Raw genomic sequence first — 189670 nt, 5'->3', positions numbered from 1 at the left:
CCATGGTATATTGAATGTACAAAGAAATCGCTCCTTTGGGAATGGTTGGGTGGTACCTCCATTTTACCAAAACGAGCGATTTCTTTGTTTTTTTTTAAAAGGATGGAAGAGTCAATTCCCGCTTAAACAGCGGAGAGGACGGACTGATTGTGGAAAAGCGGCAGCGGTCGCCTTGGTCTCCGGATTTTCACCGCTAAGGGGAATGAAAAAAATCTGGAGAGCACAGCGATTGGAACAACGGTCTGTTCACGCAGCGTCCACTCAAGTGCACACGTTGATCCTAGTCAAAAAAAGGAGGCGTCCCCGAAGCCAGTACTTGGCTTTTGGGACAGCCCCTTCGATGAAATCTATGAGGAATAAATAGAACTGTTGTAATATTATTTATTTTTATGATAACTCTCTAGCAGAGCCTCTAATGAAATGCCATTAACTGTGACGCCTGAAAGATTGCAATCTTTTATCTCTACATTCGAAAGATCACACTCTACAAAAGATGTGCCGTTAAGCTGGCATCGTTCAAACTTATTGCCTTTACCATACAAGTGAATATCATGGAAATAGGCTTCTCCTAATTCACTATTGCTAACCTCGATTTCCCACAATCCGACTTCATTAAACTTAACAAGATGCATATTGATATCGTTAAAAGTAGTACTGCTCATATTAATATTGTCAAACTTAGTACCCGCCATATTTACATTAGAAAAGTTCGTCTTAGGCATATCAATATCATCGAATTCACTTTGGCCCATGGCCACACGACGAAAGTTGGTTTCAGGCATTCTTTCATCCTGAAAAACTCTCTTTTTAAATTCGTCCTGCAATTTGTTTTCACTTAGATTGTTATTCACTGTACTCAACATCTCCCTTTTTAAGATCGTTCTTGATCTGCGGAGTCTACTCTCGACATCTTCAATAGATAAATCAAGGAAATCAGCGATCTCCCTAACCTTGTAGTTGTCGATATAGAATAGAATGGTGACTATACGGTTAGCTTCGGATAAGGTGTTTAATGCCTTCCACACATCTTGCTGGAGTTCTTTTCGGAGGAGCTGATCTTCAGTGGTCTCCAGCTGAGAAACCTCGATTTGCTCCATGAATTCATATGCAGCTTTCTTCTTATTCGCCCTAAACCAATCCATACATTCCCGTGAAGTAACTGCATATAACCAACTGGCGAGTTTCTCTGGCTCCTTTAAGTTGGGTAAATTACGATAGGTCTTAACAAAAACCTCTTGTGTAATGTCTTGCGCGGTGTGGAAATCACCCAATTTACCGTAAGCTACTCCGTATACTGCATTGGAATATTTGCCGATAAGCCCACTGAATGCATCCATATCCCCTTTACACACCTTATCTACCAGTTCTGCATCCGTACAAGTCACTATCTGCCTCCTTAACAATCAAGTTCATAACATAGACGGAAAAGGAGTTCAAAAACCGTCTTTATGTCTACAAATAATCTTTTTGATGAAGAAAGGTCTAGTTAGAGTTCAGTACTACTGGCTTGCCGATACAGCTCACGGCTCTTATAACCAGCCTGTAGAATCATCTTCATTTCCTCTTTACGCTTAGCTCTTGTTGCCTCTTGTTTGGCACTATAGACATATCGAGCCCAGTCTTTGCGGTATCCCGGGGTAAGCGATTGATAGATGGCTAGAAGCTCCGGTGTATCTTTCAGATCTTCTTCCACAATTGGAATGAAAGAAATATAGTCATCCACAGATTGACTTGGGGTATTGGAAAGCTGACCTTTCCCCTTAGCGTCCTCTTTCAACCCCACAACTGTAAAGACATCATCCAAACCTACCATGCGTGCAAATTTAATATTGCTTGTCCCGATGTAGCCATTCTCATCACTGCCCAGACCCTCTAGTAAGTCATCACGATGAATAAAGGTCGGATACACTTTGTTTCCCTTTTTAGGATACGCCACAAAGAGATAGCCATTCTTATGAAGATGCTGTTGCTCAATCATACGGTTCACTAGTTCCTGTAACGACGCCATGTCTAGTACAAAGGCAAATATAAGATCATACGCCCCATTTAGCGAAGTATCATAATCCGTCAATTCCGCTAAATAATCGGAGCCTTCTGGTTTACTCAATATCGCTACTTGGTTTTATTTTTGTAAGTTCAGCTTTTCAACGATTGTTTTAGTCACTATGCTTCATCCCCCAAATGTATTCGGATGCTTCTTCATCGTGATCAATATAGCTTAATCGCTACCCAATCAAAACATTCTACGGGCCGTCACAAAACGCTTCTTCCACTTCTCACTCAGGGCTTCATAATGGACGCCTTGTTCCTTCGAATACGTATGCAATATCTGATTATTCCCCGCATACATGGCAACATGACCAATGTCGAGGCCACGTGCACTAAAGAATAACAAATCACCTTTACGCAGTTCGGTGATCCCAACTTCCTTCCCTTCTTTGGCTTGATTATAAGAGGCACGTGGCAGATCCACCGACAACACGTTCTCAAATAAATGCCCTACGAAAGAAGAACAGTCAAAGGTAGACGTCTGGTTTGTTGCTGCACCAAATTCATAAGGGGTTCCCAGATACTTCTCTCCGTATGCAAGCAGTTCGTTTCCCTGCTTCTCAGCGAGCGACTCACTAGTATAATCGCTATATTTCGGTTTAGCAGATATGTATCCCGTCTTGTTGTCTTGCGTCCGCACTTCTAACCAGAGAGCATCCACTTCTCTAATGATATGGACTTTATCACCTACGGACAACATTTGCTGGACACCTGATTGATCCGATGAATTCGGCGAACTGCGGAGGTTAACCCCATAACGAATCGTTGTATCGTAATTCATCGCTGAGTAGATGCGGACGGTCCGAGTGTTGGCCTCCCACTTCACTGTGCTGCCTAGAGCCTCGCTGACAAAACGCAGCGGCATCATCGTATTTCCACCGACAACCTGACCCGGAACGGTTAAGCTTAAGACTTGTCCATTTTTGTTCGCAGTTAAATCTCCTATTTGATAAGTCAGCAGCAGCGTTCCCTTAGTGGCCTTAACTGTTTTGGTATCGTTGTTCCATGAAATCTTTGCTCCCTGTTCTTCAAACAGCTTGCGCATGGGAATAAGCGTTGTACCGTTTATGAGCAAGGGCTGAACCTCTAATTCAAGCTGCCGATCATCCAGAAAAACGCCCGTAACCTGATTCTGAGGCGTCACCGCCGCATGGGCTGGAACTGTATAGAGTATAGATGTAAGTAGTACAAGTAGTGTTGCTTTCTTATGAATCCTCATGATGTCATCACCTCGTTGATTGATATGTTCAATTATTATTACTAAAAAAAGGGTAATTAGTTCTGTTACAATTATTGGTGGAAGCCCACAAAAGCAGCTGGAAGCGTTACTTACCTTTCATGCTTCGCTAGTTGCGACTAGCGCTTCTATATATATTAATTTATGATATTCTATTGATTGGATGAAGCGAAAGATCCAGGAAAGGCAGGCACCTGTCATGAGGCTTATGTTTTCACACGTGAATACAGCGGAAGAAACCGCTGAGGTTGCGCGATTGGCGGCAGAAATATGGCGCGAATATTATGTTTCCATTATTACAATCGAGCAGATTGATTACATGATTGACAAGTACCAATCGGTTCCAGCGATTACGGATCAGATCCAGCATCAGGGCTACGAATATTACTTGCTCCATAACGATGGCTCCGCAGTCGGATATATTTCGGCCAGACAAGAAGAGGGAAAGCTCTTCTTGAGCAAGTTTTATATCGGCAAGGAGTACAGGGGACGCAGCTATGCCAGCCAAGCGTTGGCATTCCTTGAGAAGCTGTGCAAAGATCGAAACCTAAGCCATATTTGGCTGACGGTCAATCGTCATAACGAATCGAGTATAGCGGTATATGAGAAAAAAGGCTTCCGGACCGTACGAGAGCAAATTGCGGATATCGGGCATGGATTCGTCATGGATGATTTTATTATGGAAAAAGAAATCCCGGTCCCACATTAAGATTTAACATAGCCTATATTTTTAAAAAAAGAGGACTGCGGTCACCTTTCGGTGCCACAGCCCTCTTGTTATTCCACTTCAAAAATAGAATCGATAATAATGGGAAGATTATCCCTTACAGAAACAGCGCCCAATACCGAACGAGCATGACTGCCCTTGTCTCCGAATACCTCCAGCATTAAATCCGAACAGCCATTGAGCACTTTATGATGTTCTTCGAATAAGGGATCTGCATTCACGAATCCTTGAATTTTGACCACTCTCTTCACTTTATCCAAGGAGCCTAAAGCTGACTCAAGGACGGCAAGGATCTCTATACCAGTCTGACGTGCAAAATGATAACCTTCTTCGGTGGTGAAGTCTTGTCCCAGCTTGCCTTTGGGGTGTCCGGCAGGACCTTTTCCCGATACAAAACATAATCCATTAACAATGACGTAGTTAGCATATTTTGCCGCCGGTTCGCTGGCACTAGGTAGAACAATACCTAATTCCTCAAGCCTGTCCGCTATGATTCGATCCGCCACTTCAGTCCCCTCCTCCCATCAGTACAATAATTGGTAAGATCATACTGGTTAATCTAGAAAGGGTCAATCCTATTTTGCTTCTACCTCTGCTTCCCATCTCGATATCTCAGCTCGAACAATGGGTGCTACTTCAGTCCCCAATAGCTCAATGGCTCTCATTACATCCTTATGAGGCATCGTACCTAACGGTACATGCAGCATAAAGCGTGTAATTCCTACGTGTTTGCGCAGGTGAATAATCTTCTCTGCAACGGTGTCTGGATCTCCTACATATAAGGCACCTTCAAATCTACGTGCCGCATCAAAGCTCGCCCGACTATAATGACCCCAGCCACGTTCACGACCAATCACATTCATGCTAGCCTGCGTAGAGGGGAAGAACATATCGGCCGCAAGCTGATTATCCTCTGCAATAAAGCCGTGCGAGTGTGAGGCAACCGGAAGCTTCGACACATCATGTCCTGCTTGGGCTGCCGCTTTCTTATAGAGCTTCACCAGTGGAGCAAACTGCAACGGACTTCCTCCGATAATCGCGAGCACAAGTGGTAGCCCGAGCAGGCCAGCACGAATTACAGATTCTGTATTGCCTCCACTGCCAATCCATACGGGCAATGGATTCTGAACAGGGCGCGGATAAATCCCCAGATTATTAATGGCTGGACGGTGATTTCCACTCCATGTTACTTTTTCGGATGCCGTTATTTTTAACAACAGGTCCAGCTTCTCATCGAATAACTCATCATAGTCATTTAAATCGTATCCAAAGAGCGGGAAAGATTCGATAAAAGAACCCCGGCCTGCCATGATTTCTGCCCGTCCATTTGAGATTCCATCAAGTGTTGCAAAATCCTGAAATACACGTACTGGATCAGCAGAGGACAGCACAGTTACCGCGCTGGTCAGCCGAATTCGTGTCGTCTGGGAGGCAGCCGCAGCCAGCAATACTGCTGGAGAAGATGCAGCATAATCCTTTCGATGATGCTCACCCACACCGAATATATCTAAGCCCACCTTATCTGCAAGAACAATCTCCTCTACTACCTCGCGCAATCGCTGTGCATGACTTATTAACTCCCCTGATTGAACATCCGGTGTTGTTTCTACGAACGTACTGATACCTATTTCCACTTACGATTCCCCCTTAACTATAGTTTTCTCTCCGAGTTGTTTGTTTGATTATAACACAAGTTACGTTCAAGCATAGCTAGGCATTAATGCCTAGCCTCAGCTTGTCCAAAAACTCATTCTTAAAATTTGCAGAACCTCGCTGACAAATAGAGGATTTTGATGAAATATGTTGAAATGATCTAAAACAAGTAGCTCTCGTGCATCTCATGCTTAATATAGGAGGGACATATGCTTCAAAGAAATAAACACAAAAATTCCATATCCAAACAATCCTTCAATCCTGTTCGGGGTTCCTTAAAAATCGCCGTAATATATTTTATTATAGGGTGCTTATGGATCCCTTTAACAGATAAAGCCGTTTCCGCTTTTACACGAGATCCGGAGTGGATAAGACTTAGTAATATAATTAAAGGCTGGTTCTTTGTCCTCATAACAGCTTTGCTTATCTTTGCGTTAATTCTAGGTACTCTGAAACGGATTAAAAGGATCGAAAAGAAACTGGATCTTGCCTATAGGGATAAGGTGAGCGCCCACGAAAATCTAGAGGCCGCCTATGAGGAAATCACAGCTACGGAAGAAGAACTCAGACAACAATATGATCAGCTCATTGAGAATCAAGAGAAGATAGCCATGAATGAAGAAAGGATGCATTATCTGGCGTATCATGATCTATTAACCGGCTTGCCCAACAAATTAGCATTTTATGAGAATGGGCCTCACATTTTGGAAAGGAATAACATTGCAGCCTTAATGTTTATCGACATTGATTACTTCAAATATGTAAATGATACAATGGGCCATGAATTTGGTGACCGGCTAATTGTTAAGGTTAGTGAGAGATTGGTGTCCCTGGTTGGGAGTAGTGGGGAAGTGTATCGTTTCGCCGGGGATGAGTTCATCATTCTTTTATATTCTATTGAGAACAGTCAGTGTATAACTAGCGTAGCCACCCACATTATTGCCGGTTTTAAAGATGCGATTGAGATGGATGACAGTCTGCTGCATGTTAGCCTAAGCATCGGAATCAGTGCTCACCCCGAACATGGAAGTAATATTATGGAACTCCTTAAATGCGCAGACATCGCTATGTATAAAGCCAAAGACGCTGGTAAAGGGCAAATTATTGTCTTTGATCAACTGCTCAACGATACCTTCACTGAGCGAATGAACATTGAGAAGCAGTTATATAATGCTTTAGAGAAAAATGAGCTGGAAGTATTCTATCAACCCCAGATTGATCTGACTCAGAACAGGGTGACGGGACTAGAGGCTCTTATGCGCTGGAATAACCCTATACTAGGCATGGTCCCTCCGGATAAGTTCATCAAAATAGCAGAAGATTCCCATCTCATTATTCCTCTTGGAGCGTGGGTGCTCAGAACGGCCTGTGCCTTTTTAAAAAGTCTTCATGAGCAAGGATTATCACATCTGACCATGTCTGTTAATATTTCAATGCTGCAGCTCCTGCAAAGCGATTTCAATGAGTTAGTGCTAGACACCTTGCAAGCCTACGAGCTAGACCCTGAATTCTTAGAGCTAGAAATCACTGAAAGTGTTCTGGTTGAATCTTACGAATATGTGAGCAGCAAACTGACTGAACTCAGAGCTCACAACATCAAAATTGCCTTGGATGACTTTGGTACAGGTTATTCCTCCTTAAGCTATCTTACTCATATGCCGATCTCGACATTAAAAATAGACAAGTCCTTCATTGATTCCATTCGAACAGGGACACATCAAGCCGTTCTCGTCGAACAAATTATTATGATTGGTAAACGCATGAATATGTGTGTTATTGCAGAAGGTGTAGAGCGAACTGTACAACTCGATTACCTACAGGAGCAAGGCTGCGATAAAATTCAAGGTTACTTATTCAGTAAGCCACAGTCCGCACAGAGTGTACAAGAGCTGCTAACCGAGTGGGAGAAGGTTTCGAGCATAAATGAATAAAGATGAACCTATTTTTTTATATAAGAAGGTGTTACCAAATTGAATATCATGACATGGATTGACTTATCATTATTCTTCGTTCTTTTCGTTCTATTCATCTACATATTTGTTACTGTAACCATCACTAACTTACATAAGGTTTACTTGACTTTCCATTTCACGATGATGTTATGGCCCTTCTGTCAATTCGCTCTCAAAACTACAGCTGATCCCGATGTTCAATTGTTTTATGTGAAGCTCGCTTTTATTGACTCGATACTGTTAACGATTGGATGGCTTCTTTTTACGATATTTCTAACTGGAAAATCATACCTTCTCCGAAAAAAGAAAACGCTGCTCCTATACATTGTCGCAGCATTGATCTTAATAGGCGTGATAGTCAATCCAAAGCAAAGCTTTGTACTGCCTATGCATGGTGGATATGTTGAAAGATCTTATGGTCCGCTTTTTTGGCTGTTTATTCTCTTCTTGATCTGCACTATTATTATTTCTCTGTATATCATCTATTCAGCGCTTATATCGAACGCCACACAGCGGATCAAAAAACAGGTTACGCATGTACTTAAGGGTGTGCTAGTGCTGACTGTATTTGTATTACTGGATGTCTTTCTTAATGTAGTACTGTTTAAATCTCAGCCGGTGATTCCGGGGATGACCTCTCTGGGAATACTAATCTCTGCGATCTTTTTCGTCATTGCCATCCATCGTGATAAAATATTTGATCTCGTAACCATTGCCCATCAGGATATCATTGACACACTCACAGTAGGTATTCTTGTACTTGATGATAACGAGACTGTGGTAGAGATCAATCGATCGCTTTTGCCAAAAATCAACCTACAGATCGGTGACCGCTTCGACTTATCGACGCTAACACCCCTGGAGCAGACTGCCAGCGCTTTCCGATTGTTTCAACATACATATCTTAAACAGCCCATGGAGAGAACCGAAGTTGAAGTCTTCTACACCTCGCTCCAAGCATACATCAATATTACAGCGGCACCCATTGTCGTAGGCGAGATCATGGTTGGACGGATTCTCACCTTTCAGGATAGAAGTGAACTGCATCGCCTCATTGCTGAGACTAATCAGCAGAACGAGATCCTGCAAGAGCGTAATCTGGCATTAATTGAAATCCAGAATAAGCTTTCTCAGACCAACCAAAAACTCAAGCAGATGGCCATAACCGACAGCTTAACTGGTTGTTATAACCGTCATTACTTAACGCAGTACTTAGAAAAAGAGATTATAGAAAATATGATATTGAAGCAGCCTTTTGCCATCATTCTACTGGATATCGACTTTTTCAAAACGGTGAATGACAATTACGGCCACTTAGTCGGCGATGTTGTAATTTGCAGCACGGTGGAGGTCATTAAGCATTCACTAAGGGAGACGGATATTCTGGCACGCTATGGTGGGGAAGAGTTTATCGTCTATTTACCAAATACGAACCACAAACAAGCAAACCTCTGGGCAGAGCATATCAAATTCATGATAGAGGCCAATAAAGTACATGTGGATGAGATTCCTCATTCTGTATCCATCACTGTAAGCATGGGACTACTCTCTATTAATAATTTTGCAGAGCAGTATGCCGAAAGCCCGACCAATCAGCTAAATGATTTATTCGAATCAGTGGACAAAGCTTTATATCAAGCCAAAAATGCAGGACGAAACCAAATTGTCGAGATCATAAGATGACACGCCTTTAAACATTACCTAAAAAAAGAAAGAATCAGCCCTGCTTTTATAGAAGGTAGGCTGATTCTTTCTTTTATATTTTTTATATCTTTTTAACAAATTCGGATTTTAATTTCATAGCTCCAAACCCATCGATTTTGCAATCAATATCATGATCTCCGTCCACTAAACGGATGTTTTTGACTTTGGTGCCTATCTTCAGAACGGATGAGCTTCCTTTTACCTTAAGGTCTTTGATTACAGTTACTGAGTCGCCGTCGTTTAGTACGTTGCCGTTGGCATCTTTGATAACCTTTTGACTTTCACTATTCTCAGACTCTGATTCTAATGTCCACTCATGTGCACATTCCGGGCAGACTAGTAGACTTCCATCTTCATAAGTGTACTCAGAATTACATTTCGGGCAGTTCGGTAAATTAGACATTGTTTCATTTTCTCCAATCGTAGTTCAAATTCTAGCTGTCTTGCGGCTAATCTTTAAAAGTATATTTCATATGGAGTAATGATTCCACTATATCCAGATAGTAAGTTTGTTCCACGTTTCCTGATTTTCTCCTAGAAAACAAACTACCAAATATTATCTTGTATATGTTTTCACAATTGACTATGATAATACTGTAAAATTTTCATATAAATACATAGGAGAGTGAACAATGATTAGTCAAAGAAGTGTCGCATTTTCCATTATATTATCATTAATTACATGTGGAATATACGGAATATTTTGGTTTATCGTTCTAACGAATGACGTAGGCAAGTTAAGTGGGGACTACACATTTACTGGAGGAAAGCATTTTCTTCTGACATTGATTACTTGCGGGATATGGAGCCTGGTTTGGGCCTACCAGATCGGTAAACATGTTGCAGAAGCTCAAAGACAACGCGGCCAACTCGTGTCCGATAATTCAGCTCTTTATGTGATCCTCACAATCTTTAGTTTTGGTATTGTTACATACGCTTTGGTGCAATCAGATGTTAATAAATTGGTATAATTTTACGATTAATAAGAGGACACAGCCCAAACTATTCTGGAGTGTGTCCTTAAGTCTCCTTGGCTTACTGTATTTCACTGTATGGCTGCCCTTAACCCATATGGGTATTCCTTGTCTGTTTCATGAATGGACCGGATTTTATTGTCCGGGATGTGGAATTACAAGAGCTATCTTATCCTTATTAAAGTTCGACTTCATTCAGTCGTTTAGATTTAACCCGTTACTATTTATTCTAGCACCTTTGTATATGTTGTACTTGATTACTGAAAAGAAGCGTATTCAACCACTTAGCTATTGTATTATGGCTGTAATGTTGATCCTGACCGTTACATTTGGAATACTGAGAAATTTTCCAATGTTTTATTACTTGGCTCCAACAGTAATTGGCTAGCATCAATCACGTTTACATAATAGCTTGAAGTCGCACAATCGCTTGAGCCCGGTCAACCACCTCTAATTTGCTATAAAGATTACTAATATAGTTACGGGCTGTCCCCTCCGCAATATGCAGTGTATCGGCAATTTCGCGATTGTTAAGCCCCCGGATAATGAGCTGCGCCAGCTCCTCCTCCCGTTCTGTCAGACTGATGCGATCTAGGCTAGATCTTTGCCAATGCTCATACTCCTCTGTTAGCCTATTCATCCTTGCTGCCAGTTTAGCTGCTACAGGAGCTGGAAGAATAAACTGACCGGATAACGTATCATGAATCGATGCGATCATTTTATCTGCGTCCATATCCTTCAGCATATAGCCGCTCGCTCCGTAGGCCATCCCCTCAACAATATAATCAGTCTCTATAAAAGTAGTCAGAATCAAAATAAAGATGTCTGGCCGAATCTGCTTTATTCGTTTCAAGGCGCTAATTCCATCCATAACCGGCATTTGAATATCAAGAAGTACTAGATCAGGCTGGAATGCTTCCACCATCTCGCAGGCCTCTTCCCCATTCTTGGCAGCACCAACCACTTCCATATCATCTTCCAGATCTAGAATGGTGCGAAGTCCCTCACGCGTAAACAATTGATCATCGGCAATTACAATCTTAATCTTACTCATTTCTATCCACGACCCTTCGCATTGGCAGATCGATCTCCAGTAAACAGCCCTCATTCATTTCTGAATCGATGGATAAGCTGCCCCCAAGTTGCTCAACCCGTTCTTTCATCGTTCTTAGACCAAATCCCATCACAATAGGACTAGCCCCTAGCCCACTATCTTTTAGCCTAAACTGCAAATTCGCTCCAACAGACTCCAGGCTAAAATGGAACTGTGTACTTTTCCCGTGTCTAATTCCATTCGTTAATCCCTCCTGTAGAGCATGATACAGTGCCTTCTTATAGGCTGTTGACATGGCTTCCGGCAGATCATAAATAACTGCATGGATAACAACGCCTGTATTGCGCTCTGTATCTCTAATCAGCTGCTTCAGCATAACGGTTAAATCAGAATACCGGTCCTCCTTCAGCATATGGACGGAGCCGCGAATTTCATTCAGGCTATGCCGCACAAGATCCTGGGCCTCAGCCAGACGCTGAAATCCACTGTCAATGTCCTTCTTATGGAGTAGCCGCTTTCCAGCCTCAATCTGCAGGATCGTCGACGTAAGTGTATGCCCGACAATATCATGAATCTCTTGGGCAATACGATTACGTTCCTCAAAGACGGTAGCTTCAGCCAAAGCTGCAGACGTTTCACGCATTGAACGCTCCAGACTACGGGTTCTTTCTATGACTTGGTCCTCTAGATTTTTCTTAAGATATTGAATTCCTGAATAAAGCTTAGCATTGGCGATAGAAATGGCGCACTGAGAGCCAAGCAGCTTGAGCACATCAAGCCTGCTCGGAGTAAATACACCTGGTGATAGATTATTCTCCAAATAGAGCAGGCAAACCAATTTATTCTGATTCATGATCGGAAGACAAAGAACGGATTTCAGTTTATGATTCCTAACGTAAGTATTACGCGTAAATATTCCCTCACTGAGTGCATCATGTAATACAACCTGCTCATGTGTTCTTGCCGCATAAGCTATAATTGCTGCCGGAACCAGCGACGATTCTTCCCCAAGCGGTACAGATTCTATATGCTGAGCTTCCGAGGTACCATAAGCCTCAACCATCCATTTGCCATCATGATCAAAAATAACGGCTCCATATTCAGCCCCAGCATTATGGAGCATGATTCGCATCAATGTGGCCAATAATCGACTCATCTCCATCTCACCCGACAAAGCTTGGGCAGACATTACCACGGAAAGAGAATCCACACGATCGAGCCCAGGCTCGCGTTTAATATGCAGCAAATAGCTGTGCTGCTTCTCCAGTTCATCCGCTTTAGCCTTTGCGCCCCATTGCAGATAAGCCTCGTAGGCCTCCGTCATATAGATTCTTGCCAGATGTAATTTGCCATGGCGAAGCCCATATTTGCCATAGCACTCCGCTGCCAATGCTAAATCATGGATATGTCCGTAAATACGAGCGGTCTCAATGGATTGTTCATAGAAGACTTCAGCTTGGCGAGGATCTCGTGATAGACGAGTAAGCTCAGCTTTCATCAATAAATATTTATGCTGATAATTCTCCGGGCTACGCCTAGCAAGCTTTTTCATTTTCTCCAGGCAACCGCGCATTTTTCTCCGATATATGCGCTGCTCTTCAGCATCATATTCCTCATACAACTGCGCCCAAACTAAACCTTCGTACATGGTCTGTGTAGGAGTGTCTAACCCATCCTCACGTGATTTTATAATGGCTGCTGATTTGGCTAATGCCTCACTGGCTTCTCTGTACTCCCCAAATATATAACCTGTCAAATACTGATAGATCCAGACCATTTCCTGTATAAAATCAAAGGTGTCGCCATGAACCGACTGTGCAAAATCAGATTCGCTAATCTCTGTGATGTTAAATGGATCATCCACAGAGCGATAACCTGTCAATCGAACAAGAATGGCCACTGCTATGATAGCCTGTTTACAATGGAGGCTGTTGTTATGGCGCAGCAAAGCTCCAGAATGAGTAATTAACCGATTATAGATATCACCGAGTGGGTGACCAAATTGTAAAAGGGAAGCACAATTGATCAGTATACTCTGGTTACCCTTCCATAGATCGCCCGATTCCAAACCGACTTTACCTGCATGCTCGGTAAATGTTTGGAGCATAGCTGGATCATATTTCCGCCAGCTATCATAGCACATGGCGAATGCAGACAGGGTTGTCACATGAAGTTTCGGATAAGGTTCTGATAAGCTGCAAGCCAGCATGGCCCATTTGAATGTCTCTTCATCATTACGGAAGTAATAGTATTGAAACATGGCGTAGCCTATGAATCCAAGAGAAGCCTCCGGAGTCATCCCATAGTCGAGCGTTAACTCAATCATAGTGAGAGAAGAAGCGAGCCAACCTTCTCGATTAACATAGAAGCAGGAATTGCTCGAATGATCTAAAGTAGACATGGCGATTCTACGTGCTTCATCGGTCATTGGAGGTAAAAGTTTAAGCGACTCGATAGAAACCTTCTTTAGCCTACGCCGCAATCGTAACCACTGGAGCGTCAATTGAACATAACTCGGATCAAATTGATGTTTCACTTTCAGTAACGATAATGTATGCCTCCCTAAAGAGATAACCTCTTCATGGTTATCATTACTTGCTTCCAGTTGAACCCTCATCGCGTAGACATAAGCCTTATCCATATCTGTTGTAGCTTTATGGATTAACAAATGGAATAATTCATTAGTCGTGTCGAAATGGGAACATAAGTATTCGAGCTCAGCCCTTTCCCGAAATACCCGAAAGGTTAGCACATAATGCTGCTCCCAGCTCTGCTCCTCTAATAACGCCGTCGCTTGAAGCAGATATTGTAAGGCTGTCTCATGTGCGGTTGTTTGTTTGGCTTTTATCCCTGCCTCTAAATTCAGCTCTACCAGTTGAAGCCTCTGTTCAGGGTTATCTATCCAGGTAAGTACCTGATTCAAATGATGGACAGCTTCAAATAGGACTGTTCCCTCACTATCAGGGTGACGACCCAGCAATAGTGATCCAATCCTCCAATGCAACTCTGGGAGCTCCTCTTCGGGAACAAGCGCATAAGCCGCCCGATGAATATGGTTGTGCTGGAATTTAAAATGCGTATATTTCTCCCCGCTAACAGGTTGTAGCAAGCGTCCATTTACAGCTACTGCCAACGCTTCGGTCAATATTTCTATCGGAATCTCCGTTATTTCGGCAAGCGTACCCACATCAAATATGCTGCCTAGTAAAGCGGCTCTACTAAGTGCATATACCGTCTGCTCAGGAAATTGCAGTAATTTACTTGATAGATATGCTGCTACATTATCAGGAACATTCAATTCAGTAATACGCTGGAGATTCCATTTCCAGCTTCGCATATTTTCATCAAATTGCACCCGCTGATCATCAATTAAATCTTGAAGGAATTGCTTAATAAATAACGGATTTCCATCAGTCTTATGTAGCAGCACCCGCGCCAGCTCGTCCAAGTCTGCAGCTTCATAACGCATAACATCAAGTAGCAGTTGTTTTATATCGGTGAGTTCAAGCGCTTGTAAAGTGATTCGGCTCATCGCTGCGTTACGGTCGATCAGATGCTTTTCCAATCTACTAAGCGGATGCAGCCTCGTAATTTCCCGATCACGATAGGATAGAACGATTAGCAGATGACTCGTGGCCGTGTCTTCTATAAGCGAAATGAGATATTGCAGCGATGTTTCATCCGCCCATTGCAGATTGTCCAATATCAAGATCAAAGGATGATCTTCATGAGGAAAGAGTTGAATAAATCGGCTCATGATTAATCGAAATCGATGCTGAGCTTCCAACGGAGGCAACGGAGGTACGGAAGGCTGTGGGCCAATCAAGAGTTCAAGCTTAGGAACAAACTGGATCAGCAGCTGCCCATAATTCTCCACCGCTTGTAAAATACGCAGCTTCCAAACCTCCAGCTGCAGCTTCGTTTCCATCAGCAGTTGACTGACCAATTCTTCTATCACTTGATGCCAGATGCCATAAGGAAGTGAGGTATGTAGAGATTCAAATTTGCCTCTGGCGAAAAAAACATCCAAAGAAATCGTATTTTTAAGCGTTTCTTTTAGAAAGGTTGTTTTGCCGATACCACTCTCCCCACTAAGCCAGACCGTCTTTACAGCACCTTGTGATGCTCGTTTCAGCGCTTCTCGTAAGCTAAGTTTCTCAAAATGTCTTCCGTAGAATTTTTCCGATACCATCCAGTGCTCCGGAATATCCCAGCTTCCTAACAAGAAGGGCTCGATGTACCCGAATTGTTCTAGGTGAGTTAGACATTCCTCAAGATCCGACTTAATTCCAAAGGCGCTGGCATATCTCGCACTAGGCATTTTCTCCATGCATTTGCCAACAATGTCTGAGACAGATAGAGGGATAGTGGGAAACCTGCGATGTATAGGCTCCGGTGTATCTGCAAGATGACGATATACAATATCAACCACATCATGAAGTTCGAAGGGAAGACTACCTGACAGGCACTCATACATGATAACGCCAAGCGAATAAAAGTCAGAACGGTAGTCCGGGTTCACCCCTGTTCTGCCCGTTTGTTCTGGCGATATATAAGGAAGCAAAGCATCCGGTCGGCCACTTAATGCTAACAAAGGACTGGAAACACTTTCGGTACAGGACATACGGATATCAATAAATTTCACTTCAAAGGTGCTAGGATTTACGATTAGATGAGCGGGGGTAAGTTCATTAAGTGTTATTTTCTCACGATGAATTTGCATAAGACAATCGGCTATAGCTATGGCAATACGAAGTAGCGCTGGAAGCTCCAGTGAATCAGGTGTATGCAGTATCTGATCCAGCGTAACCCCCTCTATATTTTTCAAGAGAAGGACTGGCCGTTCCGGTGTGAGTTCCAGACTATACGCCTCGACTGCTCCACGACCGTTAAGTCGCTTAAGTATGTCATACTCATAACGAAAAGCATCAACCATAGTAGACCCTGGATACTCGCCTGTAGTTGTCTTGGCGATAAACTTAAGGCCATCTTCTTGACGTAGCAGTCTGTACAGCTTGATATCTGAGGTAGTCTCTATAAAATCTAAAGTTTGGTATCCTGGCAACTCAAACATTAACAGCACTCCCTAGTTACAATTAGGTAGACAGAATACACAATATCGAAAAGTAGTTATACTCATTATATCATCTGATCTCGCCATAGAATCCTATGTTGTAATTAACTTTGTCATCTATTTTGTCATATGACATCTATAAAATTTCATTGTGATAATATAGAAAAAAACACTCAATCATCCCAGAATACGGAGGATTCAAATTGTATCTTTTCTACATAGACTACCCTACGCGATTGGTGATCTGCCTACTGTAGAAGCTATAGGAGCTAGTTCTAGCGATTATTCCCGTGCTTGATATGATATGCATATGGGGAGAGGAAAACATCGTATCCGATGTTAAGTCGGAGACAGAGCCGCTCCAAATTTAACATGGAAAGAAGCAGCATTTCCTTTGATAGAAATGCTGCTTCTTTTTGTTACATCTTGTCAAGAAACTCCACGTACCCCTGCGCGCTGCGGTCCAAAATAAGTGGTAAATCGCTGTTATCTGCTAAATAGTGTTCAGCGCCATAAAAGACAAAGAAAGAGCGGTAATTAGTTTTGCAGTACGACAAAGTCGTTTCAAAGGGAACCAGGTACTGTTCAAGAGTCTTTCCTAAGGTTCCTTCCACGCTAAGATCATGCTCCGTTCCCCCGGCTGTTACGGCCAGAGCCGTTTTTTTGTTTATTAATGCTTTGGCCTTCGATCCGTACGCCCATCCGTGTGTGAATACTTCATCGAACCATTGTTTTAGCAGCGGCGGGGAACTCCACCAGTAGAGGGGAAACTGTAAGACCAGCTTGTCATGAGCTTCAACCAGCTGTTGTTCTTTTTCCACGTCGATCTTTCCATCCGGGTAGGCTTTATAAAGCTCGTGAACCGTATATTTTTCCGGGTATTTGCGGAGCTCCTCTATCCAGCGTTTATTGACGATGGACGTGTCCATGTTTGGATGCGTGACGATAAAAAGTGTTTTCATATGTTTTTCCCTCCTTGAGCGGTATCTGTTTCTGAAACTGAGTGTAACCCACATCAAGGAATTGCGTAAGTACGCACATTTAGTTCATGTACTTACCTAAAGGTGAGTACTCACCGAACTGGACTTAAACGAATCAGCTTTAAGGATGCGGAGGACTACATAGCCGCTTCCTAAATACATTACATACAAAAAAGAAAAATTCAGGAGGTGCCCCAGGAGCTATGAACTGGCTGCTGAGACACCTCCTCGTATATAATGCTGACGACATATTTTACTCATAAGACATTTCATATTTCGTTAGCCCTATCGCGTTTGCGTACAATGCCGCCTGTGTCCGATCATTAACCTGCAGCTTCGCTAAAATCTGGCTGACATGCTTCTTCACCGTAAATTCACTGATAAAGAGACGCGTAGCAATCGTTCTGTTGCACGCACCTTGTCCAAGTTCAATCAGTACTTCCTTCTCTTTCGATGTCAATTCATCCACCGGGCTGCTGCCGCTAATACGCATCTTTTCTTCCATTAGACCAGGATCATAGTACTTTCTCCCTTTATGCACTAACTGGATAGCAAAGAGTAACTCTTCCGGCAGTGCCTCTTTTAGGACATATCCGTTTACTTGTGCTTCTTCAGCCCTCAAAAAATCCTCTCTGCTTGCAGAGGAAGTCAGCAGAATGAACTTACTAACCATGCCGCGAGCACGTGCTGTCTTAATGACATCCAAGCCCGATTCATCAACAAGCTTTAGATCAATGAGAACAATATCCGGCTTTGTCGCTTCAATCACATCAAATGCTTCTTGACCATTCGTAGCTTCACCAGCGAATTGCACACCTGGCTGCATTGAAATGACAGATGCCAGCCCTCTTCTAACTAACGGATGATCATCCACAATAACGATTTTCATAGAAACCACTCCCTCAAACAATCATGCATTCTTTAATTTTTCAGAGCAAAGCGTCTTAGGATACCTTCCAATTAACCTCTGACCGCTTGGCTCCCTCCATTTTGAGTAAGATTTCTGATTTAAACCCAGCAGCTCTTGCAAATAAACGATAAGGCAAGGTGCTAATTATCGTATTGTAGCTTGTCACATTTGTATTATAGATCCGTCTACTGGCTGATAATTTTTCCTCTAAAATATTTATACTTCGTTGCAATTTAATATACTCATCACCAGCCTTTAGCTCGGGATAATTGTCCACCTGAACATTTATGGTATGAAGATACTTCTCCATTTCCACGTATCTAGTTAGTTTCTCAACAGGTAGCTGATGATCCTTTAAGCCCGCACGCATTCTATTCACTAACGCCAATGTCTCACGATCATTTACGGCATAAAAGATAACCATTTCCGATACTTCCATCAGCGCCTCAAATCGTTGCTGTAAATAGGCTTCAATGGTAGCAAAGGACTCTTTCGCACGATTACGCATCATGATCAATTGGTTGCAAGCAACGATTAAATAGGCTCCAGCTATAATAACGATGATCAACCCGATTCCTAACATTTGCATCACCTCTAGATATTTATATTTTTGATACCGTTTAATAGCAGAAATAGAAATTTAATTTAATTTCATACACTTCTGATTAAGTATAGTGAAAAGAATAGTCTGCTTATAGTGAGCGTTGTCATTTCTTTTGTCATATGACAAATTGGATTTTTTTGCAAAACAAACTTTAAAAAGGTCTTCCTGATAGGCTACTGTTTTGGAGTCAACCCACATAATCTAAGTAAATAATCTAATCAAGGATGTGTTTGCCATGAGTGGCACTACAGGATCATCACGCCGTTTAGAGAGGCCCAATTTTCTTGTTATTCTCGTAGATGAGGAGCGATATGCCCCCATATATGAACATCCCGAAATCAGAGAATGGCGACGTCAGAATCTAGTCACACAGCAATTATTAAAATCCCATAGCCTTGAGTTCCACAGACACTACATCGGAACTACGGCCTGCTGTCCCAGCCGGGCAACCCTGTTTACAGGTCACTATCCTTCGCTCCATGGTGTCAGTCAAACAGTAGGAATTGCCAAAGAATCCTTTGATTCCAATATGTTTTGGCTGGATAGTAACACTGTACCTACAATGGGTGACTACTTCCGGGAAGCCGGTTACCAAACCCACTATAAAGGGAAGTGGCATATCTCCAATGAGGATATTATCATTCCCGGTACCCATGACAGCTTGCCCAGCTATAATTCGGTGACTGGCGTCCCTGACAGGCAGCTTGAAGAAATTTATTTACGAGCGAACCGTTTAGATAACTTTGGGTTCTCTGGTTGGGTGGGACCTGATCCGATTGGAAAAAATCCGCGAAACTCTGCTTCCTCAGCCGCGATCGGATTAAGTGGACGCGACGAGGTATATGGTGCAGAAACTGTAGAAATCATTCAAGCACTGGATCGCCAAAAAAACCAGAACAACAACGCTCCACCCTGGCTTCTCGTCTCTTCCCTTGTAAATCCACATGATATTGTTCTATACGGAGCCCTCACTGCACATTTGCCTAATTTTAGGTTTGAGGTCGAGCCTATGCCTGAGGTTGCTCCCTCTCCGACGCAAAATGAATCATTAGCTACCAAGCCGCGCTGCCAAGCCAGCTACCGGGACCTCTATCCAAAAGCCTTGCAGCCTATTATTGACCAGCCTTTTTATCGCCAACTGTATTATCAACTTCAAAAAAACGCGGACCTTCAAATGCGAAAGATCTTCGAGACTCTAACTCGCTCTTCTTTCTATGACAATACCATCGTCATCTTTACTTCCGATCACGGAGATTTATTAGGAGCTCATGGCGATCTCCATCAAAAATGGTACTCTGCCTACGAAGAATTTCTACATGTCCCTTTTCTCATCCATAATAGACGCTTATTTCCCAAATCTCAGGATGCCCATGCCCTAACAAGCCATGTAGATCTGATTCCTACTATGCTGGGGCTCGCCAATCTGGACATCACAAACCTTCAGAGCCGTATGCAAAATAGATTCAGTGATGCCCGCCCTTTTGTGGGCCGTAATCTTGCACCTCAGATACTGGGGCACGATTCCTCTGGGATTGCTGATGCCCCCGTCTATTTCATGACCGACGATGATGTGACTCGCGGCCAGCATCAGACAAATCCCTTGGGAGAACCCTATTCCTCCGTCGTTCAGCCGAACCATATTGAAACGATTCTAACGTATCTCCAAAGAAAGGGTCGGACAGAGCTATGGAAATTTTCCCGCTATTTCGATAATCCTAAGTTTTGGAGTGAGCCCGGGGTACAGGATGTCACGCTCCAGCCTGTGGAGGGAAAACCCGGTGAATGGACTACAAAAGTTAAAACAGTACCCGTACCTGAGGAGTTTGAGCTCTACAACTTAACTGAAGATCCTTTAGAAGCTCGCAACCTTGCTCACACCACCCTAGCAACAGTGCAGAGCAGAAGTATTCAGCAATGGATGAACCATCTACTAGCAGAGCAGCGGAGCCAAAAGCGCTTAACGCCTACCCAGACGGCCACCAAATAAAAGTGAGGCTTATTAGATAAGCTCAATAAAAAACAGGCGAGTCATGGTTGAATACACCATAATTCGCCTGTTTTCCTGTGCCTATGAATTTAAGGATTATTAATAAAAGAAATCAATTGCACGAGATTACCTGCAACTTGATAAGTTACCCCTAGCATGTAAGTTCCCTTCTCTTCGTTCGATAGGTCTAGGGTGAACACCTCTGGATTAGCTGCCCATTCATTCATATCAAACATAATTTCTTTAAATGTCCCAGTGTTTCTAACCCCTGCTGAACTAGGAATTACTTTACTGCCATCGAGCCCTTTCACCAGATTGGTCAATTCAACTACAGGACCCTCTAATTGTGCTATCTCAATCACTTGTGGGTCGGCCAATAAGCTAGTCAGCTTAGTCAATCCTTGTAGTGGAGAGAAATCCGTAATTTCATTTCCAGCAATATTAAGTGTTTCTAAGTTCTTAGCATACTGAAGACCTTCCAAAGATTTAGCTCTTCCAGTTTCGCTCGTTAACGTCGTAAGTTTATACATGTCCCCTAGCGTTAGCTGTCCAGATACGCCTAGTGCGGCCTTGATTGAGGCACTTAAATATGGGTCTGCAATCGTGATTTCTTGCGTAAGGTCTATTTCGGTCAGACCCTCTGCTGCCTGTTGTAACGCCGCTACGGCTGCATCTACCTCACTTTGTGTGACCGAAGGATTAGCCAAAGCTGCTTCTGCACCCGAGAGACTGGCCGTAAACACCGCAATACTCTCGGCTGTGAAACCTTCAAGAGAAATTGCTTTCGCCACAGCAATCGCTTGTTCCAGATCTCCAGTGAATAGGTGATCTCCATTCGCGAAATGTAGTTTGGTCCCCCCCCATGTAGCATGGTCAGATCCGTTGCCATTTCCACCGTCTGTAACGACTAACTTCAGCTCTTGGGCTCCATTAACATCTAACTCGATAAATTTCTGTGGATCTCTGGAGTTCATAAGTCCACTATCAAACTTCTTCTCTCCATCGACGAACACTTCGAAGCTCACCGAACCAACCGTACCGTACATTTGCCGATCTACACCCACATAGGAAGTGAAGTAGTCCGCGTTCTTATCGCTTAGATCGTATACAATCGTCGAGTTGGAGTGCGCTCCAATCCCTCTCTCGTAAGACACCACTTGATTGCCCTTATCTGTTAATCTCAGCGTATTGGCACTAACAGATTTGTCCTTCAAAGGTGCGGTATAGCTGTTCTGAGTAGAGTTCCAGTCGTAATCCGTCAGATACGTAAAATCTGTCATGTCTACTACGGCTATAGTTCTAGTCTTCGTGGTCGTATTTCCATCACTATCGGTTACCATATAAGTGATCCGATACTTTCCAGCTTTGTTGAATTTAACCTGATCTTCACCCGTAACCTTTACTTGAGCCGTTAAGTCACCATCTTCTGAATCCGTTGCCGAATAGCTTTCGTTTATGGCTATGGCTTGCCCCACTTTGGTGGATACAGGTTTAGGGATCGTAAGCTCCGGTGTACTGTTCAGAATCATAAACTTCGCATCCGCAAAATCACCGTGATCTGATGCATTTCCGTTACCTGCATTATCTAATACCAATTTCAATTCACTTACACCCTTCACAGGGATTCGAGCTATTTTAGCTTCCGTGCCAAATTTCATCAGTCCGCTATTATATACTTCTGCCCCATCGGCAAAGATTTTGAAGATCACACTAGAATTATTTTGCTCTGGGATATTTCGGTCAACCCCTACATATGTTTCAAAATATTCGAAATTAGCACCCGCCAGATTATACACAATTTCAGAGTTAGCATGCGTTCCTAAGCCCTTCGTAAATTCTTTGGTTACGCCATTTACAAGTAGTTTAATCGGATTGTTAGAACTTGCCTTATCCTTACGAACCACATTATAATCCGTTCTTGCCGACTGCCAAGCTGTATCACTCAAGTATTTACTAGCGCTGTACACAACGATCTTTCGGGTCTGCACAGCTGTATTCCCATCCCGGTCTGTAACTGACAGTTCGACGGTGTAAGTGCCTGTTTTACTTGAAGTGAAACCATTCGGGTTTACCTCAACGGCTCCAATCAAGTTACCATCTTCCTTATCAACGGCTGTGACATCAGTCAAAATATCAAATTCACTATTCAACTGAACGAAAGTTGTCTCTTCCGGCACTGTGATGGTCGGCTTACTTGAAGTATTCGTAAACTTCGCATCGGCCCATACCGTATGATCTGAAGCATTGCCATCTGTAGCATCTGTGGTAACCAGCTTCACTTCGCGCGCACCTGTCACAGGTATTTTCACAAATTCATGCTCTGTCCCTGCCCGGAAAACATCACTCGCGAATTTCTTCTCTCCATCTACATACACTTCAAAGGTTGCAGAGGATGGCTTTCCTTTCATCGCTTGATCGATCCCGATGTAGCTTTCAAAGAAGTCATAACCTATACCCTCAATATCATAAACAACTTCAGAGTTCGCATGTACACCGATTCCCTTGGCATAGGTTGCAGCTAGCCCTTGTCGAACAAGGCTGATGATTCCACCAGAAACGGCTTTATCTTTCTTTAATTCACCCCAACCAACAACGACTGACTTGGCATTAAGATCCGAAAGATAAGCATAGTCACTCGTTACCGTAACCAGTGTTTTTTTGGTTTCTGTAACCCCTTCGTTCTTCACTTCATATACCACTTCGTAGTCGCCTTTTTGCGTTACATCAACGGTATTTGCTTTCAGGGTGACATTAGCCGTAATATCGTTTCCTAGATAGTTAGTCGCTTTTACATAGTTCATCGGATCAAAAGCTTGATTAAGCTTTAACGTGATTTGATCTTCAACAGATAACGCTGGCTTGAAGGCTTTAACCTGTACCGGCTTCAGTGGGTTCAGCTTCTTATCATAACCAACGATCTTGTACGTATAATTGATGCTGTTATCTACATTCGTATCCACGAACTGGTCAGTCCCTGTAAACCCTACTAACTTATCGTCTCTATACACCTCATAACCTAAGAAATCTTTCTTAAGATCCGTATCCATACTGAAGCTTAGTGTGTTCGATTTAGCAGTAGTGTTAGGCGTGATATTAACCTTTATCGCAACATTCTTATCTGCTATTCCTGTTCCTTCATAATGAACCACTGAATTGTTTAAATACCAGAGCTTTTTCGGTGCTGGATATTTAGCTAACTTCTCTTTTGTTTCAGGATTCACAGTGAAGCCATGTCTGGCAAAATAGCTACTTAAGTCTAACCCCAGCACTTCAGAGGAGAACTCCACCAAATACTGCTGCTTGGAATTGTCGCCGTTCGGAAGGGAGACCTTCCGCTCGCGGTACAGCTTGGTCAGTTCTGTCCAGTAACCCGGATGCGCCAATTCTAACTGCCAATAGGCACCAAGCTGTGCAAATAAGCCCTGCTGATTCATAACCACTTTATTTTCTTCGATTACATATTTATATATATCACTTTCAAAAGGAATACGAGTATCCATCGAGTCCGCATAGACTGACATCAGCATAGACACCATATTATTGGTTACTTCACCATATTCTCGTTCGCCCATCGCCAAGCGATGCCCTATTTCATGATTCAATCCCCAGCCTGGATAGACTTTGTTAAAATCACCTAACATTGTCCCCACGGTTCCAAGTTGTATCCCTGTATGGTCCCCCGCTGCATACATCGCACCATAAGGCTGCATCAATCGGATATTCTCACGAATTAGCTTGGCATCATGAATCACACTACTGCCATCCAAGCCATAGAAGTCAAAGATCGTCTTCATCCAAGTATCATAGCCGGTTACGGTACCCAGCGGATCATTTTCTTGCGTAATAAACATGTTATAAGCTTCTGTCGCAGTGCCTGTGAAAATAACATGATCGCTGACCATTTCCACCACATCAATGAGCTCGCGATCTTGAACATTCGGATGCGCTGCCTTATCTTCATCTATTTTTTGTTTATAGGTGGTTAAGAAGGCTTTGAATTGTTCAGGATCTGTAATCTTGGTCATCATAGGGATCTTGGTAAGCCCCTCGAACCGGATCATAGGTGCTTTACCTTGTTCCTCCGCTGTATATGGATTGACGATATACACTGTACCGCCCTTAGTCACTTCATGTGCATAATAACTATTCGTCGCAAATTCAGGAACGGTTATTGTGTTTTTACCTGGACGCAATTTCACACTGCTAGCCCAAACGTTCCAAGCCGCCTCTTGTTGAGAAAAGACTAAAGAAGGCAATTTATCGCTCGAAGCTGCGTCCACATAAACGTTGATCGTATCTCCAGGCATTGCAACGAGACCTGTAGGCTGGTTGTTCGTACCGAAACCAATTCTCAGGTTTTCTTGCGCATGCTTTTTCATATCTCCACGTTGTTCCGCCTCAATGATGGTGCCTTCGGTTTGAATTTCACCATTCACTAGCTTCTTAGCTAAATCCAAAGAATCCTTCAGGATTGGATAGAGCGGATGTACTTTTGCCGCTTCTTCTAATTCGTTGATTGCTTCGACGCTATTATAAGCAGGAACAACCGCACTCATCGTGCCATCTGTGAAAATACCATTTACAGCTTCACTTACTTTATCCTCTGTATAAAATCTAAATTCGGCTGCAAAGGGTCTGTTGATATTGGCTTTTGTGAACTTGAATTTCAATCTTTTAAACTTCGTAGGTTCAAATTTAAACTCCAGAAAGTCATTCGTACTATTCGCGGTTCCGCTAGATACGAGCTGGAAGGTCTCTCCCTTACTTGTTTCTGATGCATAAATTTGAAAAGCCTCTGGGAAGCCTTTGCGGTTATCTCTAGCCAGGAAAGCCACTCTATCTAATACTTTCGCTTGTGCTAACTCAAACACAACTTCATTCGTGAAGCTGTCGTCATTGTTTTTATTGGTTTCCCAGTGTGTATTCGGTTGGTCATCGAGCATGTATTCCGGTTTCGTACCTGGGTAGCTTCCGCCGTTCACCGTTACTTTTGATACGTTTGAGTTGGGCATTCTATAAGCTTCGCTATAGGCATTTTCATATGCTGTACCATAGCCTTTTAGCTTCGAAACCTTAGCCGCTGTTGCCTCTATTTGATGATTCTCCAGAAGTACTTTTGCATTCTCTATATCTGCTTGAAACTGCGCGTACAGTGGATGTGTCTGCACTTCTTGTTCTAAAGCCGTTAATTTCTCCATCGTATTAAATGCTGCGCTAACTTGACTCAAGCTGTCATCTGTGAATAAATTTTTCATTTTAGCGGATACGGCATCTTCTTTGTAAAAAGAAAACTCAGCCGCACTCGCCCAATCTTGGTTAGCTTTTTTGAAGACAAATTTAAGTCTCTTAAAGGTTGCCCTGTCAAACTGCACCTCTACTACGTCACCTGCTGAGCCTTTATATTCTCCAGAGGATACTAGCGTATAATCGCCTGCATCCGTTGTTGAGCCATAAATATCAAATTCCTGGGCAAACCCCTTACCCTTTGCGCTGGATTGTCTTGCAGCATATACGATTCTATTTAATTCAGTGGACTCATTGAATACAAAGACAACCTCATTCGTAAACGTTGAACTATTCGGTTTGCCCGTTTCCCAATGCGTACTCATATCGCCATCAATAGCCTTTGCTATAGGTGAACCTGAGTAGTTACCACCGTTATTGGTAATGGATTTAATATTCGCAGGATTCATTCTAAAAACATCATTATAAGCGCCTAGGATAGCCTTGCCGTACAGATCAAACGGAATAACTGACGCATTGCTTATTAGGTCAGCCTTGCTTTGTACTACAGTGTTCACTACAGTTACCTTGCTTACATCACTTGCTAAAGCATAACCTGCCTCACTCGAAAAGCTAGCTAACATGGCTGCCGATGTAGCGATTGCAATCATTTTTTTCATCTTTTCTACCCCCCAGATGTAATATGAATCTCTTCAATGCCTAAAAATGAGCACAAAAAAAACTACCCCGAAAGAGTAGCTTGATTGCAGCTAAAGTTGCATAAAAATTAAGACTTAATTTTTATTAAACCTTAAAAACAAAAAGCGTTATACACTCTTTGGCAGCTGGCTGACAATAGTCGTGATAACCTTAGTCCCTATAGCTTTGCGTCCCTACATTTCCATAGGTTTGCCTATGAAGTTTCGATTACATTACAAAGGTTAACATAACTATGCATCTTATTGCATGATTATTTGGTATGAAATTGATATTTGATCGACATAGGTAATTGCAATCAATTTCCTCTAACTGATCGATATTATTTATCAACTGTCCCAGACGAAGAGTGATACTTTAGGACTGGAGGAGCGTTCAACCTCCAAATAGTCGCCGAAACCAATTCCACACATCACCTGTGATCGGAATTAACCCAAAGCCATGCTCGCCAACCGCGATTAGACCATATGCCCATTGTCCAATAGCTACGGCTCCCCCAGCAATCCGTCCTATGGCTACCGCTCCAAATGCCGTATCCCCTATGGCGACAGCACCCAACGCTTTTTCGGCTATCGCGATCGCTCCTACAGCCACTCCTGCAATAGCAATCGCCCCAGCTGCGAAGCCAAGCCAGCTAAGTGCTATCGCTCCAAGTGCTAACCACATTCCTAGTGATATTGCACCCACGGATAGAACCCCTACGCTTATCGCACCTATGGAAATCAAGCCTACAGCTATATCTCCAATAGCAATTAATCCAACAGCTGTCTTCACACGAGGTCTGCTGCCATAACCCTGACCAGAGTAGCGACCTAAATTGCTGCGAATACTTACCACTGGAAATGAGGGAGAAGGCCACTGATAATCAATCTCTCGCCCTTCCCAGCCCCTGGAATCTGCCCAACGTGTGATGTATTTATGCCATTCCATATTCATCCGACCCCCTTCTCAATTACCTAAATTGTACAGCCCCGGGGCTCACCTGTAATCAGACTCTGACCTGAATTCATCTCATCCTCTAGACGGAGATCTACTCATTAGGATCACTGTTTGGGAATAGGGTCAGGTTTTCCAAATAAATATCCCTGAAACAACTGATAACCACTCTGCTTAAGCCATTCAAAGTCCTCTCTAAATTCCACTCCTTCTGCTAAGGGAACGGATTGGATTTCTAATGCCTTTTCTAAAAACTGTTCTGCTACTTTCTGTTTGCTCGGATCACTAGACACACCCTGAACATATTTCATATCCAGCTTCATGTAATGGGGTTTAAGTGCCAATAACATCTCGATTGTGCTGAAGCCTTCGCCAACATCATCTAGAGCGTATTCAAATCCCCGATCCTTGTAATATGTCAAAATAGCTTTCAAATGAGCAAGGTCATCCACTTTCTCCGTCTCAACAACTTCAAAGACAAAAAGAGAGGGATCTACGCCTAATTGATTGGCCAATTCAACTGTTGATCTTAGGCAGAACTCTGGAGCGTAGATCGACGTTGGGATAAAGTTAATAAACGTTTTTTTATTTAAGGGTGCAGCACATTTTACAGCAGTCATTCTACATAACCGGTCTAAAGCATATAAACGGCCACGATTGCGTGCCGCCGTAAAGATCTCATTAGGATAGATAAGGGCTCCATCTTCTTTTTTAAATCTGGATAAGACCTCATATGCAAAAATCTCTTCCTTTGCATTCACGATTGGCTGGAAGTGACAAATCACTAACCCCTTAGTGATAACCTCATCAATCCACTCCATATCAAGTACAGTGGGCATCTCGGATAGAGGTCTCCATGTTTGGTCATCTATACGGAATTCAATCTGCTTCGACGCCATATGATCATTACAGAAATCCAGAAAATCCCGCGCCCCAGCCTCTTTAATCGTAATCACATTTTCTTCTACCTTATGTATCGTATTGCTTCTACTCAAATGATGAATAACCTCAGGTAACATCCTTAGATTAAGCTCGCCATGAGCCTTAATTTCAAAATTCAGCTCTCTTACTACACAATGATTACAAGCCACATTCATAACCCCTTTCATCTTCGATTCTCTTAAAAAGCTCCCAGAACTACTATTCTCAATCAAAATCCGTTTACTCCAGTAAGTACGACAGGTCTAACACGGTTAACTGTTGATGTTGAATCTCAATAATCTTTTGCTCTTGCAGATCTTTAAGCACAAGGGTAGCCGTCTCCCTGAGCGTTCCGATTATATCCGCGAACTGCTGATGGGTCAGCCGGAGATTAATCCTCATCTCGCCTTGCTCCTCTATCCCGAATATTTGGTATAGTCTTCTTAGAGTAAAAATTGCACGCGCTCTCGCAGCATGAAATTTCATTTCGGGTAATAACCGATTCGATAAAAATAAACGATCCATTTGCAGCAGCATCAATTGTTCCTTAACTAACGGGTAGTGTATCGTTCATCGCCACCGCTGATATCACTCTTGCATTGGAGGGATGGATCACATCCAGATCGCCAAAGAAATCCTCTTTTCCAAAAAGAAGCTTCCATCTCATTATTCCTTTCTAAAACACGCCATAGTTTTGTATGCCAACATACAGATAATAAATCATTATCCTGTTATATTCTATCGTAACGATTGCCCATACCAATAACAAAGGAGAACCTTCTATGAGATATAATTTTGACGGAAAAGGACTTACAGAAACGCCAGAGATCGTGTTTGAGAGCAATCCTCTACTAGAACTGAGCATGTACAACAACCATATTAAAGAGATTCCCGATCAACTCTTCCTTCATGATGAATTAGAGGTACTAAATTATGCGGGTAATGACATCGAACGGTTATCCGAGAACATCGGTCGTTTAGTTCACTTAAGAATGCTTGATTTAGGCCATAATCGACTCAAGGTATTGCCGGAGAGTATTGGAGAACTACGGGGGTTGGATTCTTTTCTATACCTAAGTAATAATCAGTTCGAGCAGCTGCCGGAGCAGCTTTGTAATCTCCAGAAACTCAAGTATCTGAATGTAACAGATAATAATCTCAAGCAACTGCCTACTCTTTTAGGCGCAATGAGCAGTCTAATTGAATTGCGGCTATATTACAATCAGCTAGAAAGTCTGCCAGATTCAATCACACAAATAAAAGGGCTAAGAGAGATCCATCTGTATGGTAATCAACTGGTCTTGTTACCCGAGCATTTGGGTGCTATAGAAGAACTTCGGATACTTGATTTAAATGATAATCGAATCACTGAACTACCTTCATCCATCGGTAAACTAAGCAAGTTAAGAAAACTGAACCTTCGAAAAAATAAACTGAATCAGCTGCCTGAGCAAATAGGTCAATTAAGCAGCCTTGTTGAGCTTGACCTAAGAGATAATAACCTGCAAGAAATTCCGAAATCCCTTCTACAACTAGAGCGATTAGAGAAACTGGATCTCAGATGGAATCACAGCTTGAAGGAAACAGACATTTTAGAGCAATTAGAGCAAAGAGGATGTATCGTTTATAAATAACAAAAAAGCCCCCTGTTAAAGAAGCTTTTCATTCAAATCTATGAAGTGGGTAACGCGGTTTCTCCCCTGTTCTTTAGAGGCATAGAGCGCTTGATCAGCTTTTTGCAGCAGGGTGTTTTCTGAATCGGCTGGAATAAATGTAGCTACACCAATGCTCACCGTTATCCGGCCCATTTCCCAAGTTGAATACGCGATAGACTGCCGTAAATTCTCAGCTATAGTCCTTGACTCCGAGATGTCTGTATTAGGTAAAAGAAGTATGAATTCCTCACCGCCATATCTAGCCGCAATATCCTCTTTACGAGATTGCAGTTTCAAGATACTCGCCATTTTCTCCAGCACATAGTCACCTGTCTGATGCCCATAGGTGTCGTTCACTTTTTTAAAATGATCAATATCTATAATACACAGCGAAAATGCTGTTTGAACTTGGCCGTACCCTACAATTTGCTCTTCCAGCTTCTCTTGAAGAAACCTTCTATTCTTCAGCCCAGTCAGCTTATCTGTATTAGATAACTCTACTAAAACGGCATTCATCTCCAGCAGCTCGGCTTGTTTCTGTTCAATTTCTAAATGAATTCGCTTGAGCTCGGCAAGCGCCTGATCCTTTTCCCAATAAGCCACTTCTATTTGCTTCTTGGCAGACCGAAGCTCCAGCTCATAGTCAATACGTTTTCCCATCTGTACCAGGATACAATCAATGACCTCTACACCTTCACACTCGAGCCTTCTGCCATTCAATAAATAGGGAACCGCTTTACCATCACTATCTTTCAGATTTATAAATAACTCTTCCACCTGTCCATTAAGATTAATAAAAGGATAGAAGTATGAATGAAAAATAAGCTTGTTTGCCGTAGACATGATAGATTCAAAATGCTTATGCACCAAATCAACCTGTTTATACCCCATACGGTCCAAAAACGTCTGATTTACATCCTTGATTATTCCTTCATGGGTAATAGAAACATAGCCACAAGGCGCATATCTTAATCGGTCATCCATGATCTAAATATCCTTTCAACACAGCATAATCTCATCTAGCTTACGTAAGATATTCATTAATTAAAGTGATGGTCTCCTCAGGATGGCTAATGTGTGGGTAATGCCCTTTAGCCTCCATTAAACGGAAGGTACTATTATTCAAGTGTTTATGTAGATATTCTCCAGCCGCTATAGGTACGATACTGTCATCCGAGCATTGTAGAATAAGTGTAGGGATTGTAGCCTTAGGTAGATCTTCCCTATGATCTGAAAAGAACGTAACTTCTGCAAATTCCCTTGCAATAACAGGATCTGCCGAGATAAAGCTGCGCTCCAGCTCTTTCGTTAACACCGGGTCAGGGTTGTTCATAGCAAGAGGTGCCATAAAGCTAGCCCAGCCAGCGAAATTCATCTCCATCATCTCCAGAAGCTCAGTAATATCACTTTTCTCGAAGCCTCCGAAATAAGTATTCCCCTCATTTAAATAACATGAAGAAGGACCTATCATAATCATTTTATCAAAATAATCCGGCCGCTCAATCGAAGCAAGCATCCCGATCATTGAGCTAATCGAATGACCTATAAAAATAATATCTTTGAGTTTCAACGTTTCGATGACATCCAATACATCCTGTACATAGCCGTGGAGCGATTGATATTTATCTGTTGTATATGCACTTAAATCAGAGTTACCTGAGCCTACATAATCAAATAGAACGATTCGATACTTCTTCTCAAAAGAGGGCGTAATAAACTGCCACATGCTCTGGTCACACCCAAATCCATGTGCAAAAACAATGGTTCGTTCTCCTTCTCCAATCACTTTCACGTGATTCCGCGCCCTAACATCGTTCATTTCATATAACTCCCTTTATAGTTAGCATTCTCTCTATTTTGAAGGGTTGGCCTGGAAATATCAAGCGCATAAAAAACTCCGCTAGAGTAATCTCTAGCGGAGTTTTTATGCTATCTAATTTTAGAATGCAGAAGTCCATCCCGCATCGGCAGCGAGGACCGCTCCGTTTACAAAACTGGAGTCATCGGAAGCCAGGAACAACGCAACTTGTGCGATTTCTTCAGGTGAACCTACCCGAGGAATTACAGCCTGTGTAAGTTGAGTACGGCTCATGCCGAACTCATTAATATTTTTCATAGAAGCACTAATGTTAGTGGCAGTAGCTCCTGGTGCGATGGCATTACAACGAATGCCTTTGTTGGCATACATAAAAGCTGTATTTTTTGTCAAGCCTACTACTGCATGTTTGGAGGCAGTATAAGTTGCTCCAGCATGAGCACCACTTACGCCACCTGTAGAAGCGGTATTCACAATAACGCCCTTTCCTTTTTCGAGGAAAATAGGTAGCGCTTTACGTGTGGACCGCATTACACTTTTGGTATTGATGTCAAAGATAAGATCCCATCTCTCATCATTAATATCACCAACTGGCTCAAATCCATCCATAATACCCGCATTATTCACTAGTATATCTAGCGTTCCATATTCATTTACTGCGGTATCAATCATGTTATTGATATCTTCGACTAGAGCAACATTTACTTTTAACGCCTTAGCTACTCCACCATTACTAACGATTCCTGCTGCGACTTGTTCCGCACCTTCCAAGTTAAGATCGGCTACTATTACTTTAGCACCTTCTTTAGCGTACAACTCTGCGATAGATTTCCCCATACCCGATGCTGCTCCGGTAACAACTGCAACTCTGTCTTGAAGTTTCATGTTGGAAGTCTCCTTTACGTTTATCTATAATGTAAGTATTAATATATAAAATCTCTAAAACGATTAAAATTTATTCTACTTAAGTTTAATCATCTGCAATTTAACTATCAATATACAAACGGGACACCAAATGTTCATAAATAAATATAAAGCAGGATTGTGTTGAAATAGGGTTAGAAAATAGACAGTTAGGTGGTCTTCTGTTGCTTAAAAATCGAAGAACAAGTAAATCGAGGAAAGAACTAAAAAATGCATTGATATTACTCATGGAAAAAAAGAATTTCCGCACCATTACGATAACCGATATTGTTACCCTAGCCGATTTAAACCGTGGAACCTTCTATAAGCATTATCAAACCAAAGAAGAACTTCTGAATGAGTTAATTGATGATGTGCTGGAGGATTTAATTAAGGCTTATAAAGATCCCTATCTCCATACCGATAAATTTATGGTGAGTGAGCTTACTACCTCTAGCATCAAAATTTTTGAGCATGTCGTTTCCTATTCTAATTTTTATACCATCATTGTAAATTCCAATGTTCTGCCTGGGTTTCAAAATAAGATTTGTGACATCTTAAAGGAGCTAACCAAGCAGGACTTAGTCGCGGTTAATCATACTAATAACAATATAAATATCGAATTATTTTCTAGCTATACGGCCTATGCTCTATTTGGATTAATCATGGAATGGGTAAAAGGAGGGTTCAAATATACTGCGAACCATATGGCCGAGCAGCTGATTCAAATTCTGTCTTTTAATTCACATAATGTGATCATAAAGACTTCAAATCAACCCATTAAGCAGAATTTGCTCTCTATTAATAGCGACTAATTATCTCAACCACCAAAAAACCACTCCAATGTGCTGGAGTGGCTTTTAATATGCATTTTATAGATTATGGTCTTCCTTTTCCACCACCACCGCCACCTGGGCCTTGATTGGTGTTCGCGGTGGTTACTCCGGATTCATTCAGCCAAGTTACACTACTGGTGATTTCAAACGCTACTACTTTCGTTCCTCCAGTATACTCGCCATCCGTATACATTCCATTTGCTTCACTGCCAGTCGAGGTACCTCCCGAGTAGAGGGTGTATGGTCCACCGTCGTTCAAATCAGGGGAACTCATCACGAGCGACTGATAATCTTTCGATGGAGCAAAGGTTAGGATTGTGTTTCCTTCGCTATCCTCCAGATGGACCAATGTTCCGGCCTTCTGGATCTGAGGGAACGTCATGCTGACTGCATGTTGGCTGGAGGTGTCAGACGTTGCCTGAGCCATACCCGAGCTTCCCGCGGCTATTAGAGTACCGCCACTCTGTTCAAAGCTGCCATCGTAATCGAGAGCGCCGTTTCCACCATTAGTAGGTCCGTTAACAATTACTGTACCACCGGACATCACGATAGAGCCGTTCGAATCCAATCCGTCACCTGTGGCATCGACCGTTAATGTTCCTCCGCTAATCGTGAGTACATTAGCTGCAGCATCGCTGAACTGATCCTGCTCCTGAGGGCCACCTCCTACAGTCACTTCATCATTACCTCCTGCAACATTCACTCCATCATCAGAAGAGACTACGTGAGCTTCGCCTCCGGACATCGCGATGTTCGCTCCTTCAATCCCTTCGTAGCTCTTCGTAATATCAATTTTGCCACCGGATATCGCCACCAAGGCATCCGCATGAATTCCATCGTCGCCAGTTTTGATGTTAAATTCTCCAGCGGCTATCGCAATGTTACTATTGCTGTGCACTGCATCATCAGCAGAATCAATGTTAAATGTTCCGTTGTTTACGCTAATATCTCCTCCAGCCTTCAACCCTTTAGTACTTACTGTTTCGGATTCTGCCGTTGTTGATGTAGTTGACGCTTCCTGCTGTGACGCCTCCGGCATTGTCTCTGGCTTTGCCTCTGATGTCGATGTATCTGTTGTTCCTGGTGCTTGGCCACCTGTTCCTTGTCCACGATTACCTCTCATGCCCATGCCTGTCCCTGGATCACCTGTCTTCACTTCACCATTCTCGTTGCCTCCGCCTGTAACCAAGGTGTACGTTCCGCCATCGATTACAAGTGCAGTTTCCGCCTGAATTCCGTCATTGCCAGCCTGAATATCAAACGTTCCTGCTGTGATACCAATAAAGCCTTTATCCGTTTCGGTATCATTGGTCGATTTGATTCCGTCACCTTCAGCTGTAATGCTGATACTTCCATCCTGCACAGCAACTAGATCTTTACCGACAATCCCGTCATCAGCAGCCTGAATTTCAAGGATGCCACTCATGATTTTGAGATCATCCTTGCTTGTAATCCCATCATTATAATTAGCAGAAACAGACAGCTTCCCTGTGCCATTGATTGTTAAGTCTGCTTTACTAAAGATAGCTGCACTAGGCTCATCTGTAGTGTCATCAGCATAGACATAAGTTGCCCCATCCGATACGGAGTTCTCTGTTCCGTCCTCCAAGGTAATGATCACTTTACCCGCTTCTTTAATATAAATTGCAGCGCTGTCACTGTCCGTAATGTTCACACCGTTCAGCACCAGATGTACAATTCCGTCATCCTGATTATTAATTACGATCTGCCCATCACTCAGCTTACCCGAAAGCACATAGGTTCCTGCTGCAGTAATCGCCACTGACCCATCTTTGGATTCAGCTCCCGCACCTTCGACAACAGCGCTCGTGCCAGCCAGGGCAATATCCGTGGATTGGTCCGCCGTCCAACTTGTATTAGAATCGTCTTCATCGAACGTTACCAAGTCCGACAGCTTAGCACCTGCCAATTGTACTTCAGTAGCAGCTCCACTCTGGCTCAACGTTAATTCACTCGACGTAGCTTCAGACTGTGCTGTTGTATTATTATTGCTGCAAGCCGACATGAGTCCCGCACACAATAACAAAATCCCTATTTTACTGACTGTTATATAATTTTTCATATTCCATCCATCCTTTCGGTCATTTTAATAGTCATTTACAGTGGGAGTCATGGTTAACGAGAGATCTAGATTCCCATTTCGAGTACGGATCGCATCCAGGAACTCCTTCTGGTTCACAGCCTCACTCAGCGTAACGGAGTAGACCAGTTCATATAAACTGCCAAGCTCAGTCGTTCTAATCTTCTTAAGCTCATACCCTACATTAAATGTATTGAAAACTTCTGCGAAGGCTTCTTCATACCCCAGACTCTCTGGAATAGTTACCTTTAGTGTTTTTTGCGATGTTGTTCTTACCCCAAAATTAGTCCGATTAAGAATAAACATCAGGGCGCACAGAATAAGGGTAAACAACACCGCGTATCCGAAAGAACCTACCCCGCAGGCAAGTCCTGATGCCATGGTGAACAATACAAAGGTGATATCCTTCGGATCGCCAGGCGCACTTCTGAACCGAATGATGGAGAATGCTCCGGCAAGACTGAAGGCTCTGGCAACATTACTGCCAATAAGCAGAATGATGATGGCCACAATTACGGGCAGCAGTACCATCGTGAGTGTGAAGCTTTGCGAATACCCGCCGGAATTTGTCTTCATATAGGTGTAGCTAATGATCCCGCCAAGGGCGATAGCTATAAAAATAGTTAGAATTGCGTTGGTAAACGTTAGCTCTGTACTCGTTGCTACGGTAAATAATGAATCAAGCATAAAGAGCACTCCCCCGATCTGTTTTACTGTTCTTCAGCATTTTTTTATATTCATTACCGTATTTGGAGAAGCTTGTACGGTACATTTGATGCTCTGAGAGCATTTTTGCTAACCAGACCGGAATCGTATTTTCAGCCTTTACTTCCATCAGCCACTGACCCGGCTCTAGTAATGGTTCGCCATAAACGCCATGCTCCATCTTGAGATCGTACCGCCGACTTCGGATATTCGTATCGAACGTGATTCTTAAATCACGATTATTTTTACAAAACAACGCTTTGCGGTCATAAGACAGATACACTTTAGGCTGCAATTCATATCGCGTTAAAAAGTATTTAATCTCTTCAATCACCTGTTTGTTCATGTAGTCCTCGAATTCTGGCTCCCTGCCTGTGGCAACAAAAGCATAAGCCTCGTCCAATTTGAGCGACGTTCTTCTTTTATTCACCAGCCCGAACACCTTCTTCTTGATTTCCAGATAAACCTTTGTATCTTGATTTGGAACACCGTAAGCTCTTAAACGCAGCTTCTCTTTGTACTTCGGCTTCGCAAGACTGTTACGAATCAGCGTATTGTGCGCAGTATCATAATATAAGTTGGTTATGGAATAAAACTCATGCTGCTTGTTGAAATCGTCTAGCTCCATGTATTCAAGTAATTGGTTATAAAATTTATAGTAGGCTTCGTTATCCAGTAAATATTTGTTCTCATAACGGTTGAATACCTCAATCGCCATATGGGATCATTCCTTTCTGTTTATCGTTGTCTCTTGTGCTTATGAATGTATCTTAGATCCCAAACCTTTAATGAATCTTAAATGGTTTTACATCCCACTAACAGAGGTGTAAATCGTAACTGCGGTGAATGTTGGACTTTCGCAGACAAAGGGGGACGCTATTGCTCCTACAGTTCCAAAATTCCCCTCCGTTACTTGCCACCTGTTCAATTTTCACAATACAGTTCTATACCAACCTTCATTAAGGTTCAGTAAAGGTAATACTGATATAATGACCTCAATAACAAATACTCGTTTTATGTAGGGGATGGCAGAACCATGAGAATATTAATCGTAGAAGACGAGCTTCATCTCGCCGAAGCCTTAACTCAAATATTAAAAAAACATAATTATTCGGTGGACGCAGTCCATGACGGTAGATCGGGTCTGGATTATGCACTGAGCGGAATTTATGATTTACTGCTGCTCGATATTATGCTGCCTGAGATGGATGGGGTTAGCGTCCTCAAGTCGCTGCGTAAGAAGGGGGTATCCACTCCCGTTATCTTGCTTACAGCAAAGGGTGAGATAACAGATATGGTCACTGGACTAGACTATGGGGCTGATGATTATATCGCCAAACCTTTTTCCTCGGAGATCCTACTGGCACGAATAAGGGCTGTACTAAGACGTAAAAACGAGGTTATTCCAGATGATGCTTTAAAGTTCGGGGATATTGAATTGAATACATCGACTCTGAAGCTTACCGTAGGTGGCAAAGAGATCAAGCTGAATCTTAAGGAAAGTGAATTATTGGAGCTTCTGATTCTGAGGAAACAAGCCGTAACCTCCAAGGAACAAATTATTGAGAAGTTATGGGGGTTTGATTCGGAGGCAGAGCACAACAATGTAGAAGTGTATATTTCTTTTTTGAGAAAAAAATTGACCTTCTTAAATTCCACTGTACGCATTAGTACGATCAGAAATGTAGGGTATGTATTAGAGGTGACAGCCTAATGTTCACGAAGCTCAGAAATCGATTTCTTATTGTTAACCTAGTAACTATATCCGTAATAATGCTGGTGGCTTTCATCTCGATTTATGTCATTACGTACCAAGATGTCCAAAACAATATTCAGATGGATCTTCACAGAATTATGGAGAACTACAAGTCTCCCGGCGGTGATGCAGGACGAATGGGCTCAACTAAGGGAAGTTCCCAGTTACCCCATGCTGATAATAAACGTATCGATAACGGAACTCCACCTCCGGAACGGTCTGTCTCATTTATGCTGAAGATAGATACAGCGTCGAACCTCATCGGGAAAGATTCCAAATTTACGATGGATGATGATTTTTATACTACAGCTCTGCAAGAGGCTCTAAGTGCTGATAAAGATACCGGAAGGTTCACCTTGGACAGCAGCAAATGGATCTTCAACATCCAGCATACGAATGATGGAGCGATGCTTGTATTTCTGGACATCACTGCCCAGCAGAAAATCCTCACCAATCTAATCTATACCTTCTCTGTAGTTGGCTCGGTGATGCTAATTATTTTATACTTCACAAGCCGGTTTTTCGCTAATCGGTCTATCGCACCGGTGAAGGAGGCTTTTAATAAACAGAAGCAGTTTATTGCCGATGCTTCCCATGAATTGAAGACGCCGTTGACCATTATTAACACCAATGCGGATGTTCTTCTCTCCAACAGTGATGATACTATTCACAATCAATCGAAGTGGCTGCACTATATCAAGTCGGAAACAGAGAGAATGACCCGTCTGACCAATGATCTGCTATACCTAACCGAGATGGACGATTCCAGATCGACCCTGATCTATTCGAAATTCAATTTGAGCGAAGCGGTTGAGAATATTATTTTAACAATGGAAGCTGTTATCTTCGAAAAGCATATTTCGCTTGAATATGACATTGAACCTAACCTGATCGTGCTAGGGAATAGTGAACAAATTAAACAAGTGATTATGATCCTTTTAGACAACGCTGTAAAATATACGAATCCTAAAGGCTCAGTCACTTTATCCCTTAAAAACCACCATAATGATATGGTGTTATCGGTCACCAATACGGGTGAGGGCATTGCATCGGAGCACTTAGCGAGAATCTTTGACCGTTTCTACCGTACGAATGCTTCCCGAGCGCGTACACAAGGGGGTTATGGCCTAGGGCTGGCGATTGCCAAATCCATCGTTGAACAACATAAAGGAAAAATTTACGCCAAAAGCACGGTCGGCGAATCCACCACCTTTTACGTTCATCTTTCATAACTAAAAGTAAAAAAAGACTCAATCCCTGTTATCATTAGGATTTGAGTCTTTTTAATATGCTGATCATATACTATACTTCGCCCCAATAGACCTCGGTCTCATATTCAAAAAATACTTTATCATCCTGTTTATTTCGTTCAAATAGGTTCCTCAGCTCCGTCATCATACTCTCGAAACGTGGATCTCCGGGGGCTGGAATGTAGGAAGATGATCTCGCCCGTCCGCTTAATCCCTCGAAATCAAACACCTGCTGATTGCTAAAGTGCGCTACTTGCATCTGCCCTGCCTTAAAAAAGGAGCTAAGGATTTCAGGGGTAATGTTCTTATGATTAACCCCAGTGTAGTCGGTGCCGAAGGTTTGCACAAGCTGCTCATATTCCTCCAGGAATGGGGTACCGTAAGTACGCCGAGAATTCCATATCAGAACTGCCTTTCCACCCGGTTTAAGAATCCGCTTGAATTCTAATTGCGCTGCGTCCCTATCAAACCAGTGAAACGCCTGGGCACATACGATAAAGTCTACAGACTGGTCTGGCAATTCTGTCTTCTCGGCAGACCCAGGCAATGCGCGAAAATGGTTATCCTTTGCGAGCATCTCCTCCGCAGCTGTACGCATTTCCGGATTTGGTTCAACGGCAGTCACACGACTCCCGCGCTCCAGAAGCAGTGCCGAAAATATTCCTGTTCCTGCGCCAATATCCGCAATATCACAATTCGGTTTTAGCCCAATCGTATTGTATAAATAATCAATGGCTTCTTTAGGGTAACTCGGGCGATATTTCACATACGAATCTACCCGATTTGAGAAACGTTCTTTGTTATTCATCCCAATACTCTCCCTTAGCTTTTAGGTTCGTACTCACTTAATTTGCCTCGATAAATCAGCTTCAGCCGATCGCTTTGCCGAAAATCATCCGGCGTTACGAGCGCGGGCAGCTTGTTCCATAGCTTAATGCCAGACCTCTCCAGAATTTCCGCTACAAACTGTGAGCAGAAGTAGGAGTTGCTGAATTCGACAGGTTCTTTCAGTGCGATACCAATCACGCCGAGAATATTATAGAGGTACTTTTGCCGGCTTCGGATAAAGACTTTGAGTACCCGCTCCATTTTCTCCACTTCACGGGCTGTAACTTGAAGTTCATATAGAACACACGTCGTATTTGGATATTTGCTGAACGTGCCCGTCTTAATATTCTCCTTCACGAACCCTCCGTTTAGAGGGTTGCTTGGGTGCTTTCTGCCAAAGCTATATAACTCGGAAAGCTCCCGATTAAAGGAGATCGAGGCATGATTATAAGGAGCTCTCGTGTAGCCTTGGATAAGCTTCGTAAAGAGCGTTCCGGTGTTCGTAAGCAAGATAAAGACCGATGGATCATCTGCCATTTACAATTTTCCCCTTATCAAGATTGAACGTTTCCTTCATAATAACATATGAACCCATTAATGGAATCTACTCTACGACAAGTTGGTGATTAGCTATCGACCGCTCTCTATTAACGGTAATCCTGATTTTTGCGGCCTTATCGGCCATTCACTTGATGTATGTAGTTATAGGCAAATTACAGCCCAGTAAAGACTATACGGGTATCGGCTTCCGCATCAAAACCTGGTGGGGCATGCTTTTTATCTTTTGTTTAGCTACTCTCTTTAATCCAGTCGTCTCACTGTTGGCACTAATGGTGCTGACCTTCTTCGCACTCAAAGAATATTTCTCCATGATAAAGTCACGAAAATCCGACCGCAGATTATTTCTGTGGGCGTACTTATCCATTCCTCTACAGTTCTACTGGATTTATATCGAATGGTACGGGATGTTTATTGTGTTTATTCCAGTCTATGTTTTCTTACTCCTACCGCTACCTAGGCTTATTAATAAAGGGACCGTTGGCTTCCTGCGTAGTGTTAGTTCAACCCAGTGGGGATTAATGCTGATGGTTTTCGGACTTAGTCACTTAGCCTATTTTCAATTTGCTACACCGGAGTATGGGGCGGGGCTTGTATTATTCCTAGTAGTGCTGACACAGCTGAATGATGTGGTCCACTATCTCGCATCCCTCTATATGGGAAAGCGCAAAGTGGTCCCAACTGCCAACCCGTATTTGACCTGGGAAGGTTTTGCCTGTGCATTTGTCGTAACAACCGGGGTCTCCTATTTGATCTATCCCTACCTGACGCCGCTCAACCCAATTTTCGGTTTCCTGTCAGGCATGTTAATCAGTTTGAGCGGCTTCTTGGGTAGCTTAACGGTTTCCGTGCTGAAGCGAGATTTGCTCATCGGTGATGGTGATAAATTCGTAGCTTTAAAAGAAAGCTATTTAAGCCGTGTAGACAGCTTGACCTACACCTCGCCGGTCTTTTTCCATGTCATCCGTTATTTCTTCGATTTCATGTAAATTAGTTTTCTACAACGATTTTGGTCGCTTGGCCGATAGGTGGCAAGCTCTTGGTTAACATCGGACCGTAGAACGCATACACTTTGTCACCTTTTTTCAGCTCACTTGTGGCAATCTTCTGATTATCTTTCGTGCCGAGAATAGTCGTAGTGTCTGTAGTATTTAGAACAATCGTCTCGAAGGAAGAATCACTGAGCTTATCGCCTTTAATTACAACGCGGGTCATGCCATTATCTGAAGAAGTAACCTCTTCGATCACGCCAACCGTTCCCAAGGTCTGCTGATCCGGAGCTTGGTCTTTCACAACAATCTTGATCGCGCCCGCCAATGGCGGCATGCTCATAGCCATGACCATACTGTGCTCAACCTCGATGGACATGCCTAGCTGCAGATCAGCAAAGGTTAGCTTCTTATTATCAGCAGATACGATTTCCGTTTCATCAGAAATGCCTAAGCGAACGCCATGAGCATAGCCGTTGAGGCCGATTTCAGCATTTTGCTCGCCCTTATAGATACTAGTGATTGATCCTTGCTTGATCGTGTCTGAGGCAGTCTCTCCATTTCCTTGTTCCTTGGAATTAATCGATATGGTTCCAGTTGGTCCTGCGACTACTTCAAGCTCCAATACTTTTTCGAAGAAAGATAATGGAACATAGGTTTTACCGTTCTTTAGCTCTGGTACAGCACCTAGCGAATGAATTGATGTGCCATTACGGTAAGCATCTTTTGCAATTTGAAAGGATATCGACTGGCTTTCTTTCTCAAGGCCTAGCGATTGAAGGCTTTGAGTCCATGTTAACTTATATCCAAGCGCTTCCGTTGCTGTACGGATAGGGATCATAACTTCCTTACTTGAACCTACGTATAGCGGAACATCGACTGGGGAGAAGCCGTTACCATCAATGACTAGCACATATTTTAGACCACCATAAGAATCCTGCGGCACTGAGGAATTAGCCGCTGGTGTGACTGGAGCTGGCTGGATTGGGGCAGCAGAGATGACGTTCGATGCTATGAGCGTGCCAGCCAGAACCGCTCCGATTACTTTGAATGTTTTCATAGTGAATTATACCTCCTGAGATGAATGAAATTGTGTTACTCTATCATTCTTGACGGGAGGTCCAGAACAAATGTTGCGATAAGATTGATCACTCAGCCGTTCCATAAATGATCTTGGAGCGTCTTTGTCATGTTATCTCGCTGGCTGGCAAACTGTTTAAATCTATGTCCGTTCGCTCCAGAAGGATGAGGAAATCCCCATAAACAGCGGTGATCATCGAGCTTATCCTCAGATACCAACAGCTGAAGCATTTCCTCCACCGTTTTTCCTAAAGGAATAATTAAAGCTTGGCTCAGGATGCCCAGCTCCTGCTCTAACGACAATAATGCACATTCTCTAAGGAATGAATCTGATCGCAGCTTAGGATGTGCCCCACTATAATTTTTCTTCTCTACAAATACAGGAAAACGCAGTAAAGAGGTGGTATGCAAATTCGTTTGCTGCTCCTGAAACAATTGGTCACAAGAGGTAAGGTTCAAATACTGATGAAGGCCAAGTATATCTAGCATGCGAATTAACGTCCTCCTCATGGAGCCTGCGAATCTCGCCGCTTCTTTTGCTTTTCTGCATACCTCTTCATCTGAAAACCCGGCTTTCAACCCAATGACTGCTTCTTGTATGGCTATTCTCATTTGTGTAAAACCGGGTGTTAGCCCGATAATAATCACCTTTGCAGAGGGATTGATGTATTCATTGTGGGGTGCATAGTACATTTCAAGCTTCCCGCTTCGCTTCATTAGAAGCTCATCCACCTGCAGATCGTCTTTCGATAGCGCGGTTCCCTTCGGAAGAGAGAGCATCGCAGCTTTATACTGTTGTAAATGGTTAGAGATGAGCATGTCATCCACCTCTCATATCCCTATAATGATCCACTCACGAGACGCCCTTCGAACCATACCGCTTGACGGTCCGCTCTTCTTGCTACTGCTTCGGCCGAGCAGCTGGCATGCAGTAACACAAAGCTTGCAGTGTTTCCTACTTTTGGCCATACCTGTTCACCCTTAAGATTAAGAGGCGTTATCCCTCCTGTTATGAATCTAAGGGATTGCGATAGTGACCGTTCATCACTACACCCATATAACTCTGCGTACCGTCCCGCCTTCTCCAATTGATCTCCATTTCCAAAAGGAGACCAGTGATCCGTAAGGCTGTCTGTTGCCAGTTTCACTTGTACACCTTGGCTGTGCAGCATCGGTAATGGCATCATCATTCTTCCAATAGGAACTGTGGATGCAATACCCATACCAAGTGATGCCATCCGTGTAGCCATTTCTTCTGTTTCCTGCTGCGGAGCACCTGCGAACCAGAATGCGTGACTAACGGTCACCTTGCCCTGTAAGCCAGCTTCTTCTGTGAGATCAGCCAAACGCGACAATGTCTGTTTTCCTGCTTCTTTTCCATCATGTAAGTGAAGATCAATGCCAGCATTATTCATTACCGCTAGCTCGACCATGGTCTGGAGTGACTTCTCGATATCTCCATCCACGGAGTATGGATCGACACCACCTACATAGGTTGCCCCCTCTGCCAGAGATTGCTTTACTAATTCAACAGAATTAGAGCGAAGCAGACCATGCTGCGGAAAAGCTACAATTTCAAATGAAATTTTTCCGGAGAAGGTATCCAAAGCTTGCAGGGTTGCTTCTAAACGCTTCAGACCGCTGACAGGCTCAATATTACAATGACTACGCACATGTGTCGCACCGAAACGCTGTATAAGCGTCAAGATGCTCTCCGCTTGTTGTCTCGCCATAGGCAGCAGCTTAGGCAATAATACCTTCTCTTCCTCAATGCGTTCGAAGACACCGGCCGCAGGCTTTACCGCTTTCCAGGGTCCAGCGAAATATGTTTTATCTAAATGGATATGCGCCTCCTCAAAAGAAGGAAGCATCAATAACCCTTTGCAGTCATATTTAGGTAGATGACTCTGAAGCTCTACGTCCGCTCCAACCACTTCTGAAATCTTATCTCCGTCAATTCGGATATGACAAACCTTCGTATCCGTACCAACCACTTGTCCATCCTCAATAACATAACCCTGCTCTAATCTTATATTGTTTAACCAGTAAGAAGCATTCAACATGCTACCCCATCCTTTTCTCAACGATTTAATATAGGTGCGAACCACTTTATCCTAAATGGTACCATAGCCCTTCCTATATAAAAATGTTTGAAAGGTTTTTAGCATAAGACTATATCGTAAATATCCCAACTTCTAACTTTAAAAATACAGATAACTCGCTGAGTTCTCTAAGTCTGGTCGTCATCTCATCGATAGTCGCAAGTTGCTCCTCCGTGGAAGCCGCTACTTCCTGTGAGGAAGATGCCGACTGATCAATGAGCTGCGAAGATTGCACTAGCGCCTTCAATGATTGATGTGACATGGTAGATAACTCACCAAATATGCCTTGAATGCGCAGCGTGCTTTGGGTCGTTAGATCAACCTTCTGTACGATCTCCTCTAGGGATTGTTGCCCTTGTAATACTAAGTCATTCTGTTGATTGACCACTTGTTGACTTGATTCCATCGTTTTGACCGCTGCATTCGTATCCGCTTGAATCGCGCCAACAAGCTTGGCAATCTGCTCGGCTGCTCTTTCGGAACCTTCAGCAAGCTTACGGATCTCTCCTGCAACTACTGCAAAACCTTTCCCTTGCTCTCCAGCGCGGGCCGCTTCAATGGCTGCATTAAGCGCGAGTAGATTCGTCTGACTGGCTAATTCGGAAATCACGAGAATAATCTCACCGATTTGGCTGGATCGGTTGTTCAGCTGTGCAATGGTTTCTGTTGAGTTTTCAATGGAACTAACCATAGTTTCCAAATGATCTACAGATGCCTGGTTTGCACGCTGGCCAGTTTGCACGGCTTTTATTAAATGATTGGAATCGTGAACTGTATTTACCGTCTCCTGCATAATTTCCTCGGAGATTTCAACTGTCCGTTCCATCATCGTGAGTACTTGCCGCACATGTTCTGCTTGCTCCGTCGACCTCACAGCCATATCCGTAATAATCGTTGTGATTTGCTTGGATGTCTCATTTGTCTGCTCTGCTGAAACTTGAAGTATCCCTGCATTTTCATTCAGATGATTGGCCTGTGACGTGACATTCCTGACGATGGCCCGAATGTTATCCAGAAACTGATTCATAGAATACGCCAACATCCCAATCTCATCATTTCGCTTCATGTCCAGCTTCTTAGTCAGATCGCCTCCGTGTTCAACGAGCTCCATTACATGCTCATTGATTCTGCGAAGCGGTCGTACAATAAGGCGGGTTAAGATAATGAAGAGTAAGACAATAAAAATAATCAGAGCGATAACAAAACCGCTTATAATTAAATATTGGTTATCCATCATAGGCTCCAAAATCTGTTTTACAGGCATCACCAGCACTAACTTATAATCTGTATCGCCGATTCTTGTAAAGGCATAGACATTCTTCGTGTTCTCCGTACCACTAGTTCCCGTAGATTGTGCTATGACCTGACCGACCTTTTGCAGCTGTATGTCCGGTTCATCAGATATAGCTTTGCCTATAACGTGCTTAGGGTTCTGGCTTGCTACATATCGACCAGCTTTATCTATGACAAAATAATAACCTGCATCCTCCCTCATTCCAGCCAAGCTCTTCTCGAAATCATTCGAGAATCGACTATTTAGTTTAGTAGAAGTAAGCTCCACCTTATAGTTAAGCTTTTGTTCAACTTCATGACTGAGAATTTCATTAAACTTAGAAAATGTATACATACATAGACCTGCAAAAATCAACACCATGTATACTACAGCAACGGTCATAACGATAGTTCGAACGGTTTTCTTTTTCAATGTCGGATTTCCCTTCCAATCTAGTGACATCATGTCATCCATAGCTACAGATTAATCTGACCGTGATGGTTGACTCTGGATCTAGCTTCTCCAATACGACTAGCTTCCTTGTTGAGCAGCTCATCCACCCGCAGGCCCTTTAACCCCCTTCTAGGAATCTCCTTTAAGACCTCTTCCAGTCCTGTGATCATGTTCAATGGCGCTTCTTCATCTGCCCAAGGCGTATCTCCACTGTCGTGAAGAACGATGATGGAGCCTGGTTTAATTTTTTTTAATAAGGCATGCTTTAATTGCTCTGCACTAACTGACGCTTTCCAGTCTCCGACCATAACAGACCACAACACGATCTGATAAGACTTCCTTATTAAAAAGAGATCCCCTAGATTCACAAGACCCCAGGGTGGCCGGTAAAAAATAGGACGTTCGCCTGTGATTCGTTCCACAATGTCAGCTGTTCGATCTACTTGCTTCCGTCTATTCGTCCATGGGGAGTAGATCCAATTAGGCGTATGCGTATAATTATGAATGCCTATCTGATGTCCTTCCCTGTGCATTCGCTCGATTATATCCGGGTATTGCTCAGCCTTTTTGCCTAATACGAAGAAGGTCGCTTTAACGTCATGCTCATGTAACAAGTCCAGCAGTTCAGGTGTATAACAAGGATCTGGGCCATCATCGAACGTAAAAGCAATTTCCTTCACGGCTCCTCCTTCCGTATGAACTCCCCATCCCCAAATGCGGGTAATCACAAAAGGAACGATCATAAAGAGAACAATTATATCTATAGCTAGAATAATGAACGTTAGCATCAGGAAACCGCCTCTTTCCTTCGAGGAGCAAACCGTGCTTTCAAAGACTGCTTACTAAGCACGAGCATCTTAGGAGACAACTTCTCCGTGCTGTCCTCAACGCGATGTTTCCCCTCAGGATGCAGAATCCGAAGTAAGAACCGAAGATAGATTCCGAACCATCGCCGCTGCCATTTGGACTTGATAGGATGCTGCTCAAACCCTATGCCATGAATGATTCCGCGGTGAAGTAGCGTAATCCCCGTTAACGCCTGCACTTTGCTTAGTTCTGGATTGTTGTCCAGATCACGACTGATCTCCTTCATAGCCTCACGGAGCATACGTGCAGTACGGATTCCCGCTCGATCTGCACCAAATGTACGTGTCAGCTGCACGACCTGACGATTATCCAGATGAAGCTCACCCACCCAATCACCGGGAAGTATCTGGTGCCCATCTTGGCAGACCACACTTTCCCCGTGATACTTCACCACTACCAATTTACATATCCCATATGTGCGCACAGACTGACTGCGAAATTTGGTTATGACAGCAAATACGCTCTCCCACATCATCCAAAGAGATTGCGAGAATAATTTTATAAATGAAACTGAAGCTACCATTATTCTTCCTTCTTCCCGTTTAAGTTTATCTTCTAGCAAAATCTTTTACTAAACGCCGCGTATACCTGCCGATCATCTTTACCAGACTGTTTCCAAGATAAGCACCTATCCATAGAAATAACGCACCTAACAGCATGAAAAAAAGTGAGATGCTCAGCGTATTATTTTCAATCCCGAATACCGATATAGAAGAGATGCCGAGTAAGTACAAGACAGGTGCGAACAAAAGAATAATAGGAGCCAAGTAAAAAAGGGTTGCACATATTAGACTGAGCATTCCGATAATACCCTGCAGCATCAGTCCTATAATCGCTCTCCAGTTATGTTCATTTAGAAACTCTGCCCTAACCCTTTCCCACATGCTGCCTTCTTCTTGAGATCGGGTTGGAAGCGTGCGAACGGAGATATCCGTATAGATTTTCGTTCGAATTCGCTCATGCTGTAAAAAGGTTTCGGTAGAACGCAAAACATAATAAAGGATCGGAATCCCTACTATGGTGAAGGACATTGCAACTCCAAAGGTGATGCCTACCAAATAAAAGCAAAGGTAAAACAGCCCTGTGGCAAAAGTAATTAATAAGAAACAGAAATTCCTCACATGTTTCCGGATCATTTGATTCATCTTCTTCTCTCCCTCTCTGCAATAAAAATTTGTTCATCTAAGCAACTCCCATGCTAGCGCTTCTGATGTAAAATCGACCAGTGCCGTAATGTCATATGACAGTTTTTCATACAAAAAAAGCACCCTATTGCCTACTCCCGTAAGGGAATATAGACAACAAGGTGCTCGCGCTTCAATTTCAGATCATTCGGTTTTAGTTATTCCAAAGTACCAAAGGCTTTCTCAACAGCCTCTTCGCGATTCCGTACACCTAGCTTAGCATAGATGGTAGAAGCGTAATTTCTCACCGTGCCATCGGACAAATACAATTTAGCTGCAATAGACTTATAACGCATGCCCTTTGACAGGCATTCTAGAATTTCCAGCTCGCGCGGAGTCAGCCCATACTCATTACTCTGCTCAGTCTGCGCTTCAGATGTTGGGTGCATCTCATAATGATCAATTAATACATTCGTAATAGCTGGTGTTATCATCTTCACACCCCGATGTACGAGACGTATCCCTTCGAATAGCTCCTGCGGTTCAGTAGACTTTAACAAGTAGCCATCTGCCCCGTTTTGCAGTGCTTCGACTGCCAAATCTGTTTCTTGAAAAGTAGTCAGGATCAGCACGCGTACCCCTGGCCACTTTTGCTTAATAAGCTTCGTTGCTTCCGCACCGTCCATGTCTGGCATATTTAAGTCCATTAGCACCACGTGAGGTTGATCCTGTTCGCAGAAGCTTACTGCTTGCTCACCATTCTCTGCTAAACCTATGATCTCAAAATCGGGTTCCTGCTCTAAAATAATTCGCAGACTATCCCGGATATAAGGCTGATCATCTACCAGTAGTAAGCGGACCGTTTCCTCCTGTATCTCTTCAAGCCTCGGCAAACTACAGGTCACTAAGGTCCCTTCTCCTAGCTTTGAATAAACATACACTTGCCCTTGCAAGTTAGAAGCTCGTTCCTTCATCGCGTTCAGACCAAACCCTGCTGTTAAATCCTCTGCGCCTAATCCATTATCCTGCACATCCAGCCGGATCAACTTCTCTTCGTAATGGAGACTAATGACAATTTCACTGGCTTGACCATGACGTACAGCGTTGGTTATTGACTCTTGGAGACATCTGTATAATGTCATTTGAGCCTGCTTGGATACTGTGTAGGCCTCTCCGAACGTTCTTAGGCGAATCTTAACCTTAGAGAAGGTTTGAAAATCATCCACTAATTTCTGCAGAGACTGTATAAGCGTCAACGAATCCTGCGAAGAACCCACTTGGTGCAAATATCTCCGAACGTCATCTAGGCCATGGCGAGTTAGTTTTAACAAGGCATCTATCTTTTGCGCCCCGTCCGAAGTGTTCACCTCCGTACGTAAAGTCTCTAGCCCCATAAGAATGGATGTATAAGAATGCCCCACCGTATCATGCAGATCTTTGGACAACCGATCTCGTTCTTCCAGAAGTGTCATACGCTCGACTTGTGAGATATACTGCTCCAAGACCGCATTCTGATCCTTAATGATTCCGCTCTGCTTGTGATTGACCATCAGTAAATGAAAGGCGAAGCCAAGCGTATACACCAAGCCAATATTCAAGATCATCGATACAGCATCCACTTGCTGTGACAACCTAGACAACAGAATTGGAATCAAAATAACCGTAATCGGTGCTGACCAACGATAAGACTTCTGTGCACTATTGCTAGCAATCATAAAGGCAGTAGGTAAAAAAGTTACATAGGATTCAGGAAATAGCGCAGCCAAATATAAACATAGACCACCCGAAAGAAGGATCTCCGCAATCAGATAATATTTATAATGCAGCTGCAAACAGAACCAAGGCACTGAAAAAGCGATCAAGCCCCAAACAAACGCGATCCAAAAAGGAATCGTAAAATTGTCCGAAAGATAACACATGGTAATCAATAAAGAAGTAGAAAAACAAATCCGAAACAGGAGGACGAGCCAATCGTACCAGAACCACTGTTTGACCAGATTAAACAAGACATTGCCCCCTATATACTGTGCTGACTTGACCTTTATTATAGTGTAACCCCCTGGGACCTTACTAGTTACAAAAGGTCATGAGTTGGAATGACATTTATGCTGATGCTACAAATTCCATAGAGGTCACTATCGACGTCTCTGAGATTCTAAACAAAACAATGTCACAAATCAACGACTTGAAATTGTTATATAAACGAAAAGCAAAGGAGGTGATCGCTTGGAAGAAGCTAGACCTAGTGGTGCTGCTACAGAGCAAATAGAGGCCGCTGTTTCACTGGTTAAGTCGGGAAATCATGAGGCTTATACATCTATCATCCACAGATTTGAAAAACCCATGTACATCTATTGCTATCATCTGCTCAAAAACCGGGAAGAAGCTCAAGATGCCGTTCAAGAAATATTCATCAAAGCTTATCAAGATATTCACCGTTATGAGCCTACTGTCTCCTTCTCTGCATGGTTGTACAAGCTTGCCTATCATCACAGCCTAAACCTGCTAAAGAAACAGCAGCGAAGGTTAAAGATTGTATCGTACTTCAAACAACAGGAGGAAGCCACGGAGCACATTCCAGAGCCGGAATCGCCTTTAACTGAGTTACTGACCTATCTCACTTCAGAGGAAAGGCACATTCTATTGCTGAAAGCAGTGGAGCAATACAATTTTGAAGAGATTGGTCAAATCATGGACTGTAAGGCAGCAACCGTACGAAAAAAATATCAGCGCTTGCGCCAGAAGCTCATGGAACAAGCCAATAAACAACGAAGGGCAGGCGGATTATTTGCGCAATCCAACGAATGACAGACAAATGGAACAAATTGAAAGCATGATCCGGGAAACCGGGACGCCACAGTATAGCCTTAGTACACAAATTATGAACCGGATAGGAGAGAATCCCATGAATAAAACCACTAAACGAGGACGTATGTTTAAGAAAACATTAATCGCCGCCACTACAGCAGCAGCACTTGGTCTAGGGATTATCAGCACTGGCTTTATCTCACCCGCTATGGCAGATACACTGGGAAAAATTCCTGTCATAGGCAGTCTGTTCAATAATAACGTGGATAATGGGCTGAAGTTGGCTGCAGAGAATGGCCTTATTACCAAGCTCGGCATCAGCGATACCCATGAAGGAGTAACACTGAAAGTCTCTGAGGCTTACCACGATGGAAGCCGCCTGTCGATTGCCCTTGAACGCGAGGGAGTAACCACGACGGACGATCAGTTAATTGGACACTGGGAAAATCGGGAAAGAGGTCTTCTGGTGACAGAAGAATTTATCGTTCTGGTGAACGGTGAGCGAAATTTAATGAGCGTGATGCCAATCATCAATTCTGATCATACTGTACAAAAGAATGCTGCTCTGGTAGATATAATTCCCGAGGAAGGTGAGCAGCTGCCGGATGAGTTCGAATTAACCCTTCAGGTCAAACTAGCAGGGATTGATGATACTTATGAAATCCAGGTGCCTGTAAGCAAGGCAGAAGCACAATAAATTCCAAAGAAAAATGTAGCCCTTTCCGCTGAACAAACTGCAGAAGGGGTTTTTCTTTGTCTATATCGCTTGAATCGCTCGATGACCTCTAAACAACTATTTTTTTATATGAATCATAAGCCGTACACCAAATCGTCGTATAATTAAGTCAAATTTACACCATAATGTACTAGAATTTTGACTTCTTGTTCGGAATGCTGTACATTACAAAGTGGACGAACAATAATCAAACCAAAATACTATAACGTTCGCATTTAGAGGTGTATATAATGAAAAAAGTATTCGATTATGAAGATATTCAGTTAATTCCTGCAAAATGTATCGTAAATAGCCGTTCTGAGTGTGATACAACAGTCACCTTAGGTGGTCATACTTTTAAATTACCTGTGGTACCCGCAAATATGCAAACCATCATAGATGAGAAGATCGCCAGCTTCTTAGCGGAAAATGGCTACTTCTACATTATGCATCGTTTTGAACCGGGGAAGCGTACGTCTTTCATCAAAGAAATGCACGCCCGCGGATTAATCGCATCCATTAGTGTCGGAGTCAAAGAAGAAGAATACGATTTTGTTGAACAATTAGCTAACGAACAGTTGATTCCGGAATTCATTACGATCGATATTGCACATGGTCATTCCGAGGCTGTCATTCGAATGATTAAACATATTAAACAGTATTTGCCTGCTAGTTTCGTTATTGCTGGAAACGTGGGAACTCCTGAAGGCGTTAGAGAATTAGAGAACGCTGGGGCCGACGCTACTAAAGTGGGAATTGGGCCAGGGAAAGTATGTATCACGAAGATTAAGACAGGATTTGGAACAGGTGGCTGGCAATTAGCGGCACTACGCTTGTGTGCCAAAGCTGCAAGTAAGCCTATTATCGCTGACGGAGGTATTCGGACACATGGGGATATCGCCAAATCCATTAGATTTGGTGCTTCCATGGTCATGATCGGGTCCCTATTTGCCGGGCATGAAGAATCTCCTGGTGATACCATCGAGATCGATGGAAAGCTGTATAAAGAGTACTTTGGCTCCGCTTCTGAATACCAAAAAGGTGAAAAGAAGAATGTTGAGGGCAAAAAAATAGTTGTCGAACACAAAGGCGCTTTAGCAGAAACCTTGAGAGAGATGGAGCAAGATCTTCAGTCCTCGATTTCTTATGCTGGGGGCAATAAATTAGAAGCCATTCGTAAAGTCGATTATGTTATCGTTAAGAATTCCATTTTTAATGGTGACAAGGTCTATTAATCCAGAAGAAATATAAGAATTATGTATATATAAAAAGGTGAGTAAGGCGACTTAGGTCGTTCTTGCTCACCTTTTTTAGGTTGTTATGATTTCTGCTATACCACTTTGGGGTAATCATCTAATAGGTATTAGATTGAATAAGAGAGGATAATCCCTATGCCGCAAGCTATGATTATTATTAACCCCTCATCTGGTAAAGAAGAAGCTGGCGAATATGTCAGATATGCAGAAAGAGTTCTAGCTGATCAAGGCTACTTGGTTACAATCAAGGAGACGGCAAAAGAACTAGATGCAACTCGTTATTGTATCACTGCCTGTGAGGAGTGTTACGATTTAGTCGTCTCCATTGGCGGGGATGGCACACTTCACGAGACCATTAATGGTCTTATGAATCAGAAACAACACCCAAAGTTAGGTGTAGTCCCTTTAGGAACAGTTAATGATTTTGCCCGCGCGTTACAGATTCCATTGAATCCAGAAATAGCCATTCAAACTCTTGCTTCCTCTAACGTAAAGACAGTAGATATTGGTTGCTTGAATGACCGCTTATTCGGAAATGTTGTTGCTGTAGGTTCAATCGCCGGATCCTTATCCTCTGTATCAATCGAAGAGAAAACTAAGCTCGGCTCATTGGCATATTTGAAAGAAGGCCTAAAACAACTTACAAGCACTTCTCCCCACCCTCTTGTTATTCATTATGACGAGAAAACATGGCAAGGCGATTCCCCGCTTTTTCTCGCCGTGTTAACCAACTCCGTTGGCGGATTCGAGAATCTGATCCCTGATGCTGCGGTTGACGATGGTCTGCTTCACTGTTTTATTATTCAAGACCTCAGTATACTCAATACCATTACAGCCAGTATTTCTTTATTACTTGGCAGTCTTAAGGATCATAAAGACGTTGTCTATTTCACGGCCCAAAATGTAACTGTAAGCTCTCCAGAAGCTGTAAGAACCAATGTGGATGGTGAAGAAGGTCCGATTTTACCAATTTCGCTAAGTGTTCTCCCTCGTCATATCCAAGTCATTGTGCCGGAAGTAGACTAACAAATAAAAAGCAGTCCGGAACTCAAAAGGTTCCAGACTGCCATTATTATATGGATGCCCCATTCCATACCTTCTCTTTGCAAATCACTTATAAAAATTCTATTCCGCTACAATAAACTTTCTACTTAATAACCACATTCCGCCGCTAATCCCTAAGAAATAGATGGGCATCGTCAGTAATGAACCATTATGCAGGGCGCTCATTCCCCATGTCGCCAAACTAACTAATAAGTAATATCCCAAGCTGAAGATCGCACCTGCTGTTCCCACAACATCCTGAAAATTGACAAGCGCAAGACTTAGACAATTAGGTAAGGCGATACCGGCCCCCATTAACATGACAAAAAGGGTTACCAAGATACATACGATCAGTATCATATCCGGCAACGTTCCAAGACTACATACTAATGTTAATAGTAAGGAACCGGTAGCCATGACTAGACAGCCGATGTGAATTATTTTTTCTGCGGCATAGAGACTCAATAATCTCTTGGACATCATTGCTCCCACTATCGATGCCAAAGCCACAACAATACCTAGAAAACCATATACTCCCGGTGAAATGTTAAAGTGTTCAATAAATATAAAGGGTGCTTCTGCATAGTAGCTAAATAAAACTCCATTGATGCCCCCGATCAGTAACCCAAACACCAGTACACGTGGCAATGAGAGCATTCTTTTAACGATAGGTAGAATAGCCACCTTTTTTCTCGCGGAAACATCAGTCGTTTCTGGCAGCTTCCAAAAAGCATATACAAATAACAACACACTCATCGTTACTAGTGTAAAGAAAACCGCCCGAAAGCCAAAAGCTTGATCCACGAATCCGCCAATAAGAGGCCCTACGGCTGGAGTAAACGCAATCACCGCCGAGATTTGGGCAAACATGGCATGCCGCTTATTTCCGGATACACTCTCACGAAGAATCGTTTGTGTAATGATTGAGCCTGTCGCTGCCCCAAACGCTTGAATGAAACGGCTGACCAGAAGTAGAGTAATGGATTCCGAGTAAAAACACATCAAGCATCCAATACCATATACAATGAGGCCAACCAGCATGGCAGGTCTCCGTCCGATGAAATCAGAGAGCCAACCCCAACACAAAACACCTAAAGCAAATCCGATAAAATAGATACTTAATGTTAATTGTACAGAACTATTAGAGACCCCAAGTGCTACCGCAATATCCGGCAACGATGGAGTGTAGATCGTCTCACTGATTTGCGGAAAAGCCACAAGAACAATCATTAGCAGTAAAGATGGTGCTGCATATTTTTTCATATTAAATTCGCCCTCCTACAAGCTTATATCCTAGAACAACAAGAATATGAGCCTAGCTAGGGAAATGGGGGCATCATTATGGCAAGACGACTATAGATCATCATGTTCGATATTACCTTTCATTGTTAAGCTTTCTTTGTTATAGGAGGGTTTCAATTATTCGACTAAAATATCATTATATACGGTAATAGAAAAGCTCTCAAACGAAACGCATCGCCTGAGAGCATATTTATGTTATGAGTTTTGTTCCGGTAATCCATTTACAGTTATACCAGCGGCGCTTGACTTCTTTTTATCCTGAGAAGCATGTAGCTTTACCATCACAAATCTTGCAAATGGCTGTATCAATATACTTTCTGCAAACAGTGCAATCAGGAAATTTCTTGGCCAATTCGCTAAGAAGTGATTGAACGTTTGAGAACTCAATCCGTTTCCGATAATGTCTCCAATAATCGTCATACAAAGTGACATTCCTAATACAGTGAACAAGATGCGGAATAGAATTTTAGCGTTGAAGCTATCGCTAGGTTGTGTGAATTTAGCTGTCAGCTTTTCTGCGATACGCCCAATAACAACAGGCTCAATAATCATAACAATGACCCAAATGATCGGAAACACCTTAAGAATCGATAAGGCAACCTCTCCATTAAATTCTCCAACCGCTAAAATGATATTTAATGAAGACATAAACAGTACGGTTAGTGTACAAATGATTGCGCCGTATAATGCGCCCTCCTTGCCGTTTCTCGGTAATCTTGCTTCTAAATTCATGATGTTCTTCCTTTCAAAATTGTCGGTAATAGTTTCGCGATAGTCTTTAAAGGTGCTGTAGATTGCTGCGTTTGACACAGCATGATCGCACCCTCAATCGAAGCTGTCATCAATAAAGCAATATCATTAGCTACTTCATTCGAGAAATCTTCAGTTGTAAGCTTCGTGTAGTAAATAGTCTGTAGGTTCTCATAAAGTGAGTTACATGCTTGGCGGACAGGCTCACTGACCGTAGCCATTTCACTGACAATACTGCTAAATGTATAGCCTGTAAGCTTGCCCTCGGTTTCTAAGTTATGAATTAATTTATTAACCAGGAATTGCGTAGCCTCTTGTGTAGAGGAATGCCTTTTGAAAATGTCCTCCATATCTATTGTTATGGCTTCCTTTAGGCCCATTAAACAAGCAATTAATAGTTCTTCTTTTCCATTTGGAAAATGATGATAGAGCGCTCCTTTGGTAACATCACAAGCTTTTAAAATTTCACTGACGCCTACACCCTTATAGCCCTTTTGTTGAAACAGGAGTGTCGCCTTATCAATCATTAGTAATTTTGTATCCATAATATTTTATCCCCCCTAACATACCAACCGGTCTGTTTGTCATTATAACAATATAAATCTCAATAATGTAAGTGTTTTTTTGCTGAAAGAGGCAAAGTTGCCGTCTTACGAGGATTAATGTTATCATTCTGATGAAGTTATCTTACTTTAAATACGAAGGAGGAATACCTGATGAAAAAGAGATCCCTAAAATATTTGTCTTTTGGTATTGGGTATTCTACTGCTGTTTTTTTCTAGAATTAATGATGGATAGGATAGGTCTGTCAAAAATTAAGAGAAACCAAAAAACAGCGGAGATATATAACCTAGCCCTCGTTATGTATCATCTATTTAAAGGAGACTTCATAAAATGAACTTAAACAATAATGTAGTTACAAGATATAATCCAGAAAATATTGCGAAACCCGTTGGTAACTATACTCATGTAACAAAAATAAGCAGAAACGCTGAAATGTATGTATTTTCTGGTCAAATAGGAATCGATCAAAACAGTAATATCCCTACAGATTTTAATCAACAAGTAACAAATACGATGAGTAATATAGTTGAAGTCCTTTCTTCTCAAAAGCTAACTCCCGATAACGTAATCAAAATCAACATTTGGGCCACAGAAGAAATTGATTGGGATCATTTCTATGAAATTTGGAATAAAGTATTCGGGATGACGCCTCCTTCCATGACCATTGCTTATGTTAAAGGATTAGGTTTACCTGAATTGAAAATTGAATTAGATGTTTGGGCTGCAGGATAAACCATACACAAAACGAGCCTTAGAAGCGATTCTAAAGGCTCTTTTTTTCTAATAGAACAACCTTTTTTATAACAGCAAAAAGAGCTCAGTCTCCTGAGCCCTTCAAATACATTTCTATCTTTTTATATCTGAAGAATTGTCCCAACCTTCAATATTCTCCAGCCCTGGAATACTGTCTTTATAGAAAACAGGGTCCTTCCCTTCACTTTTCTGCCGTTTATAATCCTTCAAGGCGGCAAAGGCCACTTTGGATAATAGCAGGATGGCAATCAAATTCACGATAACCATGAAGCCCATAAATAAGTCAGCCAAATCCCATACCAATTGAACCTTTGCTACGGAACCAAAAATAATCATCGCCAAGACACTGTATCTATAGAATAATAATACTTTTTTGTTGGAGTTCAAGAATTCTATATTAGTCTCACCGTAATAATAATTTCCAATTAATGTACTGAAGGCAAACAATAAAATCATGATCGCTAGTGATCCAGATGCCCACGAACCAATATGCTCGCTTAATGCGGCTTGTGTCAGCTTGATCCCATCTAGCCCAGGCTGCTTATAGGCATCAGACAGCAAAATAATAAATGCCGTACTCGAACAAATAAGTAACGTATCCGTGAGTACGCCCAGGGCTTGCATTAGCCCCTGTTTCACCGGATGACTTGTGGTTGCCGTTGCTGCAGCATTTGGCGCACTCCCCATACCCGCTTCGTTAGAGAACAAACCACGCTTCACGCCCTGTAGAATTACTGCACCAAGAGAGCCACCAGCAACTTGTTCAAATCCGAAGGCACTTTTCACAATGAGTGCGAGAACTCCTGGGAGTTCTGTAATATTAATCAGCATAATAATAAGAGCAGCCCCAATGTAGATTCCTGCCATTACCACTACAATATATTCGGACATTCTTGCGATACGCTTAACACCGCCGAAGATAACCAGAGCAAAGGCAGCAGCCATTACAAGCCCAAGAATAGCCCGATTGGTGCCAAATGAATTCTCAAAGGCCACTGTGACCGTATTCGATTGGACCGCGTTAAATACAAGCCCGAAGGATAATGTAATCAGAACTGCGAATATCGCTCCCATCCAGCGCTTGTTCAGGCCTTTCTCCATATAATAGGCAGGCCCACCGCGAAATCCGGTCTTATCCTTCACTTTATATACCTGTGCCAGAGTGCTTTCTATAAAACCGGACGCCGATCCAATAATGGCAATTACCCACATCCAGAAGATAGCCCCTGGACCACCTATCGCAATAGCAATTGCGATTCCCGTAATATTACCTGTCCCTACCCTCGCCGCCATACTGATGCAGAAGGCCTGGAAGGATGAAATACTATCTTTTGACCTTTCATTAGATCCTTTAAGAACCCGAAACATTTCTTTGAACATACCAAACTGTACAAATTTCGATCTTACCGTGAAATAAAGTCCACAAGCAATAAGAAGGATCACCAATATTTTCGACCATAAAAAATCATTTGTTACGCTAATCATACTATCTAAAAAATGTTGCATGTAATTCCGCCTCTCCATTCTGTCGATACCAGGTTGCTAAGCTTATAACACATAGTATTTTCAAATATAACAGTCATTATTTCAAATGCCAATAAAAATTGTAACTTTCTTAACATCTCTTGTCAGTGGTTTTCGCATACTTTTCAGAATTATGGTAGAAAATACTATACATATCAGATGAAAGGTGGAGCTCTGCCCTATGGACAAGGAAAAAGAAGATATGACTTTAACGGATCGACAAGGTCATCCAATTACAGATAATCAAAATATACGGACAGTAGGCAATCGCGGACCGTCGACGCTCGAAAACTACCACTTTATCGAGAAAATATCTCATTTTGATCGAGAGCGTATTCCGGAACGTGTTGTACATGCTAGGGGTGCAGGAGCCCATGGGTATTTTGAAGCTTATGGAAAAGTAGGCGATGAACCCGTCTCGAAGTATACGCGTGCTAAACTTTTTCAAGAAGCAGGCAAAAAAACACCTGTATTCGTAAGGTTTTCTACGGTAGTTCATGGTGTTTACTCTCCGGAGACCTTTCGGGACCCCCGTGGCTTCGCCACAAAATTCTATACAGAGGATGGCAACTGGGACTTGGTCGGCAACAATCTGAAGATTTTCTTTATCCGTGATCCGCTGAAATTTCCTGACATGGTTCATGCTTTCAAACCAGATCCCGTGACCAATCTGCAAAACCCGGAACGGATGTTTGATTTCGTATCGAACTCTCCTGAAGCTACTCACATGATTACGTTTCTGTTCTCTCCTTGGGGGATTCCAGCCAACTATCGGCAGATGCAGGGGTCTGGGGTCAATACCTACAAATGGGTGAATGAAAAAGGCGAAGCCGTCTTAATCAAATACCATTGGGAGCCGCTGAAACATGGCATTAAGAATCTCACTCAGCAAGCCGCTGAGGATATCCAAGCCAAAAACGTCAGCCATGCTACGCAGGATTTATATGAGGCTATTGCGCGCAAGGATTATCCCGAATGGGAACTTTGTGTGCAAATCCTGAGTGACGATGAGCATCCTGAGCTCGACTTTGATCCACTCGATCCTACTAAGCTTTGGGATCATGAACGTTTTCCATTTTTACCTGTAGGGAAGATGATTCTGGATCGAAATCCAGATAATTATTTTGCCGAGGTCGAACAGGTCGCTTTCGGGACTGGAGTTCTAGTAGACGGTCTGGATTTCTCGGATGACAAGCTGCTGCAAGGCCGGACGTTCTCCTATTCGGATACTCAGCGGCACCGGGTGGGCGCGAACTACATTCAGTTGCCGATTAATGCTCCAAAGACAAGGGTAGCGACGAATCAGCGGGATGGGCAAATGACTTATCATGTGGATAAGGCACCTGAGCAAAACCCACACGTGAATTACGAACCTTCCTCGCTTGGCGGGTTAAAGGAGGCAACCCCTTCTGGCAAAGAACATCAACCGATGTATAATGATCGACTCGTTCGCGACAAAATTAGTCGGGCAAATGACTTCGGGCAAGCTGGAGATACCTATCGCAAGTTCGAGGATTGGGAACGGGATGAATTGATTCATAACCTGGTCGATGCACTGAAAATATGTGCGCCTGTCATTCAGAATAATATGATCGAGCATTTCACAAAGGCCGATCCAGACTATGGCCGTCGAGTCGCTGAAGGTCTTGCTCAAGCCCAAGCCGACCACAAGCATATAGGTACCTCGGATAATCGAGCCGGCGCGGAAATTGCGGAGCAATCCGGTAAACAAACCGATGGCTATTAGATGTTAAAAGAAGGGTTAAGGGACCTGTTATACGGGTTCTTTAACCTTTTTTTGATTTTGGGAGCTTTCGCTTTGCCATATTCACGTAACATATGAACACTATGATTGTTGTGTAGCTAAGATCATAGGAGGAACAAACCGTGCAAAATACAACCATATTAATTACTGGGGGAACCGGATCTTGGGGAAGACAACTCGTGAAACGGTTATTGGAAAGTGACCCTAAAGAAATCAGAATATTTTCACGCAATGAGTCACTTCAAGTAGAACTACAACAGGAATATCATCATAATCCCAAACTAACGTTCATCATCGGTGATATACGTGATAAGCAAGAACTGATGCAGGCTTGCCATCAGGTAGATTATATCTATCATTTAGCGGCCTTGAAGCATGTCCCGATCTGCGAACAACAACCGGACAGTGCGATGAAGACTAACGTACTCGGAACTCAGCATGTGATTCAAGCCGCTATTAAACATGGCGTTAAAAAAGTGATCTACGTCTCCACTGATAAAGCAGCTCATCCATCGAGCACCTATGGAATGACAAAATCACTCGGCGAAAAGTTAATGGTTCATGCCAATCTCAGACAAACCAAAACACAGTTTGTATGTGTGAGAAGTGGCAACGTCCTCGGCTCAACCGGCAGTGTGGTTCCCATTTTCAAACAAAGTATTGCGGATGAGGTAGACATTTCCCTTACAGATGCTAGAATGACTCGCTTTTTCTTAACCATAGATGATGCAATTACCTTACTCCTTAAAGCGACAGAAGAAAGCAGGGGCGGAGAAGTCTTTGTGACCAAGATGCCTGCTTGCAATATTAAGGATCTTGCCCAAGTCTTAATTGATAACTTATCAACTAGCACGATCCAAATCAATGAAACGGGGATTCGCCCAGGAGAAAGCTTAAGCGAGGCCCTAATTTCGGAATTCGAGAGTGCTTCTTCCATTCATCTGGATGATCACTATTATGTGATTCTCCCTCCTTTTCCTATAGAAGGGTTACAAGAAGCTTATGCCTCTTGCCCGCCTGTGGACTTCCAAAGCTATGATTCCAATCATGTGTTGATGAGCCAACCCGCAATAAAAGAAATGCTACAACAAGGTGGGTTCCTATCATGAGGCCCTCGATCGTATTTACAGGCGGAGGCTCCGCAGGACATGTATCTGGTAATCAAGTGTTGATCTCTAAATGTCTTGCAGAGGATTGGGACGTCCATTATATAGGTTCTGAACAAGGGATTGAGCGCAAGCTTTTGTCTGAATACAAGGAGGATGTGACCTACCACCCCATTTCCACAGGAAAATTGAGACGCTACTTCGACTGGAAGAATGTAACTGATGTATTCAAAGTCATGAAGGGCATCTTTCAATCCTACCGGCTCCTACGAGCCATCAAACCAGGTGTAATTTTTTCTAAAGGTGGATTTGTTTCTGTACCGGTCGTGATTGGAGCCAAACTTAACAAAGTGCCCATCATTATTTATGAACCAGACTTAAATCTTGGACTAGCTAATAAAATATCACTTCCGTTTGCCACTCATCTGTGTACAAATTTTCTGGATACTGTAACCAAATCTGCTTCACTCAAGGCCGTTCATGTGGGACCGCTCTTGAAGGAGCAATTCAAATTAGCGGATAAACAACGTGGTTTAGCCTTTTGCGGATTCACCTCTGTTAAGCCTGTTCTTCTTATTATGGGAGGAAGCCAAGGGGCACACAGCATTAACCAAATGGTGAACAATGTACTCGCTGAGTTGATAGATAAATTTCAAGTGGTTCATATTTGCGGGGAGGGAAAGGTTGATTATCACCTCTCTATGTCAGGCTACAAATCGTATGAATTCATTACAAGCTGTGAGCTGCCGCATTTATTAGCTATGGCGGATGTTGTCGTATCGCGTGCAGGCTCAAATTCTATGATGGAGCTTCTTTCCATGCAAAAGCCAATGTTATTAATTCCTCACACGAATGGTGGCAGCCGCTCAGGTCAACTTGCCCAAGCGCAGTATTTTCAACAAACTGGACTCGCTGAAATGTTACTTGAAGAAGAGATGACTAATCAAACCTTTGTTCATTCGATTATGATGCTATACGAGAACCGCTCTACTTACAAAGATAAGATGAAGCCTTATGAGAACGGCAGAGGAGCCTATAAGGTAATGAATTTAATCAAACAAGTAAGCGGCGAGGACTTAACAATGTTCAAGGCAGGTCCGGTGTAGATGGGAATGAAGCTAGCGAATTGGTTACTCCTCTGCTTTATCGCTGTCGTCTGTATTTTGGTTTATTTTGGACAAAGGATCCTATAATAAACACCTCTAAATTGTACCGAACATTTTTGGAATGGGTATAATTAAAGCATCTATAATCTTAGGGGGAGAAACTCATGGAGAAACATCCGACGTTAGAAATGTATGACTACAATGTATGGGCTAATCAAACGATCATCCATCGCTTAAAGGAGTTGCCTAAAGACAGTTATCATAAGGATATCCAGAGTGGTTTTTCTTCAGTAGCAAAGGTTGTGACGCATATTTATGTCGTGGAGAACATTTGGTTTGACTTGATTTCAGGGCGAACTAGGAATGAAGCTATAGCATCAGCAGCACAACTAGAGCCCTTGTTAGCAATAAAAGATATTGAAGAAATGGATGTCCTCTATCGTGAGCTATCCAGTAAAAATAAAATGGTTCTGAATAGTCACATAGATAAGGACCCCACCGTTGTGTTAGATCATCCAACTATGGGATCGCTTGAGACATCTATTTCCGGAGCTATCTTTCACATCGCGAATCATGGCAGCTATCACCGCGGTAATATCGGGACTATGCTGCGACAAATGGACCACACCTCAGTGCTGCAGGATTATGTCGCCTATCTATACAACGAGCCGAAATAATCATAACGCTGCTTCATCTATCGTATTAATTAGCTACAGATTTGAAATATTGATACACCTGATTTAGCTTCTTTTCATGTTTACCTTTCGGGCTCTCCATGTTGCCAAACTCAAAAAACTTCACTTTCTTGATCCCACAATATTGAAACAATGCTTTTCTCATCAGCACTTTATGGGAATTATTTAACCAATATAAAGGATACAGGGTTGGACCCTTCATGCTGGAAATACAAACTACCGACTTCCCTTTCAGCAGCCCTTCAGGTATAAGCCCGCCCTTTTCTCTGTAAGCGAAATTAGAAGCAAACATTTGATCAATATAACCTAGCAGCATGGCCGGAGGCCGCCCCCACCAGATGGGATACACGAATACAATTTTGTCGGCCTGACGAATCTGCTCACGATATTTCTCTAACTGGGGATCGGTGTGCATGTCTCTTCTCCGTTTATGTTCATTAAAAACCAGCACCGGATCAAATTGCTCTTCATATAGATCAAGTACCTCTATCTTCGAGATCTGTTGATTCTCATTACTTCCTTGGATGACTTTATTGAAAAAAGAATAACTTAAACTTTTATGATTCGGATGTGTATAGATGACTAAGACGTTCATTGCTCCACCTCTTTAATTATCATTTGATAACAAAATCGTATCACAACCTATATTTAGTTGTCAAATGATAATTGTATTATGATAATTATTTTGTTAAAGTTTACACTAAGAGGTGATCGTAATGGACAAAGAAGCGTTTTTTCATAAATTAGTGACCTTTACGACGGCAGTCCATGAAGTAACATTCGACCTAACCAAAGATGTTAGACCGGAAGGTATTACGCCTGTTCAATATAGTATTCTGGAGTATATTGCCGTTAGCCAGCCTGTTACCCTCAGCCAAATCAGCGATTGTAAGAATATCTCTATGCCAAACACAAGCCGTGAACTTAAGAAATTAACGGAAAAGAACCTTTGTGAGAAGTTTGATGTCGCAGAAGATCGGCGTAAGCAATTTATCCGACTGTCTGAAGAGGGACAAGCGATGATGAATAAAGCTTTTGAGCAAATCGGCGAACGTTTTCTGGATCGAATTAAAGATTCTTCTACTGAAGAACTAGAAGAAATCAACCGAGCACTCGATGTGCTTCAGTCCAGGGTATTTAATAACGACAAGTGAATAGTTTAAAAAGACAACAGCTAAAGCCTAACAACTTCTAATCAGCTTCACCTTTCACCCTAGGTCCCGAGTCGCACTCTTCCATTGAGTCATTCGGACCCAGATGACGTTATATCGAATTGTCATACCGCTTTAGACTAGCCCTGGAAATTAAAACAGCGACAGCAAAGGACGAGAAAATAAAGTCCTAGACTGTCGCTGGTTTATTGAACTAACGTTTTTCTTTATGCTTGTATGAGCAAGCACGCGAAAAGGCTATGCGCTCTGGCTTGGTTTCTTGCGTATGCTCGTAAGTTCAAAAGCCTCTTTAGGAATACCCATTTCTTGAGCCTTCTTCTTTTTAATCACCATGGCTTGTTGTAGGCTAGTGGCTTGAAATTCAATTGTGGTACCCAGCGGATCTTCGAATGCATAGTAACTTTTTTTATTGGACATTACCTTAGCGCCCCCTCATCTTATTCTCGAATGATTTTGCCTGACCATGTTGTCTAAAAAACTCCTTTGACAAGAGGTACAAAACCGCAAAGGCCACATGTATATGATCTCGGTGTTCACCCAATTCTCGGGCCGCTGAAGCAGCATCCTCTTGCAATGACAGGATGCCGCATGTAACTGACATCGGGACTGTGAAGAGATCACCGGCGTAGAGTAGGCGAAATAAGTTCGGCAGATATGATAAATCCCCCTAATAGTATGTGTCTCATCCTAGAGAACTATGCGCAAAGACCGACATCAAAATGAACACCGAACTCCAGTCACGTCCTGCCAGTTGCAGAAAGACGAATGGACGGTAAAAAGGCACTCCTGTTAAGGAATGCCTCGGTAATCATATTCTTAGCCGGCAAAATCCATTATTTCACCAGTCCACCGATAAAGGACTCGAAATTGTCAGCCAAGCGAGTAATCTTGTATTTGTTATCACGATCTACATGGATAACCTCAGGTTCGCCATCATTTCCAAACTCGCGGTAATCCAGCATGATTACTTCATTCTCCGAAGGACAATCACAAATCACCACACCAACCTCTGGATATCGTCCATTTTCAATCACATTCCGGCTGCCAGAAGCTCCACAGAGCGACTTATTTTTATCTCGTCCAATGCCATGGATACCTGAAATCGTAATAAATTCTCCTGTTCCCGGAATTGGGTACCGATTGTTATGAGGAATTCCCCCATTATGTAACTTCATCATTGCAACATAGTATTTTGGCAACTTAAATACCAGCTCTTCTTCCACTGAAGCAATCAATGCATCTGTAGGCGGTTCAGAGATATATTCTTCGAACGCATACTCGCTGTCATCCCAAAAATTGGTGGAGTCGATTGCTACTACAGGCTTATTTGCGGGTTTACTCACAGGCTTTTTGGTAGCTTTCTTAGCCAATTTGCGTTTGATCCAACCCAAAAACTCCAAGGTGTCCTCATCATCAGGCTCTAGCTCGTCTGCAATTGTAAATGCTTTTAAAGCTTCGTCATAGCGCTTCAGATAATAGTAGGAAACTCCGATACGGTAATGCCAGAGCGGATCACCTTCGCCCTCTTCTTCAATGCTCAAATACTGCTCTAAGGCCTCTTCATATTGCCCGAGATTATTAAGTGCTCTGCCCAAATGACTAGTCAGAACATAATCTCTTTCCTCTTCAGGAATTTCCGTTATTGCATCCACGATTTCTTGAAATTCATCCTCTTCATGCCAAGTATCCAATTTTTCCAATAGCTCATCACTCATCATTAATACCTCCTAGTAACGATCACTCAAAATACCTATTAGAAATTATACCATTTATAGCCTATGCCCAGCCAATAACGCAAGTCCTCCTGCGTATTCATACCCTTGAGGGGGTTATTACATAGGAATAGTATGTCGCAAGAAGATTACAATCATCACAAAAAAAGCACCGTGTCAGCCACAGTCGCTCGTTGATTACTATTCTTTTCATCATTAACTACTCAGTCTTTAAATGATCCTCTAATTTCTGAAAGTATAATTTATTATTAAAAAAATAGGCCGCAGAATTGATCTGCGGTCTATTTGTGTAGACAGAGAAAAATTTATTTATAAACATCTTTTAGAGGGAACAAAGATAACTTACCATCCTCCATCCGGTATACTTTATCACAATATTTAAGCATACGTTCATCGTGAGTAACCATAATCGCTGCTTTCTGGCGTGACTTCACCTCTTGCGCGATTAGACTAACTACTTCATGGGCCCGTTTAGTATCCAAACTAGCTGTAGGCTCGTCCGCCAAGATGACATTAGGGTTATTTATTAAAGCGCGAGCGATGGCTGTCCGTTGCTTCTCCCCACCTGATAACTCTTCTGGAAGACTTGTTAGCTTCGCGCCAAGACCCAGCTCTTCGAGCAGCTTAGTGGCCAATTGCTTATCCTCTCTAGTTACTGTGCTCGACATCCTTTTTACTATTAGCAATTGATCCAAAACATTTAAATATGGAACCAAATTTGAAGATTGCATAATAAATCCGATTTCTTGTAGTCTTATATTCGACAGTTCTTTGGCAGTAAGCGTAGAAATAGTATGCCCATTCAGCTTAACTTCCCCTTCTGAAGCTTCAAGCATGGCTCCAGCAATAGACAAGAACGTACTTTTACCTGAACCCGACGGTCCAACTACAGCCACGAACTCACCCGGCTCGACCGATAGGGTTACATGATCAAGTGCGGCGATACGATTACTTCCTTCAGCATAGTATTTTGTGACATCATTCATTTGTAATCCCTTAGTCATTATTCAACCCTCCCCAATGCCTGTAGCGGATCAATCTTTGTAATCTTTCGAACGGATACCATCGAACTTAACACAGCGATGATTAGTAAGATTAAAGAATAAATTACGACAAGATTCGTTTCCAGCTTGAAAGGCATACCCTTCGGCATAATGGCGGCTGTCCCATAAGTCAGTAAGATTCCAATTACAATACTAGTCAAAGAAATTATAAATACTTGCGATATAATGGCTTTTCCAAGGAATTTGTTACTGGCACCTATAGCTTTCATAATGCCAAACTGGTTGCTCTTCTGCATCGTAATTACATAGAAGAACACTCCAAGCACGAATGCAGAGATCGCCAGCAAAAATGCTAGCATCATTAAAATAGTACCATTCTCTTCCTTGTAACCTGGCATCCCTTGAACAGCTTCTGCCCGGGTAACCGTATCCGTACCTGATAATTTGCTATTCATTACTTCTGGATCGATATCCTTGCCTTGCAGCATAATTGCATTAACCGGACCTGGAATTCCTTTATCTGAACCCGGAGCAGCAAAACTAATCTTCCGCCACTCCTCCATCGGAGTAAATACGGAAGCAACGTGGTTATAGGTCTGATCCTTCACAAACCCGATAATCGTTAATGATTCCGTTGTACCGTCTAACTGAAAAGTATCACCTAGGCTATAACCCTCATCCTTCATGGTCAAGTTCACTAGTACACCAGTAGAATTCTCAGAAGTTAAACTCTCCCCTTCCACGATAGTCGGCTCCAAGAAACTTCCTGGATTAATTCCAATAATCGCGATGTCTACCTTATCCTCATTCTTAGCACCTTGCTCTTTCAGCGCTGTTGCCATTGTACTTCCCATCGGTGCTGCAGCACTAACATTTGGCAATAACTCCACTTCGGTCAATAACTGCTCAGACAGAAGAGACTTGCTCATCGAAGACTGCGACCCTTCTTCAAAAACTACATAATCAGCCTTCATAGTCTTGAGTGTGGATGCAGCTAGTGTAGATAATCCAGTTCCTAAACCTGATAAAATGAATACCAACCAAGCAATTAATACAAAAATAATAGCAATCATTGAAAACTTCATTTTACTATGCATTATTTCCTTCATAGCTAAGAACATTATCTTTTTTCAGCTCCCTTTATATTAATTGACACATGTGTCAAATTAGATGACACCACCACATCTGTCTCATTTATTAAACAATATAAATGACACATGTGTCAAATTTTCTTCAAAATTAGATCAGCTCTTTGCACCCCCAATCCACATTTGAAATAACACCTTACCCCAATCAGGTGTTGGGATATTTAGCATATTAGGTGTATTAATTAGGTTAAAAAAAACACCAATAAGTACAGGAAGTGGGATATCCTGCCGTAGGCTTTTTTCCTGCTGTGCGCGTGCGAACAAACCAGATAACTGAATTTTAAGAGTCTTATGTGCTTCTTCAATAAATTCAAGATCCCTCGCCGCTGCAGCAGAATTCGCTGTGTTTATTTTGCTGGCATCTCCCAGGAGCTGATGGAGCGAAGATTCTTCTACGTAAATGAGAAGTAACTGCTCGAGAGCGTCCATGGGATTTGCCTCGTTAATTGTTAATGCCTTATCTAATACCGCTGCAATTACGCGCTTCATACAAGCGGCAACGATTTCTTCTTTATTAGCATAATATTGATAAATGGTACTTCGGGCACCGGACAGATGCTGCGAGAGCAGTTTGAGATGAAAGCCATCGTAGCCATGATCCAATACTAATTTTTTTGTCATATCAAGCAGCTCGGTTTCAGTAAAAGTTTGTTTTCTACCCATGGTCCATCCCCCTTTTCATTATTACAGTTTAGCATACGCAAAAAGTAATGCGTAGGTCATAATAAAAAGACAGACCGTCCATAAGCAGCACTCTCACCTGCGGACAGTCCTTTCAAAAGTACTTGGATATTCTATTTATCCATATGTTTTACCTTCACGACTGCATCCCGTTTTCAATCCTCTGCATAAACTCTTCAACGGCGCTATAGCCAAGCTGTTTCAGATACCAGTTGTTGGCGGCAGCTTCGATTAGGCCGGCTACGTCACGGCCGGGCTGAAGCTGGATTTCAATATGTGGAATTTGGACACCAAGATAGTCTGTGAACTTCGGCTCCAGCTCGAGCTCATTATTCAAGGAATTCTCTCGCCAAGGAGACAACTCAATGTCGAGTACAATTCGCGTCTCATCCTGAAAAGCTCTACGCCCGTACTGGCGTACAACATTGATCAGACCAATACTGCGCAGCGCTAGGAATTCGCGGGTCGTCTCATTATGTGTGCCGAGAAGCGTTGCCGGTCCCAGCTTCTTCAGCACCACGATATCATCCGCCACAAACCGGTGGCCTCTTCTAATAAGCGTATGCGCGGTTTCGCTTTTTCCAATCCCAGACTTGCCCCGGAGTAGGACACCTATACCAGACACATTTACACATACCCCATGAATTGAAAGCTCTGGCGCCAGCGCCTTCACCAGATAGGTGTCAATCTTTGCGATGATCTCTGTCGTCGTCTCCTGCGTCCGAAGCAACGGGATGCCCTCTTCTTCGCAGAATAGAGTTAAATAAGGAATCTCCTGCTGACCTGTCGTCACAATAAAGCATGGTGGATGATACTTGACGATATTACCAATATGTAACTTGCGCTCTTCAACGCTTAGGGTTAACAGATAATTGATTTCCTTGCAGCCCAATACTTGTACCCGCTTCGTTGGGAAAAAATCAAAGTAACCCACGAACTCCAGACCAGGTCTATGCGCCTTTGAACGAGTGATTTCACGTTCCATGCAGCTAGCACCTGCAAGTACTTCCAGCTTAAACGTCTCTGTAAGGCTTTGAACGGTAGTCGATTTCAAAGTTGTTCCCTCCTGTGGCTGCGTATCTTGAATACGCAATACGGTTAACGGGATATATTCAACGACAAATGTGATGATTCCTGCAACAACGCTACTATAGGCTTGTAATGTCATCATATCTAATACAATTGTTTCTATGAACGTCACACTGCTCCATACTTGGTATGACTTTTTTGGCAAAAAGCCATACTACTTCTCACAGACTATGACCGAAGGAGAATACTCATGAGCGAACACCAATGGCTAATTCCAGCAACCAAGGGATTGGGCTTCAAGTTGGACAAAGGGCAGATCGTCCGGGTAACCGATGTAGAAGGAGAGCAGGTAGCAGATTTTGCTGCTTATAACGCCGTTCGCCCTAATGAACGGATTGACCCCGGTGTAACGATAGATGCTCTAGGCAAGATGAATGTGCTCCCGGGGGACATCCTCTATTCCAACCAATACAGGCCACTGCTTACGATTATTAAGGATACTGTGGGCCGTCATGATTTCATTAACTCTGCCTGTCGTCCCGAGATGTATGAGGTGCTGTATAACAAAAAGGATCACGCCAGCTGCTACAATAACCTGAATGAGGCGCTATCGGAGTTTGGCCTGCCCGCTCCCGATCAGCATTATCCGTTTAATCTTTTTATGAATACTGTCATTGATCCTTCTGGAAAAGTCAGCGTGGAGCGACCGCTTTCTAAAGCCGGGGATTATATGGAGTTGCGGGCTGAGATGGATCTGATCATTGCCATATCAGCTTGTCCCTGCTCCGAAAGTGTCTGCAATGGGTACAAGTGTACACCGATTGCCGTAGAGATTCTTTAGAGTATGTTGCAAAAAGAATAGCGCCCACCAGGCTCGTCTTCTAACCGGCCCACTTCTTGAATAGAATGACTTGTACAAGTTAACATCTCATTCAAGGAGCGATGACCATGAATAGCTTTATCACCTATATAGTACTCGGCATCTCATTATCTGCACCTATTGGTCCCATCAATGCAGCCCAGCTTGACCGGGGAGCGCGGATGGGATTTTTCCAATCCTGGATGATTGGACTGGGGGCCATGTGTGCGGATTTAGTGTATATGCTACTCATTTACTTTGGATTAGCTCACTTTCTGAATACCCCGTTTATGAAAACCTTCCTATGGACATTCGGCAGCTTCGTTCTCCTGTATACCGGAATTGACACTTTGAAAAATATCAATGCCGTGCCTGGATCCGCCTCGCGTGGTGCACAGACCGGCACTAGCGCCTTCCGTTCTGGATTTCTAATGGCACTGATGAACCCACTCAGCATTCTGTTCTGGTTAGGCATTTACGGCTCCATTCTGGCCAAAAGCATAGAAAATCAACATTTCGATCAGGTGCTGTGGAACAGCATGGGTATTTTTGTCGGCATCCTACTCTGGGATGTGGTGATGGCGATGCTGTCTAGCTTCTTTCATCGGTTCACCGGCCCTTCTATGCTCCGGTTCATTTCCCTTGCCGCGGGGATTTGCCTTCTTGGTTTTGGCATCTACTTCGGCTCTCAGGCATTTATACAGTTGTTTGGCTAATAGGTTCAACCAGCAAGAGATTCCCTAGGCCTTCACCTATCTCCCTCCCTTCGCATAGGATGTTTTGAACTTAACGAGGAGGGTGTTTTTGGATGGCCCATTTGAACACAAAGGTCTGGCTGGATGAACATCTGGCTGAGCTGCCGTACTGGCAGCAGGATGCTTTTCGTCAATTTACATCTATGATTGCAGATCCTGAAGGCAAATATCCCTGTATCCCGGGACGGCAGGGGTTTCTATCCAATAATTTACGCTTTGGTTTCGTTGCTGATCCACGAAACGAAGACTCGACTACGGAAGTCGCTCATTTACTTCGCCAATATGGCCAATGCTCGCGGGATACCGGTAAATATGCCTCCCTTGTCCTGTTTTTTGAAACTCCGGCAGATCTGGCAGAAGGCTACTCCATCGAGGAATATGAGAATTTGTTCTGGTCCATTCTGGGCCGCGTCAGTGCGGTGGATACGGTGCCCTGGCCGGATGAAATTTCTACCGATCCCGCACATCCTTCGTGGGAGTTCTGCTATGATGGGCATCCGTATTTTGCGTTCTGCGCAACCCCGGCACATGAGCTGCGAAGAAGCCGCCATACCCCTTATTTTGTGATTGCCTTTCAGCCGCGTTGGGTATTCGAGAATATTAACGATTCTACCGCATTTGGTCGAAATATGAAAAAGCAGATCCGCAAGAAGCTCGCAGACTATGATAGTATACCTGCGCATCCTTCCCTTCAATGGTATGGGCAGGAGAGCAATTTGGAATGGAAGCAATATTTTCTGCGGGATGACGAAAGTGCGCCGTCTAAATGTCCATATACTTATATGAAGAACAAGTTCAAAGCTATAGGAATTAAATTTCACTCTTAAGCGCTTATGAGGTTTGTTCGCGTTTTTTCAAGAGGTGCTCCCTAAACCAGGTAATCAAAGCAACGACACAGATGATCAGAAGGCTGGACCAGAAGCCGGGACGGCCCCCTTTTTCAAAAAGTGTACCTGCCACGGCAGCAATGATCAGCGCCATAGCAACCATGGATCTAATCCAACCGCCCATCTTTAGTTTCAATAGCTTAAGGAAAGAGGCAAGGATAAATAGCCATGTGTACAAAATAACTAGACCGGCAGCTGTAGTGACATGCTCAAAAATTTGCTTTGGCAGAAACAAGCTCAGTACAATTGTCACGCAAAGGCCCAGCATATTGATACCAAGCGCGTAGAGCGGCATCTTTCTTTTTCCTTTTGTCACCGCCAACCAAGAAGGGGCATCTTTATCCTCGGCCAAGGTCACCAGCATAGTCGAGACCGCATACAATGAAGCCACTAGGATAGAGAACCCGGCCACGATCATTACCCCGTTCAGCACGTATACAAGAATAGGTAGTTCCATCGCTTCAAGAGCAGCAATAATTGAGCTTTGATCAGGTCTCACTTTCTCAGGGCTCACGAATAATAGGGCGAGTCCTATCGACAGTACATACAACAGGGTCACGCCCAGCAGCATAAACCTGCCTGCTTTCGGAGCTTCTTTTGGGTCGCGTAAGTCCATCGCCATAAAGCCCATAACCTCAATACCCCCAAAAGCATAGAACGCATAAAGTAACCCTTTTCAAGCGCCCATCCATCCTTTGTTCAACCATGCTGCCGAACTGTGAACCGTATCCCAATTCCCCCTCCCTCTCAAAAGGGCAACCACGGCGACCACGATGAACATCAGTACCGCGGCGATTTTGATCATGGCGAATACATTTTCCGCTTTGTTAATCCCCTGGCTACCTAGAATAATTACCAGCAGACCCAGCACGGCATAAATTGCGGTAAAAACCCAAAGCGGCCAACTCGCAAACCATACCCGCGAGAACAGTCCCAAAGCAGTCAAAGTACTGCCAAGTATTAAAATTTCTGAACACCAATAGATCCAGCCCATGCCAAATCCGGCCCAACGTCCAAAAGCCGCCTTAGCATAACTACGGAAAGAACCCTTTTGAGGATCCTGCATAGTCATTTGGGCCAGCGCCTCATAGACGAACAGAGTTGCCACAGCCGCTAACACAAAAATAACCAACACCAATAATCCGCTTTTACGGATAGCGATGCTGGAACCAAGAAAAAATCCCGTGCCAATTGTGCAGCCTACACCAAACAGAGTAAGCTGCCACCAAGGTAGCTTGCCAGTTGGAGTACCCATATGTATATCCCCCCGTCTGGTGTTACTATGCGTTTTCGGGAGCTATTTTATTCTGGTATAGGCTTAGGCAGACAAAAGAAGACCCGACTTCCTGTTCAACAACAAACGAGTCGGGTCTTCTACGGTTAGAATTGGTCAGTGCCTAGTTATTTACGGGCATCTGAGGAGATCCGGCAGCAGGAACATAGGCATCCAGCATCTGCTGTATTACTGAATCCTGAAGCTGCGGAACCTGATAATAGGCGTGTTTGTTCTGATAAAGAAACAACTCATAACCCATTTCAATAAACTGCTGCACCTGTGAAGCCAATACCCGGCGTAGCGCTGGGTTCGTCACTTCAGGTGATGACATAGCCAGCAAAGAGGCATGGGATTTGATTAGACCAAGCATATACCCGCTGACCCCTGCATCTTTCACATCTGTCAGTGACGTGTTAGGCTTCTTCGGCTGGGCAGGTTGGAGGCCATAAACTGGCTGTGTCATATTCGGGATGAGATAGGTAGCCGTTTCCTGGCTCGGCTTTTGCCCTGTCTTAAAGCATTGGCAGGTCAAGTTGTACTGATCCAGCATGAAACTGTACTGCCGATCCAAGATGGACAGAAGCTCTTGATCCTGAACAAAAGTTCTGAATATCATGAACTGGTCCAGTACATTGATCTGGCAGGACAATACCTCATGCACATCGAACATTTCATGTGCGCCGTGGTCTAGCTGCTGTCCCCTCATTGTCATGCTTCCTGGCTGTAGTTGCTGCTGCAAATTGTATTCTCCTTTGTTCTTAGATGAGTACCCTCAATAATATGAGGGATCAGGTAGCCAATTATGCATGCAACTTCTTATTATCAATCCGAAGCTTCCTTCTATGTGTCGTGAATAATCCGAAGTAACCTATCGTTACGAGGATACAGATTATAACATCAACAACAATCAAGTTCTGATAATCCCCAAAATAATCAAAGGATAGGCCTCCAATTAATGCACCTACTATACCGCCGCACTGGTGCATGAGAAGTAGAACACCAGTTTGTTTTCCTTTACCCTTTGCAATCTCATTAATAACAAGCATTCCACCTGGTAATGCGCTTAAGTAGGTAATTCCGAACGCTATAGCAAAAAGAATTGGTGAACTTCCTAAATGCATAAAAAGGAAAGCAAAACCTACAATACGTATGCCATACAATAGAGACATCATCATTAATTTATTGTATCGGTCCAGAAAATAGCCGCAAATGAGCGCCCCCGTAATTTCCATAATTCCAAGTATGCTCATAGATAGAGCGATCATGCTTGGTGATACATCTGCCAACTGATGTATGGCTACCAAATTCATCTCGACGGATCCCATATTGATACCGCAGGTGAACAGCGCAATGGCGACCACGACAAAGATAGGAAAAGAGATAAATCTCTTAGACGGTGCAATTACGCTAGATAATGTGTCTTGACCATCGACTTCTATTGAACGATCCGAAGGATACCTCTCCTTATTTTTCTGTTGTGAACTCTTAATTCCTAACCAAATTACGGGAAGTGTCACACAAACACCTAAGATAAAAGAAGCCATAAAGGCGTTCTTCCAAGTCAGCCAGTCTATGGTTACGAAAATAGGAGTAACAATCGCTAATCCTACAGAAGAAGCACTCGCCAGCAAAGCCATTGCTTTAGCCCGATGATGCCTAAACCATTCAAACATCAATATATAATTCGTCGTCGCCCCAATACCTGCCAAACCAGAGATAACACCGTATCCAATAAAAAAGACAATAGGATGGTGACCTAACACGACAATACCAGTACCCAAAGTACTCAAAATTGCACTTAACATTAGTATCTTCTTTGTACCATACCGATCCACGAGCCAGCCCCCCAAAGGTGCACATACGGCTACGATGAATAAATTGGTGGACCATGCCATTGAGATAAATCCCCTGCTAATCTGTAAATCCGTCGATATCTGCACCTGAAAGAAAGACAAGCTGAAGCGGGTCAATGCACCAATAAATCCAATAACCCAGAGAGATCCTAATCCAATCCATGCATACCTGGATTCCTTAAACCATGTCGTTTCCATTATGGTTTCCACCCTTGTCTAATATAAAAGATACCGATCGGTATCTTTTATATTAGCATAAATGCTTTTTTTTGCAACAGAATAATTTCATTTGATATACTACGTGTACATATACAATTAAGGACGGAGGATGATAATGGAAAAGGGGGAGAAGACTCGCAATTACATCATAGCTAAAGCCGCTGAACTGTTTAACCAGAAGGGATATTCGGGCTCCTCGTTATCTGATATAACAGATTTGACAGGCATTAAGAAAGGTGGCATTTATCGCCATTTTTCCAGTAAAGATGAGATTGCATATGAAGCCTTTAGCTATGCGGGTAGTATTGTGGGGGCCCAACTAGCTAATGCCATTAGTCAGCAAGAAACGGCCTCTGGCAAGCTGTTAGCATATTTACATGTGTACGAGAAAGTAGTTGAAGCGCCACCTTTTATTGGGGGGTGCCCGCTCCTCAACACGGCTATTGAAAGCGACGACAGTCATCCAGGCTTACGTGAAAAAGCCCAGCAAGCCCTAATAGGCACACTAGAATCCAAAAAGAAAATCATTTCTGAGGGTGTACAAAGTGGTGAATTCAAAGCAGACCTCGATATTGAGGCACTAGCTACCTTCTCCCTTTCCATCATGGAGGGCGGTATCATGATGAGCAAGCTCGAAGGTAATAATCGGCACATACGGATGAATATCAAGAGCTTTGCTGCTTATTTAAAAAATGAGTGCCTACGCAAGCCCGGTTAGTTCATTCAAAACTTTGTTAACATACAAAAATTTTAAAATAAAAAGGAGCCTCGTCATTACTCACGAGGCTCCTTTAGCTTAATCTTAGTTCCATAACTTTATTTATGTTCCAACCACTGGCATTCTGTGATTTCTATTTCTGTAAATGTTGCTTTAAATGATGAATCTTCTGGGCTACAAGCATATAAACCAAAATTGATATGCTCGCTCCCTTCAAACAAATGAAAAATACGCATCTGCTTAAATGTAATCCCATCAAGAGAATTTTCAACACAGAAGTCACTCTCACGCCGACTTAATCTGTAATACATTGTTTTTATTGTTGCATCGATATCTGTTGTAGCCCAATCCGAATATCCGTGATTCGTAACCACACTACCCAATCTTTGATATTCTTCATTCTCATATTCAATCGATGCCTTGAACCAATTGTCACTGTCCTGATAGACAATTACTCCACACTGATCAAATCTATGAGCACTATCAAAATCAGTCTTCACTATAAAAGAAAAATATTTCTCATCAGTCTTCATCAGTAGTGCAGGTGCATTATCATTCCTAAACCCATAATAGGTGCGTTGCCAAAAATCAGTATTAGGCTCAGTCACAATTTCAATCTTGTTATCTGTAATAGAAGAAGTGCTTGTTGGATGTTGCCAAAAGAGATTTTCTTTTATAAAGTTCATTTCACTGCTCCTTATCTAGGTCCCTCTTTACCCTTGAATGTCCCTCCTGGCATCTTGCTCGGCGAGAATCTCTTTATCCTCCGCGTTATCTCTCGTCACTTTCTGAACGCCAACGGCGCTATATGAAATCAACAGAATAACAGCTATATAATACCCCTTTACATTCAATTGAAATGGAGCATTGTACAGACCAATAAAGAACATTACATACCCAATAACCAAGCCTGCAAAAGCCATAATTGTGAAAGCCCCTGTATTTCTCATCCTGTGTTTCGGATTTTCTAGCTTAATTTCCTTATCCTCTGAATTGTCTCTAACAACCTTTTGCACAACGATACAGCTAATCGTAATTAACACCATGCAAAGCAAATAATACCCTTTAACGTTCAATTCCCAATCGTCGTTGTACACCCCCAAACAGAATAGAAAAAGACCTGCAGCCAATGCAAAATACGATACCCCTGTGAAAGCAGCTGTGTTGCGTTTACGATACCTCTGATTCATCCGACGATTCCTCTCCCAATACAGAATTGAATGGTGTTATAACCTTCTTCACTATACCGTGGAACATCGGTAAAATTCTACCATTAATTAGGTTGTTTTGGGAAAACGCAAAGAAAACGGTCTCAGTCCCAGGTAATTCAGGACTAAAGCCGCCTCCTACATTTTCTGCAACTTTATGATTTAGAAAAAATGCTACTCCCTCTCCTGATCCACCAATTGCTGCTGTGCGAGCCGAATCATCTCGCGGACCATCGATCCACCAATTTTTCCGCCAATCTGACCCACTGATTCTGTACTCAAATGTCCATTCTCACCGTGTTCCAATGGAATACCAAGTTCTTTTGCGACTTCATATTTCACATCATCAGGCCGCTCCGGATCTACATCATAACCCTCGCGCCGCATCACCTCGGCTTTAAATGTTTGCATTCCGCGATTAACTCCCGGCACTGCATATTTCCTGTTTCTTCTGGACATCCCTTATCCCCTCCTAAACATGTTTTAAGTAACATGCCCGGAAATCGGAACCTCCACCCCTGTTGATTTGCTCCGATTATTTCCAAGAGGGTGCTAAACTTCCGTTAATTTGATAATTTGATGTAAATTTAAAGATAAATCCTGTGTCCGATAGCGACCTTATATTCGGACGATCCCCACAACAGGGAGGCCCAACAGTCATTTCATGACTGTTGGGCCTCCCTTATCCTGTATATTACTTGTTCGCTAAGAAAGCATCGATTTGCGCTTGCAGCTCAGCCTGGATTTTATCAATGCCAGCTGATTTCAGCTGTTTGTTCAAATCTGCAAGGCCTTTGTCGATATCTTTAATTACGCCGTACTCGAGCGGAATGGCATAGCGGAGCATTACATTGCCCACATTGGCAATTTCCGTCTTCACTTTGCTATTGTCGAATACAAAGGTTTCAAGGGCATAGTGGTAGACGTTAGCTTCCCATCCCTTAGCCAGATCGTTAGCTTCTTGAGGGAATGCTTCATTATCAAGGTTGAGTGGTGAGTTGAAGTTCCAATTAGAGAATCCAGTAAAGTTTGGATTTTTGTCGAGTGCTTTATATTTGGTGTCGCCAACCGGTTCATAGTGCACGCCACTAATTCCGTACATTATCAGGTCGTGCAGTTCTTTATCATTCTGCATCAGATCAATCAGCATCAAGGAACGTTCTACATTTTTGGAAGTCGCATGAATCGACGTACCGTTTTGTGTAGAAATCGCCACTGATTTTTTCTTCCCTTGGTTGATATCAGCCAACGCCACTTCATAAGGAGAATTTTCTTGGCGCATCAAGGCCATGAGTGCTCCAAGTGTTCCGTTATTATGCGTAATCGAGGCCGTTTTGCCTGCTTTAAAATCCGCCTGATGATCATTTTTGCTATTCAGAACGTTTTTCGACCAGGCATTGTTATCAGCGAGATCTTTGTAATACACGAGTAGATCCTTGAACTCTTGCGTTTCATAGACGTTAAAGACTTTGCCTGTTTCATCGGTCAATTTGAAGGCAAACGGAAGATCCAGGTCAAACATATTCCATTCGTTTTGCTGCTTCAGTAATACACGGTCCAAGTTATGATACTTCCAGTCTCCTGTTTCCGGAGTGAAAGGTGTAATTCCTTTTTCCTTCTCAGCTATCGTCTTCAAATAGGTAGCATATGCTTCCGGGCTGTTGATTTCAGGAAGATTGTATTTCTTGCGCAAATCTTCACGATATAGAATCAGCTTTTCAACAGACTCTCCTCTGTTTTGCGGAACCATATACAGCTTACCGTTTACTTTTGCCTGATCCCAGCTCACATCTGACATAGCTTCCTTAGTTTGCGGCATATATTTGGTAAGCAGCTCGTCGGTTAATTCTAGAAATCCGCCTTTCAGCGCCTGGTCATTATAACCAGCCCAGTTTGCCGAATAGATGAGGTCAAAATCTTCATTTGCCGCCAGCTTCAGTGGATATTTTTGAGCCCAGTCAGACCAGTCCAAGAACTCTCCCTCAAGGGTCGCATTAATTTTTTCTTTCAGTTTCTTGTTAATTTCAGCAAAAACACTATCATAGTCTATCGGTTTAGGCCCAACGAAGATCATTTTCAGCTTTACTTCTTTAGAGGTGTCTATGGTATCTGAAGTTTCGGCTGCATTCGTTGCACTCGCTGTTTCGGTAGGCTCACTTGTTACCTCAGCGGCATTATTGGTAGCCTTAGCCGGTGTATTGGCGTTGTTGTTGCCACCACCACATGCGCTCAAGATCATTACGAAGGTTAAAACGAGTGCGAGCATAATGAATCTATTTTTTCTCAGCATTTCAAGCCTTCCCCCTTGTATTCATTATATTGATAAACCGGATTTCCCCGGGTTCATCCTTTCACAGCGCCAATCGTCAAGCCTTGAACGAAATATCTCTGAACGAATGGATAAGCGAGCAGAATAGGACCTGTAGCTACAACCGTCATTGCCATCTTCAAGCTCTCGCTTGGAATCGATGTGGTTACGACTGCTCCTGCACCCATCATGGCTTTTCGCATGCCGTCCATATTACCAAGCATTTTGTACAAATAATATTGAAGCGGCATCAGCTTCTCATCGGAAATAAATAGAAGGGCATTGTACCAGTCGTTCCAATAGGCAAGAGCCAGAAACAAACCAATTGTAGCTAGAGCCGGCTTAGAGAGAGGCAGGATTAAACGGGCGTAAATCTTAAAATCGCCTGCACCGTCAATTTTAGCCGATTCTACTATTGCTTCCGGAATGCTGCCCATAAACGACTTCATAACAATGATGTAAAAGACGTTGAGCATCATCGGAATCACTAAAGCCATCAGTGTATCTTTGATATGGAGGTAATTGACCATAAGCAGATACCATGGAACCAGACCACCATTAAATAAAGTTGTAAAGAAAAAGAAGAACGAAAATTTATTGCGCCATTTAAAATCTTTTCTGGATAGCGCATAAGCCGTCATCGAAGTCAGAAACAAGCCAAGCAATGTGCCTATTATAGTAACGCCTATGGTCACCATATAGGCTTGAATCATCTGGTCGGGATACTTAAACAAAATGCTGTAGGCTTCTGTTGAGAAGGCCGTAGGTATAAATTGATAGCCCTCTGTTAATATTTTCGACTCTTCCGTCAGTGATGAAGAGACGACAAGTACAAACGGGAATATACATAAAATTGCGAGAACGATTAGGGATACATAACCAATACCCGAGAATATTTTACGATCGAGCTGCTTCATATCGTTACCTCCATTATGAAAACTGTACCTCTGATGCGGTTAGAATAAAGCGCGGTCTTTATCGTATTTACGAACAGCATAGTTCACAGTCATGATCGTTGCGAAGCCAAGAACGGACTGGAAAACGCCAGCTGCAGCCGACATGCCGATATCATTCGAAGTAATCAGCGATCGGAAGACGAAAGTATCGATAACGTCCGTCGAAGAGAACAACAAACCATTATTGCCGATCATATTATAGAACATCCCGAAATCACCGCGGAAAATATTCCCGACCGCCAGCAGCACCAAAATAATAATCGTCGGGTAAAGATTTGGAATCGTCACTTTCCGGATTCGCTGAAAAATATTAGCGCCATCAATTTCAGCTGCCTCATACTGTTCAGTATCTATGCCCGTAATCGCAGCTAAGTACATTACCGTTCCGTATCCAAGGCCTTTCCAGGCGGACACGAGAACTAGGATATATGGCCAGTAAGCCGGCGTATTGTAAATATCAATAGGTTCTAGCCCGAGTCCTCTAAGGAGTGCGTTCACAGTACCAATATCATAATTGAGCAGATTATAGGCGATCGCGCCGACAACGACCCATGAAATAAAGTAGGGAAGGAACAACGCCGATTGCGTAATTTTGCGGAACCATTTGCCACCAACCTCAAACAACATAATGGCTGCAAAAATCTGCAAAGAGTTATTTACTACGATAAATGCAATATTGTACAAGGCTGTATTCCGTGTTACCCGCCAGGCATCTCCTGATTCAAAGAAAAAACGGAAGTTATCTAGCCCGTTCCAGGCACTTCCGAAAATACCGCCCGCGTAATCATAATGCTTGAAGGCAATAATAATGCCCGCCATTGGGACATAGGCAAACAAAAGAAAAAAAGCAACCGCCGGAGCCAGCATCAGCAACAGAACCCTATAGTTTTTTAAATCGCTCCAAAATGTATGCCCTTTCATCTTTGCACCCCTTTCTTCTCTATATCTCTCATTATAAAAGGACGGCGGCGGTGAGATAATTCAGCGAAACAACTAAACATAATACTAATTCAACGATTCATAACAATTTCGATAAAAAAGAAGACCCTGTTCCATATAGAACACGAGCCTCCTCAATAAGCAATCGATTCAGATTTTATTTTTCTTCCGGTACTCGCCGGGCGACATGCCCATATATTGCTTGAACTGCCTATTGAAATAAATAATGTTCTTATATCCGGCTTGTTCCGCAATCTCATATACTTTTTTTGTTGGATCCTCGAGTAGCTCGCATACCCGCTTCATACGTAATTCACTTAGAAAATCGCTGAAGAGACTATTGGTTTCGACCTTGAACAGATGCCCCAGATAGTTAGGGGTAAAGTCGAAATGTGCGGCGACCTCGTTTAGCGTTATTTTTTGATCTAATCTTTCTTTCACATACTCCGTGATTTCATCAATTAACTTACGTTTTTGCCTTTGGCGTTTCAAATAAAGCAGCTCAGACAGTTCAAAGAATCTTCTTCTCAGCCATGATAGGATATCATGCACCGTTTCGAACTGAAACAGTACAAAAGGATGATGCGAATCCCAATTCAAAATCTCGTACAAATGCTCATTCATTTGCTGCAGATCAGCATGAAGCTTAGAGGTGATCCGGATAATGATATCGTAGATGTCGTTTTTCTGGGAGATCGGACTGTCTCCGGCAAATAGTTGAAGCAAGCAATCATCAATAGTGGTAAGGTCGTAGTCGAGCATAGCTTTAAGCATACGATCCACAATAACCTCTAAGTCCGAAGCCATCTTTTCCTTTGGAGACCATTCCGAGGCATCTTGGATTAACCTATTCTTCCCTACGATCCATTTAATGCTTAAAGCGGCCTGCGCCTGCCGATAGGAATCATGTAGCTTGACCGGGTCGGTTGTGTACATTCCTCTTCCGATCGTAATCGAACAGGAGAACTCCTGATAGAACGCCCGAATCAACTCTTCCAGCAAAGCTGTAAAATATTGTTCCTGAACCGCAGCAAGGATCACAAAGTGATCGTCATAGGTCGTAATTACCATGCCCAAATTTTGATCCTGAGCAAACTTTCGGATAAACTGATTGGCAGTGCTGCTCCATAAACTCCGCTCTTCTTCCGTCCAGGTTTGGATTTTTCGCGCCATGTCGTCGATCTCAATGATGGCAACCGCCGATGCACCTTGTAAGTATGGCGTGAGGACGTTGTGAATGTGCGTTTCAACCTGTCCCGGTGCCGCCTCGTTAAACCAACGCAGGAGTAGTTCCTGATTAACAAGCGTCAGCGTTTCCGACAAGGAAATACGCTGCGTCCTCTCCTTCTCAATCTTGGCGCAGAGTTCGGTCAGCGTCTCGTTCAGCTCGTCATCATCCACAGGCTTAAGCAGATAACTGTATGCATTCAATTGAATCGCTTCCTTGGCATAATTGAAATCCTGGTGTCCGCTAATAAAAAGAATATGGACCTCAGGGTTAATCTCCTTCGCTTTCCGCGCAAATTCCACGCCCGACATAATCGGCATGCCGATATCAGAAAGAATGATATCAATAGGATGCTGCTCCATCATTTTCAGAGCGGCAAACCCGCTCGTTGCCGTTCTCACGCTATGCAAAGACAAATGATCACTGCCGGCTACACGCCGTCTAAGCCATTCCAAATCGATTACTTCATCATCCACCAGCAGAACATTGATCTCCATCGCCATACTCCTCACTCCCCCATCACTTCCCTGATTTCTGCATTTTCCACCGGTAAAATAATTTGAACTGTCGTTCCCGCTCCAAAATAGCTGCCGATTTGAATGCCGAAATCGCTCCCGTATCGCAGTTTAATTCGTTCTTCCACATTTCTCAGACCGTAGCTGCCTGGTTGATATGCGCTTGATCGCATGTTTTGAAGTGTCTCCGGCCGCATGCCGATCCCGTTATCAATGACCTTGAGTTCGATGCGGTCACCCAGCCGCTTTCCAGTAATACGAATCGCAATGGTCTCCCCGAACCAGGCGTGCTTGAATATATTCTCCACAAATGGCTGCAAAATCAGCTTAATAATAGGTACCTGTAAAATTTCCGGATCGACATCATAATAAACCTCAAAGGCGTCCGCATACTTCACTCTCTGAATTTCCAGATACATCCTCACCTGCTCCAGCTCATTTTCAAGAGAAATATATACATGCCCGTCGTTTAATGTGAGTCGATAAAACTTGGAGAGGCCTTGCACCATCTGCGTAACCTTCTCCACTTCCCCCATATTGGCCAGACTGCCGATGGTCGACAGCGTATTGTACAGGAAATGCGGACTGATCTGGGCTTGAAGCACATCCAGCTCCGCTTGCTTTTTCTGAATGCCCTGCACATAGACGTTCCGGATGAGTTCCTGAATGCTGGTCGCCATTTGGTTGAAGCTATTAGCGATATAGACAAATTCATCGTTCCCCGGAAATCCGATTCTTTTATAAAAATTACCCTCCTGAAACGATCGGACCAAATACACAATCCGCTTGATCTTCTTGCCAGATATACGTGCGACTAGAAAACCGATCATAGCCATCACCAAAAAACTGATGGAACAAACGGTACTAATCACCTTCCGCATTCTACTAGCATCTTTGTTCAAATAAGAGTGAGGTACGCGCGCCTCAATGACATAGCTTGATACCGGAATATCTTCACTAATAACTAAATAAGCATCTTGTTTCGTATCTTCAGCAGCAACACCCTGCTCATACAAAGTCATTCCTGTAGCCCTATCCAACAGACGAAGTTCAATCCCCTGTTCAATCGGAAAAGTATCAAAATTACCAAATAGCTCATCAATCCTCGCCGTAACGCGAATATATCCGATAATAGCAGGTGCTGCCTTGGAAGAAACAAGCTTGCGGAAATATGAAATATTACCCAGCTCCCGGTCGGTATCCGCTTGAAGCCACAAACTGTCTTGATTATTCGTAACAATCGACTTAAACCACTCCGTTTTCTCGATCACCTGGTCAGAAAGAACATAATAATCACTTCGACCGATGGGTGTCGACATATCATCCCCGGTAATTTCAAGCATCGTCTCATTGACGGTAAAAAGAGCAAGTCTCAGCTTGTTCCCATACAATTGCAGAGGGGCTTTCATATAAGGAACGATATCATCTCTCATTTTGAGCATATTTTCCAAAGGATCTCCCCTGAACTGAAGGGCATTCTGAAAATTCGTATTTAGAAACAGCGAGTTGGTCATACGTTTGATTTCATCTGTCTGGTATTCGATGTTGTTCCTCGTCTGCTTTAATGCGGTCCGGACATTCGTTTCCGCCATTTCAGTCCTGGACTCCACGAGCATTGTATAGGCTATATAGCCTACCAGCATATCTGTCAGCAATACAAGAATGAGATACGGAATCATCATCTTGTATGTGAATGGAATATACTTTTTACTAGACAGTTTTCTCTCCATGCGCATGCTCCCTTATATACGTATCCATACGACTGCTATTTCGACCCATTCTACAACGAAAAGAAAGCGGTTACTATATCTTGTATTTGGAAACTTTGCTTTAGAGTAGCACTCTGTTCTCCAAAATATTTTTCAAGCTAATATGCGATTTGGAAGGCCCGAACTTTATAAGGTGATCTTGAAATTCAACAAGCGCCTCAATCGTTGAGGTCTGTACCTTAATGAGATAATTATATTCTCCACTAATGCGGAACAAATCGGTAACTTCCATAGCATTGTTACAAAAATCGGTGAGCTCTTGGCAATGTTCTGTTTTAATTAGAATAAAAGTAGTCGTACCCCGGTTCAGATCCCGCAAATTAAAAGCTGTATGATACCCCGATATGATGTTCCTTTCCTCCAACTTAATGATTCTTTCTTTAACGGATGGTTGTGACATCGAAACCTCTTTACTGATTTGTGAAATGGGCATTCGGGCATTGTACTGTAATAATTGCATAATCTTTTTATCAATATCATCCATAAGATGCTCCATATCAAGCGCCTCCTAACGTTATTTAATAAAATAAACTCTTTCGTCTAAAACACCTTATATTCAATAACCATGTTAATATAAAACACTTATCTTATATATGTATCTCCTATTTTAATCCAACTATAATAAATAGTACATTAGATATAGGAGCGATTAAAGATGAGCGTAAAAGGCCTTGCACATATAGCGATTCAAGCCAAAGATTATAAAGCAACAATTTCATTTTATATCGACGTTTTAGGGTTCAAGTTAGGTCATCATTGGAGTCTGCCCTCCTTTCAAATCAAAGAAGCTTCGATGCTTATTTCACCTGATCAAAGAACTTGCTTAGAGATTTTTGATAACGATGCAGTCATTGCCGCCCAAGGAAAAAAAGCCTTGTCTGAAGAGGAAGTAGCACACGGAGCGTTACTACATTTTGCTTTTTACGTAGACAATGTGGATGAGATATACCAAAAAGCCCTTGCTCATGGAGCAAAGGCTTTTATAGAACCAGATTCGCTTTCCCTTGGTGAACCGCCTCTTCTGATCAAGAACGCGATCGTTCACAGCCCCAATGGGGAAGTTATCGAATTTCTTGAAGAAGTTGATTTTGATATGTCTAATTACACTACTTCATACAAAGATGCATCCAAGGCTTGAATAAAGTACGACCAATCACCTGTCGTGTACAGTAGAAGCCGATGCATCGCGCGTGTACAAGCTGTATAAAAGAGTTTACGTTCACTCTCCCGATGATAAGTCTGCGTAGAAGCATCGTAAATTAGCACGGCGTCGAATTCTACGCCCTTAGCAAGGTATGCAGGGATAATTAGCGTTCCCTTCTCAAAGGTGAGCGTCTCCTTCGTAATAAGCCGCAGATTCTCGCCCCCCTGTGCAAGCAATGCTTCATAGGCTTCGCGGCTTTCCGCAGCAGTCTTAGTAATAATGGCGATGGAGTCTAGACCTTCAGCCATAAGCGCCGCAAGATCCTCTTTTATCCGCACCGCCCGCTCCACATCATTGCTAGCCTTCAATAGGTGCGGCTTCTTGCCTCCCCTATCAAAAGGTACGATCTCTTCATTAGGTAGCAGCGCCATCGTAAACTCCACAATCTCACGAGTCGAACGATAGCTTCGGATTAAACGAAATAGGTTCGTTTCCTCTTCACCATAAAGCCGGATCAAAGGAGAATCCACCTCTTGCAAATTCGTCGCTTGCGGGAATATCGCTTGACTGAAATCGCCGAGTACTGTCATGCTGGCGCGGGGAAACAGTTGCTTGAGAAACGCGAATTGGAACGGCGAATAATCCTGTCCTTCATCAATAAATAAATGCCGCACCATTGTATTCGTGCGTGAACCCTCGATAAGCTCTTTTAAATACAGGAATGGGGTCTCATCCTCATAAAAAAGTTCGGTATGGCTCAACTTTTCTTTCGTTTGCATACAGATTTCTGGCCATTGATCAGGTACTTCGGTCTCACCCGTCATATTCCGATAAGTGGCTTCATCCCTAAATAACTGCTCGTATAATCCCATCATATCTATGAATTTTAACCGTTTGACATCCCGTCTCAGCGGTTTGAAGTGCTCCTTCACGATCATGCCCCGCAGCAGCTCATCTTCCTGCGAACTAAAATCAAAGACATTCTCTTCCCCGTCCTTCTGAGTACGAAAATCGCCATAGATTTCAAGATACTGCTCCGTAAAATCGAAGACAGCCTCTTCTCGCCGGTACTTCTTAAGCACCTCACTGTATGCTTCGGCATATTGATCATTGTCGAGGTAATCGACCTCATCTTGAACCCAGGGTGCCTCCATTTCCTGACGCTGTAGCTTAGTCAACTCACGCAGCAGCCACTCACGTAGTAAAGCGACGCGGTTAGCCAATCGTATAGAGCTGTCATAGCTATAAAATTGCGACTTCATTTGCTCCGCAGTAATCAACTCGCGGTCCCGGAAACGGATACTGTGGAACAGCATTCCATCTTTGCCTAACCATAAAGCGTAGCTTTGAAGAGAATGCAGGAAAGCCTCAGAAGCCTTATATTGCATCCCCGTTAACCGTGCTTCATACCCCTGTGAGGATTGTGATGTCAGTACATATTCAATCTGCTCGAAGGGACCCTCTAAATTCATCGTGGATCCGAGCCAATAGGCAAGGTACTCCTGAAAGGTCGTTTGCTGCATATTCTCTTCGCCGAGCTCAGGAAGCACCGTCGATACATAACTGTTAAACATCGGATTTGGCGAAAAAAGAACGATCTGATCCGCCTTGAGCCTATCGCGGTGTTTGTATAATAAATAGGCTACCCGTTGCAGCGCTGCGGACGTTTTGCCGCTGCCAGCCGCTCCCTGCACAATAAGCATACGGCTTTTGTCATTACGGATGATGGCGTTCTGTTCCTTCTGGATGGTCGCCACAATGCTCTTCATTTGTGAATCTGCGCCTTTACCAAGCACCTGCTGCAGCAATTCGTCCCCTATCGTTAAGCTCGTATCGAACACATTCTGGAGCTGACCGGAACGGATCTGATATTGTCGCTTCAGCATCATCTTACCAGTAATCTGTCCTCCCGGCGTTTCGTAAGTAGATGGCCCTGGGGAATGATCATAGTACATGCTTGCAATAGGCGTTCGCCAGTCATACACCAGAAAGTCCACACCGTCTGCATCAACGAAAGAAGCCACTCCGATATAAATTTTCTCACTCAAGCTCAAACCGTCTTCTTGAAAATCCATTCGTCCAAAATAGGGAGACGGCAGTAGCCGTTGCATATTCTTAAAACGCTGCACCCGTTGCCGGTGGCTGCGCTCCCGCTCGGATAACAACGCTTCTTGCTGCTTTATACTGTAGAAGGTCTCTTCGAAATCTTCATCGGTGCTCGTATTGACCGTGACTTCTTCCCAAAACCGCTTGCGAATGTCCACCACTTGATCACGTAACCCAGTCACTTCTGGTTCTAGTGCTGCGATTCTTGATCGCAGCTTTTCCGTAACCAAATCAAGCCGATCTTGTTCTTGCTGCCAATCCATTACGTTTACCATCTTCACGAACACGCTCCTTTTCAGTCTTGTTATAAAGAAGCAAAAATTAAAATTTGACAAACTGTTAATCTACATGGTATTATAATATTGTAGATAAGATGTTACATTTATGCTCAAAAAAGCGAAATAAACAGTGATTATCTTATAATATCATGAACTTTTCTTGCATGCAAATTATATATAAGTTAGAAGAACCAGCAGACTCTGCTGGTTCTTCTTTTTGAATGCCTAGCTTGGGCGTACATAGAAAATAGACCGTCCCTCGGACGGTCTATTTTCTTACTCAAGTAAGCTTACTATTTAGTTTGCAATAAATTCATGATGATGGTCACTGCCTCTGCTCTTGTTGCTGTCTCATTTGGTGCAAATACATTGCCGTTACGTCCGCTCACAATGCCTGATTTCTTCACGGCTGCAACTGCATCCTTTGCCCATGCAGGAATTTGGCTATCATCAGCAAAGCCCGTTGATGCCGCCGTTGTTAAATCTACTCCTGCTGCTCTAGCGATCATAACTGCTAGCTCCGAACGTGTTATGCTCGCTGCCGGACGGAAGGTAACATCCTCATAGCCGCGTATAATCTTCGCCTCTAAGGCTTGTGCAATGGACTTCTCGGCCCAAGCAGGGATTGTATCTGTGAAGCCCAGTTCCACACCGTTTCCAGTAGGCTTCAGCACATTCATCAGCATCACCGCAAATTCAGCGCGTGTCACCGCAGCATTCGGCTTGAACGTTCCGTCGGTATAACCCTTGACGATCCCTTCGCTCACCGCTCGCTTAATATTGGCCTCCGCCCAATGTCCGGAGATATCACTTAACCCAGCTTCTGTTGTCGGTTCAGATGCATTTGTTACTGGTAATCCAGTCGCTTGATCCACTACGAGTACAGCAAACTTCGTAAAGTGCTCCACATCTGCAGCAATACGATTTCCATCTATTTTGCCGCCATTAACTTTCACCCAGCTCTTCTTCACTTCATCATAATAAAAGATCGCTACAGTTTGACCGCTCTTCACTTGTCCTGAATCGAACACAAAGGTTATCGTGACTGGTTTACTAAAGTTCTCCGCGAAGTTTTTTAGAACTTCATAGATCGGGCTTACGAAAATCTCATGATTGCTGAGAAGACTCTCTGTTTGGAGCACTTTCTCAATCGTTAATACCAACTGCTTGCCTGAAGCATTAGCTGGAATAGAAATAACAAGCCCATTATCCAGTCTGACTTCGCCCGCTTGACCTGCAGGAAGCGTCAGTTTCCCATTGGAGGAGATAACCGGAAGTAATAGATTAGAGGTACTACCACCATCATTACCACCGTTTCCATTGCCATCAGAACCGTTATCTTGCACAGCTCTCGTTATCATTGCTGTATATCTCGTACCTGTACCATCTTGGGCAATTACGAATAACTCCAATTTATTACTACCGACTTCAAGAGGAAGCTCTATGCTGGTAGCCCCACTTGCCAAACTTATCGGACCCGCCACAAGCGTATTGGCACTATTATACATATTCGCTGTCAAGGTGCCATAAACCGCATCACTGGCCGTTGCCGTTACTGTGAAGTTAGATAAGGAATACGGTACATTCGCTGTATAATCGTATACACTTCCGCTCACTGTTTGATCCAATATTATCCCACTCAAATTCAAGCTGTTCAAGCTTGCACTGGAACTTAATGTTGTAAACGTAATCTCTTGTCCGTAGCTTACTCCGACTCCATTCACAGCATAGGCACGTACATGATAGGTAGATCCAGACTGAAGTCCTGTAAGACTTACTAAAAAGGCTCCTGTTCCACCTGATTCAGCTATAGCCTTACCATCCTCAATTGTCGGATTGGCACTAGTAGAATATACCATTCCGCGCTCTGTAACCGTAGCACCACCGTCCGAAGTGATGTTTCCTCCAACTGTAGCTGTCATAGATGTGATATTTTGTACTTCTGCATTCGTATCAACAATAGCAGATTCCTCAATACCTTTGACAAAGCTTAGATAGAAATCATCAATCGATCCCCATGCGCCGCCATCTGCTTTGATATTAGCTCCGATTGTAAGGGTTCCATCGGTAACGAGAATATCCTGGATCTCAGGATTATTCCACTGTGCCCATCCTTTCACACCGGTGTTTACTTTCACTTCCTTACCATCCGTTACAGCAAATAGATTCATATTGGGGTTGGCAGCATCTCCCCCTTGAATAAACATCGAAAGATTATAATATCCCGGCTTCAGACCAGAAATAGTCTGCTCTACTCTAAAATCCACTGCTTTCGCAGAGTAGAAATGTAGTGAATAGTTGCCTGTTTTGGCATCAGTAACTTTATTTTGGTAGTCTGTATGTGGAGCATTAACGTCAGCATAGGTGATTTTCCACATGCTTCTATCACTATTTTCAAAGCCTGCGTTGACGATAAAGTTCTCTTTTTTAATAACTAGAAAAGCCTTTACCACCTGACCGCCTTCCACCGTTCCACCGATCACATAGCTGCCCGCGCCCTTACTAATGGCTTGCTCAAGCGCAACTTGATCCCAAACGACTGACATCTTGCCGGAACTTCCATCATTGTAAGTAACACTTACCTCTGTTGGCAGATGAATGGGCTCCCCAGCAATCGCCGTTATCGAAACATCCTTAATTTCATCTACAGCAATAGGGGCCACTGCGCCTGTATTCACATATTTGAACACATTCAGCGAGGCAAGCGGATGTCCGTTAAAATCAAACAAAGCCTGGTTATCAACGGCACTTCCGCCATACCATTCCCCTGCATCATCAGGGTCATATTCCTTCGCGTAGCTGGATGCCCAACCGGAACCGTACTGTTCCCAAATCAACTTATTCTGCTCCAGATTGTCTTTCGAACCTACCGGAAGCCATGCAGGCTCCCAATAAAACACGCCAATTCCCGCTTTACCCACATTCGCAACCGCTGCAATTACATCTCTAACCGAAGTGGCCTGACCTTGAACGCTTATAGGATAGTTTAAGGTTTGACCTGAGCTTTGCGGTGCTGTATTTCCGTGTCCATCCCCATCCTCAGCGGTATACGCGTAAGAGGTTTCTGCTACCATTACTTTTTTTCCATAAGTATCAGCCACTTGCTTCAACACAGCTGTCAAATTGCTTAATGTACCGTGCCAGAATGGATAATAAGAACTTGCAAACACATCATAGTCTACATTGTTATCTTGCAAATTCTTCGCTATAGTGGCATATCTGCCTGCCGACTCCGGATTTGTAAAATGCAGAGCAACCAGAATATTCGGATTGATCTCCCGAATGGCTTTACTTCCCTCATTGAACAATTGGCTCATCTTCGTCCAATTAGATTCACCAACGAATTGTCCATTCGTTTCATTGCCTACCTGAACCATACCAATATCAATTCCTGCATTAAGCAGGGCTTGCAGACTTACTTTGGTATATTCGTAAAGTGCAGTCTTCTTATCTTCAAAACTCAAATTGGCCCATGCCTTCGGCGTATGCTGCTTGGCCGGATCGGCCCAAAAGTCGGAATAATGGAAGTCCACTAGCAGCTTCATGCCGTTTGCGGTCGCCCTTTTACCAATTTCAATCGCGGTTGCCAGATCATTATTGCCCCCACCATAACCTTTTCCAGCTGTATCAAAAGGATTATTCCATATCCGTACCCGAACGTAATTAACCCCGGCTTCATGTACGGTTTGAAATATATCCTGCTCAGCTCCGCCTTCATTATAAAATTTGACTCCGCTATTCTCTAAAGAAATAATACTGGAGATGTCCACGCCCTTAATAAAATCAGGCTGAAGTCCTTCCACCTTCTTCACAAAAATATCTGCCGGCACCGGCAGGGTCGTATCCGTACTCACTTGTTTCAACTCAAAGCTGTCCAAAAATCCATATGCGCTTGGAGCGCCGCTTATATTCGCACCGACCTCAAGACTCGGAGTAGCCTGCTTCAGGATAAATTTCAGGTTGAGTGTTCCCCAAGCATTATAGCCAGTGGTAGCAACAGCGGATGCCTTCTCGTCACCCGCAAACAATTCAACATTCCCCGTTTCATTCTCAGCACCGCCCATCGACTTGACTGAGAGCTCATAACTTCCCGCAGGGAGGTTCGTTATAGTCTGCTTAAGCGAGATGGTCTGGTTTCCAGTAGCAACTTTGTTAATCCAATATTTAAAAGCATGAGCACCTTCAGCTGGATTTAGCCAAGTATCATCGGCATATGCAAAATGCTTAATTTCTACCTGATCCCAATCTGCCGCATCGACACTCCATGATCCATCTTCCCAGAAATTGTCCTCGAAACCGCCATTTACTATTAAAGAACTGTTCGAATCTGCAGCCAAAGCACTCCTCATGTTGAATGAGAATGAACTTAGCAGCAACAACACTGCTAAAAATGCAGAGATACCCTTTTGATTAACTCTCACGTTCTGATCACCTTCCATTCTAAATTTTTAGATGCATATGTGCGCGTTCTGATTTATGTAAGCACTTACAAATCAATATACCAATAGTTAAAATATTTAGTAACGGATGAAAAGATAACATTTTGTATGCTTAAGCAAGCTTTATAGGCTTTAATCTTCATTTTCCATTATTCTGGAATAGATGATATTAAATAGATTTTAGATTTTTTTATCCAAATATAACTTTTTGTATGCCTTCTCCATCTAATCATACAGAGGGCCCTCAAGGAGGAACAATCATTTGCTGGAAAACGAACTGGATATCAAAAAAGCGCAGAAAGGCGACCATGAGGCGTTTACCCGTCTTTTCAGGCAACTGGAATCCCAGTTGTACAGATTAGCCAAAACCATTCTGCTAAAAGATGAAGATTGCGCGGATGCTCTTCAGGAAACGACACTGAAGGTGTATAAAGGGCTCACCAACCTTAAACAGCCTAAGTTTTTTAAAACGTGGGTTATACGCATCCTGATTAATGAATGCAATCAGTTACTTCGTATGCGAGAGCGAACTATCGCTGTGGCGGAGATTCCCGAAGAACCGGTCGATTCCTATGTGCATTTTGAAGATTCAGGCAACGTAGACCTGCAAAGCTTCATTAATCAGTTGGACGAATCCCTGCGGCTTGCTATCGTGCTTTTTTATTATGACGATTTATCCATTAAGCAGATTGCAGATGTGCTCGACATCTCCGAGGGAGCGGTCAGAGCACGACTTCATCGCGCACGGAGATTGTTGTCCAAACAGATACATCCTGTGCGGGAGGAGGGTCTTGCTAATGAATAATAACCATTTAGAGAAGCAGATCAGGGAGCTAGGAAAGGCTAATACACAGGAGCTTCCTCCTTTACTGCGGTCGCGGCAGGATTCCATTTATGCATCGCTCGCCACAATTGTCCAGGATCCTGTGAAAAAGGAAAAGAAAAAACGGATATATCCAAAAATCGCAGCTGCTGTATCTGCAGCGATAGTGCTAAGTGTTATGCTAACGGCCGTCTATCCGCCAACATTGGCCAATGCGCTCAAGCAGCTTCCATTGATTGGTGGGATTTTTGAAAGGGCAGATGATATAGGATTGCAGGCCGCTCAGCGTCTGGGTCTGATCACCCGACCGAATAGCAGTGATACGCATGATGGAATCACCTTGTCTGCCGAAGAAGCAGTATTTGATGGCAACCGATTGGCATTCTCAGTGAAACGTGAGGGAGAAGGGCTGGACGGTAAGCTTGCCGGGGTGACGATTGGAGCAGATGGCAAACCTTTTCTAGGGAAAGGTTCGATAATGTCAGCAGAAGTATTGATCGATGGGGTTTCAATGGAGCAATTCTCAGATGGTCGTTGGGAAGCTGTTCCTTTTCTATCCTGGATGGAAGGCAAGGAGCAGAATACAGCTATTTTTGAACTGGTGGATGCTTCGAATTTGGGGATCACCAAGCCTTTTCCTGATCAATTTGTACTGACTGTAACCCTTCTCTTAAACGGTATAGATACACCATATATTCTAGAGATTCCTGCACGGAAGGTCACAGAAAATAGTATTGCCGTACCTGATATACGTGCACAAGCAAAGGAATGGAGTCTGACGCTGCAAAAGCTGGAATATAGCCCATTAACCACACGTCTGTTGCTTAAGCTTGAACAAGAGACTGGCGGCGATTACGCAGATTTTAATACATTTGGCTTTGAAGTGATGGACGAACAGGGGATGGTTCTGCAAAATATATCACAAAAAGCACTCCTGTCTTCCAATAGATCGCGGGATCTGAATCTGCTTGTAGAGCCGTTCGAGAAACATCCCAATATGCTCACAATCCGTGGCTATCTTTATGAGTTCGAGGACCCAAAAAGTAAGAGTGGCGCATTCAAAATAGACCATGCTGGAAATCCTATGAAGCATTATATCGACGGTCTGGAAATAAACGTGCTAGTTAAATAAAAACTAAGGAGATGGATTTCATGAAGAAAATGACTACGAAACTGTCTGTAATTTTAAGTGCTGCTGTATGCCTTGGAGCGTTGGGAATGCCGGCGCTAACCCAAGCAGCCAGTGTTCAAACCGCCGCTGAAGCTTCCCTGAATACAACAAAAGTCGCCGATTCACACGATCAGCTTACTTTAAAGGGCAGTGCACAGTTTGACGGTAATTATATTAAGATCGATCTGAACCGTGAGGGATCCCTGTGCTCAGGAATGCTCGCAGGAGTAACCTTGAATGAGAAAGGTGAAACTTATCTGGCAGAAGGAACCATTGTGGGGATAGACGCCAAGATCTCTGGACCAGGAGGGATTGATTTACAATCACCACGCTGGATCAGTGATGCTGACGCCAACAAGGCGGTTGTTGTATTGCAGACCGGATGGCTAACTGAACAGCAAAAGGCAAGCCTAGCTTCCTCTGAATTGAGCATCCATGTGAAGCTTAACGGAATCGAAGATCCGTATGTACTAAAGTTTTCTCTCAAGCAAGCAGGAGTAGCGCGTAACATTCAGCTACCCGCTTTAAAGAAAGACAACCAATTTGAAATCAAAACCAATCATGTTGCTGTGGGAGAGACTTCTGTGCGCATTGCTTTAGCAGTGAAAGGTGTTGCTACCCAAGCACAGGCTTTAGGATATGATATTTATGATAATCTGGGAAACGAATTAGAATATATTGCACGGGAATCTGTTGCAACAACCCAGAATACTGTTTCTGAAGATTTATTGTTCGAGGCGCTTCGCCCGGCCGCAGAATATCTCATTATCAGACCTTATCAAGCGGTATTTGAAAAAGGCACTACCGGGGCTTATAAAGTAGATGCCAAAGGCAATGTAGTTAAGAATTACAACAAACAACTGGAGATCAAAATTCCTTTGAAATAATAATCGTTATCGCAGCAACAGATCCATATTTAGGAGGAAAAGGGGAGTACCTGTTGGCCGTAAGGCCTGAGGTACTCCCCTTTTGCATGGATAAAACGTAATTGTACTACTAGTCATCCATAGACAAATCCAGTGTATTCCCTTTTCGAATGAAGACCTTGTAATTAGCAATTTTGTCGTTCAGCATCTTCTCTGTCTCTGTTAAATGTCTGATTTGATCCTGAACTGAGCTTCTATGATCTTCCAGAAGATTCAAGCGGGCTTGGCTTGTATGTTCTCCTTCTAAATATAACTGGGCATATTGCCTGATTTGTGAGATGGGCATTTGGGTTTGCTTTAACCTCAGCACAAATCGCAGCCAAGCAAGATGAGTATCATCATATACCCTTTCCCCATTGGCATTTCGTATCGGAGCAACGATCTCTTCTTTTTCATAATATCTCAGTGTATATGTGGTTATCCCCAATAACTTGGATACCTCGCTAATCGTGTACATGCATATCCTCTACTCTATTTTATTTTGAAAGTCACCCTGATTATAAAAAACATTTGCCTTAGAGTAAACTCTAACCTATATAATCAAATCGCTTTAAGATCGAATTACATTCTCGTAGAAAAAATAGGAGGCATTCACATGAAATACACTGTAATTACCGGCGCTAGTTCAGGGATAGGTTATGAAACAGCCCTAGCTTTTGCTTCTCGTGGAAAAAACTTAATCCTTGTGGCCCGCAGAAAGGAACAGCTGGAGGAATTACAGTCTGAAATTGCCCGGATTCAACCGAATATAGAGGTCGTCATTCAAACGGCTGACTTATCCGTTATCGAGAATGCTTATACGTTGTATGAGAGCCTGCAAGGATATGCCATCGAAACCTGGATCAACAATGCCGGATTTGGGAACTTCGCTTCAGTAGCCGAGCAAGACTTAAATAAAATAACTACAATGCTACATCTGAACATAGAAGCGTTAACCATACTCTCCTCTCTTTTCGTTCGTGACTATTCTACTGTTGAAGGAACGCAATTAATCAACGTTTCATCTGGTGGCGGCTACACCCTTGTGGGCAATGCTATAACCTACTGCGCGACCAAGTTTTATGTAAGTGCATTTACCGAAGGACTCTCTCATGAATTAAAGAGTCAAGGTGCACCTATGCAGGCTAAAGTGTTGGCACCTGCCGCAACAGAAACAGAATTCGCGAAGCGTGCTTTTGATGTCACGAACTTCGAATATCACGGCGCTGTGCGGAAATTCCATACCGCGAAGGAAATGGCTGGCTTCATGCTTGATCTGTATGACAGCAATCATATGGTAGGACTTGTGAATGGTTTGACGTATGAGTTTGAGTTGAGAGACGCTATTTTTAATTATGTGGAGAGTACGCGATAGGCTTGTCTCGAAAGTTAAACAAATATGGCCATCCTTCAACGGATGGCCATGCACACTAACCAAGATATTGACACTTCCATTCGAAAATCTCATCAACAGCTTGATGAGCTCCACCCGATGTTCGAAAAGAATCTTTAGTCGTTGCAACAGCTTTTGGGAATGACGGAAGGGTGAGCACACGCTCTACAGCTTCACGCAGTTCAGTTGCAGTTAATCCTTGCATTTGTAATTTAATGCCCGCTCCAAGATTGACGACTTGCTCCGCAATGATCGGCTGATCCGCACTTTGTGGGATTACAATTAGCGGAACCCCATAGTAGAGACCTTCATGCGCACTATTCATTCCACCATGCGTAATGAATATTTTTGTGTACTGTAATATATCCGTCTGTGGAACATAGTTTTTAACTATGAAGTTGTGAGGAATTTCTCCCAAATCATAGATTTGCACTTTGTTCCCAATGGACATAACAATCGTATGATCCGTATTCCCGAATGCCTCAAAACAAAGCTTATAGAAATCACTTGCTTGGTTGAAGACCGTACCCATTGAAATGTAAATTAGGTCCTTCCCCTTGATTGCAGAAAATTCAAAATGATCTGACGTTAATCGTGCAGAGATGGAAGGACCAACGAATTTATATGATGGGTCGAAGGCTTCTCCATAAGGTTGAAACTCCCTTGTCGTATACACGATGGTAAGTGGTGCAGGATTACAGAACACTTCATAAGGAGAGTGAATCTGTACACCGTATTGTTCCTTTATTTTTAAGGTCAGACTTTGAAATCTATCGTCTACAGCTTTTACTATTTCTGCAGGGGCTTCTGTGTAGAATCGTTCCATGATTTGATCAAATGATTCCTTAGTCTGTGCAAAAGAAGTACAAGAGTTGATTGCAGGAAGATTAAGAATTTGAGCCAGTAAACGTCCACAACCAAACATCGAATCATGGATGATGTAATCGAAATGCTCCCCTTTGATCTGTTCAAGAACGCTTGGTATAACGATATCCGCCGTAAGTAAAAGCCCATTGACTCTTTCAAGCAGATAATCCCTTCCACCTGAAATAAAGGCCTTTACAAATTGTTGAGCGTCCAATGTCCGTACTATAGCACCTGTCTCCTCCATACGCTCCCGAAAAGCTTCTATAGTGAAGTACATTACCTCTTCTCCACGAGAAATAAGCTCCTGTACAACACCAATCGTTGGATTGATATGTCCCTCTGATCCAGCATTAATAAATAAGACACGTGCCATGCCTACCACTCCTCAGTTATGACCTTAGTTACGATGTATGTAGCTCCCTCTTTTGTCCTTTTCAATGTACCCATTATATGTTTATCTAAGAACCGACTTCTACTTATCAAAATCTCCAAATAATATTCTAATCTAATTTTATCGAATCTTACTATAATAATGAAAACATATTTAGCGAAGAATGGAGAGTGATGAAAACATGGACAAGATTCTGATCGTCGATGATGAACCCGACATTCGTGAGCTTATTCGCTTACATCTGGAACGTGCGGGATGGGACATCTCCGAAGCGGAGTCTGGGCGGCAGGCAATCCTACAGCTACAAACGCAGCCTTTCTCACTGATCGTTCTGGACATCATGATGGACGACGGTAACGGTTTCGAAGTTCTACGCTACTTGCGGGAACATCGTCCGGAAACGCTGGTTATTGCGCTTAGTGCGAGAAGAGAGGTGGAGGACAGAATTGATGCGCTTGGACTGGGAGCCGACGATTATATGACCAAGCCTTTCAGTCCAATGGAACTGCTGGCGCGGATACAGGCCCATTTCCGCAGGCGCCATCCCGAGACATTTAGCCGGCCCCATGTGATTCAATTGAATAAGCTTATTCTGGATATCGACAATTATGTACTACATAATGATGGGCAACAACATGGACTGACTCCAGTCGAATGCCATCTACTGCAAGTGTTCATGCTCAATCCTGACCGTGTACTAACAAAAGGAGAAATATACAAGCAAGTTTGGCAGCATGAAAACTATGACGCCAACAACCTCAGCGTCTTCATCAGCCGCATCCGAAAAATACTTGAAAGCGCACCCGGGTCCCAATCTAATCTTCATACTATTCGCGGCATCGGCTACCGCCTCTCAGGTGACGGACGATGAAGAGACGAACTAAGCTATGGCTGATGATGCTATCCAGTGCCGCAGGAAGCATCGTCTTGTTTATTACGATTACCCTAATGACCGGGAAGACTTGGACCCCAGGATATGATCTGAAGACGTTAAACGCCATCTCACATGAAGCACTTGCGGCTATAGAACGGCAAGACGCCTACTCGGGACCAGAGGTTCAACCCCTTCTGGAAGAAGTACTACGCCCGCATTCCAAGATCCGCCTAGAGTGGCTGGCTGAGGACGGGTCGACGCTGTATGATTCCGCCGGCGAGAATAATTCCTACGACTTCCGCAAATTAGCCGACCGTGTTGACCATATGCCAAATAATCTTTGGGGTGAAAATACTCCGATCACTCTCACTTATTCCGTTGCCCATGATCATCGATCCTATTACATGTTATTGAGTTTATCCAGCGAAGACATGACATCTGGACAAATATATTTTTTTCTCCGAACGTATAAGGCTTTATTAACATTTATTTTACCTCTGTTACTGGCGTTGTTGCTACCCTATCTCCTTTCCTTATGGTTTTTCTCTTCCACCGATCGTCGCATTACAAAACTGAACAACGCGCTGAACCAAGTTGGAATCCGACGCGATATCATCGTGCTGGAGGATAAGTCGAGGGACGAGATTGCTCAGCTGACTCAGCACTACAATTCAATGGCAAAGCGTATCCAGAGCCAGTCTGCCCACATCGAACAGTTAGAACATCGGCGAAGACTGCTCTTATCGGACCTGTCTCACGATTTGCGAACGCCATTAACTATGATTTTGGGTTATGCCGAGATGATCCGAACCGGTGCGTACAAGAATGAGAACGAGCTTCAGTCCGGGGCCAAAATCATCCTGCAGCGCTCTCGCTACATGGATAAGCTGCTTGATCAATTACTTGACATTACCCGTCAAGAAGAGCATCTACTTCGGCTTCAGCTCGCTCCGCATAATCTGTCGGAATTAATGCGAAGGATCGCAGCCGAGTACCTCTTATTCCTGGACGATAAGAACATCGTGGTGGAGGCAGACATCCAAGATACAGATGTCGAGGTCATGATCGACGCACCGCTAATCGAACGTGCTTTGCGCAACTTGCTGGACAATGCCGTTCGTTACGGTGAAGAGGGACATTATCTGGGAATTGGACTAACGGAGGAACAAGAGGAAGTGGCTCTCACGGTCAAAAACCGGGGTAAAGGTATCGCCCTGAAGGATCGCGAGCATATCTTCGAGCGTTTCTACCGCGCCGACGGTGGAAGAAAAGGCGAAGGGCTCGGCCTCGGGCTCTCGATCGTCAAGGAAATCGCGGAATTGCACCATGGCAGCGTGCAATTGCTGGACGAAGCCGTGACGGAAACCATTTTTCAGATTAGAATTCCTAAGAAGTCTCCTAGTGAACGTGAAAATTAACGTTGATCAAAGCTACGTTTTTCTGCGTGCTTTTACGAATAAATAGAAGGAAGCGACGAGAGCGCCCAATGTTCCGCAAATCATATCCATCATCGTATCGGTCAAACTACCATTTTGCGAATGAAGCTCAAAGAGATGATCCACCGTAAACTCATAAATCTCCCACATTCCAGCCATTGCAACAGCAAACAGGAACGCGAACCAAGTGATGATGTTAGAAGGCAGACCGCCCAGCTCTTTACGCTTAGCCAACTTGAACAAGATGAATCGTCCTACGAAGAATAAAATAATTCCAGACAGCAGATGTTCAATCTTATCTAAGTAAGGGATGACACCATACAAATTGAATAAATTGGCGAGCATCATCGTGATTGTGATAAAGACCAGCACCGAAAATTGAAGTACGGGAGGCAGTTCGCTGTTGGTCCTTGTGATTAAGCCCTTAAAGAGTAACAGGACCAGAATGATAAGGGCCGCTTGAAATGTTTTATCATAATTTCCATTCAGGCCAAAATAAACAATTGATACTCCGCAAATGAGGTAGAGAATCATTTCAAAAAAATAATTAAATCTATGGTTTCTAGAAGTCTCTTGCATAGCAGTTCCTTTCTGACTAGACTCGTTTAATTAATTATCGCCCGTTCAAAGCCACCCCATACGACAATCATATCATTAGTTACAAAAAGACTCCCGTGACTTTCCCTTAGGCGGGAATACACGGAAGCCTTGAGCGATCCACAGCCCGGATGTGTGTTTACTTTTATGTGCTTTGACCTTACATCGCTTTTTCAGCCAAATCGTTAACTAAATTCCTCATCCACTTCCGGGAGTAAATCCGGGCGTAACCGAACCCAAAACGGACAACCTCCTCAAGTGATATGACGAGATATACAAGGTAGACAGGCTGCTTCCAGACGTATGATAGCAACAACCCGGAGGGGACACCTATCAGCCATGTCGCGGTCGATTCCATGCTAAACACGAACTTGCTGTCTCCCCCACTGTTTAGAATACCGCCTGCTATGATCATATTGGAAACTTTGGCCCAAAGAAATCCAGCGAATACGATAACGATATATACGCTCATCTGTTTAGCATCCTCGGAGATATTGAATGCGGAGACATACAGCTTCGAGCCTGCCGCAATGATAACCCCGACAATTAGAGAGATGATAATGCCAAGACGAATGAATTTTTTCGCATGATCGAGTGCGATGTCCGTTTCGTTCGCGCCCAAACGGTTGCCAACCAATACCCCAGCCGCACTAGCCAGACCGGACAATAAGCCGATGCAAAGCCCTTGCAATGGGAAGGTAATGGTCATCGCCGTCATCTCCATCGTCCCCATGCGGCTATAGATAATCGCATATGCCGTTTCACCCAATACCCAGATCAGTTCAGTCAGCAGCAGCGGATACGTCGTTCCAAAAAACTTGCGGATGAGCGGTTTAGGAATGATGAACAAGTTCTTTAGCCCAACAGCGCCCGGTAAACGATATTGGTACACGGCACCAATAATCAACAAACATTCTACCACCCTGGAAATAAGGGTAGCCATAGCCGCGCCCTTCAGACCAAGCGCTGGAGCACCGAAGTTCCCGAAAATAAGTACGTAATTCAGTATAATATTCAAAACAACAGCAATTAAGCTTACATACATCGGCCATTTGGCATGCCCCGTACTACGCAAAATCGCGGAATACATCATCGTGAGCATGACAGGTACAAAGCCGATCGACATGATCTGAAGGAAAATATACCCATTATCTATTACATTCGCATCTGTCGTGAACATGCTCAGAAAAAGCGGCGAATCGATGAAGACCGCTGCAGAGAATAAGAACGAGAACGCGAAGCCGACGATCAGTCCAAGGCCAAGCACCTGGGAGACACTTTTGGAATCTTTGTTCCCCCAAAACTGGGCTGCATAAATGGATACACCCGTCGATAAACCAGCCAAGACAACCGCGATGATCCCATATATTTTGGTGGACATCCCCACCGAGGCAATCGCCACATCTCCAAGCTGCCCGACCATCAATTGATCCGTCAAATTGAGCAATGCCATCAGTAAGCTTTGAAGCGTAACGGGCACAGCGATTTTATACACACTTTTGTAGAAGTTCTCTTTCTCTGACATGAATCGTTCACAACCCCCATATTCTCGATTTTACAGCGTCCATAGCCATTCGCAGTCTATGACTTTGTGTGAGGTTATATCACTTTTTTGTAGCGCATGAGCGTATAATTATCTTTTGGCTGAATTTCTACAACCTTGAACTTTTTCGCAAAGCATAATTGCTGATACCCGTCTCCATCCACTAAAGTAATGTTCGTGGAACCGCCTATGATGATCGGGAGCTGCATCAGAATAATTTCATCGACGATGTCTTGATTGAAGATATGCCAGTTCAAAAAGCCGCCGCCCTCGACCATCAAACTGGTAATGCCAAAGTTGTCTTCCAACTGACGTTCAAGCTCCACGAAATCGACTTTATCCTCACCGCAGATGAGGCACTCCTTCCCTCTTTCCCGGATTTGCTTGATTTTATATTCATCCCTCCCTTTCTCGGTTGTGACAATAATCGTCCTCCCCTCATCCGAGAGCACATTGCTATCCAGCGGAATATCCAAGGTGGTCGTCGGAATGATCCGGATTGGATTTTTGTTCTCCTCATACCGATTAGTAAGAAAGGGATTGTCCGTCAGAATAGTATTTTTGCCGACCATAATGCCCTGCACATTCCCCCGGAATAGATGAATGAATTCCATATCCTTACTGGAAAACAAAGAAAAAAGCTCCTTACTCGAATTACCAGCTCCCATAGTGAGCTTACCGTCAATCGAAATTTGGCTGAATATCGTTGTTTTCATGTTTCTTCTCCCCGTCTCTTTTTAGCTTTTATATACGCCCCAGGATGCTTGGATGGCCTGTTCTATTTTTTTCAATGCTTGTTCAGGATTGCTTAAGGGCAGCTCGGTTAGACCCGTATTTAGCGCCTCCCATACTTGAATCATGAAGGGGTACGTCGGCATCGGCCGTGCGTGATCCAACAGCGATAAAATCATCTTTTTGTTAGGCATAGCAGAGGCACCTAGACGGTTCAGCACCTCTTCCTGAGCCGGGATCCGCTGCACGCCTAGCGTCCACATGGTTTGGCACTCGTCACTCAACATAAAATGCGTGAAGGATAAAATATTTTCCCGCTCCTCAGACGTTAACGAATGATTGGGGTAGATAAGGCCGATGGAAGAAGACATAGATAGTGATTGTCGCCCTTCGATGACCGGAAGCTGGCAAACCGCAAGCCTGTTGTTCATCTGCTTATCCAAATGGTTATAAATCCACTCGCCACAAATAATAGCGCCGATCTTACCCTCAATGAATTGCTCTAGCAGTCCTGTAGAGCCATCGAGACTAACGATCACACCTTGATCCATTTTGTCGCGGATGAACTGAAGCGCCTGCCTCATTTCAGGGGTAACGATATTCGGCTTTCCATCCTGAACAGGCCAACCACCGAAAGCTGTAAGAAACGGAATAAACCAATAACCCTGCTGTAAATCTGCTCCAATCGGTATGATGCCTTGAGCGGACAACCTCTCTGCTGCCTCTTCGAACATGTCCCATGTCGTCGGCGCACTGGCGTATATCTCCGGATTGTAATACAGAACCAGATGATTGCCCCGTAATACCGGGATACCATACTGAACACCATCCAGTTGCATCGTTGAAAGTGCCCCTTCAGTCAGTGCATCTGCGAATTGCCAGCCTGGCACTTCAGAGTAAAGGCCATTCTCAACATAGGAGGACATATCCGCAGGAACCATCGCCAGATGCGGACCTTGATGAGTGTCCTTAATTTGGTTCAGGCGCGCAGTCAACTCCGTAATGTTCATCACTTGTGGCGTAATTCGTACGCCGAAGCGCTCTGTATACAGCTTGCAAATTCCCTCCAACACCTCAATCGAGGTATCTCCCGGACCGTCAAACTCATGCCATAACATGATTTCTTTGTTTATCTTTTCCATCGCTGCCTCTCCCCCTTAACTAACTTGTCTATGGTTGTTCACGAGCACTAAAGCCTGATTTGGTGCTAGCAGTATACTGTCTATCGTCTGACCTACGATACTGCCCGTTAAGGAACTATCCAGCGTTACGGTCATTGGGCACCGCCCAGGTACCGCAGCCTTCAAATCAACTTGGCAGGAAGCATCAGCACTCAAGTTAAAGCAGCAGAGCAGCGTCTGTTCGCCATGCATATACCCGTACAGAACTGTACCTTCCGGGGACTGCGCCACGAAAAAGTTTTCTGGCTTTACTAGCTGGGGCCAATCTTTCTTAAGTTCACTTAGCTCTGTCAGCAGTGGCAGCATCGGTGCAGGATTAGTCCAATTAATTTTCATGACGTTAAAAAAAGCGCGGGAAATCTCCTCTCCGTTCGTGTTGTCACCAAGACCACAGTTGAGGGGCTGCTCCTCATTCATTTCATAACCAGTCGTCACGTATGGAATTGCATTCGGAAGAAATTGATTAAATACCGCGATCATCCGAGCTACCTCAACACCGCCACGGCTCGTGATCCGAGGCGTATCTGCCGTTTCTGCACAGGCGAACACATGAATATTTAATTCAGGCAGCTCCTCTAAGAATGAAACGAGATTGTCCTTATTCATATGCGTCATGACATTCCATCCGCTGCCAAGCATAATGTTGTAGCCGGTGCTCGCCGCCTTCTTGTGATTACGATTGAACAAATCTTCGCTGATCAAGATCGCATTCGGATTCAACGCTTTAATCGTGTCAAAAATTCGAGTCAACAGCGGAATAGGAAGTACATGTCCGATGTCGATACGGAAACCATCAATCCCATACTTTTCGAGATTAAACCGTACGGCCTCCTCCAACACATCCCACAGCTTCAGATTCGGCTCCTCACCTGGATAGTCATTACATTTAATCGTATCAAAAAGAACATATGGTGCCTGATCCGAACTTATAAGATGTCTCACTTGCGGAGAGACGTCCTTGTAAAGGCGCAAGAACGTAATGTCTGTCCAAATCGGCTGCACATCGTTAATCCAATCCGAATGCGCGGGAGCGGTCGTTATCCCCATCTCTTGCTCCACCAGAGTTAATAGCTCATCTCCATTTTTAGCAGCTCTTTCTTTTAACTGCTGCCAAAGGAGTGGATGAAGTTCATTGGGCGGCGGCGAGAACTTCCGCAGAAATGCTGCGGTTTCCTGGCTGTGGTAGACCGTTTCCAATTTGTCAGGGGTACACTCCTCAAAGAATCCAAGCTCAGGAATCGATGGCGGTGCAAAGCCTTCTAATTCCTGCATTTTGATCCAATACACCCATTCAGGATGTTCGGTAATGAACACACTGTTTTTCGCCGTTACACGGGGAATGAAATCAACAACAGTCTTAATATCAAGTAAATGACAAGCTTCTACCAAAGCGCTGAGCTCATCGTGGATCGTAAACTGCTCCATACCATCCAGCAGGCTATCGTGTAGGTTCTGATCCAAGTGGAATAACGATTGCACAGCGTAAGGTGACCCGATATCTCCCTTCAGATTCAACCTGCTGTACTGGTTCACTGGAAGCATATACAGAATATTGATGCCCATTTTCTTTAACAGCGGCAGAAGAATAAGGAATCTTAAAAAAGTACCAGATTGGATTGTCCCATCATGGTTGTAATCCCAAGCCGTCGAATAACGAATTAACGAAGAATAGATTGCGCTGTCGTCTAAATTCGTGCGTTCCTTAAGCGAATATCTCCACGAAAGCTTGTCTATATACTTCAAATGCTCTGTTAAAAAATCATACGGATGCACACAAATTTCCTCGTCTTTTTCGAAAAGAACACACTCATATTTGCACTCATTCCACACAGCAGGTATCCAAATTGGCGCGACGTCTTTATCTTTGTGTATAGACAAGTAATCCTGAACAAGTCTAAATTTGCTTTCTTTGCTCATTAACAGATCCACCTCTCGTTGATTGCAGTTCTACGTTTAGGGAACAAAAACCGTCTTTACGGTGTCACTCCCAACCACCTTCAAAGAGTTCAATTCATAGCCGATCAACTCGTTTATTGCTGCTTCGTGCTGATTGAGCTTAACTTTTCTCGTCACCAGTTTCTCTAGTTCAGGCCTCTCAGCGGCAAATTGCAAAGCTTCCTCGAACATGTAGCGGTATTCGCCCGCTGCGATAATTTTGATTGCCTGCTGTACGAATTTGGTAGGGGAAAAGGTGTACCGATACTTCGCATTAATTCCAAAAGGAATGATGCGCCCTCCACGCTCAATCCATTTCTCCGCCACTTCGAGCTGAGTGCCCACCGTATCGATAATCACATCAAACTTATGTCCCGCACAGATTTCATCTACGGTAGCTTGATTTAATTGGGATGGTGTTAGAGCAAAATCCGAGATTTCTCTAGCAAATGCCAACCGATAGGGATTAATTTCCGTCGCTACCGTGAGCGCAGCTTTTGATTTGCTCACCCTTTGACTTAACAGTCCCATTGGACCCGATCCAAGAATGAGCACCTTATCGTCAGCTATGACATTAGCTTCTTTGAAATTGTGCAGCACACAGGCAAGCGGCTCAATTAATACCCCCGTTTCCCAGCTCATATGATCAGGCAGAAGGTGTGCAAACGTTTGTGCAGTAGTGTAAAAAAAAGTGAATGTCCCATTTCTATTCAAACCAGCAATCGGCATCCCATTTCCATCCGGTCCTATACATAAGTGCGGCTGCTCTTTCAAGCAAAAATAACATTCATTGCAGCTTTGATTCGGATCGATAACTACACGGTCCCCCACCTTAACACGATCAACATTACTGCCAATTCCGATTACGGTCCCTACAGCCTCATGACCGCGAATGATTCCTGGAACTCCTTCCTCTTTACCGGTGATGACCGCTAGATCTGTTCCGCAAATGCCTGTCATCTCAATCCGGATCTTAACTTCATCCGGGGCTGCAATCTGTGGTTCTTCCCGTTCATAGCGCTCCAGCTTATGATTGGATGTCCACACCAGCGCTTCCATACGCATTCTTCCTCTCATCTTTTGAATTATCCATATTCAACCAAAACATATCATAACTCCCATGTAAAAGTAAGGTGAATAATGTCGTAAAATGTTATTACTTACATTTTCATATAATCATCACATAAGTAAACGCTTTAAATATTAAAAACACCTCTCTCGAAAATCAGAAAAGGTGTGCCTTTAAATAGGCCTATTTTGCAGGCTCCTGTTTTAAAATGATTTTTAAGATAAGGTAGAAATCTTCAAATACACACAAAATATGTTACTCTTACTGAGTATGTGACCAGTTTGTTCATAATTATTGATTATCAACGATTGCTCTCTGAAATCTAAAAAAATAGGACGGTGCATCATATGGTATTTGCATTTTTGTTTATATTCGCTATGTACGCGGCAAGTAACTATTACATCGCGAGAAAGATTTTTAAATGGTTACAACATGTATTTCCAAATATTAATGGGATTATATACGGAGTCATCTACAGCTTGTGTGCGGTAACAATCATTATTAATCTACTATTGCCCTCTTCAGCTATGACGACCGATTCAAGTATTGTTAATTTTATTGGTCAATCCGGGGACTATTGGATGGGGATCTATTTCTATTTGTTCTTGCTGTTACTCCTTTCCGATGTCATCTTACTTATTAGTAAATGGATCAAAATCATCCCCTCCCCCGCCCCAAAACGTGTTATTTTCCATACAAGATCAGTAGTTTTTATTTTAGTCATAGGGTTGGTGTCCTATGGGATTTATAACGCCAATCAGATAAAAGAAGTATCGTATCCCATCCAAATACACAAAAGCACCTCATTAGAGCATTTAAATATTGTTCTAATCAGTGACTTACACTTAGGCTACATAAATGATGTGAAGTTTCTTGCAGAGGTTGTTGATCGCATTAATGATATGCAGCCGGATATTGTGTTGATGTCAGGAGATATATTTAATGGAAACTACTATGCCCTCTCTAATCCTTCCAAAGGAATAGAGTTATTAAATACTATTCAGTCCACCTATGGGGTTTATGCTTGTTTAGGTAACCATGATGCAGGACGATCCTACGATGAAATTGTGAACTTTATAGACAAGAGTAACATTAAACTTCTAAATGATGAGCATGTCGTTATTGATAATCAATTCGTTGTAGTTGGTAGGAGAGATTCATCCCCGATTGGTGATCAAGGAAATGCTAGAGCAGTTAATTCTGAAGTGATGAGTAACATTGATACCACTATGCCCGTTATCGTAATGGATCATCAACCAACGAATATGATTGAATACGGAGATGACGTCGATTTGATACTTAGTGGACATACACATCAAGGACAAGTATTTCCTGCAAATCTAATCACCAATGCTATGTTCACAGTAGATTACGGACACTATCAGAAGAATCCAAACAGCCCTCACGTCATCGTTACATCTGGTGTTGGGACTTGGGGACCGCCATTACGCATTGGTACGAACAGTGAGATAGCACAAATTAAAGTTGATTTTAAATAATATGATTTTAAAAAAAGCGGACAGCCTTTGGACGAGAATTAACGTCCTAGACTGCCGCTTTTTTTTGGTCAATAATATAAAAAACATGGAAGAATATCCCGATATTATGGATATAAGAGAATAAATGGAATAAAAAAACAGATAGGGGCGCGTTAATAATGAAGATTCAAGGCTCAACCCAGCTTGATTTAAATGCCTACATAAGTTCGAAAAAGCTCGCGGATAAACCGTCCTTAGTCAATGGCACAATACCCGAACTGTCGCATGAGACCGACACTGTGGAAATCAGTTCGGCTTCCAGACAGTTGGCAGCATCCGATATTGTAAATCATTCGGCTACATATTTCGGAACTACCCAAATCAACGATTCACTTACCCGCCTGCTGGCAGATCAACCCTCGGAAGTGAAGGAAGCTGTCTACGGCATCATTCAATCCAACTTCATTACAGACGTAACCGGAGACGAGGAAAGATCAGCGTTATTAGAATTGGGACTAACTCAAGCGAAGTATATCGCTGACAATTATATTAAGGATGATAAAGCAGCAGAATTTATGAATACGATCCGTCAGATCGGAGCGATCTCTACAACAAGAACGGTAGATCCTGAAACGAAACAAATCCAATACGATACACCACCGCAAAGACCTGTTGGAGCTCCAGAGGATTATATGGATTTAAACTATATGATGAAAAAATTCGAGCCAAAAACGCTGGAAAAGCTACAGGAAGCTATTGTGAACGGAAAAGACTGGAGTAGCATCTTACTGAACTTCGCCAAAAATGCAGCAACTCGTAAGGATTGGATACAGGAATATAAAGAAGATGTAAACAAACAGATCGGCAGTATCCCCAGCGAGAACAGATTCCAAAATACTTCCACTTCCAGCCTGAGTGGGTTTGTGGGAGATATCCAGGATCTGATTACCCAGGCAGGATTTCAAAACAGTGGATTTCTAACAAACAATATAGAAGCTTTTATGCGTACATTGGGAAAGACGCTCTAGAGCATTGACCACAATAATGATAGAAATCCACCACCCCATGAGGTGGTGGATTTCTATGCAAACAAGGCCTGAACAACATAATTCACAAAGGGTATAAACGGTGCTTTAAATTTTAGATAAGCTTATAAATACTTTCTTTTATACATCAAGGTAATTTGCCCTGCTATGTATTCTGCGCTATATTGGCTTCCATCCTTAATCCACCACATAATAATCCCCAGTAGTGATGCCGCAATAATATCAACGGAGACTACCTCTTTAGTGGGATCTATGTTTCTCGCTTTTCTTCGTTTTTCGATCGTATTTTTTAACAGGCTGGTCAAGTGCTGTTTAAAACCTTTGTGCTCAATTAATACAGCAAACACTTTCCGGTATTCATAAAAGTAATTTAAAAATGTGACCAGCTGCTCCTGTTCGTTGTTACTCTTCACATGTAATAGCGGTTCAACCTTCATAGACAGGTCATCAAAGATTTCATGTACGATCTGCCGCAATAAATCGTTAATATCCTCATAATGCAAATAAAACGTTGCACGATTCAGCTCGGCAGTGTTAGCGATTTTTTGGACGGTTAATTGCGAAATCTCTACATTGTCAGCCAATAATGAAAAAACAGCATTCTTCAGCATCTTTTTTGAACGAACAGCTCGTGGGTCAACCTTTTTGTGTACAGTCATTTCATCCCTCTATTATCGTTTTTATGGCATTTCATCAACTAATTTACCGAATCTGTTGATTAGTCGACAGTTTAAATAAAATTGCAAATAGGAATACAGTTTAAATCCTGATATGATTCATTTTATCGACACTATGTCGAAAAAGCAATGAAGAGAGGCCTGCACCATGCAAGAAGATATTAAGAAAATAAATAAAGGAATCCTATTAACCATCCTAATTTTTGGTTGTTTCTTATCTACACTCAATCAGACGCTTTTAAATGTCGCCTTAAGTAGGCTGATGGATGTATTTGATGTCACGGCAACAACTGTACAATGGATTTCAACGGGTTTTATGCTGGTCAACGGGATATTGATTCCGATTACAGCCTATTTAATGAAACGTTTTACAACACGTCAATTATTTCTAAGTGCCATGTCATTTTTATTACTTGGCTCAATCATTTGTGCAGCAGCGCCGAGCTTTAGTCTACTCTTAGTCGGACGGATGATCCAAGCTGCTGGTGCAGGCATTATAATGCCGCTCATGATGAGCGTTGTACTCGCGATCTTCCCTATTGAGAAACGTGGCAGTGCTATGGGACTGCTTGGACTCGCAATGATATTTGCTCCTGCCATTGGACCGACGCTCGCGGGATTTGTTGTCGAATATCACTCTTGGCGCTGGTTATTTATCGGCCTTATCCCACTTGTCATCCTTGTTATAGCGTTGGCGTTCAAATATTTAGTGAATGTATCTGAGACCTCTAAGTCGAAACTGGATGTAGTAAGTGTTCTTTTATCGACCGTCGGATTTGGTTTGATTTTATACGGCTTCAGTAGTGCAGGCAGTAAAGGCTGGGACGACGTAATAGTGATCCTGACATTAGGCATTGGAATCGCTGTAACGGCCGTATTTTGTATTCGACAAATCAAGTCAGATGATCCGCTGCTAAACCTGTCTGTCTTCAAAAATAAAGTATTTACGCTGACATCTCTTATTAATGTATTAATCACCATGATGATGTACGCAGATATGATTCTATTGCCTATTTACCTGCAAAATGGCCGTGGTTTTACAGCATTTGATGCAGGACTGCTCTTGTTGCCGGGGGCGCTCGTAAATGCGTTCATGTCACCCGTCACCGGTAAATTATACGACCGTTTCGGTGCCAAACCGCTGTTCATCATTGGTCTGCTATTTATTATTCCATCTATGTGGGCGGTAACTGATCTATCTGAATCTACAACGTATACGTATCTAATGATTCGTACCATTGGCTTGCGAATTGGATTAAGCTTTATTACGATGCCACTCAATACAGCCGGACTAAATGCGTTGCCAAAACAATTAGGAACGCATGGCACAGCAGTGAACAATACCGTTCGCCAGATTGCCGGAGCCATCGGAACTGCTGTCGTAATTACGATTTACACTGTGCAGGCTACAAGTCATGCGGCCACAGTGATGCAGAGCAATCCCTCTACTACTCCTGAGATCCTTAAATCCCTTGCATCCATTCTTGGGGCAAGTGACGCCTATTACTTTATGATGATTTTATCCGTCGCCGCGTTTGTTATAACCTTATTTATGCCTATAAAAAGCAAGATCACGATTGAAAAGAAAGCAAACCTAGTTAACAAGGAATAACCTTGGTTGTAACTAGCAATTGCAGTATATGAAGAAAAGCCATTCCGTATAGGAATGGCTTTTTGTGTGAATCCCTCACTCAAGCTTAATTACTTTTCCCCTTTTTGCTTCTAATCGAATACAAGATGAATAATAAAATAAACCATAACGGAGTACACAATAAAGCCGGGCGTGTTTCTCCAGCGAACAGCATGATGATCAGTATTCCAGCGAACAAGGTTAAGACAATATAATTAATAGCCGGTGTGAACGGTGCTTTGAATTTGGATTTCTCCTGTAAGTCTGGCCGGGTTTTCTTATACTTAATATGGCAGATAAGAACAATGCCCCACACCCATATAAAACAAATGGCGCTAATCGTTGTCACGATTCCAAAAGCCTGCTCTGGAATAAGTTTACTCAAAAGAGCACCCACAGATATAACAATTGTAGAAATGAATAACGAGTTACCTGGGACATGGTTTTTATTCAGTTTGCCCAAATGAGGTGACGCCTGGTTATTTCTACTCAAATTATAGAGAATTCGGCTTGTCGAGAACATCCCACTATTACAAGCGGAAGCCGCTGAGGTTAGTACAACAAAATTAATAATCCCTGCGGCAATTGGAATTCCTACTAAAGTAAAGGTTTTTACAAAAGGACTCTCTGCCGGACTTAGCTCCGTCCAAGGGTTAATGCATAACAGGACGAAAAGCGCACCGACATAGAAAAATAGAATCCGTAAAGGAATTTTATTAATCGCAGATGGGATATTTTTCTCCGGATCCGCTGTTTCCGCTGCCGACACCCCAACCAATTCCACACCCACGTAAGCAAATACAACCATTTGAAAAGAAAATAAGAAGCCTGATATACCGTTCGGAAAAAAGCCCCCATACTCCCATAGGTTTCGTATCGTCACCGATCCTGCATCCGTCTTAAACCCAATGATCAGTAAAATGACCCCAAGACCAATCAAGGCGAGAATCGTAATTACCTTAATTAAAGCAAACCAAAATTCGAGTTCCCCAAAGCTCTTTACAGTTAATAGATTAAGTCCTAATAACACGACTAGACAGGCGATGGCAGGAACCCACTGCGGGATATCAAACCAGTACTGTACATATACGCCAACAGCAATGACATCAGCCATAGCCGTCATAATCCAGCAAAACCAATAGGTCCAACCGGTAATGAATGCGACCCGTGATCCAAGGTAGTCTTCAGCAATATCCGTAAACGATTGATAGCCCGCTTTAGATAATAGGAGTTCTCCCAGTGCTCTCATCACAAAAAACACAGCAATACCCACGATTAAATACGTGATCATAATGGATGGGCCTGCCTTCTCTATCGCCTTACCTGATCCCAAAAATAATCCTGTACCAATGGTGCCGCCAATAGCAATAAGTTGAACATGCCGATTAGCCAGTTCTCTCTTTAATTCTGGTTGTGCCATACCTAGTTCCCCCTTGTGAGTACAATAAATTAGAATAAAAAAAAGAGAGATTGGATGTCATCCAATCTCCCAGATCGTAAGAATATCAAATAATATTTGCCCTGCTGATAGCGATCAGCATGACAAATACATATTCAGTACTCTTCTGTCCTTTTGCCTGAGATTGTGAACCCTTCGGCGCCGCGGAATTTCCGCAGTCTCTCCAGAAGCTGCTCCAGCTAAAGTGTAATCCTTAGCCATCATAGCTCGTGAATTATAAAGTTGATAAAGCGGTAACGCAGTAAAGCTGTTCTGATATTCTAACATATTACTTGTGATGTGAGTGTTAATCAGTGATAAAAGTCTCAAGAATTTAAAGTTAGCCTCATGAACATACTACTTTTTGAAAAGCAAAAAACTAAAGGAGTATGCTAATGAAAGCCGCTGTAGTAAAGAAATTCAAAGAAAAGTTAGAGCTACAAGACGTACCTAAACCAAAACCCGGACACAAAGAAATCCTTGTCCACATTCAGGCCTGCGGAGTGTGTCATACTGATTTGCATGCTGCTCATGGCGATTGGCCCGTCAAACCGAAACTCCCTCTTATTCCCGGACATGAAGGCGTTGGGATTATTGAAGAAATAGGTGAAGGAGTTACACACTTAAAGGTAGGAGACCGTGTAGGAATTCCATGGCTGTACTCAGCCTGCGGTCATTGTGAATATTGTCTTACTGGAAGAGAGACTCTTTGTCTGGATCAGCAAAATTCCGGATATTCCGTAGATGGCGGATATGCAGAATATTGTGTGGCAGCTGCCGATTATGTAGTTAAGGTTCCTGATAATCTAAGCTTTATCGAAGCGGCACCTTTATTTTGCGCAGGCGTTACTACCTATAAAGCGTTGAAAGTATCGGGTGTAAAGCCAGGTGAGTGGGTAGCCATTTTCGGTGTCGGAGGATTAGGGCATCTTGGTGTACAATATGCAAAAGTGATGGGAATGAACGTAGTGGCCATCGACACGTCGGATGAAAAGATGGAGCTTGCCAAACAACTTGGCGCAGACAAAACCGTAAACGCATTAAAAGAAGATGCGGCAGACTGGATTCAAAAAGAAATCGGCGGAGTACACGGTGTCGTTTGTACAGCGGTTGCGAAAAAAGCATTCGACCAAGCCTACCGTGCCATTCGCCGCGGCGGTACCTGCGTCATGGTTGGGCTGCCTCCTGAATCCATGGATGTTCCCATTTTTGATACCGTATTAAATGGAACAAAGGTAGTTGGTTCGATTGTCGGCACTCGCAAAGATTTGCAAGAAGCATTACAATTCGCTGCAGAAGGAAAAATCAAAACCATTATTGAGACACGTAAACTAGAAGATATTAATGAGATCTACGATCTTATGTTAGAAGGCAAAATCAATGGCCGAATCGTCCTTGATATGACGAAATGACCCTAAAGAAAACACGCTCGAAAAGTGCTACTTTTCGGGCTTTTTTATGACTAATAATTTTGCACAGTCGCACCAAACGTATTAGACTGTAATTTTAAAGCATAGAAGCTTGAGTCAATGACTACAGAGTGATTGATCTAACCATACGATCACACTAAGAAAGAGAGAAATATGTACACGATCAATAGATTTTCTCAGCTTTGCAAAATGAGTGCACGTATGTTGCGACACTATGATAAAGAAGAACTTTTGAAACCAGCGCATGTAGAGGCTACAAACGGCTATAGATATTATGAAAAAAGCCAACTAGAAACAGCGTTACTTATTAAGAGACTGAAAGAATATCGATTCTCCCTACCCGAGATTAGAACTATCCTTCAGACATCAGATAGAGAACTGCTGACTGAATGGATGCATTCAAAAATACTTGAGTTATCCAGTGAGATGAATCGAAATAGACAAATCATTGCAGAAATGCAAGAGATGATTGAAATCAAAGTGGATTTGATTCAAGGCGAACGAAGATCTTTTGATATATCGCTCGGAATGAGAAACGAGAAAGAGGTCCTAAGTCAAAGATTGCAAATTAACATTGCTGACATGGACAAGTATGTTGATTCCTTATATGAACAAGCGGAAAAAAGTAATATTAAGTTGCTTGGTGTTCCGTCTGTCATTTTTCTTGATGAGGCGTTTACCCCTGACCAAAGCGATATTGAATTGATGATCCCAATCCTTCATAAGAATGACGGCGATGCATCGAGGAAATGGCAAATAAAAAAACTTCCGCCAACTTTGGTTGCCACTACCTTGTATATTGGGAGTTATGACTATATCGGTTACGCTCATATGGCACTTGAAGAATGGATAGATGGCGGCGGCTATAAAAAGGATGGTCCACCTTATGAAACCTACTTAAAAGGTCCAGAATGTGACTGCCCTGAAGAAGAGTTCGTGACGCAGATCTGTTTTCCTGTGATCAAAAAAAGCCAGACAATAGATGCTTGACCTTGACACTATGTCAACGCTTATTCTACTTCCAGAGAACGAATCAGAACATAAGGAGATTTCATAATGAATAAGTTAGTTGTATTGTGCTCAGGGGTTATATTATCGGCTGTTTTCTTAATGGGATGTAATCAAATTAAAGCAGAAGAAGGTCGGCAAGTAGGCAAATACACAATGCCTGACGAAAGCAGCAAACATGAAGGTACATGGTTGCAGTGGCCCCATAACTTCACTTACGGTAAAGATTATAGGGACAAGGTTGAGCCTATTTGGATAGAAATGACTGATGCCTTAAGCGATGGGGAAAATATTCATATTATTGCATTTGATAAATACGAAAAGAACTATATTTATGATCTTCTGTATGACGAAGGTATAGATATGGATAAAATCGACTTCTACATTGTTCCTACTGACGACGTATGGGCAAGAGATACTGCACCGATTTTTGTATACGACAAAGACAACAATATTAAACTCATGGACTGGGGATTTAATGGATGGGGTAAGAAAACGCCATATAAAAATGATGCATTAATCTCGAAGAGACTTAGTAAACAGCTTGGCACGGAAACCATTGATCTAAATGATGTTGTCCTTGAGGGTGGAGCATTTGAACTGGATGGTAATGGTACATTTTTATCGACACGTAGTGCGGTTACTAATAACAATAGAAACCCCAAATTAGCAGAAGCTGATATTGAGGAATATATAACCGAGTATCTTGGGGCTACTAATTTTATTTGGTTAGATGGTGTGCCAGATCTTGATATTACGGATTTTCATATTGATGGATTCGTTAAAATTCATGAAAAATCTACAATAATCACAATGAAAAAGAATGACTTAGCAGAATGGGGTGTCACTAATAAGGATATCCAAACCTTAATGAGCGCTAAAAATGCCTTCGACAAGCCTTATCAGTATGTGTATCTACCAATTAGTAAAAACAATGTAGTGCTAGATAATGGTGAAAACTTGGGGTACAAGGGTTCATATATTAATTACTACATTGGGAATACAGTTGTATTAGTCCCGAATTACAATGATCCTAATGACAAGACAGCAAACGATATTATCCAAAAACTATACCCTGACCGCAAAGTTATTGGAATTGATGTAAGGGAGCTCTATAAAGAAGGCGGTATGATTCATTGTGTCACACAACAACAGCCCGTCCGTTTAAAGTGATTGCTTAAACTGGCAAGGATCTGCGCCAGTATTAGCAATAAAAAATTTTCTAATACAGTTTTTTCCCTCCCTCGCCTTATCCTGCTTAGCTTCATCCAACGACCCTTTCTATCCAAAGTATCTCCGTCAATTTTGATACAGTTCACTGCGCTATTTGTAATGGAAAGTTTACAAAAAATTTACCAATGAGAATGGCTAGTTGCTCTAGAAACCAAACCTTTTTCGCATAAAACCAATTACAATGTATATATAAAATAATATATATTGTCAGGAGAAGCTAAGTGTTACTATTCATATGGGACGAAGAAAACATGGCAACATATTGCTCGTCATAATGTTGAACCATCTGAAGCGGAGGATGCTCTGATGGACCCACAACGTATAAAATTTTCAGCTCATAGTGGCAACATGGGTATTATAGGTTTAACAGAAGACGGAAGACGATTGGTCGTGATTTATATAAAGAAAGTAATGGCAAAAATAAGAGTTATAACAGCACGGGATGCCACCGAAACTGAGAGCAGAGCTTATAGAAGGAGGAATCAATAATTATGAAAATTATCACTTCAAGCGACCAGATTCCGGAACATATGAGCGATACGGAAGCAGCGGACTTCTGGTCAAACCACACTTTGAGCGATGAACTGATGGAAGCTTGTATTCTCGAAGAAGAGGATCACGATTTGCCAAAAAGAAAATGCGCAACTATTTCTATTCGTCTCGACGTGGACTTGCTCCAGCTCATCCGCACTTTGGCTAAGCAGAGAAATAAGAGTTATCAGACACTTATGAAAGAATTTTTGATTGAGCGCACCTACGAGGAGGAAATGAAGGGCCCTACTTTTAGAAAGGAGAACCCGTTTCCCACTACGACTGTCGATCAGCTGTATTTGGAACGACAATTAGAGATAGTGTTTGTAGAATTACAGGAGGAGCTGTCCAAATTGGGATTCGGTACCATTTTCGTGCAAATCCGGAACAATCGTATCGGCAAATTTGGTATTCGACCCCTACCTTCGGAGGAGACGTACGACAAAATCGAGGTAAAGATGGAAGGATTGACGAAATCACAGCAGCGATCATTATTGAAACATGCAATAGAAACTCTGAAGCACAAAACGAATTGGGCGAACGGCGAGATTCTTTTTAACTTTGCATTGCATTACAACGAGTTGCGCGCAAGTATTCAATTTGAGTTAAACTACAACACATCCAAACAGCTAAATTCGGGTCGACACCTTGGGAAAGCAGATACGTGACGATTTCGTCGTTGCCCTTTAAGTGCTGCTGCCATCAGAGGTGTCCGGTTTTGGGGTAGAGCGTTAGCATCGACATGGTTTTTCCGACTATACGCTGTACTTCGCTAAGCACTCCGTCCTCAGCCGCCTGCACGAGACCTATCTCGCCTGTGTAACTCGTCACTGTTCCTTTATCTAGACGCGACTGTGCCTCATCGTCAAACTCAATGGCCTTACCTTTGCCGCGATTGGCCTGTAACTGATACTCTTCTAAAGCAGTAAAGATATTACCAGCTACGAAAACTGTTACAGGGGCATCGTACTGAACGCCAAGACGATTGAGCACACAGATTTGCGACTTTCCTGCGGAGATTCCCACCATTTCGATGACATCTTCTTTAACAAGCTTCTTAGAACCGGCGTAGAAAATATAGTTAGGGCATTGTACCCACACTAAAAGATGTAATTTGTACCATATTTATTATCTATGGATATTTTAATTTAGTTTAAATACCATTTGTAGTGTGTTAAGTCTGAGAAGGCCCTCAGGTAAGCTTTTCTTGAGGTGGTATTTGTGTCTGATGTGGTAAAGAGAGTCGGAGATAGGATACGTTGGCTGCGTAAGAATAAAGGTTTATCCCAAGAGCAGTTAGCCGAGTTATCCGGTTTACATACGAATTATGTGGGTCAGGTGGAGCGCGGGGAGAAGAACCTGACGATCGAGACATTGCAGAAAGTTGTTGGTGGGTTAGGTGTGTCGTTAGAAGAGTTCTTTCGATACCTTGATCCGATGAAGCGTAAGGATACTTTGGGACAGATTGTGGAGATGCTGTCGGAGCGTTCTGCGCAAGACCAGGTAATGGCCTTGAGAGTGCTACAAACCGTATTAGATTGGGAGAAATCAAAGAATTAGAGTTAGACATTGGGTTCCTCGGTATACTAAGACAACAGGAGATGATATTAATGACAACTGAAAACGATATGCACGGTGAAAAGCCTTATATTGATATTAATGAATTGAGCAGCTTCGTGTCTCAAAAAACGGGTCATGATGCTGACTTGATTGAAACTGTTATAGGTTACTCAGACGAGTACATTAACAACAAAGAAGAAGATGAGAATGGCGAAGTTCAAATAGATAATGACGAGCTCATAGTCCATATTTTAAAACAGCAAGCCATTGTTTTAACTCAGAAAGAAGTGGAGGAAATACTGGAGGCAGAGATGGAGTTTTTAGAGATAAAGGGCATTGCTGTTTTTCCAGAGGAATAGAATAGTCCGTCATCTAGTCGACTATAGGCTTGCTGTCCATGTATCGGGCTGCGAGTCTTTTTTCTATTCGAACAAGAAGCAGTTCACGTTCCAACTTGACTTGAACCTCGTGCATCGCAGCAGCGATCTCTCGTACGGTCGGGAGGTGAATCGGCCCGTCCTTTTTGAAGAGCATCTGAAGCACAGCGTCTATGGTCTCGGAGCAGGTCTCGATACGGTTAACCAGCGTATCCTCACTTTTTACGAGTGATTCGTAATTGGATCTATTCTGCATTAGATTTCACCCCCTTTCCTTATGTGCGGCTTCATGAGCTTCAGAAGAAACATAGAACGGTACATTTAATTGAGAAACCCAGCCTAGCGCTAGTTCAATCGGGCTCCCCTCCATTAATGGAGGTCCATCTGCCCACTCTTCCTCTCGGATAAATTGAATTTCGGTCGGGGTCATCAAGAAATACATATCGGTTCCGTCAAAATATGGGTTTACAGATTGATCCTCTTTGTAGGTTAGAGCTACTCTTACTTTGATGGTGATGGAATGGAGATGTTCAATCTTCTCTTGCTCCATTGCTGCTACTGCCAAAAAGTGAATCGTGCCTTCAGGATCTAATGATGTTATGAGAAAATTCAAGATCTTTTTTTGTTGCTTGTCCATAATCAGCCTCCATTTTTTTGATTGATAATTTCCTTAGAAAAACTAAAATGAAAAATACCCCTCATCATAATTAGAAGGGCAGTCCACTATTATGTTTGGCACTACAACATTTTCGTCTACGACTGCTTTTGTATTCATAGTTCTCGTAAAACACAAAATCCTCCAGCTCGTCTTTAAACGAACTAGAGGATCTAATTTATTTCATTTTATTCATGTATATAGAACATTCGGATAGCAATAGACTAATGTCTTATTGCTAAATAGAATACTTAAGTCTGTTTTCTTTTAGCTCATCAATAGCTAGTACATTTTTGTTGCCATTGTGATAATAATACCCAAAACCGCCACCTCCTTGCCAATTTATTTCTTTAGATACTCCCCCGTTTTCCCCTTCGATAACTTTCTTCATTCTAGGAATAACTAAATCCAAGCTATGTTGCCCTACTTCAATCCCAATATATCTTCTGTTCATTTTATGTGCTACTGCTGTTGTTGTTCCTGAGCCCAAATATGCATCCATTACTAAGTCTCCCTCAGTTGTTGCAATCTCAAGAATCCTTCTTATCAGATGTTCAGGCTTTGGAGTATCAAATACAGGACTGCCTGGGAAAAGACTCAAAAGATGTTTCTTTGCTCTGTCACTTGTTCCAACATCATTACCCATCCACAATGTTTCCGGTGTTATTCCAACGGTTTTTGACAGAAATTTTTTAATCCTTGGGACTCCATTCCCGTCCTTACCAAACCAGATGTTGTTATTAATTATTTCTTGTTCCATTCGCTCTTTGTTATACGACCAACATCTTCCATTAGGTAAAGAATGTTTTTTTCCATTTGGAGATATTACTTCGTAAAACTGACTTTTAACTGCATGTCCAGCTTGTACATGTGCCGTTACTGATTGCCACGGGCCTCTTGGGTCATTATCTTGATTTTTGTATCTTGAAAGCATTTCTGAAGAGGGTGGTAGTAAATTTCTCGATAGCTTAAACTTTTGAGGGTTCCTTGCGTAAACCAATATATATTCATGATTATTAGAAAATACTTTTCGATTTTCTCGGGTGGTTCGTTGTTGCCATATTACTGTTGTAATGAAATTTTTTCTCCCAAAAATCTTATCTGCAGCAACTTTTAGATAGTGGACCTCACTATCATCAATAGATATCCAAATGCTACCATCCTCAGTCAGGAAACATTTCAACTTCTCAAGAGTTTTAGAAATCTCATTTAGCCATATCGCATGTTTTTTATCATCATCGTAATGAGTATATTTTTCACCGTTATTATATGGCGGATCTATATAGATACATTTTACCTTATTAATAAAATTATCTTTTAATGAGTCAAGGACACTACAATTTTCTCCTTGTATGATCATATTCCCAGAATTTTCAGTACCAAAACTTTGCTCTTTTACATACTTCAAATGATTTCGATCATTGATTTTAATCACCAACCTTCATACTTAAAATTAATTATTTGGAGTAGCCTTTGTTTAGCGAACTACTCTAGAACTTGAAATTATCATAGCAAACAAGCGTTCCCTTGAATAGACTACAACGAGAAATTTGATAACACTTTTTTTATAACTGACATACTATTAGTAACTCTGCATCATATGAAATATCAAAGTTATTGTTAGAATGATTAAGCTTGCTATGCGAGAATTGACCAGCTGAAACAGTCTCCACCCTTGCAAAATAATTTTTGGCCATTTCTTCAAGTTTACTTATAGTGTGTACCCTAGGAGTAGCTTTCTTAGTTTCATCAAATGGAGAATACGACATTACAAGTGGAACATTTAGATTACTTACTTTATTAAATAGATCATTAAATGCAGCTGCAGCTTGAGTTTTTATAGAAAAAGGGGATTGATGCCTGTCCTCTCTATATATCCCTCTACTCAAGTTTGTTCCTCCATTTAGGTTTGTTTTTGATATTTTTGGATTGTCTCGAAGACAGATTGTTTCAAGTACATGATAGTACCGACTATAATGATATCTAGTGTAAGGTGGGTCTGCGTAGACAACTTTAATATCACTAGTCTTAGTGTGGTAAATATCATCTAAAGCATTTGAGTAATCCATCTTGTATACGTAATGATCGTACTCTGACCTCTCTTGCGATAGATAAAGTTCTAACCATCCCTTTAAGAGTGAAAATACATCTTTAGTTCTATCTTTTTGAACTCTAATAACTAGATTTTTCTTTGGAGTTCCATCAGCATTGCGAGGTTTAAGCGGTTGCGCAAACTGTTTCCCGACAGTATTTACTATATCACTTGCTGTGCTTAAAACCGCGGCAAGAAAAGTATCTTTACTTTCTAAAGGAAGTTTGTGAATTTCCTCAAGAATCGCATCAATTTGTATAGCTTGAAGATATGAAAAATAAAGGCCACCAAAATAACGGACAACTAAAGCCTCGGGTCCTAATATAAAATCAGACTTCTCAAGACGAGAAATAGCATTTTTTAAAGCCTCTGACAGATCAGAGGAATAATCTAAATTCAAACCTTGCTCAAAGGTTAAAATAGATCCCTTTTCTATTAGCTCACACAATGGAATTGGATCTCCATGTAAAGCTTTATCAACGCAATGAGTTTCATAATCAATCATAGGTTGCATACAGAAAATTAGTTCAGTATAGTGTAAGGAACTTATACATCTTTCTAAAAATTCATTAACATTGATATCCTTAGTAGTAGGTCTAAGTAAAGCTGAACAAATGACCCTAGAATACTCCTGAATATCTACAGAGGTTACTGATCTTGATTTAGACAAATACTTCGAGACAGTTCCCGATCCAGCAAATAAATCACAAACACCTCCACCGGAGGGATCTACTTGATCGATTGTATTTTTAACAAAGTCAAGGATTCTTAACTTACTACCGAGATAATGTATAGGTCTAAATTGTTCTTGAGAGACTGAGGTTAATTCAGGAAATAAATCTAATTGTTTATAATTAATCTCATTTTTATCCTTAGAACCAAATTGTTGATTATTTTCAAGTTCTAACCTTTTCATTTGAAATCACACCTAACTTATACAGAAATATGCCATATTGGTAAATGAGTACATCTTGTTCTGAGTTCGTTAACAGAAGTAATATGCCGCTTCATTTGATTGTTTGTAGTAACGGGAATTTCAGTATCGAGATATTGCCTAACTTCGTTATAGAAAGGGTCTGTTGGCATAGCTAGTACATACAGAAAATCGCGAGTAGATACTCGTACAAATATACCAATCGGTCTATCAGAACGAGGATAAACTAGTCCAGCCGCTGCTCCAAGCTCAATTCGCCAATTATGGCTTGCAACTGATACACTTGGTCTAATCTCCGTTTCACCAATCCTTCCGGTTGCAGAAACGTTTCGAAGTAGCATACGATAATGCCCGTTAACGCCTGCTTGAGCACCAAAAAAGTTCTCAAAAGTGTACTTGCTAAAGTTAGCTTGTTTCCACCTAACGTTATTATTTGGTATCTCTGCAACCAGTGCACGATCGCTATCATCAAATCTCCATGCCTCTAAATCTTCTTCTTCAATAGATTCGGAAATCTGGGGAATAATTTCTTCTGAATCTTCATCTTTTTGCGCTTGGCTTTCTGGAGTATGAATGGTTGTGTCATTAGTAGTCCCATCTAAATCAGATAAAGCTCTTTTATCCTTGAGTCTTAAAAAGACCTTTGTGTTTTCTCTAGCCTTCTTTAAAACTTCTTCGTCATCAATCGGCTTTATAAATTGGCTATTAATCTTAAGCCAACTATTCCAATAATCTTCTATTTCCTCAATCTTGGCTCGATCAACTTCAATAATACTAAAAGCCTCTCTATTCCGTCTTAGTCCTTTTTCTGTTAAATTACCAGAACCTAAGACCAAAACACCACCGTGGTCATTTTTAAACCAACTAAACTTAGGGTGAAACAAAGAACCCTTTGTATTATGATGAAAAGCAAAAACTTCTAAGCCGTTTGGATACTTATTCCTTATTTCACTTACCTTTTCAAGTGCCTTCTCACTAGTTATTTCGTCAATACCAACTATTAACTTAAAACTACCCTTAGTGATTAGTTGTGAGAACGTATTGTCTTCAAGAAGTAGTTTAGCACCACCTGCTGTTACAAATGCGTATGCTCCTCCACCTTGTTGTGCACCCTCACAAGCCTTAAGTAATGCTTCATGTATAGAATACCCATCCTGAAACATTGGATCCTGTATGTGAAATTCCATTTTTTATTCCCCTCACCGTAAGATTAGTTTAATTATATCTTATTTTCTTACAGCAAAGGTGGGAAACTTCATTTACGTGTATTTAAGGTTACTACGTGAACTCGTGATGAAACCTAGTAAAACCAGCCTTTATTTTATTAGAATACCAACCAGCTTCAGAATTACTTTAATTTCCGCACCCTACTCATACCAACCTTTTTCAGCGCCAACACACTCTTTCCCACCAATAATTTAGCCGTCATTTATGATAAGGTTCCCCCCGATTTATCTTCACCGCGCGATAAATCTGCTCCACCAGCACCAGGCGCATGAGCTGATGAGGCAGCGTCATGCGCCCGAAGCTCATGCGCTGCTGCGCGCGGCGCATGACCTCGTCGGAGAGCCCGTGGCTCCCTCCGATGACGAACACGACATGGCTCGTCCCATAGGTGCCGAGCCGGTCGATTTCTGCGGCAAGCTCTTCCGAGCTCCACAGCTTGCCGTCAATCGCGAGCGCAATGACATGCGCCTCGCTCTTAATGTGCGCGAGGATGCGTTCCCCCTCGCGCGCCTTAACAATACCGACCTCTGCTTCGCTTAGAGAGTCGGGTGCTTTTTCATCTGCCACCTCAATCACCTGAAATTTCAGGTACGGTGTCAGTCGTTTAGCATACTCTGCGATGCCACTAATCAAGTACTTTTCCTTCAATTTTCCTACGCCAATAAGTTGAATAAGCATAAATGCCTCCTATTATAGTCCTCTATAGAAATAGCAAAAGGACGCGCTCTAGGCGTCCCTTATAGTTTTAGTAACTACCTTCTCTCGCCCAATCCTTATATATCTTGTATTTCATGTATTCCCTGTCCTCATAGGGCTCAATCCGTTACTTCCCTTCCTCCCGCTCCTCCATCGCAAAATCCGGTTTTTCTCCAGCTTCATAAGCACTTAATATAGAATCCAGCAAACCTGGGAACCTTGCGTTAAGATCTTCCGTCCGCAGCGACAGAATGCGCTGTGTTCCTTGCACCCGCGTAAAAACTACCCCTGACTCACGCAAAGTACGGGCATGGTGAGACATGGTCGACTTTGCAATTGGAACGTTGAAGCCGTTGCAAGCCTGCTCTCCATTTAAGTTAATATCCGAGACGATATGAAGGCGAATTGGATCGCTGAGCGCATACAATATGGAAGCAAGCTGAATGTCCTTGCGGTCCGGATGAAATAGTATTTTCATGGATGATTATCCCCTTTGTCCTACAATTCATGCGAAAAAAACATTGTTGTTCCTAATTGCATTTTATATCAACGCATGCTATATTTCAATTGTTCGTAAGTAATCGAACTATTAAACAATAATAAAAGGAGTGCTTCACACATGACTTCTGTAAATAACCTTTCCGCAAACGCGGATCATGAAGCCTCCGCTCCGGAAGCGACTCTTCCACGGGAAGGCTTGCTGACTCTGCTGTTCAGCATCGCTGTAGTTCTCGTCATCATGAATACGGCCATGTTCAATCTGGCACTGCCTGATGTAACTGAAACCTTCGGAATTACGGCTGCATCCGCTTCTTGGATTGTTACCGGGTATTCCATTATGTTCTCAATTTCCTCCATCACGTACAGTCGTCTCTCTGACTTTCTGCCGATTCGCCGCCTGTTAGTAATCGGGCTGTTGACGCTAGGTTTTGCGGCTGTTGCTGGATTTTTCAGCACCAACTTTGTCTTTCTGCTAATCGTACGCATTCTACAAGCGTCGGGCGCGGGCGCAGTCATGTCCTTATCGCTTGTCCTGTTTACCCGCTATATTCCACAAGCCCGTCGGGGAAAAGCGATGGCGACGATTATGTCAGCCGTTTCACTCGGTCTAGGGCTTGGGCCGGTAGCGGGCGGAGCCATCGTCGAATATCTCGGCTGGATCTGGTTGTTCGCTGTTACAGCAGCTATTTTGCTTCTCGTGCCGCTGTTCCTTATCCTGCTGCCCAAAGAGGTACCCACACGTGGCTCCTTCGATGTCCTTGGTGGGCTGCTCTTGGGCGTCGGCACCACTGGGCTGCTGCTGTTCCTAACCAGTGGGCTGTGGGTGGCCTTGGTCGCCGGAATTGTAGCCATTGCTTTATTTGTTGGGCGCATCCGCAGCACGCCAGACCCTTTTGTGCTGCCCGCGCTTTTCCGCAACCGCTCCTATCTCGTCCTGGCGCTGGTCGGAATCGCCTCCTATCTGTGCAGCTTCGCCACCCTGTTCCTGCTGCCACAGATTCTGACTCATCGCTTTGGCTTCAGCGCAAGCCATGCTGGACTTGTGATCTTTCCGGGCTCGCTGCTCGCCATTTTCGTATCCCGTTCCGTCGGAAGAATCATCGACCGTTATGGTAATGCAGGGATTTTACGCTTTGCTCCACTGCTAGTGCTGACCGCTACTGTACTGTTCGCTTTTTTTGCCGGGCGATCCTGGGTTGCCGTCATGCTCATCTATATGATTATGAGTCTTGCCTTCACGACGTTGTCCAGTAGTGTCTCCAATGAAATCTCTCGGATTCTGCCATCTTCGCAGATCGGCTCCGGGATGGGACTGTTCCAACTGCTGCAATTCTTTAGCGGTGCCTTCAGCGTAGCTATGGCCGCAAGCGCACTCGAATGGCAGCGCGGGTTGCCGCACTGCTTGCCATCATCTCAGCCATTCTCTACCGCAAGAGCAACCGCGGGGGTTCACCAGCCAACATGGCAGACGCAGCAGATGCCTAAGATTAATCCTCCAATGCACCTATAATCATTTCACGCAAAAACACCTTACAGCCCATTTCGGGACTGCAAGGTGTTTTTTATAAGTCTTAACGGTCTTTAGACCACCAAATATTCCGCATTCTTCTCACATTCCACACATTTGGCCGGCGGGTCCCAGTCCGAGAACTCGGTCTCCTTCAAGTCCACAATATCTGGTGCATCCTCATACTCGTCCACAAATTTGTCGATGGCTAATTCTACATGTTCTTTACATACTACATACATTCAACCAAGCATCCCTTTCTGTGCCGCTACGGCCTAATACTCCTTCTATTGTTCTACCATACTTCCCACGAAAAAGGAACTCCTATCTGCCGATTCCAGCGATCTGTTCATCCATTGTCTATATTTTTGCCCTCCTACAAAAAAAGATTCCTCTCACCCCAATGGGCAAAAGGAATCTCTACACGCATACCTCTCTATTTTCTATATCATATTATCTCAAAACTCTCCATCCTACCCTATAAACTCCACCGGACGATCCAGCTCATACAATCTGCGGTAACGTGGTTCTTTTTTCATCAGTTCCGCATGGGTTCCACGCATTTCTACCGAGCCATTTTCCATAAAAATCACTTCATCCATCTGCTCCGCACCGACCAAATGATGCGTTACCCAAATTAGCGACTTACCCTTCATGGCTTCGAACATTGTCTTCAAAAGATCACGTTCCGTCCGCGGGTCTAGCCCTACAGTCGGTTCGTCGAGAATGACGACAGGTGTATTTTGCAGCAAAATACGAGCTAACGCTATCCGCTGGCGCTCCCCACCCGAGAAACGTTGCCCCGCTTCACGGACAAAGGTATCATATCCATCTGGCAACGAGGAGATCAACGTATCCATTTTCGCTAATGCTCCAGCTTCCTTGATCGCTTGTTCGGAAGCCTTCGGATCACCCATACGAATATTGTTCGCTACCGTAGTATCGAATAAGTGGGGGCTCTGATTTAACACCGCAATAATAGAAGGAATATGTTCACCATAAGCCGCAGCAGCGAGACCATTAATCATAACCGAGCCTGCTGAGGGTTCAATAACACCTTGAATCGCCTTCAATAACGTCGATTTACCCGCACCACTTCGGCCGATGATCGCAATCTTTTTACCTTGTGGAATATCGAGGCTGAGATCGCGAACCGACCAGTTATCCGCTGATCCATAATGGTAACCTACCTTTTCGAGCCTGATGTGAGTACTCTTCATCGCATGAGGTAGAGCATCGACTACAGATACAGATGCTTTTTTAGACACGATGTTCTGCCCATGTCCATCTACACCAGACAACCGCTCCAAGGAGTTACGGTACTGTGGGATTTTCTCCACCGCTTCGGACACTGGCAGAAAGGCATCTGCAACAGGAAAAACAACCAATACGAACGCCGCAATCAACGTACCCGCAATCGCACCATCCGCAAATTCTCCAGCAGCCCAATACAGCATTGAAAGCACACCAACCCCAATTACCGCTTGCCCAATGAATGTGCGAAGACGTGCCCAACTGCGTAACGCTGCATCGGTTTGAGCCACTTTTCTCTCATCTGCTTCATACGTCTCTACGAACTGGCTTTGCCGTCCACTAATGACCCAATCACCCATGCCAAGCACGGCGTCAGTCAGCTTTTGATAGAGACGATTACGCTCTACTTTCACTTCACGTTGGCGCTTCTGTGTGAACAACAAAGATAAGAACGGTAGCACCACCACTAACACCAATATATACAGAGCCATCAATAACGCAAAAGCGATATCAAAAGTACCCAGTGCAATCACAGCTGCTCCATAAATCAGCAAAGCAATGATGCTTGGAAACACGGTGCGCAGATATACATTTTGCAAATATTCAATGTCATCCGCAAGCATCCCGAGAATATCCCCAGTACGGAAGCGTGACGACAGGAACAAAGCCTGTGGCTCCAAAATATTGTACAAACGCACACGCATCTTAGATAGAATTCGCAAAATCGTGTCATGCCCAACTAGGCGTTCCACATAATGAATTACAGCCCGACTCGTCCCGAACGTACGCACACCCACAATCGGTACATAGATCATTAGAATATTTTCAACCGGTGTAGATGCTTTTGAGATCAGAAATCCTGAAGTATACATTAATGATGAGGCGGTAAAAATCGTCAACGCCCCAAGCGCAATAATAAGCACAAAACGCCAAAAATACGACGATACATACGGAGCAAACCATCCTTCACGTTTCAATGGATTCCCTCCAATTGCGACCCAATCAATTCATAATACGCACCCTTGCGGGCAAGCAACTCCTGATGGGTACCGATTTCTGCCACTTGTCCTTGCTTCATTACTACAATCATGTCCATATCAAGCATCCAGTGCAGGCGATGTGTAGCCAGGAAGACCAGCTTTCCTTCAAAAAGAGGCACCATCGTCTCCTTCAGCTCATATTCGGTTTCAATATCCAGATGTGCCGTTGGCTCGTCTAATAACATAATCGGACGACTGCTGAGTAAGGCCCGGGCTAAGGCTACACGCTGCTCCTGCCCACCACTGAACGAACGACCCCCGCCGCCGATCATCTCATCCAGACCATTCGGAAGGGTTGCCACCAGCTCTGATAATCCGGTAGCTTTCACAGCTGCAGCCACAGCTTCCATAGAAGCTTCAGGGTAATAGAAGCGAATATTATCAGCCAATGTACCGCTAAAAATATAAGGGCGCTGCGGGATATACGAGGTCTGCTTTCGCCAAGCCTCATCCGTTAATGCGCTAACCTTTGTACCGTTTACTGTGATACTTCCTGAAGTAGGGTGTAAGAAACCACCCAAGATATCGACTAGTGTAGATTTACCGGCCCCACTCTCTCCGATAATCCCAATTTTACTTGCTCCTTTAAATTGCAGGTTCACCGCTTCCAGCGAAGAAAGGCCCGCTTCCTCATATTTCACACTGACTTCCTTTAATGTGAGCACGCTATTCTCATGCCAAGTGAATATCTCTTCGGATGTTTTTGATACTGAATCCAAGGTTTGATTACCGTTTGAACCTATTACTTCAGCCTTCACTTCTTCCTGGTCTATGATACTCTTCATTGCTTCAGCGGCTTCCTTCCCATCCAAAGTAGCATGGAAATCTGAACCTACCAGTCTGACAGGCAGGAAATATTCCGGCGCCAAGATCAGAATGGTTAAGCCCGTAACAAGAGTCATCTGATCGTTCACCAGCCGCAACCCAAGACTTACCGCTACGGAAGCAACCGATAACATTGTAAAGAAGTCCAGAGCAAACGAGGACAAAAAGGCTACTCGCAGGGTTCGCATCGTCGCCGAGCGATATCGATCGCTGACCGTAGCAATACTCTTGCTATGACTACGACTGCGGCCCAGAAATTTCAGCGTCTCTAGCCCACGGAGGGAATCCACAAAATGATTAGACAATGTGCGATAAGATTTCAGCTGACGGTCCATCTGCTTGCGAGCGGTCATTCCGATCAAAATCATAAAAACAATAATAATTGGCATGGTAATCGTAAGAATAATCCCACTCGCAGTATCCATCTTGTAGATATAAATAAGTACCAAAATCGGTGTAATTGACATCCCTACCATTCTAGGGATAATCGCTTCCAGATATGTGCGGAACTTTGTTACGCCTTCCAGCACAAGTGTAACAAGATCCCCGGTTCCACGCCCGCCCACCATTCTAGGTCCGAGCTGGAAGAGCTTATCCATCATTTCCCTCCGCATATTGCTGCCCGTTGCTTCCGCAAAGCGGTAAGAGATACGGCTCATCAGCATGGCGCAAGCATGGCGCACTAGAAATGCAAGAAGGAACAATAGCGAAGTAGCCCATTGTTCCTTCAGAGGTTCTCCCGCAAATAGCGCAGAGATAACTTCTGCCAGCCATTTGGCCAGCAGAAGTATGGACAAGCTTTGCACCAGGGTAAGGAGACCAACGATCAGAAAGACCGGCTTAACTCCTTTATACCCAAGCAAATTTTTATCCATCAGTATTCAAGATGCTCCTTCTCGTGAACGCGTTTATGAAAGACAAAGTAACTCCAAATCTGATATCCCAATACGAATGGAAGGATGGTCAGTGCCACAATCGTCATTACCTTTAAAGAGTAATGACCGGAAGCCGCATTAGTGATTGTCAAATTAAAGGCTTGATCTATTGAACTAATCATAACACGTGGGAACAATCCTACAAAGATAGAAGTCACGGACAATGCTATTACCGCTCCTGTCATGCCAAAAGCATAGCCATCCTTCTTCTTTGTCATGAAATAACCCGATAATATGAATGCGATAATTCCTAGCGCTACTATAATCATAAGAACTAAACCACGTTGTTCGAAAATATCAGTCATATAATAAGTCATTACCACGAAAGCAAGCAATAAAGCTCCAAGTGGCAAAAGCAATCTTTGCGCCATTTTTCGAGCACGAGCCTGTAGATCACCTACTGTACGCAGGGTAGTGAACATTAGTCCATGTACCAAGCAAAGAAGAACAACAGTCACACCAGCCACTACGGTATACACATTTACGATATCAGTAAAACCTGCGTACATTTGCATATCCCCATCAATCGGCAAACCTTTGATGAAGCTGGCGAACACCACAGCAAGGAGGAACGGTGGGAGGAAGCTGCCGAAAAAGATGCACACATCCCAAGTTTTTTTCCAAGCTACAGAATCCCGTTTGCCTCTGAATTCAAAAGCAACACCACGTGCAATCAAAGCTAATAAAGCAAAGACAAAAGGAATATAGAATCCACTAAACAATGTTGCATACCACTCAGGGAAAGCCGCAAACATTGCACCCGCAGCAGTAATTAGCCATACCTCATTTCCATCCCAGAAGGGTCCGATCGAGTTAATCAAAATCCGACGCTCTGTATCATTTTTAGCCAGAATTTGTGTTTCCATCCCTACGCCGAAATCGAAACCCTCCAGGAAGAAGAACCCTATAAACAGAACTGCAATGAGCACAAACCACAATTCATTAAGAGAAATCATTGGGCGCCCTCCTCGTTATATGGATCATGCGAATCCCCGTGATCGTTATCCATCGCATAAGGACCTTTTTTAATCACTTTCATAAACAAACCAATCAGAACTAATCCGAGAATGGCGTAAATCGCTGTAAAAGAAATAACAGAGAATAGAACCTGACCACTCGTAATATTAGGTGACACACTGTCTTCCGTTGTCATCAGTCCGAATACCGTCCATGGCTGACGCCCGAATTCGGTCATGACCCACCCCGCTGTATTCGCGATTGGAGGAAGCAATAGTCCCCATAACATAAACCGCATAAACCAAGTGTTAGGACGGTCCATCTTTTTGCGCCACATTAAATACATTGCGTACATACCCAGTACAATCATTAACGTTCCTGCTAGAACCATGATCCGGAAACTCCAGAATGTCGTACGTACAGGTGGAATATAGTCACCGGGGCCATAGGTTTGCTCATACTCAGCCTGCAGCTCAAGCATACCTTTAACTTCACCGGAAAATTTACTGTATGAAAGGAAGCTCAGCATGTACGGAATTTGAAATTCACCTGTACTTTCTTGCTTCTCAGGATCAATATTTGCCCATACGGTCCAAGGTGCTGGGTCACCACTCTTACCCCACAGTCCTTCGGAAGCCGCCATCTTCATAGGTTGAGTTTCAACCAAATACTGTGCTTGCGCATGACCTGCCACTGCTACACCAATCGAAGAAATGATCCCTACGATCGCTGCAATTTGAAAAGATTTCTTAAAAAAAGATACATCTTGTTTCTTCAATATCTTGTACGCACTAATCCCCGTTACGAGGAAGGCGCCTGTTGCATACGCAGCAAGAACCGTGTGCGGGAATTCAACCAGCAATTGTCCGTTCGTAATCAGCGCGAAGAAATCATTCATTTCTGCACGTCCATTATTAATCGCAAAACCCACAGGATGCTGCATAAAAGAGTTCGCTGCTAGGATCCAGAAAGCAGATAACATCGTTCCGAATGCTACCAGCCAGATGGACAATAGGTGCACTCTCTTGGACACTTTGTCCCAGCCGAATATCCAGATTCCAATAAAAGTAGACTCCAGAAAAAAGGCTGCCAATGCTTCAACTGCAAGCGGAGCCCCGAATACATCACCCACAAAACGTGAATAATCAGACCAGTTCATGCCGAACTGAAATTCCTGCAAAATCCCTGTAACTACCCCTACTGCAAAGTTGATGAGAAACAGCTTTCCCCAGAACTGCGCCATTCTTTTGTACTCTTCATTGCCTTTTCTAACGTACATGGTCTCCATAATCGCAATCAAGAGCGCTAGTCCGATTGATACCGGTACAAAGAAATAGTGGAATATTGTCGTCGACGCAAATTGTATACGCGACAGCATTACTGTATCCATATTTTTCCCTTCCTTCTCCCCTTTTCGTTAATTATATTGTGTCAAAAATTTAGACGTCGTTTTGTGATATATGTCACACAAAGGAGTGCTTTTAACGGTAAAATTCAAATGATTTGTGACAAAAATCACAATTTGCCTTAAAAAAAGCAAAAAAAATAAGACGGTTTGACCGTCTTGAAGTTGTTCACTGCTCTAAAACAAGCTTGACTCATAAAGGCATTGGTTAGGTAATGGAAATACCCTTCTTCAGCGATTTGAGATCGCCATTCGAATTAAGCAATTGTGGTAGCATCTTCGTGCTGCGAACCATTGGAGAGTCACATAGACGGCAAGAAGGCGCATGTTCAAATGCGAAATTATCCCTCATCCATCCGTTGCATCCATCATTGGTACACGCCCAAATCGCGGTATTTTCTTCCGGTATTTCTTCCAAAGGTTTCTTCCGGTAGTTCATTGCCGTTCCTCCCATCCTGTAAGTCAATAGTGACTAACTAGATATAAAAAGACCGTCCCAACTTTCACAAGCTGGGACGGTTTCTTCTATTATTACAGTTTTACAACGTTTTCGGCTTGTGGTCCACGGTTGCCTTGAACAACGTTGAATTCAACGCGTTGGCCTTCGTCCAAAGTTTTGAAGCCGTCGCCAGTGATTGCGCTGAAGTGAACGAATACGTCGCTTCCGCCTTCAACTTCGATAAAACCGAATCCTTTTTCTGCGTTGAACCATTTAACTGTACCTGTTTGCATGTGTGTTACCTCCACAAATTTAAATTAATATGTTCTTTTTATCTTCAAACAAAGAAAAAATTCACACATTGAAAAAGGTTGTATTTCCGAATATAACAGCCCTTTTCAATGCGAAAATTAGGGACTAAATGTATGATTGATATCATATTACCACACCTGATTAGCAAAGGCAAGCTGGCATCCGTATATATCCGTTTCTACCCTAATAAGTATTACCTTCCAATGTAAGGGTTGCCAGTCAGCCCAAAATTCATTAAATCAGCTTATAATTGCCATATTTATCAAAACTTTAGAAGAAACAGATCCCCGATAGCGATACAGAGTATCGCTATTTCAGGAAGCTCTACCTTCTCAACTGAAGGGGTAGTCCGCTCTACTTGTCATTACTGCTATATCATTATATGCCGACTTCCAGCATATTATTCCTCTGGTTTTTCAAGAAGTTTAACTGTGGCTTGATTGACTTTCCCATTTCGGTAATAGGTAATCTTCAGATCCTCACCAATCTTCGTCTGATTATATAAATACTTGCGAAGGGAAAGCGTAGATGTAATAGGTTGATCATTAAATTTCGTAATCACATCATTGAACTGTATTCCCGCTTCCTGTGCAGGTCCAACAGCATCCAGAACGACAACCCCATCCTTAACATTGTTCGGTAGGTTCAGTTCCTTGCGTTGGTCCTCTGCGAGAGGAACGTAAGGATTGTTTAAATCTACCGAATATACGCCTAAGTAGGAACGAGCAATCCGTCCTTTCTCAGCCAGTTCATTAGCGGTGTCTATCACATGGTTAGCTGGAATAGCAAAACCCAGCCCTTCTACACCTGTATCGGAGATTTTCATCGTGTTAATACCGATCACCTTACCATCCAAATCCACAAGCGCTCCGCCGCTATTGCCTTCATTGATTGCCGCATCGGTCTGAATGACCTCTTGCTCCCAATCATATACGCCGTCCTGATTCAAGGATACGGGAACCTTCCGTTCAGTGTAGCTAACAATACCTGAAGTTAATGTGTCACCAAGTCCTAACGGGTTTCCGATGGCAATGACCGTTTCACCTAGACGAAGCTTCGAGGAATCTCCGAGCTCTGCGATTGTATTGATACCCTTGGCGTCAATTGAAAGCACCGCAATGTCACTCACTTTATCCGTTCCAACGAGTGTAGCTTTACGTGTCTCGCCATCTACTGTTACGACTTCAAGATTGCTAGAGTCTTCGATGACATGGTTATTAGTAATGATAAATGCCTTATTATCTACCTTTTTATAAATCACTCCAGAGCCTAATGCTGACTCATCCAGAATGTTCAATTCTTTATTATCTTCTTTATGATTGATAATACTTACTACTGCAGGACGGACTCTAGCAGCGGCTTGAATGATACGGTCAAACGGATCACTGCTTGGGGCAACCTCCCCAGTTGTTACTACCGAATTCGGGGCAGTTTCGTGACTCATTTGTCCAGTAAGCATACTGAATAAAAACACTGCCACCACAGCACTGATTAAGGAGCAGACGGCGGATATTTGCCAAGTAGCTAAGCCCTTGCGCGATCTTCGCACAGAATGCTTGCGGTTAGCAAATGATCCCTTTGATGCTTCATCCCCTCTGGACCGTGATACTTTAGTTGAATAGAAATCGTCATCAAACAATCCCACCGAAAATCTCCCCCTTCTATTGCCAACCGTTCACAGTATTTAAAACCTGAACCTCTAGCAATCACGTTCCAAGCATATACCTCTGCATCCTTTAGACTCCAACAATCACTAAAAAGTTTCACTTTATCCATTAACCACACAATAGTTTCAGTTAATCGAAAGAATTTTAGAATCTTTCAATATATCTTCTCTACTAGGAATATTTTGTAACTTAAAAGACTACACTAATAGAAAGGTTCCTTAAATTTAAAGTTTGCTTATCACGTCTATAATTGTATCACAGGCAACCGTCAATTCGTGATTTTCCTGAGGTGAAAAGCCTGCGAATTTTTTACAACTCCAGTTCTGCTTATCCTATATAAGGAGGTATAATTATGAATTCTTTTTCCACAAGTATGGATCTGGTCGAGTTTATCGGTAAGCTTGGTGATTTAAAGGATGAACATTACCATATGACCCTTGCCTTCAGTGCAATGATCGAATTGATGATCGATAAAGGCCTGATCTCCCGCCAAGAATTAGAACGAAAGACTGCCGAGCTTGATCAGCTTATGACAACTGGCTCAACTTATCCCATGGCGTAGGTTGGTCATAATAGGTATCGCAAAGCTTAAACTCACTATCTTTAAAGAAACAGCCCCGATCCTCCATTGCGCAACGCACCGACATTTTGGCCAAATCCATCATATTATGATCCCGGCTTAAATGCGCTAAATAGGTACGTTTAGTCCGTCCTGTGAGAATTTCACTTAGTGCCGCTCCGGCTGCTTCATTAGAAAGGTGACCCATGTCGCCAAGTATACGTCGTTTCGTATTCCACGGATAACGTCCCATCCTCAGCATTTCAATATCATGATTCGCCTCCAGCACCAATACGTCCGCCTCTGAAATCGCATCTCTTACCTTTTCGCTAACATACCCCAGATCTGTAGCTACACACAGCTTTTCTTTTCCATCATAAAAATTGTAGCCCACCGGCTCCGCCGCATCATGAGATATTGCAAACGATTCTACACGCATACTGCCAAAATCCCTATGCTGTCCCGATTCCATAATGATTCGGTTATAGTCGGGTATTTTTCCAATGCCTTTTTCAATGGCTCCCCAGGTATTGGTGTTCGCATAAATCGGAAGATCGTATTTACGGGCCATTGCCCCGAGTCCTTTAATATGATCGGAATGCTCGTGTGTGACTAGAATCCCGTCTATCTCATTACCCGTTAGCTCGCGCATGGCCAACAGCTCATCGATCCGCTTGGCACTTAGTCCCGCGTCAATCATAAGTGTTGTCTCCCCGTTCCGTACCACCGTTACATTTCCGGTAGAACCACTGGACAGTACTGTAAATGAAATCCCCATTTTCCTTACTCCTTCTAATCTGTTGTCTTCGGACTGATGATGTCCGCACTTATAGCATCCACATAATAGGCATTGCCGTTCTCCAGCATGAACCGCCACATCGGTGACGCTACCTGACTTTCGGAGTTGAACAACTCACCATAATAACCAAGCTCAATCTCCTTCACTACGGAGTCTGCCGGAAAATATTTTTCAATCAAACTGCTAAGCGCTTGCGATGCCGGCAGTACCTTCTGTTCCTTATCGCTACTGCTTGCCCCTATCTCAATCTTAGGTGAGCGGAAAGCTACAATCTTCTGATCACTATTAATCAACTCTAACCTAACTCGGAATAGCGACCACTGATTCTGAACTAGCGGGTGAAGCACGAACTTCCCAACTTCACTTTCTTGAGAATCAAAACGATAATTTGCGATATCCGGTATTTGACTCTCAAGCGCCTTGCTAAGCTCGGTGAAGGAAGAATAGATCAGCTTGCTATCTATAGGAACATCTAATTTAATGGGTGGTTCATTCTGCTCTTCAGCAGAATATCGATAAGTGATATTAGGAAGCTGCGGGGTAGAAGCCGGAATGGGACACAACACACGAATCCCTTTCTGCTCCATGACCGCCTGGGTTTCTTCGGACAGGGAAGTGAAATCGAGATTGGCACTAACCTGATCGCGCAAATCAATCCACAGCTGATAACATAGCAGCAGATTTAGACCTAAAAAGGCGCAAATTAGTACATTTTTGGCTCTTCCCCAATCCATACCCTTACCTCCTAAATGTTATATGAACAACTTGTACATTAATTTAATGTAAGAACGCTGCCGTCAATAAGTGTAACCTTCCAGACTGGAAGTAGTTGCAGCTTTTCTTCTTTCACTACAGGTACATACGCAGGCGTTAAATCCTTCACTGCCGAAGTTTTACTAACCGCAGACAATTGATTCTCTAGCTCCACGCCTCCAGACAGCTCTACGATTTTCTTCACTGCTTTACTCTCATCAATATAGATTAACGAGCGTTCGTAAGAGGATACGGTGCCTTGCTGCAATTCCAGATTAATTACACCATACTGCAGCTGCGAATTACTCATGATCGGATAGGAACCATATGGATAGGAGCCATAATATTGTTGAAAAGAGACCTTTCTCTCCTGTCTCCCCTCCTCTGTGGCTTCAAGACGATAGGTTCCATTCCATCCACCATGTTGGTTCACAAATTCCACAGCTTCAAGCGCATCCTTGGCAGGTGTACTGTCTCCGGCTGGAAGCGCGGCAGGATCGCTATAGCTCATCCAATTCCGTTCCTTATCGACCTGAAGACTCCGTTTGCTATCCGTATAAATCTCCGAGCCATTTTTCTCGCGAATATATCTAGTGCTTCCAACATCGAAGAAAAGATTGTTCTGCATCTGTTCTATGGTATACATGCCTGAAGGCATCTCAACCTGAACCAGAGAAATCTTGCTGTCTGGCACATAATAATCACCATCTACGGACTTGTAAGGCGTCCAATTCTTGCCGAAATCCACATGCTGCTGCACGTCTTGCACAGTTAAATCCGCTTTTGCTGCTTCATATATAATGTCGCCTCTCGTGCTAAAGAAAATGGCATGCGCTTTGGAGTCATTCTTAATGTTATAGATCCAAATGCGATCGATGCTTTCTCCTTCAAATAGGGAATCAGGTGACAGCTGCATAACCCGCTGAAGTAACGTTACCGGAATGCCGGATCCGAACGAAAGCTCAATCCCCGGATTCTCATTGCGAATCTTATCCCAGTCATAATCCTGTACCGAGTGCCGCTGGAAGCTTTCAAATCCACGCCCTTTTAGCCGATTCATAATCAAGCTATAGAACGTTGAGTCTGGATAAAAAAGCGTATGCTTGTTTTCGCCCATATGGATGATCATTTTATCAGGGTACAGCAGGTTCTCGACCTTTTCCTCCGGTCCCATATTGTCTGTCTTCACATATAGATTCTCGGAGAGTACCGCAGAGTCTGCACCAGGCAAGCGGTAAATCAAATAGTAACTCTCAACAAGGCTTCCCAGCACGAGCAAGGCTAGAATCCATGACTTCAATCTCTCCTTCATGTCTCACTCCCCCTTTGCGCATTCAGAGGTAGCGTAAAGGTTACCTTAGAGCCTTCATTAAGCTCGGATTGCAGGGAAATAGAGCCTCCATGGGCTTTCACAATTTCCCGGGCAATGGAAAGGCCAAGTCCGGTGCCTCCCATATTCCGTGAGCGCGCCTTATCCACCCGATAAAACCGTTCAAAGATCCGCTCGATGTCTTTTTTCGGAATACCAATCCCGGAATCACGTACAGAAATGGAGAGCATTCCATCCTCACTTTTCATGGCTTCCAATTCAATCGTACCGCCTTCTGGCGTATATTTTAATGCATTGGAGACCAAATTCCCCAAGACCTGATCAATTTGATCACGATCGAGCCATGCTGTGCTGACATCCCTACGGACCCTTGTACTAATGTCGATCCGCTTCTGCCGAATCTGAAAAGAAAAGCGGTCTGCTACATCCTCCAGCATCTCTGTAATATCCGTCTGCTGAATTCTGAGAAGTGCCTCCTTGGAATCCAGACGCGAAAGATGCAGTAGATCTGTAACCAGACGAATCATACGCTCGGTTTCGTTACGAATAACCCCAACAAAACGAACCGCTAACTGCGGATCCTCAAGCGCTCCATCATCAAGTGCCTCCACATAGCTCTTAATCGTTGTAAGTGGTGTTCTTAGCTCATGCGAAACGTTCGCGACGAACTCTCGGCGTGATTCCTCCAGGTTCTCTTGCTCAGTTACATCCTGCAGTACAGCAATCGTACCGGCAATGCCGCCTTCACGGCGATGAATCGGAGTAAACGTAACTCTCACGATATTAGAATCTTCTCCACCCATATGTGTCAGATGAAGCATTGCAGACTGGGCATTGCCTTTAGCCAAGGAACCGCTCTGCTCATAATCAAGACCTAACAATTTATCCAGGGGGGCACCTTCCGGCAACGGACCTTCTGTTCCCAGCATAAGTGCTGCTCGAAGGTTCATAAGAATGACTACACCATTCTCATCCGTGGCTACAACACCGTCGCTCATATTCGTCAGAATAGAGGTGAGCTTCTCTTTCTCTTCCTCATTCTGAGAGAGCGCCTCGCGCAATCTGCCGGTCATATAATTGAATGCCTGACTGAGTTGTCCAATTTCATCGTTGCCGAGTACAGGCATTTTTCGATTGAACCGACCCTCAGCAACAGCTGTTGCATGCCTAGTCATTTCTTTAATCGGCTGCGTAATGGTGTGTGCAAGAATAACACATAGGACAACCGTCAGTCCCAAGGCTAACAGCAAACCAGAGATGAATACACTGTTGATCCTGCCCATAGTCGCATATAAATCCTTCATGTCAGCAGCAATATAGATTGCACCTACTACCTTGTCACCGGAAAGTACCGGCTTGGCCACAACCTTTTTTCGAACATTATCATCGGCAATAATATATTCTTCATTATCGCTGATCCCCTGCAAGGCGCGATTGACTACGGTCTGAGTATTGCGCTGTCCGACATAGTCATTTTGCGAGGGCACGGAGGTGGTAATGATTTTGCCGCTGGCATCAAGCACTTGAATTTCAGCCCCGTTAATGTACAGATTATTAACCATACCGCGCAGACTTTCTACTGCCGTTTCCTCGTCCGCGGTGCCAGCTTCACTGCCAAATTTATCAGCAGTCAGGATGGACAGCATCTCCGCACGTGCTTTAAGATCCTTCGTGAAGTTATCCGTTAACGAGTTCTTCATCGAACTGACAAAATAGACTCCAATTAACTGCATAGCTATCAGAATCAGCAGCACATAAATAATAATAAGCTTGGCCTGAATTGTCCGGAAAAAGGACCACCATTTCATCACAATCCTCCGCTTTTAGGGCTATGCATCAAATAGCCAAGTCCGCGCCGAGTATAAATATATTCCGGCTTGCTGGGATTCTCCTCAATTTTCTCTCTTAAACGACGGATCGTCACGTCTACGGTCCGCACATCGCCGAAATACTCGAATCCCCACACGGCCTGCAGTAAATGCTCCCGGGTCATTACCTTACCCGCATGTTTAATCATATAGTAGAGCAACTCATATTCACGATGGGTCAAATCAAGCGGCTCCCCACCCTTATATACCAGATACATATCTGTATCAATAAATAGATCAAAATGGTAAATACCCTGTCTAGTCTCTGCAGGTTCATTCGCCGTTCCCGGCGGTGACGGTTTGTGCTGTCTCCGCATTTGGGCTTTCACTCTGGCGAGTAGCTCACGTGTACTAAAAGGTTTGGTCACATAGTCATCCGCACCAAGCTCTAGACCAAGCACCTTATCAATCTCTCCGTCTTTGGCAGTAAGCATAATGATAGGAATATCCAAATGTGCAGAACGAACCTCACGACAAACATCCATCCCGTCCTTACCAGGCAGCATAAGATCAAGCAGCATTAGATCAGGCTTTTTGGACAATGCCAATTCTACTGCACTGTTACCATCAAAAGCACAAATAACCTCGTAGCCTTCTTTTTCTAGATTAAACTTCAATATATCAGCAATAGGCTGTTCATCGTCTACTACCAGAATCGTTCCCATCTGCATGTCTCAGCTTCACCTTCCTATCCCTACTTAAAGATCATTCCTTTATTTTAACATACCTGTCTTAACGTCACATCCTACGAAATAAGGAATCGGCTTCCCCAGCAAAATGAAACAGCTATATCGTCATTCCTATATTTTAAAAAAATAAAACCGCTCGAGTTTAATCGAGCAGTTGAGGTTAATGTATGAATTATCGCAAATACTTCATTGGATTTACTGCAGTGCCATTCTTCCGAATCTCAAAATGCAGATGTGTTCCTGTCGAGCGTCCAGTATTGCCCATTACACCAATTTTGGCGCCTTGCTCCAAACGCTGTCCAGTAGAAACGGAGATGCTGTTTAAGTGGCCATAATAGGTTTCGTATCCGTTACGGTGATCCACAATAACCACATTTCCATATCCACTCTTCACACCAGCAAAGATTACAGTTCCGGCATCAGAGGCTTTAATGTTCCGGTTGCCAGATACCATATCTAGACCCTTATGAGCACGGCTCCAGCGCTCACCGAAACTACTAGTAAGGGTTGCTCCGCTTACTGGCCAACTGAACATGCCTGTTCCTTCACCAACTACCTTTGTACCCCGATAAACCACTTCAGGAAGAGAAGATTTAATAACGGTCTGACCCAACCACTCTTCTTGTACGACCATTCCGTTTTTCTTTGTTAACCGGTACTGCATTTCTTTAAGGCCCGTTTGTCCTGGACGAACGACCTTACTTTTGCCTGCTGGTAACTGGTCGCTCTTCCGTACGATCACTTCAGGCTCAGTAACCACCTGCTCTGACACTTGCTCTACAGTAACAACTGTAACATCTGGCTGTGGTACCTTCAGCTTCAGTGTATCTCCAATCTTCAACGTTAGCTCTTTCACATCCGGGTTGTTACTGTAGACCTCTTTTTGTGTAATTTCAAACCGTTTAGCAATCCCCGAAATCGTATCGCCCTCTTGGACGGTATAAAGAAGTGGCGCTTCTTTACCCTCGGTAAGTGTCTTGACTGCTTCCTCCACATCCAACACTTTGTTAGGATCTGTCTTCACAGGAACAATAGAGACCTCTTCACTAATCTTAACGGACTCCACTTGTTTGGCAGCTTTCGCTTTCGCAGCGCTTGAGCTTGAGGCAGCCGTTCTTGTGAGCTTACTCGCTGTTGCTACTTCAGTTTGTGGAACATAATGATTCTTGACCCCTTCGAGTACCGCATTTGCGGTCTCTTGATCCTTAACAATGCCAACGGCTTTGCCATCTACCATTAATTCCACACCTACAGCATAGGCCTTCAGCATACCATCTAATTTATTAAGCGTTGCTTCACTATCAACTTCCGGCTTGTACGCTTTCTCCTGTTTAATTGTAATGCCTTCTGTCTGAAGCACCATCGTAGAAGCCGGATACTTATCCTGATATTCCTGTTGCTTCTTATCATACAGCTGGTTAAGCTGTGCCTGATCGTTAAGCTTCCCGATCTCCTTCCCCTTCACCAATACTTGGTAGTAGGTTTCGGTATTGGCTGCTACATACTTTTTCTCTGCACCGATTAACACAGTGGTTAGAAGTACCATGCCAACAGCTCCCAAGATCCAAGAGCGCCGGAATCTACGAGTCCCTTTTTCTTGATGAAAGTGTGTGGAGTCGTGATCGAAATTGTGGCTCTGCTGAACATCTGCTCCGGATTCTGCTGTGTCTATATCCCGCAGTTTCCCCATCCGGCGCATGAACTTAAATCCCTTCATGAAACTCTCCCTTTCAGTCCGCTCTGTCATCTGATATGAACGGCCAAGCTAGTTGTACGATCTCGATTATATAGATTACGACCATGAATGTTTCTGCTTATCCTAGTTCTAAATTCCTGCTTCTAATGGACCCTCAAAAAGGTTACAAAAAATTAACCCTTTGACATCCTTGTCTAATGTACCATAGCTGAGCAAAAAATTTCAACTTTGTACACATAAAAAAACCCACGAAATACGCGGGTTTTTTGCGCAAATATGAAAATTTAGCCTTTTTCTTGTGTCTATAAATTGACAATTACTATGGTTGCTGTAGAGTTCCTGTAGTTGGTGTAAGCATTTTCATTATACTCTCGTATTCATCAGGATCAACATATTTGGCAATGACTTGTTGCAGCTCCTTAACCTCATCCTCTGTTAATCCATCCTCCATAGCTGTGGATATTTTCTGCATCTCATCCTGCGGTAGCTTGGACATCAAGATATTGAATATATTTACCTTCTCCGCCGAAGGAAGATTATCTTTTAAGTCACCTATTGCCTCAGGTGTCATTACCAATTTTTGGTCCTCGGAACTCCCGCTCTGGCTTTCGTTAGTAGAAGACTCATTTGAGGCTTGGCCCATAACCGGTAAAGCATCCTCGGGTGCTTTTTCCTCCACCGGCTCCCCTTTTTCAGGTGTATCCTTACTGTTATCTTTATCCTTGTTTACCGTGCTGCCTGTTGTCGTCGCTTCTTTATTTACTTTATTGGTATCCGATTGGCTATCCATGCCAATCATACTCTTGACCATCCCGCCTAAACCAGGGCTTGGACTATCCACTTTAATATCGAAGCTTGCCAGCACCGACTGAATATAAGCATTTACAACCACGCCTGTAGTTAGAATTGAAAGTGTACTTGCAAGTACTACAATTAGACATACTCCCAGTGCACGCTTCACGATCTTCATTTCTTCTCTCCTCTCACCTATGTCCAAGTCTATCTGGTATATTTTTTCCATGTTTTTCTATAGTTCCAGTATTGACTAGAACCGGCTTCGGGAAACATACGCATAAAAGTAAACATAAAAAAGAGACCTCTCGCGAGGTCCCTTATAAATAACTAAATTTATTTAAATATAAATTGGCGTTACTTGATTCGTCTGCTCACGGTTACGGCCTACTGAGAAGATGGCGATCGGAATCCCTGTAAGCTCAGACACACGTTCAACATATCTGCGTGTATTTGCTGGCAGATCGTCCAATGTTTTTGCGGAAGTAATATCTTCGCTCCAACCTGGAAGCTCCTCATATACCGCTTCACACTCTGCCAGCATCTTAAGGCTAGCTGGGTAATGCGTGATTACTTCACCACGGTATTTATAGCCTGTGCAGATCTTCACAGTCTCAAGTCCGCTCAGCACATCCAGCGAGTTAAGAGACAAGCCTGTGATTCCACTTACACGACGAGCGTGACTTACAACAACACTGTCGAACCAACCTACACGACGAGCACGTCCTGTAACTGTGCCATATTCATGACCTGTTTCACGGATATAATCACCCGTTGCATCATTCAGTTCTGTAGGGAACGGGCCATCTCCAACACGAGTAGTGTAGGCTTTAGCAACCCCGATAACCTGTTTAATCTTAGAAGGTCCAACACCAGAACCTATGCATACGCCACCTGCAGAAGGGTTAGAAGAAGTAACAAACGGATACGTACCTTGATCGATATCAAGCATTACCCCTTGTGCACCTTCAAACAATACTTTGCGGTCTGCATCAATAGCTTCATTAAGAATGACCGACGTATCAGTCACATAATTACGAAGCACTTCCGCATATTCCAGGTACTGAGTCAGAATCTCTTCAACGTCAAGAGCTTCCGCGCCATATACTTGAGTAATCACTTGGTTCTTCTCTTCCATCAAGTGACGAAGTCTCAATTCGAATTCCTCAGCGTCCATCAGGTCAGCAATACGGATACCGTTACGTGCAGCCTTATCCATGTAACATGGACCGATACCTTTACGTGTTGTACCAATCTTGTTCGGACCCTTGCGGTCTTCTTCCAGTGCATCCAGTACCATGTGATAAGGCATAATAACATGAGCACGATCGCTGATCACTAAGTTCTTAGTGTCAAAACCGTTCTCGTGAATATAATTAATTTCTTGGATCAAGGCAGCTGGATTAATAACCATCCCGTTACCAATCACACAAGTCTTTTCTTTATAAAATACACCAGAAGGGATTAAGCTGAGCTTAAACTTCTCACCGTCAATCAGAATCGTGTGACCGGCATTATTGCCCCCTTGATAACGGGCAACCACATCTGCACTTTCCGCTAGAAAGTCAGTGATTTTCCCTTTACCTTCGTCTCCCCATTGTGTTCCCACGACGACTACCGTTGACATGTTCATTCCTCCGTAGGTGCTAGCCAGCACCATTATTTTTCATAATATGGGCCCTGTACGTCATTCTTATGTACGTAGCCCTCCGGACTCCAAGCGGATTTACCCACTAAAGGACAATACTCAGTGTAACAGCCGTTTTTTTCAAAGTCAAATAAAACGAACGATTACACAAAGAAATGTGCAATCGTTCGGATATCATACATGACAGGTTACCCAGCAAATGGTTCTGCATGTGCTCGCTCGTAGTTAACGAACTTGTTGAAATTTTTGAGGAAGACAAGCTCTACTGTCCCAACGGGACCATTACGCTGTTTAGCTATAATAATTTCAATAATATTTTTCTTCTCAGTGTCCTGATTGTAATAGTCGTCACGATACAGGAACGCAACAATGTCAGCATCCTGCTCGATAGAACCGGATTCACGCAAGTCACTCATCATCGGTCGTTTATCCTGACGCTGTTCCACACCCCGGCTAAGCTGGGACAGGGCGATAACCGGCACGTCCAATTCACGGGCGATCTGCTTCAGTGTACGGGATATATCCGATACTTCCTGCTGACGGTTTTCCCCGCCTTTACCGCGGCCCTGAATGAGCTGCAAGTAGTCAATGACAATCATCCCCAGGCCCTTTTCCTTCTTGAGCCTCCGACATTTTGCACGAATATCCGTTACAGTAATCCCTGCTGTATCATCGATATAAATCTCCGCCTCCGATAGGGACTGAATGCCCATAGTCAGCTTCGACCAATCATCATCACTCTTGAAGTCACCGGTACGCATAGTATTCGCATCGAGATTAGCTTCCGCACAAATCATACGTTGAACTAGCTGCGGCGCAGACATTTCCAGACTAAATATGGCAACCGTCTCTTTGGCACGTACGGCCACATTCTGAGCAATATTTAGCGCGAATGCTGTCTTACCTACAGAAGGACGGGCTGCAACAATGATCAAATCATTGCGCTGAAATCCATTAGTCATATGGTCTAAATCCACAAATCCTGTTGGTATACCTGACATGCCGCCCTTATCTTTATTCTGATGAAGGAGTTCAACCTTATCAAATACTTCCATCAATACATCGCGGATTGCGATAAATCCACTGCCGCTGCGCCGGTTAGAGATTTCAAGAATTCGCCGTTCTGCATCACTCAGCATATCGGCTACATCTTCGCCACCGGTGTAACCCTCGCTTACGATCTGCGTCGCTGTACGAATCAAACGCCGTAGCATAGCCTTTTCTTCAATAATCTGCGCGTAGTATTCTACGTTAGCCGCAGTAGGCACAGCATGCGCCAGCTTAGCTAGGTAGCTAACACCACCAATATCTTCGAGTTCTCCCTTGTCCTGCAGTCTAGAAGTAAGCGTAACAAGATCAATCGGCTGGCTCTCTTCTCCGAGCTGCACCATCGCCTCAAAAATCATTTGATGCGCTTTATCGTAGAAGTCTTCGGTATTCACCCGTTCCATTGCAGTAATGAGCGCTTCATCCTGCAACAGAACAGCACCAATTACCGCTTGCTCCGCCTCAAGATTCTGCGGGGGAACCCGATCGAAAAAGAGATCTCCACCCATGTTACTCCTCCGTTACCTGAACCTTAAGGGTAGCCTTTACTTCAGTGTGTAGTTTTATACTTACTTGAAATACTCCCAAATGACGAATCGGCTCTCCTAGCTCAATCTTGCGCTTATCAATGGAAATGCTTTGCGTGGAAGCTAGCGTTTCAGCAATTTGTTTGCTCGTGATTGCGCCGAATAGACGGCCGCCTTCACCTGCTTTTGCTTTCATAGTCAAGGTAAGCTCATCTATCTTCTTGCCCAGTTGCTGAGCTTCTTCTTTTTCGTTATCTTTACGGCGTTGTTCAGCAGCTGCTTGATTCTCAAGCGTCTTCACATTACCTTCCGTTGCCGGACGAACTAATCCACGTGGTAATAGGAAGTTCGAAGCATAACCTTCGGATACCTCTTTAACCTGACCTTTTTTACCTTGACCCTTAACATCTTTTATGAAAATGACCTTCATTCGAATAAACCCTCTTTCGATTCGATTTCAGCCAGCACCTGCAGCAGTCTGGCTTCTGCTTCTTTACATGTTCCTTCTAGCTGTACGGCGGCGTTCGATAGATGCCCACCGCCACCCATTTTTTCCATCACGACCTGTACGTTCATACGCCCAAGTGATCGAGCACTAATGCTTATCAGGCCGTCTGGTCGCTCGCTAATGACAAATGAAGCAACTACGTTTGTCATCCCAAGTAATGTATCCGCAGTCTGAGCGATAAGTAGCTGTGGAATCTTCATACCTGGTGCCGTAACGACTAATGCGATTTGATCATAAATCATACGCGCATGTTTGATAATCTCGGCTTTTGAAATATACTCCTGTAAATCCTCCTTCAGCATACGCTGAATAAGAATGGTATCCGCACCATTTCGGCGCAGAAACCCTGCAGCTTCAAATGTACGTGAGCCTGTATGCAGTGCAAAGTGCTTCGTATCTACAGTAATTCCCGCTAAAAGCATTGTAGCATCCAATGGACTAATCTTTACCTTCTCATGGATATATTGAAGCAACTCTGTCACCAGCTCACAGGTTGATGAAGCATAAGGCTCTAAATAGACAAGTACAGCATCGTTGATGAACTCTTCACCTCTACGGTGATGATCCACCACCACGATTCTACTCGCATATTGCACAAGCCGCGGTTCCATTGTCATAGACGCCTTATGGGTGTCCACAACAATAAGCAGTGTATGCTCCGTCATCACTTGTAAAGACTGCTCCGTTGTGATGAATGACTTATACAATTCATCATCTTTCCGAATCTGCTCCATCATGTTCGTTATGGAAGGATTAGGCGTCTCCATCACAATGCTAGCCTCTACATTATACATCTGTGCGGCTCTCAGAAGGCCTATCGCAGCACCAACAGCATCGATATCTGGTGTCCGGTGACCGAGGATCAGCACACGGTCGCTCTCCTGCATTAAATCACGCAGCGCATGCGCAATGACTCGTGCCCGCACTCGTGTACGCTTCTCCGCTGCATTACTCTTTCCACCGTAAAAAGACAACCTCTGACCTGCTTTTACCGCAGCCTGATCTCCACCTCGGCCGAGTGCCATGTCCAAACTGGATTGTGCTAAGGCACCTAGCTCGCTTGCAGAGTCCGCTCCAAAAGCCATACCAATACTCAGTGTCATTGGCACTTTAAGGTCGGCCGTCATTTCCCTAATCTCATCAAGAATAACGAAACGACTTTCTTCCAGAGCTTGCAGACTGCGATGATTAAGTAGCATTAGATACCGCTCAGACGACAGACGCCGCAGGTAAACTTCAAACTGTTTACTCCATTCGGTGATCTCACTTGCTACCTTAGCGATCAGAGAAGTGCGCTGTTGATCATCCATTCCTTGAGCAGATTCATCTAGATTATCCATCATCACTATGCCAATCGCCAGCTTCTCATCCTCATAACGTTCCCGTAGCACCACAAGCTCAGTGATGTCATACATGTAAAGAATACGTTCACTTGGAATAATGACGGCTTGATAAAATCGTTCATCCACAGTGAGCTCAAGGCGAGTGTCATGCAGTACGCCTTCTTTGTGGACATCCCGTTTTCCCGAGACATTTGTCGTAAAAAAAGACTGCATATCCGGCAGCAATTCCAGTAGCGGTTCTCCCACTAAAGACTTGCGCGCAAAAATATCACCCGCGTAGCGGTTATTCCATTCTACCGTTCGATCTTCGCTAAACAGAATGATACCGAGGGGCAGCATACTCACTGCTTCTCCCTCCACTCGCTTAATACGAAAAGTTAATCCATTAATATATTCCACCAGATTGCGGCGGAACGAAATCTCCGTCTTTAGCATATAGAAGCATAATGTACCTGCCAGAAACAGGCTGACGACCCCAAGAGCCCAGTTATAAATACTAACAATTATAATAAGGGCCAACAGCAGCATGAACGCCCATACGGTATGGTAGCCGTGCCAGCGTCTTTGCAGAAATTTAGGCATGAACTCTCACCCTATCGTTTCGATTTCGTCACATACTCCCGCAGCGGGAAAGCAAGATCAATAATACCGATAATGCGTAGCGGCGGCAGCAAAATGACCGGTATTGCTAGCAAAATGGCAACCATCTTGTTCCATTTGCGTTCATGCGCCAGGAAGAAGAAAAATCCAATCGCCTGAATCATAAAGCCAATTCGCAGCAACGGCAGTAGATTGGCAGAAATCATGAGGATGTAATTATTCTCTGATCCTGAGAAGAAGAGCTGAAGAACCACACCAATCAAATAATACCAAATAAACGATCTCGAAAGTCTCCATTCACGAGCAGGCTTCATCTTAGGCACTGCATAATTCATGCTGTTCAGAATCGGACGAACAATAGAATGCGTAATGACAGCTATCATGAAAGAGCTTACGATTAGAGTCATTGGGATCATTTGAACCGTCATATGACTTAGCTTGTTTACATCCTCAGTCGTAAAACCAAGGTCCGTAAACAGTGGATTAGCGGTACCCAGATCAGACAGAGGCGAGTTAACCATCTGCAGCACATCGTTCACATAGGTAGACAAATCAAAATTAAATAACGCCGTACCGAGTAATAAGAGTACCAGGAATTCTCCAAGAATCGTAACTGTACCTGCAATCACGGTAGATACTGCTGAAGCATGTCTTTTATACCAATGTCCCATAACCAGAGCAGGTATTAAGAAATACGCCGCGATCAGCACATAAATAGGTGTAATCAGACCAACAATCAGCAACACCGGTAATACATGTAGAACAAATTGTTTGGTGTTCAGCGTAGTGAATAACACTACTGCCGGAACAATCATAAATAGGGTAGTGATGATGAGCAATGGAGTCGTTAAACTTAGCAGCAAAAGTAAGTACGCTACGCTCCAAGCCACAGATGACCAGCGAAATTTCAACAGTATTCACCTCTTACGCATATGTTCTTCTAAAGCAGATATATCTTGATACCATTCTTCCAGTTGATGCCCTTCCTGCTTATGCTTTCTGAGCTTCTCGAGTAGCAAGTCATCTAATTGCCGATAAGGAATCCCTAGTCTGCGGCCCAAAATATAAGAGCTCATAATCAAACTAGCCAGGCTGTCCCCCACACGGGTAGTACTGCCTTCCCATAACGCTTTAAATAACCGAGAAACTTGGTCAATCACTTCTGTTTTTAACCATTCAATCACCTTGGCGCGTTTAGCTACATCCAGATCCTTCGGCACATTGGACACGTCTCTCTACCTCCGGCAAAAAGCTTTATTCTCAATTATAGCATAAAAAATTCCGTGTCACACAAGGGCGCCCCGCGCACCTTAAGTATGCTTCAACAAGGGATGAACTAGTACTTCTTACATTTTTAAAAAAGACCTGCTTTCCGTTATCGCCGGAAATACAGGCCTTGTTCCGATTGCTTCTATTACCGCGAATAAATTGGGCTATAATGACTCTTGTGATTGTTTTGATACAAATTTCTCACAATATTCTATGACTTGACTCCGGCGAACGATGCCAATAAACCGGTTCATATCATCGACTACAGGAACAAAGTTCTGTACCTTAGCCAAATTAATCAGATCTTCCATATCCGCATCAATCGAGACAGGTCTGTTATTCATTCTTAACGGCAAATCTTTAAGCAAGAATTTTGAAGCGTTCTCGAAAGTAACCTTGCCCTCGGATTCCTTCATATACCAGAGCAGATCACCCTCTGTAACCGTACCAGCATATTCTCCATTTCGGTTAAGAATAGGGACAGCAGTATAACGGTGATACTCCATCCTCTCCAACGTTTGGCGTAGCGTTGAATCGATCGTTACGCAAGCGACTTCCTGTTTCGGAAGTAAAAAAAATGCAATATTCATCTCTTGATCCTCCTCAAAGAGTTCCGAAGGAATTACGGTTCTTTAACTTCCTTTTACTGCCATGCAAAATTATTAATACGTGGCAGCTTAATAATAGTTCCAATACATTATAGCATGAAGACAGTAAGCAGCAGCCATAAGAATGTGAATGGCTGCTGCAATTAATTATATGAGTTTGAACTCCACTTTAGAATTATTGCGTAACTGCTGTTGATTTAGGCTCCAGTGCATTACTTGCTTTTCCCGGCTCAATTAGCTGATCTACAGGTGTTGCCGCACTCATCCAGTTGTCGATCATGGCCTTAGCTTCACTCAAATCCTCTTCATCAACGATATCATAATAAACACCATCCATACGTTTACCTTCGCCCATGACTGTGAAGCTTGAGATATCCATGCCTTTTCCACCCATGAATTTTTTGGCTAGACTGATGATCATCGAAGGCTCTATATCAGTTTTGAAATTATCTCCCATAATATCCAACAACTTCGGAATGTTGCCAATTTGACTGATGGATAACATTTTATTTGCTACGACATCAATAAAAACCTGTTGACGTTTGGTACGGTTAAAGTCACTATCCTCACGATAACGCGTATAGTTCAGTGCTTCTTGTCCGTTATAAAGCGACTTGTTAGCTTCAATTGTAAACTTTTCATGATCCTTACCTTTGTTCACAATGTCTTTCTTAATCGGCAGCGGAACGCCTCCAATAGCATCTACAGCATCCTTGAGTCCTTGGAAATTTATTGTCGCATAATATTGAATATCATGACCAAGCAGTGCTTCTAGGGAATCCTTGGCCATCTGTTGCCCCCCAAAAGCATAGGCATGTGTAATCTTATCCTTTTTATTATCCTTATGACCTATAATTTCCGTATACGTATCACGCGGAATAGAAATAAGCAGGATCTTATAGTCCTCAGGACGAACAACAGCGTACATCATGGTATCTGAACGTGCCGTTTCATTATCACGTTGATCGGTACCTAAGAGCATGATTGAGAACGGATCGCTCTTGTACACAACCGGTTCTGGCTTAACCTTGTTATCATCCTTGAGTGGCTGGTAAGATTCTTCCTTTAGCTTAGTTTCAACCCGATCAGACAAAAAGAGGTCGAAGGCTAATACAGCCAGGGAATTCCGAAACAGAAAGCCTCCCGCTATAATAACAACAAGAACAATGAGGGCGATATATCTTTTCTTTATTTTTTTCATCTTTGATTGCTTCATTTTTGATTCCTTCTTTATTGTAGAATAATTGCTTGCCATATATATAATGCTTCCTGAATCTTTATCAGGCAGTCATGACTTTATTTCTCACGGCGATCAACTGTCCCTTATTCCATTATCTTATTGTCCCCCCTTTCAGGAAATTCAGGTCATTCAAAATTATAGAAAAAAAGTTTTTGGCGGCTCTAAAATAATGTGGACTAAAACAATATTTCTATTGTAATCACTAAATGGATAAAAAGAAACCACAAATAACGACATGAATAGGGAAAAAGCACCAAACCAAGTAATAAATACTGGTATGGCGCTCCGACTTTAGTTCCTAATTGTGAGCGGATTCATCATATGTTTAACCCGATCTCCGGATTGTAAACCACGAAAAAATCCGTAATCAAATAATTTTGCTGCACCTTCAAATCGGCTCTCATATGTCTTTGCCCCCATAACAACTGCAATAAACCTATGCCCGTCCCGCTGAGCCGAGCCTGCAATGCAGTATCCTGCCCGGGTATTGTGTCCAGTCTTTAAACCATCTGTACCCTCATAAGCGTAAATGCCACCCATAGCTGGCAACATGAAATTGCTATTACTTACATATAACCCCTTATCCTTCAAATGCATTTGTGTACGGCTAGAAATATTGAGAATATCCGGATGATGATAGATTAGTGCGGCAGCCAGTTTAGCGGTATCACGAGCTGTCATCATTGTCTCACCGCTGACATGCATATTCGGATCAGTGAAACCAAGATCCTTACCTGATAGTCCCGTTGCATTAGTAAATATTGTGCGAGTAGATAAACCTAGACTACGTGCCTTGTCGTTCATCATGAGCACAAAAGAGGCTTCTGAACCAGCCATATACTCTGCCAATGCAACAGTAGCATCGTTCGCAGAATATATAGTGACTCCTTCAAATAATTCCCTTATAGTATAGAATTCTCCCCGCTTCAATGAGAGACTTGTGCCGCCCATTTTACTTGCATAGGCACTAATTGGGACTCTATCCTCCCATCTAATCATTCCAGAGGAGATTTGATCCAGCACAATCATTTCTGTCATTAATTTAGATACACTGGCCGGTGGCATGGGTACATCACCATTAATATCCACCCATATATCTCCGGTATCCATATCTAGAAGCACTGCTGATTCCGCGTCAATATTCGGTTTAAAACCAAGCCCTGTTGGCCTCCATACCGCAATCAAGACAACGACTAATACAGCTGCGATTGCCCCCACTACTATCCGTCTCTTCATCGTCGTCATCCTCCATACTATATATGACGAATGAAACTACAATTTGATTTCACTTTTCACAAAAAATTATTATTTTATTTTTCGTCATCTTCCTTAATCCACCATTTATAAGGGTCTATAATCGTACTGATAGAATTCACACGAACGCCCTGTAGGCGCTTATTTACTGGAACAATGGCTTTTCGTTCGGCAAAAAAGATCATAGGTACCTCTTCATTAACCAGCTTCTGCCACTCATAATATATTTCTTTACGATAATCCATGTCGTATGCCTTCATACTTACGCCTTCACGAATCAGCTCTTCATTCCGCTCTGAAGACCAACGTGGATAGTTCCATAGATCATTTTCTCTCCATAGACCTGTTGGATCGGGATCACTCGCAAGCCCCCATACTCCGTAAAAGAGTTCAATTGACGGATCGTCGGCTTCCACTGCGTCGTAAAAGTTGTGGAATTCCTTTAATGCTCCACCGTTTAGCTGTACATCTAGTCCAACATCACGCCAATTTCTTAAAATAGCTTTGGCACGTAGCTCTGCTGTTTGACTGCCTAGCATAGAATCAAAATGGATCTTCAGCTTCTGACCCTTTGGGTCTTCCCGTAATCCATCACCGTCTAGATCCAAGAACCCGGCAGCATCCAGCAGTTCTTTAGCCTTAGTAGGATTATAAAGGTAAGTATTAATCTCAGTATCAGGAATCTTCGCCCAGCTAGTGCTAGATATTGGAGTCTCTATAGGCTCAGCTAGACCGTGGGAATATGCTTTAATGATTCCTTCACGATCTAAAGCATAATACATAGCTTGCCGTAATCTTTTATCTTTAAATTTAGGGTTATCCATTACAATTTTTTCGGTTTTCGTATCCCAATGCCCGAACTTAAAACCTATATATTCATAGCCCAGCTCAGCAGTTTGCAGGATGTTTACATTCTCCAGTTTATTTAGATCATCATAAGCATCACGAGGGGCTGACTCTATATCGATTTCTCCTGTTTGAAAGCGTTCAGTCACTTCCTTATCGTCAAATGCCTTATACACTATCCCATCCAATAGGGCTTTGCCCTTATAATATTGATCAAAACGTTTCATTTCTACCCTCTGGCCAGGCTGAATATGTTCAACCTCAAAAGCACCAATGCCTATAGGAGATTTCCGCATCTGGTCACTTTCAGGCATATCTTTAACAGCAATTCCAGTATAATATTTTTTATTCATCGGATAGGGCCACAGACTATCGATTGTGTTTACCCGTGCAGCCGTTACAGTTATTTTCAAAGTATAAGGATCTATGACCTTCAATCCCGATATGCTCTTCGCTTCTCCCTCATGATAGGCTTCTGCACCCTGAATCATTTCAACACTATAATAATGCGAGCCCGTATAATCTGGACTAGCAATCGTTTCAATTGCGAATTTCCAATCCTCTACCGTTAATTCATCACCATTATGCCAACGGATGCCCGGTTTAATTTTAAAGGTAAATACTTTATGATCATCAGATTCCTGCCAAGAGGCGATATTAGGAACCGTCACTAGTTCATCATTTACCTGAAACATCGGCTCAGTAATAAACTCCAGCACATGAAAATCATCTTCCCCTTCATAAAAAGCAGGCTCAAACAAACCCGTAAATGGTGAGGAGAATCCGTAGGTAACTACTCCACCAGCCTGTGGCTTATCGTCTACTAAATTATGGCGCGAAGATAATGGATTACTGCTGGAAGTTGCCCTACTACATGCTGACAATAAAGTTGCCATCACGAGCAGCGTTAACAACAACCTGCATATTTTCTTATTATTCATGTGTTTCTTCCCTTCTCTAGTTGAACATATATCTACATATAAGCTATGGAATATAAATAGTTTTACTGTAACAAAGTTTTTCTGGCGTTACAATAACTTCTAAGCCCTAGGCCTTTACTCCTGCTTGAATTTCACATATTTCGTTATATCTAAAAAAAAGACCTGTCTTTTGGACAGATCTTCATTGCATTTATTCTTCCTTTATTCTTCCTCTCTATGCGTAATCCTTAGACCCTCAACATGTTTACGCTGCATCAATTTGCGCTTTTTACGAGTATCTTTACTCTCAAAAATAATATCAAAGTCATACTCCTCCGGATATAACTCCTCTTTTGAAAGATATGGCTTCAACCGCTTATGGTTAATTCTCAGCTTTTGCTTCTGGATCATCACGCCAACCATTCCTAAATGATCTCTCTTCTCATACACGATCCCTGTCCGGCCGAGTGAAGTTACCACAACTGCATCTCCAATTTCAAATTGGACGACCAGCTTCTCCTTGCTGCTGACGGATGGAGTAACCTCCTCTTCTGTGTTGTCATTTGCCTCTACGGCGTGCTTAACATGCCCCTTCTCTCCCTCTTTGCTAAAAAGACTTCCCCAAGCCTCACCGCCGCCTTTCTGCAACCTTTGTTGCTGCGCCTCTACGATTTCCCATGATCGTTTGATAACGTTATCCTGTATCCCCAGCTTCTTTGCAATTTGCAGCGCGTAACTCTCCCCCGCTTCTCCAATCGTTAATCGATACAACGGCTGTAGTGTTTCTTTGTCGAATTCCATTCTTGCGTTTTGAAAGCCAGTCGTTGCAGCAGCAAAGGCTTTTAACTCATTAAAATGTGTGGTAACAATAATATTTGCCCCTTTACGGCTCAGCTCTTCCAGAATCGCGATAGAGAGCGCAATGCCTTCCCCGGGATCCGTACCAGCCGCCAGCTCGTCAATGAGCAGCAGCACACCTTTAGATGCATCTCTCAGCATCCCCTCAATACTCTTCATTTGCGCCGAAAATGTACTAAGTGATTGTGCCAAACTTTGTCCGTCGCCGATTACACTGATCACATCTGTAAAAATAGTAAATTCGCTGCCCTCCTCGACCGGAATTAACAGCCCTGATTGAGCCATGATCGTCAGTAGCCCCAGTGTCTTGAGGACTACAGTTTTGCCGCCTGTATTCGGACCTGTAATAATGAGGGATTTATAGCCCTTACCCACCTCCAAATTGATCGGAATCATCCCCTTCAGCATGGGGTGTCTGCCTCCGTTCATCATAAGAAATCCTCTCGCGTTCAGAGTAACAGCAGATGCCCCCAGCGTTCGCGCATATTTAGCTTTGGCAAAAATAAAATCATAGGTGCCCGTAACCTCAATATTAAGCTGCAGTGCGGTCTGTTCCTGTTCTACCAAGCTAGTTAGCATGCTGAGGATTACAGCTTCTTCTCGCGCCTCTTCCCCTAATAGTAAATCAAGCTCTATCTGGAGGGCAGCGATCTCGTCTGGTTCGATAAACACCGTCTGTCCACTTGTGGATTGATCAAGAACAGATCCTTTTATTTGCTTATGATATTCTCGTTTTACGGGGATAACATAACGCCCACCCCGCTGGCTGTAGATATTCTCCTGTAAAATCGATTGATGGCGTGACATAATTCCGTCAATTTTTTTATGAAGACGTTCTTTAGCCACTACAATCCGTTTACGAACTCGCTCTAACCCCTTACTTGCCCCATCGTCAATCGCACCAAAACGGATACAGCGATCAATAGCCTCCCTCACGTCATTTAACTCCATCAGCGAGGATGCATATGCTGCAATCCGTGGAGCACTCTGTTCTTTAGAGGCCATATATTTGCGCAGTTGACTACAGCTCTTAAGAAATGTAGCAACCGCAGTGAAATCTTGCTCACTATACAAATATCCAGTCCCCATTAAGGACATAATCCACTCAATGCCTTCTAATGAAGGAATGGGTACACTCGATCCTCGTTCCAGCAGTTCTTTAGCTTCAGAAGTTTCCTCCATTGCTCTTTGAATCGTCGGCAGAGAGGTCATTGGCATAAGCTCTCCTACAGCTTTTTTCCCTACATAAGATACTGCATGACGACCAAGTTCAGTTTTAATCATTTCGTATTCCAATGTGCTTAAGCTTTGTAAGTTCACAGCAAATCCTCCTTCAAATCTCTATTATTGGCTTAGACCTAATTCTCCCTAACGCAAAGAAGGGCAAAGAATGCCACTATGGCAGTCCTTGCCCTTCTTTTTATGCTGATGCCCCCTATGGTTCTAAGGCTCCCAAAATTGAAAACAGGTGCCGAAAAACAAAAAAACCGTGCATAAGAGCACGGTTAATTACAAAGAGAACAACAGCCGTAAAGAGGCCATTTGACGCTTCGTGTGTTCTTAACTAAATCATCCACCCGTAAGGAACAACAGACTGCTGCGTAATACGAACGCAAATAAAGCACGTAATCGCCTCATGACGAGCCTGCTAAAGTCTTCCTAATCAAGTGTTATGAAATTGCTAGTTAAGAACGTTCACCGACATCAAAATTTCCCCTTTAGTTATAGGATAGCTGTAATTTAACACATAACAGTGCCAACGTCAAACGATTCCACACCCAAATGATTTAATTTCATGCTTACCGCACTAATAATGCTTCCTTTTCTGCATACAAAAAAAGCAGCCGGTTTCCCGACTGCTTTTATAAAACGTCCTATTCCGTTGTGTAAGGAAGCAACGCGATTTGACGCGAGCGTTTTACAGCAATGGTAAGAGCGCGTTGGTATTTTGCACTAGTACCTGTTACACGACGTGGCAAAATCTTTCCACGTTCGCTGATGAACTTCTTAAGAAGTTCGGTATCTTTATAATCAATGTGAGTAATCTTGTTCACAGTGAAAAAGCAAACTTTTTTACGCTTGTTGCGTCCACCACGACGTGCTGGTCTTTTGTCGTTGTCGGCGCCTTCTCTTGGTTTAAAAGCCATATTCTTTTCAGTCCTTCCTAATTAAAATGGCAAATCATCATCCGATATATCAATCGGTTTACCATCGCCCGAAAAAGGATCTTGAGTATTGTTGTTACGCGAGAAATTATTGTTGTTATTTCCGCGTCCAGCGTTACCACCGCCACCATATGCTGGCTCTTCAGGCATACTACTTGCACCACTTGAAGTATTTCCACCTTCACGGCTCTGTGAAGATTCCAGGAAACGAACATTATCAGCAATAACTTCAGTTACGTATACACGTTTGCCTTCGTTATTCTCATAATTCCGCACTTGGATGCGTCCTTCCACTGCTGTCAGACGACCTTTGCGCAAGTAATTGGCACAGGTTTCTGCTAGCTGTCTCCAGGTTACAACCGGGATGAAGTCTGCCTCACGTTCACCGTTCTGGCCCGTAAAGTTACGATCTACGGCTAGCGTAAATTGCGTTACGGCAACACCAGCGGGAGTATAACGAAGTTCCGGGTCACGGGTCAACCGTCCGATCAAAATGATACGGTTCAACAATTCTGGTCCCCTCCTTTAGAGCGATTCATTACAAAGCTTGTCAAGATCTTAAGCAACGTCGTTCGTAATGAGATAACGAATAACTTCGTCAGAAATCTTCATAAGACGTTCTAATTCAGTAACTACTGCAGGTTCTGCATTGAAGTTAACCAAAACATAAACGCCATCACGGAATTTCTTGATCTCATACGCAAGACGGCGTTTACCTTGCACTTCGTGCTTTGTAATTTCCCCGCCATTGGAGATGATGCCTTGGAATTTATCGACTGCTGCTTGAACGGCTTCTTGTTCAATGTCAGGACGAATAATGTACATCACTTCATATTTGCGCATAATTTTCACCTCCTTATGGTCTGAGGCCCCTAATCACGTCAGGAGCAAGGAACGAGCACAAACATAGACTCGCACCTGATTAATATACCAAAATGAACAGCAGAGTGCAAGCAATATTAATACAGGACAATCCATCACCCTCTTTTTACATGAAAAAAACACTACCTGCGCACAATAATTACGAATTCATCTACATTAAAAAGGAGGAATAATAATGGGTGAGAAGACGGAATATGAAGAAGGCGACAAAGCCCCCAATCCAGGCATGTATACAGAGGTAGGAGAAGCGCGAAGCTTCCATACTGAGATTTCAAATCCACAGCACATCAAGATGGAAAAAGGGGACACCTTCCCTGAGACCACCAACAAAAATCGGAAGTGGAAAAAGGTTGAAAAGGCACGGGTACATTAATTGAAAAATAAATGTGTATAAAAAAATCGATAATACACATACTATACTCAGGCAGTACAAAAGAGAGGTGTGGTTCCGTTGGCCGTCGTAGACGAACACAATCACAGGAGATCTGATTCAGCATCTATTGTAAGCTGGGAAGAGTAGTGGGTTATTGCCTTAAAAAAGCATTAGCCTCAGCAACGCCTAATTCACTTTAGTCGCTATAAACAGAGAAATTCCAAACATCATTGATGTACTGCCTCCTGAAGAAGGACCCGAAAGGGGCCTTCTTTTTGTGTTGTATAGAATTCGTTTATAGGCTATTATAGACACAAAAAAACCTCCGTTGCAGGAACGAAGGATTCATTAAAGGTTATATTATGCTGAAGTGGCGGAGAGGGTGGGATTCGAACCCACGCACGCTTTGACACGCCTAACTGATTTCGAGTCAGCCCCCTTGGGCCTCTTGGGTACCTCTCCGCAGCAAAAATAATTGTATCATGCAGACATGCCATTTGCAAGCTTAATTATTGTCTGTATTTTCCTCCAAAGAACGCAGTACCTTCTTCATATTCTTCTCGAATTTGGCACGGGGAATCAGGACACTATGCTGACAGCCTGTACATTTTATTCGGATATCCATCCCCATGCGAATAATTTCCATTTCATTAGATCCACAAGGATGCTGCTTCTTCATTTGTACTATATCCCCAAGCTGAAAAACTTTACGTTCCACTATTCTTCCCCCTCTTCTCCTTCTTGTGCAGCTGCGATTTGCCGTCTTGATCCAGTGTTTGCCGACCCTGTAACTTCTAGTGCATGTTCAGTTTTTGCAAGATCTATTTCAGCCTTCGCCTCTGCTTCTGCTTTCTTACGTGCTTCCTCTTCCGCTTGAGCCTGTTCCAGTGTGTTCTGTTTCTCTAGTGCCTGTTTGATGTCGTTTTGAATTTGTCTTTCCGCTGCATCTCTTGCATTAGGAGCACAACTGGCTGCTATACGAATCACATATTCCGAGGTACTCATGGACTGTATACCGAGCACATTAGGGTAAGCAAGCACATTGGAGTTGCGCTCTTCTATTCCTTTTAGCGCCTCGCCAATTAATCCTAACGTAGCTTCCAAGCTTCGCTCCATTTTAACAGGAACATCAACTACAGCCAATGCATTGGAAAGAGAATAGTTCGTCACATTCGTAATTAGTCCATTAGGGATAATAAATACTTCTCCGGTAGCACTAAGAAGTCTTGTTGTTCGTAATCCGATTAATTCAACAGTTCCTTTATAAGTACCTGTCTGAATCACATCACCCACTGCAAATTGGTCCTCCAAAATAATAAAGAAACCGGTAATAACATCCTTCACCAGACTTTGTGCTCCAAAACCTATTGCAAGACCGAGAACACCCGCTCCGGCCAACAAGGGTGCTAAGTCGAAGTGGAACTCTGAAAGAACGATCATGATCATCACAAAATTACAGATAACCGTTACTACATTTTTCATCAATTCGCCTACCGTAGTAAATCTTCGCGTGTTAGAGAGAATTCTGCCACCAGTTTTACGCTCAAGCGAACGATCAATAATATTAGAAACAATCTTAATGATAACCCTCGTTAAGAGGAAAATAATAAGAATTCGCAAACTTGCGAATAAGACATTAGCCCACATATCAGCATCGGTAAACCAATTCCACACCTTATCTTTAAAACGTAAAGCATCTTTTACAGCATCACCGGGAGTAGCAGCCTCCAATATCCACCTATTCATATCGTGTATTCCTCCCTACCTCTCAATCAGTATGTAGTTCTCGTTGTGTTTTCCGTAGATACCGCGAATCTCGATATTCTGCTCAGTTACAATCCTCTGCACCTCTACCAGCGCACTTGGATAAAACTGAATCGATATCGCGCACCCTGCCGTGATCTCTTTCGGGGTCGGGAATATATCAATCTCAATTTCTGCATATTCAAGCAACATTTCAGCACGAAGCGCCTGCTGGGTAGAGTCAAACGCGATCAACATCTCTTCTTGCATTTACGTTACGCCTCCCATAGGTTTATCGTCCTATCTCTTGCCGTTGTAGTATAAAACCCCTCTTCTATCCATATACTAGATACCATCAAATAGAACCAGCCTCAGAAAGGAAGATAGTATGAATTTTCCATCCAAAGCTACATCAGCGCAAGAAACATCCTGTTTAAAAATATCACATACCGATCCCGATATCTATTCTGCTATTACACACCGACTACTTTTCCATTTTGCACGTACACGCCCTGAGACACAGATTGTCGTCATTTGTGTGGGTACAGACCGATCCACAGGAGACTCTCTTGGTCCTTTAGTTGGTACTGCATTGTCACGTTTTCATAGTCCGCTGTTTCATTTATATGGAACGCTTGAAAATCCTGTCCATGCCGTTAATCTTGAGGAAACTTTGACCCTAATCAATGAAAAATATAGCAACCCTTTTGTCATCGGTATAGATGCTTGTTTAGGTCACTCTACTAGCGTGGGCTGTATCCAAGTTGTTGAAGGACCTCTACGACCGGGCGCTGGCGTAAATAAACAATTGCCGCCGGTAGGTGATATCCATTTGACAGGAATCGTTAATGTCGGCGGCTTTATGGAGTATTTCGTATTACAGAACACGCGATTAAGTTTAGTGATGCGATTATCTGATATTATAGCGACAAGTCTATATTCTGCCTTAAAGCAATGGAATCTTCATGCTAGGTCCGCTGCAACGCGAGAGTAACGACTTCTTTTTCTTCTGGTGATAGCACATATTGTGATTCACCATTCTGCATAGGTTTAGAGTAAATGTAAGAATTCTCACGATTATGAAGACTGGTTAATACAATGCCACTGCTGTTGTCATCCAGTATAGCGACTGAGAAACTCAGATCATTGCCACGTTCACCAAAGGCATTATAACGCTTCAGCGCAATATTGGACTTCATGCCACGCATTCTAGTTTGAGTTGCTTCTAATACGGCTTTTTGCTCACGTTGTTCTTCTTCCAGCATGTCGCTTTGGTTCTTCAGATCAATTAGAAGGCCTTCCAGATCCTCCACACCGTTCCCAGCCATCATGGCCTCATATTTACGCCGCATAGCACGCAGCTTAGCCCCCTGGGCGATCACAGTGATTACCAGCACCAACATAATTACTGTAAAACCAAACACAAACCACTGCAACTGCTCACTAATTAATTGATTTAATTCAGACATGAATGGACCATCCTTTTTATTCATCTGCTGCGGGCATTGCCATATAACTCATCCATAGCAGCCAGCATTCTGCTTATATTATGCTCTGTCGTATCTACACCTACACTCGCCCGAACAGCACCACTCTCTAGCGTATCAACTGCCTTATGTGCCAAAGGGGTACAATGCATACCTGCTCTAACCGCTATTTTATAATCACGATCTAGACGGTGAGCGATATTCGCTGACTCTTCTCCATCCACCACAAACGATACAATACCCGTTCTTGGAGCGCCTAGTGAGGGTCCTAATAGTCTAATGCTCGGGATGTGAGACAAACCCTCCATTAGCCTTTGAGTTAACGCCCACTCTCTCTCATGAATAACGCTCATCCCTAAAGATTGTACCTTTTGAACACCTGCTAGTAAACCGGCAATCCCTACCGTATTTTGCGTCCCTGCTTCATACCGATCTGGACGAACATTGGGCTGTTCGCTATTTTCCGATTGACTACCTGTCCCTCCATACATTAAGGGTTCAAGATCCAATTCAGGTGATATATAAAGTCCGCCGGTTCCTTGTGGTCCAAGTAGTCCTTTATGCCCCGGAAATGCCAATAAGTCTATATTCATTTTTTTAACATCAATATCAAGTGAACCCGCGCTTTGAGCTGCATCTACCAGAAATACGGCGCCATGAGATTTAACGATATCGCCAATATCGTTAATAGGCAGTATGCTTCCAAGTAAATTGGAGCTATGATTGCAAATGACCAGTTTGGTGTTTAAGCGAAAAGCATTTTCGAGTTCTAGTAAATCCAATTGTCCTTCACGATCTACTTTTAGATAGTCCACTTTTATCCCTAGAGTCTTACGCAAGTATTCCAGCGGCCGTCTCACAGAATTGTGTTCTGTCATGGTTGAAATCACGTGATCTCCCGCTTTAAGCGTCCCTCTGATCGCCATATTTAAACTCATCGTAGTATTATGGGTAAAAGCTATATCTTGCGCATTAGATACACCGAACAACTTAGCCAGCGCACTCCGTGTTCTTACTAACACTCGGCCGCTTCCTATCGCTAGCGAGTAATTCCCTCTACCAGCATTCGCTCCTGACTGCAGAGCATTCATCATCGCAGCTGCAACCTCTGGTGGTTTAGGCCATGAGGTAGCGGCATGATCCAGATATACGAAGTCTTCCATAACCTCGCTCCTCGTCTATTACCCTTTTTTAATCAACTTATTCAAAAAAACATACCCCTAATTATCCGATTAAGGATATCTCAGGATATGTTCTTAGCATAGATACCCATTTAGTTACCCAATAATTCCAACAATCTTTCTAAATCCTGAGTACTGTAGTAATTCAGTTCAATCTTCCCTTTTTCCTTACCCTGTTTTATTTTCACCGTTGTTTTAAAACGTTCACGCAATACTTCCTCTACATTATCAATATAGGGATCACGCTTAATAACTTTGACTTTAACTCCGTTTGCAGGTTTACGATCTAAGTTCTTCACTGTTTCTTCTAATTCTCTGACGCTCCACTGTTGTTCCACGCATTGTTCGGCCAGTTGTTTAATCACTTCCGGATCCTTTAAAGCAACAATCGCCCGTGCATGCCCCATTGACATTGTTCCACGTGAAACATATTCTTTTACTTCTTCAGGTAAAGAAAGCAATCTCAGGAAGTTGGCGATATGTGATCTGGACTTTCCTACCTTAAGCGAGAGTTCTTCCTGCGTAAGTGAAAATTGATCCATTAGGCCTTGGTAAGCCACAGCAATTTCCATTGCATTTAAGTTCTCACGTTGCAAGTTTTCGATTAATGCAATCTCCATGACCTGTTGATCACTAAGATTTCTAACGACTGCTGGAATTGTAGCTTTGCCACAATATTGCGAGGCCCGGAATCTGCGTTCACCGGCAATGATCTCATACCCCTTCAATACGCTACGAACAATGATCGGCTGGATCACGCCATGTTGTCTGATCGATTCTGCTAGTTCTTGAATGGCCTCTTCATTAAAATCTTTGCGCGGTTGATATGGATTAGCCCGGAGTTGAGCTAAAGGGATCTCAACTACCTTATCATCTTCATTAATTGATAAAGAAGGGATTAGCGCATCCAGACCTTTTCCTAAACGTTTACTCATAAGAAATCACTTCCTTTGCCAACTCTAAATACACTTCTGCTCCTTTAGAGCGAGGATCATAAGTAATAATGGATTGCCCATGAGACGGCGCCTCACTTAACCGGACATTCCGAGGAATAATCGTTCTATATACTTTTTCTTGGAAATACTTCTTAACCTCTTCTATTACTTGAATTCCCAGATTGGTACGGGCATCAAGCATAGTCAATAATACTCCCTCTATCTTCAGATGCGGGTTGAGATTTTTTTGCACCAGACGAACGGTGTTTAATAGCTGACTCAAGCCCTCAAGCGCATAATATTCACACTGTATCGGGATGATTACCGAATCCGCTGCAGTAAGGGAATTGATCGTCAAAATTCCCAGGGAAGGCGGACAATCGATGATAATATAATCATAATTATTTTTAACCGCATTTAGCGCCTTCTTTAGCTTTAGCTCTCTGGAAATCGTTGATACCAACTCAATCTCCGCGCCTGCCAATTGAATCGTCGCCGGAATGATATGCAGCCCTTCATTTTGAGTTTCCAGTATGGTTTCTAGAGGATTTACCTCATTTATAAGAATGTCATATATACAATTCGCCACGTCAGCCTTGTTGATGCCAACGCCGCTAGTAGTGTTACCTTGAGGATCGATATCAACTAGAAGCACTCTTTTTCCTAATGTAGCCATACCGGCACCTAGGTTCACGGAGGTTGTTGTTTTACCGACACCGCCTTTTTGATTTGCTATGGCAATAATCTTGGACACTTATTTCACCTCGAATAGTTAGGAAGAATCTTCTCGTAGATCGCAAGTACAAATGTTCCTGACGCTGATGTTGCGTCACACTTTATGAAGAATATAGACAACTTTTGAATACTGAAACTCTAAATTATAAGTTTTGCCAACATCCCGGTTATAGCCACACAAAAGGCGGCCAATCACCTCAGGGCCGCCTTCAGCTTTTGAAACAATTTATCTTTTGGGGATTTGGATTACAATCTCGTAATGGTCACCGCGGTCATTTTCTGACGTTTTGATTTCCATTCCTGAGCCTGTCACCATATCAATAGATTGACGAATTGTATTAAGAGCTAGACGAACATCCTTGGTATAGGAAACCCGTTTTGACTTTTTAGTTTGTGAGACTTGTTTGTAGAAAGCAATACGAGCTTCTGTTTGTTTAACATTTAATCCTTTTGCAATGATCTCTGCTAACACTTTCAGCTGCATCTCCACACTATCTAGCGATAATAATGAACGTGCATGTCTTTCGGAAATCTTGCGCTCCATCAATGCCATCTTAACCTCTTCAGGCAAATTGAGTAAGCGAATTTTATTAGCTATGGTAGACTGACTTTTACCTAATCGTTGCGCCAAGCTTTCTTGCGTCAATTGATGAAGATCAATTAACTTTTGATAAGCTACAGCTTCTTCAATGGAGGTCAAACCTTCACGCTGTAAGTTTTCTATAAGCGCAATGGATGCGGCCTGTGAATCATTGAATTCACGAACAATGGCTGGAATCGTCTCTAAACCAAGTTTTTTAACCGCTCGCCAGCGTCGTTCACCTGCGATGATTTCGTACACGGAATCGCGCATGCGTACAACTATGGGTTGAATGACACCATGAGTTTTAATCGTCTGGCATAACTCATCGATTTTTTCGTCATCGAATATAGTCCGTGGTTGGTAAGGACTGCTAATGACCTCATGAACTGGTATTTGTTTGATTTCTTCTCCGCTGCTCCGCTCGTTAAATCCAAATAGCTTGGTAAATTGTTCTTTCATTCCGTTCATAACCACCTAATTTCGTTATAGTACGATCTTCTTGACCTTCTTTTCGGAAAGCGTATCGTACAGCAATAAAAAACATTCTGATATTATGAAATCACCTGCTACTATCAGGCATCATAATCTCTCCTTCTTTCGAACAAGAGTACAGAGAAGGAGTTATATACAAAATTAAAAGTCTACTATGCTATTCTATCACTTTTCTCTACATAATCATATTCTCCGTAAAGACCTATTTTTCCTGCATTTTCATAATGATAACAGCCTTATAAACATATCAATTTAGTTTATCTTTTAATTAATGTTCATTAGAGATCGCTATCGCAATTCCCCACAAAAAAAGGTCATCCCCTTTTAAGATAGAGGATGACCTTAAATATATTTACCTATGCCAATGTTTCACGTGAAACATTATTTGATAAGTGGTGTTTTGGCAGGAATTCCCGCTTTTCGTGGGTACTTAGCAGGAGTAGCACCTGTTTTACGAATAATGACAATATGTCGCGCCGACTCTTCCACAGGCAAGCTGAAAGACTCCACTTTACTAAGTTGAGCACGAAGCTCTTTTAAACTGTACTTCGCCTCACTTAATTCTTCTGATGGATCGCTCCCCTTCATGGCAGCAAAAAATCCATCCTTACGTGTAAAAGGAAGGCAGAATTCATTCAACAAGGATAATCTTGCCACTGCACGTGCGGTCACCAAATCATAAGCATCACGATGCTTAAATTGCCGGGCAATATCTTCCGCACGACCATGAATCAATTGCACATCCGTTAATTTTAACGTTGTACAGACATGCTGCAGAAAAGAGATTCGTTTACTCAATGAATCAACAATCGTAAGCTTCAAATGTGGAAAACAAATTTTAAGCGGAATCCCTGGAAATCCAGCTCCCGATCCAATGTCTGCCAAATTGTTTATCTCATTGATATTAATGAAAAAAGCTAGCGAAATCGAATCATAAAAATGTTTCGTGTAAACCTGCTCACGCTCTGTTATTCCGGTAAGATTCATTTTTTCATTCCAGGATACGAGTTCTTTATAGTAGAGATCAAATTGCTTCAATTGTTCCGCTGTAAGTGTAATCCCTCGTACCTGTAAAAGCTGTGTGAATTGTAGTTCCGTATTATCCATAGATTATCCTTTCGCCGCGGTTACCCGGTTGTAATGCTCAAGATATACGAGAAGAATAGAAATATCTGCAGGTGTAACCCCTGCTATCCGAGAAGCCTGACCGATAGAGATCGGGCGAATCTTAGTCATCTTTTGCCGCGCTTCCATCGCTAATCCATGAATCTCATTATAGTTAATGTCATCCGGAATTTTCTTCTTTTCCATCTTTTGCAGGCGCTCCACATGTTGAAGCTGTTTTTCGATATATCCGGCATATTTAATTTGAATTTCCACTTGTTCCTTCATCTCTGCGTCTAGCATTTCGGGTGATGGTGAAACTTGATCTACAAAGCTATAATCAAGCTCCGGACGACGCATTAGAACAAGCAAATTGCTGCCATCTACTATAGGCGCTGATTCATATTGTGCTAGAATATCATTTACCTCAACAGGTTTAACCTTTTTCTCTTGTAGGCGGACAATTTCACGTTCCACCCGTTCCTTCTTGTCTACAAAGTTATCGAAACGCTCTTGAGTGATCAAACCAATATCATAACCGATAGGCGTAAGTCTTAGATCTGCATTGTCATGACGGAGCAGCAAACGATATTCCGCACGTGAGGTTAGCAGACGATACGGTTCATTAGTCCCCTTAGTCACCAGATCATCAATAAGTACACCAATGTATCCCTGTGAACGATCTAAGATTACGGGTTCTTTGTCTTGCACTTTGCGCGCTGCATTAATTCCAGCCATTACACCTTGGCCAGCCGCTTCCTCATAACCGGAAGTACCATTGATTTGTCCAGCAGTGAACAAACCTGGTAGACGTTTAGTTTCAAGAGATGGCCATAGCTGTGTAGGAACCATTGCATCATATTCAATAGCATAGCCGTTACGCATCATCTCTACCTTTTCCATACCAGGGATGGAACGCAAAATCGCTAGCTGTACATCCTCAGGAAGACTAGTCGACAGACCTTGTACATAGTATTCCGATGTATTTTTTCCTTCTGGCTCTAAAAAGATCTGATGCTTAGATTTATCACTAAATCTTACTACTTTATCTTCAATTGATGGGCAATAACGTGGACCTGTTCCTTCAATAATACCCGTAAACATCGGCGCACGATGAAGGTTGTCATTAATAATCTGATGAGTAACCTCAGAGGTATAGGTCAACCAACAAGGTAGCTGTTCATTGTTGGATGATTTCGTCTCAAACGAAAAGAATTTAGGCTCATCGTCGCCCGGTTGAATTTCTGTCTTCGAGAAATCGATCGTATCACGATGTACACGTGGTGGTGTACCTGTCTTAAAACGCACCAATTCAAAACCAAGCTCCCGCAAATTCTCAGATAGCTTCACTGATGGCTGCTGATTGTTAGGTCCGCTCTCATACGTCAATTCACCCATAATCACTTTACCCCGCAGGTAAGTACCTGTGGTCAAAATAACGGTCTTACTATGGTATTCCGTTCCTGTCTTCGTAACTACACCCACACAACGTCCATCCTCAACGATTAGACGCTCAACCATGCCTTGACGAAGCGTTAGGTTAGGCGTTTTTTCCATGGTTTCTTTCATTGCATGTTGGTACAGAAACTTATCCGCTTGTGCACGCAATGCATGCACCGCAGGTCCCTTCCCTGTATTAAGCATACGAAGCTGAATAAATGTCTTATCTATATTACGGCCCATTTCTCCGCCTAGCGCATCAATCTCACGCACTACATGTCCTTTGGCTGGTCCGCCTATGGACGGATTGCAGGGCATGAATGCAACCATATCCAGGTTAATTGTGATCATCAATGTGCTGCAGCCCATCCGTGCTGATGCTAAAGCCGCTTCACAACCGGCATGACCGGCGCCAATGACGATTACGTCATAGTTGCCTCCATCATAACTCATGTCCTGTTTCCCCCTAATTGTTATATTAAAATGTAAAGCTTATTTTCCTAAACAAAATTGCGAGAATATTTGGTCTAACAACGAGTCCGCTGCTGTATCACCAATAATTTCACCCAGCTGTTCCCATGCTAGCCGTACATCGATTTGAATCATATCAATCGGTATATACTGTTCCGCCGCATCGTATGCATCTTGTAGCGATTTATAAGCTTTTTTGAGCAAGGCAATATGTCTCACATTACTTACATATGTCAAGTCACCCGATTCCAGCTTTCCACCAAAAAAGAGTGTCGAAATGGCATCTTCAAGTTTGTCTAGACCTTCCTCTTCCAGAACGGACATCGGTACGATGTTGGACTCCTCAAAGTACGAGAGCAACTTATCCTTATCCAGTTTGGGTGGTAAGTCCATTTTATTCATGATCACTAGGCATTGTCTACCGTGGATTTGTTCCATCAATGCCAATTCGTCCTCATGCAGCTCTTCGTTAGCATTTAACACAAGTAGAATCAGATCCGCATCACTAACTGCCGCCTTGGAACGTTCTACGCCAATCTTCTCGACTACATCCATCGTTTCACGAATTCCCGCCGTATCAAGCAACTTAAGCGGAATGTTGTTTATCGTTATATATTCTTCGATGACATCACGTGTTGTTCCAGGAATATCTGTTACAATCGCTTTGTTATCACGTGCTAACGCGTTTAATAATGAAGATTTACCAACATTGGGACGACCAACTATAGCTGTCGTTATCCCCTCACGAAGAATTTTTCCTTCATTAGAAGTCTTAAGAAGCTTTGTGATTCCTTCCATCACTTCACTGCTTTTATCTTTAATAAATTCAGCTGTCATGGATTCTACATCGTGCTCTGGATAATCTATATTCACTTCGATATGAGCCAGCATCTCAATAAGTGTATGACGCAAAGCATGAATTCGATCCGACAAGGATCCACTGACCTGCTTTAAAGCCACCGAAAACGCGCGATCCGACTTCGAGCGAATGAGATCAATAACCGCCTCAGCCTGTGATAAATCTATACGTCCACCCAAGAAAGCACGCTTGGTGAACTCACCCGGCTCGGCTAACCTTATCTCCTGCTGAAGAAGTAAATCCATCACCCTTCTTACAGAAATTACACCACCATGAGCACTGATCTCTACTACATCCTCAGTAGTAAAAGAACGTGGGCCCTTCATTACGGTTACAAGTACTTCTTCCAGCTTCTCCCCGTTATCCGGACTAACGATATGCCCATAATGAACGGTATGCGATTCCGCTTCAGTTAACGGAACTCGGCTACGAAACAAAGGAGCCACTTGGGAAATAGCCTGTGGGCCACTTACCCGAATAATAGCAATTCCTCCCTCGCCTAATGCCGTTGATACGGCAGCAATGGTGTCACTAAGCATGCTGTTTTTCACCCCAAAACCTGTATTTTTTGATTATAAACGGTCTTATATTTTTAAAAAAGCAATGACCCCTTACATTGGTCAAGGAGTCATTGCATCATATAGTCTTTACTTCAAAGTTATAACGACGCGGCGATTTGGCTCTTCGCCCTTACTAAGGGTATTCACTTGCCGATGATCCTGTAATCTGGAGTGAATAATTTTCCGCTCCTGAGGTGACATCGGTTCCAGTACTACCTCTTTACGAGTCCGAATGACACGACTGGCTAAACGATCAGCCAGCTCTTCGAGAGTTTTTTTACGCCGCTCACGGAAGTTCTCCGCATCTAGCACAAGCCGTATAAAACTGTCGGAGTAACGATTAGCTACGATATTAGCCAAATACTGCAGAGCATCGAGAGTTTGTCCTCTTCTACCAATCAACAGTCCCAAATCTGGACCTGATATCTGCAGAATCGTGGATTCCTTGGTGTGGACGATTTCTACTTCCACTTCGAGCCCCATGCTCTTAGCGACATCCACAATGAAATGAACGGCTTCTTGGTAAGCTTCCTCCACCGGTTGTCCGGAATCTTGGCGTGGCACACCGCCGTTAGCCTCCTGTTTGCTCTCTCTGGTTGACTGCTGAGGCAGTGACGGAGCACTCGCCGCTGATGCCGGTGCGGCTTCGGCTATCAAGGTTAACTCAACCTTGGCACCTTTCGCACCGATCAATCCCAGGAATCCTCTTGATGGCTGCTCAAGTACGTTGACCGTTACCCGGTCCTTTTGAACTCCAAGCTGGGTTAGTCCCCGTTCTACAGCTTCTTCAATGGTTTTCCCTGTTGCGACGACTTTGCTCATTTTGACTTTTTGGCTCCCTTCGATGACTTGTTGCCGCTTTTGCTCTTCGGAGCAGGGCTTGAGTCATCTGTACTTTTCACAGCACTTGCGATTGCCAATTTGTGTTTATCATTGTTGCGATATAAGAAATAGTTCTGAACAATAGTGTAAATGTTACTGTATACCCAGTACAGCGGCAATGCTGCTGGGAAGTTGTAGGACATAACGAAAATCAGAACTGGATAAATCATCATCATGAACTGCATTGGCCCTTGTTGTTGCATCGGGTTCATTTTAGTCATCATTCTGGTTTGTATAAATGTTGTTAATGCTGCTAGCACCGGTAAGATAAACAGATGATCCGGCTTACCTAGCTCCAGCCATAAGAAGGAGTGCTCCCGTAGATGTGGATTATAGTAGATCGAGTTGTAGAGAGCGATAAAGATAGGCATTTGTACGATCAGCGGTAAACAACCCGCCATTGGATTAACCTTATTCTCTTGGAACAAACGCATCGTTTCTTGCTGCACCTTTTCAGGTGTGTCTTTATATTTTTTCTGGATCTTTTGGAGTTCCGGTTGAATGGCTTGCATTGCCCGCGAGCTCTTCACCTGTTTAATCGTAAGCGGAAGAATCAACGTGCGGACAATAATAACCATCACAAGTACGGCTAAACCATATTCTCCGTTAAACCAATCAGCAAACTTGTCCAAGGCAATGGCGAAATAATACACTACATTACTTTGCCAGAAGCCTCCATTCTTTAAATCCTCCGTAGTGTGCGTAACAGCAGCTGACGGAGCGCATCCCGACAGAACAGCTAACGACAACACCATCACTGTGATGAGGAGAAACCATTTTCCCCGTCTAGTCTTCATTAGAGACACTTCAAAACCCCTCTCTTGAACATTCCATTCCACCGTAAATCATACCATAATTATGAATACAAATAAACAAGCCTCTTATGCGTCCTTTATTTGCGGGAAGCCTTGAGTAGCTTGGCTTTGCGCAGTACATGCAGCACGCTTTTTTCGAGCTCTGCGTATTCCATGGAAAGTGCTCCTTTTCTTACGATAAACACCATATCGAGTCCACCTGCGATTTCAGGTTCATGATGACGAACGATTTCCTTCACCAATCTTCTCATTCGGTTACGGACAACCGCGTTTCCAACCTTCTTACTGACCGATACCCCAACTCTAAAACGCTCTACCTCTTTTTTGCTAAACCAATACACTACAAATTGATGATTCGCAAAAGACTTCCCATGGCGGTATACACGACTGAAGTCGGCACGGTTTCGTAATCGTAACTTTTTGTGCACGGGAATCTCCTTCATAAATCCGGTTAAAAGTATCCTTCCGAATTTTTTTCTTCTAATAGTATAGTCATTTGGATGTCGCTATAAACGACCGCGACTACAACGCTGAAATTTCCCTTCTATATTATAGAAAGAAAAATATTCTCAACTTCTCACAAAATAATTCTGTATATACGTTAAATAGCCCCGCAAAGTGTAGCTAGCGCATTAAGCGAGATCCTAGTCGTTTGCAGAGCAAAAAATAATAAAAAGCAGTAAAAAAAGACCACCGGAGTGGTCCCTTAGTGGCCTAACTTACGCACTCAAAACTTTTCTGCCTTTCAAGCGGCGAGCTGCCAGCACTTTACGGCCGTTTTTCGTGCTCATTCTTTTACGGAAACCGTGAACCTTCTTACGTTTGCTCACATTTGGTCTAAATGTCGGTCTCATAATTGCACCTCCCTTACAGGAACTTAATTACTGTCATATAAGCAGAAACGGTCTAAGCCGTCCTTATAGTAGGGACAGTATCTACATGAATCATCAATTAATTATCGAGACATATCCTTACAGAAAACACCTTTATATATTTAAACATATTTTATGCGCAAAAGTCAACCTACTGCTGGCTCCAGAGCCTCCCTCTAATTTAAGCTGCTTGTCCACAACTCCCATTAGAAAAAAAAGTAATCCACAAGATATGACAGTTATCCACCTGTGATCAAAAAATAAAGTCGACTACTCACAGATGAGCACAACCTGTGTATAAAATTATCGAAGCTTTGGCGTAAGTTGTCGAACCGTAAACAAATTATCAACAATATGTAGTGGTGTTCTTAATAATTGTACACAAGTGCTTGAATTTGTGGATAAAATAGCCCTGCTCATTGAAAAATAAGGGGCGTTTTGCTATGATGGTATTACTTTTGAATGTGAATAGATTTGTTTGTTCTCTTAATTATCAACAAGCTGTGGATAAAGTTGTGAACAAATCAAATTTATCCATATTTTTTTGTCTCTTCATATTGCCTACTGGGGATAAATATCAGCACCAACCTATTTTCTTCGACATTTCCACTTCATGGCTGATGCCACATTTGGAAGATTTAAAGGAGTGACAGTCTGTGGACAGCCATACTTCCGAATTATGGCAGCAAATTTTATCGATTATTCAAACCAAATTAAGCAAGCCGAGCTTTGATACCTGGTTTAAGGCTACTAAAGCGATAACCTTCAACTCCCAGGTTCTCATTATCTCGGCACCTACAACGTTCGCAGTAGAATGGCTGGAAAGTCGCTACACCAAACTAGTAGGAGCAACGGTCTACGAAGTCACTGGGAAACAAGTGGATGTAAAATTCGTGATTGAAGAAAGCAAGCCGCCTGAGCTTGTGGTTCAACAATCCGCCCCCACTCCCGTAGTATCACGAGAAGAAGCGCAAACGCATCTCCTCAATCCCAAGTACACTTTTGACACTTTTGTAATCGGCTCCGGCAACCGTTTTGCGCATGCGGCCTCACTGGCAGTAGCCGAAGCGCCGGCCAAAGCATACAATCCCTTGTTTTTATATGGTGGTGTAGGTCTGGGCAAAACCCATTTAATGCATGCCATTGGGCACTATGTTCTAGAACATAACCCGAATAACAAGGTTATTTACATCTCATCAGAGAAATTCACGAATGAATTTATCAATTCGATCCGTGATAACCGCGGTGAAAGCTTCCGCAATAAGTATCGTAACGTTGACATTTTGCTTATTGACGATATTCAATTCCTCGCCGGAAAAGAGTCCACGCAGGAGGAATTTTTTCATACGTTCAATGCGCTCCACGAAGAACGCAAGCAAATTATCATCTCCAGCGACCGACCGCCAAAGGAAATTCCCACACTGGAAGAACGGCTGCGTTCACGGTTCGAGTGGGGCTTGATTACGGATATTCAACCACCCGATCTAGAAACCCGAATTGCGATTTTGCGCAAAAAGGCGAAGGCAGAGAACCTTGATATCCCTAATGAGGCCATGATGTATATTGCTAATCAGATTGATACCAATATTCGTGAGCTTGAGGGTGCATTAATCCGGGTTGTTGCTTACTCTTCGCTAACCAACCAGGATGTAACCACACATTTGGCAGCTGAAGCACTCAAGGATATCATTCCTTCCAGCCGCCCAAAAATGATTACCATCGCTGATATTCAGCAAAAAGTCGGTGAATACTACAATTTGCGCCTTGAAGACTTCAAAGCACGAAAACGTACAAAAGCCGTAGCGTTTCCACGTCAAATCGCAATGTATCTCTCCCGTGAACTAACGGATTATTCGCTCCCTAAGATTGGTGAGGCGTTCGGAGGACGTGACCATACGACCGTAATTCACGCGCATGATAAAATTACACAGTCATTAAAGGTCGATCAGGAGTTGTACAAAGTGGTAAATAATCTTGCGGAGAAAATTAAAAATCCTTCCTAAGAGGAACAAAGAGCCTATACACAATCTATACACATGTGGGTAGGCTTAATTTTATGCTATTTGATAGGGTTATCCACATATTAGACGCCCCTACTACTAATACTATTAAATAACTATAATAATTCATCATGTAAAGACGCGTAATAACGAGCAACAAAATACAACGAAATTCCCAATTTTTCAGCTAGGAGTGAAATCATGAAAATAAGCATTCTTAAAAATGAACTCAACGAATCCATTCAACACGTATCCAAAGCAATCTCCAGTAGAACAACCATCCCTATTCTGACCGGTATTAAGCTGGAAGTTAGCCATCAAGGCGTCACATTAACTGCAAGCGACACCGATATTTCCATCCAATCGTTTATTCCAGCAGAGAATGACAGCCATACGATCGTGAAAATAGATCAGCCCGGAAGTGTTGTTCTTCCCGCTAAATTTTTCGTAGAGATTATTAAGAAGCTGCCCTCCAAAGAGATTCACATGGAAGTTAAAGAAGGATTCCAAACATATATTTCTTCTGGATCCACTGAGATTCAGATTGTAGGTTTAGACCCTGAAGAATTCCCGGTGCTACCGAGTATTGAGGAGAACGAAACTATCTCTATACCAGGTGATTTGCTGAAAAATATGATTAAACAAACTGCTTTTTCTATTTCTACCCAAGAGACAACTCCGATTTTAACAGGTATACTGTGGAATCTGGCCGATAATGAATTTAAGTTTACAGCGACTGACCGTCACCGCTTAGCTACAAGAGCAGCAAGACTAGAAGGTACGGAGAATGTTCAATTTGCCAATATCGTAATCGCTGGTAAAACCCTTAATGAGCTAAGCAAAATTATCCCTGATCAAAATATGCTCGTTGATATTGTCGTTGCGGACAATCAAGTTCTTTTTAAACTCGACAAAGTTCTGTTCTATTCACGGATCCTCGATGGAATTTATCCGGATACTTCTAGAATTATTCCAACAACCTACAAAACAGAACTAACTTTGGACACAAAAAAATTAAGTGAATCAATTGATCGTGCTTATTTGCTGTCCCGTGAAGAAAAAACGAATATTGTGCGCATGCAGACACTTGATCAAGGCGGCATTGAAATTTCTTCTAGCTCTTCCGAGCTTGGTAAAGTTCGTGAGGAACTTGAAGTCATTGATTTCAAAGGTGAACCACTCAAAATATCTTTCAACTCCAAATATATGCTCGATGTCCTAAAAGTTATTGAGAGTGAGCAGCTTGTTATAGCCTTCACAGGGATGATGAGTCCGATCATTTTGAAGCCACTCGATCAAACCAATAGCTTGTATATCATTTTGCCTTACCGTACAACAAATTAATGCCAACATTCATGAACATGTGGATAAGTGGCTGAAAGGATAAAAATCATGAAAAAAATACTTATCCACAGTGGATATATCAAGCTAGATCAATTCCTGAAACTTTCCGATTGTGTATCCACAGGTGGAATGGCTAAAGCTTTATTGCAAGAAGGACATGTGCTGGTTAACGGAGAAGTAGAGGAACGGCGTGGAAGAAAGCTTTATCCGGGTGATCAAATTGAAGTGCAGGATAACGGCACATTTCAGGTTGAAGGCGGAGGAGTTAAAGAGGAGTAGGCTAGGGGAGGAACCATTTCGTGTTTGTTAAAAATATCGGTCTGCAGCATTATCGAAATTACGGGCTGCTGCGTCTGGAGAGCCTGGGCGATGTGAATCTGATTCTGGGTCAGAACGCCCAAGGCAAAACAAACCTCATGGAGGCATTGTTCGTCCTGGCGATGACCAAAAGCCACCGCACCTCGAAGGATCGCGAACTTATCTCATTCGATGCCCCTGGAGACGCTGCTCAGATCATTGCTGAGGTAGAACGTAAGTACGGCGATCTCAAGCTAGAGCTCACCCTATCTGCCAAAGGTAAAAAAGCTAAGATTAACGGTTTAGAACAACGACGTCTTAGTGAGTTTGTGGGATCACTCAATGTGGTCATGTTCGCACCGGAAGATTTAGAGATCGTAAAAGGCACACCTGGGATCAGACGGCGTTTTCTCGATATGGAGATTGGCCAAGTCCAGCCTAGTTATCTCTTTCACCTCCAGCAGTATCAAAAAATCCTCTTACAAAGGGGCAATTTGCTAAAGCAGTTGTGGGGAAAAGAGGCAGCGGGAAAAGACCTTTTGGAAATCTGGGATGCTCAACTTGTGGAGCACGGTGTTAAAATCGTAAAAAAAAGGAAACAATTCATAAAGAAGCTGCAAATATGGGCTGAAAGCATACACCGGGGGATTACGAACGGCGGAGAAGAACTGAAATTGCTCTATGTCCCCTCTTTCGGCGATCGGGATGAGGAAGATGAAGCTGTCTTATTAGACAATTTTATGTTAAAGTTATCACAAACGAGAGAACAAGAAATCAGGCGCGGCATGACGCTGACGGGTCCCCATCGGGATGACCTGTCCTTTTTTATCAACGGAAGGGAAGCTCAGGTCTACGGTTCTCAGGGACAGCAGCGTACAACGGCTTTATCGCTCAAGCTGGCGGAAATCGAGCTGATCCATGAAGAAATCGGAGAATATCCTGTGCTGCTTCTTGATGATGTTTTATCCGAGCTTGATCCTTACCGACAGACCCAGCTTATTGAAACCTTTCAAAGCAAGGTACAGACATTCATTACCGCTACTGGGATTGAGGGTCTGAATGCCGATAAATTAAAGGGCGCCAGCCTATATCATGTTCATGATGGAAAAGTGGAGTTATAAAGAGCGGAGGAAGATCATGTATATTCATTTGGGCGGGGAGAAGATTATTCGCTCTTCGGAGTTAATTGCAATATTTGATATTTCGATTGAGAAATCTTCCAAGGTGTCTAAGCAATTCGTCATTCACTCTGAGCAGGACAAGAAGCTTGAGCGGATTGGTGAAGAGGAAGCAAAATCTATTGTCGTAACTAAAAATATCGTGTATTACTCCCCCATTTCCTCCTCCACTCTCAAAAAAAGAGCCAAAATTTTGCTCGAAATATAACTTACGTTTAGTAACAAAGAGATAATCTGAAAGAAGTAGGTGAAGGCATGTCAATGAATCAACCGACATATGATGAGAGCCAGATTCAGGTACTGGAAGGGCTAGAAGCTGTCCGGAAACGTCCGGGCATGTATATTGGTTCCACTAGTTCTAAAGGTCTCCATCACTTGGTGTGGGAGGTCGTAGATAATAGTATCGATGAGGCCCTAGCAGGTTATTGTGACCGGATTCAAGTGATTATTCATGAGGATAACGGGATTACTGTTATCGATAATGGACGTGGCATACCTGTAGGTGAAAATGAAAAACTTAAAAAGTCGACGCTTGAAGTTGTAATGACAGTACTGCATGCAGGCGGTAAATTCGGCGGCGGCGGATATAAAGTATCAGGCGGCTTACACGGTGTGGGTATCTCCGTAGTAAATGCCTTGTCTGAGAAGGTTGTTGTTAATGTTAAGCGTGATGGGCATATTTATCAGCAGGAATACAGACGTGGTGCACCACAGTATGAGATTAAAGTTGTTGGAGATACGGACGAGACAGGTACGACTACAACTTTCCATCCGGATCCTGAGATCTTTACTGAAACCACGGTCTTTGAATATGCGACACTGCTTACTCGTATTCGGGAGCTAGCTTTTCTTAACAAAGGAATTGAGCTTTCACTCCATGATGAGCGGACCGATGTCACCAACGTGTTCAAATACGAGGGCGGTATCGTTGAATATGTGAAATATCTGAATGAGAAAAAAGAAGCGCTGCACGAGGATCCAATCTACGTGGAAGGCTCACGGGATATGATTCAGGTTGAAGTAGCTCTCCAATATAATGATTCGTATACAGAGAACATCTACTCTTTTGCGAATAATATTAATACCCATGAGGGCGGAACGCATGAATCCGGCTTCAAAAGTGCTCTAACACGTATCATCAACGATTACGCCCGTAAAGCCGGTGTGCTGAAGGATGGTAATTCAAACCTGACTGGCGACGACGTGCGTGAAGGATTGACAGCCATTATTTCTGTCAAAATTCCAGAGCCGCAGTTCGAAGGTCAAACGAAGACTAAGCTCGGAAATAGTGAAGTCCGTGGAATAGTAGAATCACTGTTCGGAGAGAAATTACAGGAATTCCTGGAAGAGAATCCGGCAGTATCACGCCGTGTCCTTGAGAAGTCGCTTTCAGCTTCACGTGCACGAGAAGCCGCTCGTAAGGCTCGTGAGTTAACCCGCCGTAAGAGTGCGCTTGAAGTCAGTGCACTACCTGGTAAACTTGCGGACTGTTCATCCAAGGATGCGTCTATCAGCGAACTGTATATCGTCGAAGGTGACTCTGCGGGTGGATCGGCCAAGCAGGGCCGGGATCGTCATTTCCAAGCGATTCTACCGCTGCGTGGTAAGATTCTAAACGTAGAAAAGGCACGCTTAGACCGTATTTTATCCAACGCCGAGATCCGGGCTATTATTACTGCTCTTGGTACAGGAATCAGTGAAGATTTTGACCTATCGAAGGCTCGTTACCATAAAGTCGTTATTATGACGGATGCCGACGTCGATGGAGCTCATATTAGAACTCTGTTGTTAACATTCTTCTACCGTTACATGCGGAAGCTGGTAGATGCAGGTTATATCTATATCGCACAACCGCCTTTGTTCAAGATAGAACGCAACAAAGTGATCCGTTATGCAGGCAGCGAGAAGGAACGCGATGAGATTATCGCCTCTTTTGGTGAGAATGTTAAGGTCAATGTCCAGCGCTACAAAGGTTTGGGTGAAATGAATGCTACCCAGCTGTGGGACACGACGATGGATCCTGAGGCTCGTATGATGCTACAAGTAACGATTGAAGATGCGATGCTTGCTGATAGTATCTTTGATACGCTGATGGGCGATAATGTTGAACCAAGACGTGACTTTATCCATGAGCATGCGAAGAGTGTCAGATACCTTGATGTGTAAGAAAATATAAGGATAATGTATAAAGTGAAACTTATACTTTCTTATATTTTAATAAAACCTCCGGCTTCTGTTCCTAATGGAATGAGAATGCTGGAGGTTTTTTGTTTTCAGATCCGGTTTTTTAGGCTTTATTATATTGTCTATTGCGGGTAGTATATGGCGATTTTCTAGCTTTTACACGTCCGTATGCTACAGCATAGCGGTGTATTCTACGATAGATAGATTTATCAGGAAATAACTTGAATACAACAATAGATGGAAGCGTGTTGACCTCAAGCAGCCACATATCCATATGCTGATCCATGGCAATATCCAGACCAATTTCTTTAATTCCTGGATAGGTAGTTTCCAATTGGCCTGCAATTTGTACGCCTAAAGATTTTAATTGATTAATCGTGGAGAGTGTTTCAGAAGGGTTCATATGATTTTTTAATAATGTATTTACTGACTGAATACTGCCTCCACTATGATAATTGGTGACAATTTTCTGAGGGGCAGCTACTCTTCCGAGCATTCCTGTTGTTTCCCATGCACCTGATGGAGTCTTTTGGGCAAGAACTCGAAGGTCGAAGGGACGATCTTGGTGACGCAGGAGATCAATTCCTTTTTGGACGAGGTAGGTACGGTTCTGAATTCGTTTCTGTAAGGCCTCATGCAGCTCTTCGGGGGAGAAGAAAACTTCTGCCATCTTTGCATATCTTAGAATATATAGGACCTGTGCTTCTTGCTGTTGTCTCTCCTCGTTATCGGCGGTGACATTTATTTCAGTCTTTTGCTGGCTAGGACTTAAAATCACCGTACGCTGCTCAGCTCTCATTACACCAATACCAAAGCTTCCGCGATCAGGTTTTATATAGACCATAGCATATAACGCAAGCATTTCTTTAAGAACACTTAAATCGTATTTACGGGTATCAGGCACATATAGAGATAGAGATTGATTTTGAAGGATAACTTTTGTTTTAGCCCATTTACTTGGGACACGTTGAATCTTCATTATCTTCCTCCTTAACAATTTTGTGCAGCAATTGCTCATTTGAATTCCCTTGTACAAAACTTGCTGTGGAAGCATAATCTTTGGCAGCTGAAAATCAGGACAAGCTACCTAAACAATGGTATAATATAAGGATATGGGGTTATGCCTTATCGAACGATACTAGGATAATAAAACCGTGTTTCTTGTCTTTACAGTCTATGTACTAAAGACATTTGCGGAAAGGGCGAATACCCTAATCAGCGCAAAAGAAATCAATATTAGAAGATAAAAGGCTATCATGTTTAATTGTGCTACTTTTGTGAAAGTAATATAATTAAGGGTAGCGGTTTTTTAACTGAAGGAGGTCCAGCAACTCATGGCTGAACAAAATAACCCACAAGTCAAAGATCGGGACATTGGCGTGGAAATGCGTGAATCCTTTATGGATTACGCAATGAGCATCATTGTTAGCCGGGCTTTGCCAGATGTGCGGGACGGACTCAAGCCGGTTCACCGACGCATTTTGTTTGCGATGTCGGAACTTGGAATGTCTGCGGATAAGCCTCATAAGAAATCGGCAAGAATCGTCGGTGAGGTTATCGGTAAGTACCACCCTCACGGTGACTCAGCTGTCTATGAAACAATGGTACGGATGGCTCAGGATTTCTCTATGCGCTATATGCTTGTGGACGGTCACGGGAACTTTGGTTCGATCGATGGTGATATGGCTGCAGCGATGCGTTATACAGAAGCCCGTCTTTCCAAGATTGCAGGCGAAATGCTTCGAGATTTGAACAAAGAAACAGTAGATTTCGCACCCAACTATGATGGTGAAGAGAATGAGCCAGTTGTATTACCAGCTCGCTATCCGAACCTGCTCGTGAATGGGGTATCTGGTATAGCTGTAGGTATGGCTACTAATATTCCACCGCATAACCTAGGCGAAGTTATCGATGGTGTGCAGGCGATGATTAAGAATCCTGATATCACACCTATGGAATTGATGGAGTATATCCAAGGCCCTGATTTCCCTACGGCTGGATATATCTTGGGTCGTGAGGGCATTCGTCAAGCTTATCGTACAGGGCGTGGTTCAGTGACCATGCGTGCTAAGGCAACGATTGAAGAAAACAACGGTAAGGCACGCATCATTGTACATGAGCTGCCATATCAGGTGAACAAGGCAAGATTGGTTGAGAAAATTGCAGAATTAGTACGTGAGAAACGGATCGAGGGTATAACAGATCTTCGAGATGAGTCTGACCGTAACGGTATGCGTGTAGTTGTTGAGATGAGACGCGATGTGAATCCAAATGTTGTGTTGAACAATCTATATAAACATACTTCTATGCAATCCACATTTGGGATCAACATGCTTGCCATTGTAAACAACGAGCCGAAAATTCTTAATCTGCGTGATGTGCTCTATCATTATTTGCAGCACCAGATTGAAGTTATCCGTCGTCGTACAATATTTGATCTTAAAAAAGCTGAAGCACGCGCTCATATTTTAGAAGGTCTGCGTATTGCGCTGGATCATCTGGATGAAGTTATTGCGTTAATTCGCGCGTCACGGACAACGGATATCGCCCGTGATGGATTAATGAGTACCTTTAGCCTCAGTATAGAACAGGCTCAAGCAATCCTCGATATGCGGATGCAACGTCTGACCGGTCTGGAACGGGAAAAGATCGAGAATGAATATAACGAATTGCTCGCTAAAATCGCAGAGTACCGTGAAATTTTGGCGAATGAGCATCTTGTACTGGAAATCATCAGCAACGAGCTGCAGGATATTCGTGATAGATATTCTGATGATCGCCGGACAGAGATTACGGTTGGTGAAGAAAGTATCCTGGATGAAGACCTTATTCCGCGTGAAGAGGTTGTTATCACTATTACACATACGGGATACATCAAACGTCTACCTGTCAGCACCTACCGCAGCCAGAAGCGCGGAGGGCGCGGAGTTATAGGAATGGACACCAAGGACCAGGATTTTGTGGAGCATCTCTTCGTGAGTAACTCTCATAACTATCTGATGTTCTTTACCGATAAGGGTAAGGTGTACCGGATTAAGGCTTATGAGATCCCAGAGCTGGGTCGTACTGCACGTGGGACACCAATCATCAACCTGATTCAAATTGAACAAGGTGAGAAGATTAGTGCCGTAATCCAAGTGGAAGAGAGCGATAGTGACAAGTACTTGTTCTTTGCTACCCGCGAAGGTATCGTGAAGAAGACGCCACTTGAGGATTACAATAACATCCGCAAGGGCGGACTTATCGCTATTAATCTTCGTGAAGAGGATTCCCTAATTGAGGTTAAGCTGACAGATGGTCAGCAGAATCTTATTATCGGTACAGCTCGCGGAATGTCGATTACGTTCTCAGAGAATGATGTTCGTTCTATGGGCCGTAGCGCGACTGGCGTGAAGGGCATTACGCTTGACAGTAATGACCATGTCATCGGTATGGACTGTGTTGATAAGGAGCTTGAGGTCCTGATTGTTACTAGCAAGGGTTATGGTAAACGGACCCCAGCTGGTGATTATCGTTCTCAGACTCGTGGCGGTAAAGGGATCAAGACCATTAATCTCACAGAGAAGAATGGCCCTGTAGTTGGTCTTAAGGTTGTTAGAGACGACGAAGACTTAATGATCATTACTACAAGCGGTACCTTGATCCGTACCAGCATGGATGGAATTTCTACTATGGGCCGTTATGCGCAAGGGGTTAAGCTAATTAACATCCGCGAGGATGATGCTGTGGCTACCCTGTGTAGAGCGGATAAGAACGAAGAGGACGAAATGTCTGAAGAGATGGAAGGCCTCGAGGAACAAGTAACAGTAGATGAATCTGGTGATATTGATCAACCGGAAACTATCGCTGAGGATCAAGAAGATAACTTAGAGTAGGTTATATTCAATAAAGAGCAAGGGATTCTATTACAGAGTCCCTTGCTCTTTTTGCTGTGATTAATTAATAGCAAGTTATTTAATGAAATTTAATGAGAATTTTTATAAGAATAGTTTTCATTTCACTAGTCGCTTCCTTTTATCCGTACTATAATTAGCCGATAGAGTATAAATCAGTATATAAAGTACTATTTTCTCAGAAATTATCTGTCATATTAGATTTCGGTAATCCTGAGCTTATTGTTATAGAAATTAAGGGGCTGAGTATATGCCAAGTGTGTTGGCTGGAGAAGTTAAAGCAGGCTCAAAGATAACCAAAGATGTAACTACACCTCTGGGGGGAATTTTGTTCACTAAGGGAAAAATACTACTTCCCCGTGATCTAGAAATTTTAGAAGCTTTTTTGGTTGGGCAAGTGGAGATCGAAGGTGTTCAGGGAGAGGCCAACTCTGATGCTGTCAAAAAAAACGCCAAGCAGACAGCACTTAAAGCTGGAGCGATTATAAATGAATCGATGCTGATCAAGAACAATTCCCCACTACATGATGAATATGAAAAAATGATCGCACTTATTAGAACCAGCTATCGTTCGGTAACGGCAGCCTCACTTCCTATTTTTGAGTTGCGGAGTCAGTTAGAGTTACTAATTAGTCATTTAAAGGATTATCATGTGTTGAAGTTTTCTCCACGTACGCTAAAAGACGAGGATTACAACTATCACAATGCCGTGCTGTCCGCGTTAACATCCTATAAGATCGCTCAGTGGTGCGGGTATCCGCAAAAGGATTGGATGCAGATCGCTTTTGCTGGATTACTACATGACATCGGAAACGCGAAAGTAGATAGTTCTCTTTTACATAAGCCGGAATCACTTAATAGTGCCGAAATAGAAGAGGTTCGCAGACATACTACATATGGCTATCAATTACTGCGTAATGTCACAGCGATTAATGAAGGGGTAAGACTAACGGCATTGCAGCATCATGAGAAGGTCGATGGGTCTGGTTACCCACTTAAGCTAGAAGGTAGCCAGATTCATTTTTACGCTAAAGTAGTAGCGGTAGCAGATATATTCCATGCTATGACTCTAGAAAGGGCTTATAGAAAAGCACAGTCTCCTTATTTAGTGTTAGAGCAGATAATGACAGAAAGCTTCGGTAAGCTTGACCCAGTTGTTGTACAGACCTTTATACAGAAGAGTACAGATTTGTTTAATGGAACCAGAATACGTCTGAGCGATGGACGTCATGGAGAGATCATATTTACTGACCGTGCTAATCCAACACGTCCTATGATTAAGGTAGAGGGTACGATTGTTAACCTAATGTTGGAGCGAGATTTGTATATTCAGGAGATCATTGCTTAGAGAAAGAAGTATTAAGAGACTCCATAAATGAGACTGTGCTAACAGGTATACACCAATATATAAAGGGTGATTGATAGTACAGTCTCTTATTTATAGATTATTTTGAAAAAAGTGTTGCAATGAATCTCTATACATGATATATTCTAAGTCCGGCCAAGAAATACACATGCCGAGCTCGAAAAAGAAGTTAAAAAAAAAGAGCTTGACATTAAATAGCCGGACATGATATAGTATAAGAGTTGCTGCTGAGACATTAAACGGCGCCAACGAGAACTTGATCTTTGAAAACTGAACAACGAGTGAGTAGGAAAT

Annotated in this window: 173 protein-coding genes, 1 tRNA gene, 2 pseudogenes and 2 riboswitches; of the genes and pseudogenes, 55 read left to right on the top strand and 121 right to left on the bottom strand. The window is 43.0% G+C overall.

Features of this window, described 5'->3' with window-relative positions; genetic code table 11:
• Positions 1 to 147: 147 nt before the first annotated feature.
• Positions 148 to 360 (top strand): hypothetical protein, encoded by a 213-nt coding sequence (locus M2444_RS22495; RefSeq protein ID WP_280788082.1) that lies wholly within the window; start codon positions 148 to 150, stop codon positions 358 to 360.
• Between the two features lie 17 nt (positions 361 to 377).
• On the opposite strand, the gene M2444_RS22490 is transcribed toward M2444_RS22495, so the two are convergent.
• From M2444_RS22490 to M2444_RS22480, 3 genes are all read right to left on the bottom strand, one after another.
• Positions 378 to 1385, bottom strand: a complete 1008-nt coding sequence (locus M2444_RS22490; protein WP_280788081.1) for a sigma-70 family RNA polymerase sigma factor — start codon at positions 1383 to 1385, stop codon at positions 378 to 380.
• Positions 1386 to 1486: 101 nt separating this feature from the next.
• Positions 1487 to 2110 carry a YdeI/OmpD-associated family protein gene (locus M2444_RS22485; RefSeq protein ID WP_481857517.1) on the bottom strand — a complete coding sequence of 208 codons (624 nt, stop codon included), beginning with the start codon at positions 2108 to 2110 and terminating at the stop codon, positions 1487 to 1489.
• 123 nt (positions 2111 to 2233) lie between these two features.
• Positions 2234 to 3268, bottom strand: coding sequence for a C40 family peptidase (locus M2444_RS22480; protein ID WP_280788079.1), 1035 nt, complete (start codon positions 3266 to 3268; stop codon positions 2234 to 2236).
• A gap of 217 nt (positions 3269 to 3485) precedes the next feature.
• Here M2444_RS22480 and M2444_RS22475 point away from each other — a divergent pair, with 217 nt between their 5' ends.
• Complete coding sequence (locus M2444_RS22475; protein ID WP_280788078.1) at positions 3486 to 3995, top strand: GNAT family N-acetyltransferase; 510 nt, start codon at positions 3486 to 3488, stop codon at positions 3993 to 3995.
• A gap of 68 nt (positions 3996 to 4063) precedes the next feature.
• On the opposite strand, the gene M2444_RS22470 is transcribed toward M2444_RS22475, so the two are convergent.
• Both M2444_RS22470 and M2444_RS22465 read right to left on the bottom strand, forming a co-directional pair.
• Positions 4064 to 4519, bottom strand: coding sequence for a RidA family protein (locus M2444_RS22470; RefSeq protein WP_256989668.1), 456 nt, complete (start codon positions 4517 to 4519; stop codon positions 4064 to 4066).
• Between the two features lie 69 nt (positions 4520 to 4588).
• Positions 4589 to 5647, bottom strand: a complete 1059-nt coding sequence (locus tag M2444_RS22465; RefSeq protein WP_042192850.1) for an LLM class flavin-dependent oxidoreductase — start codon at positions 5645 to 5647, stop codon at positions 4589 to 4591.
• Positions 5648 to 5875: 228 nt separating this feature from the next.
• On the opposite strand from M2444_RS22465, the gene M2444_RS22460 reads away from it, so the two are divergent.
• Together M2444_RS22460 and M2444_RS22455 are read left to right on the top strand one after the other, a co-directional pair.
• On the top strand, positions 5876 to 7597 hold the full coding sequence (locus tag M2444_RS22460; protein WP_280788077.1) for a putative bifunctional diguanylate cyclase/phosphodiesterase: 1722 nt from the start codon (positions 5876 to 5878) through the stop codon (positions 7595 to 7597).
• Positions 7598 to 7645: 48 nt separating this feature from the next.
• Positions 7646 to 9301: a histidine kinase N-terminal 7TM domain-containing diguanylate cyclase gene (locus tag M2444_RS22455; RefSeq protein ID WP_094875417.1), complete on the top strand. Its 1656-nt coding sequence runs from the start codon at positions 7646 to 7648 to the stop codon at positions 9299 to 9301.
• 82 nt (positions 9302 to 9383) lie between these two features.
• On the opposite strand, the gene M2444_RS22450 is transcribed toward M2444_RS22455, so the two are convergent.
• Entirely contained in the window at positions 9384 to 9725 is a 342-nt protein-coding gene (locus M2444_RS22450; protein WP_094868417.1) for a zinc ribbon domain-containing protein YjdM, read from the bottom strand.
• Positions 9726 to 9954: 229 nt separating this feature from the next.
• Here M2444_RS22450 and M2444_RS22445 point away from each other — a divergent pair, with 229 nt between their 5' ends.
• Positions 9955 to 10293, top strand: a complete 339-nt coding sequence (locus M2444_RS22445; RefSeq protein ID WP_094875359.1) for a DUF4234 domain-containing protein — start codon at positions 9955 to 9957, stop codon at positions 10291 to 10293.
• Positions 10274 to 10684, top strand: a complete 411-nt coding sequence (locus M2444_RS22440) for a DUF2752 domain-containing protein (protein WP_094875358.1) — start codon at positions 10274 to 10276, stop codon at positions 10682 to 10684. Before M2444_RS22445 ends, M2444_RS22440 begins: the two co-directional genes overlap by 20 nt.
• A 12-nt stretch (positions 10685 to 10696) precedes the next feature.
• Here the strand turns inward: M2444_RS22440 and M2444_RS22435 are convergent, their stop codons facing one another.
• The 5 genes from M2444_RS22435 to M2444_RS22415 form a co-directional block, all read right to left on the bottom strand.
• Entirely contained in the window at positions 10697 to 11350 is a 654-nt protein-coding gene (locus M2444_RS22435; RefSeq protein ID WP_094868420.1) for a response regulator, read from the bottom strand.
• Complete coding sequence (locus tag M2444_RS22430) at positions 11343 to 16424, bottom strand: AAA family ATPase (RefSeq protein WP_280788076.1); 5082 nt, start codon at positions 16422 to 16424, stop codon at positions 11343 to 11345. The genes M2444_RS22435 and M2444_RS22430 overlap by 8 nt, the downstream gene beginning before the upstream one ends.
• A 419-nt stretch (positions 16425 to 16843) precedes the next feature.
• Positions 16844 to 17386, bottom strand: a complete 543-nt coding sequence (locus M2444_RS22425; protein ID WP_280788075.1) for an NAD(P)H-dependent oxidoreductase — start codon at positions 17384 to 17386, stop codon at positions 16844 to 16846.
• Positions 17387 to 17657: 271 nt separating this feature from the next.
• A complete protein-coding gene (locus tag M2444_RS22420; protein ID WP_280788074.1) occupies positions 17658 to 18293 on the bottom strand; it encodes a response regulator in 636 nt (211 codons plus the stop codon).
• A 55-nt stretch (positions 18294 to 18348) separates the two neighbouring features.
• The gene (locus M2444_RS22415; protein ID WP_179281471.1) at positions 18349 to 18897 is read right to left on the bottom strand and encodes a LemA family protein; all 549 of its coding nucleotides are present in this window, start codon (positions 18895 to 18897) and stop codon (positions 18349 to 18351) included.
• A 256-nt stretch (positions 18898 to 19153) separates the two neighbouring features.
• On the opposite strand from M2444_RS22415, the gene M2444_RS22410 reads away from it, so the two are divergent.
• Positions 19154 to 20905: a sulfatase family protein gene (locus M2444_RS22410; protein ID WP_280788073.1), complete on the top strand. Its 1752-nt coding sequence runs from the start codon at positions 19154 to 19156 to the stop codon at positions 20903 to 20905.
• Positions 20906 to 20994: 89 nt separating this feature from the next.
• Here the strand turns inward: M2444_RS22410 and M2444_RS22405 are convergent, their stop codons facing one another.
• The 4 genes from M2444_RS22405 to M2444_RS22390 form a co-directional block, all read right to left on the bottom strand.
• The gene (locus M2444_RS22405) at positions 20995 to 26808 is read right to left on the bottom strand and encodes an NPCBM/NEW2 domain-containing protein (protein WP_280788072.1); all 5814 of its coding nucleotides are present in this window, start codon (positions 26806 to 26808) and stop codon (positions 20995 to 20997) included.
• Between the two features lie 157 nt (positions 26809 to 26965).
• Positions 26966 to 27052, bottom strand: a riboswitch (cyclic di-GMP riboswitch).
• A gap of 168 nt (positions 27053 to 27220) precedes the next feature.
• Complete coding sequence (locus M2444_RS22400; RefSeq protein ID WP_094868427.1) at positions 27221 to 27775, bottom strand: hypothetical protein; 555 nt, start codon at positions 27773 to 27775, stop codon at positions 27221 to 27223.
• A gap of 113 nt (positions 27776 to 27888) precedes the next feature.
• Complete coding sequence (locus M2444_RS22395) at positions 27889 to 28890, bottom strand: EAL domain-containing protein (protein WP_306440366.1); 1002 nt, start codon at positions 28888 to 28890, stop codon at positions 27889 to 27891.
• A gap of 52 nt (positions 28891 to 28942) precedes the next feature.
• A complete protein-coding gene (locus M2444_RS22390; protein ID WP_256989673.1) occupies positions 28943 to 29188 on the bottom strand; it encodes a helix-turn-helix domain-containing protein in 246 nt (81 codons plus the stop codon).
• A 296-nt stretch (positions 29189 to 29484) separates the two neighbouring features.
• On the opposite strand from M2444_RS22390, the gene M2444_RS22385 reads away from it, so the two are divergent.
• Positions 29485 to 30336, top strand: a complete 852-nt coding sequence (locus M2444_RS22385; protein WP_280788071.1) for a leucine-rich repeat domain-containing protein — start codon at positions 29485 to 29487, stop codon at positions 30334 to 30336.
• 15 nt (positions 30337 to 30351) lie between these two features.
• On the opposite strand, the gene M2444_RS22380 is transcribed toward M2444_RS22385, so the two are convergent.
• The 3 genes from M2444_RS22380 to M2444_RS22370 all read right to left on the bottom strand — a co-directional run bounded on the left by M2444_RS22380 (position 30352) and on the right by M2444_RS22370 (position 33058).
• The gene (locus M2444_RS22380) at positions 30352 to 31341 is read right to left on the bottom strand and encodes a sensor domain-containing diguanylate cyclase (RefSeq protein WP_094868430.1); all 990 of its coding nucleotides are present in this window, start codon (positions 31339 to 31341) and stop codon (positions 30352 to 30354) included.
• Positions 31342 to 31381: 40 nt separating this feature from the next.
• A complete protein-coding gene (locus M2444_RS22375; RefSeq protein ID WP_280788070.1) occupies positions 31382 to 32176 on the bottom strand; it encodes an alpha/beta fold hydrolase in 795 nt (264 codons plus the stop codon).
• A 120-nt stretch (positions 32177 to 32296) separates the two neighbouring features.
• The gene (locus M2444_RS22370) at positions 32297 to 33058 is read right to left on the bottom strand and encodes an SDR family oxidoreductase (protein ID WP_042131593.1); all 762 of its coding nucleotides are present in this window, start codon (positions 33056 to 33058) and stop codon (positions 32297 to 32299) included.
• A 203-nt stretch (positions 33059 to 33261) separates the two neighbouring features.
• Between M2444_RS22370 and M2444_RS22365 the strand changes: the two genes are divergently transcribed.
• On the top strand, positions 33262 to 33891 hold the full coding sequence (locus M2444_RS22365) for a TetR/AcrR family transcriptional regulator (RefSeq protein ID WP_256989669.1): 630 nt from the start codon (positions 33262 to 33264) through the stop codon (positions 33889 to 33891).
• 64 nt (positions 33892 to 33955) lie between these two features.
• On the opposite strand, the gene M2444_RS22360 is transcribed toward M2444_RS22365, so the two are convergent.
• From M2444_RS22360 to M2444_RS22350, 3 genes are read right to left on the bottom strand one after another with little or no spacing between them, the layout of a single operon-like run.
• Entirely contained in the window at positions 33956 to 35995 is a 2040-nt protein-coding gene (locus M2444_RS22360) for a carbohydrate-binding domain-containing protein (protein ID WP_280788069.1), read from the bottom strand.
• A 24-nt stretch (positions 35996 to 36019) separates the two neighbouring features.
• Positions 36020 to 36700, bottom strand: a complete 681-nt coding sequence (locus tag M2444_RS22355; RefSeq protein ID WP_094875342.1) for a DUF4956 domain-containing protein — start codon at positions 36698 to 36700, stop codon at positions 36020 to 36022.
• The gene (locus M2444_RS22350) at positions 36693 to 37436 is read right to left on the bottom strand and encodes a polyphosphate polymerase domain-containing protein (RefSeq protein WP_094868434.1); all 744 of its coding nucleotides are present in this window, start codon (positions 37434 to 37436) and stop codon (positions 36693 to 36695) included. The genes M2444_RS22355 and M2444_RS22350 overlap by 8 nt, the downstream gene beginning before the upstream one ends.
• Before the next feature lie 318 nt (positions 37437 to 37754).
• Between M2444_RS22350 and M2444_RS22345 the strand changes: the two genes are divergently transcribed.
• Positions 37755 to 38432: a response regulator transcription factor gene (locus M2444_RS22345; protein WP_094868435.1), complete on the top strand. Its 678-nt coding sequence runs from the start codon at positions 37755 to 37757 to the stop codon at positions 38430 to 38432.
• On the top strand, positions 38432 to 39706 hold the full coding sequence (locus M2444_RS22340; protein WP_280788068.1) for a sensor histidine kinase: 1275 nt from the start codon (positions 38432 to 38434) through the stop codon (positions 39704 to 39706). Before M2444_RS22345 ends, M2444_RS22340 begins: the two co-directional genes overlap by 1 nt.
• A gap of 70 nt (positions 39707 to 39776) precedes the next feature.
• Here M2444_RS22340 and M2444_RS22335 read toward each other — a convergent pair whose 3' ends face one another.
• Together M2444_RS22335 and M2444_RS22330 are read right to left on the bottom strand one after the other, a co-directional pair.
• Positions 39777 to 40532 (bottom strand): class I SAM-dependent methyltransferase, encoded by a 756-nt coding sequence (locus M2444_RS22335; RefSeq protein WP_094868437.1) that lies wholly within the window; start codon positions 40530 to 40532, stop codon positions 39777 to 39779.
• Positions 40533 to 40546: 14 nt separating this feature from the next.
• The gene (locus M2444_RS22330; RefSeq protein ID WP_094868438.1) at positions 40547 to 41089 is read right to left on the bottom strand and encodes a hypothetical protein; all 543 of its coding nucleotides are present in this window, start codon (positions 41087 to 41089) and stop codon (positions 40547 to 40549) included.
• A 95-nt stretch (positions 41090 to 41184) separates the two neighbouring features.
• On the opposite strand from M2444_RS22330, the gene M2444_RS22325 reads away from it, so the two are divergent.
• On the top strand, positions 41185 to 42099 hold the full coding sequence (locus M2444_RS22325; RefSeq protein WP_042192888.1) for a phosphatidate cytidylyltransferase: 915 nt from the start codon (positions 41185 to 41187) through the stop codon (positions 42097 to 42099).
• 1 nt (position 42100) lies between these two features.
• On the opposite strand, the gene M2444_RS22320 is transcribed toward M2444_RS22325, so the two are convergent.
• The 8 genes from M2444_RS22320 to M2444_RS22285 all read right to left on the bottom strand — a co-directional run bounded on the left by M2444_RS22320 (position 42101) and on the right by M2444_RS22285 (position 51004).
• Positions 42101 to 43159: a copper amine oxidase N-terminal domain-containing protein gene (locus M2444_RS22320; protein ID WP_280788067.1), complete on the bottom strand. Its 1059-nt coding sequence runs from the start codon at positions 43157 to 43159 to the stop codon at positions 42101 to 42103.
• Positions 43160 to 43251: 92 nt separating this feature from the next.
• Positions 43252 to 43998 (bottom strand): uracil-DNA glycosylase family protein, encoded by a 747-nt coding sequence (locus M2444_RS22315; protein WP_094868440.1) that lies wholly within the window; start codon positions 43996 to 43998, stop codon positions 43252 to 43254.
• A 20-nt stretch (positions 43999 to 44018) separates the two neighbouring features.
• Positions 44019 to 45242, bottom strand: a complete 1224-nt coding sequence (locus M2444_RS22310) for an amidohydrolase (RefSeq protein WP_280788066.1) — start codon at positions 45240 to 45242, stop codon at positions 44019 to 44021.
• A gap of 109 nt (positions 45243 to 45351) precedes the next feature.
• A complete protein-coding gene (locus M2444_RS22305; RefSeq protein WP_280788065.1) occupies positions 45352 to 46986 on the bottom strand; it encodes a methyl-accepting chemotaxis protein in 1635 nt (544 codons plus the stop codon).
• Between the two features lie 44 nt (positions 46987 to 47030).
• Complete coding sequence (locus M2444_RS22300; protein ID WP_280788064.1) at positions 47031 to 47795, bottom strand: polysaccharide deacetylase family protein; 765 nt, start codon at positions 47793 to 47795, stop codon at positions 47031 to 47033.
• The gene (locus tag M2444_RS22295) at positions 47795 to 48397 is read right to left on the bottom strand and encodes a YkoP family protein (RefSeq protein WP_280788063.1); all 603 of its coding nucleotides are present in this window, start codon (positions 48395 to 48397) and stop codon (positions 47795 to 47797) included. The genes M2444_RS22300 and M2444_RS22295 overlap by 1 nt, the downstream gene beginning before the upstream one ends.
• 25 nt (positions 48398 to 48422) lie before the next feature.
• Positions 48423 to 49019, bottom strand: a complete 597-nt coding sequence (locus M2444_RS22290) for a sensor domain-containing protein (RefSeq protein ID WP_094875332.1) — start codon at positions 49017 to 49019, stop codon at positions 48423 to 48425.
• A 197-nt stretch (positions 49020 to 49216) separates the two neighbouring features.
• The gene (locus tag M2444_RS22285) at positions 49217 to 51004 is read right to left on the bottom strand and encodes a helix-turn-helix transcriptional regulator (protein WP_094868446.1); all 1788 of its coding nucleotides are present in this window, start codon (positions 51002 to 51004) and stop codon (positions 49217 to 49219) included.
• 220 nt (positions 51005 to 51224) lie between these two features.
• Here M2444_RS22285 and M2444_RS22280 point away from each other — a divergent pair, with 220 nt between their 5' ends.
• The 4 genes from M2444_RS22280 to M2444_RS22265 all read left to right on the top strand — a co-directional run bounded on the left by M2444_RS22280 (position 51225) and on the right by M2444_RS22265 (position 54803).
• The gene (locus tag M2444_RS22280; RefSeq protein WP_280788062.1) at positions 51225 to 51806 is read left to right on the top strand and encodes an RNA polymerase sigma factor; all 582 of its coding nucleotides are present in this window, start codon (positions 51225 to 51227) and stop codon (positions 51804 to 51806) included.
• A gap of 97 nt (positions 51807 to 51903) precedes the next feature.
• Positions 51904 to 52503 (top strand): DUF4179 domain-containing protein, encoded by a 600-nt coding sequence (locus tag M2444_RS22275; protein ID WP_280788061.1) that lies wholly within the window; start codon positions 51904 to 51906, stop codon positions 52501 to 52503.
• Between the two features lie 269 nt (positions 52504 to 52772).
• On the top strand, positions 52773 to 53756 hold the full coding sequence (gene guaC / locus M2444_RS22270) for a GMP reductase (RefSeq protein WP_280788060.1): 984 nt from the start codon (positions 52773 to 52775) through the stop codon (positions 53754 to 53756).
• A gap of 156 nt (positions 53757 to 53912) precedes the next feature.
• Positions 53913 to 54803, top strand: a complete 891-nt coding sequence (locus tag M2444_RS22265) for a diacylglycerol/lipid kinase family protein (RefSeq protein ID WP_280788059.1) — start codon at positions 53913 to 53915, stop codon at positions 54801 to 54803.
• Positions 54804 to 54902: 99 nt separating this feature from the next.
• Here the strand turns inward: M2444_RS22265 and M2444_RS22260 are convergent, their stop codons facing one another.
• The 3 genes from M2444_RS22260 to M2444_RS22250 all read right to left on the bottom strand — a co-directional run bounded on the left by M2444_RS22260 (position 54903) and on the right by M2444_RS22250 (position 57418).
• Positions 54903 to 56084, bottom strand: a complete 1182-nt coding sequence (locus tag M2444_RS22260; protein WP_280788058.1) for a multidrug effflux MFS transporter — start codon at positions 56082 to 56084, stop codon at positions 54903 to 54905.
• A gap of 234 nt (positions 56085 to 56318) precedes the next feature.
• Positions 56319 to 56855: a DUF2798 domain-containing protein gene (locus M2444_RS22255; protein ID WP_280788057.1), complete on the bottom strand. Its 537-nt coding sequence runs from the start codon at positions 56853 to 56855 to the stop codon at positions 56319 to 56321.
• Positions 56852 to 57418 carry a TetR/AcrR family transcriptional regulator gene (locus M2444_RS22250; RefSeq protein ID WP_280788056.1) on the bottom strand — a complete coding sequence of 189 codons (567 nt, stop codon included), beginning with the start codon at positions 57416 to 57418 and terminating at the stop codon, positions 56852 to 56854. Before M2444_RS22250 ends, M2444_RS22255 begins: the two co-directional genes overlap by 4 nt.
• Before the next feature lie 349 nt (positions 57419 to 57767).
• Between M2444_RS22250 and M2444_RS22245 the strand changes: the two genes are divergently transcribed.
• A complete protein-coding gene (locus M2444_RS22245; protein WP_280788055.1) occupies positions 57768 to 58169 on the top strand; it encodes a RidA family protein in 402 nt (133 codons plus the stop codon).
• Between the two features lie 114 nt (positions 58170 to 58283).
• On the opposite strand, the gene M2444_RS22240 is transcribed toward M2444_RS22245, so the two are convergent.
• Positions 58284 to 59696: an alanine/glycine:cation symporter family protein gene (locus M2444_RS22240; protein WP_280788054.1), complete on the bottom strand. Its 1413-nt coding sequence runs from the start codon at positions 59694 to 59696 to the stop codon at positions 58284 to 58286.
• A gap of 199 nt (positions 59697 to 59895) precedes the next feature.
• On the opposite strand from M2444_RS22240, the gene M2444_RS22235 reads away from it, so the two are divergent.
• From M2444_RS22235 to M2444_RS22220, 4 genes are all read left to right on the top strand, one after another.
• Positions 59896 to 61461: a catalase gene (locus tag M2444_RS22235; protein WP_280788053.1), complete on the top strand. Its 1566-nt coding sequence runs from the start codon at positions 59896 to 59898 to the stop codon at positions 61459 to 61461.
• Between the two features lie 140 nt (positions 61462 to 61601).
• Complete coding sequence (locus M2444_RS22230; RefSeq protein WP_094868456.1) at positions 61602 to 62588, top strand: SDR family NAD(P)-dependent oxidoreductase; 987 nt, start codon at positions 61602 to 61604, stop codon at positions 62586 to 62588.
• The gene (locus tag M2444_RS22225; RefSeq protein WP_280788052.1) at positions 62585 to 63691 is read left to right on the top strand and encodes an undecaprenyldiphospho-muramoylpentapeptide beta-N-acetylglucosaminyltransferase; all 1107 of its coding nucleotides are present in this window, start codon (positions 62585 to 62587) and stop codon (positions 63689 to 63691) included. Before M2444_RS22230 ends, M2444_RS22225 begins: the two co-directional genes overlap by 4 nt.
• A 164-nt stretch (positions 63692 to 63855) precedes the next feature.
• Entirely contained in the window at positions 63856 to 64368 is a 513-nt protein-coding gene (locus M2444_RS22220; protein ID WP_280788051.1) for a DinB family protein, read from the top strand.
• 25 nt (positions 64369 to 64393) lie between these two features.
• Here M2444_RS22220 and M2444_RS22215 read toward each other — a convergent pair whose 3' ends face one another.
• Positions 64394 to 64981 carry an NAD(P)H-dependent oxidoreductase gene (locus M2444_RS22215; protein ID WP_094868458.1) on the bottom strand — a complete coding sequence of 196 codons (588 nt, stop codon included), beginning with the start codon at positions 64979 to 64981 and terminating at the stop codon, positions 64394 to 64396.
• Between the two features lie 121 nt (positions 64982 to 65102).
• Here M2444_RS22215 and M2444_RS22210 point away from each other — a divergent pair, with 121 nt between their 5' ends.
• The gene (locus tag M2444_RS22210) at positions 65103 to 65540 is read left to right on the top strand and encodes a MarR family winged helix-turn-helix transcriptional regulator (protein ID WP_280788050.1); all 438 of its coding nucleotides are present in this window, start codon (positions 65103 to 65105) and stop codon (positions 65538 to 65540) included.
• A gap of 255 nt (positions 65541 to 65795) precedes the next feature.
• On the opposite strand, the gene M2444_RS22205 is transcribed toward M2444_RS22210, so the two are convergent.
• The 6 genes from M2444_RS22205 to hprK form a co-directional block, all read right to left on the bottom strand.
• Positions 65796 to 65975 carry a hypothetical protein gene (locus M2444_RS22205; protein WP_280788049.1) on the bottom strand — a complete coding sequence of 60 codons (180 nt, stop codon included), beginning with the start codon at positions 65973 to 65975 and terminating at the stop codon, positions 65796 to 65798.
• 416 nt (positions 65976 to 66391) lie between these two features.
• Positions 66392 to 67273 carry an SMI1/KNR4 family protein gene (locus M2444_RS22200; RefSeq protein WP_280788087.1) on the bottom strand — a complete coding sequence of 294 codons (882 nt, stop codon included), beginning with the start codon at positions 67271 to 67273 and terminating at the stop codon, positions 66392 to 66394.
• Between the two features lie 323 nt (positions 67274 to 67596).
• Positions 67597 to 68295: an ABC transporter ATP-binding protein gene (locus M2444_RS22195; protein ID WP_094875312.1), complete on the bottom strand. Its 699-nt coding sequence runs from the start codon at positions 68293 to 68295 to the stop codon at positions 67597 to 67599.
• A complete protein-coding gene (locus M2444_RS22190; RefSeq protein ID WP_094868462.1) occupies positions 68295 to 69416 on the bottom strand; it encodes an ABC transporter permease in 1122 nt (373 codons plus the stop codon). The genes M2444_RS22195 and M2444_RS22190 overlap by 1 nt, the downstream gene beginning before the upstream one ends.
• Positions 69417 to 69539: 123 nt before the next feature.
• The gene (locus M2444_RS22185; RefSeq protein WP_094868463.1) at positions 69540 to 70106 is read right to left on the bottom strand and encodes a TetR/AcrR family transcriptional regulator; all 567 of its coding nucleotides are present in this window, start codon (positions 70104 to 70106) and stop codon (positions 69540 to 69542) included.
• Between the two features lie 154 nt (positions 70107 to 70260).
• On the bottom strand, positions 70261 to 71178 hold the full coding sequence (hprK, locus tag M2444_RS22180; protein WP_280788086.1) for an HPr(Ser) kinase/phosphatase: 918 nt from the start codon (positions 71176 to 71178) through the stop codon (positions 70261 to 70263).
• A gap of 225 nt (positions 71179 to 71403) precedes the next feature.
• Here hprK and M2444_RS22175 point away from each other — a divergent pair, with 225 nt between their 5' ends.
• From M2444_RS22175 to M2444_RS22165, 3 genes are all read left to right on the top strand, one after another.
• Entirely contained in the window at positions 71404 to 71994 is a 591-nt protein-coding gene (locus tag M2444_RS22175) for a DUF1989 domain-containing protein (protein ID WP_094868464.1), read from the top strand.
• Between the two features lie 107 nt (positions 71995 to 72101).
• Positions 72102 to 72728, top strand: a complete 627-nt coding sequence (locus M2444_RS22170) for a LysE family transporter (RefSeq protein WP_094868465.1) — start codon at positions 72102 to 72104, stop codon at positions 72726 to 72728.
• A 92-nt stretch (positions 72729 to 72820) separates the two neighbouring features.
• The gene (locus M2444_RS22165; protein WP_094875310.1) at positions 72821 to 73594 is read left to right on the top strand and encodes a YqcI/YcgG family protein; all 774 of its coding nucleotides are present in this window, start codon (positions 72821 to 72823) and stop codon (positions 73592 to 73594) included.
• Between the two features lie 4 nt (positions 73595 to 73598).
• Here the strand turns inward: M2444_RS22165 and M2444_RS22160 are convergent.
• The 3 genes and pseudogenes from M2444_RS22160 to M2444_RS22150 form a co-directional block, all read right to left on the bottom strand.
• Positions 73599 to 74909 (bottom strand): annotated as a pseudogene (locus M2444_RS22160) (amino acid permease).
• 142 nt (positions 74910 to 75051) lie between these two features.
• Positions 75052 to 75669, bottom strand: a complete 618-nt coding sequence (locus M2444_RS22155) for a spore coat protein (RefSeq protein WP_481857516.1) — start codon at positions 75667 to 75669, stop codon at positions 75052 to 75054.
• A gap of 61 nt (positions 75670 to 75730) precedes the next feature.
• Entirely contained in the window at positions 75731 to 76981 is a 1251-nt protein-coding gene (locus M2444_RS22150) for an MFS transporter (RefSeq protein ID WP_280788048.1), read from the bottom strand.
• A gap of 136 nt (positions 76982 to 77117) precedes the next feature.
• Here M2444_RS22150 and M2444_RS22145 point away from each other — a divergent pair, with 136 nt between their 5' ends.
• Positions 77118 to 77720, top strand: a complete 603-nt coding sequence (locus M2444_RS22145) for a TetR/AcrR family transcriptional regulator (RefSeq protein WP_280788047.1) — start codon at positions 77118 to 77120, stop codon at positions 77718 to 77720.
• A gap of 98 nt (positions 77721 to 77818) precedes the next feature.
• On the opposite strand, the gene M2444_RS22140 is transcribed toward M2444_RS22145, so the two are convergent.
• The 10 genes and pseudogenes from M2444_RS22140 to M2444_RS22100 form a co-directional block, all read right to left on the bottom strand.
• Positions 77819 to 78406: a DUF1349 domain-containing protein gene (locus tag M2444_RS22140; RefSeq protein ID WP_094868470.1), complete on the bottom strand. Its 588-nt coding sequence runs from the start codon at positions 78404 to 78406 to the stop codon at positions 77819 to 77821.
• A 27-nt stretch (positions 78407 to 78433) separates the two neighbouring features.
• On the bottom strand, positions 78434 to 78670 hold the full coding sequence (locus M2444_RS33490) for a YiaA/YiaB family inner membrane protein (protein ID WP_306035596.1): 237 nt from the start codon (positions 78668 to 78670) through the stop codon (positions 78434 to 78436).
• 57 nt (positions 78671 to 78727) lie between these two features.
• Positions 78728 to 78910, bottom strand: a pseudogene (locus M2444_RS33485) (YiaA/YiaB family inner membrane protein); the annotation flags it as partial.
• 192 nt (positions 78911 to 79102) lie between these two features.
• Positions 79103 to 79387 (bottom strand): alpha/beta-type small acid-soluble spore protein, encoded by a 285-nt coding sequence (locus M2444_RS22130; RefSeq protein ID WP_076285007.1) that lies wholly within the window; start codon positions 79385 to 79387, stop codon positions 79103 to 79105.
• Positions 79388 to 79622: 235 nt separating this feature from the next.
• Positions 79623 to 81218, bottom strand: coding sequence for an ABC transporter substrate-binding protein (locus M2444_RS22125; protein ID WP_076298071.1), 1596 nt, complete (start codon positions 81216 to 81218; stop codon positions 79623 to 79625).
• 53 nt (positions 81219 to 81271) lie between these two features.
• Positions 81272 to 82153: a carbohydrate ABC transporter permease gene (locus M2444_RS22120; RefSeq protein ID WP_094875299.1), complete on the bottom strand. Its 882-nt coding sequence runs from the start codon at positions 82151 to 82153 to the stop codon at positions 81272 to 81274.
• Positions 82154 to 82192: 39 nt separating this feature from the next.
• A complete protein-coding gene (locus M2444_RS22115) occupies positions 82193 to 83113 on the bottom strand; it encodes an ABC transporter permease (RefSeq protein ID WP_042192982.1) in 921 nt (306 codons plus the stop codon).
• A 168-nt stretch (positions 83114 to 83281) separates the two neighbouring features.
• A complete protein-coding gene (locus M2444_RS22110) occupies positions 83282 to 84856 on the bottom strand; it encodes a response regulator (protein ID WP_280788046.1) in 1575 nt (524 codons plus the stop codon).
• Between the two features lie 11 nt (positions 84857 to 84867).
• The gene (locus M2444_RS22105) at positions 84868 to 86604 is read right to left on the bottom strand and encodes a sensor histidine kinase (RefSeq protein WP_280788045.1); all 1737 of its coding nucleotides are present in this window, start codon (positions 86602 to 86604) and stop codon (positions 84868 to 84870) included.
• Positions 86605 to 86704: 100 nt separating this feature from the next.
• Positions 86705 to 87139, bottom strand: coding sequence for an Lrp/AsnC family transcriptional regulator (locus M2444_RS22100; protein ID WP_280788044.1), 435 nt, complete (start codon positions 87137 to 87139; stop codon positions 86705 to 86707).
• Between the two features lie 159 nt (positions 87140 to 87298).
• Between M2444_RS22100 and M2444_RS22095 the strand changes: the two genes are divergently transcribed.
• On the top strand, positions 87299 to 87781 hold the full coding sequence (locus tag M2444_RS22095; RefSeq protein WP_094868475.1) for a VOC family protein: 483 nt from the start codon (positions 87299 to 87301) through the stop codon (positions 87779 to 87781).
• On the opposite strand, the gene helD is transcribed toward M2444_RS22095, so the two are convergent.
• Complete coding sequence (gene helD, locus M2444_RS22090) at positions 87745 to 90168, bottom strand: RNA polymerase recycling motor HelD (RefSeq protein WP_280788084.1); 2424 nt, start codon at positions 90166 to 90168, stop codon at positions 87745 to 87747. The two genes, M2444_RS22095 and helD, sit on opposite strands and share 37 nt — an antisense overlap.
• Before the next feature lie 296 nt (positions 90169 to 90464).
• Positions 90465 to 94520: a glycosyl hydrolase 53 family protein gene (locus M2444_RS22085; protein ID WP_280788083.1), complete on the bottom strand. Its 4056-nt coding sequence runs from the start codon at positions 94518 to 94520 to the stop codon at positions 90465 to 90467.
• 352 nt (positions 94521 to 94872) lie between these two features.
• On the opposite strand from M2444_RS22085, the gene M2444_RS22080 reads away from it, so the two are divergent.
• Genes M2444_RS22080 through M2444_RS22070 form a run of 3 tightly spaced genes read left to right on the top strand, consistent with a single transcriptional unit; the run spans position 94873 to position 97491 of the window.
• Positions 94873 to 95415: a sigma-70 family RNA polymerase sigma factor gene (locus M2444_RS22080; protein WP_256989671.1), complete on the top strand. Its 543-nt coding sequence runs from the start codon at positions 94873 to 94875 to the stop codon at positions 95413 to 95415.
• Positions 95408 to 96565 carry a DUF4179 domain-containing protein gene (locus M2444_RS22075; protein ID WP_179281476.1) on the top strand — a complete coding sequence of 386 codons (1158 nt, stop codon included), beginning with the start codon at positions 95408 to 95410 and terminating at the stop codon, positions 96563 to 96565. Before M2444_RS22080 ends, M2444_RS22075 begins: the two co-directional genes overlap by 8 nt.
• 20 nt (positions 96566 to 96585) lie before the next feature.
• Positions 96586 to 97491 (top strand): DUF5643 domain-containing protein, encoded by a 906-nt coding sequence (locus tag M2444_RS22070; protein ID WP_280788043.1) that lies wholly within the window; start codon positions 96586 to 96588, stop codon positions 97489 to 97491.
• 109 nt (positions 97492 to 97600) lie between these two features.
• Here the strand turns inward: M2444_RS22070 and M2444_RS22065 are convergent, their stop codons facing one another.
• On the bottom strand, positions 97601 to 97987 hold the full coding sequence (locus M2444_RS22065; RefSeq protein ID WP_094868480.1) for a MerR family transcriptional regulator: 387 nt from the start codon (positions 97985 to 97987) through the stop codon (positions 97601 to 97603).
• A gap of 138 nt (positions 97988 to 98125) precedes the next feature.
• Here M2444_RS22065 and M2444_RS22060 point away from each other — a divergent pair, with 138 nt between their 5' ends.
• On the top strand, positions 98126 to 98884 hold the full coding sequence (locus M2444_RS22060; protein ID WP_280788042.1) for an SDR family NAD(P)-dependent oxidoreductase: 759 nt from the start codon (positions 98126 to 98128) through the stop codon (positions 98882 to 98884).
• Positions 98885 to 98939: 55 nt separating this feature from the next.
• On the opposite strand, the gene M2444_RS22055 is transcribed toward M2444_RS22060, so the two are convergent.
• On the bottom strand, positions 98940 to 100142 hold the full coding sequence (locus tag M2444_RS22055; RefSeq protein WP_280788041.1) for a macrolide family glycosyltransferase: 1203 nt from the start codon (positions 100140 to 100142) through the stop codon (positions 98940 to 98942).
• 199 nt (positions 100143 to 100341) lie between these two features.
• Between M2444_RS22055 and M2444_RS22050 the strand changes: the two genes are divergently transcribed.
• Positions 100342 to 101031, top strand: coding sequence for a response regulator transcription factor (locus tag M2444_RS22050; RefSeq protein WP_280788040.1), 690 nt, complete (start codon positions 100342 to 100344; stop codon positions 101029 to 101031).
• Positions 101028 to 102452: a HAMP domain-containing sensor histidine kinase gene (locus M2444_RS22045; protein ID WP_094868484.1), complete on the top strand. Its 1425-nt coding sequence runs from the start codon at positions 101028 to 101030 to the stop codon at positions 102450 to 102452. The genes M2444_RS22050 and M2444_RS22045 overlap by 4 nt, the downstream gene beginning before the upstream one ends.
• Positions 102453 to 102464: 12 nt before the next feature.
• Here M2444_RS22045 and M2444_RS22040 read toward each other — a convergent pair whose 3' ends face one another.
• The 6 genes from M2444_RS22040 to M2444_RS22015 all read right to left on the bottom strand — a co-directional run bounded on the left by M2444_RS22040 (position 102465) and on the right by M2444_RS22015 (position 109517).
• A complete protein-coding gene (locus M2444_RS22040) occupies positions 102465 to 103049 on the bottom strand; it encodes a DUF2238 domain-containing protein (RefSeq protein WP_094868485.1) in 585 nt (194 codons plus the stop codon).
• Positions 103050 to 103227: 178 nt separating this feature from the next.
• Positions 103228 to 104592, bottom strand: a complete 1365-nt coding sequence (locus M2444_RS22035) for an MATE family efflux transporter (RefSeq protein WP_280788039.1) — start codon at positions 104590 to 104592, stop codon at positions 103228 to 103230.
• Positions 104593 to 104666: 74 nt separating this feature from the next.
• Positions 104667 to 105326: a dihydrofolate reductase family protein gene (locus M2444_RS22030; RefSeq protein ID WP_280788038.1), complete on the bottom strand. Its 660-nt coding sequence runs from the start codon at positions 105324 to 105326 to the stop codon at positions 104667 to 104669.
• A 21-nt stretch (positions 105327 to 105347) separates the two neighbouring features.
• Positions 105348 to 106484, bottom strand: coding sequence for a sugar ABC transporter substrate-binding protein (locus M2444_RS22025; protein WP_280788037.1), 1137 nt, complete (start codon positions 106482 to 106484; stop codon positions 105348 to 105350).
• A 15-nt stretch (positions 106485 to 106499) separates the two neighbouring features.
• Complete coding sequence (locus tag M2444_RS22020; protein WP_280788036.1) at positions 106500 to 108440, bottom strand: alpha-amylase family protein; 1941 nt, start codon at positions 108438 to 108440, stop codon at positions 106500 to 106502.
• 36 nt (positions 108441 to 108476) lie between these two features.
• Positions 108477 to 109517 (bottom strand): zinc-dependent alcohol dehydrogenase, encoded by a 1041-nt coding sequence (locus M2444_RS22015; protein ID WP_280788035.1) that lies wholly within the window; start codon positions 109515 to 109517, stop codon positions 108477 to 108479.
• Positions 109518 to 109874: 357 nt separating this feature from the next.
• On the opposite strand from M2444_RS22015, the gene M2444_RS22010 reads away from it, so the two are divergent.
• Both M2444_RS22010 and M2444_RS22005 read left to right on the top strand, forming a co-directional pair.
• Positions 109875 to 111026, top strand: coding sequence for a metallophosphoesterase (locus M2444_RS22010; RefSeq protein ID WP_094876572.1), 1152 nt, complete (start codon positions 109875 to 109877; stop codon positions 111024 to 111026).
• 158 nt (positions 111027 to 111184) lie between these two features.
• Positions 111185 to 112033 (top strand): hypothetical protein, encoded by an 849-nt coding sequence (locus M2444_RS22005; protein WP_094876571.1) that lies wholly within the window; start codon positions 111185 to 111187, stop codon positions 112031 to 112033.
• Positions 112034 to 112155: 122 nt separating this feature from the next.
• On the opposite strand, the gene M2444_RS22000 is transcribed toward M2444_RS22005, so the two are convergent.
• On the bottom strand, positions 112156 to 112710 hold the full coding sequence (locus M2444_RS22000; RefSeq protein WP_280788034.1) for a TetR/AcrR family transcriptional regulator: 555 nt from the start codon (positions 112708 to 112710) through the stop codon (positions 112156 to 112158).
• A gap of 166 nt (positions 112711 to 112876) precedes the next feature.
• On the opposite strand from M2444_RS22000, the gene M2444_RS21995 reads away from it, so the two are divergent.
• Positions 112877 to 114340, top strand: a complete 1464-nt coding sequence (locus M2444_RS21995; protein ID WP_280788033.1) for a DHA2 family efflux MFS transporter permease subunit — start codon at positions 112877 to 112879, stop codon at positions 114338 to 114340.
• Positions 114341 to 114425: 85 nt separating this feature from the next.
• On the opposite strand, the gene M2444_RS21990 is transcribed toward M2444_RS21995, so the two are convergent.
• On the bottom strand, positions 114426 to 115778 hold the full coding sequence (locus M2444_RS21990) for an amino acid permease (protein ID WP_280788032.1): 1353 nt from the start codon (positions 115776 to 115778) through the stop codon (positions 114426 to 114428).
• Between the two features lie 135 nt (positions 115779 to 115913).
• Positions 115914 to 115994, bottom strand: a riboswitch (glycine riboswitch).
• Between the two features lie 197 nt (positions 115995 to 116191).
• On the opposite strand from M2444_RS21990, the gene adhP reads away from it, so the two are divergent.
• The 5 genes from adhP (at position 116192) to M2444_RS21965 (ending at position 120666) form a co-directional block, all read left to right on the top strand.
• The gene (gene adhP, locus M2444_RS21985; protein WP_094876568.1) at positions 116192 to 117208 is read left to right on the top strand and encodes an alcohol dehydrogenase AdhP; all 1017 of its coding nucleotides are present in this window, start codon (positions 116192 to 116194) and stop codon (positions 117206 to 117208) included.
• A gap of 171 nt (positions 117209 to 117379) precedes the next feature.
• Complete coding sequence (locus M2444_RS21980) at positions 117380 to 118216, top strand: MerR family transcriptional regulator (protein ID WP_280788031.1); 837 nt, start codon at positions 117380 to 117382, stop codon at positions 118214 to 118216.
• Between the two features lie 66 nt (positions 118217 to 118282).
• Entirely contained in the window at positions 118283 to 119407 is a 1125-nt protein-coding gene (locus tag M2444_RS21975; protein ID WP_280788030.1) for an agmatine deiminase family protein, read from the top strand.
• Positions 119408 to 119671: 264 nt separating this feature from the next.
• Positions 119672 to 119956, top strand: a complete 285-nt coding sequence (locus M2444_RS21970; protein ID WP_280788029.1) for a BrnT family toxin — start codon at positions 119672 to 119674, stop codon at positions 119954 to 119956.
• Between the two features lie 2 nt (positions 119957 to 119958).
• On the top strand, positions 119959 to 120666 hold the full coding sequence (locus M2444_RS21965; RefSeq protein ID WP_280788028.1) for a CopG family antitoxin: 708 nt from the start codon (positions 119959 to 119961) through the stop codon (positions 120664 to 120666).
• A gap of 34 nt (positions 120667 to 120700) precedes the next feature.
• Here M2444_RS21965 and M2444_RS21960 read toward each other — a convergent pair whose 3' ends face one another.
• Positions 120701 to 121027 carry a hypothetical protein gene (locus M2444_RS21960; RefSeq protein ID WP_280788027.1) on the bottom strand — a complete coding sequence of 109 codons (327 nt, stop codon included), beginning with the start codon at positions 121025 to 121027 and terminating at the stop codon, positions 120701 to 120703.
• A 192-nt stretch (positions 121028 to 121219) separates the two neighbouring features.
• Here M2444_RS21960 and M2444_RS21955 point away from each other — a divergent pair, with 192 nt between their 5' ends.
• Both M2444_RS21955 and M2444_RS21950 read left to right on the top strand, forming a co-directional pair.
• Positions 121220 to 121558 carry a helix-turn-helix domain-containing protein gene (locus M2444_RS21955; RefSeq protein ID WP_280788026.1) on the top strand — a complete coding sequence of 113 codons (339 nt, stop codon included), beginning with the start codon at positions 121220 to 121222 and terminating at the stop codon, positions 121556 to 121558.
• Between the two features lie 50 nt (positions 121559 to 121608).
• Positions 121609 to 121917, top strand: a complete 309-nt coding sequence (locus M2444_RS21950) for a hypothetical protein (RefSeq protein ID WP_280788025.1) — start codon at positions 121609 to 121611, stop codon at positions 121915 to 121917.
• A 13-nt stretch (positions 121918 to 121930) separates the two neighbouring features.
• Here M2444_RS21950 and M2444_RS21945 read toward each other — a convergent pair whose 3' ends face one another.
• From M2444_RS21945 to M2444_RS21915, 7 genes are all read right to left on the bottom strand, one after another.
• Complete coding sequence (locus tag M2444_RS21945; RefSeq protein WP_280788024.1) at positions 121931 to 122191, bottom strand: hypothetical protein; 261 nt, start codon at positions 122189 to 122191, stop codon at positions 121931 to 121933.
• A 6-nt stretch (positions 122192 to 122197) separates the two neighbouring features.
• Positions 122198 to 122572 (bottom strand): hypothetical protein, encoded by a 375-nt coding sequence (locus tag M2444_RS21940; protein ID WP_280788023.1) that lies wholly within the window; start codon positions 122570 to 122572, stop codon positions 122198 to 122200.
• Positions 122573 to 122828: 256 nt separating this feature from the next.
• The gene (locus M2444_RS21935) at positions 122829 to 124025 is read right to left on the bottom strand and encodes a site-specific DNA-methyltransferase (RefSeq protein ID WP_280788022.1); all 1197 of its coding nucleotides are present in this window, start codon (positions 124023 to 124025) and stop codon (positions 122829 to 122831) included.
• Between the two features lie 130 nt (positions 124026 to 124155).
• Positions 124156 to 125598 carry a DNA adenine methylase gene (locus M2444_RS21930; protein ID WP_280788021.1) on the bottom strand — a complete coding sequence of 481 codons (1443 nt, stop codon included), beginning with the start codon at positions 125596 to 125598 and terminating at the stop codon, positions 124156 to 124158.
• 17 nt (positions 125599 to 125615) lie between these two features.
• A complete protein-coding gene (locus tag M2444_RS21925) occupies positions 125616 to 126803 on the bottom strand; it encodes a phospholipase D family protein (protein WP_280788020.1) in 1188 nt (395 codons plus the stop codon).
• Positions 126804 to 127041: 238 nt separating this feature from the next.
• Positions 127042 to 127521 (bottom strand): 23S rRNA (pseudouridine(1915)-N(3))-methyltransferase RlmH, encoded by a 480-nt coding sequence (gene rlmH, locus M2444_RS21920; RefSeq protein ID WP_094869753.1) that lies wholly within the window; start codon positions 127519 to 127521, stop codon positions 127042 to 127044.
• Between the two features lie 145 nt (positions 127522 to 127666).
• Entirely contained in the window at positions 127667 to 128017 is a 351-nt protein-coding gene (locus M2444_RS21915; RefSeq protein ID WP_280788019.1) for an ArsR/SmtB family transcription factor, read from the bottom strand.
• Between the two features lie 141 nt (positions 128018 to 128158).
• Here M2444_RS21915 and M2444_RS21910 point away from each other — a divergent pair, with 141 nt between their 5' ends.
• Positions 128159 to 129550, top strand: coding sequence for an MFS transporter (locus tag M2444_RS21910; protein ID WP_280788018.1), 1392 nt, complete (start codon positions 128159 to 128161; stop codon positions 129548 to 129550).
• Between the two features lie 71 nt (positions 129551 to 129621).
• Here M2444_RS21910 and M2444_RS21905 read toward each other — a convergent pair whose 3' ends face one another.
• The 8 genes from M2444_RS21905 to M2444_RS21870 all read right to left on the bottom strand — a co-directional run bounded on the left by M2444_RS21905 (position 129622) and on the right by M2444_RS21870 (position 138359).
• Entirely contained in the window at positions 129622 to 129789 is a 168-nt protein-coding gene (locus M2444_RS21905; protein ID WP_076301545.1) for a CxxH/CxxC protein, read from the bottom strand.
• Positions 129790 to 130020: 231 nt separating this feature from the next.
• Complete coding sequence (gene cydC, locus M2444_RS21900; RefSeq protein WP_280788017.1) at positions 130021 to 131778, bottom strand: thiol reductant ABC exporter subunit CydC; 1758 nt, start codon at positions 131776 to 131778, stop codon at positions 130021 to 130023.
• The gene (cydD, locus tag M2444_RS21895; RefSeq protein ID WP_094876559.1) at positions 131775 to 133541 is read right to left on the bottom strand and encodes a thiol reductant ABC exporter subunit CydD; all 1767 of its coding nucleotides are present in this window, start codon (positions 133539 to 133541) and stop codon (positions 131775 to 131777) included. Before cydD ends, cydC begins: the two co-directional genes overlap by 4 nt.
• Positions 133541 to 134557, bottom strand: a complete 1017-nt coding sequence (gene cydB / locus M2444_RS21890; RefSeq protein WP_094869748.1) for a cytochrome d ubiquinol oxidase subunit II — start codon at positions 134555 to 134557, stop codon at positions 133541 to 133543. Before cydB ends, cydD begins: the two co-directional genes overlap by 1 nt.
• Positions 134554 to 135948 carry a cytochrome ubiquinol oxidase subunit I gene (locus M2444_RS21885; RefSeq protein WP_076285054.1) on the bottom strand — a complete coding sequence of 465 codons (1395 nt, stop codon included), beginning with the start codon at positions 135946 to 135948 and terminating at the stop codon, positions 134554 to 134556. The genes cydB and M2444_RS21885 overlap by 4 nt, the downstream gene beginning before the upstream one ends.
• Positions 135949 to 136171: 223 nt before the next feature.
• Positions 136172 to 136402 (bottom strand): cold-shock protein, encoded by a 231-nt coding sequence (locus M2444_RS21880; RefSeq protein WP_042131698.1) that lies wholly within the window; start codon positions 136400 to 136402, stop codon positions 136172 to 136174.
• 92 nt (positions 136403 to 136494) lie between these two features.
• Positions 136495 to 136695, bottom strand: a complete 201-nt coding sequence (locus M2444_RS21875) for a cold-shock protein (protein WP_019914582.1) — start codon at positions 136693 to 136695, stop codon at positions 136495 to 136497.
• A gap of 419 nt (positions 136696 to 137114) precedes the next feature.
• Positions 137115 to 138359: a S1C family serine protease gene (locus M2444_RS21870; protein ID WP_280788016.1), complete on the bottom strand. Its 1245-nt coding sequence runs from the start codon at positions 138357 to 138359 to the stop codon at positions 137115 to 137117.
• Between the two features lie 374 nt (positions 138360 to 138733).
• On the opposite strand from M2444_RS21870, the gene M2444_RS21865 reads away from it, so the two are divergent.
• Positions 138734 to 138943: a hypothetical protein gene (locus M2444_RS21865; RefSeq protein WP_042193027.1), complete on the top strand. Its 210-nt coding sequence runs from the start codon at positions 138734 to 138736 to the stop codon at positions 138941 to 138943.
• Here M2444_RS21865 and M2444_RS21860 read toward each other — a convergent pair.
• The 21 genes from M2444_RS21860 to rpsF form a co-directional block, all read right to left on the bottom strand.
• Positions 138909 to 139718 carry an MBL fold metallo-hydrolase gene (locus tag M2444_RS21860; RefSeq protein ID WP_280788015.1) on the bottom strand — a complete coding sequence of 270 codons (810 nt, stop codon included), beginning with the start codon at positions 139716 to 139718 and terminating at the stop codon, positions 138909 to 138911. The two genes, M2444_RS21865 and M2444_RS21860, sit on opposite strands and share 35 nt — an antisense overlap.
• Positions 139719 to 139732: 14 nt before the next feature.
• Positions 139733 to 140473, bottom strand: coding sequence for a two-component system regulatory protein YycI (gene yycI / locus M2444_RS21855; protein WP_094869744.1), 741 nt, complete (start codon positions 140471 to 140473; stop codon positions 139733 to 139735).
• Positions 140474 to 140511: 38 nt separating this feature from the next.
• A complete protein-coding gene (locus tag M2444_RS21850; protein ID WP_094876557.1) occupies positions 140512 to 141804 on the bottom strand; it encodes a YycH family regulatory protein in 1293 nt (430 codons plus the stop codon).
• Complete coding sequence (gene walK, locus M2444_RS21845) at positions 141801 to 143630, bottom strand: cell wall metabolism sensor histidine kinase WalK (RefSeq protein ID WP_094869742.1); 1830 nt, start codon at positions 143628 to 143630, stop codon at positions 141801 to 141803. The genes M2444_RS21850 and walK overlap by 4 nt, the downstream gene beginning before the upstream one ends.
• Entirely contained in the window at positions 143630 to 144361 is a 732-nt protein-coding gene (gene yycF, locus M2444_RS21840; protein WP_094869741.1) for a response regulator YycF, read from the bottom strand. Before yycF ends, walK begins: the two co-directional genes overlap by 1 nt.
• A 190-nt stretch (positions 144362 to 144551) precedes the next feature.
• Entirely contained in the window at positions 144552 to 146096 is a 1545-nt protein-coding gene (locus M2444_RS21835; RefSeq protein WP_094876556.1) for a M23 family metallopeptidase, read from the bottom strand.
• A 298-nt stretch (positions 146097 to 146394) separates the two neighbouring features.
• Complete coding sequence (locus M2444_RS21830) at positions 146395 to 147045, bottom strand: hypothetical protein (RefSeq protein ID WP_280788014.1); 651 nt, start codon at positions 147043 to 147045, stop codon at positions 146395 to 146397.
• Positions 147046 to 147207: 162 nt separating this feature from the next.
• Positions 147208 to 148494, bottom strand: a complete 1287-nt coding sequence (locus M2444_RS21825) for an adenylosuccinate synthase (RefSeq protein ID WP_060626292.1) — start codon at positions 148492 to 148494, stop codon at positions 147208 to 147210.
• Between the two features lie 209 nt (positions 148495 to 148703).
• The gene (gene dnaB / locus M2444_RS21820) at positions 148704 to 150071 is read right to left on the bottom strand and encodes a replicative DNA helicase (RefSeq protein ID WP_042131710.1); all 1368 of its coding nucleotides are present in this window, start codon (positions 150069 to 150071) and stop codon (positions 148704 to 148706) included.
• Position 150072: 1 nt separating this feature from the next.
• Positions 150073 to 150519, bottom strand: a complete 447-nt coding sequence (gene rplI, locus M2444_RS21815) for a 50S ribosomal protein L9 (protein WP_042193036.1) — start codon at positions 150517 to 150519, stop codon at positions 150073 to 150075.
• A complete protein-coding gene (locus tag M2444_RS21810) occupies positions 150516 to 152522 on the bottom strand; it encodes a DHH family phosphoesterase (RefSeq protein ID WP_280788013.1) in 2007 nt (668 codons plus the stop codon). The genes rplI and M2444_RS21810 overlap by 4 nt, the downstream gene beginning before the upstream one ends.
• A gap of 11 nt (positions 152523 to 152533) precedes the next feature.
• Positions 152534 to 153451, bottom strand: coding sequence for a DUF2232 domain-containing protein (locus M2444_RS21805; protein WP_280788012.1), 918 nt, complete (start codon positions 153449 to 153451; stop codon positions 152534 to 152536).
• Positions 153452 to 153457: 6 nt separating this feature from the next.
• Positions 153458 to 153760 (bottom strand): MazG-like family protein, encoded by a 303-nt coding sequence (locus tag M2444_RS21800; RefSeq protein WP_170880353.1) that lies wholly within the window; start codon positions 153758 to 153760, stop codon positions 153458 to 153460.
• A 213-nt stretch (positions 153761 to 153973) separates the two neighbouring features.
• Positions 153974 to 154399, bottom strand: coding sequence for a CBS domain-containing protein (locus M2444_RS21795; protein WP_042193039.1), 426 nt, complete (start codon positions 154397 to 154399; stop codon positions 153974 to 153976).
• A gap of 193 nt (positions 154400 to 154592) precedes the next feature.
• Complete coding sequence (locus M2444_RS21790) at positions 154593 to 155633, bottom strand: LCP family protein (protein WP_179281570.1); 1041 nt, start codon at positions 155631 to 155633, stop codon at positions 154593 to 154595.
• A 315-nt stretch (positions 155634 to 155948) separates the two neighbouring features.
• Entirely contained in the window at positions 155949 to 156893 is a 945-nt protein-coding gene (locus M2444_RS21785; RefSeq protein ID WP_280788011.1) for a D-alanyl-D-alanine carboxypeptidase family protein, read from the bottom strand.
• Positions 156894 to 156967: 74 nt separating this feature from the next.
• On the bottom strand, positions 156968 to 158698 hold the full coding sequence (gene opp4A, locus M2444_RS21780; protein WP_094876553.1) for an oligopeptide ABC transporter substrate-binding protein: 1731 nt from the start codon (positions 158696 to 158698) through the stop codon (positions 156968 to 156970).
• Positions 158699 to 158899: 201 nt separating this feature from the next.
• Positions 158900 to 160855, bottom strand: a complete 1956-nt coding sequence (locus tag M2444_RS21775) for an endonuclease MutS2 (protein WP_280788010.1) — start codon at positions 160853 to 160855, stop codon at positions 158900 to 158902.
• Positions 160856 to 161409: 554 nt separating this feature from the next.
• Positions 161410 to 161682: a 30S ribosomal protein S18 gene (gene rpsR, locus M2444_RS21770; RefSeq protein ID WP_036651767.1), complete on the bottom strand. Its 273-nt coding sequence runs from the start codon at positions 161680 to 161682 to the stop codon at positions 161410 to 161412.
• A 21-nt stretch (positions 161683 to 161703) separates the two neighbouring features.
• Complete coding sequence (ssb, locus tag M2444_RS21765; RefSeq protein ID WP_036677780.1) at positions 161704 to 162210, bottom strand: single-stranded DNA-binding protein; 507 nt, start codon at positions 162208 to 162210, stop codon at positions 161704 to 161706.
• A 48-nt stretch (positions 162211 to 162258) separates the two neighbouring features.
• Positions 162259 to 162543 (bottom strand): 30S ribosomal protein S6, encoded by a 285-nt coding sequence (rpsF, locus tag M2444_RS21760; protein WP_036677776.1) that lies wholly within the window; start codon positions 162541 to 162543, stop codon positions 162259 to 162261.
• Between the two features lie 214 nt (positions 162544 to 162757).
• Between rpsF and M2444_RS21755 the strand changes: the two genes are divergently transcribed.
• Positions 162758 to 162955 carry a YjzC family protein gene (locus M2444_RS21755; RefSeq protein WP_042131720.1) on the top strand — a complete coding sequence of 66 codons (198 nt, stop codon included), beginning with the start codon at positions 162758 to 162760 and terminating at the stop codon, positions 162953 to 162955.
• Between the two features lie 371 nt (positions 162956 to 163326).
• Here the strand turns inward: M2444_RS21755 and M2444_RS21750 are convergent.
• The 4 genes from M2444_RS21750 to M2444_RS21735 all read right to left on the bottom strand — a co-directional run bounded on the left by M2444_RS21750 (position 163327) and on the right by M2444_RS21735 (position 164968).
• Positions 163327 to 163417 (bottom strand) — tRNA-Ser (locus M2444_RS21750).
• A gap of 43 nt (positions 163418 to 163460) precedes the next feature.
• On the bottom strand, positions 163461 to 163673 hold the full coding sequence (locus M2444_RS21745) for a DUF951 domain-containing protein (RefSeq protein ID WP_094869732.1): 213 nt from the start codon (positions 163671 to 163673) through the stop codon (positions 163461 to 163463).
• The gene (locus tag M2444_RS21740; protein ID WP_094869731.1) at positions 163673 to 164701 is read right to left on the bottom strand and encodes a mechanosensitive ion channel family protein; all 1029 of its coding nucleotides are present in this window, start codon (positions 164699 to 164701) and stop codon (positions 163673 to 163675) included. Before M2444_RS21740 ends, M2444_RS21745 begins: the two co-directional genes overlap by 1 nt.
• A 15-nt stretch (positions 164702 to 164716) precedes the next feature.
• Positions 164717 to 164968: a putative Se/S carrier protein gene (locus M2444_RS21735; protein WP_094876551.1), complete on the bottom strand. Its 252-nt coding sequence runs from the start codon at positions 164966 to 164968 to the stop codon at positions 164717 to 164719.
• Between the two features lie 118 nt (positions 164969 to 165086).
• Between M2444_RS21735 and yyaC the strand changes: the two genes are divergently transcribed.
• Entirely contained in the window at positions 165087 to 165692 is a 606-nt protein-coding gene (gene yyaC / locus M2444_RS21730) for a spore protease YyaC (protein ID WP_094869729.1), read from the top strand.
• Here the strand turns inward: yyaC and M2444_RS21725 are convergent.
• From M2444_RS21725 to rpmH, 12 genes are all read right to left on the bottom strand, one after another.
• Positions 165667 to 166167, bottom strand: coding sequence for a DUF4446 family protein (locus tag M2444_RS21725; RefSeq protein ID WP_280788009.1), 501 nt, complete (start codon positions 166165 to 166167; stop codon positions 165667 to 165669). The two genes, yyaC and M2444_RS21725, sit on opposite strands and share 26 nt — an antisense overlap.
• Positions 166168 to 166187: 20 nt before the next feature.
• A complete protein-coding gene (locus M2444_RS21720) occupies positions 166188 to 167348 on the bottom strand; it encodes an aminotransferase class V-fold PLP-dependent enzyme (protein ID WP_094869727.1) in 1161 nt (386 codons plus the stop codon).
• Positions 167349 to 167458: 110 nt separating this feature from the next.
• Positions 167459 to 168301 carry a ParB/RepB/Spo0J family partition protein gene (locus tag M2444_RS21715; RefSeq protein WP_280788008.1) on the bottom strand — a complete coding sequence of 281 codons (843 nt, stop codon included), beginning with the start codon at positions 168299 to 168301 and terminating at the stop codon, positions 167459 to 167461.
• Positions 168294 to 169055: a ParA family protein gene (locus M2444_RS21710; protein ID WP_094869725.1), complete on the bottom strand. Its 762-nt coding sequence runs from the start codon at positions 169053 to 169055 to the stop codon at positions 168294 to 168296. Before M2444_RS21710 ends, M2444_RS21715 begins: the two co-directional genes overlap by 8 nt.
• A gap of 207 nt (positions 169056 to 169262) precedes the next feature.
• Positions 169263 to 170078: a nucleoid occlusion protein gene (noc, locus tag M2444_RS21705; protein ID WP_094869724.1), complete on the bottom strand. Its 816-nt coding sequence runs from the start codon at positions 170076 to 170078 to the stop codon at positions 169263 to 169265.
• Positions 170079 to 170492: 414 nt separating this feature from the next.
• Complete coding sequence (gene rsmG / locus M2444_RS21700) at positions 170493 to 171218, bottom strand: 16S rRNA (guanine(527)-N(7))-methyltransferase RsmG (RefSeq protein ID WP_280788007.1); 726 nt, start codon at positions 171216 to 171218, stop codon at positions 170493 to 170495.
• Positions 171219 to 171221: 3 nt separating this feature from the next.
• Positions 171222 to 173108 carry a tRNA uridine-5-carboxymethylaminomethyl(34) synthesis enzyme MnmG gene (gene mnmG / locus M2444_RS21695; RefSeq protein ID WP_094869722.1) on the bottom strand — a complete coding sequence of 629 codons (1887 nt, stop codon included), beginning with the start codon at positions 173106 to 173108 and terminating at the stop codon, positions 171222 to 171224.
• A gap of 39 nt (positions 173109 to 173147) precedes the next feature.
• Positions 173148 to 174524, bottom strand: a complete 1377-nt coding sequence (gene mnmE / locus M2444_RS21690; RefSeq protein WP_280788006.1) for a tRNA uridine-5-carboxymethylaminomethyl(34) synthesis GTPase MnmE — start codon at positions 174522 to 174524, stop codon at positions 173148 to 173150.
• A gap of 108 nt (positions 174525 to 174632) precedes the next feature.
• Positions 174633 to 175367 carry an RNA-binding cell elongation regulator Jag/EloR gene (jag, locus tag M2444_RS21685; protein ID WP_042193066.1) on the bottom strand — a complete coding sequence of 245 codons (735 nt, stop codon included), beginning with the start codon at positions 175365 to 175367 and terminating at the stop codon, positions 174633 to 174635.
• Entirely contained in the window at positions 175364 to 176233 is an 870-nt protein-coding gene (locus M2444_RS21680) for a YidC/Oxa1 family membrane protein insertase (RefSeq protein WP_094869720.1), read from the bottom strand. Before M2444_RS21680 ends, jag begins: the two co-directional genes overlap by 4 nt.
• An 86-nt stretch (positions 176234 to 176319) precedes the next feature.
• The gene (rnpA, locus tag M2444_RS21675) at positions 176320 to 176670 is read right to left on the bottom strand and encodes a ribonuclease P protein component (RefSeq protein WP_042193070.1); all 351 of its coding nucleotides are present in this window, start codon (positions 176668 to 176670) and stop codon (positions 176320 to 176322) included.
• 291 nt (positions 176671 to 176961) lie between these two features.
• Positions 176962 to 177096 (bottom strand): 50S ribosomal protein L34, encoded by a 135-nt coding sequence (rpmH, locus tag M2444_RS21670; RefSeq protein ID WP_039295761.1) that lies wholly within the window; start codon positions 177094 to 177096, stop codon positions 176962 to 176964.
• Positions 177097 to 177770: 674 nt separating this feature from the next.
• On the opposite strand from rpmH, the gene dnaA reads away from it, so the two are divergent.
• From dnaA to gyrB, 6 genes are all read left to right on the top strand, one after another.
• Positions 177771 to 179117: a chromosomal replication initiator protein DnaA gene (gene dnaA / locus M2444_RS21665; protein ID WP_042183777.1), complete on the top strand. Its 1347-nt coding sequence runs from the start codon at positions 177771 to 177773 to the stop codon at positions 179115 to 179117.
• Positions 179118 to 179315: 198 nt separating this feature from the next.
• Positions 179316 to 180458, top strand: a complete 1143-nt coding sequence (gene dnaN, locus M2444_RS21660; RefSeq protein WP_094869719.1) for a DNA polymerase III subunit beta — start codon at positions 179316 to 179318, stop codon at positions 180456 to 180458.
• Positions 180459 to 180506: 48 nt separating this feature from the next.
• Entirely contained in the window at positions 180507 to 180737 is a 231-nt protein-coding gene (yaaA, locus tag M2444_RS21655) for a S4 domain-containing protein YaaA (RefSeq protein WP_042123047.1), read from the top strand.
• Positions 180738 to 180757: 20 nt separating this feature from the next.
• The gene (gene recF / locus M2444_RS21650; protein WP_042123050.1) at positions 180758 to 181876 is read left to right on the top strand and encodes a DNA replication/repair protein RecF; all 1119 of its coding nucleotides are present in this window, start codon (positions 180758 to 180760) and stop codon (positions 181874 to 181876) included.
• A 16-nt stretch (positions 181877 to 181892) separates the two neighbouring features.
• Complete coding sequence (remB, locus tag M2444_RS21645; protein WP_036677731.1) at positions 181893 to 182141, top strand: extracellular matrix regulator RemB; 249 nt, start codon at positions 181893 to 181895, stop codon at positions 182139 to 182141.
• Between the two features lie 47 nt (positions 182142 to 182188).
• Positions 182189 to 184099 carry a DNA topoisomerase (ATP-hydrolyzing) subunit B gene (gyrB, locus tag M2444_RS21640; protein ID WP_094869718.1) on the top strand — a complete coding sequence of 637 codons (1911 nt, stop codon included), beginning with the start codon at positions 182189 to 182191 and terminating at the stop codon, positions 184097 to 184099.
• A gap of 121 nt (positions 184100 to 184220) precedes the next feature.
• Here the strand turns inward: gyrB and M2444_RS21635 are convergent, their stop codons facing one another.
• The gene (locus M2444_RS21635; protein WP_094874789.1) at positions 184221 to 185096 is read right to left on the bottom strand and encodes a YheC/YheD family protein; all 876 of its coding nucleotides are present in this window, start codon (positions 185094 to 185096) and stop codon (positions 184221 to 184223) included.
• A 355-nt stretch (positions 185097 to 185451) separates the two neighbouring features.
• Between M2444_RS21635 and gyrA the strand changes: the two genes are divergently transcribed.
• Positions 185452 to 187992 (top strand): DNA gyrase subunit A, encoded by a 2541-nt coding sequence (gene gyrA, locus M2444_RS21630; RefSeq protein ID WP_094874790.1) that lies wholly within the window; start codon positions 185452 to 185454, stop codon positions 187990 to 187992.
• 268 nt (positions 187993 to 188260) lie between these two features.
• Complete coding sequence (locus M2444_RS21625) at positions 188261 to 189358, top strand: HD-GYP domain-containing protein (protein ID WP_280788005.1); 1098 nt, start codon at positions 188261 to 188263, stop codon at positions 189356 to 189358.
• The last annotated feature ends 312 nt before the right edge of the window (positions 189359 to 189670 follow it).

Source organism: Paenibacillus sp. PastF-3, from assembly GCF_029893135.1.
Classification (GTDB): domain Bacteria; phylum Bacillota; class Bacilli; order Paenibacillales; family Paenibacillaceae; genus Paenibacillus_AQ; species Paenibacillus_AQ nitricinens.
Note: the sequence above shows the minus strand (reverse complement) of the source record. Positions and strands in the feature narration are given on the sequence as shown.

Excerpts from the sequence above, each read along its gene's own strand:
- M2444_RS22440 (WP_094875358.1), top strand. The coding sequence starts at position 10,274 with ATGTTAATAAATTGGTATAATTTTACGATTAATAAGAGGACACAGCCC.
- M2444_RS21945 (WP_280788024.1), bottom strand. The coding sequence starts at position 122,191 with ATGCAGAATAGATCCAATTACGAATCACTCGTAAAAAGTGAGGATACG.
- M2444_RS22115 (WP_042192982.1), bottom strand. The coding sequence starts at position 83,113 with ATGAAAGGGCATACATTTTGGAGCGATTTAAAAAACTATAGGGTTCTG.
- M2444_RS22425 (WP_280788075.1), bottom strand. The coding sequence starts at position 17,386 with ATGAAAACACTTTTTATCGTCACGCATCCAAACATGGACACGTCCATC.
- M2444_RS21925 (WP_280788020.1), bottom strand. The coding sequence starts at position 126,803 with ATGGAATTTCACATACAGGATCCAATGTTTCAGGATGGGTATTCTATA.
- M2444_RS22050 (WP_280788040.1), top strand. The coding sequence starts at position 100,342 with ATGGACAAGATTCTGATCGTCGATGATGAACCCGACATTCGTGAGCTT.
- M2444_RS21830 (WP_280788014.1), bottom strand. The coding sequence starts at position 147,045 with ATGAAGATCGTGAAGCGTGCACTGGGAGTATGTCTAATTGTAGTACTT.
- M2444_RS21720 (WP_094869727.1), bottom strand. The coding sequence starts at position 167,348 with ATGGAAGACTTCGTATATCTGGATCATGCCGCTACCTCATGGCCTAAA.
- M2444_RS21635 (WP_094874789.1), bottom strand. The coding sequence starts at position 185,096 with ATGAAGATTCAACGTGTCCCAAGTAAATGGGCTAAAACAAAAGTTATC.
- M2444_RS22150 (WP_280788048.1), bottom strand. The coding sequence starts at position 76,981 with ATGGAAACGACATGGTTTAAGGAATCCAGGTATGCATGGATTGGATTA.
- M2444_RS21910 (WP_280788018.1), top strand. The coding sequence starts at position 128,159 with ATGACTTCTGTAAATAACCTTTCCGCAAACGCGGATCATGAAGCCTCC.
- cydD (WP_094876559.1), bottom strand. The coding sequence starts at position 133,541 with ATGGATAAAAATTTGCTTGGGTATAAAGGAGTTAAGCCGGTCTTTCTG.
- M2444_RS22105 (WP_280788045.1), bottom strand. The coding sequence starts at position 86,604 with ATGGAGAGAAAACTGTCTAGTAAAAAGTATATTCCATTCACATACAAG.
- M2444_RS22410 (WP_280788073.1), top strand. The coding sequence starts at position 19,154 with ATGAGTGGCACTACAGGATCATCACGCCGTTTAGAGAGGCCCAATTTT.
- dnaN (WP_094869719.1), top strand. The coding sequence starts at position 179,316 with ATGAAAATAAGCATTCTTAAAAATGAACTCAACGAATCCATTCAACAC.
- M2444_RS22095 (WP_094868475.1), top strand. The coding sequence starts at position 87,299 with ATGAGCGTAAAAGGCCTTGCACATATAGCGATTCAAGCCAAAGATTAT.
- M2444_RS22390 (WP_256989673.1), bottom strand. The coding sequence starts at position 29,188 with ATGAAATTTCATGCTGCGAGAGCGCGTGCAATTTTTACTCTAAGAAGA.
- rpmH (WP_039295761.1), bottom strand. The coding sequence starts at position 177,096 with ATGAGACCGACATTTAGACCAAATGTGAGCAAACGTAAGAAGGTTCAC.
- M2444_RS22315 (WP_094868440.1), bottom strand. The coding sequence starts at position 43,998 with ATGCTCATCTCTAACCATTTACAACAGTATAAAGCTGCGATGCTCTCT.
- M2444_RS21880 (WP_042131698.1), bottom strand. The coding sequence starts at position 136,402 with ATGAACTACCGGAAGAAACCTTTGGAAGAAATACCGGAAGAAAATACC.
- M2444_RS21990 (WP_280788032.1), bottom strand. The coding sequence starts at position 115,778 with ATGGCACAACCAGAATTAAAGAGAGAACTGGCTAATCGGCATGTTCAA.
- M2444_RS22075 (WP_179281476.1), top strand. The coding sequence starts at position 95,408 with ATGAATAATAACCATTTAGAGAAGCAGATCAGGGAGCTAGGAAAGGCT.
- yycI (WP_094869744.1), bottom strand. The coding sequence starts at position 140,473 with ATGGATTGGGGAAGAGCCAAAAATGTACTAATTTGCGCCTTTTTAGGT.
- M2444_RS22255 (WP_280788057.1), bottom strand. The coding sequence starts at position 56,855 with ATGAATTTAGAAGCAAGATTACCGAGAAACGGCAAGGAGGGCGCATTA.
- cydB (WP_094869748.1), bottom strand. The coding sequence starts at position 134,557 with ATGATTTCTCTTAATGAATTGTGGTTTGTGCTCATTGCAGTTCTGTTT.
- yyaC (WP_094869729.1), top strand. The coding sequence starts at position 165,087 with ATGAATTTTCCATCCAAAGCTACATCAGCGCAAGAAACATCCTGTTTA.
- M2444_RS22040 (WP_094868485.1), bottom strand. The coding sequence starts at position 103,049 with ATGCAAGAGACTTCTAGAAACCATAGATTTAATTATTTTTTTGAAATG.
- M2444_RS22405 (WP_280788072.1), bottom strand. The coding sequence starts at position 26,808 with ATGAAAAAAATGATTGCAATCGCTACATCGGCAGCCATGTTAGCTAGC.
- M2444_RS21735 (WP_094876551.1), bottom strand. The coding sequence starts at position 164,968 with ATGCAAGAAGAGATGTTGATCGCGTTTGACTCTACCCAGCAGGCGCTT.
- adhP (WP_094876568.1), top strand. The coding sequence starts at position 116,192 with ATGAAAGCCGCTGTAGTAAAGAAATTCAAAGAAAAGTTAGAGCTACAA.
- M2444_RS22110 (WP_280788046.1), bottom strand. The coding sequence starts at position 84,856 with ATGGAGATCAATGTTCTGCTGGTGGATGATGAAGTAATCGATTTGGAA.
- M2444_RS22290 (WP_094875332.1), bottom strand. The coding sequence starts at position 49,019 with ATGAATCAAATGATCCGGAAACATGTGAGGAATTTCTGTTTCTTATTA.
- M2444_RS22340 (WP_280788068.1), top strand. The coding sequence starts at position 38,432 with ATGTTCACGAAGCTCAGAAATCGATTTCTTATTGTTAACCTAGTAACT.
- M2444_RS22210 (WP_280788050.1), top strand. The coding sequence starts at position 65,103 with ATGGACAAAGAAGCGTTTTTTCATAAATTAGTGACCTTTACGACGGCA.
- M2444_RS22065 (WP_094868480.1), bottom strand. The coding sequence starts at position 97,987 with ATGTACACGATTAGCGAGGTATCCAAGTTATTGGGGATAACCACATAT.
- M2444_RS22475 (WP_280788078.1), top strand. The coding sequence starts at position 3,486 with ATGAGGCTTATGTTTTCACACGTGAATACAGCGGAAGAAACCGCTGAG.
- M2444_RS22395 (WP_306440366.1), bottom strand. The coding sequence starts at position 28,890 with ATGAAAGGGGTTATGAATGTGGCTTGTAATCATTGTGTAGTAAGAGAG.
- M2444_RS21975 (WP_280788030.1), top strand. The coding sequence starts at position 118,283 with ATGAATAAGTTAGTTGTATTGTGCTCAGGGGTTATATTATCGGCTGTT.
- M2444_RS22430 (WP_280788076.1), bottom strand. The coding sequence starts at position 16,424 with ATGTTTGAGTTGCCAGGATACCAAACTTTAGATTTTATAGAGACTACC.
- rpsF (WP_036677776.1), bottom strand. The coding sequence starts at position 162,543 with ATGCGCAAATATGAAGTGATGTACATTATTCGTCCTGACATTGAACAA.
- M2444_RS22215 (WP_094868458.1), bottom strand. The coding sequence starts at position 64,981 with ATGAACGTCTTAGTCATCTATACACATCCGAATCATAAAAGTTTAAGT.
- M2444_RS21725 (WP_280788009.1), bottom strand. The coding sequence starts at position 166,167 with ATGTCTGAATTAAATCAATTAATTAGTGAGCAGTTGCAGTGGTTTGTG.
- M2444_RS21915 (WP_280788019.1), bottom strand. The coding sequence starts at position 128,017 with ATGAAAATACTATTTCATCCGGACCGCAAGGACATTCAGCTTGCTTCC.
- M2444_RS22070 (WP_280788043.1), top strand. The coding sequence starts at position 96,586 with ATGAAGAAAATGACTACGAAACTGTCTGTAATTTTAAGTGCTGCTGTA.
- M2444_RS22170 (WP_094868465.1), top strand. The coding sequence starts at position 72,102 with ATGAATAGCTTTATCACCTATATAGTACTCGGCATCTCATTATCTGCA.
- M2444_RS22195 (WP_094875312.1), bottom strand. The coding sequence starts at position 68,295 with ATGACTAAGGGATTACAAATGAATGATGTCACAAAATACTATGCTGAA.
- helD (WP_280788084.1), bottom strand. The coding sequence starts at position 90,168 with ATGGTAAACGTAATGGATTGGCAGCAAGAACAAGATCGGCTTGATTTG.
- M2444_RS22330 (WP_094868438.1), bottom strand. The coding sequence starts at position 41,089 with ATGGCAGATGATCCATCGGTCTTTATCTTGCTTACGAACACCGGAACG.
- M2444_RS21875 (WP_019914582.1), bottom strand. The coding sequence starts at position 136,695 with ATGCAAACAGGTACAGTTAAATGGTTCAACGCAGAAAAAGGATTCGGT.
- M2444_RS22175 (WP_094868464.1), top strand. The coding sequence starts at position 71,404 with ATGAGCGAACACCAATGGCTAATTCCAGCAACCAAGGGATTGGGCTTC.
- M2444_RS22000 (WP_280788034.1), bottom strand. The coding sequence starts at position 112,710 with ATGACTGTACACAAAAAGGTTGACCCACGAGCTGTTCGTTCAAAAAAG.
- M2444_RS22235 (WP_280788053.1), top strand. The coding sequence starts at position 59,896 with ATGGACAAGGAAAAAGAAGATATGACTTTAACGGATCGACAAGGTCAT.
- rsmG (WP_280788007.1), bottom strand. The coding sequence starts at position 171,218 with ATGGATAATACGGAACTACAATTCACACAGCTTTTACAGGTACGAGGG.
- noc (WP_094869724.1), bottom strand. The coding sequence starts at position 170,078 with ATGAAAGAACAATTTACCAAGCTATTTGGATTTAACGAGCGGAGCAGC.
- guaC (WP_280788060.1), top strand. The coding sequence starts at position 52,773 with ATGAAAAAAGTATTCGATTATGAAGATATTCAGTTAATTCCTGCAAAA.
- M2444_RS22240 (WP_280788054.1), bottom strand. The coding sequence starts at position 59,696 with ATGCAACATTTTTTAGATAGTATGATTAGCGTAACAAATGATTTTTTA.
- M2444_RS22415 (WP_179281471.1), bottom strand. The coding sequence starts at position 18,897 with ATGTTAGGAATCGGGTTGATCATCGTTATTATAGCTGGAGCCTATTTA.
- dnaB (WP_042131710.1), bottom strand. The coding sequence starts at position 150,071 with ATGGGTGGAGATCTCTTTTTCGATCGGGTTCCCCCGCAGAATCTTGAG.
- M2444_RS22335 (WP_094868437.1), bottom strand. The coding sequence starts at position 40,532 with ATGAATAACAAAGAACGTTTCTCAAATCGGGTAGATTCGTATGTGAAA.
- M2444_RS21755 (WP_042131720.1), top strand. The coding sequence starts at position 162,758 with ATGGGTGAGAAGACGGAATATGAAGAAGGCGACAAAGCCCCCAATCCA.
- M2444_RS22445 (WP_094875359.1), top strand. The coding sequence starts at position 9,955 with ATGATTAGTCAAAGAAGTGTCGCATTTTCCATTATATTATCATTAATT.
- M2444_RS22375 (WP_280788070.1), bottom strand. The coding sequence starts at position 32,176 with ATGAACGATGTTAGGGCGCGGAATCACGTGAAAGTGATTGGAGAAGGA.
- M2444_RS21835 (WP_094876556.1), bottom strand. The coding sequence starts at position 146,096 with ATGAAGGGATTTAAGTTCATGCGCCGGATGGGGAAACTGCGGGATATA.
- M2444_RS22250 (WP_280788056.1), bottom strand. The coding sequence starts at position 57,418 with ATGGATACAAAATTACTAATGATTGATAAGGCGACACTCCTGTTTCAA.
- M2444_RS21960 (WP_280788027.1), bottom strand. The coding sequence starts at position 121,027 with ATGGTGGGAATCTCCGCAGGAAAGTCGCAAATCTGTGTGCTCAATCGT.
- rplI (WP_042193036.1), bottom strand. The coding sequence starts at position 150,519 with ATGAAGGTCATTTTCATAAAAGATGTTAAGGGTCAAGGTAAAAAAGGT.
- M2444_RS22310 (WP_280788066.1), bottom strand. The coding sequence starts at position 45,242 with ATGTTGAATGCTTCTTACTGGTTAAACAATATAAGATTAGAGCAGGGT.
- M2444_RS22200 (WP_280788087.1), bottom strand. The coding sequence starts at position 67,273 with ATGAGTGATGAGCTATTGGAAAAATTGGATACTTGGCATGAAGAGGAT.
- M2444_RS22245 (WP_280788055.1), top strand. The coding sequence starts at position 57,768 with ATGAACTTAAACAATAATGTAGTTACAAGATATAATCCAGAAAATATT.
- M2444_RS33490 (WP_306035596.1), bottom strand. The coding sequence starts at position 78,670 with ATGAGAAATACAGGGGCTTTCACAATTATGGCTTTTGCAGGCTTGGTT.
- M2444_RS22190 (WP_094868462.1), bottom strand. The coding sequence starts at position 69,416 with ATGTTCTTAGCTATGAAGGAAATAATGCATAGTAAAATGAAGTTTTCA.
- M2444_RS22450 (WP_094868417.1), bottom strand. The coding sequence starts at position 9,725 with ATGTCTAATTTACCGAACTGCCCGAAATGTAATTCTGAGTACACTTAT.
- M2444_RS21885 (WP_076285054.1), bottom strand. The coding sequence starts at position 135,948 with ATGGATACAGTAATGCTGTCGCGTATACAATTTGCGTCGACGACAATA.
- M2444_RS22145 (WP_280788047.1), top strand. The coding sequence starts at position 77,118 with ATGGAAAAGGGGGAGAAGACTCGCAATTACATCATAGCTAAAGCCGCT.
- yycF (WP_094869741.1), bottom strand. The coding sequence starts at position 144,361 with ATGCAGATGGGAACGATTCTGGTAGTAGACGATGAACAGCCTATTGCT.
- M2444_RS22185 (WP_094868463.1), bottom strand. The coding sequence starts at position 70,106 with ATGGGTAGAAAACAAACTTTTACTGAAACCGAGCTGCTTGATATGACA.
- M2444_RS22030 (WP_280788038.1), bottom strand. The coding sequence starts at position 105,326 with ATGAAAACAACGATATTCAGCCAAATTTCGATTGACGGTAAGCTCACT.
- M2444_RS22420 (WP_280788074.1), bottom strand. The coding sequence starts at position 18,293 with ATGAAAATCGTTATTGTGGATGATCATCCGTTAGTTAGAAGAGGGCTG.
- M2444_RS22400 (WP_094868427.1), bottom strand. The coding sequence starts at position 27,775 with ATGGAATGGCATAAATACATCACACGTTGGGCAGATTCCAGGGGCTGG.
- remB (WP_036677731.1), top strand. The coding sequence starts at position 181,893 with ATGTATATTCATTTGGGCGGGGAGAAGATTATTCGCTCTTCGGAGTTA.
- M2444_RS22480 (WP_280788079.1), bottom strand. The coding sequence starts at position 3,268 with ATGAGGATTCATAAGAAAGCAACACTACTTGTACTACTTACATCTATA.
- M2444_RS22225 (WP_280788052.1), top strand. The coding sequence starts at position 62,585 with ATGAGGCCCTCGATCGTATTTACAGGCGGAGGCTCCGCAGGACATGTA.
- M2444_RS22385 (WP_280788071.1), top strand. The coding sequence starts at position 29,485 with ATGAGATATAATTTTGACGGAAAAGGACTTACAGAAACGCCAGAGATC.
- M2444_RS21980 (WP_280788031.1), top strand. The coding sequence starts at position 117,380 with ATGTACACGATCAATAGATTTTCTCAGCTTTGCAAAATGAGTGCACGT.
- mnmG (WP_094869722.1), bottom strand. The coding sequence starts at position 173,108 with ATGAGTTATGATGGAGGCAACTATGACGTAATCGTCATTGGCGCCGGT.
- M2444_RS22140 (WP_094868470.1), bottom strand. The coding sequence starts at position 78,406 with ATGAACTTTATAAAAGAAAATCTCTTTTGGCAACATCCAACAAGCACT.
- M2444_RS22055 (WP_280788041.1), bottom strand. The coding sequence starts at position 100,142 with ATGGCACGTGTCTTATTTATTAATGCTGGATCAGAGGGACATATCAAT.
- M2444_RS22355 (WP_094875342.1), bottom strand. The coding sequence starts at position 36,700 with ATGCTTGATTCATTATTTACCGTAGCAACGAGTACAGAGCTAACGTTT.
- gyrA (WP_094874790.1), top strand. The coding sequence starts at position 185,452 with ATGGCTGAACAAAATAACCCACAAGTCAAAGATCGGGACATTGGCGTG.
- M2444_RS22435 (WP_094868420.1), bottom strand. The coding sequence starts at position 11,350 with ATGAGTAAGATTAAGATTGTAATTGCCGATGATCAATTGTTTACGCGT.
- M2444_RS22455 (WP_094875417.1), top strand. The coding sequence starts at position 7,646 with ATGACATGGATTGACTTATCATTATTCTTCGTTCTTTTCGTTCTATTC.
- M2444_RS21950 (WP_280788025.1), top strand. The coding sequence starts at position 121,609 with ATGACAACTGAAAACGATATGCACGGTGAAAAGCCTTATATTGATATT.
- M2444_RS22060 (WP_280788042.1), top strand. The coding sequence starts at position 98,126 with ATGAAATACACTGTAATTACCGGCGCTAGTTCAGGGATAGGTTATGAA.
- gyrB (WP_094869718.1), top strand. The coding sequence starts at position 182,189 with ATGTCAATGAATCAACCGACATATGATGAGAGCCAGATTCAGGTACTG.
- M2444_RS21790 (WP_179281570.1), bottom strand. The coding sequence starts at position 155,633 with ATGAAGCAATCAAAGATGAAAAAAATAAAGAAAAGATATATCGCCCTC.
- M2444_RS22120 (WP_094875299.1), bottom strand. The coding sequence starts at position 82,153 with ATGAAGCAGCTCGATCGTAAAATATTCTCGGGTATTGGTTATGTATCC.
- rlmH (WP_094869753.1), bottom strand. The coding sequence starts at position 127,521 with ATGCTTATTCAACTTATTGGCGTAGGAAAATTGAAGGAAAAGTACTTG.
- M2444_RS22165 (WP_094875310.1), top strand. The coding sequence starts at position 72,821 with ATGGCCCATTTGAACACAAAGGTCTGGCTGGATGAACATCTGGCTGAG.
- M2444_RS21865 (WP_042193027.1), top strand. The coding sequence starts at position 138,734 with ATGAATTCTTTTTCCACAAGTATGGATCTGGTCGAGTTTATCGGTAAG.
- M2444_RS21850 (WP_094876557.1), bottom strand. The coding sequence starts at position 141,804 with ATGAAGGAGAGATTGAAGTCATGGATTCTAGCCTTGCTCGTGCTGGGA.
- M2444_RS21965 (WP_280788028.1), top strand. The coding sequence starts at position 119,959 with ATGAAAATTATCACTTCAAGCGACCAGATTCCGGAACATATGAGCGAT.
- opp4A (WP_094876553.1), bottom strand. The coding sequence starts at position 158,698 with ATGAATAATAAGAAAATATGCAGGTTGTTGTTAACGCTGCTCGTGATG.
- yaaA (WP_042123047.1), top strand. The coding sequence starts at position 180,507 with ATGAAAAAAATACTTATCCACAGTGGATATATCAAGCTAGATCAATTC.
- M2444_RS22085 (WP_280788083.1), bottom strand. The coding sequence starts at position 94,520 with ATGAGGAGTGCTTTGGCTGCAGATTCGAACAGTTCTTTAATAGTAAAT.
- M2444_RS22125 (WP_076298071.1), bottom strand. The coding sequence starts at position 81,218 with ATGCTGAGAAAAAATAGATTCATTATGCTCGCACTCGTTTTAACCTTC.
- M2444_RS21715 (WP_280788008.1), bottom strand. The coding sequence starts at position 168,301 with ATGAGTAAACGTTTAGGAAAAGGTCTGGATGCGCTAATCCCTTCTTTA.
- M2444_RS22260 (WP_280788058.1), bottom strand. The coding sequence starts at position 56,084 with ATGAAAAAATATGCAGCACCATCTTTACTGCTAATGATTGTTCTTGTG.
- M2444_RS22130 (WP_076285007.1), bottom strand. The coding sequence starts at position 79,387 with ATGTCCAGAAGAAACAGGAAATATGCAGTGCCGGGAGTTAATCGCGGA.
- M2444_RS22345 (WP_094868435.1), top strand. The coding sequence starts at position 37,755 with ATGAGAATATTAATCGTAGAAGACGAGCTTCATCTCGCCGAAGCCTTA.
- M2444_RS21625 (WP_280788005.1), top strand. The coding sequence starts at position 188,261 with ATGCCAAGTGTGTTGGCTGGAGAAGTTAAAGCAGGCTCAAAGATAACC.
- M2444_RS22220 (WP_280788051.1), top strand. The coding sequence starts at position 63,856 with ATGGAGAAACATCCGACGTTAGAAATGTATGACTACAATGTATGGGCT.
- M2444_RS22010 (WP_094876572.1), top strand. The coding sequence starts at position 109,875 with ATGGTATTTGCATTTTTGTTTATATTCGCTATGTACGCGGCAAGTAAC.
- walK (WP_094869742.1), bottom strand. The coding sequence starts at position 143,630 with ATGAAATGGTGGTCCTTTTTCCGGACAATTCAGGCCAAGCTTATTATT.
- M2444_RS22380 (WP_094868430.1), bottom strand. The coding sequence starts at position 31,341 with ATGGATGACCGATTAAGATATGCGCCTTGTGGCTATGTTTCTATTACC.
- rpsR (WP_036651767.1), bottom strand. The coding sequence starts at position 161,682 with ATGGCTTTTAAACCAAGAGAAGGCGCCGACAACGACAAAAGACCAGCA.
- M2444_RS21785 (WP_280788011.1), bottom strand. The coding sequence starts at position 156,893 with ATGAAGAGACGGATAGTAGTGGGGGCAATCGCAGCTGTATTAGTCGTT.
- M2444_RS21795 (WP_042193039.1), bottom strand. The coding sequence starts at position 154,399 with ATGAATATTGCATTTTTTTTACTTCCGAAACAGGAAGTCGCTTGCGTA.
- M2444_RS22370 (WP_042131593.1), bottom strand. The coding sequence starts at position 33,058 with ATGAAACTTCAAGACAGAGTTGCAGTTGTTACCGGAGCAGCATCGGGT.
- M2444_RS21905 (WP_076301545.1), bottom strand. The coding sequence starts at position 129,789 with ATGTATGTAGTATGTAAAGAACATGTAGAATTAGCCATCGACAAATTT.
- M2444_RS22205 (WP_280788049.1), bottom strand. The coding sequence starts at position 65,975 with ATGTCCAATAAAAAAAGTTACTATGCATTCGAAGATCCGCTGGGTACC.
- M2444_RS22460 (WP_280788077.1), top strand. The coding sequence starts at position 5,876 with ATGCTTCAAAGAAATAAACACAAAAATTCCATATCCAAACAATCCTTC.
- M2444_RS21825 (WP_060626292.1), bottom strand. The coding sequence starts at position 148,494 with ATGTCAACGGTAGTCGTCGTGGGAACACAATGGGGAGACGAAGGTAAA.
- M2444_RS22015 (WP_280788035.1), bottom strand. The coding sequence starts at position 109,517 with ATGGAAGCGCTGGTGTGGACATCCAATCATAAGCTGGAGCGCTATGAA.
- M2444_RS21940 (WP_280788023.1), bottom strand. The coding sequence starts at position 122,572 with ATGGACAAGCAACAAAAAAAGATCTTGAATTTTCTCATAACATCATTA.
- M2444_RS21740 (WP_094869731.1), bottom strand. The coding sequence starts at position 164,701 with ATGAATAGGTGGATATTGGAGGCTGCTACTCCCGGTGATGCTGTAAAA.
- M2444_RS22035 (WP_280788039.1), bottom strand. The coding sequence starts at position 104,592 with ATGTCAGAGAAAGAGAACTTCTACAAAAGTGTGTATAAAATCGCTGTG.
- M2444_RS22025 (WP_280788037.1), bottom strand. The coding sequence starts at position 106,484 with ATGGAAAAGATAAACAAAGAAATCATGTTATGGCATGAGTTTGACGGT.
- M2444_RS21995 (WP_280788033.1), top strand. The coding sequence starts at position 112,877 with ATGCAAGAAGATATTAAGAAAATAAATAAAGGAATCCTATTAACCATC.
- M2444_RS22265 (WP_280788059.1), top strand. The coding sequence starts at position 53,913 with ATGCCGCAAGCTATGATTATTATTAACCCCTCATCTGGTAAAGAAGAA.
- M2444_RS22350 (WP_094868434.1), bottom strand. The coding sequence starts at position 37,436 with ATGGCGATTGAGGTATTCAACCGTTATGAGAACAAATATTTACTGGAT.
- M2444_RS22295 (WP_280788063.1), bottom strand. The coding sequence starts at position 48,397 with ATGGTAGCTTCAGTTTCATTTATAAAATTATTCTCGCAATCTCTTTGG.
- M2444_RS22005 (WP_094876571.1), top strand. The coding sequence starts at position 111,185 with ATGAAGATTCAAGGCTCAACCCAGCTTGATTTAAATGCCTACATAAGT.
- jag (WP_042193066.1), bottom strand. The coding sequence starts at position 175,367 with ATGAGCAAAGTCGTCGCAACAGGGAAAACCATTGAAGAAGCTGTAGAA.
- M2444_RS22320 (WP_280788067.1), bottom strand. The coding sequence starts at position 43,159 with ATGAAAACATTCAAAGTAATCGGAGCGGTTCTGGCTGGCACGCTCATA.
- M2444_RS22100 (WP_280788044.1), bottom strand. The coding sequence starts at position 87,139 with ATGGAGCATCTTATGGATGATATTGATAAAAAGATTATGCAATTATTA.
- M2444_RS22275 (WP_280788061.1), top strand. The coding sequence starts at position 51,904 with ATGAATAAAACCACTAAACGAGGACGTATGTTTAAGAAAACATTAATC.
- M2444_RS22020 (WP_280788036.1), bottom strand. The coding sequence starts at position 108,440 with ATGAGCAAAGAAAGCAAATTTAGACTTGTTCAGGATTACTTGTCTATA.
- M2444_RS21930 (WP_280788021.1), bottom strand. The coding sequence starts at position 125,598 with ATGAAAAGGTTAGAACTTGAAAATAATCAACAATTTGGTTCTAAGGAT.
- M2444_RS22045 (WP_094868484.1), top strand. The coding sequence starts at position 101,028 with ATGAAGAGACGAACTAAGCTATGGCTGATGATGCTATCCAGTGCCGCA.
- M2444_RS21860 (WP_280788015.1), bottom strand. The coding sequence starts at position 139,718 with ATGGGGATTTCATTTACAGTACTGTCCAGTGGTTCTACCGGAAATGTA.
- M2444_RS22360 (WP_280788069.1), bottom strand. The coding sequence starts at position 35,995 with ATGAAAAATTATATAACAGTCAGTAAAATAGGGATTTTGTTATTGTGT.
- mnmE (WP_280788006.1), bottom strand. The coding sequence starts at position 174,524 with ATGCTTAGTGACACCATTGCTGCCGTATCAACGGCATTAGGCGAGGGA.
- M2444_RS22300 (WP_280788064.1), bottom strand. The coding sequence starts at position 47,795 with ATGCTAACGTTCATTATTCTAGCTATAGATATAATTGTTCTCTTTATG.
- M2444_RS21810 (WP_280788013.1), bottom strand. The coding sequence starts at position 152,522 with ATGCCTAAATTTCTGCAAAGACGCTGGCACGGCTACCATACCGTATGG.